The 218281-nt window shown below is 68.9% G+C and carries 216 protein-coding genes, 1 tRNA gene and 2 pseudogenes (2 of these 219 only partly in view); 125 read left to right on the forward strand and 94 right to left on the reverse strand.

Annotated features, from left to right (window positions below):
* A protein-coding gene (gene glpK, locus ACU5AP_RS02460) for a glycerol kinase GlpK (RefSeq protein ID WP_128719233.1) crosses the window boundary here: on the reverse strand, positions 1–7 show its beginning. 1493 nt of this gene lie to the left of the window's left edge; the window shows 7 of its 1500 coding nt (coding positions 1–7); it begins with the start codon at positions 5–7; the stop codon falls past the left edge of the window.
* 57 nt (positions 8–64) lie between these two features.
* Between glpK and ACU5AP_RS02465 the strand changes: the two genes are divergently transcribed.
* Positions 65–1039: a threonine ammonia-lyase gene (locus ACU5AP_RS02465; protein WP_128719232.1), complete on the forward strand. Its 975-nt coding sequence runs from the start codon at positions 65–67 to the stop codon at positions 1037–1039.
* 54 nt (positions 1040–1093) lie between these two features.
* Positions 1094–1549, forward strand: a complete 456-nt coding sequence (locus ACU5AP_RS02470) for a MaoC family dehydratase (RefSeq protein WP_128719231.1) — start codon at positions 1094–1096, stop codon at positions 1547–1549.
* 113 nt (positions 1550–1662) lie between these two features.
* On the opposite strand, the gene ACU5AP_RS02475 is transcribed toward ACU5AP_RS02470, so the two are convergent.
* Together ACU5AP_RS02475 and ACU5AP_RS02480 are read right to left on the reverse strand one after the other, a co-directional pair.
* Positions 1663–2595: a Gfo/Idh/MocA family protein gene (locus ACU5AP_RS02475; RefSeq protein ID WP_128114678.1), complete on the reverse strand. Its 933-nt coding sequence runs from the start codon at positions 2593–2595 to the stop codon at positions 1663–1665.
* A gap of 5 nt (positions 2596–2600) precedes the next feature.
* Complete coding sequence (locus tag ACU5AP_RS02480) at positions 2601–3761, reverse strand: DegT/DnrJ/EryC1/StrS family aminotransferase (protein WP_128719230.1); 1161 nt, start codon at positions 3759–3761, stop codon at positions 2601–2603.
* A 200-nt stretch (positions 3762–3961) separates the two neighbouring features.
* Here ACU5AP_RS02480 and ACU5AP_RS02485 point away from each other — a divergent pair, with 200 nt between their 5' ends.
* The 3 genes from ACU5AP_RS02485 to ACU5AP_RS02495 all read left to right on the forward strand — a co-directional run bounded on the left by ACU5AP_RS02485 (position 3962) and on the right by ACU5AP_RS02495 (position 6533).
* A complete protein-coding gene (locus ACU5AP_RS02485; protein ID WP_128719229.1) occupies positions 3962–5071 on the forward strand; it encodes an AGE family epimerase/isomerase in 1110 nt (369 codons plus the stop codon).
* On the forward strand, positions 5068–5577 hold the full coding sequence (locus ACU5AP_RS02490) for a D-glycero-alpha-D-manno-heptose-1,7-bisphosphate 7-phosphatase (RefSeq protein ID WP_128719228.1): 510 nt from the start codon (positions 5068–5070) through the stop codon (positions 5575–5577). Before ACU5AP_RS02485 ends, ACU5AP_RS02490 begins: the two co-directional genes overlap by 4 nt.
* Before the next feature lie 62 nt (positions 5578–5639).
* On the forward strand, positions 5640–6533 hold the full coding sequence (locus ACU5AP_RS02495; RefSeq protein WP_446680750.1) for an alpha/beta fold hydrolase: 894 nt from the start codon (positions 5640–5642) through the stop codon (positions 6531–6533).
* 127 nt (positions 6534–6660) lie between these two features.
* On the opposite strand, the gene ACU5AP_RS02500 is transcribed toward ACU5AP_RS02495, so the two are convergent.
* The 3 genes from ACU5AP_RS02500 to ACU5AP_RS02510 all read right to left on the reverse strand — a co-directional run bounded on the left by ACU5AP_RS02500 (position 6661) and on the right by ACU5AP_RS02510 (position 9771).
* Positions 6661–6885, reverse strand: coding sequence for an alkylphosphonate utilization protein (locus tag ACU5AP_RS02500; RefSeq protein ID WP_003166615.1), 225 nt, complete (start codon positions 6883–6885; stop codon positions 6661–6663).
* A 63-nt stretch (positions 6886–6948) separates the two neighbouring features.
* Entirely contained in the window at positions 6949–7551 is a 603-nt protein-coding gene (locus tag ACU5AP_RS02505; RefSeq protein WP_128719227.1) for a DUF4168 domain-containing protein, read from the reverse strand.
* Positions 7552–7722: 171 nt separating this feature from the next.
* A complete protein-coding gene (locus tag ACU5AP_RS02510) occupies positions 7723–9771 on the reverse strand; it encodes an NAD(+) synthase (protein WP_128719226.1) in 2049 nt (682 codons plus the stop codon).
* Between the two features lie 177 nt (positions 9772–9948).
* Between ACU5AP_RS02510 and ftsY the strand changes: the two genes are divergently transcribed.
* The 3 genes from ftsY to ACU5AP_RS02525 all read left to right on the forward strand — a co-directional run bounded on the left by ftsY (position 9949) and on the right by ACU5AP_RS02525 (position 12506).
* On the forward strand, positions 9949–10884 hold the full coding sequence (gene ftsY / locus ACU5AP_RS02515) for a signal recognition particle-docking protein FtsY (protein WP_076224632.1): 936 nt from the start codon (positions 9949–9951) through the stop codon (positions 10882–10884).
* 5 nt (positions 10885–10889) lie between these two features.
* Complete coding sequence (locus tag ACU5AP_RS02520) at positions 10890–11534, forward strand: inner membrane-spanning protein YciB (RefSeq protein ID WP_003166610.1); 645 nt, start codon at positions 10890–10892, stop codon at positions 11532–11534.
* A gap of 309 nt (positions 11535–11843) precedes the next feature.
* A complete protein-coding gene (locus tag ACU5AP_RS02525; protein WP_128719225.1) occupies positions 11844–12506 on the forward strand; it encodes a MarR family winged helix-turn-helix transcriptional regulator in 663 nt (220 codons plus the stop codon).
* Between the two features lie 51 nt (positions 12507–12557).
* Here ACU5AP_RS02525 and ACU5AP_RS02530 read toward each other — a convergent pair whose 3' ends face one another.
* From ACU5AP_RS02530 to ACU5AP_RS02550, 5 genes are all read right to left on the reverse strand, one after another.
* The gene (locus tag ACU5AP_RS02530) at positions 12558–12788 is read right to left on the reverse strand and encodes a hypothetical protein (RefSeq protein WP_046652743.1); all 231 of its coding nucleotides are present in this window, start codon (positions 12786–12788) and stop codon (positions 12558–12560) included.
* Between the two features lie 69 nt (positions 12789–12857).
* Positions 12858–13421, reverse strand: a complete 564-nt coding sequence (locus ACU5AP_RS02535; RefSeq protein ID WP_128719224.1) for a DsbE family thiol:disulfide interchange protein — start codon at positions 13419–13421, stop codon at positions 12858–12860.
* On the reverse strand, positions 13418–13570 hold the full coding sequence (gene ccmD, locus ACU5AP_RS02540; protein WP_128719223.1) for a heme exporter protein CcmD: 153 nt from the start codon (positions 13568–13570) through the stop codon (positions 13418–13420). The genes ACU5AP_RS02535 and ccmD overlap by 4 nt, the downstream gene beginning before the upstream one ends.
* 12 nt (positions 13571–13582) lie before the next feature.
* The gene (gene ccmC, locus ACU5AP_RS02545) at positions 13583–14302 is read right to left on the reverse strand and encodes a heme ABC transporter permease CcmC (protein WP_003166604.1); all 720 of its coding nucleotides are present in this window, start codon (positions 14300–14302) and stop codon (positions 13583–13585) included.
* Positions 14303–14371: 69 nt separating this feature from the next.
* Positions 14372–15406 carry an adenosine kinase gene (locus ACU5AP_RS02550; RefSeq protein WP_128720690.1) on the reverse strand — a complete coding sequence of 345 codons (1035 nt, stop codon included), beginning with the start codon at positions 15404–15406 and terminating at the stop codon, positions 14372–14374.
* Between the two features lie 148 nt (positions 15407–15554).
* Between ACU5AP_RS02550 and ACU5AP_RS02555 the strand changes: the two genes are divergently transcribed.
* Entirely contained in the window at positions 15555–16445 is an 891-nt protein-coding gene (locus ACU5AP_RS02555) for an ATP-grasp domain-containing protein (RefSeq protein WP_076224640.1), read from the forward strand.
* Between the two features lie 2 nt (positions 16446–16447).
* Here ACU5AP_RS02555 and nth read toward each other — a convergent pair whose 3' ends face one another.
* On the reverse strand, positions 16448–17212 hold the full coding sequence (gene nth, locus ACU5AP_RS02560) for an endonuclease III (RefSeq protein ID WP_223850641.1): 765 nt from the start codon (positions 17210–17212) through the stop codon (positions 16448–16450).
* Positions 17213–17350: 138 nt separating this feature from the next.
* Here nth and ACU5AP_RS02565 point away from each other — a divergent pair, with 138 nt between their 5' ends.
* The 6 genes from ACU5AP_RS02565 (at position 17351) to ACU5AP_RS02590 (ending at position 22247) form a co-directional block, all read left to right on the forward strand.
* Entirely contained in the window at positions 17351–18472 is a 1122-nt protein-coding gene (locus tag ACU5AP_RS02565) for an HlyD family secretion protein (RefSeq protein WP_128719222.1), read from the forward strand.
* Positions 18469–20058, forward strand: coding sequence for a DHA2 family efflux MFS transporter permease subunit (locus tag ACU5AP_RS02570; protein WP_446680751.1), 1590 nt, complete (start codon positions 18469–18471; stop codon positions 20056–20058). The genes ACU5AP_RS02565 and ACU5AP_RS02570 overlap by 4 nt, the downstream gene beginning before the upstream one ends.
* On the forward strand, positions 20058–20657 hold the full coding sequence (locus ACU5AP_RS02575) for a TetR/AcrR family transcriptional regulator (protein WP_046652733.1): 600 nt from the start codon (positions 20058–20060) through the stop codon (positions 20655–20657). Before ACU5AP_RS02570 ends, ACU5AP_RS02575 begins: the two co-directional genes overlap by 1 nt.
* A gap of 85 nt (positions 20658–20742) precedes the next feature.
* Entirely contained in the window at positions 20743–21522 is a 780-nt protein-coding gene (locus tag ACU5AP_RS02580) for a creatininase family protein (protein WP_125899601.1), read from the forward strand.
* 20 nt (positions 21523–21542) lie between these two features.
* A complete protein-coding gene (locus ACU5AP_RS02585) occupies positions 21543–22016 on the forward strand; it encodes a phasin family protein (protein ID WP_446680752.1) in 474 nt (157 codons plus the stop codon).
* Between the two features lie 72 nt (positions 22017–22088).
* Positions 22089–22247, forward strand: coding sequence for a hypothetical protein (locus ACU5AP_RS02590; RefSeq protein WP_223850640.1), 159 nt, complete (start codon positions 22089–22091; stop codon positions 22245–22247).
* 143 nt (positions 22248–22390) lie between these two features.
* On the opposite strand, the gene ACU5AP_RS02595 is transcribed toward ACU5AP_RS02590, so the two are convergent.
* The 3 genes from ACU5AP_RS02595 to tsaD are packed head-to-tail and all read right to left on the reverse strand — an operon-like array spanning position 22391 to position 25011.
* Positions 22391–22780, reverse strand: a complete 390-nt coding sequence (locus tag ACU5AP_RS02595) for a Rieske (2Fe-2S) protein (RefSeq protein WP_446680753.1) — start codon at positions 22778–22780, stop codon at positions 22391–22393.
* Positions 22780–23778 carry an NAD(P)H-dependent glycerol-3-phosphate dehydrogenase gene (locus ACU5AP_RS02600; protein ID WP_046652729.1) on the reverse strand — a complete coding sequence of 333 codons (999 nt, stop codon included), beginning with the start codon at positions 23776–23778 and terminating at the stop codon, positions 22780–22782. The genes ACU5AP_RS02595 and ACU5AP_RS02600 overlap by 1 nt, the downstream gene beginning before the upstream one ends.
* Positions 23779–23820: 42 nt before the next feature.
* Positions 23821–25011: a tRNA (adenosine(37)-N6)-threonylcarbamoyltransferase complex transferase subunit TsaD gene (gene tsaD, locus ACU5AP_RS02605; protein ID WP_446680796.1), complete on the reverse strand. Its 1191-nt coding sequence runs from the start codon at positions 25009–25011 to the stop codon at positions 23821–23823.
* Between the two features lie 53 nt (positions 25012–25064).
* On the opposite strand from tsaD, the gene hemC reads away from it, so the two are divergent.
* The 3 genes from hemC (at position 25065) to ACU5AP_RS02620 (ending at position 26832) form a co-directional block, all read left to right on the forward strand.
* Positions 25065–26009, forward strand: a complete 945-nt coding sequence (gene hemC, locus ACU5AP_RS02610; RefSeq protein ID WP_164917978.1) for a hydroxymethylbilane synthase — start codon at positions 25065–25067, stop codon at positions 26007–26009.
* Positions 26010–26013: 4 nt separating this feature from the next.
* A complete protein-coding gene (locus ACU5AP_RS02615; RefSeq protein ID WP_128719218.1) occupies positions 26014–26709 on the forward strand; it encodes a uroporphyrinogen-III synthase in 696 nt (231 codons plus the stop codon).
* Positions 26710–26756: 47 nt separating this feature from the next.
* A tRNA-Thr gene (locus ACU5AP_RS02620) sits at positions 26757–26832 on the forward strand.
* Positions 26833–26896: 64 nt separating this feature from the next.
* Here the strand turns inward: ACU5AP_RS02620 and ACU5AP_RS02625 are convergent.
* Together ACU5AP_RS02625 and ACU5AP_RS02630 are read right to left on the reverse strand one after the other, a co-directional pair.
* Positions 26897–27121 carry a hypothetical protein gene (locus ACU5AP_RS02625; RefSeq protein WP_003166592.1) on the reverse strand — a complete coding sequence of 75 codons (225 nt, stop codon included), beginning with the start codon at positions 27119–27121 and terminating at the stop codon, positions 26897–26899.
* A gap of 106 nt (positions 27122–27227) precedes the next feature.
* Positions 27228–28490: a Glu/Leu/Phe/Val family dehydrogenase gene (locus ACU5AP_RS02630; RefSeq protein ID WP_128719217.1), complete on the reverse strand. Its 1263-nt coding sequence runs from the start codon at positions 28488–28490 to the stop codon at positions 27228–27230.
* Positions 28491–28707: 217 nt separating this feature from the next.
* Between ACU5AP_RS02630 and metK the strand changes: the two genes are divergently transcribed.
* Positions 28708–29907 carry a methionine adenosyltransferase gene (gene metK / locus ACU5AP_RS02635; protein ID WP_128719216.1) on the forward strand — a complete coding sequence of 400 codons (1200 nt, stop codon included), beginning with the start codon at positions 28708–28710 and terminating at the stop codon, positions 29905–29907.
* A 192-nt stretch (positions 29908–30099) separates the two neighbouring features.
* Positions 30100–31329, forward strand: coding sequence for an argininosuccinate synthase (locus tag ACU5AP_RS02640; RefSeq protein WP_046652712.1), 1230 nt, complete (start codon positions 30100–30102; stop codon positions 31327–31329).
* 21 nt (positions 31330–31350) lie between these two features.
* On the opposite strand, the gene ACU5AP_RS02645 is transcribed toward ACU5AP_RS02640, so the two are convergent.
* Positions 31351–32679, reverse strand: coding sequence for a PQQ-dependent sugar dehydrogenase (locus tag ACU5AP_RS02645; RefSeq protein WP_128719215.1), 1329 nt, complete (start codon positions 32677–32679; stop codon positions 31351–31353).
* A 117-nt stretch (positions 32680–32796) separates the two neighbouring features.
* On the opposite strand from ACU5AP_RS02645, the gene ACU5AP_RS02650 reads away from it, so the two are divergent.
* The 4 genes from ACU5AP_RS02650 to ACU5AP_RS02665 all read left to right on the forward strand — a co-directional run bounded on the left by ACU5AP_RS02650 (position 32797) and on the right by ACU5AP_RS02665 (position 35248).
* Positions 32797–33267 carry a translation initiation factor IF-2 gene (locus ACU5AP_RS02650; protein WP_223850639.1) on the forward strand — a complete coding sequence of 157 codons (471 nt, stop codon included), beginning with the start codon at positions 32797–32799 and terminating at the stop codon, positions 33265–33267.
* A 96-nt stretch (positions 33268–33363) separates the two neighbouring features.
* Positions 33364–33900: a hypothetical protein gene (locus ACU5AP_RS02655; RefSeq protein WP_046652709.1), complete on the forward strand. Its 537-nt coding sequence runs from the start codon at positions 33364–33366 to the stop codon at positions 33898–33900.
* A gap of 75 nt (positions 33901–33975) precedes the next feature.
* A complete protein-coding gene (locus ACU5AP_RS02660) occupies positions 33976–34608 on the forward strand; it encodes a LysE family translocator (RefSeq protein WP_046652708.1) in 633 nt (210 codons plus the stop codon).
* 88 nt (positions 34609–34696) lie between these two features.
* Positions 34697–35248 (forward strand): CC0125/CC1285 family lipoprotein, encoded by a 552-nt coding sequence (locus ACU5AP_RS02665; protein ID WP_046652707.1) that lies wholly within the window; start codon positions 34697–34699, stop codon positions 35246–35248.
* 110 nt (positions 35249–35358) lie between these two features.
* Here ACU5AP_RS02665 and ACU5AP_RS02670 read toward each other — a convergent pair whose 3' ends face one another.
* On the reverse strand, positions 35359–36099 hold the full coding sequence (locus tag ACU5AP_RS02670; protein WP_087141461.1) for a DUF6065 family protein: 741 nt from the start codon (positions 36097–36099) through the stop codon (positions 35359–35361).
* A 91-nt stretch (positions 36100–36190) separates the two neighbouring features.
* Here ACU5AP_RS02670 and ACU5AP_RS02675 point away from each other — a divergent pair, with 91 nt between their 5' ends.
* The 9 genes from ACU5AP_RS02675 to ACU5AP_RS02715 all read left to right on the forward strand — a co-directional run bounded on the left by ACU5AP_RS02675 (position 36191) and on the right by ACU5AP_RS02715 (position 42586).
* Positions 36191–36736, forward strand: coding sequence for a prolyl-tRNA synthetase associated domain-containing protein (locus tag ACU5AP_RS02675; protein ID WP_446680754.1), 546 nt, complete (start codon positions 36191–36193; stop codon positions 36734–36736).
* Between the two features lie 126 nt (positions 36737–36862).
* Positions 36863–37741: a CPBP family glutamic-type intramembrane protease gene (locus tag ACU5AP_RS02680; protein ID WP_446680755.1), complete on the forward strand. Its 879-nt coding sequence runs from the start codon at positions 36863–36865 to the stop codon at positions 37739–37741.
* A 152-nt stretch (positions 37742–37893) separates the two neighbouring features.
* Positions 37894–39660 (forward strand): hypothetical protein, encoded by a 1767-nt coding sequence (locus ACU5AP_RS02685; protein ID WP_128719212.1) that lies wholly within the window; start codon positions 37894–37896, stop codon positions 39658–39660.
* A gap of 388 nt (positions 39661–40048) precedes the next feature.
* Complete coding sequence (trxA, locus tag ACU5AP_RS02690; protein ID WP_003166579.1) at positions 40049–40948, forward strand: thioredoxin; 900 nt, start codon at positions 40049–40051, stop codon at positions 40946–40948.
* A 10-nt stretch (positions 40949–40958) separates the two neighbouring features.
* Entirely contained in the window at positions 40959–41618 is a 660-nt protein-coding gene (locus tag ACU5AP_RS02695) for an LON peptidase substrate-binding domain-containing protein (protein WP_003166578.1), read from the forward strand.
* Positions 41619–41770: 152 nt separating this feature from the next.
* Positions 41771–41965, forward strand: a complete 195-nt coding sequence (locus ACU5AP_RS02700) for a Trm112 family protein (protein WP_046652703.1) — start codon at positions 41771–41773, stop codon at positions 41963–41965.
* A gap of 89 nt (positions 41966–42054) precedes the next feature.
* Entirely contained in the window at positions 42055–42198 is a 144-nt protein-coding gene (locus tag ACU5AP_RS02705) for a hypothetical protein (RefSeq protein WP_157677998.1), read from the forward strand.
* Positions 42195–42398 (forward strand): hypothetical protein, encoded by a 204-nt coding sequence (locus tag ACU5AP_RS02710; protein WP_003166573.1) that lies wholly within the window; start codon positions 42195–42197, stop codon positions 42396–42398. Before ACU5AP_RS02705 ends, ACU5AP_RS02710 begins: the two co-directional genes overlap by 4 nt.
* On the forward strand, positions 42395–42586 hold the full coding sequence (locus tag ACU5AP_RS02715) for a hypothetical protein (RefSeq protein ID WP_046652702.1): 192 nt from the start codon (positions 42395–42397) through the stop codon (positions 42584–42586). Before ACU5AP_RS02710 ends, ACU5AP_RS02715 begins: the two co-directional genes overlap by 4 nt.
* A gap of 15 nt (positions 42587–42601) precedes the next feature.
* Here ACU5AP_RS02715 and ACU5AP_RS02720 read toward each other — a convergent pair whose 3' ends face one another.
* Positions 42602–43855: a UbiH/UbiF/VisC/COQ6 family ubiquinone biosynthesis hydroxylase gene (locus ACU5AP_RS02720; RefSeq protein WP_446680756.1), complete on the reverse strand. Its 1254-nt coding sequence runs from the start codon at positions 43853–43855 to the stop codon at positions 42602–42604.
* Positions 43856–44027: 172 nt separating this feature from the next.
* On the opposite strand from ACU5AP_RS02720, the gene ACU5AP_RS02725 reads away from it, so the two are divergent.
* From ACU5AP_RS02725 to xth, 3 genes are all read left to right on the forward strand, one after another.
* Positions 44028–46523: an FtsK/SpoIIIE family DNA translocase gene (locus ACU5AP_RS02725; RefSeq protein WP_128719209.1), complete on the forward strand. Its 2496-nt coding sequence runs from the start codon at positions 44028–44030 to the stop codon at positions 46521–46523.
* Positions 46524–46821: 298 nt separating this feature from the next.
* Positions 46822–47463 (forward strand): LolA family protein, encoded by a 642-nt coding sequence (locus ACU5AP_RS02730; RefSeq protein WP_046652698.1) that lies wholly within the window; start codon positions 46822–46824, stop codon positions 47461–47463.
* A gap of 229 nt (positions 47464–47692) precedes the next feature.
* Entirely contained in the window at positions 47693–48490 is a 798-nt protein-coding gene (xth, locus tag ACU5AP_RS02735; RefSeq protein WP_128719208.1) for an exodeoxyribonuclease III, read from the forward strand.
* A gap of 7 nt (positions 48491–48497) precedes the next feature.
* Here the strand turns inward: xth and ACU5AP_RS02740 are convergent, their stop codons facing one another.
* Entirely contained in the window at positions 48498–49904 is a 1407-nt protein-coding gene (locus tag ACU5AP_RS02740) for an SLC13 family permease (protein ID WP_128719207.1), read from the reverse strand.
* Positions 49905–49991: 87 nt separating this feature from the next.
* On the opposite strand from ACU5AP_RS02740, the gene ACU5AP_RS02745 reads away from it, so the two are divergent.
* Positions 49992–50900, forward strand: coding sequence for a hypothetical protein (locus tag ACU5AP_RS02745; protein ID WP_128719206.1), 909 nt, complete (start codon positions 49992–49994; stop codon positions 50898–50900).
* Between the two features lie 7 nt (positions 50901–50907).
* Here the strand turns inward: ACU5AP_RS02745 and ACU5AP_RS02750 are convergent, their stop codons facing one another.
* The 4 genes from ACU5AP_RS02750 to ACU5AP_RS02765 all read right to left on the reverse strand — a co-directional run bounded on the left by ACU5AP_RS02750 (position 50908) and on the right by ACU5AP_RS02765 (position 53534).
* On the reverse strand, positions 50908–51030 hold the full coding sequence (locus ACU5AP_RS02750; protein ID WP_003166568.1) for a hypothetical protein: 123 nt from the start codon (positions 51028–51030) through the stop codon (positions 50908–50910).
* Between the two features lie 95 nt (positions 51031–51125).
* Positions 51126–52067 carry a transcriptional regulator GcvA gene (gcvA, locus tag ACU5AP_RS02755; RefSeq protein ID WP_128719205.1) on the reverse strand — a complete coding sequence of 314 codons (942 nt, stop codon included), beginning with the start codon at positions 52065–52067 and terminating at the stop codon, positions 51126–51128.
* Between the two features lie 7 nt (positions 52068–52074).
* Positions 52075–52761, reverse strand: coding sequence for a response regulator transcription factor (locus ACU5AP_RS02760; RefSeq protein ID WP_003166566.1), 687 nt, complete (start codon positions 52759–52761; stop codon positions 52075–52077).
* Between the two features lie 62 nt (positions 52762–52823).
* A complete protein-coding gene (locus tag ACU5AP_RS02765) occupies positions 52824–53534 on the reverse strand; it encodes a YggS family pyridoxal phosphate-dependent enzyme (RefSeq protein ID WP_095046069.1) in 711 nt (236 codons plus the stop codon).
* On the opposite strand from ACU5AP_RS02765, the gene ACU5AP_RS02770 reads away from it, so the two are divergent.
* A complete protein-coding gene (locus ACU5AP_RS02770) occupies positions 53533–54195 on the forward strand; it encodes a thiamine phosphate synthase (protein WP_223850638.1) in 663 nt (220 codons plus the stop codon). The two genes, ACU5AP_RS02765 and ACU5AP_RS02770, sit on opposite strands and share 2 nt — an antisense overlap.
* 14 nt (positions 54196–54209) lie before the next feature.
* Here ACU5AP_RS02770 and ACU5AP_RS02775 read toward each other — a convergent pair whose 3' ends face one another.
* Positions 54210–54611: an NtrZ family periplasmic regulatory protein gene (locus ACU5AP_RS02775; RefSeq protein ID WP_046652691.1), complete on the reverse strand. Its 402-nt coding sequence runs from the start codon at positions 54609–54611 to the stop codon at positions 54210–54212.
* A 346-nt stretch (positions 54612–54957) separates the two neighbouring features.
* On the opposite strand from ACU5AP_RS02775, the gene ACU5AP_RS02780 reads away from it, so the two are divergent.
* From ACU5AP_RS02780 to holA, 4 genes are all read left to right on the forward strand, one after another.
* On the forward strand, positions 54958–55407 hold the full coding sequence (locus ACU5AP_RS02780) for a DUF3576 domain-containing protein (RefSeq protein ID WP_003166564.1): 450 nt from the start codon (positions 54958–54960) through the stop codon (positions 55405–55407).
* 87 nt (positions 55408–55494) lie between these two features.
* On the forward strand, positions 55495–58074 hold the full coding sequence (leuS, locus tag ACU5AP_RS02785) for a leucine--tRNA ligase (RefSeq protein WP_446680757.1): 2580 nt from the start codon (positions 55495–55497) through the stop codon (positions 58072–58074).
* Positions 58074–58556 carry an LPS assembly lipoprotein LptE gene (lptE, locus tag ACU5AP_RS02790; RefSeq protein ID WP_128719203.1) on the forward strand — a complete coding sequence of 161 codons (483 nt, stop codon included), beginning with the start codon at positions 58074–58076 and terminating at the stop codon, positions 58554–58556. The genes leuS and lptE overlap by 1 nt, the downstream gene beginning before the upstream one ends.
* Before the next feature lie 10 nt (positions 58557–58566).
* On the forward strand, positions 58567–59619 hold the full coding sequence (holA, locus tag ACU5AP_RS02795) for a DNA polymerase III subunit delta (protein ID WP_128719202.1): 1053 nt from the start codon (positions 58567–58569) through the stop codon (positions 59617–59619).
* A gap of 38 nt (positions 59620–59657) precedes the next feature.
* Here holA and ACU5AP_RS02800 read toward each other — a convergent pair whose 3' ends face one another.
* The 11 genes from ACU5AP_RS02800 to hemE form a co-directional block, all read right to left on the reverse strand.
* Positions 59658–59846 carry a hypothetical protein gene (locus ACU5AP_RS02800; RefSeq protein ID WP_446680758.1) on the reverse strand — a complete coding sequence of 63 codons (189 nt, stop codon included), beginning with the start codon at positions 59844–59846 and terminating at the stop codon, positions 59658–59660.
* Positions 59847–60111: 265 nt separating this feature from the next.
* Positions 60112–60999 carry a ParB/RepB/Spo0J family partition protein gene (locus tag ACU5AP_RS02805; RefSeq protein ID WP_128719200.1) on the reverse strand — a complete coding sequence of 296 codons (888 nt, stop codon included), beginning with the start codon at positions 60997–60999 and terminating at the stop codon, positions 60112–60114.
* 30 nt (positions 61000–61029) lie between these two features.
* On the reverse strand, positions 61030–61836 hold the full coding sequence (locus ACU5AP_RS02810) for a ParA family protein (protein WP_128719199.1): 807 nt from the start codon (positions 61834–61836) through the stop codon (positions 61030–61032).
* A 19-nt stretch (positions 61837–61855) separates the two neighbouring features.
* Entirely contained in the window at positions 61856–62476 is a 621-nt protein-coding gene (rsmG, locus tag ACU5AP_RS02815) for a 16S rRNA (guanine(527)-N(7))-methyltransferase RsmG (protein WP_446680759.1), read from the reverse strand.
* Entirely contained in the window at positions 62476–64389 is a 1914-nt protein-coding gene (mnmG, locus tag ACU5AP_RS02820; protein WP_446680797.1) for a tRNA uridine-5-carboxymethylaminomethyl(34) synthesis enzyme MnmG, read from the reverse strand. Before mnmG ends, rsmG begins: the two co-directional genes overlap by 1 nt.
* 63 nt (positions 64390–64452) lie before the next feature.
* Positions 64453–65766: a tRNA uridine-5-carboxymethylaminomethyl(34) synthesis GTPase MnmE gene (mnmE, locus tag ACU5AP_RS02825; protein ID WP_446680760.1), complete on the reverse strand. Its 1314-nt coding sequence runs from the start codon at positions 65764–65766 to the stop codon at positions 64453–64455.
* A 10-nt stretch (positions 65767–65776) separates the two neighbouring features.
* Positions 65777–66016 (reverse strand): DUF6489 family protein, encoded by a 240-nt coding sequence (locus ACU5AP_RS02830; RefSeq protein ID WP_003166554.1) that lies wholly within the window; start codon positions 66014–66016, stop codon positions 65777–65779.
* A 73-nt stretch (positions 66017–66089) separates the two neighbouring features.
* Entirely contained in the window at positions 66090–67586 is a 1497-nt protein-coding gene (gene rho, locus ACU5AP_RS02835) for a transcription termination factor Rho (protein ID WP_223850637.1), read from the reverse strand.
* A gap of 251 nt (positions 67587–67837) precedes the next feature.
* Positions 67838–68305 carry a CopD family protein gene (locus ACU5AP_RS02840; protein WP_446680798.1) on the reverse strand — a complete coding sequence of 156 codons (468 nt, stop codon included), beginning with the start codon at positions 68303–68305 and terminating at the stop codon, positions 67838–67840.
* Positions 68306–68316: 11 nt separating this feature from the next.
* On the reverse strand, positions 68317–69396 hold the full coding sequence (gene hemH, locus ACU5AP_RS02845) for a ferrochelatase (protein WP_446680761.1): 1080 nt from the start codon (positions 69394–69396) through the stop codon (positions 68317–68319).
* Positions 69393–70427 carry a uroporphyrinogen decarboxylase gene (gene hemE, locus ACU5AP_RS02850; protein ID WP_313392480.1) on the reverse strand — a complete coding sequence of 345 codons (1035 nt, stop codon included), beginning with the start codon at positions 70425–70427 and terminating at the stop codon, positions 69393–69395. The genes hemH and hemE overlap by 4 nt, the downstream gene beginning before the upstream one ends.
* 484 nt (positions 70428–70911) lie before the next feature.
* Between hemE and ACU5AP_RS02855 the strand changes: the two genes are divergently transcribed.
* The 6 genes and pseudogenes from ACU5AP_RS02855 to dnaQ all read left to right on the forward strand — a co-directional run bounded on the left by ACU5AP_RS02855 (position 70912) and on the right by dnaQ (position 75377).
* A complete protein-coding gene (locus tag ACU5AP_RS02855) occupies positions 70912–71781 on the forward strand; it encodes a pyruvate, water dikinase regulatory protein (RefSeq protein WP_003166549.1) in 870 nt (289 codons plus the stop codon).
* Complete coding sequence (locus ACU5AP_RS02860) at positions 71778–72377, forward strand: Maf family protein (RefSeq protein WP_088410771.1); 600 nt, start codon at positions 71778–71780, stop codon at positions 72375–72377. The genes ACU5AP_RS02855 and ACU5AP_RS02860 overlap by 4 nt, the downstream gene beginning before the upstream one ends.
* On the forward strand, positions 72374–73213 hold the full coding sequence (locus tag ACU5AP_RS02865; protein ID WP_446680762.1) for a shikimate dehydrogenase family protein: 840 nt from the start codon (positions 72374–72376) through the stop codon (positions 73211–73213). Before ACU5AP_RS02860 ends, ACU5AP_RS02865 begins: the two co-directional genes overlap by 4 nt.
* Positions 73210–73797: pseudogene (gene coaE / locus ACU5AP_RS02870) on the forward strand (dephospho-CoA kinase); the annotation flags it as partial. The gene ACU5AP_RS02865 and the pseudogene coaE, both read left to right, overlap by 4 nt.
* Before the next feature lie 63 nt (positions 73798–73860).
* Positions 73861–74613: pseudogene (locus tag ACU5AP_RS02875) on the forward strand (aminoglycoside phosphotransferase family protein); the annotation flags it as partial.
* Positions 74614–74651: 38 nt separating this feature from the next.
* Positions 74652–75377, forward strand: coding sequence for a DNA polymerase III subunit epsilon (gene dnaQ, locus ACU5AP_RS02880; RefSeq protein WP_076224497.1), 726 nt, complete (start codon positions 74652–74654; stop codon positions 75375–75377).
* Here the strand turns inward: dnaQ and ACU5AP_RS02885 are convergent.
* Both ACU5AP_RS02885 and secB read right to left on the reverse strand, forming a co-directional pair.
* Positions 75335–75676 (reverse strand): putative quinol monooxygenase, encoded by a 342-nt coding sequence (locus ACU5AP_RS02885; RefSeq protein WP_446680763.1) that lies wholly within the window; start codon positions 75674–75676, stop codon positions 75335–75337. The two genes, dnaQ and ACU5AP_RS02885, sit on opposite strands and share 43 nt — an antisense overlap.
* A gap of 107 nt (positions 75677–75783) precedes the next feature.
* Positions 75784–76311, reverse strand: coding sequence for a protein-export chaperone SecB (gene secB / locus ACU5AP_RS02890; RefSeq protein ID WP_003166543.1), 528 nt, complete (start codon positions 76309–76311; stop codon positions 75784–75786).
* A 253-nt stretch (positions 76312–76564) separates the two neighbouring features.
* Between secB and timA the strand changes: the two genes are divergently transcribed.
* Both timA and ACU5AP_RS02900 read left to right on the forward strand, forming a co-directional pair.
* Positions 76565–77182 (forward strand): TIM44-related membrane protein TimA, encoded by a 618-nt coding sequence (gene timA, locus ACU5AP_RS02895; RefSeq protein ID WP_046652870.1) that lies wholly within the window; start codon positions 76565–76567, stop codon positions 77180–77182.
* On the forward strand, positions 77182–78324 hold the full coding sequence (locus ACU5AP_RS02900; RefSeq protein WP_128719190.1) for an MltA domain-containing protein: 1143 nt from the start codon (positions 77182–77184) through the stop codon (positions 78322–78324). The genes timA and ACU5AP_RS02900 overlap by 1 nt, the downstream gene beginning before the upstream one ends.
* A 17-nt stretch (positions 78325–78341) precedes the next feature.
* Here the strand turns inward: ACU5AP_RS02900 and ACU5AP_RS02905 are convergent, their stop codons facing one another.
* Positions 78342–78701 carry a DUF3060 domain-containing protein gene (locus ACU5AP_RS02905; RefSeq protein WP_312990881.1) on the reverse strand — a complete coding sequence of 120 codons (360 nt, stop codon included), beginning with the start codon at positions 78699–78701 and terminating at the stop codon, positions 78342–78344.
* A 161-nt stretch (positions 78702–78862) separates the two neighbouring features.
* Here ACU5AP_RS02905 and ACU5AP_RS02910 point away from each other — a divergent pair, with 161 nt between their 5' ends.
* The gene (locus ACU5AP_RS02910; RefSeq protein ID WP_312990880.1) at positions 78863–80593 is read left to right on the forward strand and encodes an amidohydrolase; all 1731 of its coding nucleotides are present in this window, start codon (positions 78863–78865) and stop codon (positions 80591–80593) included.
* Between the two features lie 4 nt (positions 80594–80597).
* Here ACU5AP_RS02910 and ACU5AP_RS02915 read toward each other — a convergent pair whose 3' ends face one another.
* Positions 80598–82112 carry a helicase HerA-like domain-containing protein gene (locus ACU5AP_RS02915; RefSeq protein WP_128719187.1) on the reverse strand — a complete coding sequence of 505 codons (1515 nt, stop codon included), beginning with the start codon at positions 82110–82112 and terminating at the stop codon, positions 80598–80600.
* 117 nt (positions 82113–82229) lie between these two features.
* On the opposite strand from ACU5AP_RS02915, the gene ACU5AP_RS02920 reads away from it, so the two are divergent.
* The 14 genes from ACU5AP_RS02920 (at position 82230) to ACU5AP_RS02985 (ending at position 97994) form a co-directional block, all read left to right on the forward strand.
* Positions 82230–83399, forward strand: a complete 1170-nt coding sequence (locus tag ACU5AP_RS02920) for an AI-2E family transporter (RefSeq protein ID WP_040346430.1) — start codon at positions 82230–82232, stop codon at positions 83397–83399.
* Between the two features lie 438 nt (positions 83400–83837).
* Positions 83838–88700 carry an NAD-glutamate dehydrogenase gene (locus ACU5AP_RS02925; protein WP_446680764.1) on the forward strand — a complete coding sequence of 1621 codons (4863 nt, stop codon included), beginning with the start codon at positions 83838–83840 and terminating at the stop codon, positions 88698–88700.
* Between the two features lie 215 nt (positions 88701–88915).
* Positions 88916–89383 (forward strand): universal stress protein, encoded by a 468-nt coding sequence (locus ACU5AP_RS02930; RefSeq protein WP_046652674.1) that lies wholly within the window; start codon positions 88916–88918, stop codon positions 89381–89383.
* A 158-nt stretch (positions 89384–89541) separates the two neighbouring features.
* Positions 89542–90099, forward strand: coding sequence for a NifU family protein (locus ACU5AP_RS02935; protein ID WP_446680765.1), 558 nt, complete (start codon positions 89542–89544; stop codon positions 90097–90099).
* Between the two features lie 61 nt (positions 90100–90160).
* Positions 90161–90745, forward strand: coding sequence for a helix-turn-helix domain-containing protein (locus tag ACU5AP_RS02940; protein ID WP_252970228.1), 585 nt, complete (start codon positions 90161–90163; stop codon positions 90743–90745).
* A 60-nt stretch (positions 90746–90805) separates the two neighbouring features.
* Positions 90806–91174 carry a helix-turn-helix domain-containing protein gene (locus ACU5AP_RS02945; protein ID WP_446680766.1) on the forward strand — a complete coding sequence of 123 codons (369 nt, stop codon included), beginning with the start codon at positions 90806–90808 and terminating at the stop codon, positions 91172–91174.
* A gap of 58 nt (positions 91175–91232) precedes the next feature.
* Entirely contained in the window at positions 91233–91931 is a 699-nt protein-coding gene (gene tsaB / locus ACU5AP_RS02950; RefSeq protein ID WP_446680767.1) for a tRNA (adenosine(37)-N6)-threonylcarbamoyltransferase complex dimerization subunit type 1 TsaB, read from the forward strand.
* Complete coding sequence (rimI, locus tag ACU5AP_RS02955) at positions 91928–92362, forward strand: ribosomal protein S18-alanine N-acetyltransferase (protein ID WP_076224508.1); 435 nt, start codon at positions 91928–91930, stop codon at positions 92360–92362. Before tsaB ends, rimI begins: the two co-directional genes overlap by 4 nt.
* A 37-nt stretch (positions 92363–92399) precedes the next feature.
* Positions 92400–92870 carry a Fur family transcriptional regulator gene (locus tag ACU5AP_RS02960; RefSeq protein WP_003166535.1) on the forward strand — a complete coding sequence of 157 codons (471 nt, stop codon included), beginning with the start codon at positions 92400–92402 and terminating at the stop codon, positions 92868–92870.
* A 58-nt stretch (positions 92871–92928) separates the two neighbouring features.
* Complete coding sequence (miaB, locus tag ACU5AP_RS02965; protein ID WP_128719182.1) at positions 92929–94320, forward strand: tRNA (N6-isopentenyl adenosine(37)-C2)-methylthiotransferase MiaB; 1392 nt, start codon at positions 92929–92931, stop codon at positions 94318–94320.
* Between the two features lie 104 nt (positions 94321–94424).
* Positions 94425–95432: a PhoH family protein gene (locus ACU5AP_RS02970; protein WP_128719181.1), complete on the forward strand. Its 1008-nt coding sequence runs from the start codon at positions 94425–94427 to the stop codon at positions 95430–95432.
* Positions 95432–95887 (forward strand): rRNA maturation RNase YbeY, encoded by a 456-nt coding sequence (gene ybeY, locus ACU5AP_RS02975; RefSeq protein WP_128719180.1) that lies wholly within the window; start codon positions 95432–95434, stop codon positions 95885–95887. Before ACU5AP_RS02970 ends, ybeY begins: the two co-directional genes overlap by 1 nt.
* Positions 95884–97473 carry an apolipoprotein N-acyltransferase gene (lnt, locus tag ACU5AP_RS02980; RefSeq protein WP_128719179.1) on the forward strand — a complete coding sequence of 530 codons (1590 nt, stop codon included), beginning with the start codon at positions 95884–95886 and terminating at the stop codon, positions 97471–97473. Before ybeY ends, lnt begins: the two co-directional genes overlap by 4 nt.
* Before the next feature lie 101 nt (positions 97474–97574).
* Positions 97575–97994: a helix-turn-helix domain-containing protein gene (locus ACU5AP_RS02985; protein WP_046652663.1), complete on the forward strand. Its 420-nt coding sequence runs from the start codon at positions 97575–97577 to the stop codon at positions 97992–97994.
* Positions 97995–98071: 77 nt separating this feature from the next.
* Here ACU5AP_RS02985 and ACU5AP_RS02990 read toward each other — a convergent pair whose 3' ends face one another.
* Both ACU5AP_RS02990 and ACU5AP_RS02995 read right to left on the reverse strand, forming a co-directional pair.
* A complete protein-coding gene (locus ACU5AP_RS02990) occupies positions 98072–98605 on the reverse strand; it encodes a carboxymuconolactone decarboxylase family protein (protein ID WP_003166531.1) in 534 nt (177 codons plus the stop codon).
* A gap of 264 nt (positions 98606–98869) precedes the next feature.
* On the reverse strand, positions 98870–99424 hold the full coding sequence (locus tag ACU5AP_RS02995; protein WP_128719178.1) for a peroxiredoxin: 555 nt from the start codon (positions 99422–99424) through the stop codon (positions 98870–98872).
* A gap of 228 nt (positions 99425–99652) precedes the next feature.
* Here ACU5AP_RS02995 and ACU5AP_RS03000 point away from each other — a divergent pair, with 228 nt between their 5' ends.
* A complete protein-coding gene (locus ACU5AP_RS03000) occupies positions 99653–100546 on the forward strand; it encodes a hydrogen peroxide-inducible genes activator (RefSeq protein ID WP_046652660.1) in 894 nt (297 codons plus the stop codon).
* Positions 100547–100552: 6 nt separating this feature from the next.
* Here the strand turns inward: ACU5AP_RS03000 and ACU5AP_RS03005 are convergent, their stop codons facing one another.
* The 3 genes from ACU5AP_RS03005 to acnA all read right to left on the reverse strand — a co-directional run bounded on the left by ACU5AP_RS03005 (position 100553) and on the right by acnA (position 104373).
* Complete coding sequence (locus tag ACU5AP_RS03005) at positions 100553–101029, reverse strand: RES family NAD+ phosphorylase (RefSeq protein ID WP_046652659.1); 477 nt, start codon at positions 101027–101029, stop codon at positions 100553–100555.
* 7 nt (positions 101030–101036) lie between these two features.
* Positions 101037–101522: an antitoxin Xre/MbcA/ParS toxin-binding domain-containing protein gene (locus tag ACU5AP_RS03010; RefSeq protein ID WP_003166528.1), complete on the reverse strand. Its 486-nt coding sequence runs from the start codon at positions 101520–101522 to the stop codon at positions 101037–101039.
* A gap of 145 nt (positions 101523–101667) precedes the next feature.
* Positions 101668–104373, reverse strand: a complete 2706-nt coding sequence (gene acnA / locus ACU5AP_RS03015) for an aconitate hydratase AcnA (protein WP_128719177.1) — start codon at positions 104371–104373, stop codon at positions 101668–101670.
* A 186-nt stretch (positions 104374–104559) separates the two neighbouring features.
* On the opposite strand from acnA, the gene ccmA reads away from it, so the two are divergent.
* Both ccmA and ccmB read left to right on the forward strand, forming a co-directional pair.
* Positions 104560–105180 carry a heme ABC exporter ATP-binding protein CcmA gene (gene ccmA, locus ACU5AP_RS03020; protein ID WP_128719176.1) on the forward strand — a complete coding sequence of 207 codons (621 nt, stop codon included), beginning with the start codon at positions 104560–104562 and terminating at the stop codon, positions 105178–105180.
* Complete coding sequence (ccmB, locus tag ACU5AP_RS03025; protein ID WP_128719175.1) at positions 105177–105842, forward strand: heme exporter protein CcmB; 666 nt, start codon at positions 105177–105179, stop codon at positions 105840–105842. The genes ccmA and ccmB overlap by 4 nt, the downstream gene beginning before the upstream one ends.
* Here ccmB and ACU5AP_RS03030 read toward each other — a convergent pair.
* Genes ACU5AP_RS03030 through ACU5AP_RS03040 form a run of 3 tightly spaced genes read right to left on the reverse strand, consistent with a single transcriptional unit; the run spans position 105839 to position 107334 of the window.
* Positions 105839–106459 (reverse strand): Smr/MutS family protein, encoded by a 621-nt coding sequence (locus ACU5AP_RS03030; RefSeq protein WP_128719174.1) that lies wholly within the window; start codon positions 106457–106459, stop codon positions 105839–105841. The two genes, ccmB and ACU5AP_RS03030, sit on opposite strands and share 4 nt — an antisense overlap.
* 2 nt (positions 106460–106461) lie before the next feature.
* Complete coding sequence (locus ACU5AP_RS03035) at positions 106462–106695, reverse strand: helix-turn-helix domain-containing protein (RefSeq protein ID WP_003166522.1); 234 nt, start codon at positions 106693–106695, stop codon at positions 106462–106464.
* Between the two features lie 24 nt (positions 106696–106719).
* Positions 106720–107334 (reverse strand): DUF2975 domain-containing protein, encoded by a 615-nt coding sequence (locus ACU5AP_RS03040; protein ID WP_128719173.1) that lies wholly within the window; start codon positions 107332–107334, stop codon positions 106720–106722.
* A 440-nt stretch (positions 107335–107774) separates the two neighbouring features.
* On the opposite strand from ACU5AP_RS03040, the gene rdgB reads away from it, so the two are divergent.
* Positions 107775–108377: an RdgB/HAM1 family non-canonical purine NTP pyrophosphatase gene (rdgB, locus tag ACU5AP_RS03045; RefSeq protein ID WP_128719172.1), complete on the forward strand. Its 603-nt coding sequence runs from the start codon at positions 107775–107777 to the stop codon at positions 108375–108377.
* A 115-nt stretch (positions 108378–108492) separates the two neighbouring features.
* Complete coding sequence (hemW, locus tag ACU5AP_RS03050) at positions 108493–109623, forward strand: radical SAM family heme chaperone HemW (RefSeq protein ID WP_128720684.1); 1131 nt, start codon at positions 108493–108495, stop codon at positions 109621–109623.
* Between the two features lie 4 nt (positions 109624–109627).
* On the opposite strand, the gene ACU5AP_RS03055 is transcribed toward hemW, so the two are convergent.
* Entirely contained in the window at positions 109628–110317 is a 690-nt protein-coding gene (locus ACU5AP_RS03055) for an alpha/beta hydrolase (protein WP_446680768.1), read from the reverse strand.
* 119 nt (positions 110318–110436) lie between these two features.
* On the opposite strand from ACU5AP_RS03055, the gene rsmI reads away from it, so the two are divergent.
* The 8 genes from rsmI (at position 110437) to ACU5AP_RS03095 (ending at position 119408) form a co-directional block, all read left to right on the forward strand.
* Complete coding sequence (rsmI, locus tag ACU5AP_RS03060; RefSeq protein WP_446680769.1) at positions 110437–111309, forward strand: 16S rRNA (cytidine(1402)-2'-O)-methyltransferase; 873 nt, start codon at positions 110437–110439, stop codon at positions 111307–111309.
* Positions 111306–111734, forward strand: coding sequence for a YraN family protein (locus ACU5AP_RS03065; protein WP_313521373.1), 429 nt, complete (start codon positions 111306–111308; stop codon positions 111732–111734). Before rsmI ends, ACU5AP_RS03065 begins: the two co-directional genes overlap by 4 nt.
* The gene (locus ACU5AP_RS03070; protein WP_128114741.1) at positions 111731–112543 is read left to right on the forward strand and encodes a SirB1 family protein; all 813 of its coding nucleotides are present in this window, start codon (positions 111731–111733) and stop codon (positions 112541–112543) included. Before ACU5AP_RS03065 ends, ACU5AP_RS03070 begins: the two co-directional genes overlap by 4 nt.
* A gap of 164 nt (positions 112544–112707) precedes the next feature.
* Positions 112708–113658 (forward strand): glutathione synthase, encoded by a 951-nt coding sequence (gshB, locus tag ACU5AP_RS03075; RefSeq protein ID WP_446680770.1) that lies wholly within the window; start codon positions 112708–112710, stop codon positions 113656–113658.
* A gap of 27 nt (positions 113659–113685) precedes the next feature.
* Entirely contained in the window at positions 113686–114390 is a 705-nt protein-coding gene (locus ACU5AP_RS03080; RefSeq protein ID WP_446680771.1) for a hypothetical protein, read from the forward strand.
* 66 nt (positions 114391–114456) lie between these two features.
* Entirely contained in the window at positions 114457–116067 is a 1611-nt protein-coding gene (locus tag ACU5AP_RS03085; protein WP_446680772.1) for a YifB family Mg chelatase-like AAA ATPase, read from the forward strand.
* Positions 116068–116090: 23 nt separating this feature from the next.
* Positions 116091–117674 carry a response regulator gene (locus ACU5AP_RS03090; RefSeq protein WP_446680773.1) on the forward strand — a complete coding sequence of 528 codons (1584 nt, stop codon included), beginning with the start codon at positions 116091–116093 and terminating at the stop codon, positions 117672–117674.
* Positions 117675–117728: 54 nt separating this feature from the next.
* Entirely contained in the window at positions 117729–119408 is a 1680-nt protein-coding gene (locus ACU5AP_RS03095; RefSeq protein ID WP_040346414.1) for a muropeptide MFS transporter, read from the forward strand.
* Between the two features lie 64 nt (positions 119409–119472).
* Here ACU5AP_RS03095 and ACU5AP_RS03100 read toward each other — a convergent pair whose 3' ends face one another.
* Entirely contained in the window at positions 119473–121752 is a 2280-nt protein-coding gene (locus ACU5AP_RS03100) for an NADP-dependent malic enzyme (RefSeq protein WP_003166513.1), read from the reverse strand.
* Positions 121753–121852: 100 nt separating this feature from the next.
* Positions 121853–122740: a diaminopimelate epimerase gene (gene dapF, locus ACU5AP_RS03105; protein ID WP_223850634.1), complete on the reverse strand. Its 888-nt coding sequence runs from the start codon at positions 122738–122740 to the stop codon at positions 121853–121855.
* A gap of 49 nt (positions 122741–122789) precedes the next feature.
* On the opposite strand from dapF, the gene ACU5AP_RS03110 reads away from it, so the two are divergent.
* The 7 genes from ACU5AP_RS03110 (at position 122790) to ACU5AP_RS03140 (ending at position 133147) form a co-directional block, all read left to right on the forward strand.
* A complete protein-coding gene (locus tag ACU5AP_RS03110) occupies positions 122790–123593 on the forward strand; it encodes a potassium channel family protein (RefSeq protein ID WP_040346413.1) in 804 nt (267 codons plus the stop codon).
* A gap of 112 nt (positions 123594–123705) precedes the next feature.
* Positions 123706–125877 (forward strand): prolyl oligopeptidase family serine peptidase, encoded by a 2172-nt coding sequence (locus ACU5AP_RS03115; protein WP_128719165.1) that lies wholly within the window; start codon positions 123706–123708, stop codon positions 125875–125877.
* Between the two features lie 18 nt (positions 125878–125895).
* Positions 125896–128100, forward strand: a complete 2205-nt coding sequence (locus ACU5AP_RS03120) for a prolyl oligopeptidase family serine peptidase (protein WP_128719164.1) — start codon at positions 125896–125898, stop codon at positions 128098–128100.
* Between the two features lie 80 nt (positions 128101–128180).
* Entirely contained in the window at positions 128181–128933 is a 753-nt protein-coding gene (locus tag ACU5AP_RS03125; RefSeq protein WP_052748000.1) for a DUF1223 domain-containing protein, read from the forward strand.
* Between the two features lie 77 nt (positions 128934–129010).
* The gene (locus ACU5AP_RS03130) at positions 129011–130978 is read left to right on the forward strand and encodes a potassium transporter Kup (RefSeq protein WP_003166508.1); all 1968 of its coding nucleotides are present in this window, start codon (positions 129011–129013) and stop codon (positions 130976–130978) included.
* Entirely contained in the window at positions 130975–132372 is a 1398-nt protein-coding gene (locus tag ACU5AP_RS03135; RefSeq protein ID WP_128719163.1) for an RsmB/NOP family class I SAM-dependent RNA methyltransferase, read from the forward strand. The genes ACU5AP_RS03130 and ACU5AP_RS03135 overlap by 4 nt, the downstream gene beginning before the upstream one ends.
* 4 nt (positions 132373–132376) lie before the next feature.
* Positions 132377–133147, forward strand: a complete 771-nt coding sequence (locus tag ACU5AP_RS03140) for a class I SAM-dependent methyltransferase (protein WP_446680774.1) — start codon at positions 132377–132379, stop codon at positions 133145–133147.
* A gap of 26 nt (positions 133148–133173) precedes the next feature.
* Here ACU5AP_RS03140 and ACU5AP_RS03145 read toward each other — a convergent pair whose 3' ends face one another.
* Positions 133174–133584, reverse strand: coding sequence for a metallopeptidase family protein (locus tag ACU5AP_RS03145; protein WP_003166506.1), 411 nt, complete (start codon positions 133582–133584; stop codon positions 133174–133176).
* 131 nt (positions 133585–133715) lie between these two features.
* Here ACU5AP_RS03145 and ACU5AP_RS03150 point away from each other — a divergent pair, with 131 nt between their 5' ends.
* Positions 133716–136064, forward strand: a complete 2349-nt coding sequence (locus ACU5AP_RS03150; RefSeq protein WP_373863215.1) for a sensor histidine kinase — start codon at positions 133716–133718, stop codon at positions 136062–136064.
* Between the two features lie 54 nt (positions 136065–136118).
* Complete coding sequence (locus ACU5AP_RS03155; protein ID WP_003166504.1) at positions 136119–136973, forward strand: HAD family hydrolase; 855 nt, start codon at positions 136119–136121, stop codon at positions 136971–136973.
* Here the strand turns inward: ACU5AP_RS03155 and ACU5AP_RS03160 are convergent.
* The 8 genes from ACU5AP_RS03160 to ACU5AP_RS03195 all read right to left on the reverse strand — a co-directional run bounded on the left by ACU5AP_RS03160 (position 136945) and on the right by ACU5AP_RS03195 (position 142946).
* Positions 136945–137751, reverse strand: a complete 807-nt coding sequence (locus ACU5AP_RS03160; RefSeq protein WP_128719161.1) for a kinase — start codon at positions 137749–137751, stop codon at positions 136945–136947. The genes ACU5AP_RS03155 and ACU5AP_RS03160 overlap by 29 nt on opposite strands.
* Before the next feature lies 1 nt (position 137752).
* Positions 137753–138073, reverse strand: a complete 321-nt coding sequence (locus ACU5AP_RS03165) for a 2Fe-2S iron-sulfur cluster-binding protein (RefSeq protein ID WP_003166502.1) — start codon at positions 138071–138073, stop codon at positions 137753–137755.
* A gap of 115 nt (positions 138074–138188) precedes the next feature.
* Positions 138189–138986 carry a succinate dehydrogenase iron-sulfur subunit gene (locus ACU5AP_RS03170; protein WP_003166501.1) on the reverse strand — a complete coding sequence of 266 codons (798 nt, stop codon included), beginning with the start codon at positions 138984–138986 and terminating at the stop codon, positions 138189–138191.
* A 12-nt stretch (positions 138987–138998) separates the two neighbouring features.
* A complete protein-coding gene (sdhA, locus tag ACU5AP_RS03175) occupies positions 138999–140783 on the reverse strand; it encodes a succinate dehydrogenase flavoprotein subunit (protein WP_128719160.1) in 1785 nt (594 codons plus the stop codon).
* Between the two features lie 7 nt (positions 140784–140790).
* Positions 140791–141186, reverse strand: coding sequence for a succinate dehydrogenase, hydrophobic membrane anchor protein (locus tag ACU5AP_RS03180; RefSeq protein WP_088410723.1), 396 nt, complete (start codon positions 141184–141186; stop codon positions 140791–140793).
* The gene (gene sdhC / locus ACU5AP_RS03185; RefSeq protein WP_223850633.1) at positions 141183–141644 is read right to left on the reverse strand and encodes a succinate dehydrogenase, cytochrome b556 subunit; all 462 of its coding nucleotides are present in this window, start codon (positions 141642–141644) and stop codon (positions 141183–141185) included. The genes ACU5AP_RS03180 and sdhC overlap by 4 nt, the downstream gene beginning before the upstream one ends.
* A 130-nt stretch (positions 141645–141774) precedes the next feature.
* Positions 141775–142188, reverse strand: a complete 414-nt coding sequence (locus tag ACU5AP_RS03190; protein ID WP_128719159.1) for an HIT domain-containing protein — start codon at positions 142186–142188, stop codon at positions 141775–141777.
* A complete protein-coding gene (locus tag ACU5AP_RS03195; protein ID WP_446680775.1) occupies positions 142185–142946 on the reverse strand; it encodes an EcsC family protein in 762 nt (253 codons plus the stop codon). Before ACU5AP_RS03195 ends, ACU5AP_RS03190 begins: the two co-directional genes overlap by 4 nt.
* 127 nt (positions 142947–143073) lie before the next feature.
* On the opposite strand from ACU5AP_RS03195, the gene mdh reads away from it, so the two are divergent.
* Entirely contained in the window at positions 143074–144036 is a 963-nt protein-coding gene (gene mdh / locus ACU5AP_RS03200; protein ID WP_087141327.1) for a malate dehydrogenase, read from the forward strand.
* Positions 144037–144282: 246 nt separating this feature from the next.
* Here the strand turns inward: mdh and zapE are convergent, their stop codons facing one another.
* Positions 144283–145395, reverse strand: a complete 1113-nt coding sequence (zapE, locus tag ACU5AP_RS03205; RefSeq protein ID WP_446680776.1) for a cell division protein ZapE — start codon at positions 145393–145395, stop codon at positions 144283–144285.
* Between the two features lie 149 nt (positions 145396–145544).
* Here zapE and ACU5AP_RS03210 point away from each other — a divergent pair, with 149 nt between their 5' ends.
* From ACU5AP_RS03210 to ACU5AP_RS03220, 3 genes are all read left to right on the forward strand, one after another.
* The gene (locus tag ACU5AP_RS03210; RefSeq protein ID WP_440228984.1) at positions 145545–146591 is read left to right on the forward strand and encodes an aspartate-semialdehyde dehydrogenase; all 1047 of its coding nucleotides are present in this window, start codon (positions 145545–145547) and stop codon (positions 146589–146591) included.
* Between the two features lie 104 nt (positions 146592–146695).
* Positions 146696–147700, forward strand: a complete 1005-nt coding sequence (gene rarD / locus ACU5AP_RS03215) for an EamA family transporter RarD (RefSeq protein ID WP_446680777.1) — start codon at positions 146696–146698, stop codon at positions 147698–147700.
* A gap of 34 nt (positions 147701–147734) precedes the next feature.
* Positions 147735–148313 carry a YybH family protein gene (locus ACU5AP_RS03220; RefSeq protein ID WP_076223097.1) on the forward strand — a complete coding sequence of 193 codons (579 nt, stop codon included), beginning with the start codon at positions 147735–147737 and terminating at the stop codon, positions 148311–148313.
* A gap of 9 nt (positions 148314–148322) precedes the next feature.
* Here the strand turns inward: ACU5AP_RS03220 and ACU5AP_RS03225 are convergent, their stop codons facing one another.
* The 3 genes from ACU5AP_RS03225 to ACU5AP_RS03235 all read right to left on the reverse strand — a co-directional run bounded on the left by ACU5AP_RS03225 (position 148323) and on the right by ACU5AP_RS03235 (position 152441).
* The gene (locus tag ACU5AP_RS03225; protein ID WP_446680778.1) at positions 148323–149468 is read right to left on the reverse strand and encodes a serine hydrolase domain-containing protein; all 1146 of its coding nucleotides are present in this window, start codon (positions 149466–149468) and stop codon (positions 148323–148325) included.
* Between the two features lie 45 nt (positions 149469–149513).
* A complete protein-coding gene (locus ACU5AP_RS03230; protein ID WP_088410716.1) occupies positions 149514–151154 on the reverse strand; it encodes a M28 family metallopeptidase in 1641 nt (546 codons plus the stop codon).
* 72 nt (positions 151155–151226) lie between these two features.
* Positions 151227–152441 carry an NAD(P)/FAD-dependent oxidoreductase gene (locus ACU5AP_RS03235; protein ID WP_076223094.1) on the reverse strand — a complete coding sequence of 405 codons (1215 nt, stop codon included), beginning with the start codon at positions 152439–152441 and terminating at the stop codon, positions 151227–151229.
* 47 nt (positions 152442–152488) lie between these two features.
* Between ACU5AP_RS03235 and greA the strand changes: the two genes are divergently transcribed.
* Positions 152489–152971 carry a transcription elongation factor GreA gene (greA, locus tag ACU5AP_RS03240; protein ID WP_076223138.1) on the forward strand — a complete coding sequence of 161 codons (483 nt, stop codon included), beginning with the start codon at positions 152489–152491 and terminating at the stop codon, positions 152969–152971.
* Between the two features lie 12 nt (positions 152972–152983).
* On the opposite strand, the gene ACU5AP_RS03245 is transcribed toward greA, so the two are convergent.
* Positions 152984–154624 carry a leucyl aminopeptidase gene (locus ACU5AP_RS03245; RefSeq protein ID WP_446680779.1) on the reverse strand — a complete coding sequence of 547 codons (1641 nt, stop codon included), beginning with the start codon at positions 154622–154624 and terminating at the stop codon, positions 152984–152986.
* Positions 154625–155013: 389 nt separating this feature from the next.
* On the opposite strand from ACU5AP_RS03245, the gene ACU5AP_RS03250 reads away from it, so the two are divergent.
* Positions 155014–155958 (forward strand): LysR substrate-binding domain-containing protein, encoded by a 945-nt coding sequence (locus tag ACU5AP_RS03250; protein ID WP_446680780.1) that lies wholly within the window; start codon positions 155014–155016, stop codon positions 155956–155958.
* Between the two features lie 92 nt (positions 155959–156050).
* On the opposite strand, the gene groL is transcribed toward ACU5AP_RS03250, so the two are convergent.
* Both groL and groES read right to left on the reverse strand, forming a co-directional pair.
* Positions 156051–157697: a chaperonin GroEL gene (groL, locus tag ACU5AP_RS03255; protein WP_003166489.1), complete on the reverse strand. Its 1647-nt coding sequence runs from the start codon at positions 157695–157697 to the stop codon at positions 156051–156053.
* 56 nt (positions 157698–157753) lie between these two features.
* Complete coding sequence (gene groES, locus ACU5AP_RS03260; RefSeq protein ID WP_003166488.1) at positions 157754–158041, reverse strand: co-chaperone GroES; 288 nt, start codon at positions 158039–158041, stop codon at positions 157754–157756.
* 238 nt (positions 158042–158279) lie between these two features.
* Here groES and ACU5AP_RS03265 point away from each other — a divergent pair, with 238 nt between their 5' ends.
* Positions 158280–158759 (forward strand): hypothetical protein, encoded by a 480-nt coding sequence (locus ACU5AP_RS03265; RefSeq protein WP_046652624.1) that lies wholly within the window; start codon positions 158280–158282, stop codon positions 158757–158759.
* A 58-nt stretch (positions 158760–158817) separates the two neighbouring features.
* Here ACU5AP_RS03265 and ACU5AP_RS03270 read toward each other — a convergent pair whose 3' ends face one another.
* The 3 genes from ACU5AP_RS03270 to pgi form a co-directional block, all read right to left on the reverse strand.
* Positions 158818–159285: an ion channel gene (locus ACU5AP_RS03270; protein WP_040346401.1), complete on the reverse strand. Its 468-nt coding sequence runs from the start codon at positions 159283–159285 to the stop codon at positions 158818–158820.
* A 114-nt stretch (positions 159286–159399) separates the two neighbouring features.
* A complete protein-coding gene (locus ACU5AP_RS03275) occupies positions 159400–159789 on the reverse strand; it encodes a DUF4260 domain-containing protein (protein ID WP_167470481.1) in 390 nt (129 codons plus the stop codon).
* Entirely contained in the window at positions 159786–161390 is a 1605-nt protein-coding gene (pgi, locus tag ACU5AP_RS03280) for a glucose-6-phosphate isomerase (RefSeq protein ID WP_128719150.1), read from the reverse strand. The genes ACU5AP_RS03275 and pgi overlap by 4 nt, the downstream gene beginning before the upstream one ends.
* A gap of 150 nt (positions 161391–161540) precedes the next feature.
* Between pgi and ACU5AP_RS03285 the strand changes: the two genes are divergently transcribed.
* Positions 161541–162017: a hypothetical protein gene (locus ACU5AP_RS03285; RefSeq protein ID WP_128719149.1), complete on the forward strand. Its 477-nt coding sequence runs from the start codon at positions 161541–161543 to the stop codon at positions 162015–162017.
* Between the two features lie 71 nt (positions 162018–162088).
* On the opposite strand, the gene ACU5AP_RS03290 is transcribed toward ACU5AP_RS03285, so the two are convergent.
* The 4 genes from ACU5AP_RS03290 to ACU5AP_RS03305 all read right to left on the reverse strand — a co-directional run bounded on the left by ACU5AP_RS03290 (position 162089) and on the right by ACU5AP_RS03305 (position 166034).
* On the reverse strand, positions 162089–162763 hold the full coding sequence (locus tag ACU5AP_RS03290; RefSeq protein WP_088410707.1) for a thioredoxin family protein: 675 nt from the start codon (positions 162761–162763) through the stop codon (positions 162089–162091).
* A gap of 23 nt (positions 162764–162786) precedes the next feature.
* Entirely contained in the window at positions 162787–164994 is a 2208-nt protein-coding gene (locus ACU5AP_RS03295; RefSeq protein WP_128719148.1) for a protein-disulfide reductase DsbD family protein, read from the reverse strand.
* A 104-nt stretch (positions 164995–165098) separates the two neighbouring features.
* The gene (locus ACU5AP_RS03300) at positions 165099–165554 is read right to left on the reverse strand and encodes an OmpA family protein (RefSeq protein ID WP_223850632.1); all 456 of its coding nucleotides are present in this window, start codon (positions 165552–165554) and stop codon (positions 165099–165101) included.
* 126 nt (positions 165555–165680) lie between these two features.
* Positions 165681–166034 carry a YMGG-like glycine zipper-containing protein gene (locus ACU5AP_RS03305; protein ID WP_046652618.1) on the reverse strand — a complete coding sequence of 118 codons (354 nt, stop codon included), beginning with the start codon at positions 166032–166034 and terminating at the stop codon, positions 165681–165683.
* A 155-nt stretch (positions 166035–166189) separates the two neighbouring features.
* Between ACU5AP_RS03305 and ACU5AP_RS03310 the strand changes: the two genes are divergently transcribed.
* Both ACU5AP_RS03310 and ACU5AP_RS03315 read left to right on the forward strand, forming a co-directional pair.
* Positions 166190–167155 carry a diacylglycerol/lipid kinase family protein gene (locus ACU5AP_RS03310; protein WP_128719147.1) on the forward strand — a complete coding sequence of 322 codons (966 nt, stop codon included), beginning with the start codon at positions 166190–166192 and terminating at the stop codon, positions 167153–167155.
* Positions 167155–167943 (forward strand): metallophosphoesterase family protein, encoded by a 789-nt coding sequence (locus ACU5AP_RS03315; RefSeq protein WP_128719146.1) that lies wholly within the window; start codon positions 167155–167157, stop codon positions 167941–167943. The genes ACU5AP_RS03310 and ACU5AP_RS03315 overlap by 1 nt, the downstream gene beginning before the upstream one ends.
* Before the next feature lie 75 nt (positions 167944–168018).
* Here the strand turns inward: ACU5AP_RS03315 and ACU5AP_RS03320 are convergent, their stop codons facing one another.
* The 3 genes from ACU5AP_RS03320 to ACU5AP_RS03330 form a co-directional block, all read right to left on the reverse strand.
* The gene (locus tag ACU5AP_RS03320; protein WP_003166483.1) at positions 168019–168198 is read right to left on the reverse strand and encodes a DUF1328 domain-containing protein; all 180 of its coding nucleotides are present in this window, start codon (positions 168196–168198) and stop codon (positions 168019–168021) included.
* 101 nt (positions 168199–168299) lie between these two features.
* On the reverse strand, positions 168300–168698 hold the full coding sequence (locus tag ACU5AP_RS03325) for a hypothetical protein (RefSeq protein WP_003166482.1): 399 nt from the start codon (positions 168696–168698) through the stop codon (positions 168300–168302).
* The gene (locus ACU5AP_RS03330) at positions 168698–169042 is read right to left on the reverse strand and encodes a glycine zipper domain-containing protein (protein WP_003166480.1); all 345 of its coding nucleotides are present in this window, start codon (positions 169040–169042) and stop codon (positions 168698–168700) included. Before ACU5AP_RS03330 ends, ACU5AP_RS03325 begins: the two co-directional genes overlap by 1 nt.
* A gap of 158 nt (positions 169043–169200) precedes the next feature.
* Here ACU5AP_RS03330 and ACU5AP_RS03335 point away from each other — a divergent pair, with 158 nt between their 5' ends.
* The 6 genes from ACU5AP_RS03335 to murJ all read left to right on the forward strand — a co-directional run bounded on the left by ACU5AP_RS03335 (position 169201) and on the right by murJ (position 178724).
* Positions 169201–169854 carry a fumarylacetoacetate hydrolase family protein gene (locus tag ACU5AP_RS03335; protein WP_003166479.1) on the forward strand — a complete coding sequence of 218 codons (654 nt, stop codon included), beginning with the start codon at positions 169201–169203 and terminating at the stop codon, positions 169852–169854.
* Entirely contained in the window at positions 169851–170483 is a 633-nt protein-coding gene (gene maiA / locus ACU5AP_RS03340) for a maleylacetoacetate isomerase (RefSeq protein ID WP_446680781.1), read from the forward strand. The genes ACU5AP_RS03335 and maiA overlap by 4 nt, the downstream gene beginning before the upstream one ends.
* Positions 170484–170552: 69 nt before the next feature.
* Positions 170553–171452, forward strand: a complete 900-nt coding sequence (locus tag ACU5AP_RS03345) for an aldo/keto reductase (protein ID WP_003166477.1) — start codon at positions 170553–170555, stop codon at positions 171450–171452.
* Between the two features lie 95 nt (positions 171453–171547).
* The gene (gene mutS / locus ACU5AP_RS03350; RefSeq protein WP_446680782.1) at positions 171548–174241 is read left to right on the forward strand and encodes a DNA mismatch repair protein MutS; all 2694 of its coding nucleotides are present in this window, start codon (positions 171548–171550) and stop codon (positions 174239–174241) included.
* 64 nt (positions 174242–174305) lie between these two features.
* The gene (glnD, locus tag ACU5AP_RS03355; protein ID WP_446680783.1) at positions 174306–176996 is read left to right on the forward strand and encodes a [protein-PII] uridylyltransferase; all 2691 of its coding nucleotides are present in this window, start codon (positions 174306–174308) and stop codon (positions 176994–176996) included.
* A 30-nt stretch (positions 176997–177026) separates the two neighbouring features.
* Complete coding sequence (murJ, locus tag ACU5AP_RS03360) at positions 177027–178724, forward strand: murein biosynthesis integral membrane protein MurJ (protein WP_446680784.1); 1698 nt, start codon at positions 177027–177029, stop codon at positions 178722–178724.
* Here murJ and ACU5AP_RS03365 read toward each other — a convergent pair.
* Positions 178719–179222 carry a hypothetical protein gene (locus ACU5AP_RS03365; RefSeq protein WP_128719141.1) on the reverse strand — a complete coding sequence of 168 codons (504 nt, stop codon included), beginning with the start codon at positions 179220–179222 and terminating at the stop codon, positions 178719–178721. The genes murJ and ACU5AP_RS03365 overlap by 6 nt on opposite strands.
* 250 nt (positions 179223–179472) lie before the next feature.
* Between ACU5AP_RS03365 and trpS the strand changes: the two genes are divergently transcribed.
* From trpS to ACU5AP_RS03380, 3 genes are read left to right on the forward strand one after another with little or no spacing between them, the layout of a single operon-like run.
* A complete protein-coding gene (gene trpS, locus ACU5AP_RS03370; protein WP_128719140.1) occupies positions 179473–180510 on the forward strand; it encodes a tryptophan--tRNA ligase in 1038 nt (345 codons plus the stop codon).
* 5 nt (positions 180511–180515) lie between these two features.
* Positions 180516–181241 (forward strand): GNAT family N-acetyltransferase, encoded by a 726-nt coding sequence (locus ACU5AP_RS03375; RefSeq protein ID WP_128719139.1) that lies wholly within the window; start codon positions 180516–180518, stop codon positions 181239–181241.
* Positions 181242–181274: 33 nt separating this feature from the next.
* On the forward strand, positions 181275–181739 hold the full coding sequence (locus tag ACU5AP_RS03380) for an OsmC family protein (RefSeq protein ID WP_128719138.1): 465 nt from the start codon (positions 181275–181277) through the stop codon (positions 181737–181739).
* A 5-nt stretch (positions 181740–181744) separates the two neighbouring features.
* Here ACU5AP_RS03380 and ACU5AP_RS03385 read toward each other — a convergent pair whose 3' ends face one another.
* The 3 genes from ACU5AP_RS03385 to ACU5AP_RS03395 are packed head-to-tail and all read right to left on the reverse strand — an operon-like array spanning position 181745 to position 183932.
* Positions 181745–182668 carry an NAD(P)/FAD-dependent oxidoreductase gene (locus ACU5AP_RS03385; protein WP_223850630.1) on the reverse strand — a complete coding sequence of 308 codons (924 nt, stop codon included), beginning with the start codon at positions 182666–182668 and terminating at the stop codon, positions 181745–181747.
* Positions 182637–183125 carry an Rrf2 family transcriptional regulator gene (locus ACU5AP_RS03390; RefSeq protein ID WP_088491485.1) on the reverse strand — a complete coding sequence of 163 codons (489 nt, stop codon included), beginning with the start codon at positions 183123–183125 and terminating at the stop codon, positions 182637–182639. Before ACU5AP_RS03390 ends, ACU5AP_RS03385 begins: the two co-directional genes overlap by 32 nt.
* A 57-nt stretch (positions 183126–183182) precedes the next feature.
* Entirely contained in the window at positions 183183–183932 is a 750-nt protein-coding gene (locus ACU5AP_RS03395; protein WP_003166467.1) for a dienelactone hydrolase family protein, read from the reverse strand.
* A gap of 102 nt (positions 183933–184034) precedes the next feature.
* On the opposite strand from ACU5AP_RS03395, the gene ACU5AP_RS03400 reads away from it, so the two are divergent.
* Positions 184035–184640, forward strand: a complete 606-nt coding sequence (locus tag ACU5AP_RS03400; protein WP_164917975.1) for a PadR family transcriptional regulator — start codon at positions 184035–184037, stop codon at positions 184638–184640.
* On the forward strand, positions 184637–185452 hold the full coding sequence (locus ACU5AP_RS03405) for a siderophore-interacting protein (protein WP_003166465.1): 816 nt from the start codon (positions 184637–184639) through the stop codon (positions 185450–185452). The genes ACU5AP_RS03400 and ACU5AP_RS03405 overlap by 4 nt, the downstream gene beginning before the upstream one ends.
* A 111-nt stretch (positions 185453–185563) precedes the next feature.
* On the opposite strand, the gene purH is transcribed toward ACU5AP_RS03405, so the two are convergent.
* Entirely contained in the window at positions 185564–187168 is a 1605-nt protein-coding gene (gene purH / locus ACU5AP_RS03410) for a bifunctional phosphoribosylaminoimidazolecarboxamide formyltransferase/IMP cyclohydrolase (protein ID WP_003166464.1), read from the reverse strand.
* A gap of 142 nt (positions 187169–187310) precedes the next feature.
* Here purH and ACU5AP_RS03415 point away from each other — a divergent pair, with 142 nt between their 5' ends.
* Complete coding sequence (locus tag ACU5AP_RS03415) at positions 187311–187700, forward strand: GIY-YIG nuclease family protein (RefSeq protein WP_128719135.1); 390 nt, start codon at positions 187311–187313, stop codon at positions 187698–187700.
* On the opposite strand, the gene ACU5AP_RS03420 is transcribed toward ACU5AP_RS03415, so the two are convergent.
* Together ACU5AP_RS03420 and rpe are read right to left on the reverse strand one after the other, a co-directional pair.
* The gene (locus ACU5AP_RS03420; protein ID WP_128719134.1) at positions 187697–189511 is read right to left on the reverse strand and encodes a heparinase II/III family protein; all 1815 of its coding nucleotides are present in this window, start codon (positions 189509–189511) and stop codon (positions 187697–187699) included. The two genes, ACU5AP_RS03415 and ACU5AP_RS03420, sit on opposite strands and share 4 nt — an antisense overlap.
* Positions 189508–190191, reverse strand: coding sequence for a ribulose-phosphate 3-epimerase (gene rpe, locus ACU5AP_RS03425; RefSeq protein ID WP_128719133.1), 684 nt, complete (start codon positions 190189–190191; stop codon positions 189508–189510). The genes ACU5AP_RS03420 and rpe overlap by 4 nt, the downstream gene beginning before the upstream one ends.
* A 218-nt stretch (positions 190192–190409) precedes the next feature.
* On the opposite strand from rpe, the gene ACU5AP_RS03430 reads away from it, so the two are divergent.
* From ACU5AP_RS03430 to ACU5AP_RS03440, 3 genes are all read left to right on the forward strand, one after another.
* The gene (locus ACU5AP_RS03430; RefSeq protein WP_191001877.1) at positions 190410–190844 is read left to right on the forward strand and encodes a DUF2141 domain-containing protein; all 435 of its coding nucleotides are present in this window, start codon (positions 190410–190412) and stop codon (positions 190842–190844) included.
* Between the two features lie 24 nt (positions 190845–190868).
* Positions 190869–192344, forward strand: coding sequence for a carotenoid oxygenase family protein (locus tag ACU5AP_RS03435; protein WP_128719131.1), 1476 nt, complete (start codon positions 190869–190871; stop codon positions 192342–192344).
* A 224-nt stretch (positions 192345–192568) separates the two neighbouring features.
* Entirely contained in the window at positions 192569–193549 is a 981-nt protein-coding gene (locus ACU5AP_RS03440) for a magnesium transporter CorA family protein (RefSeq protein ID WP_128719130.1), read from the forward strand.
* Positions 193550–193553: 4 nt separating this feature from the next.
* Here the strand turns inward: ACU5AP_RS03440 and ACU5AP_RS03445 are convergent, their stop codons facing one another.
* Both ACU5AP_RS03445 and ACU5AP_RS03450 read right to left on the reverse strand, forming a co-directional pair.
* Entirely contained in the window at positions 193554–194336 is a 783-nt protein-coding gene (locus ACU5AP_RS03445; protein ID WP_446680785.1) for a LytTR family DNA-binding domain-containing protein, read from the reverse strand.
* The gene (locus ACU5AP_RS03450) at positions 194333–195061 is read right to left on the reverse strand and encodes a TetR/AcrR family transcriptional regulator (RefSeq protein WP_088410686.1); all 729 of its coding nucleotides are present in this window, start codon (positions 195059–195061) and stop codon (positions 194333–194335) included. Before ACU5AP_RS03450 ends, ACU5AP_RS03445 begins: the two co-directional genes overlap by 4 nt.
* 177 nt (positions 195062–195238) lie before the next feature.
* On the opposite strand from ACU5AP_RS03450, the gene ACU5AP_RS03455 reads away from it, so the two are divergent.
* The 8 genes from ACU5AP_RS03455 (at position 195239) to ACU5AP_RS03490 (ending at position 207372) form a co-directional block, all read left to right on the forward strand.
* Entirely contained in the window at positions 195239–197464 is a 2226-nt protein-coding gene (locus ACU5AP_RS03455) for a TonB-dependent receptor (protein WP_088412018.1), read from the forward strand.
* Between the two features lie 135 nt (positions 197465–197599).
* Positions 197600–198973 carry a spinster family MFS transporter gene (locus ACU5AP_RS03460; RefSeq protein ID WP_003166456.1) on the forward strand — a complete coding sequence of 458 codons (1374 nt, stop codon included), beginning with the start codon at positions 197600–197602 and terminating at the stop codon, positions 198971–198973.
* Positions 198974–199137: 164 nt separating this feature from the next.
* The gene (gene sucC / locus ACU5AP_RS03465; RefSeq protein ID WP_088410684.1) at positions 199138–200328 is read left to right on the forward strand and encodes an ADP-forming succinate--CoA ligase subunit beta; all 1191 of its coding nucleotides are present in this window, start codon (positions 199138–199140) and stop codon (positions 200326–200328) included.
* A 46-nt stretch (positions 200329–200374) separates the two neighbouring features.
* Positions 200375–201277: a succinate--CoA ligase subunit alpha gene (sucD, locus tag ACU5AP_RS03470; protein WP_003166454.1), complete on the forward strand. Its 903-nt coding sequence runs from the start codon at positions 200375–200377 to the stop codon at positions 201275–201277.
* 399 nt (positions 201278–201676) lie between these two features.
* On the forward strand, positions 201677–204697 hold the full coding sequence (locus ACU5AP_RS03475; RefSeq protein ID WP_128719128.1) for a 2-oxoglutarate dehydrogenase E1 component: 3021 nt from the start codon (positions 201677–201679) through the stop codon (positions 204695–204697).
* Between the two features lie 55 nt (positions 204698–204752).
* Positions 204753–206243, forward strand: coding sequence for a 2-oxoglutarate dehydrogenase complex dihydrolipoyllysine-residue succinyltransferase (gene odhB / locus ACU5AP_RS03480; RefSeq protein ID WP_446680786.1), 1491 nt, complete (start codon positions 204753–204755; stop codon positions 206241–206243).
* Between the two features lie 91 nt (positions 206244–206334).
* Positions 206335–206778, forward strand: coding sequence for a hypothetical protein (locus ACU5AP_RS03485; protein WP_128719126.1), 444 nt, complete (start codon positions 206335–206337; stop codon positions 206776–206778).
* 75 nt (positions 206779–206853) lie between these two features.
* Positions 206854–207372 carry a hypothetical protein gene (locus ACU5AP_RS03490; RefSeq protein WP_128719125.1) on the forward strand — a complete coding sequence of 173 codons (519 nt, stop codon included), beginning with the start codon at positions 206854–206856 and terminating at the stop codon, positions 207370–207372.
* A 15-nt stretch (positions 207373–207387) separates the two neighbouring features.
* Here the strand turns inward: ACU5AP_RS03490 and ACU5AP_RS03495 are convergent, their stop codons facing one another.
* Complete coding sequence (locus ACU5AP_RS03495; protein WP_128719124.1) at positions 207388–207654, reverse strand: DUF6356 family protein; 267 nt, start codon at positions 207652–207654, stop codon at positions 207388–207390.
* 141 nt (positions 207655–207795) lie between these two features.
* On the opposite strand from ACU5AP_RS03495, the gene ACU5AP_RS03500 reads away from it, so the two are divergent.
* Together ACU5AP_RS03500 and ACU5AP_RS03505 are read left to right on the forward strand one after the other, a co-directional pair.
* The gene (locus ACU5AP_RS03500; RefSeq protein ID WP_003166450.1) at positions 207796–208986 is read left to right on the forward strand and encodes an acyl-CoA dehydrogenase; all 1191 of its coding nucleotides are present in this window, start codon (positions 207796–207798) and stop codon (positions 208984–208986) included.
* Between the two features lie 127 nt (positions 208987–209113).
* Positions 209114–210460 carry a S1C family serine protease gene (locus ACU5AP_RS03505; protein ID WP_128719123.1) on the forward strand — a complete coding sequence of 449 codons (1347 nt, stop codon included), beginning with the start codon at positions 209114–209116 and terminating at the stop codon, positions 210458–210460.
* 329 nt (positions 210461–210789) lie between these two features.
* Here ACU5AP_RS03505 and fabB read toward each other — a convergent pair whose 3' ends face one another.
* From fabB to ACU5AP_RS03520, 3 genes are all read right to left on the reverse strand, one after another.
* Positions 210790–212019 (reverse strand): beta-ketoacyl-ACP synthase I, encoded by a 1230-nt coding sequence (gene fabB / locus ACU5AP_RS03510; protein WP_138142299.1) that lies wholly within the window; start codon positions 212017–212019, stop codon positions 210790–210792.
* A gap of 63 nt (positions 212020–212082) precedes the next feature.
* Positions 212083–212622, reverse strand: a complete 540-nt coding sequence (gene fabA, locus ACU5AP_RS03515; RefSeq protein ID WP_003166446.1) for a 3-hydroxyacyl-[acyl-carrier-protein] dehydratase FabA — start codon at positions 212620–212622, stop codon at positions 212083–212085.
* An 80-nt stretch (positions 212623–212702) separates the two neighbouring features.
* Positions 212703–213209: an SH3 domain-containing protein gene (locus tag ACU5AP_RS03520; RefSeq protein ID WP_003166445.1), complete on the reverse strand. Its 507-nt coding sequence runs from the start codon at positions 213207–213209 to the stop codon at positions 212703–212705.
* Between the two features lie 119 nt (positions 213210–213328).
* Between ACU5AP_RS03520 and ACU5AP_RS03525 the strand changes: the two genes are divergently transcribed.
* Complete coding sequence (locus ACU5AP_RS03525; RefSeq protein ID WP_446680787.1) at positions 213329–214315, forward strand: 2-hydroxyacid dehydrogenase; 987 nt, start codon at positions 213329–213331, stop codon at positions 214313–214315.
* Here ACU5AP_RS03525 and ACU5AP_RS03530 read toward each other — a convergent pair.
* The gene (locus tag ACU5AP_RS03530) at positions 214312–215088 is read right to left on the reverse strand and encodes a HesA/MoeB/ThiF family protein (RefSeq protein ID WP_128719119.1); all 777 of its coding nucleotides are present in this window, start codon (positions 215086–215088) and stop codon (positions 214312–214314) included. The two genes, ACU5AP_RS03525 and ACU5AP_RS03530, sit on opposite strands and share 4 nt — an antisense overlap.
* 31 nt (positions 215089–215119) lie before the next feature.
* On the reverse strand, positions 215120–215530 hold the full coding sequence (locus tag ACU5AP_RS03535) for a BLUF domain-containing protein (RefSeq protein ID WP_128719118.1): 411 nt from the start codon (positions 215528–215530) through the stop codon (positions 215120–215122).
* 164 nt (positions 215531–215694) lie between these two features.
* Here ACU5AP_RS03535 and hslV point away from each other — a divergent pair, with 164 nt between their 5' ends.
* Complete coding sequence (gene hslV, locus ACU5AP_RS03540) at positions 215695–216264, forward strand: ATP-dependent protease subunit HslV (protein WP_162200519.1); 570 nt, start codon at positions 215695–215697, stop codon at positions 216262–216264.
* A 72-nt stretch (positions 216265–216336) separates the two neighbouring features.
* Positions 216337–217644, forward strand: coding sequence for an ATP-dependent protease ATPase subunit HslU (gene hslU, locus ACU5AP_RS03545; RefSeq protein WP_003166441.1), 1308 nt, complete (start codon positions 216337–216339; stop codon positions 217642–217644).
* A 31-nt stretch (positions 217645–217675) separates the two neighbouring features.
* On the opposite strand, the gene ACU5AP_RS03550 is transcribed toward hslU, so the two are convergent.
* On the reverse strand, positions 217676–218281 hold the 3' portion of the coding sequence (locus ACU5AP_RS03550) for an alpha/beta fold hydrolase (protein ID WP_446680788.1). The gene runs 135 nt beyond the window's last position; 606 of the gene's 741 nt are visible here — the last part of the coding sequence; the start codon falls outside the window, past its right edge; its stop codon occupies positions 217676–217678.

A 218281-nucleotide genomic window follows, 5' to 3' on the forward strand; every position in this document is an offset into this window, starting at 1 on the left:
GGATCATATTTGCTTGCATGATGTGAGTTATGCAGAGCCTGCGCCGCGACGTAAGAGGGAAGCCATGCATACGCCCAGTTTCCAAGGCGTCGTCGACGCCGCCCGCCAGATCGCCCCCGCCGCCGTCCGCACGCCGCTGATCGAGCATCCGGCCCTGAATGAGGCTGTCGGCGGGCGCGTCCTGATGAAGGCCGAGACCTTTCAGGTCGCGGGCGCCTTCAAGTTCCGCGGCGCCTACAACCGCGTCAGCCGCCTAACCGAGGAAGAGAAGGCGCGCGGCGTCGTGGCCTACTCCTCGGGCAACCACGCGCAGGGCGTGGCGGCGGCGGCCAAGGCTGTCGGCACGCCCGCCGTCATCGTCATGCCGTCCGACAGCCCGACGGTGAAGGTCGAGGGCGTGCGCGCCTTCGGCGGCGAGGTCCGCTTCTACGATCGCTGGACCGAAAGCCGCGAGGCCATCGGCGCCGAGATCGCGGCCGAGCGCGGCTCGGTGCTGGTCCCGCCGTTCGACGATCCCTTCATCATCGAGGGCCAAGGCACTGTTGGACTCGAGATGCTCGAACAGGCGGGCGTGCCGATGGACCAGCTGCTGTGCGGCGCCTCGGGCGGCGGGCTGATCGCCGGGGTCAATCTGGTCATGGCCGAACAGAGCCTCGACACCCGCGTCATCGTGGTCGAGCCCGACGCCTTCGACGACACCCGCCGCTCGCTGGAGGCGGGCCGGCGCACCGCCCATCCGCAAGGGTCGCCTTCCATCTGCGACGCCCTGATGGCGCCCATTCCGGGCGAGCTGACCTGGCCGATCAACCGGCGCCTGGCGGGCGCCGCGACCGTCACCGACGCCGAGGTGGCCGAGGCCATGCGTTTCGCCTTCCGCTGGCTGAAGCTGGTGATCGAGCCGGGCGGCGCCGTGTCCCTGGCTGCCCTGCTGGCGGGCAAGGTCGAGGCGAAGGGTCTGACCACGGGCGTCGTCCTGTCGGGCGGCAACGTCGACCCCGGCCTGTTCAGCGAAATCATCGAGGGACGGTTCGAAGGGTAGGCCTTGCCTCCGCCCCCTCCCCGCGCAAGGCTGGCGCAAACGGGAGGGCGTCACATGACCAAGGCCAGCGAACTTCAATCCCTGATCGGTCAGGAGGTCGGCGTCAGCCGCTGGTTCACGCTGGATCAGGCGCGCATCGACGCCTTCGCCGGACTGACCGAGGACGAGCAGTTCATCCACGTCGATCCCGAGCGCGCCAAGGCGACGCCCTTCGGCGGGACCATCGCGCACGGATTCCTGACCCTCAGCCTCGCCTCGGCCATGAGCATGGATGCGATCGCCCCGCTGGACGATCTGGTCATGGGGGTGAACTACGGCTTCGACCGCCTGCGCTTCCTCGCCCCGGCGCCGTCGGGATCGCGCGTGCGCGGCCGCTTCAAACTGCTGTCGGCTGAGGACAAGGGCGGCGGCCGGTGGCTGCTGAAGCACGAACTGACCGTCGAGATCGACGGCGGCGACAAGCCCGCCCTGATCGCCGAATGGCTGACGATGCAGGTGGTGAAGGCCTAGAGTCTCCCGCTCATCCCGGCGGACGCCGGGATCCAGTGCTTTGGCCCCAAACGCCGCGCTTGCAGTTCTCACTGGGCTCCGGCGTCCGCCGGGGTGAGCGGAGTATCAGGCGATCACTCCCCCAGGCACCTCAGCGCCACTTCCAGATTGCGCAGGCCGTCCTCGCCGCTGACCGCCGCCGTCTCGCCGGTGCGGATGGCGTGAATGAAGGCCTCGTGCTCCTTCTTGAGCGGCTCGGCGGGCCAAGCGTTCAGCATCCGCGTCGAATAGGAGCCGTCCGGCTGCTGGCCGAAGAATTCCGTCACCTGGCGGGTGATCAGATCGGCGACGATGAAGCGGTTCTTGGTCGCCACCTGCAGGACGCGGGTCTTATAGGGCGTGACCCAGTTGGTGGTGATGTGGGCGATCACCCCATTGTCCATGCGGAACTGCAGCAGGGCCGAGTCCTCGCGCGAGGCATGGGTGTGGCCCAGCAGGGACTGGACCTCGGTCATCTCCGACCCCGTCAGATGGCGGATGATGTCGATGTCGTGCACGGCCAGATCGATGACCACCCCGACCTCGCCCATGCGCGGCGGGAAGGGGCCGACGCGGGTGATCTGGATGGAGATGATCTCGTCGCCGTCGATGGCGCGCTTGACGGTCTCGACCGCCGGGTTGAAGCGCTCGACATGGCCGACCATCAGCACGCGGTCATTGGCCCTGGCCGCGTCGATCATAGCCTGGGCGTCGGCCACAGTGGCCGCGATCGGCTTCTCCACCAGCACATGGACGCCCGCGTTCAGCAGGGCCACGCCCAGTTCGGCGTGATAGCGGTTCGGCGTGGCGATGACGGCGGCGTCCAGACCGGCGGCGACGAAGGCCTCAGCGGTCGTCACGGCGGTCGCCCCATAGGCGGCGGCCACGCCCTCGGCCGTCACGGCGTCGGGATCAAAGACGGTCGTCAGTTCGACGTCGCGCAGTTCGGCCAGGACGCGGGCGTGGTTGCGGCCCATGACGCCGGCGCCCGCGACGCCGATCTTGAGGGGGGTCTGGTGGATGGTCATGCGGATCAGGCCTTGAAGCTGGCGACGGCGGCGATGATGCGGTCCTGCGTCGCCGCGTCCAGATCAGCGTGCATCGGCAGGCTGATCACCACATCCTTCAATCGTTCAGTGACGGGCAGACCGCCCGCGCCGCGCGGATAGTGCTCATAGGCGGGCTGAAGGTGCAGCGGGATCGGATAGTAGACCGCCGTCGGCACGCTTTGCTCCTTCAGGTGCGCGGCGAGGGCGTCGCGGTCCGGATGCTCGACCGTATATTGCGCCCAGTTGGAGACATTGCCCGCCGGAACGTCCGGAACCTTGGCGACGTGGGGACGGAGGCCTTCGTTGTAGCGGGCGGCGGCGGCGTTGCGCCATTCGATCTCTTCAGCGAAGACCTTCAGCTTCTCGATCAGGACGGCGGCCTGGATGGTGTCCAGACGGCTGTTCAGGCCGATGCGCATGTTCAGATATTTGGGGTCGTGGTCGAAGGTGCGGTCCTTCAGGTCCACCGCCACCGCCTTGCCGTGAACCCGGATGGAATCCATCAGCTGGGCCAGGTCGTCGTCGTTGGTCAGCACCGCCCCGCCGTCGCCGTAGCAGCCCAGCGGCTTGGCCGGAAAGAAGCTGGTGGTGGTCACATCGGCCCATTCCAGCGGATGCGCGCCGTCGATGGTGCAGCCGAAGCCCTGGGCCGAATCCGAGATCAGCTTCAGCCCGTGCTTGTCGCAGATCGCCTTGATCGCCGGATAGTCGGCGGGCTGGCCGAACAGGTCGACGGCGATGACCACGCGCGGGGTCAGGCGGCCTTCGGCCTTGATCCCTTCGATGGCGCGCTCCAGCGCCGCCGGGTCCATGTTGTAGGTGCTCTGGTCCACGTCGACGAAGACCGGCTCGGCGTCGAACCAGGGCACGACCTCGGCGGTGGCGGCGAAGGTGAAGCTGGGGACGAAGACCGCGTCGCCGCGCCCGATCCCCCAGGCCATCAGCGGCAGGGCCAGGGCGTCGGTGCCGTTGGCGCAGCCCAGGGCGTGCTTCGCCTTGCCGAAGGCGGCCAGGTCGGCCTCGAACTGGCGCACCTGCGGGCCCATGACCCAGGCGCCGCCGACGACGGCCTCCTGAACGGCGGCCTCGATCTTGCCGCCGAGGCGCAGACGCTGGGCCTGAAGGTCGATGAAGGGAATGGTCATTGCGATGTCGCTCTCTCGATGGGGCCGGCGCAGCGGGGAATCGTCTTCCGGGGCGCGGACGCGAAGGCGGGTCGTCTGTGTCAGCCTGCGTCCTAGCAAAGCGGCGGGGTGCTGAACAAACCCCCCGGAGTCACTTCGCGTTGCGCGATGCAACGAAAGGGCGGCTTGGCAAAGTCGGGAGCGCCGCCTAAGCCGGAGCCATGAGCTTCGACGCCGCCGCCAGGAACCGGGTCCATGACTGGCTGTTCGGCCAGGCCCTGCCGCTGTGGGCGACGGCGGGGATCGACGATCAGGACCGCTTCTTCGAGAAGCTGGACTTCAATGGGCGGCCCGTCACGGGCGTCCCCCGCCGCACCCGCGTCCAGGCGCGCCAGACCTATGTCTTCATCCAGGCCGTCGCGCTGGGCTGGACCGAGGGCGAGCCCGTCGCCCGCGCCGCGCTGGACGCCCTGATCCGCAACAACCGCCGGGACGACGGCCTGTGGGTGCGCGCCGCGGACGACGCAGGGGTCGTGATCGACGCCACGCCCGACCTCTATGACCTGGCCTTCGTCCTGTTCGCCCTGGCCGCCGCGCACCGCGTGCTGAAGGACGAACAGGCGCAGCCGCTGGCGCTGGAGACGCTGGCGGCCATCCAGGCGCAGATGGCCGATCCGGTCCACGGCGGCTGGCAGGAGGCCCTGCCCCCGGTCTTGCCGCGCCGCCAGAACCCGCACATGCACATGCTGGAGGCCCTGCTGGCCTGGCAGGCGACAGCGCCAGATCCGACCTTCGAGGCAGCGGCGCGCTCGGTGCTGGACCTGTTCAACCGGCGCTTCTTCGACCGCGAGCATCTGATGCTGGGCGAGTTCTACGAGGCCGACTGGAGCCCGCGCCCCGGCTCAGAAGGTCAATGCATCGAGCCGGGGCACCACATGGAATGGGTCTGGCTGCTGGGCGAAGCCGCGCGTCTCGGCCTGCCGGACCTGAGCTCTCCCGCGCGGGCTCTCTACACCAGCGCCCTGACCTGCGGGGTCCGCGCGGATGGGCTGGCCGTGCGCGAGATCAACCGGATCGGCCAGGTCCGCGACGGCGGCGTACGCCTGTGGGCCCAGACCGAGCTTCTGCGCGTCCTGCATGCGCGCGGCGAACACCTCAGGGCGGCCGGATTGATCGATCGCCTGTTCGAGACCCACCTGGCCACGACGACGCCCGGCCTGTGGATCGACGCCTTTGACGCCGAGGGACGACCGCTGGACGCCGCCGTTCCCGCCTCGAGCCTCTATCACCTGACGACCGCCTTCTCGGCCCTGCTGACGGAGCCCGCATGACCCAGCGCCCCGCCGCCTTCCTCGACCGCGACGGCGTGCTGATCGTCGACAGCGGCTATCCGCACCGGCCCGATCAACTGGTGCTGATCCCCGGCGCGGCGGAGGCGGTGAAGCGGCTGAACGCGGCGGGCTACGTCACCGTCATCGTCACCAACCAGTCGGGCGTGGCGCGCGGCATGTTCAGCGAAGAGACCATGCACGACTTCAACCGCCGGCTGGTCGCGCGGCTGGCCGAAGGCGGCGGACGCATCGACGCCGTCTACGCCTGCCCCTTCCATTCTGAAGCGGCTGACGAACGCTATCGCCATCCCGACCACCCCGACCGCAAGCCCAATCCCGGCATGTTGTTGAGGGCCGCCGCCGAGCACGACCTCGACCTCTCCCGCTCGTTGATGATCGGCGACCAGCCGTCCGACATGGAGGCGGCGCGACGCGCGGGCGTGGCGGGCCACCGCTTCACCGAGGGCGATCTCAATCAATTCATCCGCGATCTGGCGCTCGCCTGATCGCTATTCCGCAATCGATGAATTAACGTCGCTCGAACGGAACTGCTGTTCGGAGACGATCCATGCCGATGACCACCCCGCTGGCCGACCGCTACGTCGAGCGGCGCTGGACCTCGCCGGACGGATTGAACCTCTACGCGCGCGACTACGCCCCGGCCGAAGGTCCGGCGCGCCTGCCGGTCATCGCCATCCACGGCCTGACTCGCAACAGCGCCGATTTCGGCGTCATCGCCGGCCTGATCGCCCACAGCGGCCGCCGCGTCCTGGCCGTCGACGTGCGCGGGCGCGGACGCTCGGACCGGGCGTCCGATCCCATGACCTATACGCCGGACGTCTATGCGAAGGATGTCGTAGCCCTGATGGAGCAGGCCGGGATCGAGAAGGCGGTCTTCCTCGGCACCTCGATGGGCGGGCTGATCACCCTGGCGCTGACGGCGTTGAAGCCCAAGGCCATCGCCGCCGCCATCCTCAACGACGTCGGCCCCGAGGTCGCTGCCGAGGGCCTCGCCCGCATCGCCGCCTATACCGGCCAGCCGGTCGCAGTCGAAAGCTGGGACGACGCGACCGCCTACGCCCGCCGGATCAATGAGGCGGCCTTCCCCGACTATACGGACGCCGACTGGGCCGCCTTCGCCCGCCGCGTCTTCCGCGAGGGGACCGAGGGCGCTCCGGTGCTGGACTACGACCCCGACATCGCGGCGCCGATCAAGGCGGCGGGATCCAAGGCCCTGGTTCCCAACCTTTGGCCCTCGTTCCGGGCGCTGGCGCGCAAGAAGCCGACCCTGCTGGTGCGCGGCGGAACCTCGGACCTGCTCAGTTCCGCCATCGCCGACAAGATGAAGAAGGCCGCCCCCGCCATGGCCTATGCCGAGGTTCCCGGCGTCGGCCACGCCCCCATGCTGGACGAGCCAGAGGCGCGCGCGGCCATCTTCGAGTTTCTGGCGGAGGTGGGCTGAATCAGCCTGCCGGGCCTCCCGCAGCACGAGGCCCGGTCGACCAGTTACGTGGCCTCAAGTAGCGCGAAGCACGGTAGGCCCGCTTAAATGAGCCTCAAGTAGCGCGAAGCGCGGTAGGCCCCCTAAATTATGCCTTCTTCACGAACTCCGTGCGCAGGACCAGGCCGCGCACCTTCTCCACGTTAGCCTCGATTTCGTCGGGGTCGCCGGTCAGGCGGATGTTCTTGACCAGGGTGCCGCGCTTCAGCGTCACCCCGCCCGAGCCCTTGACCTTCAGATCCTTAATCAGGGTCACGCTGTCGCCGTCCGACAGGAGGTTGCCGTTGGAGTCCTTGGTGACGTCGTCGCTCATGATCAGTCCTGTCTGAATGGAAGAAGGGCCGCCGCATCAGCGACGGCCCTCGTTTCAACTGGCCTATTCCCCCTGACGCGCCTGGGCAAGGGCGATGCGCGCTTGCAGATGCTCGTCCTGGGCTGTGGCGGCGGAAATGGCGTTGAAGCGCTCGATCTCAAGGCCCGAGTTCTGGATGGCGGCGGCCATCTGGGCCTGCTGTTCCGCGTTCGGTTGGGCGCCGTTCAGGGCGCGGGCGATGCCCGAGATCTCGCCCATGGCGGCGGCGAACTGACCGGCTTCGACGTCGGTGACGCCGGCCCCGACCGAGCCGGGCGCGGACGGCGTCGCGCCCGCCACAGCCGCGCGGGCCTGCAGCATCGGGTCAGCCGAAACGGCGGCCGAAATGGCGTTGAACCGCTCGACGGCCAGGCCCGAGTTCTGCACGGCGGCGGCCATCTGGGCCTGCTGGTCCTCGGTGGGCGCTCCGTTTTGGACGGTCGCGGCCACGCTCTGGACCGTCTTCATGGCGGCGGCGAACTGGGTCAGTTCCGCGTCGGTCGGTTCGCCGGCTGCGGCTACTGCGGCGGCGGGCGCGGGAGCGGCGTCCTGCGCCAGGGCGGGCGCGGCGGTCAGGAACAGGGCGGCCAGAATGGCGGTCGGGGCGGCGGCCGTTGCAAAACGCATGGCGTATCCTTCTTCAGCCCCGAACGCTCAGCCCTAGGCTGACCCGGACAGATCCGGGCTCTCCCGCACGACCGGGTGTGTCAGGCTCACAGAGGGCGGGGAGAAGAAAACGCTAACCCGCGCCGTGCGGGCGGGTAAACCCCAGGCGGGTCGTTTCAACCCCCGCGCGCATCAGTCCGGCGTATTGGCGTCCAGCTCGTCCAGCCACACCCGCGCCGAGGAATCCGACGGCGCCCGCCAGTCGCCGCGCGGCGACAGCGATCCGCCCGTCACCACCTTCGGCCCGTTCGGCACGGCCGAGCGTTTGAACTGGCTGGTCTGGAAGAAGCGGATCAGGAACTTCCTCAGCCACCCCTTGATGGTCGGCAGGTCATGGGCGACGCGCTCGCCCTGCGGCAGGCCGACCGGCCAACTTCCCGTCGCCGCATCGCCCCAGACCTGATGCGCCAGATAGGCGACCTTGGACGGCTTCAGGCCGAAGCGGCTGATGTAGAACAGGAAGAAGTCGTTCAGCGCATATGGGCCGACAATGCTCTGCGTCGACTGGATCGCGCCGTCGGCGCCCGCCGGCACCAGTTCGGGCGAAATCTCCGTGGCCAGGATGGCGTGCAGCGTCGGGGTCGCCGCCTCGCCGACCAGGCCGCGCTCAGCCACCCAGCGGATCAGGTGCTGGATCAGGGTCTTCGCCACCCCGCCGTTGACGTTGTAGTGGCTCATGTGGTCGCCGACGCCATAGGTGCACCAGCCCAGCGCCAGTTCCGACAGGTCGCCGGTGCCCAGCACGAAGCCGTGGTTCTGATTGGCCAGACGGAACAGATAGTCGGTGCGCAGGCCCGCCTGGACGTTCTCGAAGGTGATGTCGTGCACCGGCTCGCCATTCGAGAATGGATGGCCGATGTCGCGCAGCATCTGTTCGGCGGCGGGGCGAATGTCAATCTCGGCCCCCGTCACCCCCAGCGCCTTCATCAGCGCCCAGGCGTTCGACTTGGTGCCGTCCGACGTCGCGAACCCCGGCATGGTGAAAGCGAGGATGCCGGTGCGCGGCAGCTCCAGCCGATCAAAGGCGCGGCAGGCCACCAGCAGGGCCTGGGTCGAATCCAGACCGCCCGAGACGCCGATCACCAGGGTCTTCGACCCCGTCGCCGTCATCCGCCGCATCAGCCCCTGGACCTGAATATTGAAGGCCTCGAAGCAGTCCTGATCCAAACGCGCGGCGTCGTCCGGCACGAAGGGGAAGCGGTCCAGCGGACGGATCAGAGCGTCGCCCGGCCCCTGCCCCGCCTCGAACGGCACCACCGTCGCAGCCTCGCCCTCCAGACGGGCGCAGTCGGCGAAGGTGCCGTTGCGCAGGCGGTCCAGACCGATGCGGTCCACATCCACGTCAGCGACGGTCAGATGGCTGTGCAGGGCGAAGCGCTCGCCCTCGGCCAGCCGCGCCCCCAATTCATGAATGGTCGCCTGACCATCCCACGCCAGATCCGTGGTGCTTTCGCCCCAGCCCGAGGCGGCGAAGACATAGGCCGACAGGGTGCGCGCCGACTGGCTGGCGCACAGCAGGGCGCGCTCGTCCGCCTTGCCGATGACGATGTTGGAAGCCGAGAGGTTGCACAGGATGCGCGCCCCCGCGAGCGCCGCCCGCGTCGAGGGCGGCTGAGGCGCCCAGAAATCCTCGCAGATCTCGACGGCGAAGACGAAGCCCGGACGGTTCGTCGCCTCGAAGATCAGGCCCGGCGCGAAATCGACGCTCGTACCGTTCAGCAGGACGGCATCCTCGCTGCGGCTGGCGGCGGGCGCGAACCAGCGCTTCTCATAATATTCGCGGTAGTTGGGCAGATAGGTCTTCGGGACCACGCCCAGCACCTCGCCCCCGCCCAGCACTACGGCGCAGTTGAACAGGGCGTCGCCGTTACGGATCGGCGCGCCGATCACGGCGATGACGCCCGCCTCGTCCGCGACCTCGGCCAGACGCGCGATCTGGCGTTCCACCTCTTCCAGCAGAGCCGCCTGCATGTGCAGGTCGTCGATGGCGTAGGCGCTCAAGGACAGTTCGGGGAAGACCAGCAGGTCTGCGCCCCGTTCGCCCGCCTGACGGATCAGCCGTTCGTGTTCCTCGGCGTTGGCGGCCGGGTCGGCGACATGGACCACCGGCGTCGCGGCGGCGACGCGCACGAAGCCGTGGCTGCGCGGGGCATGGAAGGAATGCGTCTCAGACTTCGCCATCTATTTTCCGCTCATCCCGGCCGACGCCGGGAGCCAGTAAAAGCCATAGGCACAGACCTTGCGGCCTTCCCGATCAATATAGGGTTGCGCCGCGAAGCCAAAGCACTGGCTCCCGGCGTCGGCCGGGATGAGCGGTTTGTAGTGACCTGCGAACCGCTGTCGGCTAAGGCTCACGTCATGAGCGATACGCCCAAAAAAGGCTGGTTCCAGCGGCTGAGCGAAGGCCTGTCCCGGTCTTCGAAACAGATGACCGATCAGGTCGTCTCGACCTTCGTCAAAGAGCCCCTCTCGGAGGAGGCGCTGGAGCGGCTGGAAGAGCATCTGATCGAGAGCGATCTCGGCCCCGCCGCCTCGGCCCGCATCGTCGAGCGCTTCCGCGAGCTGCGCTTCGGCAAGACCTCCGACGAGCGCGAGATCAAGGAGGCCCTGGCCGAGGCCGTGGCCGCCGAACTGACGCCGCGTCAGGCGACGTTCGACCCGCTGTCGGGGCCCAAGCCCTATGTCGTCCTGTTCGTCGGCGTGAACGGCTCGGGCAAGACCACGACCCTGGGCAAGATCGCCTCGGACCTGACGGCTAAGGGCGCCAAGGTGATGATCGTCGCCGGCGACACCTTCCGCGCCGCCGCCCGCGAACAGCTCAAGGTCTGGGCCGACCGCGCGGGCGCCCATTTCGAGAGCCGCCGCGACGGCGCCGACGCCGCCGGCCTGGCCTTCGACGCCTTCGCCAAGGCGAAGGAAGAAGGCTTCGACGTCGTGCTGATCGACACGGCCGGGCGGCTGCAGAACAAGTCGACCCTGATGGACGAACTGCTGAAGATCGTGCGCGTGCTGAAGAAGGTCGATCCCGACGCCCCGCACGAAACCCTGCTGGTGCTGGACGCCACCGTCGGCCGCAATGCGCTGGAGCAGGAAAAGATCTTCGGCCGCACCGCCTATGTCTCGGGCGTGGTGATGACCAAGCTGGACGGCACCGCGCGCGGCGGCGTCCTGGTGCCCGTGGCCCAGGCCTCGGACGCCCCGATCAAGCTGATCGGCGTCGGCGAAGGGGTCGAGGATCTGCAACCGTTCGACGCCCGCGCGTTTTCCCGATCCCTGGTCGGGCTTGAGGACTGAAGCGTATGAGTGAAGCGACCGAAACCAAGCGTCCGCAGTGGATTCGTCAGGCTGTCGACTTCGGCGCCCTTGTCGCCTTCATGGCCGCCTATTTCATCACCCGCGACATGATCAAGGCGACCTGGGTTCTGGTCATCGCCTCGATCATCGCCCTGGCCGTCGGCTTCGTGCTGGAGCGGCGCCTGGCGCCCATGCCCCTGATCACCGGCGGCTTCGCCCTGGTGTTCGGCATCCTGACCATCGTCACCGACGACGACCTGTTCGTGAAGCTGAAGCTGACGGTGCAGAACGGCCTGCTGGCCGCCGTCCTGCTGGGCTCGCTGCCGCTGAAGAAATACCCGTTCAAGGCCCTGCTGGGTTCGGCCATCAAGGTGACGGATGAGGCCTGGCGCAAGCTGACCTTCCGCTACGGCCTCTACTTCCTGGCCGTCGCCATCGCCAATGAGGTGTTCCGCAGCCCGACCGCCGTCACCGCCATCTGGTCGACGCTGAACCTGGGGACGCCCGATCCCAACGGCGTCTGGACGGCCTTCCGCGGCGTGCTGTGGATCGCGGCCTCCATCTTCGGCCTGTCGCAGGTGCCGCTGATCCTGAAGAACATGACCAAGGACGAGGAACGCGGCCCCGTCTCCCCCGACACGGGCCTTTAGTTTTAGAGCGTCTCGCTTCTCGCCGTCATCCTCGGGCTTGACCCGAGGATCGGATTGTCCGCCTGCGCGACGTCGGAACGCAAAAGCGCGCCGCTACGCTCGATCCTCGGGTCAAGCCCGAGGATGACGGAGTGAGTGGCCGTTTCACGCACCCATTCCGGGCCTCAAGTAGGGCGAAGCCCGGTAGGCCCACCAACTAAATGTCTTCAAACCGTCAGCCTTAACGTCGTCAAAGCGTTAAGCCGGGCTGTTAGCTGTTGCAGCATCATCCGGCCACGGCCGGTATCGGGCTGTTCGGGGACGAAGACGATGATCAAGTCGGGCAAGCAGGCGAAGATCAAGGGCGGGCTGGCGGAATCGCCCAGCCATCTGATGCACCGCGCGTTGCAGCTGGCGCTGGACATCTACGCCGAGGAAGCCGGGCCGGACGGCTTGACCCAGCGCCAGTTCGCCGTGCTGGAGGCCGTGGCCGCCCGTTCGGGCCTGACGCAGACCGACCTGGTCAAGGCCACCGGCATCGATCGCTCGACCCTGGCCGACCTGGTGGCGCGGATGACGACCAAGGGCCTGCTGGAGCGCGAACGCTCGACGCTGGACGCCCGCGCCAAGGCCGTGCGCCTGTCGCCCGAGGGCGAGGCCGCCCTGCTGGCCGCCCGCCCGCGCGTCGAGGCCGCCGACAAGCGGATCATGGGCCTGCTGCCCAAGTCCAAGCGCGACAGCTTCCTGGATCTGTTGTGCAGCCTGTCCGACGCCGCCGACGCCGCCCCCGAACAGGCTCGCGCCGACATCAAGGCGGCGAAGAAGGCCGCCAAGGACGCCAAGAAGGCGGAAAAAGCCGCCCGCAAGGGCGACGGCAAGACCGACGGCCGCGGCAAGAAGAAGAAAAAGGGCGAGCCGGTCGTGGAGCAAGCACAGACCGACGACGTCGCCGACGCCGTCGTGGTTCCGCTCAAGGACGCGGCTGAAGGCTAAGTCCTTCCCTTCCGGCGTCCGCCGGGATGAGCGGGGTATTGAGGCTGCGCCCTAAACCCGAATGTCGAGCAGGGAGCCGGGGCGTTGCAGGCGCGACGTCGGCGCCGCCTGTTCGACCGGCGCAGCAGCCGCTGCAGCGGGACGCGCAGTCTCCTCGGCCGCAATCGGCGCCGCCAACCCCATGGCCTGGCGGAAGAAGGCCGACTGGGCCGTTCTCAGGGCGTGGGCCGCACCGCCCGCCTGGGGCGGAAAGGCCGGCCGCTCGGACGAAATCGCGGACATGGGCTGAGGATGCCCGCGCTTCGTCTAGATATGGTTAATGCGCGATTCACCCTGTTTCGGGCGGTCGCCTCAACGCGCCGGGGCGTTCAGGGCGTCGGTCAGCGTCTTCAGGTCCGCGTCGGTCAGGATCGGCCCCGAGGACTTGGCGACGATGGTCCCATAGGCGTCGACGGCGAAGCTCTCGGGCACGCCCGACACGCCCAGGTCCAGCCCGGCGCGTCCCTCGCGATCGACCAGCACCAGGCGATAGGGATCGCCCAGCTCTTCCAGGAAGGCGTCAGTGGCGACGGGATCATCCTTATAGGCCACGCCGACCACGGCGATGCCCTGCTCCTTCAACTTCATCAGATGCGGATGCTCCAGACGGCACGGCGCGCACCAGCTGGCGAACAGGTTGACGATCATCGGCTTGCCGACCCCCGCCGTCTTCAAATCCAGCAGGTCGCTGCCGGCCTTGCCGTCGACCAGAATGGGCAGGACCGTCGTCTGCGGGATCGGCTGGCCGACCAGGGCGTCCGGCTTATAGGTCGGCCCGGCGGCGGGATCGCCCGCCATCCGGTCCATCTGCGTCATCAGGAATATCCCCAGCGCCGCCAGGACGGCGATGGGCAAAAGGGCCAGCCAGCGTTTCATTTGCGGGCGGCCTCCAGCCGGGCCAGCTCGCGCTTCCAGCGACGGGCGGCGATCAGGGCGCGCGCCGACAGGGCGGCCAGCACCACGGCGCTGATCCCCCAGGCGGGCCAGATGAAGGCGCCGTAGGGGCTCATGTCCAGATCAAGCACGAAGCGCCTCCATCAGGCTTCCAGCGCCGCGCGGGCGCGAAGGGTCAGAACGCGGCGGCGACGGACCTCGGTGCGGATCGACGTCAGCCAGATCGCCCCGAACAGCACGGCGTAGGCCGCCATCATGGTCAACAGGGCGGGCAGAAAGACCGGGTCCACGCTGGTCCCGCCCGACCGCAGCAGCGAGGCGGGCTGGTGCAGGGTGTTCCACCAGTCGACCGAAAACTTGACGATCGGCAGATTGATCAGGCCGACCAGGCCCAGCACCGCCGCCGCCCGCGCCGCCTTGGCCTCATCGTCGATCGAGGCGCGCAGGGCCATGTAGCCGAGGTAGAAGAGGAACAGCACCAGCACGCTGGTCAGGCGCGCGTCCCACACCCACCACGTCCCCCACATGGGCTGGCCCCACAGGGAGCCGGTGACCAGGGCCAGGGCCGTGAAGGCCGCGCCCGGCACGGCGGCCGCCCGCGCCGCCGCATCGGCCAGCGGATGGCGGAACACCAGGGCGAAGAAGCTGGACACCCCCAGCGCCCCATAGGCCATCAGACCCAGGCTGGCGGCCGGAACGTGGATGAACATGATGCGGACGGTGTCGCCCTGCTGATAGTCTCCCGGCGCGGCGAAGCTGAACCACGTCCCCAGCAGCAGCAGGCCGAGCGCGCAGATCCACAACACCGGAACCAGGGGGCCGGTGAAGCGCATGAAGCGGTCGGGATTGGCAAGGCCGAACATGGGCCGCCGATTACGCGGCCCAGCGCCCCACGGCAAGCGGGCGCGGCGTCCGACCCTTTGTCGCGGCTCTTAGAGGCTCAGGCCGTGCTGCGCCGCCAGGTCTTTCAGCCCCACCATCGGGCGCGGACCCCAGTGGGCGATGACCTCCGACGCGGCCAGCGAACCCAACGCCCCGGCCTCGGCCAGGGACAGGCCGCGCGACAGGCCCAGCAGAACGCCCGCCGCGTACTGATCGCCCGCGCCCGTGGTGTCGACGACCTTCTCGACCGGATAGGCGGCGACCTCGACCCGTTCGCCGCCGCGGAACAGCACCGAACCGGCGGCGCCGCGCGTCACGGCCGCCACCTCGACGATGCGGCCCAGGTGGGCGGCGGCGTGGTCGAAGTCCTCGGTCTCGAACAGGGCGTGCAGCTCGGCCTCATTGGCCAGGACGATGTCGGCCGAGGTCTCGATGAAGGCCAGCAGCTCGGCGCGCCAGCGGTGAACGACAAAGCTGTCCGACAGGGTGATGGCGACCTTGCGGCCCGCCGCATGGGCGGCGGCGGCGGCGGCCTCGAAAGCCGCGCGGGCCGGGGCCGGATCGAACAGATAGCCTTCCAGATAGACGATGGCGCTGTCGCCGATCACGCCCGCGTCGACGTCGGCCGTGGTCAGCTGGTTGGCGGCGCCCAGGAAGGTGCACATGGTGCGCTGGCCGTCCGGCGTGACGTTGATCAGGCAGCGGCCGGTGCCGAAGCCCTTGCCCGCGCCGTCTTCCAGCACGGGGGTGTCGAAGTGGACGCCGACGGCGCGGATGTCGTGGCTGAAGACCTCGCCCAGGGTGTCCTTGGCCACCTTGCCGATATAGGCGGCGCGCCCGCCGAACGAGCCGACGCCCGCCACGGTGTTGCCCGCCGAACCGCCGGAGGCCTCGACCCCCGCCGCCATGGCGTCATACAGCGCCGCGCTCTGATCCTCGTCGACCAGCTGCATCGAACCGGGGATCAGGCCCTTGGCCTCCAGGAAGGCCGCATCGCACGGCGCCAGGACGTCGACGATGGCGTTGCCCAGGGCGCAGACGTCGAAACGGGCGTTGTGGGCGAAGGGGGGCAGGACTTGGGTCATTCGCGCCCCATAGCGGGCGAGACCGCCGCGCGCCAGAGCGCCGGCCCCGCCGTCGTGCGAAAAGCGGCCCTTCACGCCGATCCGGCGGCGGCCTAAAGCCGATGGACCAGTTGCACACCGCCCTCCCGGGCCATGCGGAGCCGCGCCCATGACCGACGTCGCCGTCCTGACCCCTGATCCGTCCGATCCCACCTATTCGACCCTGTGGCCCGGCGTGCTGGACCGGCTGGGCGAGGCGCTGGCGACGGCGGGGATCACGGCGCGGCCGACGCCCTGGACCGATCACGTCGAGAACGCCCGCGCCCTGATGGACTTCCCCCTGGTCCTGCCGCTGCTGGTCTGGGGCTATCATCAGCATCACGACCGCTGGGTCCAGGCCTGCACGACCTGGGCCGAGGCGGGCGCGCCCCTGGCAAATCCGGCCGCGACCCTGCGCTGGAACGCCGACAAACGCTATCTGGCCCGCCTGGCGGAAAAGGGCGTCGCCGTGCCCGAGACGATCTTCGCCGACCACGTCGACGCTGCGGTTCTGGAAGCCGCCTTCGCCGCCACGGGGGCCGAGACCCTAATCGTCAAGCCGACCGTCTCGGGCGGCGCCTGGCGCACCCTGCGGGTGGCGGCGGGCGACCTGCTGGACGCGGCCCTGGCCGACGCCCCCGTCGGCGGAACGATGATCCAGCCCTATCTCAAGGCCATCGAGACCGAGGGCGAGACCTCCCTGCTCTATTTCGGCGGCGAACTGAGCCACGTCGTGAACAAGCGCCCCGGCGCGGCGGGCGAGTTCCGCATCCAGACCCAGTACGGCGGACAATACCAAGCGCTGAAGGCCGCGCCCCAGGGCGCGCTTGATCTGGCCGAACGCACCCTGGCCGCCATCGACGAAGACCTACTCTACGCCCGCATCGACATGACCAAGGACGACGATGGCGACTGGGTGCTGATGGAGGCCGAACTCATCGAGCCGGACTTCTACCTGGCCGCCGCGCCTGAAGCCGGCGCCCGCTTCGGTCAGGCGGTGCGGGCGCGGCTGGAGCGCTAGGCCTACACGCCCATGAAGCTGGCCCGCGACGGGCACAGGTCGGAGATCACGCAGGCGCTGCACTTCGGCCGCTGCGCCAGGCAGGTGTAGCGACCGTGCAGGATCAGCCAGTGGTGCGCCTTGGGCAGCCAGGCCTCGGGCACCACCTGGTGCAGCTGGACCTCCACCTTGTCCGGCGTCGCCGCATTGGCCAGGCCCAGTCGGTGCGAGACGCGGAAGACGTGGGTGTCCACCGCGATGGCCGGCTCGATCCCCAGTTCATTCAGCACCACGCTGGCGGTCTTGCGCCCGACGCCCGGCAGGGCCTGCAGGTCAGCGCGGTTCAGCGGCACCTCGCCGCCGTGCTTCTCGACCAGCATCCGGGCGGCGGCGATGACGTTCTTCGCCTTGGTGCGGTAAAGGCCGATGGAGGCGATCAGGGGGATCAGCCCCTCTTCGCCCAGGGCCAGCATCTTCTGCGGCGTGTCGGCGACGGCGAACAGGGCCTTGGTCGCCTTGTTGACCCCCACGTCGGTCGCCTGGGCCGACAGGGCGACGGCCACCACCAGGGTGTAGGGATTGACGAAGTCCAGCTCGGTCTTCGGATCGGGCATGACGCCTGACAGGCGGACGAAGATCTCCTCCACCCGGTCTTCATCCGGCGGCCAGCTGATGACGGCGCCGACAGGGGCCTTCTTCGGCTGGCGCGAACGCTTGCCCGGCGGCGGGGTCAGCCCGGCCTTCTGAACGGCCTTCTTCTGGCGGGAGGCGGATTTCAACGGAGCCATGCCCCCCGCTTCGCCTTCCCCGCGCCCGGCGTCAATGTCGCGCGCTCGCGACGCTGCGACAAAAAATCGCAGTCGCGCCTTGTATTCTGGACCGCTCCGTCCATTTTACGCGTGAAATCGAAGCGAGCTGTCTCCCCCATGGCCTTCCCCGCCCCGCTCAAGAAGCGCCTGCCCCTGATCGTCGCCGGCGTCGTCGGCCTGGGCCTGATTATCGGCGGCGTGGTCTGGTGGCAGGGCAAGCAGCGCTGGGAAGGCACCGACAACGCCTTCGTCCAGGCCGACACCGTGGCCGTCAGCCCGCGCATCGGCGGCGAGGTGGTCGAAGTCCTGGTCAAGGACAACCAGCGCGTCGAGGCCGGTCAGGTGCTGGTCCGGCTGGACGACGCGGACGCCCGCGCCGCCCTGGCCCAGGCCCAGGCCAATCTGGCGGCCCTGACCGCCGCCGTCGCCAATGTCGACGCCCGGACCGAGCAGGAGCAGGCCACGATCGCCGCCCGCGCCGCCGCCGTGACCCAGGCCCAGGCCCAGGCGAACCTCGCCCACGCCGAGATCGACCGTTACGGCAAGCTGGCCGATCAGGGCTGGGTGTCGCAGCAGCGCATCGAGACCCAGCGCGCCGCCGCCGAGACCGCCCGCGCCTCGGTCGCCCAGGCCCAGGCCGCCCTGACCGCCGAACAGCGCACCGCCGCCGTCCTCGGCTCCTCGCGCCAGCAGAGCGTGGCCGCCGTCGAACAGGCGCGCGCCCTGGTCGATCAGGCGCAGCTGACGCTGGACCGCACGGTGATCCGCGCTCCGGTCGCGGGCGTCGTCGGCGCGCGCGGCGTGCGCCTCGGCCAGGTGGTGCAGGCGGGCGGCCAGCTGATGTCCGTAGTGCCGCTGCAGGACACCTATGTCGTCGCCAACTTCAAGGAGACCCAGGTCGGGCGGATGCGTCTGGGCCAGGCGGTCGAGATCAAGGCCGACGCCTTCCCCGGCCGGTCGCTGCAGGGCCGTATCGACAGCTTCGCCCCGGCCACCGGCTCGGAATTCGCCCTGATCCCGGTCGAGAACGCCACCGGCAACTTCACCAAGATCACCCAGCGCGTGCCCGTCCGCATCGTCGTCCAGCGCGACGCCTCGGGCCAGCCGATCGTCCTGCGGCCCGGCCTGTCGGTCGAGGTCAAGGTCGACCTGAAGAGCCAGGGCGGGCCTGCCTTCGCCGAAGCCCACATGGGCGAGACGGCGCTGGCCCAGGCCGCTGACCCGAGCTCCGCCCGGTGACGGACGCCGCCGCGTCTTCGGCTCAGGCGGCCCCCGCCGACCAGCCCGAGATCAACTGGACCGTGCTGCTGCTCGGCTTCGCCGGCATGGTCATCGGCCAGTTCATGGCCATCCTCGATATCCAGATCGTCGCCGCCTCCCTGCCGCAGATCCAGGCCGGGGTCGGCGCCTCCGCCGATGAGATCAGCTGGATCCAGACCGCCTATCTGATCCCCGAGGTCGTGATGATCCCCCTGTCGGGATACCTGTCGCGTTTGTGGGGCACGCAGAAGGTGTTTCTGGCCTCCTGCCTCGGCTTCCTGGTGATGAGCGTGGCCGTGGGCCTGTCGTCGTCGATCGAGATGATGATCGTCTTTCGCGCGCTCCAGGGCTTCGTCGGCGGGGCCATGATCCCGACCGTCTTCGCCGTGGCCTTCACCGCCTTCCCGCCCGAGCGGCGCGTGACGGCCAGCGTCATCATGGGGCTGATCGTAACGCTGGCCCCCACCGTCGGCCCGACGCTAGGCGGGCACCTGACGGAATGGCTCAGCTGGCGCTGGCTGTTCTTCATCAACGTCTTTCCCGGCGCGATCGTCCTGTTCCTGGTCGGGCGCTACGCCCATTTCGACAAGGGCGACCCCAGCCTGTCCAAGGGCTTCGACTGGCTGGGCCTGGCCCTGATGGCCGCCTTCCTGATGAGCCTGCAATTCGTGTTGGAAGAGGGCGCCAAGGAGGACTGGTTCGCCAACGACATGATCCTGCTGCTCAGCGTCGTCGCCGCCGTCTGCGGTCCGGCCTTCGTCTGGCGCTCGCTCAGCTACCGCAATCCGATCGTCGAGCTGCGCGCCTTCGGCAACCGCAACTTCGTGGTCGGGGTGCTGATGACCTTCATCGTCGGGGCGGCCCTGTTCGGCGGCACCTTCCTGCTGCCGCTGTTCCTCGGCCGGGTGCGTGACTATTCGGCGGCCGAGGTCGGCACCACCATGGTCGTCTCCGGGCTGGCCATGTTCGCCACAGGCCCCATCGCCGGGCGGCTGGTGCGGGCGGTGGACGCCCGCATCCTGATGTTCGTGGGCTTCATGATGGCCGCCTGGGGCATGTGGGACGCCCGCATCGTGACGGATCAGTGGGGCTTCTGGGAGTTCGCGGGGGTCCAGGCCATGCGCGGCGCCGGCGTCATGCTGGCCATGATCGCCTCGCAACAGGTGACGATGGCCACCCTGCCGCCGCACATGGTCAAGAACGCCTCGGGCCTGGTGAACCTGTCGCGCAACGTCGGCGGCGCCTTCGGCCTGGCCATCCTCAACACCTCCCTGACCCAGAACACCGCCCTGCACATGGTCGAGCTGACCAGCGCCATCGACCAGACCCATCAGGGGGTGCGCGACATGATGGCGGGCATGGCCGTGCGCTTCGCCGGCTCCATCGACCCCCAGGCCTCGGCGATGAAGGCGATCTACGGCCTGTTGCAGAAACAGGCGACCACCCTGGCCTTCGGCGACGCCTTCGCCCTATTAGCCATCGGCTGCGCCTGCGCCGGTTTCCTGACCCTGCTGTCCAAACCGGCCAAGCCCAATCCCTCCGCAGCTCCTACGGACGCCCACTGATGCCCCGCGCCCTCGGCCAGATCGACGAACACAAGAGCCGCGCCATCCTGCGCGCCGCCGCCGAACTCTTCATGGAGAAGGGCGCCAAGGTCTCCATGGCCGAGGTCGCCCGGCGCGCGGGCGTGTCCAAACAGACCCTCTACAACCGCTATCCGACCAAGACGGACATCGCCCGCGACCTGGCGGCCCAACGCTCGGAAGAGACCCTGGCCCCCCTCGCCTCCGACATGGACGTCGAGACCGCCCTGGCAAGCGTAGCCGAGACCCTGATCCGGCGCGTCTGCATCGAGGGGCGCGGCGTCGCCCTGCGCGGCATGGCCCTGGCCTCGCCCGAGGCGCCAGAGCTGGCGCGCGTCGTCTATGACGCGGGGCCCGGCCAGAACCTGCGCCGTCTGGCCGTCTGGCTGGAGGAGCAGGACCGCCTGGGCCGCCTGTCCGCGCCCGATCCCGTCGCCGCCGCCGAGATGTTCACCGGCATGGTGCTGGGCCACGGCCACCTGCGCTCGGTGCTGGGCCTGCCCCACCCCGAGATCGACGACATTCCCGCCCGCGCCCGCGAGGCCGCCTGTCGCTTCGTGCGCGCCTTCGCGCCGCAATAGGCGTTCGCGCTCGATTGGCCCTGAAGGCGGATCAGCGTAAAGCCGCCCCCAGTCCCCTCACCTCCCGCCCGTCGGAGTCCTTCCCATGCTGATCCACCTGTCGTCCTGGCCCGAGATCGACGAGCGCCTGAAGTCCGGCGCCCTTCTGTCCAAGACGGTGATCGTGCCGATCGGCTCGAACGAACAGCACGGGCCGACGGGCCTGCTGGGCACCGACTGGCTGTGCCCCGAGATCATCGCCCACGCCGCCGAAAAGGGCGACGACAGCCTGGTGATCACGCCGACCTTCAACATCGGCATGGCCCAGCACCACCTGGCGTTTCCCGGCACCATCACCCTGCGCCCGTCGACCTTCATGGCGGCGATCGCCGACTGGGTGTCGTCGCTGACGCGCCACGGCTTCGAGCGCATCTATTTCCTCAACGGCCACGGCGGCAACGTCGCCACCATCGAGGCCGCTTTCGCCGAGATCTATGCCGACTGGTCCTTCACGCCCGAGCCCTGGGCCGAGCGCCCGCCCTTCGTGCTGAAGCTGCGCAACTGGTGGGATCTGCCGGGCGTGCAGAAGCTGTGCGAGGACATCTTCCCGACCGGCCACGGCAGCCACGCCACCCCGTCCGAGATCGCCGTGACCCAGGCCGGCTATCCCGACCGGATCAAGACCGCCGACTATGAGCCGAAGATCGCCCCCTTCGGCCCGATCCGCGACGCCAACGACTATCGCGCCCGCTTCCCCGACGGCCGCATCGGCTCGGACCCGGCCCAGGCGACCCCGGAAAAGGGCCAGCGCATCATCGACGCCGCCGTTCCGGCCCTGATCCGCGACCTGACCGACTTCGCGCAAGAAGTCTTGCCGGTCGCCTGAAACCAGCCCAGGGTCGTTGCATGAGCCCCATGCAGAAGACGGCCCGCAACGCCCTGCGCAACGCCCAGGCCGGTCAGGAACTGGCCCAGGCCTCGGCCGCCGTCATCACGCGACGGTTCGAGATCATGGGCGAGGCTCTGGCCGACCCCCTGCGCGCCGACCACGCCGAACTCAGCCGCATGGGCGCGGAGAAGGTCGAGGCCATGACGGCCTCGGCCGGGGCCGCCTATACCGGCGCGCTGGACCTGGCCGAACGCGCCGGGCGTCTGGCCGCGCGCGAGGGGGCCGAGGCCGCAGACTGCCTGGCCAAACTGGCCCGCGCCGACACCCCCTTCGCCTTCGCCGCCGCCCAGACCGACTGGGCCCTGGGCGCCTGGAGCCGAGCGCTGAACGACAGCTGGTCCTTCTACGGCGCTGCGCTGAAGGCGCAGGCTAAGACCATGGCCCCCGTCCACGCCAAGGCCACGGCCAATGCGCGGCGCCTGAAGCGCTGACCTCGCGCGGGCGTGATGGAACGCCCGGCGGCGTCGCCGGATTGCCTTTGCATCCATGCGGAGGAGATCACCATGGCCGAGAAAGACCCCAAAGACCCCCACCCCGGCATGATGGGCGACGGCACCGAGGAGCAAAACCTCAACCAGCCCGGCGACCCCTCCAAGCGGATCACCGAGGAAGAGGTCGACGAAGCCTTCACCAAGGATCCGAAGCTGGTGCCGAAGGAATAGGCGGGACGCGGCTTCCACGCCGCTTCCCCCGCCGTCATCCTCGGGCTTGACCCGAGGATCCAGAGGCCTCGCGCGATGGGCATCCGTCTGAACGCCTTCGCCGCCGCTCCAAACGCAGCAAGTTGGGGCGCCTATGAGGGCCCTTACGCCGTCCGAATAACCCCGTCCCGCGCCTCGACCGGCCAGGGCGTCAGCTTGCCGCCCGCGCAGGGCCCCGCGACGCAGGCGCCCGACAGAGGCTCGAACGCCGCCCCGTGCCAGCCGCACAGGATCAGCGAGCCGTCCGGCGTCAGATAGCGGTCCAGCTCCATCGCGATGGGAAAGCCCGCGTGCGGGCAGCGATCCACCCAGCCCGCGACCTGACCGTCCTTCTTCACCACGAAGCCGTGGAAGAAGGCCTCGCCGATCTGCAGCACGAAGCCGCGCGAGCCGGGATCATTGATGTCCGCCTCAAGACACAGGGCCACGTTCGGCGGCGTCTTCCAGACCCGCTTGCGCTCCTGCGTCTCGGCCGCCGGATCCTCTTGCGCCACTATTCGCGCTCGGGCTTCAGCGGGCGGCTCATCAGGCTCTCGATCGCCTGATCCACCGTCAGCTCGCCCGCCAGCACCGCCGCCGTCGCCTCGCAGATCGGCGTGTCGACGCCCAGCTTGCGCGTCAGTTCGCGCACGGCCGGCGCGCTCTCATAGCCCTCGGCCACTGAGCGCTTGCCTTCCAGCGCCTGCTCGACGCTGAGGCCCTGCCCCAGGGCCAGGCCCAGGCTCATGTTGCGCGATTGCGGGCTGGAGCAGGTCAGCACCAGATCGCCGACGCCGCACAGCCCCGCCACCGTCTCAGCCTTGCCGCCCAGCGCTGTCGCCACGCGCACGATCTCGGCATAGCCGCGGGTGATGACGGCCGCATGGGCGCTGCGCCCCAGTTCGCGGCCCTCGACAATGCCGCAGGCGATGGCCAGCACGTTCTTCAGCGCCCCGCCCGTCTCGGCCCCGATCAGGTCGTCGGCGTAATAGGGGCGGAAGACCGGCCCCGACAGGGCGCCCGCCAGCGCCTCGGCCATCGCCGCATCGGCGCAGGCCAGGGTCACGGCGCTGGGCAGGCCCCGCGCCACCTCGGCGGCGAAGCTCGGCCCCGACAGCACGGCGGCCGTGGCCGAGGGAATCGTCTCGGCCAGCACGTCGGTCATCAGTTTCAGCGAGCCGCGCTCAATGCCCTTGGAGCACAGGATGATGGGCAGGCCCGGCCGGGCGTAGGGCGCGAAGGCCTGCAACGTCGCCCGCATATGCTGGGCGGGCGGCACGGCCAGGATCAGGTCGCAGTCGGCCAGGTCGGCCAGGTCCGAGGTGACGTTGATGGCCGAATCCAACTCGACCCCCGGCAGGAAGGCGTCGTTCATCCGGCGCGTGCGGATGCTCTCGATCACCTCGGGCTCGCGCGCCTGCAGGATGACGGCCAGACCCGCCGCCGCCGCGCTCTGCGCCAGGGCCGTGCCCCAGGCGCCGCCGCCAATTACGCCTGCCGTATGAAATTCCATGTCTTCTCCGGTCCCCCGACCCCCGCCGAGAGCCAGGCCGCTTTAAGCCTTGGCGCCCTTGCGGCCCGTTTTCTTGTGCACAGGATCAACGCTCGCGCGCGTCTCGTCCAGAGGCCATCGCGGCCGGGCCGCGACATCAATGTCCGACGTCAGCCCTTTTTCCAGCCGCTCCGCCCCCGCCAGGGCGATCATCGCCGCATTGTCGGTGCAATAGGCCATCGGCGGCGCCAGAAAGGCGAAGCCGTGCTTGGTCGCCAGATCCTCCAGCGTCCGCCGGATCGTCTTGTTGGCGGCGACCCCGCCCGCCACCACAAAGAGTCTTTCTTTTTGCCCTATCGCCTCGCCCACGGGGCTCGGCTGCTTGAGGGCGCCGTCAGCGAGTTCCGGATGCGCCTCGGCGTAATCCTTCATCGCCCGCTCGGAGCGGTCGGCCAGCTGGCGCGCGATCGCCTTCTGCACCGCATCGGCCAGATCCGCCCGATCCTGTTCCGTCTCGCAGGTCTGGGCCAGCCGCGACGCCGCCGTCTTCAGCCCCGAGAAGGAGAAGTCGCAATCCTTGCGCCCCAGCAGCGCCCGCGGCAGCTCGAACCGCGACCCATCGCCGGACTCCGCCAGCTTCTCCAGCGCCGGCCCGCCCGGATAGCCCAGCCCCAGGGCCTTGGCGATCTTGTCGAAGGCCTCGCCCGCCGCGTCGTCGATGGTCGTGCCCAGCCGGCTCATGTCGCCGATGCCGCGCACTTCCAAGAGCTGACAATGCCCGCCCGACACCAGCAGCAGCAGGAAGGGATAGGTCGTCTCCGCCCCCAGGCGCGCCGACACCGCATGGCCTTCCAGATGGTTGACCGCGATCAGCGGCAGCCCCCGCGCCAGCGCCGCCGCCTTGCCGTAGCTCAGGCCCACCATGACCCCGCCGACCAGCCCCGGCCCCGCCGTCGCCGCCACGCCGTCCAGCGCGCTCCAGTCCAGCCCGGCCTCGGCCATGGCCCGGCGCGTCACGCCGTCGATCATCTCCACATGGCTGCGGGCGGCGATTTCCGGCACCACCCCGCCATAGGCCGCATGGTCGTCGATCTGGCTGTGGATGACGCTGGACAGCACCTGCGCGCCCGACGCCGACAGCCGCACCACCGAGGCGGCGGTCTCGTCGCAGCTGGTCTCCAGGCCCAGCACGGTCAAACCGTCCGACCCGCGTTCGGTTGCCCCGTCCGTCGCCCTGCTATAGTCCGCGTCCATCTTCATTCGGCGGAGTTAGCGACCCGCCCCCCCTTTCGCAACGGCGTCTCGACGTGACTCAACCTCTCCTGCGCATCGGCACCCGACGTTCGCGCCTGGCCCTGGCCCAGTCCGGCATGATGCAGCGCGCCATCGGCCGCGCCCTCGGCGTGCCCGAGGCCGAGATCGAAACCCTGGTTCCTCTGGTCGAGATCGTCACCACCGGCGACCGCATCCAGGACCGTCGCCTGCTCGAAATCGGCGGCAAGGCCCTGTTCACCAAGGAGATCGAGGAGGCCCTGCTGGACAGCCGCGTCGACGTCGCCGTCCACTCGATGAAGGACGTCCCCGCCGAACAGCCGCCGGGCCTCGCAATCGCCGCCGTGCCCGAGCGCGAGGACCCCCGCGACGCCTTCATCAGCGACCATTACGCCACCTTCGCCGACCTGCCGCAGGGCGCCCGTTTCGGCACCGCCTCCCTGCGTCGTCAGGCCCAGGCCCTGGCCCTGCGTCCCGACCTGAACATCGAGATGCTGCGCGGCAACGTCGACACCCGGCTGAAGCGGCTGCGCGACGGCGATTTCGATGCCATCCTGCTGGCCTGTTCGGGCCTCAACCGCCTCGGCCTGGGCGAGGTCATCCGCCAGCGCCTGCCGCTGGACGCCTTCCTGCCCGCGCCAGGCCAGGGCGCACTGGCCCTGCAGACGCGTGAAGGCGACGTCGACGCCGCCTGGACCCGCGCCCTGAACCACGCCCCCACCGCCCTCGCCGTCGCCGCCGAACGGGGGGCCATGGCCGCCCTGGAAGGCTCCTGCCGCACCGCCATCGGAGCCTACGCCCACATCGCAGACGGCCGTCTGCGCCTCAGCACCGAAATGCTCAGCCCCGATGGGTCGAGCCGCTGGACCCGTTCCGGCGACACCGGCGCCGACGCCGACACGGCAGCCGCCCGCGCCTTGGGCCTCGACCTCGGCGGTCAGATCCAGGCCGTCGCCGGCGACCAGAAGATCGCGCTCTAGGGCCATGACGCCGATCCGCCGCGTCTGGGTCACGCGCGCCGAGCCGGGCGCCGCCCGCACAGCGGACCGGCTGACGGCGCTGGGCTTCACCCCGATCACCGCGCCCTTGCTGACCTTGGCGCCCCTGCCCGGCGCCCTCGACGCCGCGCCTGCCCCGGCCGCCGTCGCCGCCCTCGCCCTGACCAGCCCCAACGGCGTCGAGGCCTTCGCCCCCCTGATCCCGCGCTTTCGCCGCCACCCCGTCTTCGCCGTCGGCGACGCCACGGCCGAGGCCGCCCGCGCCGCCGGCTTCGCCGACGTCCGCTCCGCCGCCGGCGACATCCACGCCCTGGCCCGCCTGATCGCGGCCGAAGCCCCGCCCGGCCCCCTGCTGGCCCCCGGCGCGCGCGAACCGGCGGGCGACCTGCCCGCCCTGCTGCCCGACCGCCCGGTCCATCGCCTGCCCGTCTACGCCGCCTTCGAGACCCACGCGCCCGCGCCCGAGCTTTTCGACGCGGTCATGCTCCATTCCCCCCGCGCCGCCCGCGCTCTAGCGTCCGACCTGCCTCGCGCCGCCTCATCCGGCCGCATCGCCATCTGCATCTCCGAAGCCGCCGCCGCGCCCCTGCGCCCCTTTGATTTAGCCGAAATCCGCATCGCCGTCGCACCAGACGAACCGGGGATGCTATCGGCTCTTGGCAAGCCCGCCGCTCCCGTATAAAGAGCCCTCCTCGCTCGCTCGCGCCTCCATGCGCGCACGATGCCGGGGCCGCTTTAGCTCAGCTGGTAGAGCACCTCATTCGTAATGAGGGGGTCAGGTGTTCGAGTCACCTAAGCGGCACCACCTTTTCTCTTCGCTCGTCAGAATCGCACCCACGCCTCGGGCGGCGCATCCGCACGCTTGAACGTCAGGCGGCCAGGGCGCGGAGGGGTCGGGCCAGGGCGAGATCGGACGGGGCGAAGCTGCGGACCTCGTGGTTGCCGCGATAGAGGTCGATGCGCTCCAGGCGCGGCCAGTCGCGCGCGACCGCCGTCAGGCCGCGCACGGCCTCGACCTCGGTGGCGCCCGGCAGGACGCATAGCTCGGGCGTGATCGCCTCGGGCGTGTGGATCAGACAATAGAAGACGTCCATGGGCGCGCTCCCGACCTCGGTCGCCGCCCCTTTGCCCAAGGTTGATGACAGGGAAACGGTTGGAATTGCGACGCTTTGGAGAAGTCGGAAGAAGAGCCGAGACGGCCTAGCTGGCGAAGAACTGCTGGGTGCCGTGGGCCTCGATGGCGGCGGCCAGACGGCCCAGCGCGTGGATATAGGCCGCCGTGCGCAAGGCGACGCCCTTGTCCTCGGCGATGGACCAGACGGCGTCGCCCTCGGTCTCGATGATGGTCTTGAGGCGCGACTGCACCTCGTCCAGCGTCCAGTAGTAGCCCTGACGGTTCTGGACCCACTCGAAATAGGACACCGTCACCCCGCCCGCATTGGCCAGGATGTCAGGCAGGACCACGACGCCCTTGCCGGCCAGGATGCGGTCGCCCTCGGGCGTGATCGGGCCGTTGGCCAGCTCCAGCACGACCTTCGCCCGGACCGAGGCGGCGTTGCCGTCGTGGATCATGTCCTCCATGGCCGAGGGGGCCAGGACGTCGCAGTCGACGCCGATCAGGTCGTCCGCCGCAATGACCTCGCCGCCGTGTTCGGCCTGAACCACCGACCGGCCCGCCGCCTTGGCCGCCAGCAGGGCGTCCAGATCGAGACCGGAAGCCGCATGGACCGCGCCGCCTGAGTCCGACACGGCGACGATCTTCGCCCCGATGCTGCGGAACAGACGCGCCACATGCTGGCCCGCATTGCCGAAACCCTGAACCGCCACGCGCAGCCCCTCGGTCGGCAGGCCCAGCCGTTCGGTCAGGTGGCAGGTCAGGTAGAAGCCGCCGCGCGCCGTGGCGTCCTCGCGCCCGACCGAACCGCCCAGGGCGATCGGCTTGCCGGTGATGACGGCGGGCGCCGCCTCGCCCTGGATGGAGGCGTATTCATCGGCCATCCAGCCCATGATCATGGCGTTGGTGTAGACATCCGGCGCCGGGATGTCGCGGTCCGGGCCGATGATGCCCGCGAAGGCCTGGACATAGGCGCGCGACAGCCGTTCCAGTTCGGCCTTGGACAGGGCCTTGGGGTCGACCTGCACCGCCCCCTTGCCGCCGCCGTAGGGCAGGTTGGTCACGGCGCACTTCACCGTCATCCAGAAGGCCAGGGTCTCGACCTCCTCAGCGGTGGAGTCGGGGTGGAAGCGGATGCCGCCCTTGGTCGGGCCGCGCGTGTCGTCATAGCGGCAGCGCCAGGCCAGGAAGGATTTGCGCGACCCGTCGTCCATGCGGATCAGCAGCCGAACCTTCATCGTCTCGCGCGGATACTTCAGCTTCTCCAGCACGTCGCTGTCGATCTGCACATGCCGTGCGGCTTCGTCGAGACGGGTCAGAGCCGCGTCAAGGATGTTCAGGCTGGGCATTAATTTTCCAAATGACTAGGCATAAATCGGCCACAAGGAGAGAAACCGATCCGCTTCTGGGGAGAAATCAGATTTTGCTGCCACACAGAATATTGCAGCGCAAGAAAAGAGGCTGCGCCTATCAACCGCCGCCTGCAGCTTCGCCGCAGAAGCCGCCTTGAACGTATAAGCATATCTTTATATGTCTGACGGAATTGTCGTCACGCAGGAGCCTGCCTTGGCCCGTTCGTCGTTCCTCTTCACCTCCGAGAGCGTCTCGGAAGGCCATCCCGACAAGGTCGCCGATCAGATTTCAGACGCCGTCGTCGACCTGTTCCTGTCCAAGGATCCCGAAGCACGGGTGGCCTGTGAAACCCTGACGACGACCAATCTGGTGGTTCTGGCCGGCGAGATCCGCGGCAAGGGCATCATGGACACGGAAGGCAACTGGGCTCCCGGCGTCGAACAGGAAATCGAGGATACGGTGCGCGGCGTGGTGCGCGACATCGGCTATGAGCAGGACGGCTTCCACTGGAAGACCTTCCGCTTCGAGAACAACCTGCACCCGCAGTCAGCCCACATCGCCCAGGGCGTCGACGCCGGCGAAGACAAGGACGAGGGCGCGGGCGACCAGGGCATCATGTTCGGCTACGCCTCGAACGAGACGCCGGAGCTGATGCCGGCCACCCTGCAGTACAGCCACAACATCCTGAAGGCCCTGGCCGACGCCCGTCACGCAGGGACCGAGCCGGGCCTGGAGCCCGACGCCAAGAGCCAGGTGACGCTGCACTATGAGAACGGCCGCCCGGTGCGCGCGACCTCCATCGTCGTCTCGACCCAGCACAAGGCCAACCTGAGCCAGAGCCAGGTCGCGGCCATCGTGAAGCCCTATGTCGAGAAGGTGCTGCCGCAGGGCTTCATCACCGCCGAGACCGAGTGGCACATCAACCCGACCGGCACCTTCGTCATCGGCGGCCCGGACGGCGACGCCGGCCTGACCGGGCGCAAGATCATCGTCGACACCTACGGCGGCGCGGCCCCGCACGGCGGCGGCGCCTTCTCGGGCAAGGATCCGACCAAGGTCGACCGCTCGGCCGCCTACGCCTGCCGCTACCTGGCCAAGAATGTCGTCGCCGCGGGCCTGGCCGACCGCTGCACCATCCAGATCAGCTACGCCATCGGCGTGTCCAAGCCCCTGTCGGTCCACGTCGACCTGCACGGCACGGGCAAGATCGACGAGGCGGTGCTGGAACGCGAACTGCCCAAGCTGATCGGCGGCGCCTCGCCGCGCGCCATCCGCGAGCACCTGGGCCTGAACAAGCCCATCTATCGCCGCACCGCCGCCTACGGCCATTTCGGCCGCACGCCGGACGCCGACGGCGGCTTCTCCTGGGAAAAGACCGACCTGGTCGACGCCCTCAAGGCCCTGGCCGCCTGAGACCTCTAAACGGCTGAAAATCCAGCCTGAAACGGGGGCGTCGCGGATCAGTTCGCGGCGCCCTCGACGCATTGGCGGGCCGGCGCCCCAATCCCGCGCTTGCATCGCGGCGCGTCTGGTCCTTTAAGCGCGCCGAACGCCTCCCCCAAGCGTCCCCTGACCCTTGCGTCTCCTGAAAGGACTCCCCGACCGATGAGCAAGCCCGCCCCCAAGAAAGTCGTCCTCGCCTATTCGGGCGGGCTGGACACGTCGATCATCCTGAAGTGGCTGCAGGAGGAGTACGGCGCCGAGGTCGTGACCTTCACCGCCGACCTGGGTCAGGGCGAGGAGCTCGCCCCCGCCAAGGAAAAGGCGCTGAAGCTGGGCATCAAGCCCGAGAACATCTTCATCGACGATCTGCGCGAGGAATTCGTGCGCGACTTCGTCTTCCCGATGTTCCGCGCCAACACCGTCTATGAGGGCCAGTATCTGCTGGGCACCTCGATCGCCCGCCCGCTGATCTCCAAGCGCCAGATCGAGATCGCGCGTCAGGTCGGCGCCGACGCCGTCTGTCACGGCGCCACCGGCAAGGGCAACGACCAGGTGCGCTTCGAGCTGGGCTACTACGCCCTGGAGCCCGACATCCGCGTCATCGCCCCCTGGCGCGAGTGGGACTTCAAGTCCCGCGAGGCCCTGCTGGACTTCGCCGAGAAGCACCAGATCCCGATCTCCAAGGACAAGCGCGGCGAGGCCCCCTTCTCGGTCGACGCCAACCTTCTGCACTCCTCGTCCGAGGGCAAGGTGCTGGAAGATCCGGCCGTCGAGGCGCCCGAGTTCGTGCACCAGCGCACCATCTCGCCGGAAGCCGCCCCGGACACGCCGACCGTCATCACCATCGCTTATGAAAAGGGCGATCCGGTCGCCATCGACGGCGAGGCCCTGTCGCCCGCCGCCCTGCTGACCAAGCTGAACCAGCTGGGCCACGACAACGGCGTCGGCCGTCTGGACCTGGTCGAGAACCGCTTCATCGGCATGAAGTCGCGCGGCGTCTATGAGACCCCCGGCGGGACCATCCTGCTGGCCGCCCACCGCGGCATGGAGTCGATCACGCTCGATCGCGGCGCCATGCACCTGAAGGACGAGCTGATGCCGAAATACGCCTCGCTCATCTACAACGGCTTCTGGTTCAGCCCCGAGCGCGAGATGCTGCAAGCCGCCATCGACCACAGCCAGCAGAAGGTGTCGGGAACCGTCCGCGTCAAGCTCTACAAGGGCAACGTCACCATCATCGGCCGCGAAAGCCCCAACAGCCTGTACGACCAGGATCTGGTGACCTTCGAGGAAGGCGTCCAGGCCTATGACCACAAGGACGCCGAGGGCTTCATCAAGCTGAACGCCCTGCGCCTGCGCGTCCTGGCCAAGCGGGACGGCCGCGAGGGCTAAGCCGCCCCTGACAACCCAAGCCTACCGGGGCCGGGCGATTCTCAGGATCGCCCGGCTTCTGTCATCCGTGACCCAGATGGAGCCGTCCGGCGCCGTCGCCATCGTCACCGGCGAGCCGCGCGGATGGCGCCCGGCGACCTTGTCCCAGCCCGGCGTCAGCACCTTGCCGTTCACGCTGGGCGCCCCGGCCGGATAGGGCAACGCCCCGCGCGGATAGACGGCGTAGCGCCCGCCGATGTCGGTCAGGGGCCGCCCCTGCCCGTCCGTCTCGACCGCCACGATGCGTCCGGCCGCGCGGCGGAAACCGTGCCAGGTCATCAGCAGCCGCCCCTGCAGCTCAGGGAACATCGCCCCCTCGTAATAGATCAGGTCCAACGGCGCCGCGTGCGGCGGCAAGAGGGCGATCGGCCGTTCGCGCTCATTGCAGCGCGCCTGACGCGCGGGCCAGCCCGGCAGGGGCGTGGCCAGATCGACGCAATAGGGCCAGCCGTAATGGCGCCCCTGGGTCAGGACGTTCACCTCGTCATAGGGGTGGTTCGGCGTGTCCAGATCGACCGAGTTCTCGGCCTGAAGCACCGTTCCCGACGCATGGCGCACCAGGGCGATGGAGTTCCTCAGCCCGCTGGCGAAGACGGTGCTGTCTTCCGCCCAGCGGCCGTTCCCCAGATAGGCGTGGCGCCGCACCTGCGCCGTCGCCGCATCCTCGACGCAGGCCCCGCGCGCATCCGTCTTCGGCTTGCCCGCCGCGTCGAGGCAGCGGTCGCTGGGCGCCCCGACATTGACCAGCAGGTCGCCGTTCCCGTCGAAGACGAAGCTGGACAGCGGGTGGCGGTTGTCGTGCAGACGGTTGTCCGGCAGGTCGCCGATGACGGTGCGGACGCTGGCCTGCGCATCGGCCGCATCGGGGTCCAGCGTCAGGATGCGGTTCATCTCGGACACATAGATGCGCCCGTCCGGTCCGCGCTTGACCGTGTGCGGCATGGAAAGGCCGCTCGCAAGCCGTCGCCAGCGCGCCGCGCCGCCGGCCGCAAACGACAGCCGCCACACCGCCCCCTTGCCCGCCTCCCAGGCGCCCAGGTCCGTGACCAGCCAGTCGCCGCCCTCCAGCGGCATCAGGCCGCGCGGCATCCGCGGCCCTTCCTGGCCCGCCCCCTGCCACACCAGCCCGAGGCAATAGCCGGGCGCCATCCGCACCCCGGTCGCCGGGCGTCCGTCGCAGTCGCCCTCGACCGCATAGGTCCGCGGCCCAGCCTGAGCGCGGGCGTCGCCCGGCATCAGGCCGATCGTCAGCGTCAGGGCTGAGGCGAAGGCGGCGGAGAAGACGGAGGCGGCGCGCAGGGTCGGTTTCATTCCTCCATGCTGACGCTTGCGCTCGCCCGGTGGCAAGGCCAACTTGCAACCATCTCCGGTCGATCGTCCGGCGTATCCTCATTGACGGCCTTGGCCGTCGCCAGCCGGAGCTTTCCGTTGAACCGTCTTCCCCTCGCCGCCGCCGCGGCGCTGACCCTGTTCGCCGCCCCCGCCTTCGCCGCCGTTCAGGATCCGCCGCCGCCCGCACCGGCGATCACCGCCCAGCCCGCCCCCTCGCCCGAGGAAGCCGCCTTCCAGATCAAGGGTGACGCCTTCCAGGTCGAGGCCGAGCGCATGGGCGCCGAGCTGGAAACCATCATGGACGACGCCAGCCTGGACGCCGCAACCAAGAAGGCCCGCACCGACGCGGTCCTGACCCAATACGAGCCCAAGTTCGCCGCCTTCGCCGATGAATACGGCGCCTTCCTGCGCCTGATGGCCGAAAAGCCCGAGAACGCCGAAAACAAGGCCGACATCCTGGCCGCCGCTGACGGCGCCTCGGCTCAACTGCGCGGCGTGCCCGCCCAGATCCGCACGGCGATCGAGGCCGCCCTGGCCGCCCCGCCGGCTCCGCCCGCCGTCGACTAAGACGCCTGATCGCGAGATCGCGCCTTACCGCGATTTCACTTGAGCCGATCCCTCCTTCGGCGGACCCTGCGCGGCGTCCGCCGAAGGAGCTTCGTCATGACCCGCGCCCTCCCCCTCGCCTCGCTCTCCCTGGCCGCCGCCCTGGCCCTGCTGCCGGTCTCGACCGCCGTGGCCGAAGAGCAGAAGACCCCCGCCGAGACCCGTCTGGAAGCCGCCGCCGCCGTCTTCGAGGCCAAGATGCAGGAGTTCGGCGCCCGCGCCGAGCGCATCCAGGCCGACCCCGACCTGACCGAAACCCAGAAGGGCCTGCGCGTCGCCGCCCTGTGGTCCGACTATCAGCCCCACGTCGTCGACTTCACCGCCGAGGCCACGCGCCAGGCCGGTCAGATCGCCGAAGCGGCTCTGGCCGAGATCGACGTCGAAGCCATCGTCCGCGAAGCCATGACCGAGGCCGAGCCCGCGATTCACGGCCTGACGACCAACGGGGCCTGGGCGCAGATCGACCCCGAACAGATGGTCACCTACGGCCTGATCGCCCAATACGGCTTCGACCTGGCCCTGGACGCCCTGGCCGAGACCGCCCTGGCGCCGCAGCCGCTGGACTCCGACGGCCCGGTCCCCTGCCCCGCCTGAGTTGAACGGCCTGGGTTGAACGGCCTGGGTTCAGACCCGGCTTGACCTGAGCTCGCTTGCGCCCGAAAGGGCCTTATGGCCGCGCTTCCTGTCGATCCGCATCTGTACCTGGCTTTTCTCGGCGTCATGGCCGTGATGGCGGTGACGCCCGGCCCGGCCAACATCTTCGCCGTCGCCACCGGCATGGAGAAGGGCAAGGCCGCCGCCCTGACCGCCGTCCTGGGCATGAACGCCGCCACCCTGGTGTGGTTCGGGGCCGCCGCCCTGGGCCTGGGCGCCCTGGTGATCGCCTTCCCCCAGGTCTTCCGCGTCATCGCCGTCCTGGGCGCCCTCTATGTCGCCTGGCTGGGGATCAAGGCCCTGCGCGGGGCCTTCGCCACCGCCGCCGAACCTTCGCACATCGAGGTCAAGCGCGGGCGCAGCGCCCTGGTCGACGGCTTCATGGTCCAGATCGCCAACCCCAAGGCCATCCTCTTCTTCACCGCCGTCCTGCCGCCCTTCCTGGACATCAACCGCCCGCTGGCGCCGCAGCTGGCCCTGTTCGCCGCGACCACCGTCGGCATGGACGGCCTGTCGATGTGCGCCTACGGCCTGGGCGGGGCGGCCCTGGCGCGACAGATGACCGCGCCGCGCTTCCGCAAGGGTTTCGGCATTGTGGTCGGATGCCTTCTGCTCCTCGCCGCCGTTCTCATCGTCTCGCGTCTGTGATGCGCCGGGAATGGGCGATCGGGAACTTGACCATTCACCCCTCGTTCAGACCGACGGGCGTTCAATGAACGCTCAAGGAGAATTTTCCATGATGAAGCTTCGCAAAACCCCGGTGCTGATCGCCCTGGCGGGCGCGCTCGCCCTGGGCGCCTGTGCGACGGCCACCCCCTATCAGCCGGTCGGCTCGAAGGGTCAGGGCGGCTATGCCGAGCAGCGCCTGGAGTCCAACCGCTACGCCGTCAGCTTCTCGGGCAACTCGGTCACCTCGCGCGATCAGGTCGAGATGTCGCTGCTGCTGCGCTCGGCCGAACTGACGGTCGAGAACGGCTACGACTGGTTCGCCACCGTCACCCGCGCCACGGATCGCGACACCCGGTTCTACACGACGCCGGATCCCTTCTACTACGACCGCTACGGCCCCTATTGGGGTCCGTCCTGGCGCTTCTATCAGCGCGGCTACTGGAGCACCTGGGATCCCTACTGGGGCCGGGACCGCGACATCCGCCAGGTCGACCGCTATGAGGCCACGGCCGAGATCGTCATGGGCCGCGGTCCCAAGCCCGCCGGCGACGTCAACGCCTTCGACGCCCGCGAGGTCATCAACAACCTCGGCCCGCGCGTGATGCGTCCCACGTCTTAAGCAGGCCGCTAACGCTCCCCGCGCGGCGGCTCGCTGCTTGAGCGGCGCTAGACATGACAACGCCCGCTTCCATCACCGGAGGCGGGCGTTGTTGCATCAGGCGCTTGGCTTCAGCCGATGCGCGGATTCTTCAGGCGGCGCTTGTTCGCGTGGGTCGCCGGGGCCGTGCCCAGGGCCTCGGGCACCTCGCCCTTGAAGTAGAAGCGCTGCCACGCCTCCTTGGCCGCGTCGGGGTCGCCCGAGGCCAGGCGGGTGTTGAAGTCGGTGCGCGAACGGTTCCAGGCCTCGAACTGCCCCTTCATGCCGGGGTTGGACTCCAGCGAACGGATGACCGGCTCGAACTGCTCCACCTTGCGGTGCTCGACCGGCAGGATGAAGCAGAAGGGCTCGCCCTTCTCGAACTTGATCCGGCCCGGCCGCGTGAAGATCCAGTTCATGGTGAAGGGGAAGGGCAGCCAGTCCGTCTCGATCAGGCCGCTCAGCGGCTGGATGCCGTCCTTGACGTGGTTGGGCGAGCCCTGCGCGATCAGCCCCCAGCCCGGCGGCGTGCGGAACAGATACTGCGGGTGCATGGTCAGCACCCCGCGCGAAAAGTGCGAAGTGACGAAGTGGTCCAGCTCGGGCTGCGGCCGGTCCGGCGTGATCTTGATGTCGGTCTGCGACGGCCCGCCGTTCCACTCGGCCGTGAAGCCGAAGGGGCACAGGATCTCCCACCCCGTGGTGTTGGCCATGGTCAGCGGCAGACAGCGATAGGGGTGACGGCTGGCGAAGGCGTCCATCCAGTTGCGCGACTGGCGGCCCGGCACCAGGTCGCACGGACGCGCATTCATCGGATAGCATTCCAGTTCCAAGACGCGGCTCCCAAGCTTGACGAATAAGGCGGCGACCCTGAGGGTCGGCTTCCTCCCCTATCGCCCTCGCCGCCCGCCCGACAAGACCGAGATGACCGCCATCGCCGCCGATCCCGCCTCCGACGTCCTGCACCAGCCTGCGTATGACCGCGCCCGCCTGCTGGCCTGGATGGCCGAGCACGGGATCGAACAGGCCACCCACGACCACCCCGCCGTCTTCCGCGTCGAGGAAGGGCTGGACCTCAAGGCCGACCTGCCGGGCCTGCACACCAAGAACCTGTTCCTCAAGGACAAGAAGGGCCGCCTGTGGCTGATCTCGGCGGCCCAGGACACGGTCATCGACCTGAAGCGCGCCCACCGCGCCATGGGCTCGGACCGCCTGTCCTTCGGCAATGAGACCCTGCTGTGGGAGACGCTGGGCGTGCGCCCCGGCTCGGTCACGGCGCTGGGCCTGATCAACGATGCGGACCGCCGCGTGACCTTCGTCCTGGACCGCCGCCTGTGGGAGGCCGCTGTCGTCAACTTCCACCCCCTGGCCAATACGGCGACCACCGCCCTGAGCCAGGAGAGCTTCCGTCGCGTACTGGCGTTGCTGGACCGGGAGCCGATCGTGGTGGACTTCGACGCGCTGGACTGATGCAAGGCAAATGGTTTGGCCGATCATAGGCTCATTAGGGGTTGCACTGGTCCGTAGAAAGAATTCTGTTACGTAAGATCGCGAGCAAGGACGTGGACATCCTTGGCTCCCCCTGCGGACACGCTCATGATCGCGCACAGACTGTCGCCGTTTTTCGCCCTCGCGCTGGCGGCGCTCACCTTCTGGCTTTTGGTTTCGGCGCCGGGGGTCGTGGAGCCTGAATTCGCCGGAACGATCTACGGCGTTTTCGCCCTGCTCGTGGCCGTCGTCTTTGGCCTGATTTTCATCGGCCTGCATTTCACGACTGCCGGCTCGATAACCTACTGGAGCGCAAGCTCCCCACCGGATCAGGTCGGCCGCGTCGGAGTCATGATCGGCGCGACGCTCGCAATTCACTTGGGTTTGAGTTGGTTTCTGGAACTCCTAGGCCGCGCCAATGAGACCAGCGCCATAGTCGGTCTTCTCTGCTGGACGCTCGTCCCGGCGACCTTTCTCGCCCTCGGCCTTGTCAGATGGCCCGTACGGCTGACGCGTGCGTCGAGGCTCAGACTATCCTTGGCGAGCGTGGCCGCGTTCGGCTTCGCCATAGGCGTCAGCTACCTGAAGTTCGCAAATGCCCCGCCAGACTCCGAGATTCTAACGGTGGGCGACCTAGTCCTCCATGGCCCCGTTCTGCTTGTCGCCGCGGCTGCCGAGGAAGTCGTCTTCCGCGTTTTGCTTCTTACTGCCTTACTGGACCTCACCCTGTCGCGGTTTCATGCCGTATTCGTGTCGAGCGTCGTGTTCGGACTGGGGCACGCGCCTCTCGCCCTGATCCAGCCCGTAGCGCTTGGAGATTGGACCTTGTTGCAGCATTCCGCCCAAGCCTACGCTCCCCACCTGCTTCTCCAGGTATTGGGCGGCTTGGCATTAGGAAGCGTTTGGCTGCGAACCGGCTCTCTCGGCCTCGTGGTCGTGACCCACGCCATCATGAATGTGGGGCCAGTACTGCCATTCGATTTTTGACATCGCCGCGAGCAGACGAACTGGAAAGTCCCGTTTCCCGGAATCGCCCTGTCTAAGGGGCGCGCCAAGGCGTAATATCGCCGTTCTCGACTTCATCACGCGCGCCTGTGCGGCGGACGTTCATCGCGTCAGGCCCTGAAAGGGGACGGTGCATGAGACTGTTCTGGAAAGCCTTCGCCGTGGGCGGAGCGGGTCTGGTTCTGGCCGGGCCGATGACCGCCCTCCCCGCGTCCGACGCCGCAACGGCGCTGCGCCTCGAGCGCCTGTTCGGCGGCGTCTGCGGGCCGGGCCGGGGCGGCGGCGCCCTGACCCGCAGCCTGCTGGTCGCCTCGGCCGTCGCCGCGCCCGCCAGCGAGGCCCAGCCCATTCCCCTCTATCCCGACCTGACGACCTCGCCGTTCAAGGCGACCACCGACGACGCCGGCGCCCAGGCCTATTTCAGCCAGGGGCTGACGCTGGCCTACGGCTTCAACCACGCCGGGGCCGTGCGCTCCTTCCGCGAAGCGCAGAGCCGCGATCCCGCATGCGCCGCCTGCTGGTGGGGCGAGGCCATGGCCCTGGGCCCCAACATCAACGCGCCGATGGACGAACGCGACCGGGCGGCGGCGCTCAAGGCCTTGAACCGCGCCCTGGTCCTGAGCGCCGGGGCCGCGCCGCACGAGCAGGCGCTGATCGACGCCCTGGGCCTGCGCTACTCCGACGACCCGGCGGCCGACCGCGCCGCCCTGGACGCCGCCTACGCCGACGCCATGCTGGTCGCCGCGCGTCGCTTTCCCGACAACGACGACATCGCCGTCCTCGCCGCCGAGGCGGCGATGGACACCACGCCCTGGAACTATTGGGAGGCCGACCAGCGCACGCCGATCGGCCGCATCGGCGAGGCGATCCGCCTGATCGAGACGGTTCTGGACCGCAGCCCCGACCATCCGCAGGCGGCCCACCTCTATATTCACCTGATGGAGGCCGCCGATCCCGCGCGGGCCGAGAAGGCGGCCGACCGTCTGGCCCTCGCGCGGCCCGCCAGCGCGGGCCATCTGGTGCACATGCCCGGCCACATCTATCTGCGGCGCGGCCGCTACGCCGAGGCCATGCGCCTGAACGTCGCGGCGGCGCGCGCGGACGAGGCCTTCATCCGCGACACTAACGATGAGAGCCTGGTCCGCTACGGCTACTATCCGCACAACATCCACTTCATCGTCGCCTCGGCCCAGATGGCCGGCGACATGGACACGGCCCTGCGCGAGGCGCGCCGCCTGCGCACCGTGCTGGACCCGGCGACCTCGGCCCGCATCGCCTGGGTCCAGGTCATCGACGCCGCCCCCTATCAGGCCCTGGCCCAGTTCGCCGAACCGCGCGCCGTCCTGGCCGCGCCCGCCCCCGACGCCCGCCTGCCCTACGCCGCCGCCATGCGCCACTACGCCCGCGCCGTCGCCCACGCCCGGTTGCACGACCAGAGAAGTTTCGACCGCGAAATGGCGGCGCTGAACGCGCTGAAGGCCTCGCCCGCCTTGGCCGAGATGGTCGCCCAGGGCGTGCCCGCGCCCGATCTTCTGGCCCTGGCCGAGGCCGTGGCCTACGGGCGCATGGCCATGGCGCGCGGCCGCCCCGCCGAGGCGACGGAGCATTATCGCCGCGCCGCCGATCTGGAGGCCGCCCTGCCCTATATGGAGCCCGCCTTCTGGTACTATCCGGTGCATCAATCGCTGGGCGCGGCCCTCTATCAAGCCGGGCGCCCGGACCTGGCCGCCGACGCCTTCCGCCTGGCCCTGGCCCAGACCCCGAACAACGGCTGGGCCCTCTACGGCCTGGCCCGCGCCGAATCCGCCCAGGGCCGCGCCGCCGAAGCCGCCGCCGCGGATCAAGCCCTCAAGACCGCCTGGCTGGGCGACGCCCGCTGGCTGCGGATGGACCGGCTGTAGGGCGCGCTACGCCCTATTCTGGCGTAACGATCCGCTACATCATGATGAAGCCGCCCCCCCTCTTCCTTCTCCCCTTGCGGGAGAAGGTGGCCCGTCAGGGCCGGATGAGGGGTCTTGCGCCAGTAGATTAGAGCGATGAGGCAAAACGTCAGAAACCCCTCATCCGTCTCGCTTCGCGAGCCACCTTCTCCCACAAGGGGAGAAGGATGCGGGAGCGCCATCCACTCCGGTCGAAGGAAGAGATTTCAGACGATTCAGACGAATTGGACTCTGTTTTTTCCGCTCTCCTCGCCTTCGCCTGCGGCAAGGCGCGCTTTCGGCTTGATGGCGAGGCATCCCGACGCCATCTGATCCGTTACCTTCCTTCGACTCCCATGCGGACCCGACCATGACCTTCGCCGACCCGTCCCTGACCACCCCGCCCGACCTGATCAAGGACGGCACGGACGCCTCCTTCATGACCGATGTGATCGAGGCCTCGAAGCATCAGCCGGTCATCGTCGACTTCTGGGCGACCTGGTGCGGCCCGTGCCGGACGCTCGGCCCCGCGCTGGAGAAGGCCGTGCGCGCCGCCAAAGGGGCGGTGAAGATGGTCAAGATCGACGTCGACGCCAACCCGGCCTATGCGGGCCAGCTGCGGGTGCAGTCGATCCCGACCGTCTACGCCTTCGTCAACGGCCAGCCGGTCGACGGCTTCCAGGGCGCCATTCCCGACAGCCAGATCAAGGCCTTCATCGACAAGCTGACCGGCGGAGAAGGCGTCAACACCGACGTCGAGCAACTGCTGTCGCTGGGCGAGGAGTCGCTGGGCCTCAACGATCTGGGCGGCGCCGCCCAGGCCTTCGCCCACGTCCTGACGATGGAGCCCGACAACCAGAAGGCCATCGCCGGCATGGCCCGCGTCTATCTGGTCGAGGGCGACGCCGAACAGGCGGCCCAGACCATCGCCATGGCCCCGGCCGATTCCACCGAGCCGACGGTTCAGGCCGTGCGCGCCCAGCTGTCTCTGGCCTCGGCCGCCCCGACCGGCGCGACCGCCGAGCTGGAGGCCCGGCTGGCGGCGAACAAGAACGACCACGAGGCCCGCTTCGACCTGGCCCAGGCCCTGGCCTCGGCGGGCGATCTGAAGGGGGCGGTCGACCACCTGCTGACCATCGTCCAGGCCGAGCGCGAGTGGAACGACCAGGCCGCGCGCAAGCAGCTGCTGACGGTGTTCGAGGCCGCCGGCCCCAACAGCGAAGTCGCCCGCGACGGACGACGGCGCCTGTCCTCCATCCTGTTCTCCTAACGGCGCGATCATGGCTCAGGGCTACGTCAAGGCCAGCGAACTTCCCCAGGTGATCCCGGTGTTTCCCCTGCCGGGCTCCATCCTCCTGGCGCGGGGCCAGCTGCCGCTGAACATCTTTGAGCCGCGCTATCTGAACATGGTGGACGACGCCATGGCGGGCGACCGGATGATCGGCCTGATCCAGCCGGTCGGCCCCGCGGGCCTGCGCCCGCCCCTGACCCGCGTCGGCTGCGCCGGGCGGATCACCAGCTTCGCCGAGACGTCGGACGGGCGCTATCTGATCACCCTGACCGGGGTGTGCCGCTTCGCCGTGGCGACCGAGATGCAGGTCCGCACCCCCTATCGCCAGGCGCGGGTCGACTTCCTGCCCTATGAGGCGGACCTGCGCGCCCCGGACCCGGCCGAGGATTTCGACCGCGAGCCCTTCCTCTCGGCCCTGGCGCCCTATCTGGCGGGACGCGGCATGGACATCGACTGGGACACCGCCCGCGCCGCGCCTCAGGAGGCCCTGGTCAACAGCCTGGCCATGGCCCTGCCCTTTGATCCGCCCGAGAAACAGGCCCTGCTGGAGGCCCTGACCCTGACCGAGCGCGAAGCGGCCCTAACCGCCCTCCTGCGCATCGAAGCCGTCGCCCCCGACGACGACGAACCGGGTCCGGCGATGCAGTAGTCTCAGCAAACTCGACGCGATAAACACACGACCAACAGAACAGGGCGCCCGACGCCCTCAAGCAGCGAGCGCCCGCGGCGCGAGCGATAGGGCGCAAACTTTCTCAAACAGTGAGCGCCCGCGGCGCGAACGATAGGAAACTGAAAAAGATCATGAGCGACGCCTTCAACACCCCCGTCTCGGTCGATCCCCGCCTGCTGGAGGTGCTGGTCTGCCCGGTCACGCGCGGCCGCCTGACCTATGACCGCGAGCGCAACGAGCTGATTTCGGCGGGCGCCAAGCTGGCCTTCCCCATCCGCGACGGCGTGCCGATCATGCTGGCCGAAGACGCCCGTCCGCTGGACTGAACCTTACGTCGCGCTTAGGCGGGGCCCCGCTTTCCTCATCGCGCCCTTATGGCCGTCGGGTGTTTCTTCGTCTCATGAAAGAGCCCCTCATGAGCCGCCGCGCCTTGCTGAACCAGTCGCTGAGCCGCCCAGCCCCGCCCGAGCCCGCCGCACCCAGCGTCTGGCGCATGGCCCAGACCGTGCTGGCCCTCTATCTCGGCTGCACGCCCCGCAACGGGAGCCGCCCGCGATGATGAGCGGCTATCCCGACGGGCGCCCCGCCGCCCCTCACCGCCCGCGCGCCTATGGCGTCGTCGCCCGCGACGGCGGCTGGTGCGTCACCCTGGACGGCTGCGCCACCCGCCCCTTCAAGGACCGCGAAGCCGCCGCGCGCATCGCCCGCCAGCTGCAGCGTCAGGCTGACGGCCTGCTCCAGACCGAGCCGCGCTCATGACCGCCGCCCGCGCCGAGGCCCGGCCCGTCCTGTTCGAGATTCGCCGCCTGGGCCGCGTCTGGCGGCTGACCTCCTCGGACGGGCTCTTCTTCGGCCTGTTCCAGAACCGGGCCTCGGCCCTGCGCTGCGCGGTGGAAGAGGCCGACCGCCGCGACGACGCCGACGTGCTGCTGCACGCCCACGACTAGGCCGAGCAGGCCCTCCTACAAACGCTCGCCGCGCAGCAGGCGGGGCAGATCCCCCGTCGCCCCGCCCGCCTCGTGCATGAAGGCGCGGCGCAGGGGGGCGATGCGGTTGACCGCCGCCATGCCCAGATCGCGGGCCAGCCGCACCGGGGCGATGTCGTTGGAGAACAGGCGCACGAAGCCGTCGAAGCCCGCCGCCAGCGCCGCATTGTCAAACCGGCGCCAGCGGGCGTAGCGCTCCAGCACCAGTTCCGAGCCGATGTCCTCGCCGATGCGCGCAGCCTCGGCCAGCACCTCGGACAGGGCGGCGACGTCCTTCAGGCCCATGTTGAGCCCCTGCCCCGCCACCGGGTGCACGCCGTGGGCGGCGTCGCCGATGATGGCCATGCGCGGCGCCGTCAGCCCCTCGGCCAGCTGCAGCGACAGCGGGTAGACGAAGCGCGGCCCCTCGATCGTCAGCCCGCCCAGAAAGTCGCCGAACCGCCGCGTCATATGGGCGTGGAAAGCCTCGTCCGAGGCCGAGCGCAACGCCTCGCCCCGGCGGGTGCTCTCGGTCCAGACCAGATTAGCCCGGTTCTCCGTCAGCGGCAGGATGGCGAAGGGGCCGTCCGGCAGGAAATACTCATGGGCGACGTTGCCGTGCGGCTTCTCCATGCGGACGGTGCAGACCACGCCGCTCTGCTGATAGGTCCAGCCGAAGACGTCGATGCCCGCCGCGCGGCGCACGGTCGAGTTGCGGCCCTCGGCCCCGATCACCAACGGCGCCGAAAGGGTCGAACCGTCCTTCAGCGTCACCGTCGCCCGGCCCGGCCCGACCGCCACATCGGCCACGGCGGCGGGGGCGCGAACCTCCAGGCCCCGCGCCTCGACGGCCTCAGCCAGGGCGACGCGCAGGCGGCGGTTCTCGACCATATAGCCCAGCGGCTCGCCGCCGTTGCGGTCGCCGATCTCATCCGCGTCGAAGCGGATATAGGCGGCCGAGGGCTTGCGGCTGGCGGCGCCGGGGCGGCGGCCGTCCGTCACCAGAATGCGATCCATGCGGCAGGCGTGAGACTCCAGCGCCTCGCCCAGCCCCAGCGCCTTCAACATGCGGAAGTTGGCGTAGGAGATCGCCGTCGCCCGCCCGTCGAAGGTCGGCGCCAACTGGGCGTCGAAGGGCTGAGGGTCCACCATGACGGGGCGCAGGCCCCCTTGCGCCGCCGCGAGCGCAAAGGTCGCTCCGACCAGACCTGCGCCGGCGATGATGATGTCGTAGTCGTCCGATCCGCTCATGCTGTCGTTCTAGGCCCCTATCGCACTTCACGCCACCACAAGCCCGCCTGCCTGATGGGACATAAGGGCTCATCCCCGCCAGCAAAGACCGGGCTGGTAAATGCCGCTTTAACCTTATGCGAGGCACTAAGGACCGGAGTCCGCTTTCAGTCCCATTCAGGGGTCCGCCTTCATGTCCGCCGCCCTCGCGCTCGGCCAACGCGTCTGGAGCACCGTCCGCATCGTCTGGGCGGCGCCCTTCGCCGTGCGGTTCAGGGGGGTGCTGCAGGCGATGCTGGCCGCCCTTCTGCTGGTGGCCCTGATCTCGTGGAACCCGGCCGATCCCAGCTGGAACGCCGCATCAAGCCAGGCGCCGACCAACTGGCTGGGCGGCGCGGGCGCGACCTTCGCCGACCTGATCATGCAGTCGCTGGGGCTGGCGGCTTGGCCCGCCGTCCTGCTGCTGATCGCCTTCGGTCTGGCCGTGGCCATCGGCGACGCCCTGCAGCACCGCTTGCAGCCGACGCCGTTCAAGATCTTCTGCGCCGTCGCGGGCGTGCTGCTGCTGTCGGCCGCCCTGTCGGCCCCGGCGGCGCCCGCGAAATGGCCGCTGGCGGCGGGCATGGGCGGGCTGTGGGGCGACGCCGTCACCGGCCTGGCCGCCAACGGTCTGGGCGCCCTGAAAATCCCCGGCGCGCGCATCATTCTGGGCGTGCTGTTCGTGATCCTGGCGCTGTGGAGCCTAGCTTATACCGTAGGCCTGCGCCTGCGCGACTTCACCGACACCGCCGGCTGGGCCGCGCAAAAGGGCGCCGAGGCCCGCGCCGCCCGACCGGCCAAGACCGCCAAACCGGGCAAGGCCCCGCGCGCCGCCGCCGAGGCCGCCGCCCCAGTCCGCAAACCGCGCCATCGCCTGCCCGAAGCCGAGGAGATGGAGGCGGACGGCCCCCTCGCGGCGCCCATGCAGCCCCAGGCCGCCTTTGCCCCCGCCGCAGACGCATCCGACGATGCGGACGCCTATGCCGACGAGGCCGACGCCTACACCCCGCCGTGGGAGGATGCGGCCCCCGCCCCCATCGCCCCGCCCTCGGCCCGCGCCAACCGCCCGGCCGAGCCCAAGGTGGCGGCCGTCAAGGCGCCCAAGCCCGTGCGCAGCGACGCCGACCAACAGGCCTTCGACTTCGCGGGCGAAGGCGGCTTCGAACTGCCGCCGCTGGGCATTCTGGCCAAGCCCGGCCAGCGCGGCGGCGCCGTCGACGAGGAATCGCTGAAGGCCAACGCCAAGATGCTGGAGGGCGTGCTTCAGGAGTTCGGCGTGCGCGGCCAGATCGACCAGATCCGCCCCGGCCCCGTCGTCACCCTGTATGAACTGGTGCCCGCGCCCGGCGTGAAGCACGGCCGCGTCGTCGCCCTGGCGGACGACATCGCCCGCTCCATGTCGGCCCGCGCCTGCCGCATCAGCGTGGTTCAGGGCCGCAACGCCATTGGCATCGAACTGCCCAACGCCAAGCGCGAGACGGTCTTCCTGCGCGACCTGCTGGCGTCCGGCGAATACGACAAGAAGAGCCATCTGCTGCCGCTGGCGCTGGGCGAAACCATCGGCGGCGAGCCCTATGTCGCCGATCTGGCGCGGATGCCCCACCTGCTGATCGCGGGCACCACCGGCTCGGGCAAGTCGGTCGGGGTCAACGCCATGATCCTGTCGATCCTGTATCGCCACTCGCCCGCCGAGTGCCGCTTCATCATGATCGACCCCAAGATGCTGGAGCTGTCGGTCTATGACGGCATTCCGCACCTGCTGGCGCCGGTCGTGACCGATCCCAAGAAGGCGGTCGTGGCCCTGAAGTGGACCGTGCGCGAGATGGAGGACCGCTATCGCCGGATGTCCAAGCTCGGCGTCCGCAACGTCGCCAGCTACAACGAACGCGCCCGCGAGGCCCAGGAAAAGGGCGAGCATTTCGAACGCACCGTCCAGACCGGCTTCGACGAGCAGGGCCGCCCGGTTTACGAGAGCGAGAAGATCCGGCCCGAGCCCATGCCCTATCTGGTCGTGGTCATGGACGAGATGGCCGACCTGATGCTGGTCGCGGGCAAGGATGTGGAAGGCGCCGTCCAGCGTCTGGCCCAGATGGCGCGCGCGGCAGGCATCCACCTGATCATGGCGACACAGCGCCCGTCGGTGGACGTCATCACCGGCACCATCAAGGCCAACTTCCCGACCCGGATCAGCTTCCAGGTCACGTCGAAGATCGACAGCCGCACCATCCTGGGCGAACAGGGCGGCGAACAGCTGCTGGGTCAGGGCGACATGCTCTATATGGCGGGCGGCGGACGCATCACCCGCCTGCACGGCCCCTTCGTCGGGGACCAGGAGGTCGAAGAGGTCTGCAAACACCTGCGCGCCCAGGCCGAGCCGGAATACCTCGACCTGATCACCGATGAGCCGGACGGAGATGGCGACGGCGCCTATGGCGATGAAGGCGGCGGCACAGGCGACGACCTCTATGACCGCGCCGTGGCCGTGGTCACGCGCGACCGCAAGGCCTCGACCTCCTACGTCCAGCGCCGCCTGCAGATCGGCTACAACCGCGCCGCCACCCTGATCGAACGCATGGAGCAGGAAGGCGTCGTCAGCCCCGCCAACCACGCCGGCAAGCGCGAGGTGCTGGCCGGACCGCCGCCTATGTAGTTTCGGCTGCGCCGAGACGGCGGCTTTGCCGCCGGGCGCTATCGCTCGCGACGCGGTCGCTCGCTGCTTGAGCGCCAATCACGAGCGCACGCCTGGGGAACCCCGCGGCTCAGTCGACGCTTAGACGCCTCACGTCCTCAAGCAGCGAGCGACCGCGTCGCGAGCGCTAGGACACTAAAACAATGAACGCCGCTTCATCGGAGCGCCGGAATATGGTCAGGCTGGCGTCATCAGCCTGCCGGATGAAGCCCCCACCCTCACCGGGTCGAAAACCGTTCAGAACGGGAGAAGAAAAGACATGAGCATTTCCCGCCGCGCCTTCGGCCTCGGCTCCGCCGCCCTGGTCGCGCTCGCCGCCGCCCCCGCCGCCGTCCTGGCGCAGGCCGGGCTGTCGGCCGACGACCAGGCCGTCCTGCGCCAGGCCCAGACCTATCTGACCGCCATGACCACGGCCCAGGGGACGTTCGTCGAGACCGGGCCGAACAATCAGCGCCGCACCGGCCGCTATTATCTGCAGCGGCCCGGCAAGATGCGGTTCGAATACACCGAGCCTGCGGGCCTGCTGGTCGTCGCCGACGGCAATAACGTCAGCCGTTGGGATCCGCGCCTGAACGTCTTCCGTCAGGCGCCGCTGGGCCAGACCCCGCTGTCCACCTTCCTGGCGCGCGAGGTCCGGCTGGATCAGGGCGTGAAGATCGACCGGATCACGCGCATGGACTCCGGCGCCTTCGCCATCACCGCCCGCGACGCGCGCCGTCCCAACGAAGGCTCGGTCATCCTGGCCTTCGCCGGTTCGCCCGTGCGGCTGCAGGAATGGACCATCACCGACGCGCAAGGCTCGCGTACGCGGGTCCAGCTGACCACGCTGCAACCGGCGCCGGGCCTGGCCGCCAGTCTGTTCCAGCTGCGCGACCCGACGCGTCGCAATCGCCGCAACTGATCCGCGCCCAGAAAAAGAAGCAGGGCGAATTTGTGACAGTTTGACCTTTTTCGTCGGGCGTGACACTTTGGGCACAGGACGGCGGCGGCCGTCCCGCCCGCCACGGATTCATCCCCGCCTGGCGGCGAGAGAGACGAACTTCATGCGCCCGGACTTCGCTCCGGGCGCTTTTTTAATGCGCGCCCAACCGGCTTAGACCCCGCCCCGCCAAGCTGCTAAGCCCGCTGGCATGAGCCTTCGCATCGTCACCTGGAACATCAACTCGGTCCGCCTGCGCATTGATCAGGTCGCCCGTTTCGTCGCCGAGAACGCCCCGGACGTCCTGTGCCTGCAGGAGATCAAATGCACCGAGGACCAGTTCCCGCGTCAGGCCTTCATCGACATGGGCCTGCCCTACCTGCGGATCGGCGGTCAGAAGGGCTGGCACGGGGTGGCGATCGCCAGTCGCCTGCCCATCGTCGACAGCCCCAAGCTGGACGTCTGCCGCGAGGGCCACGCCCGCTGCGTCTCGGCCGTGGTCGAAGGGGTGGAGGTGCAGAACTTCTACATCCCGGCGGGCGGCGACCTGCCCGACCGGGCGTTGAACCCCAAGTTCGATCACAAGATGGACTTCTATGAGCGGCTGACCGCCGAGATGAAGACCCGCGACCGCCAGCGGCCTCTGGTCCTGGCCGGAGATTTCAATATCGCGCCGGGCGAGAACGACGTCTGGAACCACCGCTTCATGTCCAAGGTGGTCAGCCACACCCCCGGCGAGGTCGAGACCCTGTACCGGCTTCAGGACGCAGGCGGTTTCGCCGACGTTTTGCGCGACCAGATCCCCGACCCGACAAAGCTGGCCAGCTGGTGGAGCTATCGCGCCAAGGATTTCCGCAAGTCGAACCGGGGGCTGCGGCTGGACCACCTGTGGACCTCGCCCGGCCTGACGCCCGCCGTGGTCAAGGGCAGCGCCCGCATCCTCGATACGGTGCGCGAATGGGAACGGCCCAGCGACCACGCCCCGGTCGTGATGGACCTGGACGTCTGAGGCCGCCTCAGAAGGGGAAGAAGATCGGGATGGCGACCATGGCCGCCGCCCAGGTGATCAGGTTCAGCGGCGTGCCGACGCGGACGAAGTCCATGTAGCTGTAGCCGCCCATCTGATAGACGAGGACGTTGGTCTGATAGCCGAAGGGCGTGGCGAAGGCGGCCGAGGCGGCCATCATCACCGCCACCAGGAAGGGGCGCGGATCGACCCCCAGGCTCTCGGCCAGGGCGACCGCGATCGGCGTCACCAGCACGGCCACCGTGGCGTTGGACAAAAGCTCGGTCGCGAACAGGGTCACGCCGTAGAGCACGATCAAGGCGCCCAGCGGCCCGAACGGACGGATCACCTCGATCAGCAGGCCCGCCCCCTGCGCCGCCAGCCCCGTCACCTCGATCGCCGTGCCGACCACCACCATGCCGGCGATCAGCAGCAGGATGTCCGGCTTCAACCCCGAATAGGCCTCTTCCGGCGTCAGCACGCCCAGCAGGATCAGGGCCACCGCCCCGGCGAAGGCCGCCGCCGCGATGGGCGCGATTCCCAGACCCGCCGCCGCCACCACCAGGACGAAGACCGCCAGGGCGATCAGCGCCCGCTTCCACTGCAATGGGCGGTCCGCTGAAGAATAGAGATCAACGTCGCCCAGGTGGGCGTCGCCGGTGCCGTCGCGCTGGTTGCGGCTTTCGCCGAGCCGGGCCAACGACGGCAGGGAGAAGGGCAGACGCCACCGACGCGCTCCCTTAACCGCCTGCGCTTCCGCAGCGAGGCGCTCCCGTTCAGCTTCAGCTTCTTCCTCAGCCGTGGCCGAGCGGCCCAATTGGCGCGCGCCGAAAAAATAGAGCCACAGCCCGCCGACCAGGGCGATGATCAGACCCACGGGCGTGATCTCGAACAGGCTGAACACCGGCTGACCGGCGTTTCGCGCCATGTCGTTGACCAGCAGGTTGGTCGAGGTGCCGATCAGGGTCAGCAGGCCGCCCAGCACCGTCACATGGCTGAGCGGCATCAGGAACCGCTTGGGCGACAGCTTCAGCGACTTGGCCATGTCGCGCACGACCGGCGCGGCCAGCACCACTACCGGCGTATTGTTCAGAAAGCCGCCGACCGAGCCGCACAGGCCGATCACCACCCAGATGCCCGTCGCGCCGAAACGCCGACACAGCCCCGTCGCCTTGCGGATCATCAGGCCCAGAAGGCCCGATAGCTCGATGGCGTAGGCGATGACGAACAGCCCGGCCAGGGCGATGACCGCCGGGCTGGCGAAGGCGCTCTGCACCTCGACCGGGCGGACCACGCCGAACAGCAGCAGGGCCGCCGCCCCGCTGAGCGCCACCACGTCCGAACGCATCCGCCCGTGGATCATCACCCCGACCACGGCGATCAGAACGATGAGAGCGATGATCTGGTCCAGCGTCACCCGCGCAAGACCCCCTTTTTCAGCCCAGCCGCGACCACGATCACGGGTCGGGGCGCCAATCAGCGTTTCCCGTGTTAGGCTGGTTCCATGTCGATCACAACGACCCGTCTCGCCGCGCCGCTCGCCCTGGCGGCGGCCCTGCCGCTTCTGACCTGGTGCCAGCGGCCGCCGGAACCGGCCGCCCCTGCGGATCCGGCCCCGCCGCCGACGGTCGTGCTGGATTCTACGTTGAACCGCGCCGCCCTTCTGGCCGCCCTGACCGAGGCCGGAACCGCCTTGGCCGACGGCCAGACGCGCGACGCGGCCCTGACCGGCCGAACGGTGTCGGTGCGCCTGCCCTTCGGTTGCGGCGGCGAGGCGGCCGTCGCCGGCGAAGCCGGCGGCCTGCCCCGCCTCGTTCGCAATGCCGACGGAAGCCTGGCCCTGACGGTCACGCCGGAAGACCTGGGCGCGTCGGCCCTGGTCCCGGCGACCCGCGAGGGGGCGGTCGACAAGTGGGAGGCGGTCGAAGGCTTCTGGATCGCCCGGCCATGGAGCGGGCTGGACGCCTGTCCGGCGTCAACAGCTGTGGCCGCCCCCGCCCCGGAACTCGCGCCTTCGCCGGCTCAAACGGCGATCAAGACGCCCGCCGAGGGCAAGACGACTGAGGCCAAGGTCGTTGACGACGTCGCGGCGCCGCCAATCGTCCAGCCCGAACGCAGCGCCGGGCTGGCCGCCGTGTTCGAAACGGGCGGCTCGCGCCTGGGCCGTCGTCAGGGCCAGGCCTATGTCCATGTCATTCGGGGAGAAAAGGGCGTCGCGCCGACGCCGGCGCCGGGCGGCTATGCGCTGCGGCTGGAAGGACGGCTGACCGCCTTCGCGGACGGCAAGGCCGTCCATTGCGTCCAGCAGGACGCCGAAAGCCGGCCGGTCTGCATCGCCGCTTTGCGGCTGGACCGGCTGGCCTTCGAGGATGGGGCCACGGGCGCGCTTCTCAGCGAATGGCGCCCGCGTTGATTTAAGCTCAGGCTGCGCCCAGCAGCTTGGCCCCGGCCAGCACGCCCATCAGGATCAGGGTGACGCTGCCGGTGAAGACGACGATGCCTTCGAACGAGAAGCTCGAAGCGCGGGGATGCACGAGTTTCATGACTTGGTTCCTTTCGGCGGGGGAGTTCCGAACGGTCTCAAGATAGGCGGCTCGACTGTACGGGACAAACCACGGTTAGGCCGCGTAGGGTGATCTCAGATCACCCGATCCGCATTCGCGTCCTCATCCAGCCGCGATTCCGCCACGATCCAGTTGAGGAAGCGCCGCAGCTTGGGTTCGTCCGCCCGTTCGGGCAGGACCACCGCCCAATAGGCCAGGTCGTTGGTCAGGGCGTGATCGACCGGCTGGATCAGCCGCCCCTCGCGCAGGTCGTCCGCCGCCAGGGGCGCCGAGGTCAGGGCCACGCCGCGTCCTGATAAAGCCGCCTCCAGCGCCAGATGGCTGTGGCTGAAATGGGGGCCGCGCAAGTGGTTCACCCGGGGATCATCGACCCCGGCGCTCTCGAACCAGGCCTTCCAGCCCATGCGGTCGGCGTAGGGCATGTCGTGCCAGGTCTCATGGATCAGCACCACGTCCAGCAGGTCGGACGGCTGGTTCAACCGCCGCGCGGCGGCGAAAGACGGGGCGCAGACCGGGATCAGCCGCTCATTGACCAGTCGTCGCGCCACCTGACCCGGATAGGGGCCTTCTCCGTAACGCAGGGCCACGTCGGCCTCGCCGTTCGATAGGTCGGCGATGCGGTCCTCGGCGAAGACGATCAGGTCGAGATCCGGATTTTCCTCGCTGAAGCGATGCAGGCGCGGCGACAGCCATTTGCTGGCCAGCGACGGCAAGGCGGTGATGCGCAGCTGGCGCGAGCGGCCCGGCCGCACGGCCTCCAGCGCGCTTTCCAGCCGCTCGAAGGCGTCGGCCACGCCCTGGGCCAGGCGCTTGCCGTCGGCGGTCAGGCGCACCGAACGGTTGAAACGATCGAACAGGCGCAGGCCCAGCCGCATCTCCAGCGCCTTCACATGGCGGCTGACGGCGCCGGGGGTGACGCCCAACTCCTCGGCCGCCTCGCGGAAGCTGCCGAGGCGAGCGGCTGCGTCGAACGCCCGAAGCGCCACCAGCGGCGGGGTCGGGCGACGCTCGCTCATCTGAGGGTCAGGGCTGGAGGCGGTAGCCGCCGGCGTCGGTCAGCAGCAGACGGGCCTGGCCCGGCTCGACCTCGATCTTCTGACGCAGGCGATAGATGTGCGTTTCCAGGGTGTGGGTGGTGACCCCGGCGTTGTAGCCCCAGACCTCGGTCAGCAGCTCTTCGCGCGACACCGGCTTGGCCCCGGCGCGATAGAGGTACTTGAGAATGTTGGTTTCCTTCTCGGTCAGCCGGACCTTCTTGCCCTTGTCGTCGACCATCAGCTTGGAAGCCGGGCGGAACTCATAGGGGCCGACCTGGAAGACGGCGTCCTCGGACTGTTCGTGGCTGCGCAGGTGGGCGCGGATGCGCGCCAGCAGGACCGCGAAGCGGAAGGGCTTGGTGACATAGTCGTTGGCGCCGGAATCGAGACCGAGGATAGCGTCCGAATCCGACGACTGCGCCGTCAGCATGATGACCGGGGTGGACACGCCCGCCTTGCGGATCAGGCGACAGGCCTCGCGGCCGTCCATGTCGGGCAGGTCGACGTCGAGCAGGATCAGATCGGCCCGCGCCTCCTTGGCCTGGCGCACGCCGTCGGTCGCCGTCGCGGCCTGGGCCGGGCGGAATTCCTCATGAAGCGCCAACTGCTCGGCCAAGGCCTCGCGCAGGTCGTTGTCGTCATCGATGATCAGAATGGTCTTGGGCGTGCGCATGGTCTCTTTAGAATGGCGAGGCTTGAGCCTGACGCCAAGGGCGCCAAACGCGATATTGCGTCCTAAGAGGTCGCAGGGACCATATTTCGTTCCCCGAACAGGGCCGAACCCACTCGAACATGGGTCGCCCCCGCCTCGATCGCCGTCAAATAGTCGCCGCTCATGCCCATCGACAGGACCGAGAGGCTGTTACGCGCAGCGATAGCGGCCAGCACAGCGAAGTGCGGCGCGGGGTCTTCATCGGCCGGGGGAATGCACATCAGCCCTTCGACCGTCAGGCCGTGAACGTCGCGCGCGGCGGCGATCAGGGCGTCGGCGTCGTCCGGCAGGACGCCCGCCTTCTGCGGCTCGGCGCCCGTATTGACCTGAACCAGCATGCGAGGGCGACGGCCCGTCTTGCGCGCGGCGGCGGCCAGGGCGGCGGCGAGGCGTTCGCGATCCAGAGTCTCGATGACGTCGAACAGTTCGACCGCGTCTTGCGCCTTATTGGTCTGCAGGGGGCCGATCAGGCGCAGCTCCAGATCCGGCAGGGCGGCGCGACGCTCATCCCAGTGGGCCTTGGCCTCCTGCACCCGGTTCTCGCCGAACACCCGCTGGCCGGCCGCCAGGGCGGCGTCGAGGGCGGCGTCGCCCTGCGTCTTGGACACAGCCGTCAGCACCACGGAAGCAGGGTCGCGGCCCGCCGCCAGGGCCGCGTCATGGATGCGGCGACGCACCTCGGCGAAGCGGTCGGCGATGGACGAAACGGCGAAAGCGGGCGTAGTGGCGGTCATGACCCTGTCCGAACTCATGGCCGAGGACGCGCGCACCCTTTGGGCGGCGGCCCAGACCCTGTCGCAGTCTGTAGCCCTCGCGGCGGCGCCTGTCAGCCCGCGCCCCCTGCCGCCCCTGCTGTTCTTCACCGATCCAGAGCGGACGCCCCGGCCGTGGGAGACGGCGGCGCGGCTGCCTGCGGGCGCTGGGGTCGTGTACCGCGCCTTCGGCGCCGCCGACGCCGTCGAGACCGGGCTTCGTCTGCGCGAGGCGACGCGGGCGGCAGGCGCATTGCTGCTGGTCGGGCTGGACGCCGCCCTGGCCGAGCGGGTGGAGGCTGACGGCGTACACCTGCCCGAACGCGCCCTCTCGTCGGCCTACGCCCTGTCGGGACGGCGGCCAGACTGGCTGCTGACCGGCGCGGCGCATTCGGAAGCGGCGGTGCGCGGCGCGCGCGACCTGCACGCCCTGGTGCTGTCGCCGGTCTTCCCGGCCGGCGGCGCTTCAGCGGCCAAGCCCGCGCTGGGCGTGGAGCGGTTCTCCGCCTTGGTCACCATGGCCCCCTGCCCGGTCTACGCCCTGGGCGGCGTCACGGCGCGCAACGCGCAAGCCCTCAGCGAATCAGGCGCGTGCGGTCTAGCGGGCGTGGAGGCGATCCAAGCGGCGTTCACCTCTCGCTGAGAGAGCGCCCAGGATCAGAACTTGAAGATGGTCTCGAGGCGCACGCGCGGGGCGGCGCGGCGATCAGCGGCGCTTTCGGGCGCACGGGCCGGATCGACTTCCGGCGAGGCCAAGTTGGCGGCGGCGCCGACGCGCAGGCGCGGGCTGAGGCGGTAATAGGCCCCGGCCTCGACGTCGCCCCAGTCGGCTTCGCGGCCGACGGGCTGGTTCAGGTTGAAGTTCAGGCCCCAGCGGCCGTTCTCGTTCCAGCGCAGGCCGCGGCGCTGGGCGGCGGTCGGGGTGCTGGGCGACTGGGCGGCGATGTCGGTCAGGCTGACGGCAGGGGCGCGGCCGCGCGTCTGCGCAGCGGCGTCGGTCGCCGCCCCGGCCAAGGCCAGGGCGCCCACGCTTGCAGCGATGACGGCGACGAAACGCATTTCACCCACCCTATGGACCGCTCGTTTTCTGCGGCGATCCTCGTTGACGACCTCAGAACGCCTGAACGAGCCGCGTCTGATCTGGGGATAAGATATGGACTGCATTCCTACGGTCAACGGAACGTGGCCCTATGGTACAGGTTCCAGGCGACTCCGGCGCGGGCTGTGGCGCCCTTGTCACGCAGAAGGGCGAGACCGAGGCCTCTATCGGTCGAGTCTGATGCCAGATCGCCTTGTCATCGCCCCTTTTCGCCGTGTTATAGAGCGTTGCTGACGCGAACGTGCGTGGGCGTCGCCAGGCGACGTTCCCTCACGCGCCGTCAAACCCTTTCACGGAGATCACGGAATGGCTCTTGTTCGCGGCGCTGCGGTCGCCCTGATCGCCTCGGGCCTGCTGCTCGGGGGCTGCTCCAGCCTGCCGTTCGGCGGCTCTAAGGCCAAGGCGCCCACCATGGAGGCCCAGCTGGGCATCGGCGTGAACGCCTATCTGTGGCGCGCCACCCTGGACACCCTGTCCTTCATGCCCCTGACCAGCGCCGATCCGTGGGGCGGCGTGGTCAACTATGACTGGTACGTCAATCCGCAGGCGCCGAACGAGCGCTTCAAGGCGACCGTCTTCATCCTGGATCGCCGCCTGCGCGCCGACGCCCTGAACGTCGCCGTAACCAAGGAAGTCAAGGACGCCGCCGGCGCCTGGGTCTCCGCTCCGGTCGCGGCCCAGACCGAAACCGATCTGGAGAACGCCATCCTGACCAAGGCGCGCCAGCTCAACCTCGCCAACGCGGCCCGTCGCTAAAGACCGGCCGCCCCTCACCTTTCGTCTTCAACGCGTCCTCAGGCCCGCCTCAAGCTTCGCGCCTGAGGCGCCGCCTCAGGATACGCCGTGGCCCGCTACGAGCCCAAGACCGCCGAACCCCGCCAGCAGGCCCGATGGGCTGCGGCCGACGCCTTCTCGGTGTCCAACGCCGACACCGGCCGTCCGAAATACTACGTCCTGGAGATGTTCCCCTATCCGTCGGGCAACATCCACATGGGCCACGCCCGCAACTATGTGATGGGCGACGTGGTGGCGCGTCACAAGCGGGCGCAGGGTTTCGACGTCCTGCATCCGATGGGCTGGGACGCCTTCGGCATGCCGGCCGAGAACGCGGCCATGGAGCGCGGCGTCCACCCTGGCGACTGGACCTGGTCCAACATCGCCGCCATGCGCGACCAGCTGAAGCTGCTGGGCCTGTCGCTGGACTGGTCGCGTGAGTTCGCCACCTGCGACCCCGACTACTACGGCAAGCAGCAAGCCTGGTTCCTGGAGCTGTTCAAGCGTGGCCTGGTCTATCGCAAGGACGGCGTGGTCAACTGGGATCCGGTCGATAACACCGTCCTGGCTAATGAGCAGGTCATTGACGGGCGCGGCTGGCGTTCGGGCGCCGTGGTCGAGAAGCGCAAGCTGAACCAGTGGTTCCTGCGTATTACTCAGTATGCGGATGATCTGATCGACGGCCTGGCCGAGCTGGAAGGCCGCTGGCCCGAGAAGGTCCGCCTGATGCAGGAAAACTGGATCGGCCGGTCCAAGGGTCTGCAGATGAAATGGGCCTGGGCGGGCGCCGCTCCGGCTGGTTTCGATGACGGACTGGAGATCTACACCACCCGTCCCGACACCCTGTTCGGCGCCAGCTTCATGGGTCTGGCTCCCGATCATGCGATCTCGAAACAATTGGCCGAGGCCGACCCCAAGGTCGCCGCCTTCGTCGCCGAATGCCGCAAGGGCGGCGCCAGCCAGGCCGACATCGAACAGGCCGAGAAGATCGGCTGGGACACGGGGCTGAAGGTCGTCCACCCCTTCACTGGGGCCGAGGTCTCGGTGTGGATCGCCAACTTCATCCTGTCCGACTACGGCACCGGCGCCATCTTCGCCTGCCCGGCGCATGACCAGCGCGATCTGGACTTCGCCCGCAAATACGATCTGCCGGTGATCCCGGTCGTCCGCCCCGAGGGCGCGGGCGACGACTTCGCCGTGACGGACGAGGCCTATACCGGCCCCGGCTCCATCTTCCATTCCGACTTCCTGAACGGTCTGGACATCGAGGCCGCCAAGGCCGAGGCCATCCGCCGGATCGAGGCTGCCGAAACCGGCCAGGGCGCGACCATCTATCGCCTGCGCGACTGGGGCGTCAGCCGCCAGCGCTACTGGGGCTGCCCCATCCCGGTCATCCACTGCGAGGCCTGCGGCGTCGTGCCGGTTCCGGCCGATCAGCTGCCGGTCGAACTGCCCAAGGACGTCACCTTCGACGTCCCCGGCAACCCGCTGGACCGCCACCCGACCTGGAAGCACGTCAACTGTCCGTCATGCGGCGCCTCCGCCCGACGCGAGACGGACACGCTGGACACCTTCGTCGACAGCTCCTGGTATTTCGCCCGCTTCGCCGACCCCAAGGCGGCCGAGCCGATCAACAAGGCCGCCGCCGCCAAATGGCTGCCGGTCGATCAATATATCGGCGGCGTCGAGCACGCGGTCCTGCACCTGCTCTACGCCCGCTTCATCACCCGCGCCCTGTCGGACGCCGGTCTGATGGACGTGAAGGAGCCGTTCGCGGGCCTGTTCACCCAAGGCATGGTGGTCCACGAGACCTATTTCGACGGTCATGAGGACAGCGGCAAACCGCGCTGGGTCGAGCCGTCAGACGTCCGCATCGAGACGGCGGACGGCCAGCGCGTCGCCACCCGCCTGTCCACCGGCGCCGCCGTCACGATCGGCGACATCGAAAAGATGTCGAAGTCCAAGAAGAACGTGGTCGCGCCCCAGGACATCATCACCGCCTATGGCGTAGACGCCGGCCGCCTGTTCATCCTGTCCGACAGCCCGCCTGAGCGCGACATCCAGTGGTCGACCGGGGGGGTCGAAGGCGCCGCCCGCTTCGTCCAGCGCGTCTGGGGCGAGTTCGACGGCTTTGACGCCGCCGCGCCAGCGAACCCCGATGCGGACGCCGCCCTGATCCGCGAGACGCACAAGGCCATCAAGGCCGTCAGCGAAGGCGTCGAGCATTTCCGCTTCAACTCGGCCGTGGCCAAGCTCTACGCCTTCCTGGCGACCATCCGCCAACACGACAAGGCGGGCGCCGAGGCGAAGAAGACCGCCCTGGCCGCCCTGGCGCGGCTGATGGCGCCCTTCACCCCGCACCTGGCCGAGGAATGCTGGACCCGGCTGGGCGAGGCCGGAATGGTGCTGGACGCGCCCTGGCCCGTCTATGACGCCGCCCTGGCCGCCGACGACCAGGTCACCTTGCCCGTGCAGATCGGCGGCAAACGTCGCGGCGAAGTCGTCCTGCCGCGCGGATCGGACAATGCGACGGTCGAGGCCGCCGCTCTCGCCAATCCGACGGTTCAAGCCTACCTTGCCGCCAACAACCTCAGCGTTCGCAAGGTGATCGTGGTGCCCGACCGTATCGTCAATCTGGTGGCCGGCTGATGCGCCGCCTGGCCCTGCTCGGCGTCCTGGCGGGCGCAAGCCTGCTGTCGGCCTGCGGCTTCACGCCCATGTACGGCGAGACCGGCGTCAGCGGCGGTCTGTCGCGCATCGCCGTGACCACGCCGGACGACCGTCTGGGCTATCGCCTGCGCGAGCAGCTGGAGGACGCCTTCGGCCGCGACGGCGCACAGGCCCCCCTCTATCGCCTGACGACCGAGGTCGAGCAGAGCCGTCGCCCTCTGGGCCGCCGCATCGACGACACCGCCAGCCGCTATGAGCTGACCGTCAAGGCCGCCTGGGCCCTGACCCCCGCCGCTGGCGGCAAGACGATCAAGGGCGTGCAGACCACGACAGTCACCTACGCCGCCGCGGATCAGCCCTACGCCGCCATCGCCGCCCAGCAGGACGGCGAGGACCGGGCCGCCGCCGACCTGGCTCGTCTGATCCGCCTGGACATGATGCGCGTCCTGGCGGGGCTCTGAAGGCCTTCGCATGATCCTGTCCAAGCGGCCCGACGTCGACCGCTTCCTGAAGGCGCCGGACGCTGGCGTCCGCGCCGCCGTCATCCACGGCAAAGACCGTTCGGGCGTGACCGAGCGCGCCCTGACGTTGTGCCGCACGATCACCTCGGATCTGAACGACCCCTTCAACGTCACCCTGCTGACCGAGGCCGACATCGACGGCGACGCCGTGCGGCTGGAAGAGGCGCTGACGGCGCTCAGCATGATCGGCGGGCGGCGCCTGGTGCGCATCCGGATGTCGGACGGCAAGGCAGGCGTGGACAAGGCCGTGGCCGCCGCCCTGACCGCCCACGCCGAGGGCGCCTATAATCCCGACGCCATGTTGGTGGTCGAGGCCGGGGCGCTGGGCCGCGAATCCGCCCTGCGCAAGGCCGCCGAAAAGGCCCAGGGCGCAGTCGCCATCGCCTGCTATGAAGACGAGGTCGGCGATGTCGCCCGCATGACGCGCGAGGCCCTGGGCGCGGACAAGGTCGGCCTGTCATCCGACGCCCTGGACCGCTTCGTCGCCCGCCTGCCCCGCGAACGCGGCCTGATGCGTCAGGAGATCGAGCGGCTGATCCTCTATATCGGTCCCGGATCGGGCCGCACCATCGACGTCGAGGAGCTGGACGCCCACCTGGGGGTCGAGCCCGACGCCTCCCTGTCCGACGCCGCCTTGCAGGCCTTCGGCGGCCGCCCCGGCCCCGCCCAGGCGGGTTTGCGTCGCGCCCTGGCCGAGGGCGAAAGCGCCGTCATGGCCGTACGCATGGCCTCGCTTCATCTTGGAAAACTACGCCGAATCAATATCTTGCAGGCCAACGGCGCTGGCGCCAAGGAGGCCGCCAAGGCCGCCGGCGTGTTCTGGAAACAGGAAGCGGAAATGCTGCGCCAATCGCGCGTCTGGCGGCTTGAACTGCTCGACGAGCTGCAGGACAGCGTCAACACCGCCGACGTCATGACCAAGACCACAGGCATGCCCGAGGCCCTGATCGCCGAACGCCTGCTGCTGGAGATCGCCGCCCGCGCCAAGCGCATGGGGCTCTAACGCGCACAGGGGACGACGGCGGCCGGCGGAAGGCTCCCTCAGCCTCGCTTGGAGGCGCGACGGAAAGCAGGCTTGTTCAAGGCCGCCGCCTGACGCTGCATCGACCGCTCCGCCTTGCGAGCTCCATCAACGCCGGCAAAGCCGCCATCCTGCTGAGCCGCCTTCTCCGCAGCCAGCGCACGCTTGAGCGCCTCAGCAGCACTCCATTTCTTAGAAATTTCGTTCATAGGCCGATCCTAGCAGCCCTGCGCGAAAAACAAGCCCTTCCACGCCCTGCGCCGCTCTTTCCGCTTAGACGGCCCCGAGCCCTGACCAATACGCCAAATGAGCTGTATTGACACAAACGTATATAGGGGATTTCTATGGCGATGATCGGTCCTCGATCATCGATCGAGTCATGCGCGTCATCACCTGCTGGCGCGTCAGCACTCGCTCTCATCCCCGACTTGCCCGTCCCGGCTTGTTCCTGGACGGGCTTTTTCGTTATGGGTGTCAGCCCCGCATCAGGCGTCGGCACAGGTCGTCGAGCTGTTCCAAAGTGCCGTATTTGACAGTGATCTCGCCCTTGCCGCCCTTGTCGGCCAGCGAAACCTTCAGACCAAGCGCGTCGGACAGATCCTGCTCAAGGGCCGCGATGTCGGCCGCACCCTCGCCGCTCATGGTCGGCTTGGCCTTGGGCGTTTTCGGGCCCTCCGCCGCACGACGCGCCAGGGCCTCGGTCTGACGGACGTTCAGCCCCTTGGCGATGACCTCGGTCGCCAGTTCCTCGGCATTCGGCGCCGTGATCAAGGCCCGGGCGTGGCCGGCCGACAGATCGCCCCGCACCACATGCTCGCGCACCGCCTCGGGCAGTTGCAGCAGACGCAGGGTGTTGGCCACATGGCTGCGGCTCTTGCCCACCACCCCCGCCAGAGCGTCCTGGGTGCGGCCGAAGCGCTCCATCAGGACGGCATAGGCGTTGGCCTCTTCCATCGGGTTCAGGTCGGCGCGCTGGACGTTTTCGATGACGCCGACTTCCAGCACCTCGATGTCGTCCATCTCGCGCACGACGATCGGCACCTGGGTCAGGCGGGCGGCCTGGGCGGCGCGCCAGCGGCGCTCGCCGGCGATGATCTGCCACACGCCCTGCTCGCCCGGTTGCGACCGCACCAGGATGGGCTGCAGCACTCCCTTGTCGCGGATCGAGGCCGTCAGTTCATCCAGATCCGTCTTGGCGAAGATCTTGCGCGGCTGGTCCGGATTCGGCTTCAGCGCCTCGATCGGCGCGCGTTGCACGCCGGCCGGCGCCGGGCCGGTCGCGTCGACGGCGACAGGCTCCTGCGCGTTTTCTCCCAGAAGCGCCGAGAGACCCCGGCCCAGACCACGCTGACGTTCGGACAAGATGCTGTTTCCGTTGCTTTACAAGTTAGGTCAGGCGGCCAGGGCCTGACGGCGCTGACGCTCGCGCGCCACCAGTTCACGGGCCAGCTTCAGATAAGCCTGGCTGCCCGCACATTTCAGATCATAGATGAGCGCCGGTTTGCCGAAGGACGGCGCCTCGGACACCCGAACGTTGCGAGGGATGACGCTGTCATAGACCTTGTGGCCGAAATGGGCGCGCACATCGGCCGCCACCTGACCCGACAGGGCGTTGCGGCGGTCATACATGGTCAGGACCAGCCCCTGAATATCCAGCGCCGGATTCAGGCTCTGGCGCACCATGTCGATGGTCCGCATCAACTGGGTCAAGCCTTCCAGGGCGAAGAACTCGCACTGCAGCGGCACCAGGACGGCGTCGGCCGCCGCCATGGCGTTCAGCGTCAGAAGGTTCAGCGACGGCGGGCAGTCGATCAGCACATAGTCAAACCGGGCATGACCATTGCCCCCCTGCTTCGCCAGGGCGTCGCGCAGGCGATAGGACCGGCGATCCGCCTGGCTCAACTCGATCTCGACGCCCGACATGTCGGCGTCGGCGGCGACGATGAACAGGCCCGGCACGGCGGTCTCAATGGCGGCCTCGTCCACCGGGCGGCCGTCGACGATGACGTCATAGATCGTCACCCGTCGTGTTTCACGTGGAACACCCAGACCCGTGGAGGCATTACCCTGCGGGTCCATGTCGACGATCAGCACCTTCTCCCCGATCGCCGCCAGGGCCGTGCCCAGGTTGATGGCGGTCGTGGTCTTGCCCACCCCGCCTTTCTGGTTGGAGACCGCCAGGACACGGGTTTCATGCATGCGGGGCTGCTTTACGGACTCAACGGACACGGCGAAGGCTCCCCAGTGAAACGATGCGGCCGCGCGGATCGCTGCGCGAGACCGTAAGCTCAGCCTCAAACTGCCAGACCCGGCGGGCCTCTTTCAACTCAGCCTCGGCCTTCTCTCCCTTAAGAAACAGGCCTTTTGCACCACGTCGGAAGTAGGGCTGTGCATAACCCAGCAGCTTGTCCATCGCCGCCACTGCGCGCGCGGTGACGACGTCGACGGAAATCGTCTGCTCCTCAGCCCTCCCGTTGACGACGGTCGCGGGCAGATCAAGCGCATCCACAATGGTCTGGAGGAAGCGGCAGCGCTTGCCCAGGCTGTCGATCAGCCAGACATGGGCGCCCGGGCGGCCCTTCAGCAGGATGGCCAGGACCACGCCGGGAAAGCCCGCCCCCGCCCCCAGATCAGCCCAGGTCTTGGCCTCCGGCGCCAAGTCCAGCAGTTGCGCGCTGTCCCAGGCATGGCGGTTCCAGAAGTCGGGAATGGTGTCCGGCCCGGCCAGATTCATCACCTCATTGGCCTCGGTCAGCATGACCAGAAAGGCTTGCAGATCGGCGATGCTGGCGTCGCTGGCGCCCGTCTGGGCGCGGAAGGTCTGAATGGCGTCCGACATCAGGCGACGACCGCCGCAAGATCGGCTTCCACGCCCTTCGACTTTTTCACATGCGCCAGCAGCGCCGTCAGGGCGCCCGGCGTCATGCCTTCGATCCGCCCGGCCTGGCCCAGAGTCAGCGGGCGGATCATGGCCAGCTTCTCACGTACCTCATTCGACAGGGCGCCGATGGCCGCGTAGTTGAGATCAGCAGGCAAGGACAGCCCCTCCTCCCGCCGCAGAGCCTCGGCGTCCTGAGCCTGACGGTCCAGATAGCCGGCGTAGACGGCGTCGATCTCCACCTGCTCGCGCACGGCGACAGGCCAGTCGGCGATCTCGGGCCGGACCGAAACAAACTGATCCAGCGACACGTTGGGGAAGGCCAGCAAATCGCGGATCGAGCGGCGCTGCCCATCCGCATTGACGGTGATGCCCAGAGTCCCCGCCTCCTTGGGCGTGAACTGCGTTTCACGTGAAACACGGTTCGCCCGGTCTAACCGGCCAGCCTTATCCAGCCATACCCTAGCGCGGTCGGCGCTGACGATTCCGGCCTCAATGCCGACCGGCGTCAGGCGTTGATCCGCATTGTCTGCACGCAGGGTGAGCCGATACTCGGCCCGGCTGGTGAACATACGATAGGGCTCGGTGACGCCGCGCGTCACCAGGTCGTCGATCATCACCCCGATATAGGCCTGATCCCGGCCGAGGATCAGCGGGTCGGAACCGGCGGCGGCGCGAGCCGCGTTAAGACCCGCGATCAGCCCTTGGGCTCCCGCCTCTTCATAGCCGGTCGTGCCGTTGATCTGGCCCGCCAGATAGAGGCCCGGGCGCTTCTTGACCTCCAGCGCCGGGGTCAGCTCGCGCGGGTCGACATAGTCGTACTCGATGGCGTAGCCGAAGCGGAAAACCTCAACCCTCTCCAGCCCCGGCATGGTGTGAAGGAAGGCCAGCTGGGTCGCATCCGATACCGAAGTCGATATGCCGTTCGGATAGACGCTGGGGTCATCCAGACCTTCCGGCTCCAGGAAGACCTGGTGGCTGGTCTTGTCCGCGAAACGCACCACCTTGTCCTCGATCGAGGGGCAATAGCGCGGACCGCGTCCCGACAGGCGGCCACCATAGACGGCGCTCTCGCCCAGATTCTCGGCGATGATGCGATGCGTCTCTTCCGTCGTGTGGGTGACGCCGCAGGCGATCTGCGGCACCTCGATGCGGTCCGTCAGGAAGCTGAAGGGCGCGGGCTGATCGTCGGCCGCCTGCATCTCCAGCCGATCCCAGGCGATGGTTCGGCCGTCTAGGCGCGCGGGCGTGCCGGTCTTCAGCCGCCCCATCATCAGGTCGGCGTCATGCAGATCACCGGCCAGCCCCGTCGAGGGGTCTTCGCCATATCGGCCCGCCGGAATGCGCAGATCACCGCGATGGATCACGCCATTGAGGAAGGTGCCGGTCGTCAGCACCACGGCGCCGGCGCGGATCGTCTCCCCTGCCCCCGTCGTCACGCCGACCACCCGGTCGCCGTTCAGGATCAGGCCCTCGGCCGTGCCCGCCATCAGGGTCAGCTTCCGATAGTCGGCCAGCTCGGCCTGCATGGCCTCGCGATACAGGCGACGGTCGATCTGGCTGCGCGGGCCGCGCACGGCGGCGCCCTTGGAGCGATTCAACATGCGGAACTGTATGCCGGACACGTCCGCCAGACGCCCCATGACGCCGTCCAGGGCGTCGATCTCGCGCACCAGATGGCCCTTACCCAGGCCGCCAATGGCCGGGTTGCAGCTCATCTCGCCGATGGTCTCCAGCTTCTGGGTCAGAAGCAGGGTGCGGGCGCCCGCACGCGCTGCGGCCGTCGCGGCTTCGCATCCGGCGTGGCCGCCGCCGATGACGACGACGTCGAAGGTATGATCGGGAGTCGAACTCATGGCGTCCACATAGTCCATTCGAGCCGAAATCGCCACCGGCTCAAGAACCATTGTTTCACGTGAAACAGGCGAAAGCCGGGCCTATTTGCCGATGCAGAAGGAGGAGAAGACCTCGCCCAGAATGTCCTCCACCCCGATGGCCCCGGTGACGCGAGCCAGCGCGTCGGCGGCGCGACGAAGGTCGTCCCCCGCCATCTCGGGCGCCAGATCGAGCGCACGACGCCCTGCCTCAACCGCGGTCAGAGCTTCCGCCAAGCGACGACGATGGCGCTCACGCGTCACCGCCGGGAAGTCGGCGCCGGACAGGTCGCGGGCCAAGCGAGCCGCGACCCAGTCATGCAGTTCAGACAGCCCCTGCCCCGTCGTCGTGCTGACGCTCAAGGCTTCGAGATCGGGCGCCGTCGCCACTGCGCCCAGGTCGGACTTGTTCAACACCTGAAGGTCCGAGGAACAGATGAAACCGAAAGCCGGATCCGTATCGCCTTCGGTGAAGGGCGAACGAACCCATAGACGCAGGTCGGCGCCCTCGGCGCGCAAGCGGGCGCGACGGATGCCCTCCGCCTCGACCGGATCGTCGCTGTCACGCAGACCCGCCGTGTCCGACAGGGTGACGGCGTAGCCGCCGATCATGATGTCGGCGTCCAGCACGTCGCGCGTCGTCCCGGCGATCGGGGTGACGATGGCCGCCTCGCGCGCCACCAGGGCGTTGAACAGGGAAGACTTGCCCGCATTCGTCTCGCCGATCAGGACGATGCGATAGCCCTCGCGCACCCGTCGGCCGCGATCGGAATCGGCCAGGGCCGCGCGCAGGTCGGCGGCCAGGGCGTCCAGAATCGGCCCGGCGGTGCGCGCCAGATTGTCAGGCACTTCCTCGTCGGGGAAGTCGATCTCGGCCTCAACCAGGGACAGGGCCTTCAGCAGATCACGGCGGAAACCGGCGTAGGCCGCCGACAGGGCGCCGTCGAGCTGGCCCAGAGCCTGGGTCTTTTGGGCGTCCGTTTCCGCGTCGATCAGGTCGGCGACGGCCTCGGCCTGGGCCAGATCCATGCGGCCGTTCTGGAAAGCCCGTCGGGTGAACTCGCCGGGCTCGGCCGGGCGCAGGCCCAGCGCGATGAGGGCGGCGCTGGCCGCTTCGACCACGGCGCGACCGCCATGCAGATGCAGTTCGGCCAAGTCCTCGCCCGTATAGGAGCGCGGAGCCACGAAGCGCAGCACCAGAGCCTCGTCGATCAGACGGCCCTCTTGGCGCAAACTGCGCACCGAGGCCAGGCGGGGCGTCAGCCCCCCTGCCCCCAGCGCCGTCAGCGTCGTTTCGGTGGCTGGACCCGACAGGCGCAGCACGGCGATGGCCCCCCGCCCCGGCGGGGTGGCGAGGGCGAAGATGGTGTCGCTCACGCCGTCAGGCTCAAGGTTTTGCCGCGCCCGTGACGGCGGCTTCCATCAGGCGGCGGAACTGGTCCTGGGCCTGAACGCCGAAGCTGGTCCAGGTCTTCATCAGTTCGTCGGGCTGCATGGCGGCCATGTTGGCGTCCATGCGTTTCTGCATCTCGGCGACCAGATGATCGTTGAGCGGCGTCACATCCGGCAGGCCCAGAAAGGCCCGGGCCTCGGCCGGGGTGCAGTCGATCTCGATGTTCAGCTTCATGACGCCCTCGCGTGTTTCACGTGAAACAGCCCTCAAGCAGCCGCTCGCCGCGCGGGCGGCGCTAGGGCCAGTATCAGGTGTTCATCGACTGGAAGAAATCCGCGTTGTTCTTCGACTGGCGCAGCTTGTCGAGCAGGAACTCGATCGCGTCCTGCGGACCCATCGGGTTGAGGATGCGGCGCAGGACATAGGTCTTGGCCAGCTGGTCCTTCGGCGTGATGAGGTCTTCCTTGCGGGTGCCGGACTTGAGCACGTCGATCGCCGGGAAGATGCGCTTGTCGGCGACCTTGCGGTCCAGCACGATTTCCGAGTTGCCGGTGCCCTTGAACTCTTCGAAGATCACCTCGTCCATGCGGCTGCCGGTGTCGATCAGGGCCGTGGCGATGATGGTCAGCGAACCGCCCTGCTCCACATTGCGCGCGGCGCCGAAGAAGCGCTTGGGACGTTGCAGGGCGTTGGCGTCGACGCCGCCGGTCAGCACCTTGCCCGACGACGGGACGGTGGCGTTGTAGGCGCGGCCCAGACGCGTGATGGAGTCCAGCAGGATCACCACGTCCTTCTTGTGTTCGACCAGGCGCTTGGCCTTTTCGATCACCATTTCGGCCACGGCGACGTGGCGCGAAGCGGGCTCGTCGAAGGTCGAGGCGACGACCTCGCCTTTCACCGTGCGCTGCATGTCGGTGACTTCTTCCGGGCGCTCGTCGATCAGCAGGACGATCAGGAAGACTTCCGGATGGTTGCGCTCGATCGACTTGGCGATGTTCTGCAGCATGACCGTCTTACCGACGCGCGGCGGAGCCACGATCAGGCAGCGCTGGCCCTTGCCGAGCGGGGCGACGATGTCGATGACCCGGCCCGAGCGATCCTTCAGCGTCGGGTCCTGGATCTCCATGTGCAGACGCTCTTCGGGGTAGAGCGGCGTCAGGTTGTCGAACAGGACCTTGGTCTTGACCATCTCCGGATCTTCGAAGTTGATCGTATCGACCTTGAGCAGGGCGAAGTAGCGCTCGCCCTCACGCGGGCCGCGCACGGCGCCGTGCACCGTGTCGCCCGAGCGCAGGCCGAAGCGACGGATCTGCGACGGCGAGACATAGACGTCGTCCGGCCCCGGCAGATAGTTGGCGTCCGGGCTGCGCAGGAAGCCGAAGCCGTCCGGCAGGATCTCCAGCACGCCCGAGGCGATGATCTCGACCTCTTCATCAGCCAGGGTCTTCAGGATGGCGAACAGCAGATCCTGCTTGCGCAGGTTGCCGGCGTTCTCGATGTCCAGGCCTTCGGCGAAGGCGACCAGGTCTTCCGGCGTCTTCTCGTTCAGTTCCTGCAGGGTGATGCGGCCGTTAGGGACGATGGGCTCGCCGTCATCGTCCTCATCATCCTCCTCGGCCGTGGTGTCGACGCCGTGGTCGTCGTCTTCAGCGACAGGCGCGACGGGTTCTTCGGGCGCGGCTTCTTCGACCGGCGCCGCCCCACGGCTGCCGCCCAGGCTCAGGGTGCGGCGCGGCCGCTCAACAGGCGTTTCCACCGTGTTTTCAGTGACTTCGGTTTCCGGCGTCTCAGGCGTATCGGTCATGATGGCGTGCTCGTTCGCGCACCCGAACACCGCAGGGCGCCCAGGAGCAGAAGGTCGTCGATGGCTTCAGCCGCAAGGGCTGGGAGGGAGGGCGACGATCTCCCGCAGGCTGGAACCGGCAGGCGTCGCGAAAAGAGAGGGACCGCGCTGCACGGATCGGCCGCACGGTTCATCGCAGCGGAACCACGAAAGACCCGTGCCGGTCAAGGGCCCTCAAACAGCGGGCGGCCGCGTCGCTCGCGCTAGGGCCTCTAGAAACTCCATTCCATCGTCACCGACAGCACCATGATGATGGCCAGGACGAAGGGAATCTCATTGGTCATGCGCCAGAAGCGACTCGAATATTTCGACGTGCCCGCCGCGATCTTCTTGCGCTGTCCCGCCAGGAAGCCGTGCCAGGCCGCCAGCAGGAAGACGCCGATCAGCTTGGTCATCATCCAAGGTTGGTGCGCGAAGGACCAATCGGCGCCGTCGCCGCTGCGCAGCCACAGCAGCCAGCCGCCGAAGACGAAGGCCAGAATCATGGCCGGGTTGATGATGATGCGCAGCAGCCGTGTCTGCCAGACGCGCAGCAAGGCCTGCATCTCGCCGCGCAGGGGCTCGGGCTTGGCGTTCTGTTCGGCGTCATAGGCGAACAGGCGCGGCAGGAAGAGCATTCCGGCCATCCAAGCGATCACCGCCAGGATGTGAAGCCCGCGGGCCAGGTTGTAATAGTCCATGTCGCTTCCCCTCAGGCCGCCCTTGAGCTCTTTGAACAGCCAGACGGGCAGGCTTTCAAGTGGGCGCATGGTCCCCCCTGCGAGGCGCCCTGAGGCGCGGTCCCCGGCGTCTCCAGCGCCCGTCCGACCGCATCGGCCAGGGCGGTGATGAAGATCGGATCCGCGCTGACTGTCGGCGCCCGCAGATAGGGCGCGCAACCGACCTTATGCGCCAGCTCGCCGTATTCCATGTCCAGCTCGACCAGGGTCTCGATATGCTCGGAGACGAAGGCGATGGGCACGACGACGGCGCCCACGCCGTCCTTGGCCGCCTGTTCGATGGCGTCCGGCGTGGCCGGCCCCAGCCATTTCAGCGGTCCGACCCGGCTCTGATAGCAGATGGCCCAGTCGGTCAGACCCATGTGGTCGACCACAGCGGCCACCGTGGCCTCGACCTGGGCCTGATAGGGATCGCCGGCCGCGACCAGCTTTTCCGGAATGCCGTGCGCCGAAAACAGCACGCGCACCGGTCTGCCTTCAGCCTTGTCCAGCGTTTGCCGGATCAGACGGGCCTGGGCCTCGATCAGGCCCTCGGCGTCCGGATAGCAGCAAACGACGTGGGTCTCGCCCGGTCCGTCGTAGCACTCGCTCCACTTCTTCAGCGACGAGGCCGTCGTAGTCGTCGAGAACTGCGGATAAAGGGGCAGAAGGACGATCTTGTCGGGCTGGAAAGCCTTGACCGCCGCCGCCGTCTCTTCCGTCAGCGGATGCCAGTAGCGCATGGCGATGAAGACGCGGCTGTCGTCGCCCGGCGCGGCGTCGGCCAGGGCGCGCGACAGGGCCTCGGCCTGCTTCTGCGTCTCGGGCAGCAGGGGCGAGCCGCCGCCCATCAGGGCGTAGTTGGCCTGGGCTGAGGTCTCGCGACGGCTGGAGATCAACTTGGCCAGCGGCGTGCGGAACACCCCCGGCAGGCCGATGATGGCCGGATCGTTGAACAGGTTGAACAGGAAGGGTTTGACCGCTTCGGGGCGATCGGGACCGCCCAGATTGGTCAGAACGACCGCCACGCGCCGGTTGGGTCGTCCCTCGAGGGTTGCAGCGGTCCGGGTCATTGGGCGCCGATCCGCTTCAGCACCTGCTCGACATGGGCGATCGGCACGTCCGGCAGGATGCCGTGGCCCAGGTTGAAGATCCACGGCCCCTGGCCCCAGGCCTCCATCAGCTGATCGACGCGGCGATCCAGGGCGTCGCCGCCCGCGCGCAGCAGCAAGGGATCCAGCGCGCCCTGAATGGGCTTGATCGCCTGGACGCGCCGGCCGACGTCCAGCGGACAGGCGGTGTCCAGCGCCACGCCCTGCACGTCGCATTCGCGGGCGTAGCGTTCGGCCAGCGCCGCCGAGCCCCTCGGAAAGCCGATCAGCGGCACGGTGACGCCCAGTTCGCGGGCGCGGGCCACCAGCTTCTGGTGCGGCTTCAACACCAGCGTCTCGAACAGATCGTCGGGCAGGCCCTCGGCCCAGCTCTCGAAGATCTTCAGCACCTGGGCGCCGGCGTCCTGCTGCATCTTCAGATAGTGGGCGGTGGACTCCACCAGTACGTCCAGCAAACCGGCGACAAGCTCGGGATTGGTATAAGCGTAGGTACGGGCGGCGGCGCGCTCGCCCTTGCCGATGGTGCGCGCTTCGCCGTCCAGCATATAGGTCGCGACCGTCCACGGCGCCCCTGCAAAGCCGATCAGGGCGCGTTCAGGCTCCAGTTCCGCGCGCACGAGGCTGAGGGTCTGGCCCACGGCCTTGAGGGCCTCTCCAGCCTGCTGAGCCTTGTCGGCCATGGACTGCACCGACGGCAGAGCGCCCAGGCGCGGCCCTTCCCCCGCCTCGAACCACACTTTCTGGCCCAGGGCGCCGGGGATCAGCAGGATGTCGGCGAAGACGATAGCGGCGTCAAAGCCGAACCGGCGCATTGGCTGCAGGGTCGCTTCCGCCGCCATTTCCGGATTCAGGCAGAAGGCGATGAAGTCCGGCGCCTTGGCTCGCAGCGCGCGGTATTCCGGCAGGTAGCGCCCGGCTTGACGCATGAACCACACGGGCGGGCGGGAAAGGGTTCGGCCCTGGAGAGCCTGGATCAGAAGGGGCGTGCTCATGCTTCGGGCTTTAGGATGCACACCCCCAAGCCTCAATCCCTATTCAGATTTAAGAATTGAAAGAATTGGTAGGTAGAAGCAGGGCCGGGGAGCGCGGGGATAACTGCGGGCAGTCCCGGTTCGACGCCCTCTTGTCCCCCGATCGCGGCGTGGAAACCCAGGCGTTTACAAGGCGGGGTGTGAGTCATGGGGATAAGCCGTGAAACGCCCGTCAGACTCTGGCTTGCCTCTGGGCGCCGTTGTGGGTGAATCCACGGGCGCCGTTGTTGGACAAAATGTCCTGCCCCCAGCACGGGATGAATCCTCGGCGCCCAGGCGGACGACTCCGGCGCCGATCACCACAACGGCGCCCGCGATCCCCGCTCGCGACCGGCGGCCAGGCTTGCTAGAGGATTCGGCGCCCGGTCTTTCACGAACGGCGCCCCGGCTTTTCAACAGGGCGCGGGGATGATCCGACCGCCGCCTGGAAGGAGACGCCGATCTCATGAGCCCCGCCCGACCGATCGGCGCTTCGCGCCTGGCCACCTATTTCCACGTCCATCTGGTGTCGGACTCGACCGGCGAGACGCTGAACGCCATGGCCAAGGCCGTTGTCGCCCGTTTCGACGGCGTCATTCCCATCGAGCACATCTACGCTCTGGTGCGCTCGACCAAGCAGATGGATCGGGTGCTGGAAGAGGTGGCGGCCGCGCCCGGCGTGGTGTTGCACACCCTGGTCGACCGCGAATTGCGGGAACAGCTCGAGGAAGGCTGTCGCCAGCTTCAGATGCCGCAGATCGGGGCGCTGGATCCGCTGGTCGGCGCCCTGTCGCGCTATCTGGGCGCGGACGTCTCGGCGCGGGTCGGGGCGCAGCACGCCCTGGATACGGGCTATTTCAACCGCATGGGCGCCCTCGACTACGCCATCGCCCACGACGACGGTCAGGGCACGCTGGAGCAGCTGGAGCAGGCCGACGTGGTGTTGTGCGGGGTCAGCCGGACCTCCAAGACCCCGACCTGCATCTATCTGGCGCACCGGGGCATTCGCGCCGCGAACGTGCCTCTGGTTCCCGGCCAGGAGGATGGCGAGCGCTTGACGGGACTGAAGAAGCCGCTGGTCGTCGGCCTAACCGTGTCGCCTGATCGCCTGGTGCAGATCCGACGCAACCGGCTGGACGGGCTGAACGCGGGCCATGCCTCGGCCTATGTCGATCATGACGCCGTGCGCGAGGAAACCATCAAGGCGCGTCGCGCCTTCGAACGGCGCGGCTGGCCGACCATCGACGTGACCCGTCGCTCGGTCGAAGAGACGGCGGCCGCCATCATCAACCTGTTGAGCGAGCGGCGCGGCCGCAAGCTGGGAGCTTCGATGTGACGACGACCAACGGCGAACGCCTGATCCTGGCCTCCAAGAGCGCCGCGCGCCGCGCCATGCTGACCGACGCCGGCGTGCCTTTCGCCGTCCAGGTCGCCGACGTGGATGAGGACGCCCTGAAGACGCCGGGCGTCGATCCGGTCGAGCTGGCGGTCGAACTGGCGCGGGCCAAGGCGCTGGCGGTGTCGCGCCATGACGCCGACGCCTGGGTGCTGGGCGCGGATCAGACCCTGTCGTTCGAGGGGGGGCTGGTGTCCAAGGCGCCGACGCTTCAGGCCGCGCGCGAACGCTTAAGCGCCATGCGCGGCCGCTCGCACCAACTGCATTCCGGCGCCGCCCTGGCCCGCAACGGCCAGGTGGTCTGGTCCGGCGTGGACACGGTCGAGATGAAGGTGCGCGATTTTTCCGACGCCTTCCTCGACGCCTATCTGGCGGCGGAAGGCGAGGCCTTGCTGGCCTGCGTCGGCTCTTATCGGCTGGAGGGGCTGGGCTCGCAATTGTTCGAGGCGGTCGAGGGTGACTACTTCACCGTTCTGGGCCTGCCGCTGTGGCCTGTCCTGGCCGAACTGCGGCGCGCGGGCGTGATCGCGTCATGAGCGGAACGCCGGTCGGCCGCATCACGGGCGCCGCCCTGTTGGGCGGGATCGTCGGCAATCCGGTCAGCCATTCGCTCAGCCCGGTGATCCATAACGCCTGGCTGGAGGCCGGCGGCGTCGACGGCGCCTACGTCGCCTTTGCGCCCAAGGATGCGGCGGGGTTCGAGGCCCTGGTCGCGGCGGGGCGCGCGGGGTTGATCGCCGGGGTCAACGTCACGGCGCCGTTCAAGGAGCAGGCCTTCGCCCTGGCGGATGAGGCTGCGGCGGCGGCGCAGATGACGGGATCGGCCAACATCCTGGTCTTTGAGGACGGGCGGGTGCGGGCGGACAGCGCCGACGGCGCGGGCGTACTCTACGCCCTGGCCGAACAGGCGCCGAAGCTGAAGCTGGACGGCGCCTCCGTCGTCATGCTGGGCGCGGGCGGCGCGGCGCGGGCGGGCGCCGGCGCCCTGATCGAGGCAGGCGCAGCCCTGTCCATTCTCAACCGCACGCGGGAACGGGCCGAGGCCCTGGCCGCCGATCTCGGTCCGGCGGTGTCGGTCGCTTCGGATGCGAACGTGTTGGAGGGCGCCGATCTGGTCATCAACGCCCTGAGCGTCGCGCCGGACATTTCGCTGGCGGCGCTGAAGCCTTTGGCCGTGGTCATGGACATGACCTACAAGCCCGTGGTCACGCCTCTGCTGGCGGCGGCTCGCGCGCGAGGGCTGACGACGGTGGACGGGCTGGCCATGCTGATCGGCCAGGCGGCGCCGTCGTTCGAGGCCATCTTCCGCCGCCCGCCGCCGCCGCTGGACCTGCGCGCCATCCTGCTGAACCATCTGGGAGAGACGACATGATCGTCCTGGGCCTGACCGGCTCGATCGGCATGGGCAAGTCGACGACCGCCCAGATGTTCGCCGACGAGGGCGCCGTGGTGTGGGACGCCGACGCCGCCGTTCACCGCCTCTACGGCCCCGGCGGCGCGGCGGTCGCGCCGCTGGCGCAGGCCTTCCCCGGCGTGGTCGTGGACGGCGCGGTCGACCGGCCGCGCCTGGCCGAGGCCCTGGGCCGCGACGAGGACGCCTTCCAGCGGCTGGAGGCCATCGTCCACCCTTTGGTCGCGGCTGACCGCGCCGAGGCGCTGAAGGCGGCGGCGGAAGGCGGGGCGCGTCTGGCGGTCGTCGACATCCCCCTGCTGTTCGAGACGGGGGGCGACGCCTTCGTCGACGCCGTGGCGGTGGTCACGGCCGACGCCGAGATTCAGGCTCAGCGTGTTCTGGCGCGTCCCGGCATGACGCGCGAGCGGTTCGACGCCATCCTGGCGCGCCAGACGCCGGACGCGGAAAAGCGCGCCCGCGCCGACTTCCTGATCGATACCGGACATGGCCTGGAGGCCGCGCGCGACCAGGTGCGCGCCGTCGTGGCGAAGGTTCTCGAACCGGATTGGAAGCCTGCGCCGCCGTCCGCCTGGGGCCTGGGCCGCCTGAGCCTGTTAGCCGAAGGCGTGGGCGGAACGGCCTGGCGGGCCGTCGCGCCCGACGGCCGCACCAGCGTGCTCAAGCGTCTAAGCCCGCAGGCGGCGCCGGATGCGCCCCATGCCCTGGCCTGGCTGCGTTGGCGCGACGGGTCGGGCGCGATCCGTCTGCTGGGCGCTCAGGGCCCCTGGCAATGGCTTGAGGACGCTGGCGACCGCCCTCTGTCCGCCGTGCTGGAGACGGAGGGTGACGAGGCCGCGACCCGCATCGCCGCCGACGTGCTGAGGGCGCTTCATGCGCCTTCGGATCGCCCGGCCGAGGGCCTTCAGACCATGCCGGACCGCTTCGCCGCCCTGGGGGTTGAGGCGACGAGACAGGGCGGTTTGTTCGGCGAGGCGGCCGCCATGGCGGAGGGCCTGATGGCCGAGGGGACGCCGATCCGGCCGCTGCACGGCGACCTTCATCACGACAACGTCCTGCATGGCCCGCGCGGCTGGCTGGCGATCGACCCGCACGGCGTCCTGGGCGACCCGGCCTATGATGCGGCCAATCTGCTCTACAATCCGCTGGAGCGGCAGGATCTCCGGACCGATCCCGCACGGGCGCGGCGCCTGGCCGAGACCCTGGGTCCGGCGGTCGGGCGGCCCGCCCAGGCGGTCATGGCCTGGGGCTTCTGCCACGCCTGCCTCTCCGCCGCCTGGCATCTGGAGGACGAGAACCACGAGGAGGCGGAGCGCAGCCTGGCGGTCGCGCGGGCGATCCGTCGCGCCCTGGAGGGCTGAACCCTTTCGCTGAGGGCCGAACCCCGGCATTAAGGGGCATGGCCCGCGAAATCGTCCTCGACACTGAAACCACCGGCTTCGATCCCAAGACAGGCGACCGGCTGATCGAAGTGGGCTGCATCGAGATTGAGGATCTGCTGCCGACGGGGCGGACTTTTCACCGCTTCATCAACCCTGAGCGGCTGATCCCGCCGGACGCCATCAAGGTGCACGGCATTACCGACGACAAGGTGAAGGACGCGCCCAAGTTTCATGAGGTCGTCGATGACCTGATGGAGTTTCTGGGCGATGCGCCCCTGATCGCGCACAACGCCAACTTCGACCGCAACTTCATCGATTTCGAGATCGGCCGCATCGGCCGCAAGCCGCCGCCGCAGGATCGTTGGATCGACACCCTGGCCCTGGCCCAGAAGCGGTTTCCGGGCATGGCCAATTCGCTGGACGCCCTGTGCAAACGCTACAAGATCAGCCTGGTCGAGCGCACCTTACACGGCGCCCTGATCGACGCCCGTCTGCTGGCCGAGGTCTATCTGGAGCTGCGCGGCGGCAAGGAGCGCGCGCTGGACCTGACCTCGACGCGCGGCGGCGCGGCCGAGACGGCGGAGCGCGTCGCCTACGGCGCCCGGCCGCGTCCCCTGCCCTCTTTCGTAACGGCCGAGGAAGAGGCCGCCCACCTGGCCTTCCTCAAGGCGACGATCAAGGACTTCAGCCTGTGGGCGGGCTATGGGGTGACAGTCGAGACCGAGGCTGAAGAAGCCGCCTGAGCCGGCTCGTCCGTCGGGACGGGGTTCATGAGGATGTAGGTTCCGGGCCGGATCTGGTGGGCGTCGATCTGGGGGACCGGGCGCCGGAAATGTTCGCTGGCGCAGTGGACGTCGAGCGCGGCCTGGTCAGGCCATTCCTCGATGAAGATGAAATGGCCGGGCTGTTTGCGATCCTCGAACAGATCATAGGCGCGGCACAAGGGCTCCTGCCGAGTCAGGCGCACCAGTTCAGCATAGAGGGGCCTCACCGTCTCGACATGCTCGGGTTTGATGAAGTCCTCGGCGATGACCTTGAGCATCGGCCCTCCTGCGCAAGAAAAAGGGGCGTCCGATCAGACGCCCCTCTCTCGCATAGATAGTCGCTCAAGCAGCGAGGCGCCGGGCGCCTCGCGGGAGCGACTAAAAATTACGCCTGGCCGGTTTCGGCCGGGGCGCCGGCGATTTGCTGCTGGCGGGCGACGTAGATGGCGGCGAAGTCGATCGGGTCGACCATGAAGGGCGGGTAGAAGCCGCCGTCCGAGGTCGCCTGGGCGATGACCTGGCGCGCGAAGGGGAAGAGGTAGCGCGGGCACTCGATCAGCAGCAGGGGCTCGATGTCCTGCGGCTGGACGCCCTGCAGGGCGAACAGGCCGCCGTAGAGCAGTTCCACGTGAAACACCGGGGTCTTGTCGTCGGCCGTGGCCTTGATCGACAGCTTCAGGTCGACTTCGAACAGGCCGTCGGGGCGGCCTTGGGCGTTCATCTCGACGCCCATGTCGATGGCGGGCTTGCCGTCGATGCGCAGGCTGTCCGGCGCCTTGGGGTTCTCGAACGACAGGTCGCGGACATATTGGGCCAGGATGCGGAAGCCGGGGCCTTGCGGCTGGCCGCCCTGAGGCTGGGCTTGGTCGTGCGTCTGGCCGTTGGCGTCGGCGGGCGGCGTGGCGTCGGTCATGAGTCTGGAAACCGTCTTATTGGAATGAGGCGTCCCGCTCCCCCTGGAGGCGGGTCTGAGGGGGCGGCGGTAGCATGGCGAGACCCTGTGTCGCAACGCCGAGACCCGCGTTCGCCTCTCGCTTCGCCTTGCGCCCGCCCGGATCGACCCCTAATCACGTTGTATGAGCTGCCCTTTCGCCTTTGGGGAGAAACCCGAGGCGTTTCCCTGTCGGGAAGATGAGGCCTGACTAGTCGAGGAACCCACCGTGCCGGTGACCTTTCAGATCGTGATCTTCGCCGTCATCGCGGCGGTTCTGCTGTTCCAACTCTATAATGTGCTGGGCAAGAAGGTCGGCCGTCAGCCCGAGGACAATCCCAAGCCCGTTCCGCTCCCCGCAGCTCCTGCCGGCGCGCCTGAAGCCGCGCGCGGCCCCGTTGTCGACCCCGCGCTGACGGCCGCCATCGCAGGCTTGAAGACGCGCGATCCGAACTTCGACCCCCACCGCTTCCTGGAAGGCGCGCGCCAGGCCTATGAGACTATCGTCCGCGCCTACGCCAAGGGCGACCGCGACGCCCTGCGTCCGCTGCTGACCGACAAGGTCATGGGTTCGTTCGAGGCCGGGATCGCGGCGCGAGAGGCGCGCGGCGACGCCGAGAGCGTCGAACTGGTCCACGCCCCGCGCGCCGATCTGGAGCTGGCCACGACCGAGGGCGACCGCGCCCTGGCCAAGGTGCGCTTCCTGGCCGAGGTGCGCGGCTCGCTGACGCCGTCGGGCGGCGAGACCGTCACCGAAGAGCGCCGCACCGCCGAGATCTGGACCTTCGAGCGCCGCCTGGGCGCTTCGGATCCCAACTGGGCCCTGGCCCGCGTCGAGCCGGCGACCGCCTGATGATCGCACGGTCCGCGCCCCTCGATCAGACGGGCGCGGCCCGTCTCCTTACGGCTCCGCTTGAGCGACTGGGCGGCCTGTCCGGCGCTCTGGCCCTGACCTTGCTGGCGGCGGCCTGCGCCTCGACGCCGCGTCCGGTTCCGCCGACGCCTGGTCCTATCCCCCTGCCGCCGCCGGTGTCGCCGCCGGTTCCGCCTGTCGCCGGAGACCTCAATCTGGCCTCACTGCCCGGCTGGGCCGAGGAGGACCATTTGGCGGCCCTGCGCGCCTACGCCGCCGGTTGCGGCCCGTCGCGCATCGCTGTCGAGACCTGCCGCGACGCCCGCGCCCTGGCCGGCCGCGCCAATCCCAGCGACGCCCGCGCCTTCCTTGAAAGCCGCTTCACGGCGACCGAAGTCCGCACCGACGACGGCGGGCGCGGCCTGCTGACCGCCTATTTCGCGCCCGAGTATCCGGCCCGTCGCACGCCTGACGCCGAGTTCGACGCTCCGGTTCTCAGCCGCCCGGCCAATCTGTCCAGCGTGGGCGATCGCGCCGCCATCGAGGCGGGATCGGCCCAGTCCACGGCCCTGGCCTGGATGAAGGCCGAAGACTTGTTCTTCCTGCAGATTCAGGGCTCGGGAACTCTGACCTTCCCTGACGGCGCCCGCCTGCGCGCCGCCTACGCCGCCGACAACGGGGCCAAGTTCGTGGGCATCGCCCGACCGATGGCCGAGGAAGGTCTGCTGCCGCGCGACGGAACCTCGGGCGAGGCCATCCGCGCCTGGCTGGCCGCCCATCGCGGGCCTGAGGCGCGGCGCGTGATGGCGCTGAACCCGCGCTACATCTTCTTCACCACCAGCGCCGACGACGGCAATGAGGCGACCGGCGCGGCGGGCGTGCCCCTGCCCGCGCGACGCTCGGTGGCAGTCGATCCCTCACGCTGGACCTACGGCGAGGCGGCCTGGATCGAGGCGGACGGCGGCAATCTGCGAGGCGCCCGCGCCAGCTATCGCGGCCTGGTCATGACCTTGGACACCGGCTCGGCCATTCGCGGGCCGGTGCGCGCGGATCTTTATATCGGGCGCGGCGACGCGGCGGGGCATGAGGCGGGCGCCGTGCGCCACCCCTTGCGCATGTGGCGGCTGATCCCGCGCGGTTAGATCAGCCGCCGTTCGCGTCAGTCTCGGACGCGCGTAACCGTATTGTCGATGCCGTCGACGATCTGACGCGGCTGGCCCGAGGAGCGCCAGCGCACGACCTGCCCCGCGCCCGAAACCTCCAGAACCGCGTCAGGCGTCAGGGTGATGGAGACCTTGTTGTCAACGCCCGCCAGTTCCAGGCCCGCGCATACGCCCGTCAGGGTGATGTCGTGATTGGTCCCCTGGATTCCGACGCGGCGGCCCTCGCACGGAATGGTCCGCTTGTGACCCTCGCCGGCGATTTCGATCAGGTCAGGCCCCAGATCGACGCTGCCGACCTGGGCAGGCGGGGGAGCGAGAGCCAGGAGGGCGAGAGAGGCGAGCGGCGTGAACAACATGGGAGGTCCGGTATGGCCTAGCTTGAGACCGTGATGAGTGTCCGCCTCAGGCATTGGTTCCTGGCCTCAGGCCGCTTTACAGATCGCCGGATTTCCAATGGCGGAACCGTCTGACGCGAAGGCGGGTTCTGGCTTTGCCTTTCGAACAGGGAGAAACGGTTATGCCGAAGGGGGCCTGGAGCTATCTGGACCGGCGGCTGTTTATGGCCGGCGCCGCCGCCAGCGGTCTGATGTCGGCGGGCGCCGTCCAGGCCCGCGCGACGGCGACGACGGTCTTCCACGGCGGTCCGATCCGCACCATGGACGATGCGCAGCCGTCGGCCGAGGCCGTGGCGGTGCGCGGGCAGACCATCCTGGCGGTCGGCGCCCTGGACGCGGTGCGCGCGGCGGCGGGGCGAGGCGCGCGCCTGGTGGATCTTGACGGGCGGACCCTGTTGCCGGGCTTCTTCGATCCGCACGGGCACGTCTCCATGGTCGGGCTGCAGGCGCGCTACGCCAACCTCCTGCCTGCGCCGGACGGCGAAGGGAATGACATCGCCGCCCTGCAGCGGATCACGCGCGACTGGATGAACCGGCACGAGACGCTGGTGCGCGACACCGGCCTGGTCATCGGCTTCGGCTATGACGATTCCCAGCTGAAGGAACGTCGGCACCCCACGCGGGACGAACTGGACGCCATATCCGACGCCGTGCCGGTGCTGTTCCTGCACCAGTCGGGGCATCTGGGCGCGGCCAACGGCGCAGCCCTGGCCGCGGCGGGCGTCGGGACGGATACGGCGGATCCGCCCGGCGGCGTGTTCCGACGCAAGGACGGTTCGCGCGAGCCCAACGGCGTGCTGGAGGAGACGGCCCTGTTCGCCGTCATGGGCGCCCTGTTCATCCGACTGGACGCCGAAGCCAACCGCCAGATGATCGTCGAGGGCGCGCGCTACTACGCCCGGTTCGGATACACCACCGCCCAGGACGGGCGGTCCTCCACCGACACCTGCCGCATGATGGCGGGACTGGCCGAGGCGGGCGCCCTGCCCATCGACATCCTGTCCTTCCCCGACATCCTGACCTCGACCGACGTCATGGCCACGCCCCTGTATCGGCGGAGCTATGAGGGTCGGTTCCGCATCGGCGGGGTCAAGCTGACGCTGGACGGCTCGCCCCAGGCCAAGACGGCCTGGCTGTCCCAGCCCTATTTCGTCCCGCCCGAGGGCCAGCCCGCCTCCTGGCGCGGCTATCCGGCGGTGACGGAGCAGCAGGCCCTGGACGCCGTGGACCTGGCCTTCGCCAACGACTGGCAGATCGAAGTCCACGCCAACGGCGACGCCGCCATCGACCTGATGATCGCCGCCGTGCGCGAGGCCGCGCGCAAGCACGGCGCCCGCGACCGCCGCCCGGTACTGATCCACGGCCAGACGACGCGGATGGACCAACTGGACGAGCTGAAGGCCTTGGGAATCGTGCCTTCCTTCTTCCCCATGCACACCTTCTACTGGGGCGACTGGCACCGGGATTCCGTGTTGGGGCCGCGTCGGGCGGAGTTCATCTCGCCCTGCGGCTCGGCCTGGCGGCGAGGGATGCGCTTCACCAGCCACCACGACGCCCCGGTGGCCAATCCCGACGCCCTGCGGGTGCTGTCGGCCACGGTCACGCGCCGCACCCGCTCGGGCGATATCCTGGGGCCGGACGAACGCGTTCCGGTCGAGGTCGCCCTGAAGGCCATGACCCTGTGGGCCGCCTGGCAGCACTATGAGGACGACCGCAAGGGCTCGCTGACGTCCGGCAAGCTGGCGGACATGGTCCTGCTGGATGCGGACCCCATGACCGTCGATCCCGACCGTCTGGCCGGGATCAAGGTCACGGACGTCTATAAGGACGGCCGCCCGGTCGAACTGGGTTGAAGCCCTAGCGCTTCTTCAGGCTGCCCAGCACGCCGCGCAGCAGTTCGCGGGTGATGGTCGAGCCGGCGGTGCGCAGCACCGACTTGGTCAGGGCCTCCATCGGCGTCTGCCGGTTGGACGAGGCGCGCGGGCGGGGCGAGGCCGGCGCGCGCGGCGCCGGAGCCGAACGCGCCGCCTTTTCCGCCGCCTTGGCTTCGGCAGCCGCCGCGGCCGTTTCGGCTTCGATGCGGTCGGCCTGGGCGCGGCGGGCGTTCAGCACCTCTTCGGCCGACTCGCGGTTGACCGCCGTGTCATAGACGCCGCGTACGGGGCTTGCGGCCATGGTGGCGGCGCGCTCGGCCTCGGTCGCCGGACCGAGGCGCGAATCCGGCGGACGGATCTTGGTCTGGGCCACCACGGCCGGCGCGCCCTTTTCATCGAGGGTCGACACCAGGGCCTCGCCGACCCCCAGGGCCTGAATGGCCTCGGCCGTGTCGAAGGCGGGGTTGGTGCGGAAGCTCTGGGCGGCCGCGCGCAGGCCCTTCTGCTCGGCGGGGGTATAGGCGCGCAGCGCGTGCTGAACGCGGTTGCCCAGCTGGGCCAGGACGCTGTCGGGAATGTCGGCCGGGTTCTGGGTGACGAAATAGACGCCGACGCCTTTGGAGCGGATCAGGCGGACGACCTGTTCGACCTTTTCCAGCAGGCCTTTGGGCGCGTCGTTGAACAGCAGGTGGGCCTCGTCGAAGAAGAAGACCAGGCGCGGCTTCTCGGGGTCGCCGATCTCGGGCAGTTGCTCGAACAGCTCGGACAGCAGCCACAGCAGGAAGGCGGCGTAGAGACGCGGACTGTTCATCAGCCGCGTGGCGTCCAGCACATTGACCTGGCCCCGCCCGTCCAGGGCGGTGCGCATCATGTCCTCGAGCCGCAGGGCCGGTTCGCCGAAGAAGGCCTTGCCCCCCTGTTGCTCCAGCTGAAGCAGGGCCCGCTGGATGGCGGCGATGGAGGTGGGCGAGACGTTGCCGACCTCGCGGCCGATAGTCTGGGCGTTCTCGCCGACATAGGCCAGCAGGGCGCGCAGATCCTCCAGGTCCAGCAGCAGCAGGCCTTCCTTGTCGGCGACGTGGAAGGCGACGGTCAGCACCCCTTCCTGTACGTCGTTCAACTCCAGCATCCGGGCCAGCAGGACCGGACCGACATCGGAGACCGTGGCCCGGATCGGGTGCCCCTTCTGGCCATACAGGTCCCAGAAGACGACAGGCGCCGGCTTGCCGTTCAGCGTCAGGCCCATCTTGCCCGCACGCTCGGCGAACTTCTCGATGTTCCCCGGCTGGCTGACGCCGGACAGATCGCCCTTCACATCGGCGCAGAAGACCGGGACGCCCGCCTCGGAAAAGCCCTGGGCCATGATCTGCAGCGTCACGGTCTTGCCCGTGCCGGTGGCGCCGGCGACGACGCCGTGACGATTGGCCCGGTTCAGCAGAAGCCGCTCGGGCGCGCCCTCGAAGGACTGTCCGAGAAACAGGGCGGGGGCGTCGGTCATGAAGAGGGTCTCCTGCGTGCTTGTTCCATGCTTAATCGACCGCGCCGCCGCCGCAAGGCGGAACCGCCGCGGTTTACAGCGATTGACGCCGTTCCCGGCCACGACGACACTTCCGCCATGAAGCTTCCCATTACCGTCAGTCATTCCTCCCCGGCCACGAATGCGGTGGTGCTGATCGCCGTCGTGGCGGCGGGCGCGGCCCTCTACTGGCTCAGGGACATCCTGACGCCTCTGGCCATGGCCGTCTTCCTGATGATCATGATCGACGGGGTGAAGCGCGCCATCGAGCGACGCACGCCGATCCCTCCGCGTTTCGCGGGGGCGGCGGCCCTGATCGTGGTGGTGCTGGGCTTCCTGGCCTCGATCTGGATCATCGTCGACGGGGCGGCGGGTTTCTTCACCGACGCCTCGGGCGTAGCGGGCAGCATCGGCCCGCGCATCGACCAGATCAGCCGCGACGTCTCGGCCCTGGTCGGGATCAGCGATCCGCCGACCCTGCACGACATGATCGCCGGCATCGACATGCGCGGCTGGCTGACCACGACGGCCTTCCAGGTGCAAGGCGCGGCCACCGGCGCCTTCTTCGTCATGATCTACCTGGGCTTCCTGCTGGCCTCGCAGGCGGGGTTCCGCAAGAAGATGGTCGGCATGTTCCCCGAGCGCGGCCCGCGCCAGGAGGCGCTGGAGGTGTTCGAACGCGTGCGCGGCGGGGTCGAGGGCTATCTGTGGGTCCAGGCCGTGACCGGGGCCATGATCTGCGCCGTGGCCTGGGGGCTGATGCGGGCGGTGGGGCTTCAGAACGCCGAGTTCTGGACCTTCGTCATCTTCATCGTCGGCTTCATTCCGGTGCTGGGCGGCGCCGTGGCGGGCTGCGCCCCCCCGCTGTTCGCCCTGGTCCAGTTCGAGAGCTATTGGCCCGCCCTGATCCTTTTCGTCGGTCTTCAGACCCTGCTCTTCCTGGTCGGCAATCTGGTCCAGCCGCGGATGCAGGGCGACAATCAGAATATCGACCCTATCGTGGTGCTGCTGGCCCTGGCCTTCTGGGGCAAGCTGTGGGGCGTGGCGGGCATGTTCCTGTCGACCCCGCTGGCGGTGATGGCCATGGCCATCCTGGCCGAGTTCAAGGGCTCGCGCTGGATCGCCGTGCTGTTGTCGGGCGACGGCGAGCCCTATGCCGCCAAGCAAACGAAGAAACCGGATAAGAAAACTGAATCTTCACCCAAGAATCGGGGCGGTTCTACCCTGTTGAATCGTATACTGGGGCGCGACGTCCCGCCGCAGGCTTAAAGCTAGAAATATTCGTCTTCTTGTCCTTGAACTGCCGCAATCGACGCCTATCTCATCCTCACACGACGACGCGGTCCTCCCCTCCCCCTCCCGGACCGCGACGTCCCAGGCCGGCGCTTCCCCTCCCCCTCCTGAGCGCCGGACCGAGCAGGCCGTCGGACTCCGTTCGACGGCCTTGTTCGTTTCTGGGGCCGATTTTTCCTTCGTGCCGACGCGCGCTTCTGTCCGATCACGGCTGAATTGGGGCTTTTATTTCTCTGTTCTGCGGCGGGCTTAGCTAAAACAGTCCACAACTGGGCCTCCTGCGCCACATGGTGCGGTGCACACTGAAATTCCCTGTCTTTCGGGGCGTCGGCGGCCTAGCCGTTCTCGCCGGGGACGCTAAGGTGCGGCTGTTTTCCCCAGCGGTTTTCCACCGCGCCGTTCGAGACCTGAGTCATGTCCGCTGCTTCGCGCATCGTTCCCGCCGTTCCCGCCGACCTGGGAGCGCTGGAGGCGGCCTACGCGCGGATTGCGGCGCCGCCGGGCGCGGCGGAGAAGACCCTGCTGGCTCAGGCCTTCGACGACTATTCGGCGGATGAGACGCCCGAGCTGGGCGGAGACGACCTGGCGGTCCTGCTGGCCGGCGCCTGGCGCGGCGCGGAGGCCCGCAAGGCGGGCGAGCCCGCCCGCATCACTGTCGGACCGCTGGCCGACGCCGCCGGCGTCAACACCGGCTATGACCAGATCCTGATCCTGCAGGACGACAACCCCTTCCTGGTCGACAGCGTCCTGGGCGAACTGGCTGAGGCGGGCGTTACCGTCCGCGCCCTGTTCCACCCCATCGTCGAGGTCGAGGCGGGGCGTCGCGACTCCCTGATCATCGTCGTCATCGACCCCTTGCCGCAGGAACGCCGCGACGCTCTGGGCGAGGGCCTGGCGCAGGCCATGGCCGATGTGCGCGTCGCCGTGCGCGACCACGGCGCCATGGTCCAGACCATGCGCGACGCCGTCCAGCGTCTTGAAGCCGCCCCGCCGAAGGGCGTCGATCCCGAGGTGCTGAAGGAGAACCTCGAGTTCCTGCGCTGGGCCAAGAGCGACCATTTCGTCTTCCTGGGCGCGCGCGACTACGACTACCCGCGTGACGCGTCCGGCTCCTATGAGGCCGAGGCGCCGTTGAACCAGTCCAGCGACGGCCTGGGCGTGCTCAGCGATCCCGAGCGCCGCGTCCTGCGCCGCGCCTCCGAGCCCGCCGTCCTGACCGCCGCCATGCAGCGCCAGATGGACGAGAGCGATCCCGTCACCGTGGCCAAGGCCAATATGCGCTCGCGCGTGCACCGCCGGGCCTACATGGATTACGTCGGGGTCAAGCGCTACGACGCCGACGGCAAGCCGACCGGCGAGACCCGCTTCGTCGGCCTGTTCACCGCCGAGGCCTACGACAAGATGGCCAAGGAAGTGCCGCTGATCCGTCGCAAGGTCGCCAATGCGCTGGAGCGCGCGGGCAAGACGCCGGGCAGCCACAACTACAAGCGCCTGAAGAACATCCTCGAGAACTACCCCCGCGACGAACTGTTCCAGATCGGCGAGGACGAGCTGCTGGATACGGCGCTGGGCATCCTGCACCTGTACGACCGCCCGCGCATCCGCCTGTTCACGCGCCGCGATCCGTTCGACCGCTTCGTCTCGGTGCTGTGCTTCATCCCGCGCGAGCGTTTCGACGCCGGCCTGCGCCAGCGCATCGGCGGCATCCTGGCCCAGGCCTGGGGCGGCCGCGTCTCGGCCTGGTATCCGCAGCTGACCGATCAGCCGCTGACCCGCGTCCACTACATCATCGGCGTGACGCCGGGCGATCATCCGATCCCGGATCTGAAGGCGCTTGAGGCCGAGGTGGCCGAGGCCGGTCGCAGCTGGATCGACCGCTTCGAGCGCGCCCTGCGCCTGGCCGGGGTGGACGAGGCCGCCGTCGGCCCGACCAGCGCCCGCTGGGCCGAGGGCTTCGGCGTCGCCTTCCGCGCCCGCTATGATGCGGCCGAGGCCGTGGCCGACCTGGAGCAGTTCGACCGACTGAACGACGGCTCGGCCGCCGACGGCGTCCACGCCGAGCCGGTGGCGGTGCGCGCCTTCCGTACGGCCGACGAGACCAATCTGCAGTTCCGCTTCAAGCTGTATCGCCGTGGGGCGGCCGTGCCGCTGTCGGACGTCTTGCCGATCCTGGCCGACATGGGCCTGAAGACGCTGGAGGAATCCGACCACGTCGTGCGCACGATCGGCCAGGAGCCGATCTACATCCACGACTTCCTGCTGGAAGATCCGCGTGGCGCCGACTTGGTGTTCGCCGATCTCAAGACCCCGTTCGAAGAGGCCTTCAAGGCCGTGTGGAACGGCCGCACCGAGAGCGACGGCTTCAACCGCCTGGTGCTCGAGCTGGGCGTCGACTGGCGCGAGGCGGCCCTGATCCGCACCCTGGCCCGCTATCGCCAGCAGACGGGCCTGGACCCGTCGCAGTCGGTGCAGGAAGCCGCCCTGCGCGAGTATCCCGACGTGGCGCGCGCCATCCTGGCGCTGTTCAAGGCTAAGTTCGATCCGGCGCACGGCGGCTCGGTCGCTGAACGCGAGGCGTCTGTCGCCGAACTGGACGCCAAGATCGAGACCCTGCTGCAGGACGTGAAGAGCCTGGATCACGACCGGGCCCTGCGCCGCATCGCGGCCCTGATCGACGGCATCAAGCGCACCAACTTCTATCAGGTCGACGCCGAGGGCGCGCCCAAGGCCCACATCTCGATCAAGATCGCCGGTCAGGAACTGGCCGACCTGCCCCTGCCCAAGCCTTTCCGAGAAATCTTCGTCTGGGCGCCGCACATCGAGGGCTCGCACCTGCGCTTCGGCCCGGTGGCGCGCGGGGGCCTGCGCTGGTCGGACCGTCGCGACGACTTCCGCACCGAGGTTCTGGGTCTGGTGAAGGCCCAGCAGGTCAAGAACTCGGTCATCGTGCCGGTCGGCTCCAAGGGCGGCTTCTATCCCAAGCAGCTGCCGGTCGGCGGCACGCGCGAGGAGACGCAGGCCGAGGCCATCCGCGCCTACAAGACCTTCCTGTCCGGCATGCTGGACATCACCGACAACATCGTCGGTGAAGGCGCCCCGGTGCGTCCGGCCAATGTCGTGGCCTGGGAGGGCGACGACCCCTATCTGGTCGTGGCCGCCGACAAGGGCACGGCGACCTTCTCGGACATCGCCAACGGCGTGAGCCAGTCCTACGGCTTCTGGCTGGACGACGCCTTCGCCTCGGGCGGCTCGGCCGGTTACGACCACAAGGAGATGGGCATCACGGCGCGCGGCGCCTGGGAAGCGGTCAAGCGTCACTTCCGCGAACTCGGCAAGGATATCCAGACCGAGCCCTTCACCGTGGTCGGCGTCGGCGACATGTCGGGCGACGTCTTCGGCAACGGCATGTTGCTGTCGCAGGCGACCAAGGTCGTGGCCGCCTTCGATCACCGCGACATCTTCATCGACCCGAACCCGGACGTGGCGAAGTCGTGGGCCGAGCGCAAGCGCCTGTTCGAGACGCCGCGCACCAGCTGGCAGGACTATGACAAGGCTCTGATCTCGGAAGGCGGCGGCGTCTTCTCGCGCTCGGCCAAGTCGATCGCCCTGACGCCGCAGATCAAGGCGCTGCTGGATATCGAGGCCGACAGCGTCGATCCGGTCACCCTGATGCAGGCCATCCTCAAGGCCCGCGCCGAGCTGCTCTACTTCGGCGGCATCGGCACCTACATCAAGGGGGCCGGCGAGACGAACCTGCAGGTCGGCGACAAGGCCAATGACGCCATCCGCATCAACGGCGGCGAGATCCGGGCGCAGGTCGTCGGCGAAGGCGCCAACCTGGGCGCGACCCAGCTCGGCCGGATCGAAGCCGCCCGCGCGGGCGTGCGTCTGAACACCGACGCCATCGACAACTCGGCCGGCGTGGACTCCTCGGACCACGAGGTGAACATCAAGATTCTGACCGGCGGCGCCATCGCCTCGGGCCATCTGAAGGCCGAGGACCGCAACGCCCTGCTCAAGTCGATGACCGATGAGGTCGCGGACAAGGTGCTGGCCCACAACTACGACCAGACCCTGGCCCTGACCCTGCAACAGGCCGAAGGCGCGGCCGCGCTGGACTCTCAGCAGGCCTTCATGCAGCACCTATCGTCGATCGGTAAGCTGAACCGGGCGGTCGAATACCTGCCCGACGACGCCCGCATCGCCGAGATGAAGCTGCAGGGCCAGGCCTTGACTCGGCCGGAGCTGGCGGTTCTGACCGCCTATTCCAAGCTGGAGCTGTTCGACGAGATCGTCGGCTCGACGGCGCCGGACGACGCCTTCTTCGAACGCCTGCTGCTGGAATACTTCCCGGCGCCGCTGGCTCAGTTCGAAGAGGATATGAAGGGCCACCGCCTGCGTCGCGACATCATCGCCACCGTGCTGTCGAACGAGATCGTCAACATGGCCGGGCCGACCTTCCCCGATCGCCTGCGTACGGCGGCGGAATGCGACACCGCCGCCATGGTCACGGCCTTCGAGACCGCCCGCCACGTCTTCCGCCTCGACGAGGCCTGGAAGGCGGTGTCGGCCCTGGACCTGAAGATTCCGGCCGAGGCCCAGACGGCCCTCTATCAGGAGATCGCCCTGGTCCTGCGTCGCCAGACCTTCTGGCTGGCGCGCCGCGCGGCTCGCACCGAGACGACGGTCGGCGGCATGATCGCCGCCTATCAGCCCGCCGCCGACGCCTTGCGCGCCGCCGGTCCGGAAGTGTTGTCGCGTTATGAGCACGCCCGCTACGAAGGCCGGGTCCAGACCTTCATCGGTCTGGGCGCGCCGGAAGAGCTGGCCCGCGACATCGCCATGCTGCGTCCGATGGTGGCCACGGCCGACATCGGCGACCTGTCGGGCGAACTGGGCTGGGACGCCCCGGCCATGGCCCGCGTCTATCACCAGGTCGGCGCCGCCTTCGATTTCGACCGTCTGCGCGTGGCGGCCGGGTCGGTGCCGTCAGGCGATCGCTTCGATCGCCTGGCCGTGCGTCGTCTGATCCAGGATCTGATGACCGAGCAGCAGCAGCTGACCCGCGCCGTGGCCAAGGCCTCGGCTCAGGCGGCGGGCGCCGGCGAGGACAGCGCCGAACAGGCGGTCGACGCCTGGATCGGCGCCCGCATGGATCAGGTGGAAGCCCTGCGCGCCTCGGTCGATGAGATCGAGACCTCGGGCTCCGGCTGGACCTTCGCCAAGCTGACCATCGCCAATGGCGAGATCCGCGAGGTGCTGGCTTCGGCTTCCTAAGCGAGGTGACGCCGGGCGTGAGCCCGGCGTCACGCGCTACGTTCGCGACGCGGTCGCTCACTGCTTGAGCGCATCAGGCGTTTGAAAAGTGAGCGATGGTCGTGAAGTCGCTTTTAAGGCCCGTCCGTTTCGTCGTTTGGCGAGGCGGGCGGGCCTTGGCGTTTGGGGCGGGGTCGGTTTAGGTGGCCCTTGCTGTTCAGCGAACCGGAGGGCCCATGCCCAGGAAGTTCCTCGTCGTCGTCGACGACACTCCCGAATTGGACGCGGCCCTGGCCTACGCCGCGCGCCGCGCGCGTTCGACCGGGGGCCATGTGGTGCTGTTACGCGCCCTGGTCGGCGGATCGGACGAGCACTGGTCGGGCGTCCGCGATGAAATCCGACGCCAACAACGCGAGGAGGCCGAGGCTCTGTTGGCCCGGCTGGGCGAAAAGGTCGCCGAGACGTCCGGCGCTCCTCCCGTCTATCTGATCGAGGAAGGCGATCCCCAGGCCGCCATTCGCAAGGCGGTCGGCGATGATCCCGACATCAAGATCCTGATCCTGGCTGCGGGCGCCAACGGGCGCGGCCCTGGCCCCCTGGTCTCGGCGGTATTGAAACAGGGCGCCGCCCTCACCGGCCGAAAGCTGCCCGTCACCATCGTTCCCGGCGAACTGACCGAGGCCGAGATTCTGGATCTGGCGTAATCCGGATTCGCTATGCTCGGCCGCGGGGCCTCGCGGCTTGGGCGACCTGGGCGGGACCATGAGGCCGAGCGGCGTTGATGGAGAGTTGCGTCGTCGGCTCTGTCCTTGGGGCTTAACGCCCACTTGAACCATGGCGCCGCAGGGCGCATCTGGGGTTCATGTTCATCCAGACCGAAGCCACGCCCAATCCCAACGCCCTGAAGTTCCTGCCGGGCCGCGACGTCGCGGTTCAGGACGTGTTGGAATATCGCACGATCGATGAAGCGGCGGCCTCGCCCTTGGCCGAGGCTCTGTTCGAGCTGGAAGGGGTCGAGGGCGTCTTTTTTGGCGCCGACTACGTCTCGGTCACCCGCGCGGCCCACGGCCCGGACTGGACCGAGATGAAGGTGCCGATCCTGTCGGTCATCATGGATCATTTCGTCTCGGGCGCGCCGCTGGTGCGCGAGGGCGAAACGGCGACCGAGGACGCCGGCGAGGACACGGAGATCGTGGCCGAGATCAAGAGCCTGCTCGACAGCCGCATCCGTCCGGCCGTGGCTCAGGACGGCGGCGACATCCTGTTCGACCATTTCGACGAGGAGACCGGCGTGCTGCGCCTGCGGATGCGTGGCGCCTGCGCCGGCTGCCCCTCCTCCTCCGCCACGTTGAAGGCCGGGGTCGAGCAGATGATGCGCCACTACGTCCCCGAAGTGACCAGCGTCGAACAGGTGCTGTAAGCGCCGCCCTGTTTCACATGAAACACTCGTCGGACGGCGCGTCGTCGGGCATGATGGCGCCATGAGCGGTTCGGACGAGACATCCCAGGCGCGCGCCCTGGGCGAGGCCCTGGCGACGCTGCGGCGCGAGCGCGGCCTGAGCCAGGCTGAGGCGGGCCAGCGGATCGGCATGACCAGCCAGGGCTGGGGCCTGTATGAGGCGGGCAAGCGCTCCAGCCTGTTCCGTCCAGACGTTCAGCGCCGCCTGACCGGTGCCCTGGACGCCACGCCTGAAGCCTTGGTCCTGCAGCTGGAAGGCGAGCCGGCTTCACCTGAAGTCCTTGCCGCCAATGGAGTTTCGGCGCGCGGCCGGGCGTTCGAGGGCGCTCCCATCGCGTCGCGTCGGCTGCGGTTGGAGACGGATGAGCTGGCGCCCTGGGCCTCCGCCGGGACGGTGCTGGAATATGCGCCGGGGCGTTGGCCGCGCCGGGGACAGGGCTGCATTATCCAGATGGACGACGGTGTTCAGAAGGTTCGTCTTTATGATCGCGCCGATGACGCTGAAGTGGTGGTCTTCGGCGCGGGCGGCTTGGATCGGTCGGAGCGGATCGCGCGCTCGCATATCCAGTCGATGTCGGCGATCATCAGCCGCCTCGACGATGAATGAAACAAAATAGTTGTATTTTGGCGTAGATCATGAAACTCTCTGGTTGAAATCGGAGGGGTCATGTCGCGTCGCAGTCATCATATCGACCAGGCCGTCGGCCTGCGCATCGCCGCCCGGCGGTCCGCCCTGGGCTGGTCTCAGTCCGTTCTCGGACGGGAACTGGGCGTCAGCTTCCAGCAGGTTCAGAAATATGAGACCGGGGCCAACCGCGTCTCTGCGTCGCGCCTGCATCAGGCGGCGACGGCCATGGGGTGTTCGGTGGCCGACTTCTTTCCCGCGCGCCCCAGCGCCGAGGGGGAGGTCGAGCTGGTCCATCCGGTTCTGGCCAGCGCCGAGGGGCGGGGTCTGGCCGAGGCTTTCGCCCGCATTCCCGACGCAGGCGCGCGCCGGGCCCTGACGCGGGTCGCCCAGGCCATGGCGGGCGTCTGATCGACGCTCGGCGTCGTGGCGGTCGCATCCGAAGCGGTTTCGCATTAGGGACAGAACCATGAAGGTCATGGTCATCGACACGGCGCTGGGCGCCTGCGTTGCGGGGGTGTTCACGGGCGAGGCGGATGCGGCCCCGCCCTACGCCTTGGGCGTGCGCGCGGAGGTCATGGCCAAGGGGCATCAGGAGCGTCTGGGCGGTCTGGCGCGCGATGCGGCGGCCGAGGCGGGGGGCTTCGACGGGATCGACCGCATCGGCGTGACGGTGGGGCCGGGCTCTTTCACCGGCCTGCGGGTCGGTCTGGCCTTTGCGCTGGGTCTGGGCGCGGCGCTGGATCGTCCGGTGGTCGGCGTCTCTACGCTGGACGCCCTGGCCGCCTCGGTTCCCGCCAAGGGGATGGTCGCCGCCGTGATCGATGCGCGTCGGGGCCAGGTCTATGCGCGCCTGTTCCGCGACGGCGCGCCGTTGGGCGAGGCTGAGGCCCTGCCGCTGGAGACGGCGCGCGACCGCATCCTGGCTGCGGCCGGAGACGCACGGTCGACCCTGATCGGCAGCGGGGCGGCGCTTCTGGGCGAGATCTTCCCTGAGTTGGCGGGCGCGGCATTGCACCCCCTACCCGCTCCGACGCCAGAGGCGGTGGCGGCGCTGACCCTGGCCGCCGATCCGGCGACGTCGCCGCCGCAGCCGCTCTATCTGCGCGCGCCCGACGCTACGCCGCCCAGCCGCCTGCCGGGTCAGCCGCGCCAGCCCGCCGCGTGAGCGCGCCGCTTTTCCCGACGGCCGATCCTGGGCGTCTCGCCGCGATCCACGCCGAGGCTTTTGCGACGCCGTGGGATGAAGCGGCCCTGACCGAACTGCTGACTTCGCCGGGCGTGTTCGCCGTGGCCGAGGAGGACGGCTTCATCCTGATCCGCGTCGTGGTCGACGAGGCGGAGATCCTGACCCTGGCGGTGCGGCCTTCGGCGCGTCGCGCGGGCCTGGGCGTTCGCCTGGTCGAGGCGGCGGTGGTGCGGGCCGCCGCCCTGGGCGCCGAGCGGATGTTCCTGGAGGTGGCTGAGGGCAACGTCGCCGCCCGCGCCCTCTACGCCCGAAACGGCTTCGTCGAGATGGGCCGCCGTCGCGGCTATTATTCGCATACGGACGGACGCCGGGAGGACGCGCTGACGCTTGTCCTGAACTTCCCTGAATAGCTTCCATAAGGCGACGGTACAGCCTATCTTCGCCGCCATGGACCGGATCGAAAAACTTTGCGCCGAACGCGGCATGCGCATGACTGAGCAACGTCGGGTGATCGCCCGCGTCCTGTCGAACGCCGAAGACCACCCCGATGTGGAAGAGCTGTATCGCCGCGCCTCGGCGATCGACCCGCATATCTCCATCGCCACCGTCTATCGCACCGTGCGCCTGTTCGAAGAGGCCGGCGTGGTCGAGAAGCACGACTTCGGCGACGGCCGCAGCCGCTATGAAGAGGCGGGCGACGATCACCATGACCACCTGATCGACACCAAGACGGGCGAGGTCATTGAATTCTTCGACGCCGAGATCGAGCGGCTGAAGGCCGAGATCGCGCGCAAGCTGGGCTATGAGCTGGTCGGCCATAAGCTGGAGCTCTACGGCCACGTCATCCCCGGCGCCGAGCCGGTGGAGCGCGAAGGCCTGATCTATAAGCGCCGTCCGCGCGACGAGACCGAAGACTGACCGCCGTCGGCGTTCGCGTCGTCTTGCCGTCGTCGATTTCGGCGATCATAAGCCGTGCATGACTGATACGCTCGACCTTCCCGCCCCGGCGGACGCTGGCGCATCTGACGCGAGCGTCGCGCCCAAGCGCCTGTTCATCAAGACCTACGGTTGTCAGATGAACGTCTATGACTCCGAGCGCATGGCCGATGTGCTGCGGCCGTTGGGCTATGCCCCGACCGAGACGCCGGAAGACGCCGACTTCGTCATCCTGAACACCTGCCACATCCGCGAGAAGGCGGCCGAGAAGGTCTATTCCGAACTCGGCAAGCTGCGGCAGATGAAGGAGGCGCGCGACGGCGGCATGACCATCGCCGTGGCCGGCTGCGTCGCCCAGGCCGAGGGCGAGGAGATCATGAAGCGCCAGCCGGCGGTCGATCTGGTGGTGGGGCCCCAGGCCTATCACCAGCTGCCGGAACTGCTGACCCGCACCGCGCGGGCGCGCGGCGAGCGCATCGGCGCAGACTTCGCCCCCAACGAAAAATTCGACGCCCTGCCCGCTGCGCGCGGCACGGACGGGGTGACGGCCTTCCTGACGGTGCAGGAGGGCTGCGATAAGTTCTGCACCTTCTGCGTGGTGCCCTATACGCGCGGCGCCGAATGGTCGCGGCCGGTGGCGGCCGTGCTGGACGAGGCCCGCGCCCTGGCCGACCGGGGCGTGCGCGAAGTCACCTTGCTGGGCCAGAACGTCAACGCCTATGACGGCGAGGGGCCGGACGGGAAGCCGTTCACCCTGGCGAAGCTGGCCTACGCCCTGGCGGACATCCCCGGCATCGACCGCATCCGCTATACGACCAGCCACCCGAACGACATGTCGGACGACCTGATCGCGGCGCACGGCGAACTGGGCGCCCTGATGCCCTATCTGCACCTGCCGGTGCAGGCGGGCTCGGACCGCATCCTGCGCCTGATGAACCGCAAGCACGGGCGTCAGAAGTATTTCGACCTGATCGACCGCATCCGCGCGGCGCGGCCGGACATGGCGTTGTCGGGCGACTTCATCGTCGGCTTCCCCGGCGAGACGGATCGCGATTTCGAGGACACCATGGATCTGGTGCGGCGGGTGAACTACGCCAGCGCCTTCTCCTTCATGTATTCGCCGCGTCCCGGCACGCCCGCCGCGACCATGGCGGCCCAGGTGCCGGACGCCGTGGCCAAGGAACGTCTGCACGCCCTGCAGGGCCTGCTGACCGAGCAGCAGGTCGCCTTCAATCAGTCGCTAGCTGGGCGCGTCCTGCCGGTGCTGTTCGAGAAGAAGGGCCGCCACGGCGCCCAGGCCATCGGCCGCTCGCCCTATCTGCAATCGGTCCACGTCGAGGACGCGGATCAACTGATCGGCCGGATCGTTCCGGTCGAGATCATCAGCGGCCAGCAGAACAGCCTGTCCGGTCGCCTGATCCAGACGAACTGACGCCTGTTTCGCCACGCGCCGTGTGCGGGACAGGAGCACGCAACAACGTCCCTCAAGCAGCCTCGCACCGCATGCGAGGCGACAGGGACTCTTAAGGAGATCTCATGGCGCGAGAGTCCGAGTTCTTGTCCCTCAGCGATGAGGCGTTGCGCGCCGTCATCGGGCCGCAGAGCCGCCACCTGGCCCTAATCGAGGACGCCTTCAAGGTGCTGGTCGAGACGCCGGGCGGCGGGGTGTCGATCAACGGCTCGACGCGGGATCGCGCCCAGGCGCGCCGGGTGATCGAGGCCCTGGCGAACCGGGCCGAGGCGGGGGCCGAGATCACCGAGGCCGACGTGCGCACCGCCCTGGGCGCCGCCGTGACCCAGCCGCGCGCCGAACCGGCGGGCCGCAGCCCAGGCCGCAGCGTGCCGGAGGGCGCCGCCTTGCCCGTCGGCCGTCGCGGCGCCATCGCCCCCAAGACGGCGTCGCAGGCGCGCTATCTGGAGATGCTGGGCCGTTGCGAACTGACCTTCGGCGTCGGTCCCGCGGGCACGGGCAAGACCTTTTTGGCGGCGGCCTACGGCGCCTCCCTGCTGAAGCGGGGGCAGGTGGACCGGCTGGTCATCACCCGCCCGGCGGTCGAGGCGGGCGAGAAGCTGGGCTTCCTGCCGGGCGACCTGAACGAGAAGGTCGACCCCTATCTGGCGCCGATCTGGGAGTCGCTGAACGACATCCTGGGCGTCGACGACGTGCGACGTCGCCGCGAGAAGGGCGAGATCGAAGCCGCCCCCATCGCCTTCATGCGCGGCCGCACGCTGAGCCACGCCTTCATCATCGTCGATGAGGCGCAGAACACCTCGCGCATGCAGATGAAGATGGTGCTGACCCGTCTGGGCGAGGGCGCGCGCATGGTGGTGACGGGCGACCCGTCGCAGGTCGACCTGCTGAACCCGCGCGATTCCGGCCTGGCCCACGCCCTGCGGATCCTGAAGGACGTGGAGGGCGTCGGCGTCCAACAGTTCAAGTCCGAGGACGTGGTGCGCCACGCCATGGTCGAGCGCATCGTGCGCGCCTATGACTCCGATGCAGCGCGCAGCCGCCCCTTCCCCGACCTTGAGGACGACGCCTGATGATCGAGGTCGAGATCGACAGCGACGAGTGGACTGTGGCCCTGCCCGAGGCGGCGGCGGTCGCTGAGCGCGCCGCTCGCGCGGCCCTGGGCACGGTCGAGGGCGATGTGGTGGTGCTGCTGGCCGCCGATGAGGCGGTGCAGGATTTGAACCAGCGTTTCCGCGACAAGGATCGGCCGACGAACGTCCTGTCCTTCCCTGCTGCGGAAAGCGCCTTTCCGCATCTGGGCGATGTGGTGCTGGGCTACGCCTATTGCGCGGCTGAGGCTGAGGCGCAGGGCAAGACCCTGTCGGATCATCTGAGCCATCTGGTCGTCCACGGGGTGCTGCACCTGCTGGGCCGCGATCACGAGGACGACGCCGAGGCCGAGGAGATGGAGGCCGAGGAGCGCGAGATCCTGGCCGAACTGGGCGTTTCCGATCCTTATGCTGTCGAGCATGAGGGCGCCGCGTGAGCGGGGCGCTCGCCGCCCGGTTCGCGGGCCTTCTGAACAACCGCTGGGGCCGAATCGCTCTGGCGCTGCTGGCCGGGGCGGGCGCCGCCCTGGTCCATCCGCCGTTCGGTTTCCTACCGGGGCTGCTGGGCTATCCGCTGCTGTTGCTGCTGGCGGATCGTTCAGGCGGGATGAAGGGCGGTTTCTGGGTCGGCTGGCTGGCGGGCTTCGCCTATTTCTTCATCGGCTGCTGGTGGGTGGCCGAGGCCTTTCTGGTCAATCCGGCTCAGGCTTGGATGGCGCCGTTTGCAGCCAGCCTGCTGCCGGCGGGCATGGGGCTGTTCTGGGGGCTGGCGACCATGGCCTATCGCCGCTTCAGTCCGGCAGGCGTGCGGCGCATCCTGCTGTTCGCGGCCCTGTTCGCCCTGCTGGAGTGGACGCGCGGCCATGTGTTGACGGGCTTTCCGTGGAACCCGGCGGGCGCCGGCTGGGCGGCCGGATCGGCCATGTCGCAGTTCGCCTCGATCGGCGGCGTCTATGGGCTGGGCCTGATCACGGTAGCGGCGGTCAGCGCCTTGGCGCCTCTGGCGGATGCGGGGCCGCGACGGCCGCGCCTGATCGCGGCGGGGCTGGGCGCGTTGACCCTGATCGGCTTGTTCGTTTTCGGCGCCGTGCGCCTGTCATCGGCGCAGGTGGTGCAGACGCCGACCTTGGTGCGCCTGGTCCAGGCCGACATCGCCCAGGACTACAAGTGGAGCCCCGAAGCCTATCACGCCATCCTGGATCGTTATCTGGAGTTGACCGCCCAGCCCGCCGCCGCCCTGCCCGACGTGGTGGTCTGGCCCGAGGGCGCCCTGCCGACCACGGCCAATGATCTGTTCGCCACCAACGACGCCTATGCCGTGGCCGCTGCCTTGCAGACAGGCCAGACGCTGCTGGCGGGCCTGAGCCGGGGCGAGCCGGATCCCAGCGCCGAGACCGGCGCCCGCTATTACAACAGCCTGTTCGCCCTGCACGACGAAGGGGCGATGGGCCTGCGCATCGGCCCGATCTACGACAAGCATAGGCTGGTGCCCTTCGGCGAATACCTGCCGATGGGCGCGTTGATGAGCAAGATCGGGGTGCGCAGCCTGGTCCATGTCCCCGCCGATTTCACAGCCGGACCGACGCCCGCGCCGATCAGCCTGGTCAACGCCCCGCCGGTGCAGCCGCTGATCTGCTACGAGGCCCTCTATCCCGGCTTTACGCCAGCGACGGCGGCGACGCGCCCGGCGTGGATCGTCAACGTCTCCAACGACGCCTGGTTCGGCAAGACGTCGGGTCCGCGTCAGCATCTGAATCTGGCTTCCTATCGCGCGCTGGAGACCGGTCTGCCGGTGGCGCGGGCGACGCCGACGGGCGTTTCGGCCATGATCGACCCCTGGGGACGGATCGTCGAGGGCAAGCGGCTGGACCCCGGCCAGGCGGGGATCATCGACGTGCGTCTGCCGCAGGCGGCGCCGCCGACGCTTTACGGCCGGTGGGGCGATATGGGGTTCGCCGTCTTGCTAGTTATAATGCTGATCGCGGGGCGGGGCCGCGCCGGAATTGGGAGGCTGGCGCGTTAACCATATCGTGAGGAGCGACTGCGCCCCTGAGACGCGAAAACGCATGACAGAGGCCGTGGGCGGCGGCATGTCGACAAGAAAAATAGGGAAGAGGGCAGGACATGGTCAGGGGTTCCGGGGCGGATGGTCCCCATCTGGTGGATCGGCATGTGGGACGGCGCGTCTGCGAGAAGCGCATCGCCCTGGGCTATAATCAGACCGATCTGGGCCAGGCGCTGGGAGTCACCTTCCAGCAGGTGCAGAAATACGAGAAGGGCGCCAATCGGATCTCGGCGTCCAAGCTGTGGGACATCGCCCGCTTCTTTCGCGTCGACATCGGCTATTTCTTCGAGGGGCTGACCGGCGCGGTCCAGCCGGGTATGGCCGAGGGCGAGGCGGAGCCCTTCGTGCACGACTTTCCCGCCACTCGTCAGACCATAGAGATCGGCCGTCTGGCGCCGCGCCTGTCGTCGCGCCAGCAGAAGCTGGTGGTCGATCTGATGCGCGAGCTGGTCGAAGACGACGCCGACAACGACGGCTGAAGGCGTCGCGAGCCAGCGGACAAAGAAAAAGGCGCGGAGCGATCCGCGCCTTTTCCTGTCTTGGAGCTCGCTTGAGATCAGGCGGTCAGCGCCGTCTCCGAGGCGACGATGCGGCTGGCGGCGTGGACCACGGCGCCGATGCGCAGAGCGGCCTGGATCTGGACGTTCGGCACGGCGTGTTTGCGCAGCTCGCCCTCGTGGGCGTCAAGGCAGGCGCCGCAGCCGTTGATGGCCGAGACGGCGGTCGACCATAGCTCGAAGTCCAGCTTGTCGACGCCCGGATTGGCGATGACGTTCATCCGCAGCTTGGCCGGCAGCGTCGTGTACTCCTGGTTCTTCATCAGGTGCAGCGAGCGGTAGTAGATGTTGTTCATGCCCATGATGGCGGCGGCGGCCTTGGCGGCGTTCATCGCTTCGGGCGACAGGACCGTCGCGGCCTGGGCCTCGATCAGCTTGACCACGGGGCCGACGCCGATGGCGTGCGCCGAGGCCAGGAAGCTGCCCCACTTCTGCTGGTCGTTCAGCACGGTCTCATTGGCGAGCGAGGACAGGTTCAGCGAGATGTCCTTGCCATAGGCCGGGATCAGGTCGCGCAGGGCGTCGATGGACATTTTCGTGTTCCTTTCAGGAAGCGACGCTTCAAAGAGCGGCTATCGTTCGCGACGCGGTCGCTTACTTCTTGAGCCGTCTTTTGGGGCCGTATTTCGTGATGGGCGCTTAAGTCGCGAGGCTCTGTGAGCCGAGCATAGCGCCCAAATAAAATCATCAGGCATGAAAAAGGCGGCGACAGTCGCCCGCCGCCGCCTCTTTCGAGGGGCGGCCCGGACCCTACTCACGCGGTCCGGGCCTGGTCGTTGCGACCCTTGGGCCAGTACTTACGCGGCCAGGGTGTCGCCGCCGACCGGACGGTTGCAGGCGCACAGCTCGTCGGTCTGAAGAGCATCGACCACGCGAAGCGTGTCTTCCGGCGAACGGCCCACGTTCAGGTTGGTGACGTAGACGTGCTGGATGACGTTGTGCGGGTCGACGACGAAGGTCGCGCGCAGGGCCACGCCTTCTTCTTCGTCCAGCACGCCCAGGGCGCGGGCCAGCTTGCCGCCGTTGTCGGCGAACTGCCAGATCGGCAGCTTGTTCAGGTCGGCGTGGTCACGGCGCCAGGCCAGCTTGGTGAACTCATTGTCGGTCGAACCGCCCAGGACCACGGTGTCGCGGTCCTCGAAGTCCTTGCCCAGCTTGGCGAAGGCGGCGATTTCGGTCGGGCAGACGAAGGTGAAGTCCTTCGGGTAGAAGAAGATGACCTTCCACTTGCCTTCGAAGCTGTCCTGCGTGACGGCTTCAAACGCCGAGACGCCGTTTTCCTCGTGGCTGTTGAAGCCCGGCTTGACGCCGATAATTTTGAAATCAGGCAGTTTTTGACCGACGCCGAGCATCGCGCTTCTCCTAGATGCAGAAAAATGGACCGCCGGATCGCGGGGAGTGCGAACCGTCGAAGCCATGAGATGGCCCCTGGCGCAGCTTAAGTCAAATCGATCATTTTGCTCGATGGAATAGATTTATATTATGATCGAGGCGAAAGGTGATATAAGGCCGCTCGATTGGTTCAGGCCTGACGATAGATGCGCCCTATGTCAGCTCTGACCGCATAGCCGTGTGAACCCATGTCCGTCCTGCCTACCCTGCGTCAGCTGCAATATCTGAAGCTCCTGGCCGAGCACGGCTCGTTCAGCCGCGCCGCCGAGGCCGCCCATGTCAGCCAGCCCGCCCTGTCGTCAGGGGTGCAGGAGCTGGAGCGGGTGCTGGGCGCGGCGGTGGTCGAACGCACGCGCGGCGCGGTGATCCTGACGGCCGTGGGCGCCGAAGCGGTGCGCCGGGCCGAAGACGTGCTGGCTCGCGCCGAGGATCTGGTCGAGGCGGCCCAGAATGCGGGCAAGCCGCTGTCGGGCCGGTTTCGTCTGGGCGTCATTCCGACGGTCGCGCCCTTCCTGCTGCCGCGCGCCCTGCCGGGGCTGAAGACCCTTTATCCGGGCCTTCGCCTGTTCCTGCGCGAAGATCTGACGCCGCGTCTGATCGCCGGACTCAAGGCGGGCCATCTGGACGCGGCCGTCATCGCCCTGCCCTATGAGGCCTCCGGCATCGACCACGCCCGCATCGGCGACGACGAGATCATGGCCGCGGCCCCGGTGGATCATCCGCTGGCGGGGGCCGGGCCGATCCCCGACGGCATGTTGAAGGCCGAAGACCTGATCCTGCTCGAGGACGGCCACTGCCTGCGCGACCAGGCGCTGGCGGCGGTCAATATAGAGGCGCCGCGCGGCGAGGACGTCTTCGCGGCAACCTCCCTGCACACCCTGGTGCAGATGGTGTCCTCGGGGTTGGGGGTCAGCTTCCTGCCGCAGATGGCGGTTCAGGCGGGGCTGGCCGACAATCCGGGCGTGGTGATCCGCCCGATTTCGGCGGAGGCTCCGCGTCGCGAGATCGTCGTCGCCTGGCGCGCCGGGTCCAGCCGCGCCGCTGAGGCGCGTCTGCTGGCCGAGGCGCTGAAGCTGGACTGAGCCGCGTCAGCCGAACAGGCGGCTGTCCCACCAGACCGGCGTCTCCAGCCCCGGCTTGATGCGGGCGAAGTCGGGATGGGCGGTGTTGAAGACGAAGTTGCGCTCCATCCGCGCCACGACCGAGGGCGTGATCAGCAGGGCCGAACGGGCTTCCGCATGCCAGGCGCGGCCGAAGGCGCGCGCGGCCGCCCCGCCCGGCTCGGCCCAGCCGGGGACCAGGTCCGGATTGACCACTTCATAGGAGACGCCCGCCGGGATGTGGATCTCCACATGATGCTGGCCCAGCGGCAGTTCGCCGCCGAAATGGACCAGCTTCTCCAGCATGGCGGTGGAATAGTGTTCGGCGGCGTAGATCACCCTCTGGCCCGCCTCGTGCCAGCGGCCGGACGCCCGACGCGAGCCGCCGTCGCTCCAGATGGGATATTCGCCGCGCGGGTCGCCGATGCGGAATCCCTTGAGCGCGTCGTCCAGCCGACGGTGCATACCGGACCTAGACCGCGAAGCCGGCGTCGGCGCGGCGCACCAGATTGATCACCGCCTCGGCTCCCGCCGAGCTGGACTGGGCCATGGCCAGGGGGGTGCGGCCGTTCAGCAGCTGATGCGGGCGGTTCAGGAAGCGGACGACGGCGGCGCTGTCGCCGCGATAGGCGCGGCCCACGGCGTCGACCACGCGGCCGACCTCGTACAGGCGCTCGCTCATCTCGCGCGACAGGGGCTTGCGGCTGGTGCGGGCGCGCCGCAGCGTGGCCTCCGGAATGATCTGGCCGACCACGCGCGGCATGCCGATCACCTGGCCCAGGGCGGCGGCGGCGGCGGGCTTCAAGCCTTGCGACACCCGCTCGGCCAGGGCCACGTCGTCCATCGTCTCATTGTCGTTCAGGCCCAGCAGCTTGCCGATCCGCGCCGCGTCGCTAGCGGGCAGGGTCTCGGGCGAGGCGTAGAGGTCGAGGGCGGTCATGGCGGCGGCTTTCGTCATATGACGATAATATGGGCGTCAAACGACGATGCGACAAGGGATGAGTGGAATATGTCGGTCGGAGTCCAAGAAAAAAGGCCGGCGGATCGCTCCGCCGGCCTTCATTCGGGTTGCTCTAACGCGCTTTCGCGCTGCTTGAGACCGCTTACTTCTCGTCGCCGCGCGCCAGGTTGCGCAGGACGTATGGCATGACGCCGCCGGCCTTGAAGTAGTCCAGCTCCGTCTGGTTATCGATGCGGCAGCGGACCGGGAAGCGGGCCATCTTGCCGTCCGACGGACGGAACAGCTCGACCCACAGGTCCTGGCGGGGCTTCAGCTTGCCGACGTTGGCGTCGGTCAGGCCGCGGATGGTGACGATCTCCTCGCCCGTCAGGCCCAGCTTCTGCCAGCCGTCTTCCTTGAACTGCAGCGGGACGACGCCCATGCCGACCAGGTTCGAGCGGTGGATGCGCTCATAGCTTTCGGCGATGACGGCGCGGACGCCCAGCAGGCGGGTGCCCTTGGCCGCCCAGTCGCGCGATGAGCCTGTGCCGTACTCCTTGCCGGCGAAGACGACCAGAGGACGGCCTTCCGACTGATAGCGCATGGCTGCATCGTAGATCGACATCGTCTCTTCCGAGGGGAAGTGCTTGGTGACGCCGCCCTCGATGTCCGGGGTGATCTTGTTGCGGATGCGGATGTTGGCGAAGGTGCCGCGCATCATGACTTCGTGGTTGCCGCGGCGGGCGCCGTAGCTGTTGAAGTCCAGGGCGTCGACGCCGTGGTTGGTCAGGTACTGGCCGGCGGGCGAGGCCTTCTTGATCGAACCGGCCGGCGAGATGTGGTCGGTGGTGATCGAGTCGCCGAAGATGCCCAGCACGCGCGCCTCGACGATGTCCGTGACCGGAGCGGGCTCCATGGTCAGGCCCTCGAAGTAGGGCGGGTTCTGGACGTAGGTCGAGGTGTCTTCCCACTCATAGGTCTGACCGCCGGTGACGGCGATCGCCTGCCAGTGCTCGTCGCCCTTGAAGACGTCGGCGTAGCGCTTGGCGAACATCTTGGGCGTGACCGACTTCCTCTGGATAGCGGCGATCTCTTCCGAGGTCGGCCACACGTCCTTCAGGAAGACGTCATTGCCCTTCTTGTCCTTGCCGATCGGCTCCTTGGTGATGTCGATGCGCATCGAACCGGCCAGGGCGTAGGCCACCACCAGCGGCGGCGAGGCCAGGTAGTTGGCCTGGACGTCCGGGTTCACCCGGCCTTCGAAGTTGCGGTTGCCCGACAGCACCGAGGTGGCGACCAGGGCGTTGTCGTTGATGGCCTTGGACACGGCCGGATCCAGCGGACCCGAGTTGCCGATGCAGGTGGTGCAGCCGTAGCCGACCAGGTTGAAGCCCAGGGCGTCCAGATCCTTCTGCAGACCGGCGTCGGTCAGATAGTCGGTGACGACCTGCGAGCCGGGGGCCAGCGAGGTCTTGACCCAGGGCTTGGGCTTCAGGCCCAGGGCGTTGGCCTTGCGCGCCACCAGACCGGCGGCGATCAGGACCGACGGGTTGGAGGTGTTGGTGCAGGAGGTGATGGCGGCGATCACCACATCGCCGTCGCCGATGTCGAAGCTCTCGCCTTCCACGGCGGCGCGCGGGGCGTCGGCCGGGCGGGCGAAGACGCCGGTCAGGGCTTCTTCGAACGACGGGGCGGCGACAGTCAGTTCAACGCGGTCCTGCGGACGCTTCGGACCGGCCAGCGACGGCACGACCGTCGAGATGTCCAGCTCCAGAACGTCGGTGAAGATCGGGTCTTCCGAGGTCTCGTCGATCCACAGGCCTTGCGCCTTGGCGTAGGCTTCGACCAGGGCGACGCGCGCCTTCTCGCGGCCGGTGGCCGTCAGATAGTCGATGGTGGCCTGCGAGACGGGGAAGAAGCCGCAGGTGGCGCCGTATTCCGGGGCCATGTTGGCGATGGTGGCTTGGTCCTCGATGGTCATGCCGGCGATGGCGGGACCGAAGAATTCCACGAACTTGCCGACCACGCCCTTCTTGCGCAGCATCTGGGTGACGGTCAGCACCAGGTCGGTGGCCGTCGCGCCTTCCGGCAGCTTGCCGGTCAGCTTGAAGCCGATGACTTCGGGGATCAGCATCGGGATCGGCTGGCCCAGCATGGCGGCCTCGGCCTCGATGCCGCCGACGCCCCAGCCCAGGACGGCCAGGCCGTTGATCATGGTGGTGTGGCTGTCGGTGCCGACCACGGTGTCGGGATAGGCGACGGTCTTCTTGCCTTCGTCGGCGGTCCAGACGGTCTGGGCCAGGTTCTCCAGGTTCACCTGGTGGCAGATGCCGGTGCCGGGGGGCACGACGCGGAAGTTGTTGAAGGCCGACGAACCCCAGCGCAGGAAGTTGTAGCGCTCGATGTTGCGCTCATACTCACGCTCGACGTTCTGGCCGAAGGCCTGGGCGTTGCCGAAGTGGTCGACCATGACCGAGTGGTCGATGACCAGGTCGACCGGGACCAGCGGGTTGATCTTCTTGGCGTCGGCGCCGAGCTTGTCCATCGCGTCGCGCATGGCGGCCAGGTCGACGACGGCCGGAACGCCGGTGAAGTCCTGCATCAGCACGCGGGCCGGACGGAAGGCGATCTCGTGCTCGACGGCGCCCTTGTTCTCGATCCAGGCGGCGACGGCCTTCAGGTCGTCCTCGGTGACGGAGACGCCGTCTTCGTTGCGCAGCAGGTTCTCCAGCAGCACCTTCATCGAGCGCGGCAGGCGGGAAATCCCGGCCAGACCGGCTTCCTCGGCGGCGGGAAGGCTGTAATAGGCGTATTTCTTGCGCCCGACCGCGAGGTCTTGGCGGGTCTTGAGGCTGTCAATCGACGGCATGGAGAGTAGTCCTCTGACAAACGCCGCCCGACAATTCGGTTGCGCCTTCGCGCGCTGGACGTCGGGGCGCACAGGTCCCCGGCGCGCGCGGCGAAAGCCTGCTGCGGCGCTAGCGCATATAGTCCCGCGCGCGAGGGCCGTCCATGTATCCACACCTTCGACGTGGACATTGATAGAGACTCGCAAGTGCTGATCCGTCTCGACATTCAGGGCTTGAGCCTGTCGCGCGGCGAACGCCGGCTGTTCAGCGACCTGTCCTTCGCCCTGTCGGCGGGCGAGGCGGCGGCCCTGACCGGAGCGAATGGCGCGGGCAAGACCAGCCTGCTGCGCGCCGTGGCGGGCTTTATCCGGCCCGATGCAGGCACGGTCGTTTTTCATGACGCCGAGGGCGAGATGGAGGCCGAGACGGCCCGGCGCACGGCGCTTCACCTGCTGGGCCACCAAGAGGGCCTGAAGCCCCAGCGCACGGCGCGTCAGGAACTGGGCTTTCAGGTCGAATGGCTGGGCGGATCGGCCGCCGCCATGGACGCGGCCGTCGAACGGCTGAAGCTGGCGCCCCTGATGGATCTGGAGACGCGCAAGCTGTCGGCGGGGCAGAGGCGGCGGCTGTCGCTGGCCCGTCTGGTCGCCGCCCCGCGCGCCCTGTGGCTGCTGGACGAGCCGCTGGCCCCGCTGGACGAGGCGTGGCGCGGCGTCGCCGCCGAACTGATGGCTGAACATCTGGCGGGCGGGGGCATGATCCTGGCCGCCGTGCACGACCCCCTGCCCGTTCCGGCCCGCCCTCTTGATCTCGGAGGGGCGCGGTGAAGGCCGTGCGCGCCCTTTTCGTGCGTGAGCTGTCGCTGGCCTGGGGCGGCGGCGGCGGGCCGCTGCTGGCCTGCGGCTTCCTGCTGTGCCTGACGGCCATCCTGCCGCTGGCGGCGGGCGGCGATCCGCGCGTTCTGGCCCCGGCGGCGTCAGGCGCGTCGTGGATGGCGCTGGCGCTGGCCTCCCTGCTGTCGCTGGAGCGGATGTTCGAGCGCGATCTGGAGGACGGGGCGCTGGATCTGCTGGCGACCGGGCCGCTGCCGCTGGAGGCCCTGGTGGCGATCAAGGCTCTGGCGCAATGGCTGGCGACCGGCTTGCCGCTGGCGCTGACCGCGCCGGTCGCGGCCCTGGCCCTGGGCCAGCCGCCGGAGCTGATCGGCCTGACAGGGCTGTCGGCGGCGCTTGGCGGTCTGGGGTTCGCCTTCACCGGGGCGCTGGGCGCGGCGTTGGCGCTGGGCGCGCGGCGCGGCGGCCTGCTGATCGCCGTGGTGGTGCTGCCGCTGTTCATTCCGCCGGTGGTGTTCGGCGCGGGCGCCCTGACCCGCGCCGCCAGCGGGCAGAGCCCGGCCTCGGCGCTGGCCCTGCTGGGCGCCTATGTCCTGTTCGCCTTGGTGATCGCGCCGGTTGCGGGCGCGGCGGCGGTCAAGAACGCGCAGGGCTAGCGCGGTTTCAGGGTCACATAGAGCGCCCCGTCGCCGCCGTGGCGCTGGTGGGCCGAGGCGAAGCCGGACACGACGCCGCGCAGATGCGGCCCGGTCAGCCATTCGTGGACCGAGGCGCGGATGACGCCGCCGCCGCGCCTGCCCTGCCCGGTGATGACCAGCACCGAGCGCAGGCCGCGCATCTGGCAGCCGATCAGGAAGCCGCGCAGCTGATCCTCGGCCTCGAAGCGGCCGAAGCCGTGCAGGTCGATGCGCGCCTCGATCGGATCGCGTTCGCGCGACAGGCGGCGCTGACGACGCGGCTCAAGCTCTTCGGGCGCGTGGCGCGGGCGTGGCGCCGCGGCCTTCGGGGGCGGAGGCGTCGCTGAGCGTCCGGCTGAGGCGGGCGTCAGGGCCGTCGCGCGTTTCTTGCCCGCAACGCCGCGCGGGAGCGGCGCGACGAGAGGCGCGGCTTCGTCTCCAAACGCAGGAATGACGGCGCCGGGCGTCACGCGCGCGGCTTTGCGGCGGACGGGCGGCGTCACTGTGGACGTCACCCGGTTCCAGATGCGCTTGTCGTCGTCGCCGGTCGCGGAGGCGGCTTTCGGCGGTCCCTTGCCCGAAGGGGGGCGGGCCACGCTCAGCCCTCGTCGTCGAAGGCGTCCGGCGGACCGGGCTCATGGGCCAGCAGGTCGCCGGGTTGGCAGTCCAGCTCGCGACACAGGGCGTCCAGGGTGGAGAAACGCACGGCGCGCGCCTTGCCCGTCTTGAGGATGGACAGGTTGGCGACGGTCACGCCGACGCGGTCGGCGAGCTCCGTCAGCGACATGCGGCGCTGGGCGAGGATGCGGTCGAGTTGGACGCGGATGGCCATGGGGGGAGCTTTAGCGTTTCTCGATCAGATCGTCAGTTCGGATTCGCGACGAAGACGGGCGCCTTCGCGGAACACCTCGGCCAGGACGAAGACGACCAGGACGGAAAAGACGGGCGTGAGCAGGTCGCTGACGCCTTGAGGCTCCATGACGCCGGGGGCGAGGCGCGACGCCACCAGCCCCTGCACGATCCACACCCCGCCGGTGACGACGGCCAGGATCAGGCCGACATGGCGCAGGCGGCGCACATTGTCCGGCTGGAACGGGTCGCCCAGGGTCAGGGTGCGGAAGATCTTGCGCAGATGGCGCAGGATGATGAGGAAGCCGCCGAAATAGGCGCTCAGGGCGCCCAGGGCGAACAGCAGCAGCGGACGCGTCAGCGGCATCTCGCGGCCCTCCGCGCCGTCCGAGACGGTCACGTTCAGATTGTCGATGGGTATGAAGATGGAGGCGACCCACAGAAGCAGCAGCAGGCCGGTGACGAGGATCATCACCACATAGGCCACGTCCAGCGCGATCTTCAGCAGGCTGGCGACGGAGCCGGGACCAATGGTCCTCAGGTTCGGCGTCCGCAGTTGGGCGGCGCGAAGCGGGGTCTGGGCGGCGGTGGCGAGCCGGTTCGGTTTCCGCAAGCGCGTCATCGGGCGTCTCAGGCCGGGGACAGGGGCGCCGTCGCCGCGGCGGGTCCGGCCGACCCGCGCACGGCTCTATTCTTCACGGCGTTCATGGCGATCGTCAAAGTCCCCCTCGAACTCTGCAGGATCAGAAGCTCTGAACGATCAGGGCGATCGCCGCGACGGGCAGGGCGGCCAGCAGGAAGGCGTTGCCCAGGCTGTGAGCCAGACGGTCCATCAGATTGGTCTTGTGCATGGCTTGCATATCGGTCTCTCCATCAATGCACGTTTTTTGTGCGTATCTGTTGTGCCGCTGGATCATTGTTGCGAGATGTTTCTCTCGTTTGAACGGTGCGGCCGTCCGTCCTTGAAAATGAAGATAGGTCGTGCGCCGACGAAAGCCAACTTACATATCGTTTAACGATGTTACCATTTCGCAATGGACCGGACGGGACTAAGGTCGCGCCATGAATCTCAAGCTGATCAAGGGGATGCGGCTCGTCGCCGCCACCCACAATCCGGGCAAGGCGCGCGAGATCGAAGCGCTGCTGGATGGACATTACACGATCGTCACCGCCGGAGAGCTGAATCTGCCCGAGCCGGACGAGACGGAGAGCACCTTCGTCGGCAACGCCATGCTGAAGGCGCGTCACGCGGCCCAGGCCTCGGGCGAGGTCGCCCTGGCTGACGATTCCGGCCTGTCGGTTGCGGCCCTGGACGGGGCGCCGGGCATCTATTCCGCGCGCTGGGCCGGGCCGACCAAGGATTTCGCACTGGCCATGAAGAAGGTCGAGCAGCGGCTGGAGGAGATCGGCTCGACGGACCGCCGCGCCTGGTTCACCTCGGCCCTGGCCGTGGCCTGGCCCGACGGCCCCTGCGTGGTGGTCGAGGGGCGGATCGACGGCGAACTGGTCTTTCCGCCGCGCGGCGACCGGGGCTTCGGCTATGATCCGATCTTCCGGCCGGAAGGCTCGGAACTGACGTTCGGCGAGATGGACCCGGTCGAGAAGGACGCCCTCAGCCACCGCGCGCGCGCCTTCGCCCGCCTCAAGGCGGCGCTGATTGACTGAGACGCCCGCCGCACGAGCCGGGGCCCTGCGCCAAGGCGGCGATAGCGGCGAGCATCCATCTGTCCCTCAAGCAGCCGCCCTCCGCGAGGGCGGCGATAGGGACGAAAAAGACTCCATCGCCCTCTACGTCCACTGGCCCTACTGCGCGCGGATCTGTCCCTATTGCGACTTCAACGTGGTGCGCGACCGGGGGCGGACGCAGGAGCAGGCGGAGCTGGCGCAGGCCATCCTGAACGACCTGGAGGCGCAGGCCGCCCTGGTCGGGCCGCGCGCCCTGGCCTCGATCTTTTTCGGCGGGGGCACGCCGTCCTTGATGCCGCCCGACGCCGTGGCGGCGGTGGTCGAGCGGGCCAGGGCGTTGTTCCCCCCTTCTGGCGATATTGAGATCAGCCTGGAGGCCAATCCCACCGACGCCGAGGCCGGGCGCTACGCCGCCCTGGCCCAGGCCGGGATCAACCGTCTGTCGATGGGGGTGCAGTCGTTCGACGACGCAGCCCTGAAGTTCCTGGGCCGCGACCATTCGGCCGCCGAGGCGCGCCGCGCCATCGCCCTGGCGGGCCGCGCCTTTCCGCGCCTGTCGATCGATCTGATCTACGCCCGGCCGGGCCAGGGCGTCGCGAACTGGACCGCCGAGCTGACCACGGCGCTCGATCTGGGGTTCGAGCACGTCTCGCCCTATCAGCTGACCATCGAGGGGACGACGGCCTTCGGCCGGGCCGTGGCGCGCGGCGCCTGGGCGCCGCCGGACGAGGATCTGGCCGCCGCCCTCTATGAAGCCACGCAGGCGACGCTCGAGGCGGCGGGGTTCGAGGCCTATGAGGTGTCCAACCACGCTCGCGACGTGGCCGCCCGCTCCAGCCACAACCTGCATGTCTGGCGCGGCGGGGACTATCTGGGCCTGGGGCCGGGAGCGCATGGGCGGATGACGCTGGCTGAAGGGCGGGTCGCCACCGTGGCCGCGCGCCGCATCGGCGACTATGTCGCGGGCGTCGCCGCCGGATCGCCCTGGGCCGAGCGCGAAGTTCTGGAGCCGCAGGACGCTGACGAGGAACGCGTGCTGCTGGGCCTGCGCACGGTCGAGGGCGTGTCCTTGGCCCTGTTGCAGCGGCTGGCGCTGTCGGCGGACGAGGGTCGGCTGGCCGATCTGCTGGCCGACGGATTCCTGAGTCTGAAAGACGGCCGCATCGCCGCCACGGCGACCGGCCGCCCCTTGCTGGACGCCGTGCTGAAGAGCCTGCTGGTCTAGACGATCAGACGGTCGCCGCCGCTTCTTCGATCAGGTCGCAGATTTCGGACGGATGCGACGCCAGGGAGGCGTGGCTGGCGTCCAGGGTGATGACCTTGCGGGCGTTCAACCGCGCCGACATCCGCTGCTGATTGGTCGGGGCGATCATGTGGTCCTGGCTCGAGACCTGATACCAGCTCGGCTTGCTGCGCCAGGCGGGCGCCGTGACCGCGTCGCCGAAGGCGGCGGCCAGGGGCGCCTTCTGCGTCACCGCCATGACCAGGGCTTCGTCCGCCGTCAGATCCTGGCAGAAGCTCTCATGGAACTTGTCGGCCTTCACCCACAGATAGCCGTCGCTGTCGGGGGCCAGGTTGGGGGCGGCGACCGGGGGATCCTGCTGGGTGATGGCGCCGGGGCTTTCGCCTGCGTCGGGCGCGAAGGCGGCGACGAAGACCAGGGCCGCCACGTTCGGCAGGTCGCCGACCTCGGACAGCACCGCCCCGCCGTAGGAATGGCCGACCAGGATGACCGGCCCTTCCTGCTGGCGCACCATCTTGCGCACCCGCTCCGCGTCGTCGGCGAGAGAGGTCAGCGGCATCTCGACCGCGTGCAGAGAGGTGTAGCCGCGCTTGGCCAGTTCGGTGATGACCTTGCCCCAGTGGGCGGCGCCGCCCCAGAAGCCGTGAACGAGGACGATGGAGGCGGACTTCGACATGGGCGGATTCCGTTCTGGACGACAGAAGGGTCGATGCGGATCGCAGTGCGCGAACCGGCGGCGGCGTTCCCTGACTCTGGCGGCTTTCACGACACCGTGACGCCCACTAGGATGGAGCCATGTCCGACGCCTCCCTGTTTCCGCCGACTGCCCCGCCCGCGCGCCCCGTTTCGCCGGGTCTCTATCTGGTGGCGACGCCGATCGGGAATCTACGCGACATGACGCTGAGGGCGCTGGACGTGCTGGCGGCGGCCGATCTGGTGCTGGCGGAAGACACGCGGGTCACGGCCAAGCTGCTGACCGTCTATGGTTTGAAGGCGAAGCTGGAGCGGTGCGACGACCACGCCTCGAACCGCGCCGCGGAGATCGCCGTCGAGCGGCTGAAGGCGGGCGAGGTGGTGGCCCTGGTGTCGGACGCGGGCACGCCCCTGGTGTCCGATCCCGGCTATGTGGTGGCGCGGGCGGCCGTGGCCGAGGGGCTGCCGGTTCATCCCGTGCCGGGTCCGTCCAGCCTGCTGGCCGCTCTGTGCATCGCCGGCCTGCCCGCCGACCGGGTGCTGTTCGCAGGCTTCCTGCCGCCCAAGTCGGCGGCGCGCCGCACGGCGCTGGAAGAGCTGCGCCCCGGCCGTCAGACCCTGGTCTTCTTCGAGAGCGGGCCGCGTCTGCGCGACAGCCTCGCCGACATGGCCGAGGTGCTGGGCGCCCGTCCGGCCGCCGTCGCCCGCGAACTGACCAAGCTCTATGAGGAATGCGTGCGCGGCGATCTGGCTGAACTCGCCGTCGACCCGCGCCTGGACGCGCCCAAGGGGGAGATCGTGGTGGTGGTCGGCCCCGGCGAGGCCGAGGTCGCCAGCGCCGCCGACGCCGACGCCGCCCTGGCCGAGGCCCTGACCCGCCTGCCGCCCGGCGAGGCGGCTGCCGAAGTGTCCAAGGCGTTGAACCTGCCGCGCAAGCCGCTCTACAAGCGCGCGCTGGAGTTGAAGGGGCGGTGAGCCTCGCGCCGCGCCCGCATCCGCCGCCGAAGACGCCCAAGGCGGGCTGGCGCCAGGCGTTAGGCGGACGGTCGCACCGTCAGGGGCACGACGCCGAGTGGATCGCCGCCCTGTGGCTGATGCTCAAGGGCTATCAGGTTCTGGCCTTCCGCCTGAAGGGCCGGGGCGGAGAGATCGACATCCTGGCCCGGCGCGGGCGCGTCCTGGCCGCCGTCGAGGTCAAGCGCCGCGCGACGCTGGAGGCCGCGACCCTGGCCCTGGGCCCGGAGCAGCACCAGCGCCTGATCCGCGCGGCCGAGGCGGCGGCGCGCGGGCGACCGGCCCTGTCGGGGCTGGAGCTGAGAATCGACATGGTGGCGCTGGCCCCCGGACGCTTTCCGCGTCATCTTCGCGGCGTGATCTCCACGGGAGCGGACCGGCGTTGACGCGCGAGGAAGCAGAGGCGGTGCTGGCCCAGGCGGGACAGGGGGCTGACGAGGCCTTCCCCCTGCTGGATTGCGCCATCGCCTGCGCCATCCACGACTATCCGTTCCGCGACGCCGACGGCGTGCGGATTCTGGCCGACCACGCGGCCCAGCGGCTCAAGGAGCGGGCCGCCAACGAAAGCCCCGACGACGCCCTGACCGAGGCCCTGGCGGGCGACCTGCGGCTGAACGGCGACCTGCTGAACTACGATCATCCGGCCAACACCGACGTGATCGACGTGGCCGAGCGTCGGCGCGGGCTGTCGGCGGTGCTGGTCATCTTCTATCTGGACGCCGCGCGGCGGGCCGGGCTGACGGCGGCGCCGGTCGATTTTCCCGGCCACGTCCTGCTGCGGGTCGAGACGCCCGAAGGGCCGGTGGCGCTGGACCCGTTTAGCCAGGGGCGGCTGGTCCTGCCGTCGGAGCTGACGCGCCGCGCCCTGCTGGCGGGGCTGACTCCGCATGTGGCCGACCGTCTGGACCTGCTCATGGCGCCGGTCAGCGAGCGCCAGGCTCTGATCCGTCTGCAGAATATCCTGTTCACCCGCGCCCTTCAGGCTCGCGACTATGAAGGCGCCGAACGCTCGGCCCTGCGTCGCGCCCTGCTGGATCCCGAGGATCACCGCCCCTGGCTGGACGTGGCCGCCGCCCGCGAGAAGCAGGGCGCGCTGACCGGGGCCATGCAGGCCTTGTCGCGCGCCCGCAGCCTGGGCGAGCCGATCGCCGCTTGCGACGCGCGGTTGGACCGGGTGCGGATGCGGTTGAACTGAAGCGCGGCCTTGCGGCGCGCAGCCTCGCGCCTCAAGTAGGCACTGACGGCGCTTCGGCGCTCAAGCAGCGCGCGCGCCCAGAGCGAGCGTTAGCGCCACTAAAAACCAGCTCAAGCAGCGAGCGCCCGCGGCGCGAGCGATAGCGCCACAAAGAAGGACACCCCATGCTCAAGGTCGCCATCCAGATGGACCCGCTCGAGGCGGTCAACGTCGAGTCGGACACCACCTTCCTGATGGCCCTGACCGGGCAGGCGCGCGGCCACAAGCTGTGGGTCTATGACTTTCGCACCCTGGCGCTGGAGGACGGCCGCCTGTTTTGCCGCGCCCGTCCGGTGACGGTGCGGCGCGAGCAGGGAAACCACGCCGACTTCGGCCCCGAGCAGCGGCTGGACCTGGCCGAGGACGTCGACGTCATCCTGATGCGTCAGGATCCGCCGTTCGACATGGCCTATGTCACCGCCACCTATCTGCTGGAGCGGGTGCATCCCAAGACCCTGGTGGTCAATGATCCGGCCGAGGTGCGCTCAGCGCCCGAGAAGCTGATCGCCACCCTCTTCCCCGGCCTCCAGCCGCCGACCCTGGTGTCGTCCGACCCCGAGGCCCTGGTCGACTTCCACCGCCGTCATGGCGATGTGGTGCTCAAGCCCCTGCACGGCGCGGCCGGGTCGGGCGTGGTGCGGCTGAAGGCGGATGATCCGAACCTGGAGGCCTTGATCGAGATCCACGCCGCCGGGTCGCGCGATCCGCTGGTGATCCAGAAATTCATCCCGGCCGTCTCGGCGGGCGACAAGCGCATCATCCTGATCGACGGCGAGCCGGTCGGCGCCATCAACCGCATTCCGGCCAAGGACCAGGTGCGCTCCAACCTGCGCGTCGGCGGCACGGCGGCGCCCGTCGAGCTGACGCCGCGCGACCGGGAGATCTGCGCCGCCATCGGCTCCTATCTGAAGGAGCGCGGCCTGATCTTCGTCGGCATCGACGTGATCGGCGACTATCTGACCGAGATCAACGTCACCTCCCCCACCGGCGCCCAGCAGTTGCTGAACTTCGCCGGCGTCGATGCGACCGAGCGCATGTGGGAGGTCATCGAGCAAAGGAAACGCGCGGCCGCCTGACGCCGCGCTTCACGGGAGGGAACCTTAATGACTGCACTGAACAAGGCCGGGGCGCTGGTCGTCCTGGCGCTGGCGATCGCCTGCCCGGCGGGCGCCCAGGAGGCATCGCCGAATGCGGAGCCGAAACGCCCGTCGCTAGAGGTGCTGGAGCGGATCATCGAGACCCGCACGCCGCAGACCCGGATCGAGACGCCGGACCATGACCGTATCAGCGCCCGGCGCATCGATATCGTCGACGCCGACGGGACCATCCGCATGACCCTGTCGGGCGCGACCCCGCCGCCGATCATCGACGGCGTTCAATATAAGCGCGCCTTCAACGTTGCCGGTCTGATCCTCTACGACGACAAGGGCAGCGAGCGCGGCGGCTTCGGCACGGCCGACGTCGAGGGCGGCATGGCCGTGCTGGCGCTGGATCATCCGGCGATGGACGCCGTCGGCTGGCGGGTGTCGCCAGACGGATCGGTCAGCTTCGTCTTCAACCAGGCGCCGCCGCTGGTGCGCGAGCCGGGGTTGGGCGGGGCGCTGGTTCCCGGCGTGCAGACGCCGACGCGGATGCGCCTGTCGCTGGCCGCCGACGGGACGCCCGCCGTCGCCCTGTCGGACAGGAACGACAAGCCGCGCCTGCGCCTGACCGTGACCGAGGAAGGCTTCGGCGCCATCCAGTTCCTGAACGCCGAGGGGCAGGTGGTCCACACCATCGCGCCGGAGGCCGATCTGCCGACGAACTGAACGAACAATGCTCTTGCAGTGTTGATTGGTTCGTGATTTGTTCTCTTGGCTGCGGGAGGGAACGGCATGGTCGCGCGGGTGGTGACGGTGGCTTTCGACGGCGTCGACGCGCGCCGGGTCGATGTCGAAGTGCAGCAGGTCGGTTCGCCCGCCGGGGCCTTCGCCATCGTCGGCCTGCCGGACAAGGCGGTGGCCGAAAGCCGCGAACGGGTGCGCGGCGCCTTTGCGGGCATCGGCCTGGCGCTGCCGGCCAAGAAGGTGATCGCCAACCTGGCCCCCGCCGATCTGCCCAAGGAAGGCAGTCATTTCGATCTGCCCATCGCCCTGGCCCTGCTGGCCTCCATGGGGGTGATCGGGCCGGACGTTCTGGACGGCTGGGCGGCGGTAGGCGAACTGGGTCTGGACGGTCAGATCGCTGCGGTGGGCGGAACCCTGCCTGCGGCGATGGCGGTGAACGCCATGGGGCTGGGTCTCATCTGTCCCGAGGCCAACGGGCCGGAGGCGGCCTGGGCGGGCGAGGCGCGGCTGCTGGCGCCGCGCTCCTTGATCGGCCTGATCAACCACTTTCGCGGAACCCAGGTGCTGCGCCCGCCTCAACCGGGGCCGGTGCTGGAGGGGCGCGCCGTGCCCGACCTGCGCGAGGTCAAGGGGCAGGAGGGCGCCAAGCGGGCGCTGGAGATCGCCGCCGCCGGGGGCCACAATCTGTTGTTCGTCGGCCCGCCGGGGTCGGGCAAGTCGATGATGGCGGCGCGTCTGCCGGGCTTGCTGCCGCCGTTGACGCCGATGGAGCGGCTGGAGACGTCGATGGTTTGGTCGGTGGCGGGCCTGATCGAACGCGGAGGCCTGACGCGCGAACGGCCGTTCAGAGCGCCGCATCATTCGGCGTCGATGGCGGCCCTGACGGGCGGCGGGCTGAAGGCCAAGCCGGGCGAGGCCTCGCTGGCGCACAACGGCGTGCTGTTCCTTGATGAACTGCCCGAGTACTCGCCCCAGGCGCTGGACAGCCTGCGCCAGCCGCTGGAGACGGGCGAGATCGTGGTGGCGCGGGCCAACGCCCATGTCCGCTATCCGGCGCGGTTCCAACTGGTGGCGGCGATGAACCCCTGTCGCTGCGGCGTGGGCGGGCCGGGGCGCGGCGCCTGCGGCAAGGCTCCGCGCTGCCAGAAGGATTATCAGAACCGCATCTCCGGCCCGATGTTCGACCGCATCGACCTGACGGTGGAGACCCCGGCGGTGACGGCGGCCGACATGATCCTGCCCGCTCCGGTCGAAGGCACGGCCGAGGCCGCCGCCCGCGTCGCCGCCGCCATGCAGATGCAGGAGGCCCGCATGGTCGAGGCGGGGCTGACGGGAATGCAAGCGCTCAACGCCAGGGCCTCGGGCGAGGCGCTGGAACGGTTCGCCGCCCCGGATCAGGCGGGGCGCGCGCTGTTGATGAAGGCGGGCGAGGCCGGCGGGCTGACCGCGCGCGGCTGGACCCGCACCCTGCGTCTGGCGCGCACCATCGCCGATCTGGACGGCGCGGACGGCGTGCTGCGCCGCCATGTGGCCGAGGCGCTGATGTATCGACGCAGCACGGTCGGCGCCCATGAGGACTTCGACCGCCAGGCCAGTCGCCGCGCGTTGTTTCCCGTGCAGGAAGGCGGGGCGGGACAAACGCCGTTCGTCTGGAATTAACCCCTCGGCCCTAGCGTGGCCTTATGGGACAGACCCGTCGCAAGCCGTCGCCGCAGAGCGACCTTTTCCCTGCCGCGCCCGAAGTGGGGCAGGCTGCGACGTCGACGCCTGAAGACGGCGCCTCGCCCGAGCACCAGTTCCTGCGGCTGATGAGCCATGAGATGCGCACGCCCCTGAACGGGGTGATCGGCATGCTGGGCCTGTTGTCGCGCACCCGTCTGGACGGCGCCCAGCGCGCCTATGCGGAGGCCGCGCAGAAGTCGGCCGAGCATCTGTTGGGCCTGGTCAACGACCTGCTGGACTACGCCCGGCTGGAGGCTGAGGCGCTGGAGTTCGATCCGGCGCCGGTCGAGCTGGAGGGCTTGGTGCGCGGCGTGGCCGAATTGCTGAGCCCCCGCGCGCACGACAAGGGGCTGGAGATCGTTTGGTCGGTGGCCGCCGACGCCCCGGACGTCGTCGCCGACGAGGGCCGCTTGCGGCAGATTCTGTTCAACCTGGCGGGCAATGCGGTGAAGTTCACCGACCGAGGCGGGGTGCGCCTGGCGGTTGAGGCGGTCGGCGAACGCATGGAAGGGGCGCCTGTGCGCCTGGCCTTCATCGTCGACGACACCGGCCCCGGCGTGCCCGAAGCGGCGCGCGGCCGCATCTTTGAAGAATTCGGTCACGCCGATGTCTCGGACGCCGCCCGGTTCGACGGGGCGGGTCTGGGTCTGGCGGTGGTGCGGCGGCTGGCCCGCGCCATGGACGGCGACGCCGTGGTCGAGGACCGGCCGGACGGTCCCGGCGCCCGGTTTCGCTTTGAAGCCGAGTTTCCCGTCGCGGCCGACGCCGAGGCGCGCACGCGCCTGCTGGACGGGCTGGTCGTGGCGGTCCGTTCGCCGAACCCCTTCGTGCGCCGGGCGGCGACCGATCAGATCGAGGCCTCGGGCGGCCGGGTGGCGCGCCAGGCCGGGGTGACCCTGATCGATCATGCAGGCGCCGAAGGCGGAGCCCTGGCTGTTCGACCGGGCCAGGGTCAGGCCATCATCCTGCTGCGCCCATCCGAACGCGACCTGATCAGCCGCTATCGGGCGGCGGGCTTCTGCGGCTATCTGATCAAGCCCTTGCGCCGCGAGTCTCTGGCCGAGCGCGTCAGGGCGGCCGCCGCGCCGCGCCGGGGTCTGCCCACGCCGCCGGTCCGATCCGGCGACGACGATCGCGTGGCCCATGTGGCCTTCAAGGGCGTGCGGGTGCTGCTGGTCGAGGACAATCCGGTCGGCGCTCTTTTGGCCAAGACCCTGCTGCGGCGCGAGGGCTGCGTGGTCCAGACCGCCGCTGACGGCCAGGAGGCGCTGGACGCCCTGAAGGCGGCGCGCTTCGATCTGGTGTTTATGGACATGCGGATGCCGCGCCTGGACGGACCGAGCGCGGCGCGGGCGCTGCGGGCGCGCGGGGATCAGACGCCGATCATCGCCCTGACCGCCAACGCCTTCGCCGAGGATCGCGTCGCCTGTCTCGAGGCGGGAATGGACGATCATCTGGCCAAGCCGTTGGAGGCGGACGCCCTGCGCGTCGTCCTGGCCCGCTGGACGAACGCCGCCAACCGCGCCAAGGTCGCCGTTTCCTGATCTGCCAGTAGTCCGTCGTCCGTATCGCCCGGCGGCGCCCCGCCGGAGCCACGCATGACCGATTCCAAGACGCCCGCTTCCGAGGTCGCGGCGCTGCAGCCGTCGCCCAAAGGGCTGGGCGTGCTCAAGGCGGCGTTCCGCGAGCGGCGCACCCTGGCCATGTTGCTGCTCGGCTTCTCGGCCGGTCTGCCCTTCGCCATGCTGTTCGGCACTCTGAACGCCTGGCTGTCCGACGCGGGCGTATCGGTGGCGACGATCGGCGTCCTGTCGTGGGTCGGGCTGTTCGGGGCCTTCAAATTCCTGTGGTCGCCCGCGGTCGGACTGACGCCGCCGGTGATCGGCCGGATGGGCCGACGTCGGTCGTGGCTGATCCTGTGCCAGATCGTGCTGGCGGGCGCGCTTTTGACCATCTCCCTGTCGCATCCGGGAACGGGGGCCATCGTGGTGCTGGCGGGCGCCGCGGCCCTGGGCGCCTTCGCCTCGGCGACCCAGGACATCGTCATCGACACCTGGCGGATCGAGGTGGCGGACGAGCGGACCCCGGTGGACCTGCTGTCGACGGTCTATCAGCTGGGCTTCCGCACGGCGGCCCTGGTCGGCGGGGCGGGCGCCCTGGTTCTGGCCGATCAACTGGGCTGGTCGACGACCTTCGTCATCGGCGCGGGACTGATGGGTCTGGGCGTTCTGGGCACGCTGATCGCACCCGAGCCCAAGGCGGCGCCGCGCGCCGCCATCGCCCGCGAACGCATCGGCTCGCCGCGTCTGCGGATGACCGCCCTGGTCGTCACCCTGGCCGCCTGGGCCTGGGCGGCCTTCATGCTGGTGCGCTTCATGGTCACGGCTCTGACCGTCAAGCCTGCGCCCAGCGCCGGAGAGTTCACCGCCGTCTGGGGACCGTGGATCGTCGGCATGGCGGTGATCCTGCCCGCCGTGCTGGCCGGGATCATCGTCTGGCGCGGGGGCAAGGCGGGGGCGGCGTCCGAGGCCGATCAGGGGCCGGCGCTCGCCAACACCCTGTATGACGCCATCCTGGCGCCGCTGGTCGAGCTGATGGGACGCCTGGGCTGGGGCGCGGTGATCGTGCTGGGGCTGATCCTGACCTACCGCATCACGGACGGCGTCTGGGGCCCGTTCGCCTTCCCCTTCTACATGGGGGACACGGGCGGGGCGCTGGGCCACACCAAGACCGAGATCGCCCTGGCGTCCAAGACCTTCGGCGTGGTCATGACCATCGTCGGCATCGCCCTGGGCGGATGGGCGCTGCTGGTCATCGGCCGGATGGCCAGCCTTCTGCTGGGCGCGGCCCTGTCGGCCGCGACCAATCTGCTGATGATGGACCTAGCTCTGGGGGCGCCGGTGATCGGCGCCTTCATGAGCGCGACCGGCCTCTACAAGCTGTTCGGCGCCTTCGGCGTGGGCGAGCCCCTGGCGCGGCTGATGTTGGCCATCGCGGGCGAGAACATCGCCGGCGGCTTCGCGGGCGCGGCCTTCGTCGCCTATCTGTCGGCCCTGTCGAACAAGATGTTCGGGGCGGTGCAGTTCGCCGTCTTCACCTCCTTGGCCCTGCTGATCGGCACCCTGGGGCGCGGGGCCCTGGGCGAACTGATCGAACGCCAGGGTTATGCCGCCATGTTCGTCATCGCCGCCTGGCTGGGCGTGGTGGCGGTGGTCTTCTGTGCGATGGAATGGGGCCGCCAGACGATGGAGCGCCGCCGTCTCAACCTCGACGCCTAGGGGCGGAAACGCAAAGAGGCGGCCTTCAGGCCGCCTCTCGAGGTCGTCGTGATCAAGCGGAGGATCAGTCCTCGACTTCCACGCCCTCGGCGTAGGCGGCGAAGGTGGCGGCGGTGATGATCTCGCCGACCGAGGCGCCCAGGGGCACGATCTGCACCGACTTCTCCAGGCCGACCAGCAGGGGGCCGATCACCGTGGCGCCGCCCAGAGACTGGACCAGGCGGGTCGAGATGGCCGCCGAATGGATGGCCGGCATGACCAGGACGTTGGCGTCGCCGGTCAGGCGCATGAAGGGATAGTTGGCGCGGGCTTCGGAATTCAGCGCCAGAGCCGGCGGCATCTCGCCCTCGTACTCGAAGTCGACGTCCATCGAGTCCAGGATGCGGATGGCCTCGCGCACCTTCTCGCCGCGATCGCCGGGCGGGTCGCCGAAGGTCGAGTAGCTGAGGAAGGCCACGCGCGCTTTGCGGCCGAGCTTCTTGACCGTGGCGGCGGCCTTGACCGCGATCTCAGCCAATTCGGCGGCGTTGGGCAGTTCGTGGATCGAGGTGTCGGCCACGAACAGGGTGCGGCCCTTGGCCAGCAGGATCGACAGGCCGATCATCCGGTCCGTGACGTCCAGGACGCGGCGGACCTCCTTCAGGGCCATGTTGAAGTTGCGGGTCACGCCGGTGACCATGCAGTCCGCCTCGCCGCGCGCGACCATGGCGGCGGCGAAGTAGTTGCGGTCCTGGTTGATCATGCGCTGGACGTCGCGGCGCAGATAGCCGCGACGCTGCAGGCGGGCGTACAGCCAGTCGACGTATTCGGCGTTTCGATCCGACACGCGGGCGTTCATGATCTGAATGCCCAATTCGTCGAAGTTCAGACCGGCTTCGGCGGCGTTGTGGCGGATCAACTCCTCGCGGCCGACCAGGATCGGCGTGCCCAGATCCGCCTGCTTGAAGGCCCATGCGGCGCGGATGACGACCTGTTCCTCGCCCTCGGCGAAGACGACGCGCTGCTTCGGACCCGAGCGCACGCTGGCCTGGATCTTCTGCATCAGGGCGGCGGACGGATCGACCCGCTGGCGCAGGGCGATGCGATAGGCCTCCATGTCCTTGATCGGCTTGCGCGCCACGCCGGTGTCCATCGCCGTCTGGGCGATGAAGGGCGGGATGTACCAGATCAGGCGCGGGTCGAACGGGGTGGGGATGATGTATTCAGGGCCGAACTTCAGCTTGCGGCCGCGATAGGCGGCGGCGACTTCGTCCGGCACGTCTTCGCGGGCCAGCGCCGCCAGGGCGTGGGCGCAGGCGATCTTCATCTCGTGGTTGATCTGACGCGCGCGCACGTCCAGCGCGCCGCGGAACAGATAGGGGAAGGCCAGGACGTTGTTGACCTGGTTCACATAGTCCGAGCGGCCGGTGGCGATGATGGCGTCCGAGCGCACCGACTTGACGTCTTCCGGCGTGATCTCGGGGTCCGGGTTGGCCATGGCGAAGATGATCGGATTGGGCGCCATGGAGGCGACCATCTCCTTGGAGATCGCGCCCTTGGCCGACAGGCCCAGCACCACGTCGGCGCCGACCATGGCCTCGGCCAGGGTGCGCAGCGGCGTGTCGGTGGCGTGCGCCGCCTGCCATTGGGAGACGTTGTCGCGGCCCTTGTAGATCACGCCCTGACGGTCGCAGATGACGGTGTTCTCGGCCTTGACGCCGGCGGCCTTCATCAGGGCGATGGACGACAGGCCCGCTGCGCCGGCGCCCGACAGGACGACCTTGAGGTCTTCCAGCTTCTTGCCGACGATATGGGCGGCGTTGATCAGGCCGGCGGTCGAGATGATGGCGGTGCCGTGCTGGTCGTCGTGGAAGACGGGGATGTCCAGCAGATCCTGCAACTGGGCTTCGATCTCGAAGCATTCGGGGGACTTGATGTCCTCCAGGTTGATGCCGCCCCAGGTGTCGCCGATGTTCTTAACCACGGTGACGAATTCATCCGGATCGGTGGTCTTCACCTCGACGTCGAAGCTGTCGACGTCGGCGAAGCGCTTGAACAGCACCGACTTGCCTTCCATCACCGGCTTGGACGCCATGTGGCCCAGGTTGCCCAGGCCCAGGATGGCGGTGCCGTTCGAGATGACGGCGACCATGTTGCCCTTGGCGGTGTAGTCGTAGGCCTTGTCCGCATCGGCGGCGATGGCCAGGACCGGCACGGCCACGCCCGGCGAATAGGCCAGCGACAGGTCGCGCTGGGTCGCCATCGGCTTGGTCGGGGCCATGGAGATCTTGCCCGGCGTCGGATCGCTGTGGAACTCCAGAGCGTCGTCGTCGGAGAAGGTCTGTTTATCGGTCAATTCGGGCATTTCGATCTCGGGAAGGGGCAGGCGCATTTCGTTCCTAGATCGTGGGATGGGCGGGGACAACCGCTGACGCTGGGTCAAGGCCGATTGCGTGGTTTCTCCGTCACGCGGCAGGCAGGAAGCCGGTCCCTTCGACCTCGACCGGGCCGGTCATGAAAACGTGGCCGGACGCCTCGTCCCAGTCGATGGTCAGTTCGCCGCCGTCGACCGTCACGGCGGCCTTTCGGTCGGTCAGGCCGCGCCGCGCCGAGGCGACCAGGGCCGCGCAGGCGCCGGTGCCGCAGGCCAGGGTCAGGCCCGCTCCGCGTTCCCACACCCGCAACCGAATGTGATCGCGGGCCAGCACGTCAGCGAAGCCGACGTTGACCCCCTCGGGGAACAGGGGGTGGTGCTCGACCAGGGAGCCGGAGCCGCGCACGAAGGCGTCGTCCAGCCGGTCGGTGAAGAAGACGACGTGGGGATTGCCCATCGACACCGCGCCCGGCGTGTGCAGCACGGGGGCGTCGATCGGTCCGACCTGAAGCTCGATGCCGCGCGTGTCCATGTCTTCCGACAGCGGCACCTGGGACCAGTCGAGGCGCGGCGCGCCCATGTCCACGGTGACTTGATGGGTCGCGGCCGTCGATCCTTCGGGGTCTCCAGAGCCGACGCGGCCCGCCGCCCGGCGCGCCGTGGTCGGTCCGCCCAGGGTGTCGATGACCACCTCTTCCTTGTCGGTCGCCTGCAGCAGCAGCCAGCCGACGCAGCGCAGGGCGTTGCCGCAGGTCTCGACCATGGAGCCGTCGGCGTTCCAGACCCGCATGAAGGCGTCGGCCGTCTCGGACGGCTCGACGCCGATCAACTGGTCGAAACCGCCCAGACCCGTCGCCGGATCGGCCAGGGCGCGCACCTGATCCTCGGTCGGGTGGAAGGGTTCTTCGAAGGCCTGGACGACGATGAAGGCGTTTCCGGCGCCGTTCATGCGGATGTAGGGTCGGGCGGGCTGGCTCATGATCGCCTTCATATAGGATTTTTCGCCGGTTCATGTATCGGTGGCGGCGATGACGTCTGACCAGAGCCAAACCGCCAAATCCGACGGGCTGCGGCTGAGGGCGCGCCTGCGCTACCTCTATCACGGCTCCCAGCCGGCGGCGGTGAAGTTCCGCCTAATGGTCATCGTCATCGACCTGGCCATCATCGGCTTCTTCCTGGCCACGCCGATCCTGAAGGAGGCGGGCTGGGCCTTCTATGTCTTGGACTATCTGATCGCCGCCGTTCTGGGGCTGGATCTGGCGGCGCGGGCCTATGCCTATTCCGACATCCGGTCGTGGTTGAAGCGGCCGATCGTCTGGGTCGATCTGTTCGTTCTGGCGACGCTGTTGTTCCCGGCCTGGTTGGCCAATCTGGGCTTCCTGCGGCTGCTGCGGTTCTGGAGCCTGCTGAACAGCGACCTGTTCTGGCGCACCATCGGCCGCCGCTTCGACGACACGCGGGTCGAGGAGGTCACACGGGCCCTGACCGCCCTGGTCACCTTCGTCTTCGTCGTGACCGGCTTCGTCTACGCCTATTTCAGGGGCAAGGCCGAGCACATCAACGGCTATCTGGACGCCCTCTATTTCACCGTCGCCACCCTGACGACGACGGGCTTTGGGGACATCACCCTGCCGGGCAATTGGGGGCGGGTCATCTCCATCGTCGTCATGCTGGTGGGCATCACCCTGTTCATCCGCCTGGCCCAGACCCTGATCCGGCCGCACAAGGTCAAGTTCCCCTGCCCCACCTGCGGGCTTCAGAAGCACGATCCCGACGCCGTTCACTGCAAGGCCTGCGGCCAGATTTTGTGCATCCCCGACGACGGCGACTGAGGCGCGCCCTGCGGCGAAAGATTACAAGTCTGTAAGATTACAGACGCTTGCCCCCCGCCCTCGCCCTCGCCAAGGTGCCGCGCGAAAACATTCGTCCGTTGGGGGACACATAATGACCATCCGCTCGCTGGCGTCCGTCGCCGCCCTTCTTCTCGTCGCCGGAGCCGCACCCGTCGCCATGGCCCAAGCCACAGTTTCCGCAAGCGCCGCCTCGACGGCTCCGGGCTTCGCCGCCAGCGACGCGACCGACCCCTACATCTGGCTGGAGGAGGTCGAGGGCGAACGCGCCATGGCGTGGGTCAAGGCGCACAACGAGACCTCTTTGGGCGTGCTGCAGGGCGATCCGCGCTATGAGGGCCTGCACCAGCAGGCGCTGGACCTGGTGCAGTCGCGCGACCGCATCCCCTCGCCGGGCTTCACCCATGACGGCCATGTCGACAACTTCTGGCAGGACGCTGAGCATGTGCGCGGCATCTGGCGCCGCACGACGCTGGACTCCTACCGCACCGACGCGCCGCAGTGGGAGACCATCCTGGACATCGACGCCTTGTCGGCGGCCGAGGGCGCTAACTGGGTCTATAAAGGCGCGTCCTGCCTGCCGCCGGACGAGCGTTACTGCCTGATCTCCCTGTCGAACGGCGGCAAGGACGCGGTGACGGTCCGCGAGTTCGACAGCGTCACGAAAACCTTTGTGGAGGGCGGCATCAGCCTGCCGGAATCCAAGGGCGGCGCCAGCTGGATCGACAGGGACACCCTGCTGATCTCGCGCGACTTCGGCGAGGGCTCGCTAACGGACTCGGGCTATCCGCGCACGGTGCGTCTGATGAAGCGCGGCCAGAGCGTCGATCAGGCGGTCGAAGTTTTCGCCGGTCAGCAGACCGACGTCTCGGTTTCGGGCTACACCCTGCGCGACGCCGACGGCGTGGTGCAGGCGGTGCTGCTGAACCGGGGGATCAACTTCTATGAGAGCGAGACCTGGCGTCTGAACGCCGACGGCTCGACGACCAGGCTGGAACTGCCGCTCAAGTCCAACATCAACGCCCTGGTCGCCGGCCAGCTGGTGGTGACGACGGACCAGGACTGGACCGCGCCCTCGGGCCAGGACTTCAAGACCGGCGATGTCATCGCCTGGAACCTGCAGGCCTGGCTGGCCGATCCCAAGACCCCGGCGCAACTGGTGATCCGTCCCGGCGAGCGCGAGGCGATCGAGGGCGTCAACGCCACCCGCAACAAGCTGGTCGTCGCCCTGTACGAGAACGTGCGCGGCTCGGTCTACGTCTATGACCCGGCCGACTGGAGCCGCACGCGCCTGGACCTGCCGCAGAACGTTTCGGTCGGCGTCGGCTCGGCGTCGGAGCGCGACGACAAGATCTTCGTCAGCGTCACCGGCTATCTGAACCCGTCCAGCCTGTATCTGGCCGATGCGGCGACCGGCGCGGTCGCCCTGACCAAGGCCCTGCCGGACAAGTTCGACGCCAGCGGCATGCGCGTCGATCAGTTCGAGGCGCGCAGCGCAGACGGGACGATGATCCCCTATTTCGTCGTCCACAAGGACGCCATGGCGTTGGACGGCTCGAACCCGACGCTGCTGTACGGCTACGGCGGCTTCCAGTCGTCGTTGCTGCCCGGCTATTCGCCGACGGTCGGCAAGCTGTGGCTGGAGCGCGGCGGCGTCTATGTGATCGCCAACACCCGCGGCGGCGGCGAGTTCGGCCCGAAGTGGCACCAGGCGGCCCAGCAGGAGAACCGCCAGCGCGCGCACGAGGACTTCCAGGCCGTGGCTCAGGATCTGATCACGCGCGGCGTCACCTCTCAGCCGCACCTCGGGATCATGGGCGGCTCGCAGGGCGGCCTCTTCATGGGCGCCATGCTGACCCAGCGCCCGGACCTGATCAACGCGGCGGTCATCCAGGTGCCCCTGTTCGACATGCTGCGCTTCCACAAGCTGCTGGCCGGCGCCTCGTGGATCGGCGAATACGGCAACCCGGACATCCCGGAGCAGCGCGCCTGGATCGAGCAGTATTCGCCCTATCAGAAGCTGTCGGCGGGCCAGCCCTATCCGGAAGTCTTCATCCACACCTCGACCAAGGACGACCGCGTCCACCCCGGCCACGCCCGCAAGGCGGCGGCGCGGATGGAGGCGTTGGGCTATCCGGTGCTCTTCTATGAAAACGTCGACGGCGGCCACGCGGCCGGCGCCAACCTGCGCGAGACGGCCCGCCGCATTGCGCTGGAATACACCTATTTGACCCGTCGGCTGATGGATCAGCCGGCCCAGCGGTAACCGACGGAGCCCGAGATCATGATGAAGTCCCTGTTGCTGTCCGTCGCCCTGCCCGCCCTGATGCTGGCCGCCGCACCCGCTCTAGCTGAGAGCGTCGCGCCCGATCCCGCCGCCGCGTCCGCGACCAATCCGCCGCCGCACTTCCCGCGCGACCTGTCGCCCGAGGGGGTCAAGGCCGCCGACGACCATCTGGCGCTGGAAGAGGTGGACGGCGCCGAGGCCCGCGCCTTCGTCGCCGCCTCGAACGAAAAGGCCCTGGCGGCCCTGACCGGCGACCGCCGCTATGAGCCGTTCCGTCAGCAGGCCGAGGCCATCCTGACCGCGACCGACCGCATCCCCGGCGTCAGCTTCCTGGGCGAAGGCCTGGGGAATTTCTGGCAGGATGCGGCCAATCCCAAGGGCGTCTGGCGCCGCACGACGCTGGCGAGCTATCGCACGGCCCAGCCGCAGTGGGAGACGCTGCTGGACATCGACGCCCTGGCCAAGGCCGAGGGCAAGGACTGGGTGTTCAAGGGCGCCAACTGCCTGGCGCCGGACGAGACTCGCTGCCTGATCAACCTGTCGGACGGCGGCAAGGACGCCGTGACGGTGCGCGAGTTCGACCTGACGACCAAGCGGTTCGTGGACGGCGGCTTCGTCATCCTCGAGGGCAAGCACCGCATCAGCTGGCTGGACCGCGACACCCTGTTGATCGCCACCGACTTCGGTCCCGGCAGCCTGACGGAGTCGGGCTATCCCTTCATCGTCAAATCTCTGACGCGCGGCCATCCGCTGGCCCACGCGACCGAGGTCTATCGCGGCCAGCAGGGCGACGGCGGCTACGGCGTCTCTCCCATGGTGTTCCGCGACAAGGCGGGCGCGGTCGAGGCCGTGCTGTTCAGCCGCCCGCTGGACACCTTCCGGTCGGAAATCTGGGCTTTGGGCTCCGACGGCAAGCCCTACAGGCTCAACCTGCCAGAGCGCGTGGCGGTTCAGGGCGTGCTGGGCGACAAGCTGATCTTCTCGCCCGAACAGGCGTGGAGCTTCGACGGTCAGGATTATGCCGCCGGGTCTCTGGTCGCCATGCCGATGGGCGTGCTGGGCGACGTGCGCCAGAGCATCCGCATCGACGCGAAGACGGCGACCATCTTCGCCCCGGGCGCGCGTCAGTCCCTGCAGAACGTCAGCGTATTCGAGGACAGCATCGTCGCCGTCATCGCCGACAATGTCGTAGGCACGCTGAAGCGTTTCGTTCCGACGGCTGACGGCTGGACCGCGACTGACATCGCAGTGCCCGCCAACAGCGCCGTGGGCCTGGGCGACAGTTCCAAGGCCAAGGGCCAGGTCTTCGTCTCGACGCAAGGCTTCCTGACGCCGCCGACCCTCAGCCTGGCCGATGTCGCCACCGGCGTCCTGAGCGAGCTGAAATCGGCCCCGGCCAAGTTCGACGCCTCGACCCATGTGGTCGAGCAGTTCGAGGCGACCTCGACCGACGGGACGAAGATTCCCTATTTCGTCACCCGGCCCAAGAATCTGGCGATGGACGGGACCGGCCCGACCATCCTGTTCGGCTATGGCGGCTTCCAGGCCAGCTTCCCGCCCGCCTACAAGCCCGAGATGGGCAAGCTGTGGCTCGAGAACGGCGGCGTCTTCGTCCAGGCCAACATCCGCGGCGGCGGCGAGTTCGGGCCCGGCTGGCACCAGGCGGCCCTGCGCGAGAACCGCCAGCGCGCCTTCGACGACTTCGCCGCCGTCGCCCGCGATCTGGAGCAGCGGCGCATCACCAGCCCGCGCCATCTGGGCATCTACGGCCGCTCGAACGGCGGGGTGCTGACCTCGGTGTCCATCACCCAGCATCCGGAGCTGTTCAATGCGGCGGTCATCGAAAGCCCGCTGATCGACATGCTGCGCTATCAGGAGCTGCCGGCGGGCGCCTCGTGGATGGGCGAATACGGCGATCCGCGCATTCCGGGCGACGCCGAATTCATCGCCCGCTACTCGGCTTATCAGCAGCTGCGGCCCGAGGTGAAGTATCCGCGCGTCTACATCACCACCAACACGCGCGATGACCGGGTGCACCCCGGCCACGCCCGCAAGTTCGCGGCGCGTCTGGGCGACCAGGGCCACGACCACCTCTATTTCGAGGACACGGCGGGCGGTCACTCCAACGACGCCGATCCGGTCGCCAACGCCCGACGCTGGGCGCGGCATTACGTTTATCTCAGCCAGCAACTGATGGACTGATTGTACCGCTCGTCGCGCCCGACGCGCCGCTCACGCATTTATGAGCGGCGTTATCGGGCCGAAGGGATAGGATCGCCGCCATGATGGCACGGGGCCTGTTCAGGTACGGGATGACGGCGGCGGTCGCGGGCGTGGGTCTGCTGGCCGTCGCCGCCGCGCCGTCGCGCGAGCGCGACGCCCCGGTCCAGCCGGTGGTGGTCGAACTGTTCACCGCCCAGGGCTGCTCGGGCTGTCCCGACGCCAACCGCACGGTCGAGACGGTGGCCCAGGATCCAGGCGTGATCGTCCTGACCTACGGCGTCGACTACTGGGACTATCTTGGCTGGTCCGACACCTTCGCCCGGCCCGAGTTCGCCGAGCGCCAGCGCGCCTATCGTCAAGCCTTGAAGTTGCGGAACGTCTCGACGCCGCAGGTGGTGATCGACGGACGTCGACATGTCTCGGGCGCGCGCTCACCGGAGCTGAAGGCGGCGGTCGAGGCCGAGGCGCAGGGCCGGGGCTGGCCGCCCGAGATCGAGTTCCGCGAAACCGGCGACCGGGTCGGCATCGGTTCGGGCCGCCCGCCGCGCGGCGGGGCTGAGGTCGTCGCCGTCGTCTATCGGCCGGGCCAACAGACGGTCGAGGTCAAGGGCGGCGACAACCGCGGCCGGGCCGTGACCCACGTCAATGTGGTGCGCGAGGTGCGCCGTCTGGGCGACTGGAACGGCCGGCCCGTGCTGTTCCCCCTGCCCCAGGACGCAGGGATCGATGAAGGGGTGGTGGTGCTGTTGCAGGCCAAGGACGATCGTCGCATCCTGTCGTCCGCTGCGCGTCCGGAAACGGGGCGCGATTGAACCGCTGACGGAAAAGGTCTAAAGGCCCGCCGCTCTTGATGGGCGCGCGCCTCCTCGCGCGACCCGGAGAACATTGCATGGTCGGGGATACGCCCCGCGGCGACGCCGCGCCAACCGCCAACGCCTCATCTTCTGCGAACGCCCAGACTCCGCCTTCCGGCGGGGCGCACGGCCATGGCGGAGGCAAGGCCAGTCACCGCGCCCTGATCCTGGGCGCCATCGGCGTGGTCTTCGGCGACATCGGCACCAGCCCGATCTACGCCCTGCGCGAGGCGACGGCCCACGCCCAGAAGGGCGTCGGCGGCGACCTGGCGATCATCGGCGTGGTGTCGCTGGCCTTCTGGGCGCTGATGGTCGTCGTGACGTTCAAATACGTCATGTTCCTGATGCGGGCCGACAACAAGGGCGAGGGCGGCACCCTGTCGCTAATGGCCCTGGCCCAGCACGCCATCGGTCGACGCAGCGCCTGGCTGTTCGTCCTGGGCGTCTGCGGCGCGGCCCTGTTCTACTCCGACGGCGTCATCACGCCCGCCATCTCGGTCCTGTCGGCGGTCGAGGGCCTGCAGGAGGCGCCCGGCCTGAACGGGCGGTTGGACCCCTTCATCCTGCCGCTGGCGGCGGGCATCCTGATCGCCCTCTTCCTGGTGCAGTCGCGCGGCACGGCGGGGCTGGCCAAATTCTTCGGCCCCATCACCCTGATCTGGTTCCTGTCGCTGGGCCTGCTGGGCGTGGTCCATATCTTCGACGACCTGTCGATCCTGAAGGCCCTGTCGCCCTACTATGGGATCAAGCTGCTGATCGCCGACGGCTTCCTCGGTTTCGTCATCCTGGGCAGCGTCTTCCTGGCCGTCACCGGGGCCGAGGCGCTGTATGCGGACATGGGCCATTTCGGCAAGGCGCCGATCCGCCAGAGCTGGCTGTTCATCGTCTTGCCGTGCCTGACGCTCTGCTACCTGGGCCAGGGCGCCTTCCTGCTGTCGCACCCCGGCGCGGCGGACAATCCCTTCTGGAACATGGTGCCGCAGCTGGCCTATTGGCCCATGCTGATCCTGGCCACGGCGGCCACGGTGATCGCCAGCCAGGCGATGATCACGGGCGCCTTCTCGGTCACGCAGCAGGCGGTCCAGCTGGGCCTGTTGCCGCGTATCGACATCCGCAACACCTCCGAGACTCAGGCCGGTCAGATCTATGTCCCGGCGATCAACAGCCTGCTGCTCGTCGGGGTGCTGTTCGTTCTGGTCAGCTTCCAGTCGTCGCACAACCTAACGGCCGCCTATGGCGTGGCGGTGACGGGGACCATGATGGTCAACACCCTGATGGCCTTCACCGTCGTGCGTCACAAGTGGAAGTGGTCGTGGTGGGCCATCCTGCTGACGCTGGTGCCGTTCGGCTTCATCGACGCGGTCTTCCTGACCTCCAACCTGCTGAAGATTCCGGCGGGCGCGTGGATGCCTCTGGTGCTGGGCGGGGGCTTGGTCATGCTGATGTGGACCTGGGTGCGCGGCTCCCAGATCCTGGCCGACAAGACGCGCAAGGACAGCCTGCCGCTGAACGACCTGATCGAGATGCTGCGCGCCCGTCCGCCGCATCGGGCGCCGGGCACGGCCATCTTCCTGACCTCCGATCCGGACGTCGCGCCCGTGGCCCTGATGCACAACCTCAAGCACAACAAGGTGCTGCACGAGAAGAACATCATCCTGACGGTTCACACCTCGGACCGGCCGCGCGTGCCGGACCTGCAAAGGGTGGCGGTCGAGCCGATCAGCGATGATTTCAAGCGCCTGACCCTGACCTTCGGCTATATGGAGACGCCGAACGTGCCGCGCGCCCTGGGTCTGTGTCGCAAGCAGGGGCTGAAGTTCGACATCATGTCGACCAGCTTCTTCCTGGGCCGTCGCTCGGTCGTTCCTTCCGCCCGCCAGGGCATGCCTCTGTGGCAGGACAAGCTGTTTATCTTCCTGATGCGTAACGCCGCCAATCCGACCGACTTCTTCCGCATTCCGCCCGGCCGCGTGGTCGAGCTCGGCACCCAGGTGTCGGTGTGAGCGGGGGCGCGCCCAAGGGCAGAAGCTCCGCCGCGCGCGGCCGCCGCATCGCCGAAAAGGCGCGCGGGCCGCGTCGTGAATCGACCCGGCAGCCCGTCGCGGACGATCCGCACGCCGACATCGGCGTCGAGGCGCGGTTGGTGGCGGGCGTCCTTCTGAACGCGGCGCTGGAGAAGCGCACGGGTCTGGACGAGGCCCTGTCGCAATCGCCCGCGCGCGACCTGCCGCCTCAGGATCGGGCCTTCGCCCGCGCCGTCGCCATGGCGGCCCTGCGCCGTCTGGGCGAGATCGACCAGATCCTGGAGCGTCGCCTGCAGAAGGCGCCGCCGCTGGCGGTCATGACCATCCTGCGCGTCGCCCTGGCCCAGACCCTGGTGCTGGAGACGCCCGCCTTCGCCGCAGTGTCTACGGCGGTGAAGCTGGCCGAGCGCGACGCCAAGACGCGGCCGTACAAGAATCTGGTCAACGCCGTGCTGCGCGGCGTCGGCCGCGACGGCCCCGGCTTGACGACCGCCGAATCCAACCTGCCCGACTGGCTGGCCCAGCGCTGGAAGGCGACCTATGGCGAGGCGGCCCTGATCGGTCTGGCCCTGGCCACGCGCGATGAGCCTGCGACGGACCTGACCGCCAAGCCCGGCGTCGACCCGGCTGAATTGGCGGCGTCGGTCGAGGGCGAAGCCCTGCCCGGCGGCACGGTCCGCACCGGCAAGCGCGGCGATGTCGCTTCCTGGCCTGGTTTCGAGGCCGGCGACTGGTGGGTCCAGGACGCGGCCGCGGCTGTCCCCGCCCGCCTGCTGGCCGTCAAGGCGGGCGAGACGGCGCTGGACCTGTGCGCCGCGCCGGGCGGAAAGACGCTGCAACTGGCCGCCGCCGGGGCCGAGGTCGTCGCTCTGGACCGCTCCGAAACGCGTCTGAAACGTCTGCGCCAGAATTTCGAGCGCATGAAGCTCAAGGCCGAGGTCGTCGCCGTCCCGGCTGAGGACTGGGAAGATGACCGCACGTTCGATGCGGTTCTGTTGGACGCGCCCTGCACGGCCACCGGCACCTATCGCCGCAACCCCGAAGTTCTGCGCGCCACCCGCCCCGCCGACGTGGCCAAGCTGGCCGATGTGCAGCATCGCCTGCTGGACGCGGCCGCCGAGAAGGTGAAGCCGGGCGGCCGTCTGGTCTATTGCGTCTGCTCGCTGGAACGCGAAGAGGGCGAGACGCAGGTCATCGCCTTCCTGCGCCGCAACCCGGCCTTCCGCACCGTCGCCGCTGTTCCCGCCGAAGTCGGCGCTCCGGACGAGGCGCTGACGCCCGAGGGCTGGCTGCGCATCCTGCCCTCGCAGTGGGCCGAGAGGGGCGGGCTGGACGGCTTCTTCGCCGCCAAGCTGGAGCGGATCGCGGACTAGGCCGATGAACGCGAATCTTTGCAATCGCTACGCCGGTCTGGCGGCGCGGGTCTATGATCTGGACAAGCCGATCGGCCGATCCTTCGGCGACGTGGAATTCTATACGCGCCGGTTGGAAATCTGCGACGGACCCGTGCTGGAGCCGGCGGTCGGTTCCGGTCGCGTGCTGGTCCCTCTGCTCGAGGCCGGGTTCGACGTCACGGGTTTCGACGCCTCTGCGGCCATGTTGGACCTGTGTCGGGCGGCGTGCGAGGCGCGAGGTCTGAGGGCGGAGTTGTCTGTGGCCCGCTTCGACGACTTCTTCTATGCGACGCCTTTTGGCGCGGTCGTTCTTCCCGCCGGCTCATTCCAGCTGATCGCCACGGCCCAGGAAGGTCTGGCCGCGCTCAAGCGCTTCCATGACCATCTGCAGCCGGGCGGCCGTCTGATCCTCGACCCTGATCCCGTCTCCGCTGTCTTAGCGCCGCCGGGACCGACGCGGCGCTGGACCGATGCGAACGGCGACCTGCTGACCCTCGCCGAGGAGCGTATCGATTCCGATCTGCTGAACCAGACTGTCGTTTCGCATCTTCGCTATGATCTTTGGACGGACGGTCGTCTGAGCGCATCGGAGCTGGAGCTGTTCGCCCTACGCTGGTGGAGCGTCGAGGAGATGCGGCTGGCGTTGGGTGCGGCGGGTTTCGTCGACGTCATCGTCTCCGGGGGCTACGAGCACGGGCGGCTCCCGCGACGCGAGGATGGCGTCATCACCTTCGAGGCGCGGCGTCCTTCGTAACATCGCAAGTCGGACCGACGTCGTCCTCAGTCCTCGTCGTCCTCGATGGCGTGGATCTGGTCGTCGTCCAGGCCCAGGTGGTGGCCGATTTCGTGGATCAGGACGTGGGCTATGATCTCGGCCAGGCCGACGTCGCCGCGCTCGCACCATTCGTCGAGGATGGGGCGGCGGTAGAGGAAGACGCGCGACGGCTCCGGCGCCGGACCCATGGCGTCGCGTTCGCCGATGTGGACGCCGGAATAGAGGCCGGTCAACTCGAACGGGTCTTCGATCTCCAGATCACGCAGGATCTCTTCGTCGGCGAAGTCGTCGACGCGGATGACGACGTCTCCGGCCGCCTGGCGAAACAGGTCGGGCAGGCCGGCGAAGGCCTGTTCGGCCAGGCGGGCGAAATCGTCGAGCGAGGGGGCGAGCTGGTCGGTCCAGGGCGTGGTCATGTCGGGGATATCGCCCGCGCCGCGTCGGGCCGCAATCGCAGAGGCGGCCGCGCGTGCATGGGCCGCATCGCAATTCGCCCAATCAGAGTATGGTAAACGGCGAATCGGCCTGTCCTGAAGGGCGGCCGGACATGGATCGATTTTCTGGGGAAGGCATGGCCGAGGCGGATCTCGCGGCCGACATCGCCTTTGCGGCCACGGCGGGGGCGGCGGGGCTGGCGCTGGCGGTCAGCGTCTGGGCCTGGCGCCTGCGCGCCCGGCTGGTCGCGCGCGCGGTCGAGGTCGAGGACGGCCTTGCGGGCGCCCGGATGCAGGCGGAGGCGGGAGCGACCGCCCTTATGGCGTTCGACGACGTGCGCCTGGGCCTGGGGCCTGACGGCGAGATCGAGACCGTCTTCGGCGCGTCGGACGTGCTGGCGGCCTTGGCTCCGGGCCAGGACGCGGCGGGGGCCGCCGAAGCCGTCCTGTCTGCGCTCAAACAATCGCACACCGGCCGTATGGAGGCCCTGATCGGCGCCGGAGAGGCGTTCGAGACCCTGCTGGAGACTTCTGACGGAACCTGGGCCGTCGAAGGGCGGCCGCACGGCGGCGGGGCCTGGCTGCGGCTGTCGCGCCTGGGCGGTCCCGACACGGGCGGCGAGGCCGGGCCGGGCGCGCTGGCCGAGCAATCCCCCGCGCCGACCTGGGTAGTCGACGGGGCGGGCCATCTGATCTGGGCCAACAGCGCCTGGCTGCTGGAGACGGGCGCCGAGACGCTGGACGAGGCGCGCAGTCGGACCTTGAGCTTCGACCGGGGCGCTGACGCCGTGGTGGCCGAGGCCCTGCGCCTGAACGCGCGTCAGGAAGGCTTCCGCTGGACCACGGCGGGCGGGCGGCGCCGGGCGTGGAAGATCCTGGCCGAGCCGCTGGCCGGCGGGCGGGGCGCCGTCATCGCCTTCGCCATCGAGATGACCGAGGCCGAAGAGACGCGCGACACCCTGCGTCGCCACGTCGAGGCCCATGACGAGACGCTGAACCACCTGGCCGACGCCGTGGCCATCTTCGGCCCGTCCAAGCGGCTGGCCTTCCACAACACCGCCTTCCAGTCGCTGTTCGGGGTCGATCCGGCGTGGCTGGACGAGCGTCCCACCCACGCCGAACTGCTGGATCGCCTGCGTCAGAAGCGCCTGCTGCCCGAAGTCGTCGACTATGCGGCGTGGAAGGCCGAGGAGCTGGACTTCTACGGCGCCGCCCAAGCCTCGCCGGACGACAGCTGGTCCCTGCCCGACGGGCGGACGCTGCGGGTGGTGCGACAGCCGCACCCGCTGGGCGGCATTCTGTTGATCTTCTCGGACATTACTGGCGAGCTGCAGCTGCGCAGCCGCTACAACGCCCAGATTCAGGTCCAGCGCGCGACGCTGGACAAGCTGAACGATGCCGTGGCCGTGTTCGGCTCGGACGGACGACTGCGGCTGCACAACGAAGCCTTCGAGACCTTCTGGGGCGTGGCGGGCGAGCGACTGATGGAGGCGGGCGACTTCGACGCCGTGGCCGCCCTGTGCCGCCCGGTCCTGCCCGACGCCGCCCTGTGGCTGGGGCTGAAGGCGCGGGTGGCCGATCCTGATCCCGAAAGCCGCGTGGCCATCTCCGGCGAGGGCCGCACCGAGGACGGCCGCATCGCCGCCTGGCAGACGCGCCCCCTGCCCGACGGCGCCACCCTGGTCGCCTTCTTCGACGTGACGGCCCGGCGTGAGCTGGAGCAGGCCCTGGCCGCCAAGGAGGCCGCCCTGGCCGAGAGCCAGGCTCTGAAACGCGAGTTCGTCGGCAGCGTCTCCTATGAACTGCGCACCCCGCTGACGACCATCGTCGGCTATTCCGAACTGCTGGAGGCGATGGGCGACCTGCCCGAGCGCAGCCGCCAGCACGCGGGCGCCATCCGCGTGGCGGCCAGCCATCTGGCGCGCTCCATCGACGACGTGCTGGACATGGCGCAGATCGACGCCGGCGAGATGGAGCTGACGCTGGGCGACGTGCGGGTCTGCGACTTGCTGGACGAGGCGGCGGAAAAGATCAGGGCCAAGGTCGAGGGCCGCGGCGCCGCGCTTCATCTGGCCTGTCCGACGGGGCTGAAGCCGATCCGCGCCGACGCCCGCCGCATCGCCCAGGCGGTCGATCACCTGCTGGAGAACGCCTGCCGCGCGGTGTCCGAAGGCGGCGCGGTCAGCCTGACCGCCGAGGCGGGGCCGGGCGAGGTCCGCATCCGCGTCGAGGACACCGGCCGGGGCATCCCCTATCACCTGCAGGCCCACGTCTTCGATCGCTTCGTGCGGCGCGAGCGCGGCGGGCCGGGCGTGGCCCTGGCGCTGGTCAAGGCCCTGGTCGAGCTGCACGGCGGCTGGGCCGAGGTTCAGTCGGAACCGGGCAAGGGCGCGGCCTTCATCCTGCACCTGCCGGTCGAGGCGACGGCGCCGACCGCCGCGCCGGAATTGCTGCTGGGCTGATCTGAACCGCCCAGTCGTGCTAGAGGGCGTGTCCAAGCCCTCCAGGACGTCCTCATGGCCGACACGACCCGCCCCCTGCTCAAGACCGCCGTCATCTATGATTTCGACGGCACCCTGGCCCGGGGAAACATGCAGGAGGTCAGCTTCATCCCCTCGATCGGGATGACGCCGGCCCAGTTCTGGAATGAGACCGTCCGTCCACGGACCATCGCTTCGGACGGCGACGGCATCCTGATGTACATGCAGATGATGCTGCTGGCCGCGCGCGAACAGGGCGCCCCGGTGACGCGCCAGACGCTGCGCGACCACGGCCGCGACGTGGCCCTGTTCGAGGGCCTGCGCGACCGCTCCTGGTTCGACCGGATGAACGCCTTCGGCGCCCAGTTCGGGCTGGAGATCGAGCACTACATCATCTCGGCGGGCCTGACCGAGATGATCGAGGGTTGCCCCATCGCCGAGGCCTTCACCCACGTCTTCGCCTCGAAATACGCCTATGACGAGGACGATGTGGCGGTCTGGCCCGCCGTGGGGGTCAACTACACGACCAAGACCCAGTATCTGTTCCGCATCAACAAGGGGGTGCACAACCACTGGGAGGATGAACGCATCAACCGCTTCATCCCGGACGAGGAGCGCCCCATCCCCTTCGACCGGATGATCTTCCTGGGCGACGGCGACACCGATGTGCCGACCATGAAGATGATGCACACCAAGGGCGGCTTCTCCATCGCCGTCTACGACCCTGACAGCACCCCGCGCGACCACGACAAGATTCATCGCCTGATCTCGGAGGACCGGGTCAACTTCGTCGCGGCGGGCGACTATCGCGAAGGCTCGCCGGTCGATCTGATCGTCAAGGGCCTGATCGGCCGCATCGCCGTCAACTACGGCCGGATGCCGGCGGACTGAGGCGCCGGTCGGCGTCCAGCTGAAACACGAGGTCGGCGCGAACCCCGCCCGCCAGCATATGGCGGGTGATCCGCTCGAAATGCTGGATGAAGACGGCCAGTTCGGCGCGCCGCGCGGACGGCAAGTCGGCGGGCGGCAGGCCCATCAGCCCCGCCTCCTGTTCACAGCGCCAGTCCAGTACGGCGTCGAAGGACGGCGCCTTGAGGAACAGCACCGCGTCGAAGCGGGCGAAGACTTCGGCGTAGGGACCGGTCAGGGCGGCGTTGGCGGCGCGTCGCCAGATCCCTTGCCCGTCCCGTTCGGCCTCCAGGGCGTTGATGGGCGCGACGAGGTCAGCCTCGGCCTGCGGCGTCGCGCCCAGGCACCAGCCGTCGACCAGCACCGCCGACGGGCGGCCCGCAAACACAGGCCAGTCCGTTCTGGGCGCGCGATTATCGGCCAGCTTGTCGAAGGCGGGAAGCGGCGTGCGGCTGTCGGCCTCGGCGGCGCGCAGGGCGGCTAGGGCGCCTTCCAGCAACGCAAGATCATGCGTCCCCGGCGGGCCGCGCACGGCGAACAGGGGATGGACCTCGCGGGCCAGGGCCTGGCGCTCGGCCCTGGTCAGATAGACGTCGTCCAGCGACAGATGCGCGGCCCCCAGCCGTTCGGCCGCCGCGCGGGCTAGGGTGGTCTTGCCCGAGCCTTGCGCTCCGGCGATCCCGATCAGCGGAATGTGGTCCGGCCGGTCATGGAGGGCGGCCAGAGACCCGACCGCGTCCAGCAGTCGGGCCTCGATCATCTCAGTGCTGGCTTTCCGGCAGGCGCACGATCAGGCCGTCCAGATCATCGGTGACGCGGATCTGGCAGGACAGGCGGCTGTTCGGTTCGACGTTCTCGGCGAAGTCCAGCATGGACTCTTCCATGGCCGAGGGGCGGCCCGTCTCGGCGGCGAAATTCTCGTCGACATAGACATGGCAGGTGGCGCAGGCGCAGGCGCCGCCGCAATCGGCGTCGATGCCCGGCACATTGTTGCGGATCGCGCCTTCCATCACGGACAGGCCTTTCTTGACCTCGACCGTGTGCTCGGTTCCGTCGTGCTCGATGTAGGTGATCTTGGGCATGGAAGCGGTCTTAACTCTGGATGCGGGGTTGGCAAGCCTTGCTACGCGCCGGCCAAGGAAAACCCCCGGAACCAGGCGGCGCCGGGGGCTTTTCTTTTCGTTCGGACCGGCTGGATCAGGCGGCCGTCTTCTTGCGGGACGGCGAAACCATCAGCTTCTTGGTCTCGGCGATCGCCTTGGCCGGGTTCAGCCCCTTGGGGCAGACCTGGGCGCAGTTCATGATCGTGTGGCAGCGATACAGCTTGAACGGGTCTTCCAGGTCGTCGAGACGCTTCTGGGTGGCGTCGTCGCGGCTGTCCGAGATCCAGCGGTAGGACTGCAGCAGGGCCGCCGGGCCGAGGTATTCTTCCTGGTTCCACCAGTAGCTCGGGCACGAGGTCGAGCAGCAGGCGCACAGGATGCACTCGTACAGGCCGTCCAGCTTCTCGCGGTCGGCGGGCGACTGCAGGCGCTCCTTTTCCGGGTCCGGCAGGTCGGACTGGAGGTAGGGCTGGATCGAGTCGTACTGGGCGTAGAACAGCGACAGGTCCGTCACCAGATCCTTGACCACCGGCTGGTGGGGCAGGGGGGCGATGGTGATGTTGTGCGACGAGCACTCGTCCCAGCCCTTGGTGCAGGCCAGGGTGTTGCGGCCGTCGATGTTCATCGAGCACGAGCCGCAGATGCCTTCACGGCACGAGCGACGGAACGACAGGGTCGGGTCGATCTCGTTCTTGATGTGGATCAGGGCGTCCAGAAGCATGGGGCCGTGATCGTCGGTCGAGACCTCGTACGAATCCCAGCGCGGATCGGCGTCCGTCTCCGGGTCGTAGCGATAGACCTTGTAGGTCTTGACGTTCTTGGCGCCGGCCGGAGCCTTGTGGACCTTGCCGGTCGTGGGCTTGGAGCCGCGCGGGAGGTTGAGCTGAACCATCTGCGATCCCCCTTAGTAAACCCGAGCCTTGGGCTCGATGTACGAGACCTCGTCGGTCATCGTGTATTTGTGCACCGGACGGTAGTCGATCTGGACGCCTTCGCCCGGACGCTTCCACGCCAGGGTGTGCTTCATCCAGTTGACGTCGTCGCGGTCCGGGTAGTCCTCGCGGGCGTGGGCGCCGCGCGATTCCGTGCGGTTGGCCGCGCCTTCGATGGTGACTAGGGCCTGGGCGATCAGGTTGTCGTACTCCAGCGTCTCCACCAGGTCCGTGTTCCAGATCAGGCCGCGGTCCGTGGTCTTGATGTCCGAGCCGGCGGCGTCGATCGAGCGCAGCTTCTGGACGCCTTCGTCCAGGGTCTTGCCGGTGCGGAAGACGGCGGCGTCGGCCTGCATGGCGCGCTGCATGTCCAGACGCAGGTGCGCCGTGGGGGTCGAGCCCGAGGCGTTGCGGAAGCGGTCCAGGCGCGCCAGGTGCTCGTCCGTCTGGGCCTTGGAGGCCGAGGGCACGGCCGAGTTCTTGTCCACGACCTCGCCGCAGCGCAGGCCGACGGCGCGGCCGAACACCACCAGGTCGGTCAGGGAGTTGGAGCCCAGACGGTTGGCGCCGTGCACCGAGACGCAGGCGGCTTCGCCTACGGCCATCAGGCCCGGAACCACGCTGTCGGGGTTGCCGTCGCGCAGCGTCAGCACCTCGCCGTGATAGTTCGTCGGGATGCCGCCCATGTTGTAGTGGACGGTCGGCAGGACCGGGATCGGCTCCTTGGTCACATCGACGCCGGCGAAGATCTTGGCCGATTCCGAGATGCCCGGCAGGCGCGCGTGCAGGATCTTCGGGTCCAGGTGATCCAGATGCAGGAAGATGTGGTCCTTGTTCGGGCCCACGCCGCGGCCTTCGCGGATTTCGATGGTCATGGAGCGGCTGACCATGTCGCGCGGGGCCAGATCCTTCACGGTCGGCGCATAGCGCTCCATGAAGCGCTCGCCCTCGGAGTTGGTCAGATAGCCGCCTTCACCGCGGGCACCCTCGGTGATGAGGCAGCCGGCGCCGTAGATGCCGGTCGGGTGGAACTGCACGAACTCCATGTCCTGCAGCGGCAGGCCGGCGCGCAGCACCATGGCGTTGCCGTCGCCTGTGCAGGTGTGGGCCGAGGTGGCCGAGAAATAGGCGCGGCCGTAACCGCCGGTCGCCAGCACCACCATCTTGGCGCGGAACTGGTGCAACTGGCCGGTGTCGAGCTGAAGCGCGGTGACGCCGGTGCAGGCGCCGTCCTGCATGATCAGGTCCAGCGCGAAATACTCGATGAAGAACTTCACCTCGCGACGGACCGACTGGCCGTACAGGGTGTGCAGGATGGCGTGGCCGGTGCGGTCGGCGGCGGCGCAGGTGCGCTGCACCGGGCCTTCGCCGAAGTTGCGGGTCATGCCGCCGAAGGCGCGCTGATAGATCTTGCCTTCGTCGGTGCGGCTGAAGGGCACGCCCCAGTGTTCCAGCTCGTAAACGGCCTGCGGCGCGTTGCGGACCAGGTATTCGATGGCGTCCTGGTCGCCCAGCCAGTCCGACCCCTTGACGGTGTCGTACATGTGCCACTGCCAGCTGTCCTCGCCCATGTTGCCGAGCGAGGCGGAGATGCCGCCCTGGGCCGCCACGGTGTGGCTCCGTGTGGGGAAGACCTTGGTGACGCAGGCGACCTTCAGGCCCTGCTGGGCGGCGCCGAGGGCGGCGCGCAGGCCGGAGCCCCCGGCGCCGACGACGACGACGTCGTATTCGTGATCGATAAGCTCGTATGCAGCCATGGCGGGATCAGACTCCGGCCGGCAGCGGGGCCGAGCCCAGCGCCAGACGCACGATGAAGAAGACGCTGGCGGCCGCCAGCACGAGGAAGACCAGGTTCGAGACCAGGATCAGGGCCGAGCGGGAGGGGCCGGGGACGTAGTCCTCGAGGATCACCTTCCAGGCCAGGCTGGCGAACAGGCAGAAGACCACCGCCGTCACGGCCAGAAGGCCGGCGTTCAGGGTGCTGCCGAACCAGGCGACGACCGCGCCGTAGTCGGCGCCGGCCAGGGTGAAGCCGGTCGACAGAACCCACAGGCCCAGCGGCATCAGGGCCAGCAGGGCCAACTTTTCGAGCTTCCATTCCCCGGCGCCGTGGCGCTCGGAGATTTTCACATTGTTCTTGAACTTGGGCGCGGCGCTCACAGCGAAACCTTTCCGGTAGCGAACAGCACGACCCAGAACAGGACGGCCAGGACGATCGGACCCCAGACGGCGATCTGGGCCATCAGGTTGGCGGACTTCAGGTCCAGCCCCTTGCCCGCGTCGTTGATCAGGTGGCGCGCGCCGTTCAGCAGGAAGGAGAACAGCACCCACGTCAGGCCGAACCAGATGAACAGGCCGAACGGCGAGCCCGAGAAGGCGGCGAGCGAGGCGAAGGCGTCCGGGCCGCAGGCGACGATCGCGACCCAGCCCAGCAGCAGGACGGCGCCCACGCTGGCCGCGCCGATGGTGACGCGGAACAGGATCGACGCGACCATGGTCATGTGCCAGCGCCAGATATCGGTGAAGGGCGACATCGGTGCGACGTGCCCGTTGGGGTGACGGACGTAGCGGCCCGTCCGGTCGCCAGTTTCGCCCGCAGCCGGGGGAGTGTTCGACATGCGAATGATTCTCAAAAAACCCGAGGAAATTCAGGGCCGGATTGCAGTGCAACAGGCTTTAGTGACGCAGACGGGCCGGTGTCAACGAAGGGGGGCGATTCCGAACGAAAGTCGGCCCCCAAGGCTCGGATCAGAAGGAAGCGACGTGCGTCAGGGCCGCATCGCGCGTTTCGGTTGTGCAAGGAACCGCCCCGGGGCGCCCCCAGACCGGATCGGGCCACAGGGGGTCGTCGCGGCGACGGCCGACGACATGGACGTGAAGCTGGGCTGTGACATTGCCCAGGGCGGCGACGTTCAGCTTGTCGACGGGCGCATCGCGCAGGGCGCCCAGTTCACGCACCAGGGCGCCGGCGCGGACGATCTCCTCGCTCAGAAGGGCGCGTTGGTCGGGCGTCAGGTCTTCCAGCTCGACCGCGCCGGGGACGCGCGGCAACAGGATCAGCCAGGGAAAGCGGCCGTCGTCCTGAAGCCGCACCTGACACAGGGGCCAGTCGGCGGCGAAGACGGAGGCGGCCTCGAAGGCGGGATCGGCGGTGAAGCTCATTCGGCGTCCTGATCGGCGAGAAGGCGCAGGCGATAGGCGTTCATCGCCGTCTCGGCCAGACGCTGGGTCAGGCGCCAGTTGACCACGGCCCCGATCGGCGCGCCGACCAGAGGCAGCAGCTGGGCCAGCTTGGCCACATCGATGTAGTCGCGATACTCCAGCTGGAACTTGCGCCAGTCGAAGGTCTTCAGGGCGTCGGGATCATGCGGGGCGCGCATGGCGGCCTCCAGCGCGGCCAGGGCCTCGGGGCGATGCCGGGCGCTGGAGAAGGCCAGCTGAAAGATGCGCAGGACGATCACCCGCTCCTTCAGGTCGCGGCCGGAATAGCCGTACTGGGCGGCGATCTCGAACAGCATCTTGACCTTGATCGCCATCAGGGCGGGAAAGTCCGCCGCCGCCATCAGGAAGCCCCCGGCTCCCGCCACCCCGCCCTCGACGCTGGCGGTGGTGCGATACAGCTCGACGCGCGTGCGAACCCTGGCTTCGCGCTCCTGCAGGGCGCCTTCGGTCAGGGGGCGGGCGGTGGTCCACTCCGACCCGGCCAGCAGACCGCGCGTCATCTGCTGGACGGCGCCGGTCACGATCTCGTGCACGCGCTCGGGGATGACGCGGTTGATGTGGTCCTGGGTCGCGCGGGTGGTCTTGTCCCACAGGCCGGGCCGTTTCAGCTGGCGGTCGCGCCAGGCCAGGGCCTCGGCCAGGGCGCGCGCCTCATAGGCGGCGTCCGTCATCGGGGGAGCATCCGTGGGTTTGGCCATGGCCGCAGCCTCGCAGGCCCCGACGAAAGGCGCAACGCGGAACGCTTGCCGCGACCCGCCGACAGGTCTAGACCGCCGTCCCATCGAGTACCGTTTCGCACACGCAACATCGACTGGAGAGACCTGAATGGCTCGCGCGAAGATCGCCCTTATCGGCGCCGGAATGATCGGCGGAACCCTGGCCCACGTGGCCGCGCGCGAAGCGCTGGGCGACGTCATCCTGTTCGACATCGCCGAAGGCACCCCCCAGGGCAAGGCTCTGGACATCGCCGAAGCCTCGGCCGTCTTCGGTCAGGACGTGGCCCTGAAGGGCGCCAACGACTACGCCGACATCGCGGGCGCCGACGTCTGCATCGTCACCGCCGGCGTGCCGCGCAAGCCGGGCATGAGCCGCGACGACCTGATCGGCATCAACCTCAAAGTCATGAAGGCCGTCGGCGAGGGCATCAAGCAGCACGCCCCCAACGCTTTCGTCATCTGCATCACCAACCCGCTCGACGCCATGGTCTGGGCCCTGCAGAAGTTTTCGGGTCTGCCCAAGGAGAAGGTCATCGGCATGGCTGGCGTGCTGGACTCGGCCCGCTTCGCCTACTTCCTGGCTGAAAAGACCGGCGTCTCGGTGCAGGACATCCACGCCTGGACCCTGGGCGGTCACGGCGACGACATGGTGCCGATGGTGCGCCACTCGACGGTCGGCGGCCTGCCGCTGCCGGACGCGGTCGCCGCAGGCTTCCTGTCGCAAGCCGACCTGGACGCCATCGTCGAGCGCACCCGCAAGGGCGGCGGCGAGATCGTCGCTCTGCTGAAGACCGGCTCGGCCTTCTACGCCCCGGCTGAATCCGCCATCGCCATGGCCAAGTCCTACCTGCTGGACCAGAAGCGCGTCCTGCCGTGCGCCGTGTGGCTGTCGGGCGAATACGGCCTGTCGGACCTCTACGTCGGCGTCCCGGCCCTGATCGGCGCTGCGGGCGTTGAAAAGGTCATCGAGTTCACCACCAACGACGACGAAAAGGCGATGTTCGCCAAGTCGGTCGCCTCGGTCCAGGGCCTGATCCAGGCCTGTAAGGATATTGAGCCTTCCTTGGCTTGAGGGCGCTATCGCGCGGCTCGCGGAGCCGCGCTGCGTGAGCGCTTAGGCGTTTGATTTGGAAGGGGGCCGCATCATCGGATGCGGCCCTTTTTCATGCGCCATTCCTAGCAACCGCTCATCCCGGCGGACGCCGGGAACCAGTGCTTTGGCCGCCAATGCGGCGCTGGCAAGGAGGCGCTCTAAAATGCGGTGCGCGAGGTTCGTACTGGATCTCGGCGTCCGCCGGGATGAGCGGAAGGAGGAGGCTCAGGCCGCCTCGGCTTCCTCGCGCTGCTCCAGCCAGGCCTCGCTCTGCATCTCGTTGAAGCGCGAGACCGTCCGTTCGAACTCGAAGGCGCCGACGCCTTCGGTGTAGAGCGCCTCCGGCGCGGCCTCGGCCAGGACGACCAGACGGGTCTTGGCCTCGTAGAGGGCGTCGACCAGCGTCACCAGGCGGCGCGCCTCATGATGGTTGGCCGGGCTGAGTAGCGGCACGTCCGACAGAAACAGGGTGTGGAAGCGCCGGGCGACGGCGAGATAGTCCTGCGGCCCCAAGGGGCGGCCGCACAGCTCGTTGAAGGTCGCGCGCGCCATGCCGCCGACCGTGCGCTCCAACTTCACCTCGCGGCCCAGCACCGGCAGGGCGATGGGCTCCTCCGGCTCGCCGCCCTTGAGGTCGGACCACAGGGTCTCAAAGCCTTGCCGCGCCTCGGCGTCCAGCGGCGAGAACCAGACCTTGGCCCCTGCCATGCGGTCCAGGCGGAAGTCGCGGGCGCCCGCCGTTTCGACCACGTCGCAGCGCTGGCGGATGATGTCGATGAAGGGCAGGAAGAGCTGGCGGTTGATGCCGTTCTTGTAGAGGTCTTCGGGCGCGCGGTTCGAGGTGACGGCCAGCACCACCTTCTTCTCGAACAGGGCCTCGAACAGCCGGCCCAGGATCATGGCGTCGGCGATGTCCGTCACCTGAAGCTCATCGAAGCAAAGCAGGCGCGCCTCCGAGGCGATCAGGGCCGCGATCGGCGGAATGGGGTCGTCGCCCTTGCTGGTTCCGAACACGTCCTTGCGGCTGCGCGGCGAGCCGTCGCGCCACTGCTTCACCAGGTCGTGGATGCGCGCCATGAAGGCGTGGAAATGGGCGCGGACCTTCTTCTGCTCGGGCGTCGAGGAATAGAAGAGGTCCATCAGCATGGACTTGCCGCGTCCCGGCGGGCCCCAGATGTAGATGCCCTTGACCTCGGGCAGGGCGCCGAACAGCCCCTTCTTCGACAAGCCGGTCTCCAGCCGCTCCAGCGCGCCGATCAGGGCGGCCTGGGCCGGTTCGGGCGTGATCACGCCCTCTTCCACGCGGATGTCGTAAGCGTTGCGGATACGGGAGGTCATGGCCAGCAGATAGCCCTCGTATGGGGCCGGGGGAAGGCGGTCGCGGATTCGGGCGACGAATTGGAGGATTCTGGTTGCTTCGCGACTGCGAAAGACCCAAATGCAGAAGCGTTTCTCCCAAACGCCCCCGAACAAAGGATGATTTCATCATGGGCTATCGCGTCGCCGTCGTAGGCGCCACAGGCAATGTCGGCCGGGAAATCCTGGCCATCCTCGAGGAAGTGAGCTTCCCCGTCGAGAAAATGCACGCGATCGCCTCCCGAAAATCCAAAGGCGTCGAGGTCTCCTTCGGCGACAGCACGATCAAGTGCGAGGACATCGAGCAGTTCGACTTCTCGAGCGTCGACCTGGTGCTGATGAGCGCCGGCGGCGGGGTGTCGCGCGAATGGTCCGAGAAGATCGGCAAGGCCGGCCCCATCGTTATCGATAACTCCTCGGCCTTCCGTCAGGATCCGGACGTGCCGCTGATCGTGCCCGAGGTGAATCCGGACGACGCCAAGCTGGCGACCAAGAAGAACATCGTCGCCAACCCCAACTGTTCGACCGCCCAGCTGGTGGTGGCGCTGAAGCCGCTGCATGACGCGGCCAAGATCAAGCGCGTCGTCGTCTCGACCTATCAGTCCGTCTCGGGCGCCGGGAAGGAAGGCATGGACGAGCTGTGGAACCAGACCAAGGCCATCTACGGCCTGGGCGACGCCACGCCGAAGAAGTTCCCCAAGCAGATCGCCTTCAACGTCATTCCCTACATCGGTTCGTTCCGCGACGACGGCTACACCGACGAGGAAGCCAAGATGTGGGACGAGACGCACAAGATGCTCGACCCGTCGATCAAGCTGACCGTCACCTGCGTCCGCGTGCCGGTCTTCGTCGGCCATTCGGAGGCCGTGACGGTCGAGTTCGACCGCCCGATCGAACCGGACGAGGCGCGCGAAATCCTGCGCGAGGCGCCGGGGATCCTGGTCGTCGATAAGCAGGAGCATGACGGCTACATCACCCCGGTCGACGCCGCGGGCGAGCACGCCGTCTATGTGTCGCGCATCCGCAAGGATCCGACCGTCGAGCACGGCCTGTCGTTCTGGGTGGTGTCGGACAACCTGCGCAAGGGCGCGGCCCTGAACGCCGTGCAGATCGCCCAACTGCTGGACGAGACCGGCGTCATCTCGCCCAAGAGCGGCTACCGCACTTTGACTGTCTAAGAGACCCTAACGCCCCGCACGCGGTGCGGGGCTGCTTGAGGGCCGTTTGAGCACTCCATGATCCCGCCGCGTCGGCGATGCGGCGGGGATCGAAAGGTTCCAGTGTGAGCGCCTCCCCTGCTGCTCCTGCGTCCGAAGCCCGCGCCGCCCTGGCGGCGGGGGTGCTCTGCTACCTGCTGTGGGGCTTCATTCCCCTGGTGTTCCAGCAGATGGCGCATCAGGGCGCGGACGCCTGGGAGATCATGGGCCACCGCGCCGTCTGGGGCCTGGTCTGGGCCCTGATCCTGGTCATGCTGTCGCGCCAGTGGGCCCAGGTGGTCGCCGTCTTCCGCCAGCCCAGGGTGCTGGGCTGGCTGGCCCTGTCGGCGGTGCTGATCGCCGCCAACTGGACCACCTACGTCATGGCGGTGAACAACGGCCGGACGCTGGACGCTTCGCTCGGCTATTATCTCAATCCGCTGCTGAACATGGCCGCCGGGGCCTGGTTGTTCCGTGAGCGGATCGACCGTTTCGGCGTCATCGCCATCGTCCTGGCGGCGATCGGCGTGGTTCTTCAGGCGGTCGCCCTGGGCCATATGCCCTGGGTGTCGCTGCTGCTGGCCTTCAGCTTCGCCGGCTACGGCATCATCCGCAAACGGGTCTCGGTCGACGCCCAGACCGGCCTGTTCATGGAATGCCTGCTGCTGGCCTTGCCCGGCCTGGCGTGGGTCGTCTTCATCGAGGCGACGGGTCAGGGCCATTTCACCGCCTCCCCCGCCGCCTCCGCCTGGCTGCTGTTCGCGGGACCGGCGACGGTCATCCCGCTGGCCCTGTTCGCCTGGGCGGCGCGGCGGATGCCCTTGTCCAGCATGGGCTTTCTGCAGTTCCTGGCCCCGACCATCGTCTTCGTCATCGGCGCCTTGCAGGGCGAGGCCCTGGGCAGCCTGCGCATCGCCTCCTTCGCCTTCATCTGGGTCGGAGCCGCCGTCTTCGCCCTGGGCGCGGTGCTCAAGGTGCGTCGTGCGTCGGACACCGCCGAGACCATCGTGGCGCCCGAACCCGGTCTTCTGGACGACCCGGCCGAGGACCGCATGGACGCCCTCGGCGAGAATCCGCCGCCTGTGCGTTGAGGTCGGGCGCCGTCCCGTCCTAAAGAAGAAGGCGATGATGATCTGTTCCCGCTTCCTCGCCGCCGCCGCCGCAACCGTTCTGCTCGTCGGGGGGACCACGGCCTGCGCCCATGGCGCGGTTCAGACCGGCGGCGATGAAGTGATCCGCACCGCTCGCGTCGGGGTGAGCCGCGAGGCCGCGCCGACCGCCGCGCCGGGCGCGCCTGTCGCCGTCGCCGCCCCGCCGACCACGGCCGAGACCTTCGACGCCGTCAGCGACGCCCTGGACGCCGCCGCCGCCGCCTGGACCTCGGGTCAGGTGGATGCGGTCATGGCCACCTATGTCCATGACGAGCCGCTACTGGTCTTCCTGGGCGACACTCCGCTGAAGGGGCCCGACAGCGTGCGCTCCGCCCTGGACGCCCGCGCGGCGGCGCCGGGCGGCCTGGGGACGCTGTCTTATGAGTGGTTCGAGACCATGCAGTTCGACGTCAATACGGCGGTGGTCTCAGGCCGGGCGGTGATGACGCGCGACGGCAAGACCCATCGCGGCCTGTTCACCCGGATTCTGCGCCGCACGGTCGACGGCTGGCTGATCGTCCACGACCAGCTGGCTTGGGGGCCGGAAGCCTAAGGCGTCGCCCTACAAGGCCGTGTAGAGCGCTTCGACCAACCGCAGGGCGCGCGGATCGCCGAGCAGGTGGGGCGACTGGCGCGTCATGACATAGGCGGCCGAGACGCCCGCCGCCTGATCGGCGAACGCCATCGACCCGCCCCAGCCTGTGTGGCCGACCGTTGTCGGGTTGGGGCCGAAAATGTTCAGCCCTTCATTGCGCATGAACCCGGCCGCCCAATTCATGTGGAACGGCACGACCTTATCCAGTCCGTGGATGCGTTCGCGCGTCGCCTGGGTCAGGGTTTCCTCCGACAGCACCGGCAGATGATCCAGCGCGCCGCCCGTGGCGACGAGGGACATCATCCGCGCCAGATCCTTGGCTGTGGCGTGTAGATTGGCCGAGGGGATCTCCGCCATGCGCCACTCCGTCGAGCCGCGTCCGCCGGGCGCCGAGCCGCGATCCAGGAAGGCCGCCTTCTTGATCGCGTCGATGGGGCCGAGGTCCGGCGCGGCGGCGGGTTTGCGCAACTGGGCCACGCGGCCGTGTTCGCTTTCCGGCAGGCCGATCCACAGGTCCAGATCGAACGGCTGGGCGAAGTCTTCGCGCAGGGCCGCGCCCATGGTCCGCCCGTCGACGATGCGGAACAGCTCGCCCGCCAGATAGCCGATGGTGATGGGGTGATAGCCGGACGCCGTCCCCGGCGCCCACAGCGGCGTCTGGGCCGCCAGCTTGTCCAGCACCGCCTGACGATCGAACCAGATGGCCGGCTCCACGCCGTCGGAAAAGCCCGGCAGGCCGGACTGGTGGCTCATCAGCTGGCCGACGGTCAGCTGGTCCTTGCCCGCCGCGCCGAAGGCGGGCCAGTGATCGGCGACCCGGTCCTCATAGGACAGCAGCCCCTTGTCCACGCAGCGCGCGATCATCAGGGCCATCACCGCCTTGCCGGTCGAGAAGACCGGGACCAGGGTGTCCTCGGCGAAAGGCTTGGTCCCCGCCAGATCGGCCGAGCCGGCCCACAGGTCCACCGTCGTCTCGCCGTCGAGGGTCACGCTGAAGCGCGCGGCCAGTTCGTTCAGCCCTTCGGGGGCGTCGGTGAAGTTGGCGGCGAAGGCGTCCTTCACCGCATTGAAACGCGGCGGGCAGACGCCGTGGAGGTCGGGGAGGCTGGTCATGGATGCGGTCTAGCGCCTTGGCGGCTTCACGTCACTTGCGGCCGATTACTGGCGCGCCGACGCCGAGGCGTTGCGCGCGCCCTCGAACTCGTCGCCCGGCTTCCACGCGGGCCAGTCGCGCGAGTTGGCCAGGTCGCGGCCGACCTCATACAGCAGCTGCACATCGGCGGCGGCGGCGTCCATCTTCCACTGCGGCGTCCATTCGTCCGTCGGCTGATGATAGCGGTTGGCGACATAGTCCCGGCTGGCTTCGTTGTGACCGGTGAAGCCTGCGGCGGCGAACAGGGCGGGCACGCCCTTGCGCGCCAGCGGGAAGTGGTCCGAGCGATAGAAGGCCCCTGCGTGCGGCGCCGGGTCGGGGATCAGACGACGACCCTCGCGCGCGGCCAGCACCGCCAGCCGGTCGTCCAGATCGTTCTTGCCCGCGCCGATGACGACGATGTTCGGGTCGATCTCGGTCCCCGGCAGCAGGCTGTCCATATTGATGTTGGCGACAGTCGTCTCCAGCGGCCAGACCGGATTGGCGGCATAGTATTCGGCGCCCAGCAGGCCGGTCTCCTCGGCCGCCCAACTGATGAAGACAGTCGAGCGTTCGGGCCGCGGCCCTTCGGCGAACAGGCGGGCGATCTCCATGACGCCGGCGACGCCCGTCGCATTGTCCACGGCGCCGTTATAGATGTCGTCGCCGTTCTTCGGCGTGGCGCGGCCATAGGCGTCCCAGTGGGCGCCGAACATGACGGTCTCGTTCGGGTATTTGGTTCCGGGCAGGCGGCCGATGACGTTGCGCGTCTCGACCCGGTCGGCTTTTTGGCCGAAGTCGATGGACATGGTCACGCCGTCCAGCGCTACGGGGCGGAAATCGGGCGTGCGCGCCTGGTCCTTCAGGGCGGCGAAGTCGAGGCCGGCGTCCCTGAACAGCTGTTCGGCGATCGCGCCCTGAATCCAGCCCTGCGCCGCCACGCGCTCCTTGTTCGGATCGGCGCGGACGATGTCGAACTTGGGCGCGGTCGAGGAATTCTCCAGCGTCGACCAAGGATAGCCCGCGCCCGGCGTGTCGTGGATGACCAGAACGCCCGCCGCGCCATGCGCCGCCGCCACCTGGAACTTATAGGTCCAGCGGCCATAGAAGGTCATGGCCTGACCGTCGAACTTGCCGTTGACCGGGTGGCCTTCGGGCGCGCCGAAGTCGGGGTCGTTGACCAGCACCAGCATGATCTTGCCGGTCAGATCGACGCCCTTGTAGTCGTCCCACCCACGCTCGGGCGCGTCGACGCCATAGCCGACGAAGACCAGAGGCGCGTCGGTCAGACTGATGCGCTCCACCGGACGGTCGGATGAGACGATGACGTCCTTGGCGCGCTGCAGTTCGGTCGTGCGGCCGTTGGCGGAAACGCTGATGGCGGCGGGACCGTCCTGGCTGGTGCGGCTGACCTGGGCCACCTGCACCCACGATCCGTTGGGGCCGCCGGGCTCTAAGCCCAGCGCCTGAAACTGCTGCGACAGCCATTCGACGGTGCGGTCTTCGCCGGGCGTGACCGGGGCGCGGCCTTCGAATTCATCAGACGCCAGGACGCGCGTGGCCTCGTTCAGTCGGGCCGGGTCGACGCGGCCGGTCTGGGCGAGCGCGGAGGTCGAACACATCAGGACGGCGATCAGGCCGACGGCGGCGGAACGGGCGAGGGTCATGGGCGGGCTCAGCTCTTGAACGATTTGCGCCACGCTGCCCCCTGAGGGCGCCGCTGTCGACCCTGAAAGGCCTCAGCGCCCGTTCAGCCAGGCGCGCACGCCGTCCGCCGCGACGACGCCTGAGGCGAAGGAGGCTTGGAGCAGATAGCCGCCGGTCGGCGCCTCCCAGTCCAGCATCTCGCCCGCGGCAAAGACGCCGGGCCGCGTCTTCAGCATCAGCCGGTCGTCCACAGAGTTCAGCGCCACGCCTCCGGCCGAGGAGATGGCGCGGCTTAGACCCTGCACCCCGGTCAAGGTCAGGGCGACGCCCTTGATCCGTGCGGCCAGTTCGGCCGGGTCTGCGGGCAGCGGACCGCCTTCACGCAGCAGGGCGACAGAGGCGGCGTCCAGCCGCGCGGCCTTGCGCAGCCAGTTCGACAGGCTGTCCTTGCCGCGCGGTTTCGACAGACGCTGAGCGAGGGCTTCGACGCTCAGATCGGGCCGCAGGTCGAGCGTCAGCACGGTCGATCCGTCGCGCTCCACCGCTTCGCGCAGACCGGCGGACAAGGCGTAGACGCCGCCGCCCTCGATCCCATAGGCGGCGATCATGGCCTCGCCGCGCACGGTGCGGTCGCCGTGCATCAGGGCGACGCCTTTCAGCGGCGTTCCGGCGAAGCGGTCGCGGAAGTTCGGCGACCAGGCGACGTCGAAGCCGACGTTGGCGGGACGGAAGACGGCCACCTCGGCGCCCGCCTTCTCCAGCGTCGGAACCCATGCGGCGTCGGACCCCAGCTTCGCCCAACTGGCGCCGCCGAGGGCCAGAACGACGGCGTCCGCGCGTTCGATCCGCTCGCCATCGGGCGTGTCAAAGGTCGGAGCCTCGCCCTGCCAGCCGGTCCAGCGCGAGCGGGTGCGGACCTCGACGCCCAGACCCTCCAGCCGCGCCAACCAGGCGCGCAGCAGGGGCGAGGCTTTCATCGCTTTCGGGAACACCCGTCCGGATGAACCGACGAAGGTCGGCTGGCCCAGCCCCTCGACCCATTCGATCAGATCGGCGGGCGAAAAGGCGTCCAGCCAGCCCTTGATGCGCGCCTGTGCGGCGGCGTCATAGCGGTTCAGGAACGGCTCCAGCGGCTCCGAATGGGTCAGGTTCAGCCCGCCGCGCCCGGCCATCAGCAGCTTGCGCGCGATCGAGGGCATCCGCTCATGGACGACGACGCGCAGGCCCGCCTGAGCCAGACGTTCGGCGGCCATCAGTCCGGCGGGACCGGCGCCGATCACGGCGACTGTTGCGGGGGCGGAGGTCATCGACGCCTTCCTAGCGGGAATGTCCGCCGCGGCCTATGCTGGCCAACATGAGCGTCGCCTTTACACGGGAAGAAGATCTGGAAGCCACGGCGGCGGACCTGCTGGACCGGCCGATCTCGCCCCATCCCAACCTCGTCACGCCGCAGGGGCTGGCCCAGATCGAGGCCGAGCTGGCGGCCGCGCGCGCGGCCTATACGGCGGCTCAGGCGGCAGGCTCCATCGAGGCCGATCGCACCGCCATGGCGCGGGCGACGCGCGACCTGCGCTACTGGTCGGCGCGCCGGGGCACGGCCCAGCTGGTCGAGGCGCCGCCGGACGGCAAGGTCCGTTTCGGCGACACGGTGACGATCGAGCGCGAGGACGGCCGCACCCAGTCCTGGCGCATCGTCGGCGAGGACGAGGCCGACCCGTCCAAGGGCAGCGTCAGCCACGTCTCGCCCCTGGCCCGCGCCCTGCTGGGCAAGCGCGAGGGGGATGAGGCGACGGTCGCGGGCCAGTCGGTCGAGATCGTCGCCATCAAGGAAGGTTGAGAAGGGGCGGCCTCAGTAGCCGCCCGTTCCCTTCTCCTTCGTCACCGGCTGGAAATCGCGCACGAAGCGTTCCAGCAGGCGGACGCTGTAGCCCGCCGATCCCGCCGGTTTCACGTCGTTGGCTGCGCCGAAGGCCATGTTGGCGATGTCCAGATGCGCCCAAGGCGTCTCAGGGCGGGCGAAATAGCCGATGAAGTGGGCGCCCGTGCCCGCGCCCGCCCCGCCGTCGCCCGAGTTCTTGATGTCGGCGATGGTCGAGGAGGTGGCCCGCACATAGGAGGGGTGCAGCGGCAGGCGCCACAGCGTCTCTCCGGTGGCGTCGCCCGCCGTCTTCAGCTGGTCGGCCAGGGCGTCGTGGCGGCTGAACAGGCCCGCATAGTCATTGCCCAGGGCGCCGCCGACCGAGCCGGTCAGGGTGGCCACGTCGACGATGGCGGCGGGGTTCAGGGTCGTGTCGGCCCAGACCACGGCGTCGGCCAGGACCAGGCGGCCTTCGGCGTCGGTCGAGATGATCTCGATGGTCTTGCCGTTCATGGCGGTCAGCACGTCGGCGGGGCGGATGGCGCCGCCGTCGGGCATGTTCTCGGCCAGGGCGGCGACGGCGACCACGTCCACCGGCGCGCCGGACTTGGCCAGGGCCAGGACCGCGCCGACCACGCTGGCGGCGCCGGACATGTCCATCTTCATATTGCCCATATTGGCGCCGGGCTTGATGGAGATGCCGCCGGAGTCGAAGGTGATGCCCTTGCCCAGCAGGGCGATCGGGCCGTCGTTGGACGCGCCCTGGCCGCGATAGCGCACGGCCAGCAGGCGCGGCGGGCGGTTGGAGCCCTGGCCGACGCCCAGCAGGGCGCCCATGCCCAGGCGCTGCATGGCGGGCACGTCCAACTCGGTGATCTCGACCCCCGGCACGCCGGCGAAGGCGACGCGGGCGCGTTCGACGAAGCTTTCCGGATAGATGATGTTGGCCGGTTCGTTGGACACGTCGCGGGTCCAGGCCATGGCTTCGATCAGGGCGGCGCCGCGACGGTGGTGCGCCTGGGCGCCCGATGCGTCATCGGCGACGACGGTCAGGGCGCCGGGCGCCGGACGGTCGCGGCCGGTGGTGACATAGAGGTCCGAGCGATAGTGGCCGATGCCCAGGCCGGTCGCCAGCTCCGACGCCAGATCAGCCGACAGGCCGGAGGTCACGGCCGTCAGGGCGCCGGGCTGGCTGTTCAGGGCGCGACCCGCGACGATCCCGGCGGTTTGAATGTCTGCGGCCTTGGGCGCTTCGCCCAGGCCGATGACCAGGATGCGGTCCCAGCCGCCGACGCCATGCAGGCTCAGCGTCTGGCGCGCCTTGTAGTCGAAGCGGGCGGCGGTCAGGGCCGAGGCGATCGTCTGACGCGTCGCGACGTCCAGGGCGGCGCCGCGCGCGGCCAGCTCGGCCTCCGACGACAGCGGCAGAACCAGGGCGCCCGACGGGGCGGCCGATGCGGCGAAGGTCACGGCGCGCGTCTGGGCCGGAGCGGCGCGGGCGGGCCAGTCCGAACGCTCGGCGGCGGGCGCGGCGCGGCGCGACTGGGCCTCGGCCGGAACGGCGACGCTTAGACCGGCGGCGGCGATCAGCGCGGCTGCGGCGAAGGACGGAATACGGGTGGTGCGGCGCATCGATCAGGGCCCCCTCTGTGACGATGAAGGCGCCTTTATGGGCGGGGGCGCCGCGCGGGGGCAACCGCTCCGCTGACGGAAGGACGCCGGGCGCGACGCCTTGTCGCGCTTGTCGCGCGCTTGGGGTCGCGCCCGGCGCAGCGGCGGCCGTCAGCAGGCCGCCCGACGCGGGGGCGTCGGGCAGGGTCGGGCCCTGAGACGGACATCGCCGGTTTCGCGGCGTGAAAGGCGGTGGGCGTCAAGCAAGGCTCCGATCCAGCCCCACGCGGGTTCCTTATGAGTGCGGTGAATGTCTTCCATTGTTCGTCCTCCTTTCTGAGATCAACAGAATGGCGCATGGTGGCGGCTGTCACAAACGAGACGACGGCGTTCATCCATAAGGCTAGCTTATGTCTGATCCTCTTTCCCGCATCCCGGTCGACGCGCTTCGCGTGTTCGAGGCGGCGGCGCGTCTGCTCAGCTTCACCCGCGCGGCCGAGATTCTGGGCATGAGCCAGGCGGCGGTCAGCTGGCGTATCCGCGATCTGGAGCAACGGCTGGAGCGGCCCCTGTTCACGCGCGGCACGCGGCAGGTGGCCCTTACGCCCGAAGGCGAGCGCCTGGCCACGGCGGCGACCGAGGCGATGACCCTGCTGCGTCGCGCCGTGGCCGAGGTGGTCGAGACCGACCAGGGCGTGCTGGCCGTCACGACGCTTCAGACTCTGGCGACCCAGTGGCTGGCGACGCGGCTGGGGTCTTTTCAACTGGCCAACCCCGACCTGGCGGTGCGGGTGGACACCAGCCCGGTCCTGTCCAGCCTCAGCGCGGACGGGTTGGACGTGGCGCTGCGCTTCGGTTCGGGCCGCTGGCCCGGACTGGAGAGCCGTTTCCTGATGCCGGCCGTCTTCACGCCCGTCTGCACCCCCGCCATGCGCGATCGGCTGGATCTGAAGACGCCTGCTGATCTGAAACGCGCCCATCTGGTCGGAGAGCCGGAGGAGTGGGCGGCCTGGTTCGCCGCCGCCGGGGTGGCGCCCGCCGACGCCGCCCCGTCGCCGCGTCTGACGGCCGACAATCAGGCGATGGAGGTGGCGGCGGCGCTGGGCGATCAGGGCGTGGCCCTGGGTTCGCCCATCCTCTACGGCCGCGAGATCGAACGGGGACTTCTGGTCCGGCCGTTCAAGGAGACCGTCGCCCTGGCCGAGGGCTATTGGCTCTGCTACCCGCCCGGCCGCCGCCTGACCCCCAAGATCGCCCGCTTCCGCGACTGGGTGCTGGACACGGCGCGGAACGACCCGGCGGTGGTCGAGGGCGCGCGGCTGGCGGGGCGTGAAGTCGGGGAGGCGGGTGAATAGTCCTTCATCGTCTCGATGAAGAAGGAAAAGAAAAGGGCGGGATCCTTCGATCCCGCCCTTCCGTCGTTTGAGCTTTGAGAAGCCGGACTTCCTTAGAAGTCCATGCCGCCCATACCGCCCATGCCGCCCATGTCGGGGGCGCCGCCGGCCGAGGCCTTCTTCGGCGCGTCAGCGATGGCGGCTTCCGTGGTGATCATGATGCCGGCGACCGAGGCGGCCGACTTCAGAGCCGAACGGACGACCTTGGCCGGATCGATCACACCCATCTGGACGAGGTCGCCGTACTCTTCGGTCTGGGCGTTGAAGCCGAACGAGGCGTCGGTCGAGTCCATGACCTTGCCGACCACGATCGAACCTTCGACGCCAGAGTTCTCGGAGATCTGACGGATCGGAGCCTGCAGGGCGCGGCGCACGATGTTGATGCCGGCGTTCTGATCGGCGTTAACGCCCTTCAGATCGATCAGCTTCTTGGAGGCTTGCAGCAGGGCCACGCCGCCGCCCGGGACGATGCCTTCATCGGCAGCGGCGCGGGTCGCGTTCAGGGCGTCGTCGACGCGGTCCTTCTTTTCCTTCACTTCGACTTCGGTCGAGCCGCCGACGCGCAGGACGGCGACGCCGCCGGCCAGCTTGGCCAGACGCTCTTGCAGCTTCTCACGGTCGTAGTCCGAGGTGGTGTCCTCGATCTGACGCTTGATCTGGCCGACGCGAGCCTCGATGCCGTCCTTCTCGCCCGAACCTTCGACGATGGTGGTGTCGTCCTTGGTGATGGAGACCTTCTTGGCCTTGCCCAGCATGTCCAGGGTGACGGTTTCCAGCTTGATGCCCAGGTCTTCAGAGATGACCTGGCCGCCCGTCAGGATGGCGATGTCTTCCAGCATGGCCTTGCGGCGGTCGCCGAAGCCCGGAGCCTTGACGGCGGCGACGCGCAGGCCGCCGCGCAGCTTGTTGACCACCAGGGTGGCCAGGGCTTCGCCTTCGATGTCCTCGGCGATGATCAGCAGGGGGCGGCCCGACTGAACCACGGCTTCCAGCACCGGCAGCATGGGCTGCAGCGAGGTCAGCTTCTTCTCGTGGAGCAGGATGAGGGGCTCTTCGAGGGCGACCTCCATCTTGTCCGGGTTGGTGATGAAGTAGGGCGACAGGTAGCCGCGGTCGAACTGCATGCCTTCGACGATGTCGACGGTGGTTTCAGCCGTCTTGGCTTCTTCGACCGTGATGACGCCTTCGTTGCCGACCTTGGCCATGGCCAGGGCGATCAGCTCGCCGATTTCAGCGTCGCCGTTGGCCGAGATGGTGCCGACCTGGGCGATTTCCGAGTTGTTGGAGACCGGCTTGGAGATGGTCTTCACTTCGTCCAGGGCCACGGCGACGGCCTGGTCGATGCCGCGCTTCAGGTCCATCGGGTTCATGCCGGCGGCGACGGCCTTGAGGCCCTCTTGCACGATGGCCTGAGCCAGGACGGTGGCGGTGGTGGTGCCGTCGCCCGCGTTGTCGTTCGCCTTGGAGGCGACTTCGCGGATCATCTGGGCGCCCATGTTCTCGAAGGCGTCTTCCAGCTCGATCTCTTTGGCGACCGAAACGCCGTCCTTGGTCGAGCGCGGGGCGCCGAACGACTTCTGGATCACGACGTTGCGGCCCTTCGGACCCAGGGTCACCTTGACGGCGTCAGCCAGGACGTTGACGCCCTTCAGCATCTTGTCGCGGGCGTCGGTGTTGAACTTTACGATTTTAGCGGCCATGCGGGCTGCTCCTATCTATAAGATTTTAAATCAGAAACCGGAAACCGAGGCGCGTCTTACGACAGCACGCCCAGGACGTCGGATTCCTTCATGATGATCAGGTCTTCGCCGTCGATCTTCACTTCGCTGCCCGACCACTTGCCGAACAGGACGCGGTCGCCGGCTTTCAGCTCCAGGGCGACGAACTTGCCGTCTTCGTCACGGACGCCGGGGCCCACGGCGACGACTTCGCCTTCCTGGGGCTTTTCCTTGGCCGTATCGGGGATGATGATCCCGCCCTTGGTCTTGGATTCTTCTTCAACGCGCTTGACCAGCACGCGGTCGCCGAGCGGACGAAACGCCATCTGAGTAACTCCCGTTAGGATGTTGGTTCCAGCCCTCGGAGCCCACGACTTTGGCAGTCGCCCTCCCCGAGTGCTAACGACCGGGGAGTTAGGCAGGGGGAGGGGGGGCGTCAAGGGCGATGCGGCCTGAAATCGGCGCCCAGATGAAGCGAAAATGAACGACCGCCGCCGAGGTCGTTCAGACAGGCGCCGCTAGAAGGGGGACAACGGATCAACCGGCTTTCGAAAGGAGCCCGCCATGAAGACCCTGTTCAAGATCGGCGCCGGCGCTATCGCCCCTGCTCTGGTTGTGACGATGCTGGCTTCGACCCCGGCTGCGGCCCAGCATTATCGCGACCGCGATCGCGACAACACCGGCCGTGACGCCGTCCTGGGCGCCGTGGTCGGCGGCGTCGCCGGCGCCCTGATCGGCCAAGGCGACGGACGCTATGTCGCGGGCGGCGCCTTGGCGGGCGCGGCGCTGGGCGCGGCCTCGTCCTCGAAAAACGACGACTGTGGCTACTACCGCGGCGGCCGCTGCTATCGAAACCAGGGCCACTGGGAGCGCGAGCACGGCATCAACAGCCGCGACGGCTATTACAACGGCCGTTATGAGCGCAACGACGGACGCTATTACCGCGACGGCCGCTATTGGCGGAACCACGGCGAATGGCGCAGCTATCAGAACCGCCGCGACCGCGATCGTGATCGCGACTACCGCTACGACCGCCGCTGGTAAGCGGGGATGAGATGAGGAAAGGCTCGGCCGCACGGCCGGGCCTTTTTTCACGGGCGGCCTATTCGAAGCCGCTGCCGCGTTCGGCGCTCGGCAGAAGTCGTCCCATGACCGTGACGAAGAAGGCCACGGTCCAGCCCAGAAGAATGGCGCCGTTGATGCCTTCGATCGCGCCTAGCAGCTTCCATTCCGGATCAATGGAGGCGTCGCCGTAGCCGATGGAGCCGTAGCTGATGGACGAGAAATAGACGGCTTCGCGTAGATCGGGCACGGCTTCCAGCAGGTAGAAGAGGGCGGCGTAGCTCCAGATCTCCAGCCCGTGGATGACGAAAAGGCCCAGCACCAAAGTCACCGTATAGAGGGCGCCGCGCGTGGACAGGGGGTTGAGGCGGACCGCTGCCGGAGCCGGACTTTCGCGCGCTTCCAGGGCGGCCAGCACGCGACCCAGGCAGAGCAGTCCGATCGCGTGCGTTCCCACGGTCAGCAGCACCATGGCGGTGGCGACCGTCAACTCCAGCATCATGTCCATGGTCGTTTCGCCGTGTGTTGCGCGATCACACCTTAGCATCGGCGGCTTGTATCACGGAACCGGGCTTCCGACGGCGGCCTATCTGGAGAGAGCGGCCGCGCGCATTAGCGGTCTCTACTGATCGACCTGCGCCGCGCGCCTGGCGGGACCGATCAGACCAAGGTGGGTGAGGCCGAAGGCTTCAAGCGACTTGAGCCCATAGCCGAGCGCGCGGTCGAACCCGATGTGCGCCAGCCAGATCAGGCTGAGGGCGGTCGCCAAGGGCGCGGCGGCCAGCAGGCCCGCGCTCGCCAGCGCCAAGGGTCCGATCAGGCTGTGCGCCAGATTATAGGCCCATGCGCCTGCGCGCGGACCCGCCAGATAGCCGGCGAAGGAGAGGTCAGGAGCCAGGAAGAGAACGGCGAACAGCGCCCAGCTCTGGCCGAAGCGGCTATAGGCCAGGGCGGCGAGGACGAGCAGGGCCAACCCCTCCAGCCGCTGCCAGGTCGGGGCGACGACGGTCACGCCGTCAGCCGCCGCAGCAGGTCCGCCGTGGAGGGGTCGAGGTCCGCCGAGGGCGCGCCTGCGGCGGCGTCCTTCAGCAGGGCCTTGGCCAGAACCTTGCCCAGCTCCACGCCCCATTGGTCGAAGCTGTTGATGTCCCACAGGACGCCTTCGACGAAGGTCTTGTGCTCATAGAGGGCGATCAGGGCGCCGAGGGTCTGGGGCGTCAGCCGCTCCATCAGAATGGCGGTCGACGGTCGATTGCCGGGAAAGGTCTTGTGCGGCGCCAGGCGGTCGGCTTCGTCCTCGGAGGCGCCGGATGCGATCAGCTCGGCGCGGGCCTGGGTTTCGGTCTTGCCCTGCATCAGGGCCTGGGCCTGGGCCAGGGCGTTGGACCATAGATAGGTCGAGGGCGTTTCCTCGCAGGTGCGGGCCACGATGATGAACTCGACCGGCACGACCTGCGGCCCTTGATGCAATTGCTGGAAGAAGGCGTGCTGAGCGTTGGCACCCGGCTCGCCGAAGATGACGGGGCAGGTCTGGCGGCCGACGGGCGCGCCGTCGCGTCGCACCTGCTTGCCGTTCGATTCCATCTCAAGTTGCTGCAGGAAGGCGGGCAGGCGGCGCAGGTCGTGGGCGTAGGGGGCGATGGTGCGCGCCGGGCGGTGCAGGGCGTCGACGTTGTAGATCTCGGCCAGAGCCAGAAGCACTGGCGCATTCCTCTCCAGCGGGGCCTCGAGGAAGTGGCGGTCCAGGGCGGCGGCGCCGTCGAGGAAGCCCTGGAACGCGTCCCAGCCCAGGCCGATGACGCAGGACAGGCTGACCGCCGACCACAGGGAATAGCGCCCGCCGACCCAGTCTCGGAACGCAAAGGTGCGGCCGCAGCCGAACGCCGTCGCCTTTTCCGGCGCCGCGGTGACGCCGATGAAGTGTTTCGCCATCCCCTCGGCGGGCAGGGCGGCGGCCAGCCAGGCCTTGGCGGCCTGGGCGTTCAGCAGGGTCTCCTGAGTGGTGAAGCTCTTGGAGACGACGATCACCAGGGTGGTTTCAGGATCCAGCCCGATCAGGGCCTCGGCCATGTCGCGCGGGTCGATGTTGGCGACGAAGCGCAGGTCGATGGCCGGGTCCAGAGGCCGCAGGGCGTCCCAGATCAGGCGCGGTCCCAGATCGGAACCGCCGATGCCGATATGGAGCACCGTCTTGAAGGGGCGTCCGCTCGCGCCTGTTTCATTCCCGGACCGCAACGCTTCGGCGTAGGCTTTCATCTCGGCGCGCACGGCCTCGACTTCGGCTGAGACAGGTTCTTCTAGGGCGCGGAAGTCGGCGCCGTCCGGCGCGCGCAGGGCCGGGTGCAGCACGGCGCGGCCTTCGGTCAGATTGACCGCCTCGCCGTTGAACAGGGCCGCGCGGCGGCCTTCGACGTCGCAGGCGCGGGCCAGGTCCAGCGCGGCTTTCAGGCCCGCGTGGGTCCAGCTCTGTTTGGACAGATCGATGTGCAAGCCGGCCATGTCCAGCGTCAGCCGCGCCAGCCGGTCGGGGTCGGCGGTGAATTGATCCTGGATTCGCGCATCCGCGTCCCGTCGGGCGGCGGCCTCGAGTTCGGCCCAGGCGGCGTGCGGCATTGTCGTCTCCCCATGGCGGTCCCGGCTTTTGGCCCGGCGCTTGCAAGCTCTGGTTTACGGCTCAGGCCGTGAAGAGTTCAATCCAAGACTGGGTCAACAAGGATTTCCTGGCGGAAGTCCGCCGTCTCGGTCCCTTGTGAAAGGCACGCCATGTCCTGCGGAATAGCTCTCGCCGTCGCCCTGATGCTGGCCGACCCCGCGGTCGCTGAAGCCGCCGCCCTGCCGCCGGCGGCCCCGGCCGCACCGGTTTCGGTGGCCCAGGAGCCTCTGTTCGCCGATCTGGCGGCCCGTTCGGGCGCCCTGAAGACCATCGTCGACGGCTGGCTGGCCTCGGGCGAGGCGGACAAGGCCGGCTTCTTCACCGGCGCGGCCTATGGAGCGTTCAAGACCCAGGCGACGGACCTGGCCCAGCGCGACATGCAGGGTCATCTGGTCCTCAAGGAGCGCGGCACGGACAATGATCTGAAGTGCATCCTGCGCGGCATCTCGGAAGACATTCCGGTCAAGGTCGCGGCTCTGGAAGGCGCGTCTGACGCAGCTGCGCGCAAGCTGGCCCTCGACGAGCTGTCCTATCTGCTGAACGACAACGTCGAGGTCATCACCTCGCCGCCTCAACCTGAGGCCTAGCCTCGGCTTGAGGTTTGGTTGCTTGGCCCATCGCGCTTCGCGCGACTTGAGGCTCTGCTTGGAAGGGACGCTCAGCCCTCGATCGTCTCAGGGTATTTGATGGCGCAGCCGTAAGGCGCAGCGTAGGCGGTCTGGAGCGCGCGACCGGCCTTGGCGTCGGCCAGAGCGGCGCGGACGAAGTTGTTGGCTCCGTCCAGATCCTCGACCTTATTGGTCGGCCGGTCGTCGATGCCGCCGACGTAGATCAGCCGTCCCTCGGGATCGATGATGCGCATGTCGGGCGTGGTCTTGGCGTCGTAGCGTTTGCCGACCTCGCCGGTCGGGTCGAGCAGCAGGTGGGTGAAAGCGGCCTGGTGCTTGGCCTTCCAGGCCTGCGCCTCCTCGCCCTCGACGAAGCCCTGGGTTCCCGGCGCCGAGGAGATGATGGTCAGCCAGACCACGCCGTCGGCGGTCGCCTCGCGCTGCAGGGCCTGCATGGCGCCGGTGTAGTGCTTCTTCACGAAGGGACAGCCTTCGTTGGTCCACTCCAGCACCACCGTCTTGCCGCGGAAATCGGCCAGGGAGCGCTGCTGTCCCTCGGCGTCGACCAGGGTGAAGGCCGGGGCCGTTTCGCCGGGCGCGGGCGCCTCGGTCGCTTCGGGCGCGACGACGGCGGTTTCGGACCGTTCAGGCGATGCGGCGGGCGGCTGCTGGCAGGCGGCGAGCAGCAACAGAGAGGCGGAGGCGGCGGTCAGCAGGCGGAACATGGCGGTCTCCTCGGGGTGATAGGTCAGCGGGCGGCGGCGTCCTTCAGGGCGTCGATGACGACGCCTTCGGTCAAGAGTTGAGGCAGGATGCGCGGCTCGGGCCGGCCCGGCGCATAGACAAGGTAGAGGGGCACGCCCGAGCGGCCGTGGCGTTGCAGTTCGGCGGTGATGGCGTCGTCGCGCCGCGTCCAGTCGCCGACCAGATAGACGGCGTTCGCCTGTTCCAGCGTCTCAGCCGTACGGGCCGAGGACAGGGCCGTGCTTTCGTTCACCTTGCAGGTCACGCACCAGTCGGCGGTGAAGTTGACCAGGACCGGGCGCCCTTCGGCCAAGGCGGCCTTCACCGCCTGTTCGGACCAGGGCTGGGACGGCAAATGGGTCGAAGCGCCTGCGCTGTCCGGGGCGGCGGGCGCGGCGCGCCCCGCCAGGACGCCGAAGCCCAGGGCCGCGATCAGGGCCATCAGGGCGGCGGCGCCCGCGGCCCGGCCCTTGCCGGATGCGGCGGCCTGGCTTCGGCCATAGAGCCACAGCGCCAAAGCCAGCAGCAGCCCGGCCCCGAACAACAAGGCCAGGGCGTCAGAGGTCTGGCGGCCATAGACCCAGGCCAGCCACAGGGCGGCGCCGTACATGGGGAAGGCCAGCAGATTGCGTAAGCTCTCCATCCACGGGCCGGGTTTCGGCAGACGGGCCAGCAGGCGCGGATTGAGGCTGATCAGCACATAGGGCAGGGCCAGGCCCAGCCCCAGCATCAGGAAGACCGCCAGGGCCATCGGCCAGGGCATGAATAGGGCGGCGCCGAGCGCAAAAGCCATGAAGGGGGCGGTGCAGGGCGCAGCGACGATCACCGCCAGCACCCCGGTGAAGAAGGCGCCCGCCGCGCCGGGCAGGCGCGACAGCGGGCCGTGCCCGGCGCCTTGAAGGCCTGCGCCTACATGGAAGACGCCCGACAGGTTCAGCGCCACCGCCAGCATCAGTAGGGCCAGAGCCGCCACCACGCCCGGCGATTGCAACTGGAAGCCCCAGCCCAGAACCTGACCGCCCGCGCGCAGGGCCAGCAGCGCGCCCGCCAGAAGCAGGAAGGTCGCCAGCACTCCGGCCAGGAAGGCCAGACCGTCGCGGCGCGCCTCGGCCGGTTCATGGGCGGCGCGGCTGAGCGAGGCCGCCTTCATCGCCAGGATGGGGAAGACGCAGGGCATCAGATTCAGGATCAGACCGCCCAGCAGGGCGAACAACGTCGCCTTGACGAAGTCGGACAGGTCGGTGGCCGAAGCGTCCGCCTGCGCGCCCTCGCCGTCGCCGATCGCGCCGTCGCCCGTGACGCCGGTCAGGGCCGCGCCCGGCTCGGCCGTGATCTCCCAGGCGCCCAGATCGGTGGACAGGACGCCGCCGATCGGTCCGTTCAGACCGTTGGTCGCCAGGCCGCGCCCGGCGGCGACGGTCAGGGTCAGGCCCTGCGGCCCGCGTTCGCCCGACTGGGCGGCGGCGTGGTCGATCACCCCGCCCTCGAACGGATAGAAATAGGCCCACTTCGGCGCCGCGCCCGCCAGCGGGCCGCCGCCGGCCGTCAGGGTCAGCTTTCCGTCGACCAGGGCGGCGCGGGCGTCGATGCCGGCGGGGCGGGGGGCGCCGGCGACCACGTCCTGAACCGCCTGGCCGAAGCGCGCGTCCAGCGGCGCTGCGCCCTCGCGCACCGCCAGATCCAGCGTGAGGTCGAGGTCTTCGGGTACGCACATCTCGTCGCTGCAGACGTAGAAATGGGCGGTGACGCGCAGCGGCAGGCTGCGTCCTGGCGGCGTGTTCGCTGGAATCTCGATCGGCACGGGCAGGAAGACCGTGTCCGAATAGCCGTAGTTCATCAGGCTCTGCAGGCGCTGGCGCTCGGGCAGGGGCCACAGGATGTCGCCGGGCGTCAGCGCGTTCGGCAAGGCCCAGGTCAGGGTCGTCGGCCCGCCGGAATCGCCCTGGTTGCGCCAATAGGTGTGCCAGCCGGGCTTGATCTTCTGGCGGATGGCGAGGACGGCGGTCGAGCCGGGCGTGGCCCAGGCGCCCATGGCGACCAGTTCGGCCTCGATGCGTTCGGTGCGTTGGGGGCCGGGCGCGACGGCGGCCTTGGGGGCGGCTCCGGCGGCCAGGGCGTCGCGCAGGGCCGCCTCGGACGCGGGCGCGGATGGGGACGCCGCCGCCGGAAGGGCGAAGGCGAACCAGGTCAGCAGAAGAAACAGGATGCGCAAGGACGACGCCGGGAACAGGACCAGGGAAAGGCGCGACCTTAGACCCTCAAGCCTCGCCTATCCACGGCCCGCGACGGCGGGCCGCAGTCGGCCGTCTGGGTGCGTCAGCGCGGGGCGACGACCTCGATCAGCACCTCGGTGCGGCGCCGCAGGGGATCGTTGACGCCGCCGACCACGGCGCCCTGGGCGCCGGAAGCCTCGATGTCAAAGGCCGGGGCGGGCAGGCCGGCGCCGGCCAGGGCCTCGGCCACGGCGCGGGCGCGCTGTTCGGAAATGGACTGATTGGCGGCGGCCGTGCCGCTGCGGGCGTCGGCCAGGCCCGTCACCTTGACGTGCTTGATCTGGCAGCCCTGAAGCTGGGTCGCGGTCATGCCGATGGCCTGGCGGGCGGCGTCGGTCAGGGTGGCGCGGTCGGGGACGAAATAGACCTCGAACCGCTTGTCGGCGCAGGCGGACGGGTTGCTGACCAGATCGCTGCGCTCCTTATATCCGCTGGTGGCGGCGCACCCGGCTGCGGCCAGGCCGGCGGTCAGCAGAACGACTGCGGAAACAAGCTTCATGTCAGGCCCCTCGCGCGCGCCGTGCGGCGTGCGCGCCCTCCAGCAAAAAGGGCGACCCGCGCCATGCGGATCGCCCTTTCAGATTGTCCCGAAAACGCTTCGGGCGCCAGAGGCTAGAAGCCTGGATCAATAACGGCGTTGGCCGTTCTCCCAGTAGCACTCGGTCTGGCGGTTGTCGTAGCAGTAGTAGTAGCGGCCCTGGTTGTCGCGGTAACGCTGCTGGTTGTTGCGGTCCTGGTTCGAGCCGCGGATGGCCCCGGCCGCGCCGCCAGCCAGCGCGCCGATGGCCGCGCCCGTGGCTGCGTTGCCGCCGCCGACGTTGTTGCCGATGATGGCGCCGGCCACGGCGCCCAGACCAGCGCCGACAGCGCCCTGACGCACGGTTTCGTTCGAGCCGTAGCCGCCGCCGTAGTACGGGTCGCTGGCGCAGGCGGTCACCAGAAGACCGGCGCCGGCGATGGCGAGAATCGCCTTGTTCATGGTTCTGTCCTTCATCCCTTAGGGGGCACCCCTGAAGCTTCGATAACGCAGTCCGAAGAGGGCGGTTCCGAGGCAAAGCGACGCAAGCTTCACTTTAATTTTTCACCCGCTGTCGCAGGTGCGGAACTGGCCGCGCGCGCAGGCGTTCGCCGCCCATGATCGACGCCCCGAATTTTCTGAGCGCCCTGGCCGCCGCCCCTTCGGGGCACGACACGGTCGAGGAGCCGCGTCCCCTGACAGGCGAGGTCCGGCTGGAGCGGATCATCATCCTGGTCAATCCCCTGTCGGGCGGCGTCGGACCGCAAGCGGCCGATGAGGCCGCCGCCCTGTTGGCGGTCTATCCCCTGCAGGCTGAGGTGGTGGTGCTGGAAGGCGCGCGCATCCCAGACCAGATCGGCGAGGCGCTGGCGGCGCGGCCGGACGCCCTGTTCATCCTGGCGGGCGACGGAACGGCGCGGTCGGTCGCCGCCCGCGCCGGGTCGGACGGTCCCCTGATCGCCCCCTTGCCCGGCGGCACCATGAATATGCTGCCCAAGGCCCTGTACGGCACGGGCGATTGGAAGGCGGCCCTCCGGCTGGCGCTGGAAGAGGGCGCGCCGCAGTACGTCTCAGGCGGGGAGGTCGAAGGCGAGGCCTTCTATTGCGCCGCCATCCTGGGCTCGCCCGCCCTGTGGGCCCCGGCGCGCGAAGCCATCCGCGAGGGCAAGCTGAAGATGGCCTGGACCTATGGCCGCCGGGCGCTGAAGAAGGCCTTCTCGGGTCGGGTGCGCTACGCGCTGGACGGCGGCGTGCGCGAGAAGGCCGAGGCCCTGGTGCTGATAAGCCCGCTGATCTCCAAGGCGATGGACAAGTGCGACGGGCTGGAGGCGGCGGCCATGAACACCGCTGACGCGGCCCAGGCCTTCCGTCTGGCCGCCCACGCCTTGTTCGACGACTGGCGTCAGGATCCGACCGTCACGACCCGCGGCGCGCGCAAGATCGAAGTGGAGGCCCGCTCCCGCATTCCGGCGGTGATCGACGGCGAACCCATGTTGCTGGGCCGCGCGACGGCGGTGAAATTCGTTCCGCGCGCCTTTACGGCTCTTGCTCCCAAGCCTCCGACGGGCGGGGACAGCATCTAGTGGGTCTGGTCCTCCAGTTTTCAGACGTTCATTTCGGGTGCGAGCACGAACACGCGGTGGCGGCGGCGTCCGACTACGCCCGCGCGGCCGGCGCCGATTTGATCCTGATCACCGGCGACATCACCCAGAGAGGCTATCCGCGCGAGTTCGGGGCGGCGGGTGAATGGATCCGCGCCCTGCCCGAGCCGGTCTTCGTCACCGTGGGCAATCACGACGTGCCCTATTGGGACGTGATGGCGCGGCTGTTCTGGCCGTGGCGGGCGTTCGAACGCGCGACCGGCCATCCGGCGCATGACCATGAGTTCCGCTCGGATCGGTTGATGGTGCGCGGCGTGACGACGGCGCGCGGCTGGCAGGCCCGGCCCAACTGGTCCAAGGGGGTCATCGATCTGGACCAGACGCGTCGGGCGGCCGAGGCGCTGCGTCAGGCGCCGGTCGGAGCCTTGCGCGTTCTGGCCTGCCACCACCCGCTGGTCGAGATGATCGGCGCGCCCATGACCGGCGAGGTCAAGCGCGGCGAGCGGGCCGCCCGCATCTTCGCCGAGGCGGGCGTCGACCTGATCGTCACCGGCCACGTTCATGTGCCCTTCGCCCTGCCGATCGGGGTGGGGGACCACTGCTCCTACGCGGTCGGTTGCGGGACACTGTCGCATCGCGAGCGGGGGGCGCCGCCCAGCTTCAACCGGATCGAATGGGACGCCGAGACGGTGACGGTCTCGGCCGTGGCCTGGGACGGGCGTCGCTTCGCCGATCACCAGACCTGGCGGCTTCCGCGCCGTCGCGCCTGACGGCTTTAGCTTCAACCATGAAAAAGGGCCGCGACGGCATGGTCGCGGCCCTGATTTCAATGTCTGGCCGTTCGGCTAGATGCGCGGCCCGCCGCGTCCCCTCAGGCCGCCCACCAGCAGGGAGACGACGAACAGGATGACGGCGATGATGGCGATGAATTTGGCGATCTCGAACGACATTCCCGAGATGCCGCCGAAGCCGAGCACAGCTGCGACCAAGGCGATGATGAAGAAAATAATAGCCCAACGAAGCATAGGCGAACCCTCCGAAAGATGTTGACGGGAGCGGGCTTTCGACCTCTCCCGTCGATAGCGTCGCTTGCTTGAAACAACGCCTCGGAGACTTGGCCGTTCCTTTAACGTCGGTTTCGGACTCTGCTTTTCTCGGTAAAGGCGGCCGCCACCATGGTGGCCAACGCGGGGTTGCGCAGGAAGATGAAGCCGCCGGCCAGAGCCGCCGCGGCGCCCAGGATCGGGCGCTGCTGGAACAGCCGCAGGGCCCGCATGCCCAGGCCTTCGGGCTCGTCGTATTCCTCGTCCTCGTCATCACCATGCGCCCGCCGCACGAACACCAGGGCGACGACGGCCGCGATCAGGGCGAACAGCAGGGCGGTCAGGGCGGCGCCGATGAGCGGCGGCACGACCAGCAGCAGCAGGTAATAGACCGTGGCCCCCAGGGCGACCATGGCCACGAAGGCCGCGCCGGCGGCGACGAAGGTCGCCACCGCGCGGTTGATGAGCCCCCGCCCGATCATCAGCGCCGACGCCCGGCCAGCAGCAGGCCCAGGACGACGCCGACGCCGAGCGCGATGGCGGTCGACTGGATCGGACGCTCCTGCACGCGTTCGACGACGTAGCGCTGGGCCTCGTCGAACTTCTCGGCGGCCTCGTCGTAATATTCGCGGCCGCGCACCTTGGCGTCGTCGTAGTAGCCGCGCGCCTTCTCGCGCAGCTCCTCGCCCTGCTCGCGCAGGCGCGCCTCGGCCTCGGAGGCCTTTTCCTTCAGACGCTGGGTTTCCTCGCGGGCGCCGGCCTTGAGGTCCTCCTTCAGGGTCTTGAGGTCGTTCTTGATGTCTTCACGAGCCTTGGACGTGGCCATGATGCGCGCTCCGCTCCTTGTGTAAGCTTGACGATTAAATAGAGAAGCCCTGCCCGGAACGCCACACCGACGATCAAGGTTCCTGCAATGCAGCATGGGCGAAGGTCGCAGAGGCGCCCATCTGGCGCGACGCGCGCGGCGCTTCTAGAACAGGCGTCATGACCCAATGGCTGTTCCCGCCCGCCCCGACGCCGTCCCTGCCGATCGAAGGCGAGGCGCGCCGCCTGCCCGTGCGGCGCATCCTGTGCGTGGGCCAGAACTACGCCGCCCACGCTCGCGAAATGGGGGCCGACCCGGACAAGCCCGCGCCCTTCTTCTTCGCCAAGCCGGGCGACGCTTTGGTCGTGGACGGGGCCGATCCGACCTATCCGTCGGCGACGCAGAACCTGCATTATGAGGTCGAACTGGTCGTGGCCCTGGGCGAAGACGCGCGGCCGGTCGGCTGGGCCGTCGGCGTCGATCTGACGCGGCGCGATCTTCAGGCCGAGGCCAAGGCCAAGGGGCGGCCGTGGGAGGCGGGCAAGGCCTTCGACCAGTCGGCGCCCTGCAGCGCGTTGAGCCGGACGCCGCCCGCGCCCGACGCGCTCATTGAGCTGAAGGTCAACGGCGCCGTCCGTCAGTCCAGCCGGCTGTCCGACATGATCTGGGACGTGGACGGCGTCCTGTCCAAGGCGGCCGAGCTGTGGGCGCTGCAGCCCGGCGACCTGATCTTCACCGGCACGCCCGAAGGCGTTGGTCCCCTGAGCCCCGGCGATCGGGTCGAGGCCGTCATCGCGGGTCTGCCCACGCTCAACTTCACGGTGCAATCATGATCCTGCACGGCTACTGGCGCTCGGGCACCAGCTATCGCACCCGCATCGCCCTCAATCTCAAAGGGGTCGAGTATCGGCAGGCGGCGCTGGACCTGCGCACGGGCGCGCAGAAGTCCGACGCCTACCTCAGGCTCAATCCGCAGGGCCTGGTCCCGGCGCTGGAGACGGACGACGGCCTGGTGCTGACCCAGAGCCCGGCCATTCTGGAATGGCTGGAGGAGACCCATCCCGAGCCGCCCCTGCTGCCGCGCGACGCGGCGGGCCGCGCCCAGGTGCGGGCCGTGGCGGCGGTGATCGGCTGCGACATCCATCCGCTCAACAATCTGCGGGTGCTGAAGGCGGTGCGCGGTCTGGGCGCCGATCAGGCCGGGGTCGACGCCTGGGCCGGTCAATGGATCATCGACGGCTTTACGGCGCTGGAGGCCTTGATCGTTCGCTATGGCGAGGGGTGGTGTTTCGGCGGGACGCCGACGCTGGCCGACTGCTACCTGATGCCCCAGCTCTATTCGGCGCGGCGGTTCAACGTCGATCTGGCGGCCTTCCCGCGCCTGCTGGAGATCGAGGCGAGGGCCGAGGCGCACCCGGCCTTCATCGCCGCCCTGCCGGAAAACCAGCCGGACGCGGATTAAGCCTCTTCATTCACCAACGACCTTGATTTCGGTCAATCTCCCTTAAGCTTTGACGGCGAAAGTGGCGGTGTGAGATTCGCCGTTCCGCCCTCTCCGGCCGACAAGCTCGCCATCGCCCTGGTGGTTGAGCCTGATCGGTCCCGCCCGCTGCCGCCCGGCCAGCGGGAGGAGGCGACGCGTCACCTGCTTCAGACCGCGGGCGACGCCGGAATCGGCCTGGTCGCCACCCGGCCTGAAGGCGACGTCGAACGGATGCTGGGTCAGGCCTGGCCCTTCCCTTCGCCTTTCCGCGTCACCGTGCGCACCGTGCCGCTGGCCGACGGCCTGGACCGGGTCGAGGCTCGCGCCCGCCGCTCGCTGGAGCGCATGGGCCTGCCGCGCGGCGACGCCGTTCTGGTGCAGAGCGCCGCCGATCTGGCGGGCGCCGAGGGGCGCGCCCTGTGGGACCGGCTGCAGGCGCTGAAGGCGCGCGGCGTCTTCCGCAAGGTCGGCTTCATCGCCACGGTCGAGGACGGCCCCGGCTTGCTAGCCCGCCGCTTCCAGCCGGACGTGGTGCAACTGACCTGCAACATCCTGGACCAGCGCGCGGCGCGCACCGGGGTCATCGCCGACATGGCGAGCCAGGGGATCGAGGTGCATCTGGCTTCGGTCTTCGCCCAGGGCCTGCTGTTCGCCAACCGCGACAGCCTGCCGCCCGAACTGGCCGCCCACGGCATGGCCCTGTCGCGCACGCGCCGCCGTCTGGCCGAGGCGCGGGTCGATCCGATGCAGGCGGCCCTGGCCTACGCCCTCACCCTGCCGGGGGTGGCCTCGGTCATCGCCAGCGTGGCCTCCTCGGCCGAGCTGCGCGCCATCATCGCCGCCTCCCACGCCCCGCGCCCGGACATCGACTGGGACGCCCTGGCTCTGGACGAGACGCCCGCCGCCCTGGCTTCGCGCCCGCGTCTGCGCCTCGTCAGCGCGGCCTGATCCACAGAGCTGTCCACAGGTCGCCTTTCGCCTGTGCATGAGGGGCGCCGCCCGCGCTTGAGGCCGCCGCCCCGATCCGCCACCCTGCGGGTCAGATGAACGCGCCCCTTTCCCACCCGCCCAAAACCGACCTCAAGCCCGACGCCGGCACTACGCCGGTCATGGCCCAGTATCTGTCGGTCAAGGCCGGTCAGCCCGAAGCCATGCTGTTCTTCCGCATGGGCGACTTCTACGAGCTGTTCTTCGAGGACGCGCAGAAGGCGGCCGCCGCGCTCGGCATCGCCCTGACCAAACGCGGCAAGCATCAGGGCGAGGACATCCCCATGGCCGGGGTGCCGGTCCACGCCATGGACGGCTATCTGGCGCGACTGATCCGTCAGGGCTTCAAGGTCGCCGTCTGCGAACAACTGGAAGACCCGGCTGAGGCCAAGAAGCGCGGCTCCAAGGCCGTGGTTCACCGCGACATCGTGCGGGTGGTGACGCCCGGCACCCTGACCGAGGACACGCTGCTGGACGCGCGCGGCGCCAACCGGCTGGCGGCCGTGGCGATCCGTAAAGGAAGGGCGGCCGTGGCGGTGGTCGAACTGTCGGCGGGAGTGGTGGATTCGGTCGCCTGCGACCTGTCGGATCTGGGTGCCGCGCTGGCCGCGTTCCGACCGTCCGAGGTGCTGGTCCCCGACCGCCTGTTCTCGGACGAGACGATGAAAGGCGCGCTGGACGGCTCAGGCGGGGTGGTTCAGGCCATGCCGCAGGCCCTGGCCGAGCCGGTCGGAGCGAAGGATCGGGTGCAGCGGCTTTATGGCGTCTCCGCGCTGGACGGCTTCGGCGCCTTTGAGGAGGCCGAGATTTCGGCTCTGGGCCTGATCGCCGCCTATCTGGAGACGACGCAGGCGGGCAAGATCCCCGCCCTGACCCCGCCGCGCCGCTCGGGCGAGAGCGGCTTCCTGGCCATCGATCCGGCGACGCGTCTCAGCCTCGAAATCGACCGCACCCAGCGGGGCGAGCGCGACGGCTCCCTGCTGCACGCCATCGACCGCACCGTGACCTCGGGTGGCGCGCGGGCGCTGGCCGAGCGCGTCTCGCGACCCTTGCGCGATCCGGGGGCGATCAACGCTGGGCTGGATGCGGTGGAGTGGCTGCTGGAGCGGCGTGATCTGCGACGCGACCTGCGCGAGTCTTTACGCGCCTCGGCCGATGTGGCGCGGGCGACCTCGCGACTGGCGCTGGGGCGCGGCGGACCGCGCGATCTGGCGGCGATCCGCTCGGGGCTGAAGACGGCTGAGGGGCTCAGCGCCCTGTTCGCCGCCACGGCCAATGATCCGCTGGCCGGACCGCCTGCGCGGGTGACGGCCTGCCTCGACCGGCTGGCGCTTGAGGGCGACCTGTCGCACCTGCTGGCCGAACTGACCGACGGCCTGATGGACGAGCCGCCGCACCTGGCGCGCGACGGCGGCTATGTGAACCCCGGCCATCGGCCCGAACTGGACGCCGCCCGCACCCTGCGCGACGACAGCCGCAAGATCATCGCCGAGCTGGAAGCCAAGGCCGTCGCCGACAGCGGCGTGGCCTTCAAGGTGCGCCATAACGCCGTCCTCGGCTATTTCCTCGAAACCAGCGCCAAGGCCGCCGAGTCTCTGCTGCGCGCGGGACCGGACAGCCCCTTCATTCACCGCCAGACTTTGGCCAATCAGGTGCGGTTCACCACCGTCGAACTGTCGGAGCTGGACGCCAAGATCAGCCAGGCCGGGCACCGCGCTCTCGCCATCGAGGCGGAGACCTTCGAAGGCTGGCGCCGCGAAGTCGCGCGTCTGGCCGGACCGCTGCAGGGCGTGGCCGAGGCTCTGGCCGAACTGGACGCCCACGCCGCCCTGTCTGAATGGGCCGAAGAGGTCGGGGCCGTGCGCCCCGCCGTGGACGACAGCCTGTGCTTCGCCGTGGAGGCGGGCCGCCATCCGGTGGTCGAGGCGGCGGTGAAGGCGCAAGGCCTGCCCTATACGCCCAACAACTGCCAGCTGGCGGGCGACGGCGCAGGGGCCTCGCGCCTGTCCATCGTCACCGGCCCGAACATGGCGGGCAAGTCGACCTTCCTGCGCCAGAACGCGCTGCTGGTCGTGCTGGCCCAAGCCGGGGCCTTCGTGCCGGCGCGGTCGATGAAGCTGGGCGTGGTCGATCGTCTGTTCAGCCGCGTTGGCGCCGGCGACGATCTGGCGCGCGGCCGCTCCACCTTCATGATGGAGATGGTCGAGACGGCCGCCATCTTGACCCAGGCGACGGGGCGCAGCTTCGTCGTGCTGGACGAGATCGGGCGCGGCACCGCCACCTATGACGGTCTGGCCATCGCTTGGGCTACGGCCGAGGCCCTGCACGAAACCAACCGCGCCCGCACCCTGTTCGCCACCCACTATCATGAGCTGGCCCAGCTGGAGGAACGGCTGGACCACGTCTGTAACCTGTCGATGAAGGCAAGGGAGTGGAACGGCGAACTGGTCTTCCTGCACGAGGCGGCGCCCGGCGCGGCGGACCGTTCCTACGGCGTGCAGGTGGCGCGTCTGGCGGGGGTGCCGACCGCCGTCGTCGGCCGTGCTCGCGAGGTGCTGGAGCGGCTGGAAAATGAGAAGGCGGCGACCGCCCGTCTGGACGACCTGCCCCTGTTCGCCGCCGCCGAGCCGCCTCCGCCGCCGATGAAGTCCGTGCTGGACGAAGCCGTCGCCGCCATCGACCCGGACGAGCTGACCCCGCGCGAGGCGCTGGAGGCGCTTTATCGGTTGAAGGGCTTGGCGAAGACATAAATCCCCGCTCATCCCGGCGGACGCCGGGATGAGCGGGAATAGAAGGGCGTGCTATGCTCCTTCCGTGACCGCACCGCCCCCGCTCCCGTCCGCCGTTCTCGACGCCGCCTCGGCGTCTGACCCGCGCGCCGCCGTCACCGCGCTCTTGCGTGAAAGCTTCGACGCCGACCGCGCCCGCGCCGCCCGCCGGGCCGAGAGCGCCACCGACGGGGCTGAGGCCGCCCGTCTCTACGCCGAGGCCGCCGACGCCCTGCTGGCGACCCTGTGGCGGTTCGCGACCGAACAGGTCCATCCGGCTCCGGACGAGCGGCTGACCTTGCTGGCGGTCGGCGGCTACGGGCGCGGGGTGCTGGCGCCCTTCTCGGACCTCGATCTGCTGTTCCTTCGGCCGGGGCAGGCGATCAGCCCGCGCGCCCGGGCGGTGGTGGAGTTCGTCCACTACGTCCTGTGGGATCTGGGGTTGAAGGTCGGTTCGGCCTTCCGCTCCATCGGCGAAACGCTGACGCTGGCGCGCGACGACATGACGGTGCGAACCACGCTTCTGGAAGCGCGGGTGCTGGCCGGGGATGCGGCCCTGGGCGAAAGCTTGCTGAAGCGGTTCCGCACCTCCATGGCCCGCGCCGATCCGCGCCCCTTCATCGCCGCCAAGATGGCCGAGCGCGACGTGCGCCTGCAAAAGACCGGCGCCGTCCGCTATCGCGTCGAGCCGAACGTCAAGGACGGCAAGGGCGGGCTTCGCGACCTGAACACCCTGTTCTGGATCGCCCGCTCCCTGGCGCCGGACAGCGAGCGAGGGCAGGCGGCGCTGGAGGGTCTGTTGACCGCGCGCGAGCTGCGCAGCTTCCGCGAGGCGATCGGCTTCCTGTGGCGGGTGCGCATCCTGCTGCATCTGGTCGCCGGGCGAGCCGAGGAGAAGCTGACCTTCGATTTCCAGCCCGAGATCGCCCGGCGCATGGGCTGGCGCGGGCGTGGCGACGAACTGGCGGTCGAGCGCTTCATGCGCCGCTATTTCCAGGTCGCACGCGAGGTCGGCGCCCTGACCCGCGCCGTCTCGGCCCAGCTGGAGGCGCGCCAGCAGAAGAAGGCGGAAGGGCTGGCGCGCGGCCTGTCGCGGCTGATCCGGCGCCGCCGGGTCAAGCTGGCCTTCGACGGTCTGGCGGTGGAGGAGGGGCGGCTGACCGTCACCGGGCCGAACATCTTCGCCCGCGACCCGGCGCGTCTGCTGCTGCTGTTCGTCGAGGCGGACCGGCTGGATCTGGACCTGCACCCCGACGCCTTCGCCGCCGTGATCCGTTCGCTGACGCTGGTGACGCCCGCCCTGCGGCGCGATCCGCGCGCGGCCGAGGCTTTCCTGACGGTGCTGGCGCACGGCCAGCGGCCCTATCGCGTCCTGTCGATCATGAATGAGACGGGTTTCCTGGGGCGCTTCCTGCCCGAGTGGGGGCGGATCGTCGGCCAGACCCAGTTCAACATGTACCACGCCTATACGGTGGACGAGCACACCCTGCAGGCGGTCGGGATCATCAACGACATCGCGCGCGGCAAGCTGGAGGGAGACCACCCGGCCTCGACCGCTATCGTGCCGCGCATCGCCGATATCGAGGCGCTGATGCTGGCCATGCTGCTGCATGACGTGGGCAAGGGGGGCGACCGGGGCCAGTTGGAGGACGGCGCCATCGCCGCGCGCCGGGCGTGCGAGCGGCTGGGCGTCGATCCGCGCCGGATCGAGCTGGTCGTCTGGCTGGTGCGCCATCACCTCTTGATGAGCGACTACGCCCAGAAGCGCGATGTGTCCGACCCCTCGACCGTGCGCGCCTTCGCCGAGGCGGTGGGCGACCCCGAGCGGCTGCGGATGCTGATGGTGCTGACCGTGGCCGACATCCGCGCCGTGGGGCCGGGCGTGTGGAACGGCTGGAAGGGGCAGCTGATGCGCGCCCTGTTCGAGGCGACCGAGGCCCTGTTCCGGGGCGACGCCGTGACGCGCGAAGACCCTCTGGCCGACCACCCGGCGCTGGTCGAACGGGCGCGGCGCGAGGGGGCGGCGGTCGAGGCCCTGCCCGCCGAAGGGCCGCTGGAATCCACCGCCCGCGTGGCCGTGGCGGCGCGCGACCGGCCCGGCCTGTTCGCCGATCTGGCGGCGACGCTGTCGATGGCGGGGGCCGACGTGGTGGGCGCGCGGCTGGCCACGGCCGACGACGGCATGGCGTTGGACGTGTTCGAGATTCAGGACGGGGCGGGCGAACCCTATGGCGGGCGCGAGCCGCGACGTCTGGCCATTCTGGTCAAGGCGATGGAGCGGGCGGTGCTGAAAGGCGCGCGGACCTCGACTATGGAGCCGCCGCGCGTCAGCGCCCGCCGCGCCGTCTTCGATGTGCGGCCGGTGGTGCGGATCGACGCCGATACAGGGACCAGCGCCGTGGTGATCGAGGTCTCGGGCGCCGACCGTCCCGGCCTGCTGGCGGACCTGGCGCGGACGATCTCGGCGCATGGCTATTCGACCCGCTCGGCCCATGTCGCCAGCTTCGGCGAGCGGGCGGTGGACGGCTTCTACATCACCGACGCGGACGGCCGGAAGCCGAAGAGCAAGGCGAGGCTGGAGGCGCTGAAGGTCGACCTGCTGGAGGTGCTGGACCGCACGCTCCAAGGCCCGGCGGGGCGGCGCATCGTCCCCGTGCGCGCCAGCGTGCGCGACGTCTCCGATCTGGAAGGCGCGCTGGGCCGTTCGCCCGTATCCAGCGGCCCGCAGGCGCGCTAAGGCGTTTCGGGACCGAGCGCAGGAACAGCCGTGAACGACAAGACCGATCCCATCGAACCGGCCGCGCGGATTTCTGCGGCAAACGCCACGGTCGAACCAGTCGTCCAGCGGCCTGCGTCTGCTGCAACAGCCAAGACGGGCGGGGTGGCGCGGTCCTCGGCCATCTTCAGCGCCATGACCCTGCTCAGCCGTCTGGCGGGGTTCGCGCGCGATCTGGTCATCACGGCGGCGCTGGGGGCCTCGGCGGGCCCGGCGGCCGACGCCTATTACACGGCGCTGAACTTCCCCAATCTGTTCCGGCGCATCTTCGCCGAGGGCGCTTTCGCCGCCGCCTTCGTGCCCGCCTACGCCAAGACGCTGAAGAGCGAGGGCGAGGCGGCGGCGGACAAGGTGGCGACCGACGCCCTGGCCGCCGTGGCCGCCGTCACCGTGGCCCTGACCGTGGTCGCCCAGCTGGCCATGCCGTGGCTGATGACCGTCATCAACATCGGCTTTCTGGACGATCCGGCGCGGTTCAAGCTGGCGGTGATCCTGACCCAGATCACCATGCCCTACCTGCCCTGTATGGCGATCGCCTCCCTGCTCAGCGGGGTGCTGAACGCGCGGGGGCGCTTCATTGTCTCGGGCGCCTATCCGATCCTGCTGAACCTGATCATGCTTGCCGCCGTCATTCCGGCGAAGGGCGACCAGATCGAGGCCGCCTACGCCGCCTCATGGGCCGTGCTGGTCGCGGGCGTGGCCCAGGCGGGTCTGTGCTGGTGGGCGGCGCGCCGGGCGGGCGCGAACATCCGCCTCAGCCTGCCGAAGATGACCCCGGCGGTGAAGGCCATCATCATCACCGCCGTTCCCGCCGCCATCGGCAACAGCGCGACCCAGATCAACGTCTTCATCTCCGGCAACCTGTCCAGCTTCGTCGACGGCGGCCGCACCTGGCTGGCGACGGCGGACCGACTGTATCAGCTGCCGTTGGGGCTGGTCGGAGTGGCCATCGGCATCGCCCTGCTGCCCAAGCTGTCGGCGGCGGTGGCGTCGCAGGATCACGGCCAGCAGCAGGCCTCGATGGACGAGGCGCTGATCCTGTCCATGGCCCTGACCCTGCCGGCGGCGGCGGCCTTGATGGCCATGCCCTATTTCCTGATCGACGCCCTGTTCACGCGCGGCGCCTTCCTTCAGATCGACGCCGTCAACACGGCTCACGCCCTGCTGCATTTCGGCTGGGGCGTGCCCGCCTTCGTCCTGATCCGCATCCTGGCGCCGGCCTTCTTCGCGCGCGGCGATACGCGCAGGCCCATGGTGTTCGCCCTGGTGTCGGTGGCGGTGAACGCGGCGCTGGCGATCGGCCTGTTCTATCTCGGCATGGGGGTGTCGGGCATTGCGGCGGCGGTCAGCGCCTCGGCCTGGACCAACGTCATCCTGCTGGCGGCGACCCTGTGGCGGCGCGGCCATTACCGCCCCAGCCCGCGCGCGGTCTGGCGTCTGGGGCGCATCGCCCTGGCCAGCGCAGGCCTAGCGGCGGTGGTCGGCGTCGCCTCCTGGGCGCGGCCGATGCTGCAGGCGCCGGTCGCGGACCTGCTGGCCATGCTGGGCTCGACCCACGGCGCCAAGGAGATCACCCTGCTGCTGGTCGTGGCGGCGGGCGGTCTGGCCTATGTCGTCCTGGCCTTCCTGACGCGCGCCGTGACGGTGGCCGAGGTCAAGGGCCTGGTCCGGCGCTCGGCCCGGTCATAGGTCCAGCAGAACCTCCAGCGCCTTTTTGAACTCCACCAGACCCTGTTTGGCGCCGAGCGCCGCCGTCAGGGATTCCAGCGGCCCGTCGATGGCCGCCAGCGTCCCGCGCAGGGCGCGGCGGTACAGGGACCAGCCTCGGCTCATGCCCGGATTCCGGCTGGGTTGGGCGGCGACGACCAGGCGATAGGCCGCCAGGATCGCCAGCATCTTGAAGCGCAGCGCCTCGCCCTGAAGGCGGTGCTCGACCATGGCCGGGGCGGTGAAGTCGGCCGCATCGACCAAGGCGATCAGGGCGTCGACGTCTTCCAGCGCCATACTGCGGGCGGCCAGGAAGGCGTCGTCCAGCACCGGATCGGCGGGGTCGCCGCCGCTGGTTAGGATCAGCGTCTCCCTGAACTCGGCGATCATGTCGATCAGGTGGCGCAGCAGCGCCAGCATCCGCGTCAGCGCCTGACGAGAGTCGAAACTCTCGGACGGGGCGACTTCGAACTCGTCCATGTCCTTCCCTCCATGCCGATGGAAGAGGAGGCTAACATCGTTCCGTGATCGCGGCGACGCGCGAACCGCCGCAGGAGTGTTGCCCTTCGCGCCTTGAATCGATAAGCGCGAGGACATGGCGCTTTCGGGACGAATTTTCGCTCATGGACGATGGCGCGGCTGATCCGCCGCACCGTGCTTCCGCATGTCCCTCTTTCGCACGCGAAAACGTGCGCCGACGTTCGCCTTTCGATTTTCGAGATCCGCTATCATGACTGACCAGACTCCGGCTCAATACACCGGTCCGCGCCGCATCCTGTCCGGCATCCAGGCCTCCGGCGCCCTGCACCTGGGCAACTACCTGGGGGCGCTGAAGCGCTTCACCGAACTGCAGGAGACGGGCGCGCCCCTGTTCGTCTTCGTCGCCGACATGCACGCCATCACCGTCTGGCAGGAGCCCGAGAAGCTGGCCGCCCAGACGCGCGAGATCGCGGCGGCCTATCTGGCCTCGGGCCTCGACCCGGCCAAGGCGGTCATCTTCCCGCAGTCGGCCGTGCCCGCCCACGCCGAACTGGCCTGGATCTTCAACTGCGTCGGCCGCCTGGGCTGGCTGGACCGGATGACCCAGTTCAAGGAGAAGTCGGGCAAGCACAAGGAGCGCTCCAGCGTCGGCCTCTACACCTATCCGGTGCTGCAGGCGGCGGACATCCTGCTCTACAAGGCGACCGAGGTGCCGGTCGGCGAGGACCAGAAGCAGCATCTGGAGCTGACCCGCGACATCGCCCAGAAGTTCAACAACGACTTCGGCGCGCCGGGCTACTTCCCCCTGCCCGAGCCGCTGATCCAGGGTCCGGCGACGCGGGTCATGTCCCTGCGCGACGGTGCGGCCAAGATGTCCAAGTCCGATCCGTCGGACCTGTCGCGCATCAATCTGACCGACGACGCCGACGCCATCGCCAACAAGATCCGCAAGGCCAAGACCGACATGGAGCCGTTGCCGGAAACCGTTGAGGGTCTGGAAGGCCGGGCTGAGGCCAAGAACCTGGTCGCCATCTACGCCGCCCTGGCCGACACGACGCGCGAGGCCGTGCTGGCCGAGTTCGCGGGCCAGGGCTTCGGCGCCTTCAAGCCCAAGCTGGCCGAACTGGCCGTGTCCTCGATGGCGAACGTCACCGCCGAGATGCGCCGCCTGATGAACGACCCGGCCGAGATCGACCGCGCCCTGGCCGCGGGCGCCGAAAAGGCGCGCGAAATCGCCGAGCCGACCATCGCCGAGGTCAAGAAGATCGTCGGCTTCTGGCAGGGCTGAGCCGAATGGCGCACCCGCTCGACCGCCCGGTCTGGAACGCCCTGACGTCCGCGCGTCAGGCGTCCCTGGCCGTGGGCGCGGACGGGGCGCTGCGGCTGGCGCCGGGTTACGGCGTCTTCGTCGCCAGCGTCGATCAGTCGCCGGAAAGCCTGACGGCCATTTCGGCGCTGGACCAGCCCGAGGGCCTGCTGGCCACGGTCGAGGCTGAGCGCCCCCCCGTTCCGCCCGGCCTGACGGTGCTGAAGGAAGCGGTGCTGACGCAGATGGTGCTGGCCGACCTGACCCCGGCCAAGGCGCGCGACATCGCCATCGAGCCCCTGGCCGAAGCCGACGCGCCCGCCATGCTGACCTTGGCGACGCTGACCGAGCCGGGGCCCTTCTTCGACAAGACGCACCGACTGGGCGACTTCTTCGGGGTCAAGCAGGACGGGCGGCTGCTGGCCATGGCGGGCGAGCGGCTGAAGCCCGACGGCTTCACCGAGGTCTCGGGCGTCTGCGCCCATCCCGACGCGCGCGGGCGGGGCTACGCCGGGGCGCTGATGCGGGCGGTGATCGCGCGCATCCTGGCGCGGGGCGAGACGGCCTTCCTGCACTCCTACGCCGACAACGCCGGGGCCATCGCTCTGTATCGTTCGCTGGGCTTCACCATCCGCGCGCAGATGCAGATGAGGATGTTGGTTCAGGGTGATCTGGCCAAGGGCGATCTGGCGAAAGCCGAACCGGGCGCCTAGCTAAAGCTTCGACCCTTTGTTTCGGAGCCTGTCATGAGCCAGCACGTCGCCGTCGTCGAATGGAACCGGGGCGATCAGCCCTTCAGCGACAACAAATACGGACGCGGCCATGAATGGCGCTTCGACGGCGGCGCGGTGGTGCGCGGGTCGTCGGCGCCCTCGCCCATGATCCCGCCGCCCCTGTCGGAAGAGGCGGCGGTGGACCCGGAAGAAGCCCTGGTCGCTGCCCTGTCCAGCTGCCACATGCTGTTCTTCCTGGCCTACGCCCGCAAGGACGGCTTCGTGGTCGATTCCTATCACGACGAGGCCGAAGGAACCCTGGGCAAGGACGAGCGCGGCAAGATGTCGATCACCGAGGTGGTGCTGCGCCCGGCCGTGACCTGGTCGGGCGACAAGCTGCCGGATGCGGCGGCCATCGCCGACCTGCATCATCGCGCCCATGACGTCTGCTACATCGCCAACTCGGTTCGCGCCGAGGTGAAGATCGAGCCGCGCTGAAGTCCTCAGGCCGTCTCCTCTTCGATCAGGGAGCGGAAGGCGGCGTAGGCGGCGGTCATGCCGTCCGTCGTCGCCAGGGTGATGTTGCCCGCCGGCCGCGCCAGGTCGCCGGCGGCGAAGACGCCCGGCTGGCTGGTCTGCTGCTGGGCGTCGACCTTGACGATGCGGCCCATGGGGGTGTCTGTCATCTCGCAGCCCAGGCGCTCGGCGAAGCCGCCGGACTGCCGCACATGGGCGCCGACGAAGACGGCCTTCAGCGGAATGAAGCGGCCGTCGACCAGCCGCGCCCCGGTCAGGGTCGGCGCCTCGCCTTCCAGCCGTTCGACGGGCGTCGGTTCGATGGTCACGCCGCGTCGGGCCAGCACGCGCGCGGCGTCTTCGCTCAGGCGCGCCGGGTCGATGAACAGCACAGCCTGGCCCCATTCGGCGACGACGCTGGCATACTGGACCGCATGGTCGCCGCGCCCCAGAACGCCGATCGGCCCGCCGCCGACCTCATAGCCGTGGCACCAGGGACAGTGCAGGGCGGTTCGACCCCAACGCTCTTTCACGCCGGGCAGGTCCGGCAGGACGTCCTCGACCCCGTGGGCCAGGATCAGGCGGCGGCCCATGGTGCGGCTGCCGTCGGCGAAGGCGACCGAGAAGCCGCCGTCGATGCGCGTCGCGTCCACCGCCTCGGCCATGCGGAAGGCGGCGGTGGGATAGGCCGCGACCTGGGCGCGGGCGGCGGCGGCGATCTCAGACCCCGGACGGCCGTCGTTGCTCAGCACGCCGTGCGCGCGAGCGGCGAAGCGGTTCCGGGGGCGGCCGTCGTCGATGACCAGGACGCGGCGGCGCGCCCGCACCAGCTGCAGGGCGGCGGACAGGCCCGCGTAGGAGCCGCCGATGACGAGGGCGTCATGGGGCATCGGATTTTCGCGCGTGTGCATGGAGCAGGTCTCTCTTGGGGTAGGCGGCCAGCCGGCGCGAGAAGTCCGCCGCCAGATCGGCCAGGGTGATGGAGTCCAGCCGCGCGGCCAGCAGGGCGCGGGCGGCGGCGTAGGTGTCGGACAGGGCGTCGTTGACGGCCGCCTCGATCAGGCAGCCTTCGGCCTCGATCGGCGGCGCCTCCGGCAGCAGGCCGGGCTCGCCCAGGGCGGCGTGAACCTGGCCCAGGGTGACGGCCTCCAGCGGGCGCGCCAGCCGCCAGCCGCCGCCGTGGCCTTTCTCGGACACGACCAGCCCCTGTTCGCGCAGGCCCGCCATGGTGCGGCGAACCACGACCGGATTGGTCGACAGGCAGGTCGCCAGCATGTCCGAGGTCATCGGCCGGCCGCAGCGCTGTTCGTGCTCGGCCATGTGCAGCAGGGCGTGAAGAATGTTGGAGAGGCGGGAGTCTCTTTTCATGTAACTTCAATTGTTACGTGACGGGGCGTGCGTCAAGGCGCGGCCGCGTGATTATTTTCAGGCGTGAGGCGCGCTGTCCTTGAGGAAGGCGGTGAAGCGGCGCAGCGCCTCTTCGGTCAGTTCGGGGTGGTGGCGCATGGGGCCGTTGTTGGTCGGTTCGTCAAAGGCGTGGGTGCCGTCGGCGACCCAGCTTTCGACCTCCGAGCCGCAATCGCGGATCATGGCGTTGACCCGTTCGGCGTTGCGCACGGTGGTCAGGTGGTCGCGTTTGGCCGTCAAAGCCAGGACGCGCGGGCAGTGCCGCCAGGGCTTCATCCGGTTGAAGGCCCAGGGGCCGATATAGGAATAGGCCAGCCAGACGGCCTTGACGCCGGACAGGTCGACGCTGGCCGGGTCGGCGACCCCCATGCGGCCGGGCTCGGGCGTCTCGCTCATCATCTCCATGACGGCCCAGCCGCCGTGGCTCCAGCCGCCCAGCGCCAGTTGTGCGGAGTCCACGTCGGGCCGCTGCGAAATCCCGTGGATGGCCGCCAGCACGTCGCCCGCCCGCTCATAGCCCCGGAACAGCAGACCGGTGCAGACGGTGGTCAGGGTGAAGGGCCGCCCCCAGCCGCGCGGTCCGTAGGAATCGACGATGACGGCGCGCCAGCCCGCCGCCTTCGCCGCCTCGGCGTAGCGCGGCAAGTGGGCCCGCAGCCCGCCGCAGCCGTGGAACAGCAGAACCGCCGGGCGGCGCTTGTCGTCATCCGGTCCGACGACGTGAACATGGGGCTCTAGTTGGGCCCAGCGGGCGACGACGGTGTCCATCGGCGCAGCTTAGTCCGTCCCGTCGCCGAAGAAAGGGGTCTTGCGCTTTCGATATATCGATATATCTGTTTGCAAGTTAGATATATCGAAGTGAGAGATGAAATGAGAGGATCCAAGGGGATCGGAAAGCGCGGCTGCGGCATGAAGCATGGCGTCATGCGCGGCCACGGCGGCCCGTTTCGGTCGATGCGGCCGGAAGGGCGTCGCCTGGGCGAGGGCCGGATGCGCGGCGAGGGCCACGGCCGACGCGGCGGCGGCCGCATGTTCGAACACGGCGCCCTGCGCTGGGTGCTGCTGTCGCTGATCGCGGACAAGCCCAGCCACGGCTATGAGCTGATCAAGGCCATCGAGGCGCGCATGGGCGGCGCCTATACGCCCAGTCCCGGCGTCATCTACCCCAGCCTGACCCTGCTGGAGGACATGGGCGCCGTCAGCGTCGTCGCCGAGGGCGGAAAGAAACGCTATGCGATCACCGACGAGGGGCGCCGTCTGCTGGTCGAGAACGTCGAGGCCCTGGCCCATGCCGAGCGCAAGATGAAGGCCCTGCGCGGCCGGGCCGACCGTCCGGCGCGCATCGCCCAGGCCATAGAGACCTTCCGCGCGGCGGCCCATGAGCGTCTGACGCAGGAGCCGCCGCTGAGCGAGGTCCAGGTCGAGGCCATCGCCGATCTGATCGAAGCCGCAGCTGAAAAGGTGAGACAGGCATGACCGACGCCCTGCTGAGACAACCGCGCCGCGTGCGGCATGAGCTCAAGTTCCGCCGCGCCCGCGTCGAGGCGGTGGAGCAGCTGACGCCGGTGCTGAAGCGGATCGTCCTGACCGGCGATGAGCTGGAGGGCTTCTTCAGCCCCGGCTTCGACGACCATGTGAAGATATTCCCCACGCCGCGCGACGAGCCTCTGGTCCTGCCGACGCTCGGGCCGGACGGGCCTGTGTTTCCCGAGCCCCGGCCGGTGGCGCGGGACTATACGCCGCGCGCATTCGACTCCGTGAACCGGCGGCTGACCATCGACTTCGCCGTCGGTCACGGCGGTCCGGCGACGGCTTGGGCCGAGGATGCGCGGCTGGGGGACGAACTGGGTTTGGGCGGGCCGCGCGGCTCCTTCCTGATCCCGACCAGCTTCGCCGAGCACCTGCTCGTCGGCGACGAGGCGGCCATCCCCGCCATCGCTCGGCGCCTGGAGGAGCTGCCTGCGACCGCGCGCGCCATCGCCTGCATCGAGGTGAACGACGCCGGCGGAGAGCTGGACCTGCCCAGTCCTGCGAACGTCGAGATCGTCTGGGTGCATCGCAACGGCGGCCCGCGCGGCCGCCCTGAGGCGCTGACGGCGGCGGCGGTCGCGGCGGCGAAACGGATCGACCCGGCCGACGCCTATGTCTGGGTCGCCTGCGAGTCCTCGGCCGCCCGCTCGATGCGGGCGGCGTTGCTGGCGGCTCGGCCGTTCAACCAGAAATGGATGAAGGTCGCCGGCTACTGGCGCCTGGGCCGCACCGGCTCGCACGAGGTGATCGAGGACTGAGGCCCGACCGGGTCTTGGCCAAAGAAAAGGGCGCTGCCGACGACGGCAGCGCCCTTCTTCTTGCGCTCATGTAGCGAGCCGCCGCGCGGCTCACGTTAGCGCCCTTCCAGCTTAGTGCCGGAAGACGCGCACGCCGGTGAAGGCCATGGCGATGCCGCGTTCGTCGGCGGCGGCGATGACCTCCTCGTCGCGGATCGAACCGCCCGGCTGGATCACCGCCGTGGCCCCGGCGGCGACGGCTTCCAGCAGGCCGTCGGCGAAGGGGAAGAAGGCTTCCGACGCACAGGCCGAACCCTCGGCCAGGGAGTGGGCCAGACCCTTGGCCTCGCCGGCTTCCTTGGCGCGGATGGCGGCGATGCGGGCGCTGTCGCGACGGTTCATCTGGCCGGCGCCGATGCCCGCCGTCTGGCCGTCCTTGGCGTAGACGATGGCGTTGGACTTGACGTGCTTGGCCACGGTGAAGGCGAACAGCATGTCCTGGATCTCGGTCGGCGTCGGCTGGCGGCGCGTGACGATCTTCAGGTCGGACGGCTTGATCAGCGAGCGATCGCGCGACTGGACCAGGAAGCCGCCGGCCACCGAGCGGAACACCTCGCCCGCGCCGTGCGGGTCGGGCAGGCCGTCGGTGATGAGCAGGCGCAGGTTCTTCTTGGCGGCGAAGATGGCCTTGGCCTCGTCGTCGGCGCCCGGCGCGATGACCACCTCGGTGAAGATGTCGGTGATGGCGCGCGCGTCGTCGCCGTTCAGCGGGCGGTTGACGGCGATGACGCCGCCGAAGGCCGACACCGCGTCGCATTCCAGGGCGCGGGCGTAGGCTTCCGACAGGGTGGCGCCGACGGCCACGCCGCAGGGGTTGGCGTGCTTGACGATGACGCAGGCCGGGGCCTCGAACTCGGCCACCAGCTCATAGGCGGCGTCGGCGTCGGCGATGTTGTTGTAGCCCAGCTCCTTGCCCTGGACCTGGGTGGCGTAGGCCACGCCCGGACGTTTCTCGCCGGTGCGGTAGAAGGCGCCGGTCTGATGCGGGTTCTCGCCATAGCGCAGCGTCTGGGCCAGCGAACCGGCGATCGACTTGCGCGCCGGGGCGGCGTCGTTCAACTGGCCGGCGAACCAGGTCGAGACGGCGGCGTCATAGGCGGCGGTGCGGGCGAAGGCGCGGGCGGCCAACTGCTTGCGCAGGGCTAGGGTGGTCGAACCGTCGGCCCTCAGCGCTTCGACGATCAGGCCGATGCTCTCGGCGTCCACGGCGACGGCGACGTGGCCGTGGTTCTTCGAGCCCGAGCGGATCATGGCCGGGCCGCCGATGTCGATGTTCTCGATGGCCGCTTCAAAGCCGCCGCCCTGCTCGACCGTCTTCTCGAACGGATAGAGGTCGATCCAGACGATGTCGATCGGGCCGATGCCGTGCTCGGTCATGGCGGCGGCGTGGGCCGGGGCGTTGCGCACGCCCAGCAGGCCGCCGTGCACCACCGGGTGCAGGGTCTTGACCCGGCCGTCCATCATTTCCGGGAAGCCGGTCAGATCGGCCACGTCCTTGACCGGCAGGCCGAAGCCCGCGATCGCCGCCTTGGTGCCGCCGGTCGAGACCAGTTCGACGCCCAGGCCGGCCAGGGTGCGCGCGGCGTCTTCCAGCCCCGCCTTGTCCGACAGGGAGATCAGGGCGCGGACGGGTTTGATCGCGTCCGGGGCGGGCGGAAAGTCGGGAGCGGCGGGCATGGGCGGCGTCCGTTTACGGCTGGGGCGGGGAGATGGCGGGGCCTCTAGCACCAACGGGGCGCGGCGTCAGCCCTTGGCTTCCCTCCACACCGTCATCCTCGGGCTTGACCCGAGGATCGAGTTGTCCGCCACTCGACGGCATATGAACGAGCGCCGTCCCTTCATCGCCACCTATATTCTGGCCAGCCGCCCACTCGGCGTTCTGTATGTCGGCATGACCTCGAACCTGTACGAGCGTACTCGTCAGCATCGTGAGGACCGCATCGAAGGCTTCGCTCAACGATACGGCTGCAAAACCCTGGTCTGGTACGAGAGGCACGGCTTCGTCACAGAGGCGATCAAGCGCGAGAAGGCCCTCAAGCGCTGGAACCGGACATGGAAGTTGGAGCTGGTCGAGCAGACCAATCCGCAGTGGCAAGACCTCTATCCCAGCCTGTGTGGACTGGCGCCTGATCCTCGGGTCAAGCCCGAGGATGACGGAGAGGGGGAAGGAAGCGTCAGGGCCCTCCTCCGCCGCCTCGACGACGTTTAGCTCGGGTCGCCGCTCGCGCCCGCGGGGCTCAGCTTCCAGCGCACCTTGGTCTCGGCGTCGGTGCGGGCCGAGCCGCGCACGACGATCTGCAAGGAACGGCGGGTCAGGCCCTCGTCGATGTGGATGGCGGGCTCGATGGCCACGTCGGGGCCGTCGCTGCGGAACCACCAGCCGCGCCCGGACGGGCCGCGCAGCAGGATGGAGCGGCGGTCGCGGGCCAGCGAGGCCTGGACGCCCGGTTCCAGCTGGAAGCGCAGGGCGTAGGGGGCGGCGATGGCGCGGGTCGCTTCTGGGCGGCCTTCGGGCGGATGCAGCCGCTCTTCGGCGCGCAGTTCATCCAGCCGCTGATCGATGTAGAGGCGGCGCTGATGCATCAGACCATAGAGCGGCATCCAGCCGTCGTGCTCGACCTCCAGCCAGACGGCGCCGTCGCCTTCCTGATGCTGGCGCGTGACGTGCAGGGCGGGGCCGACCAGGCGCGGACCCAGAAGCTCGCTCTTCCAGCCGGACAGCGGTTCGCCCAGCGGTTGTTCGCCCAGGGTCAGGGTCGAGGCGCCGGGCGTCAGGCGCAGGGCCTGGCGGTCCAGGGCGCGCGGCGTCCACCCGGCCGAGGTGAACAGGCGGTCGCGGCCGCAAACGACCTCCAGCGCGGCGGGCTGGCCGCAGGCGGCGGCCGACCAGGCGTTGCGGGCCGGGGCCTCGACATCGATCATGACGGTCAGCAGCGGGCTGGAGACGCGCAGCAGCCCGCCGACGGCGCCGCTGGGCGGGGCGGCGGGCGCATCGTCATGGGCGCGGGCGGCGGCGATGCGTTCCGGCGTCGAGGGGCCGCCGCCCTGGAACACGGCCAGGCGGCGGTCGGGCAGGGTCTGAACGCGCAGGGCCAGGGTCAGGCGTGAGATGGCCTCGGCCACCGGCTCGGGCGTCACCTCCGACAGCTGGGCCAGGGCGTCGTCCAGCGTCAGCAGGTCGAGCAGCAGCTCCAGCCCCATCTCCGGCGCGCGCGTGGCGTGGGCGCCGTCAGGGGCGACGGTGGCGGCCAGGGCGCCGGGCAGACGTTTCAGCGCCTTGTTGCGGATGGCGGCGCCGGCCTTGCCGCTCAGGGCGCAGCCCGCGACGGCGGCGGCGGTCAGGCGCTCGGCCCGGCCCATGATCCCGCCAGGCGGCCGCAGCAGCTGGCGCGCCTGATGGGCCAGGATGTCGGTCAGCTGCAGCCGCTCGACCTCGGTGGCTGCGCCCGCCAGCCGCCGTCCGGCGCAGGCCAGGTGATAGACGCGGCGGGCCAGGATGTCGGGATCCCAGGAAAAGGGCGACCAGCGGCTGAACACCTCGCGCCAGGCCAAGGTCATGGCCAGGGCCTCGCGCGCGCCGCGATCGCCCTGGGCCATCATGGCGGGCATCCAGTTGAAGCTGTGCAGCTCGACCGCGAAGGCGCGGCTGGGGGTGGGGCTGTTCCACAGCGCCACCGGGCTGTCGGCGTCCAGGCTCAGGCCCGCCAGCGTCAACTTGCCCGACAGCAGGGGGCGCGGGGCTTCCTCGGGCAGGGGGCGGAAATCGCGCGGGCTGACGGCGAAGCCCTCGGCAGTCGGTCCGCCCAGAGTCAGGCCGTAGCCGGGCAGGCCGTACAGCTCGACCCACAGCTGGCGCGCGGCCAGCCCCTTGGCGACCGAGGCCCACAGGCGCGGATCGGGCCGGGCGCCGGAAGCGGCGCGGACGGGGGTGCGCATGGGCGCGCCCTTCAGGCCGGGGATGTGCCCCTCGGCCAGGGGGACGTCGCTGTCGCGCGGGGCGAAGGGGCCGAGGGGGCTCACGCGGCGGCGGCCTTCAGGGCCTGGATGTTGGCGGCATAGGCGTCCGGTCCGCCCTTGAAGACGAAGGAGCCGGCGACCAGGGCGTCGGCCCCGGCGGCGACGCAGGCCCCGGCGTTGGCGGCCACGACGCCGCCGTCGACCTGCAGGTGGGCCTTGGACCCGGCGCGGTCGAGGATGGCGCGTGCGCGCTCGATCTTCCTCAGCGAGGTCTCGATGAATTTCTGACCGCCGAAGCCGGGGTTCACCGACATGATCAGCACCAGGTCGACCAGATCGACGGCCTCCTCCAGCACGCTCAGCGGCGTGGCCGGGTTGAACACCAGGCCCGCCTTGGCGCCCAGCTGGCGGATCTGGCCGAGGGTGCGGTGGACGTGCGGGCCGCTTTCGGGGTGGACGCTCATGACGTCGGCGCCGGCGGCGCGGAAGGCCTCCAGCCAGTTGTCGACCGGGGCGACCATCAGGTGCACGTCGAACGGCAGGCTGGTGTGCGGGCGCAGGGCCTTCACCACGTCCGGGCCGATGGTCAGATTGGGCACGAAGTGGCCGTCCATGACGTCGACGTGGATCCAGTCGGCTCCGGCGGCTTCCAGGGCGCGGATCTCCTCGCCCAGCTTGGAGAAGTCGCTGGCCAGGATGGAGGGGCAGATCAGCGGGGCGGCGGTCGCGGGCGTCTGGGTCATGGTTCTGCGACTTAGGGCCCCTCGGCGCGGGGAGCAAGCCGGGCCGCTGACGCAGGCCGCATCCTGGCGACGACAAGCTGTTCATTGGCGCTTCGTGAACGGCGGGCGGTGGTCGTTGGCGAAGACGCGGCGGTCGTGGACGCAAGGCCGCTGGCGGGGTTCGGCACGGCGAGGAAGGAAGGCGATGACTTCTCGCCCCGCCCATAAGGACGCTCTCCATGATCCGCCTTGTCGTTATCGCCGCCGCCCTCGCCGCCGCCCCTCTGTCCGTCGCCGTTCCGGCCGTCGCCCAATCCGCCGACAGCCGCCTGACCTTCACCTTCGAGACGGGGGCCGAGACCGGCGCCGTCATGGTCGCCCTCTACGCCGATGAGGCGGCCTATGAGAGCGGCGCGCCCAGCCGCGCGGCGCGGGTCGATGTGGCGGCGGGCGAGCGCGCCGCCGTGTTCGAGAACCTGCCCGCGGGCGCCTACGGCATGAAGGCGTTCCACGACGTCAACGGCAACGGAAAGATGGACGTGAATCCGTTCGGCATGCCGACCGAACCCTTCGCCTTCTCCAACAACGCCGTCGGCAACATGGGGCCGGCCAGGTGGGACCGCGCCCGCTTCGACGTCTCGGGCGCCACAGCCCAGACCATCCGCATCCGCTAAGCCTTGTTGTCTGAAGAGACCGCCATGACCCCGACCCGCCGCACCCTGTTCATGGGCGCCGCCGCCCTTTCCGGCGCTTTGGCCGCCGCCCGCGTCCTGGCCCCTGATCGGGCCTATGCTCTGCAAGCCTTGGCGGCGACCGCCGACTGGTCCTTGGCCACCGCCGACGTCGAGGGCGACATCGCCCCGCGCGCCCTGCGTCTGGTGCGCGGCCGGGCGCCGCAGGGGCTGTCGGGCAGCCTCTATCGCAACGGTCCGGCCAAGTTCCGGCGGCCCGGCGGTTCATCCCAGCACTGGTTCGACGGCGACGGCCTGATCCGCCGCTGGCGGGTGCAGGACGGTCAGGCCAGCCTGGCCGCCCGCTTCGCCGACACCCGCAAGCGGCGCCAGGAGACCGAGGTCGGCGCCATGCTGATGCCCGGCTTCGGCACGGTCGGCGATCCGCGGGCCCGCATCGGCTCGGCTGACGACGCCAGTCCGGCCAACACCTCGGTGCACAAGGTCGGCGGCAAGCTGTGGGCCCTGTGGGAGGCGGGCTCGCCCCTGGCCATGGACCCCGAGACGCTGGAGACCGAGGACTTCGTCACGTTGCGGCCCGATCTGAAGAACATGCCCTTCCTGGCCCATCCGCGCATCGAGCCGGACGGCCGCATCTGGAACCTGGGCGTAAACGGCAAGCAGGCCATGGTCTGGCGTCTAGCGGCGGACGGCGCGCTGGAAGACGCCGAGATGATCGCCCTGCCGCGCGCCAGCTACATCCACGACTTCAGCGCCACGGCCCGGCATCTGGTCGTCGTGCTGCAGCCGTGGGTGCATGTCCGCAACGTCGCGCCGATGTCGGCGGGCTTCGACTGGACGCCCGAGGCGGGGACGCAGGTGCTGGTGGTCGACAAGGCCGACCTGACCCAGCGACGGATCTACGACCTGCCGCCCTTCGGCTTTTTCCACGTCGGCGACGCCTGGGACGAGGCGGACGGCACGATCCGCTTCGACCTGTGCGCGCACAAGGACATGGACTTCGCCGCGCGCGGCGCCCAGGAGGTGCTGAACGGCGTGCCGCTGGGCGGCGAACCGGCCGAGCTGGCCATGGTCGTGCTATCGCCGAACGGGCGCGGGCGGCTGGAGCGGACCGGCGTCGTCGGCGAGTTCCCCCGCAGCGACCCGCGCCGCGCCGGCCTGGCGCGTCGCTTCAGCTTGCACACCACGGGAGAGCGCGCCGACAGGCCCCTGGCTTCGGCGGTCGCCGTCACCGACTGGTCGTCCGGCCGCACGCGGTCCTTTGACTTCGGTCCCGGCCATGTGACGGACGAGATGGTCTACGTCCCCAAGCCCGGCGGGACGCACGAGGCCGACGCCTGGCTGGTCGGTCCGACCATCAATCTGAAGGCGGGGGTCAGCGAACTGCACGTCCTGGATCTGATGCACGTCGAGGACGGCCCGGTCGCCACCTGGCGCGCTGACGTGGCCCTGCCGGCGGCGTTTCATGGGAACTGGGCGTGAAAGCCACACCGCGCCATCGCCTCGTTGCGGTCCGTCGGCGCGCGGTTGACCCCCGCCGCCGAACGGGCCAAGACCCCTTCGCCGCCCAGATGCCTATCCTGGGGCGGCGTCTTTTTGGAAACCCTCAGATGAACCCCGAAGACCGAAGTCCGTCCTCAACTTCTTCGACGCTCTGAGGACGCTCCGCTTCCGCGCGAGGGCGTCCTCGCGAAAGGAAGCGACTTATGCTGAACGCCTATGACTGGCGCGCCGATCGGCTTGTGCGCCTGGACACGGCCGTGGATCACGGTCCCGCCTGCTGGATCGACCTCGTCTCCCCGACCGCCGATGAGGTGGCGGCGCTGGAGACCTTGACCGGCATCGACATCCCCAGCCGGGACGAGATGGACGATGTCGAGCCGTCGGCCCGCCTGTACGCCGAAGACGGCGGCGTCTTCATGATCGCCGCCGTGGCCACGGACCTGGAGACCCACGACCCGGTCAAGACGCCCGTGACCTTCATTCTCAAGGGCGGGCGGCTGGTGACGGTGCGCTACGGCCAGCCGCGCTCCTTCCAGTTGTTCATCGCTCGCGCCACCCATAAGCCGGGCGAGAAGCTGGCCGGCGGCGAGGCCATCATGATGGGGCTGATCGAGGCCGCCATCGACCGCTACGCCGACGCCCTGGAGGCCAAGGGGCTGGAGCTGGACGCCATCTCGCGCCAGATCTTCCGAAAGCGCGATCCCAAGGCGGTGGAGAGCCACAACCTGCAACTGGTGATCCAGGACATCGGCCGGGCGGGCGACTTCCTGGCCCTGATCCGCGAGAGCCTGTCCAGCCTGCAGCGCTTGCTGGCCTATCACGCGGCGCTGTCGGGCGCGCGCGCCGGGGGCAAGGCGGACCGCGAGGCGCGCCAGACCGTGCGCCTGCTGCAACGCGATGCGGCGGCGCTGAGCGAACTCAGCGTCTCCATGTCGTCCAAGGTGAGCTTCCTGATGGACGCCACCCTGGGCCTGATCAATCTGGAGCAGAACCAGATCATCAAGATCTTCTCGGTCGCGGCCGTGGCCCTGCTGCCGCCGACGCTGATCGCCTCCATCTACGGTATGAATTTCGAGGTCATGCCCGAGCTGCAATGGCGCTACGGCTATCCCGCGGCGGTGGGGGCGATGATCCTGTCGGCCGCCCTGCCCTACTTCTTCTTCCGCAAGAAGCGCTGGCTGTAGGGGCTCACCACCAACCCGCGTCGCGCAGGGCCTTGGCGTAGCGGCGGCTGACGGGGACGACCAGTTCGCCGCCGGGGCCGCCGTCCAGCGTCAGGGCGGCGCGGCCGTCGCCGCGCGCGACCGAGGCCACGGCGCCCTTGGCCGCCCACCAGCTGCGGTGGGTCTGGGCGCCTTCCAGCCCCTCCAGTTCGCCCAGGGCGTCGGACAGCCGCATCAGGATCAGGTCCGAGCCTCTGTCGGTATGAAGGCGCAGATAGTGGTCCTCGGCCTGGACCGCGATCAGCCGCGCGCCGCGCAAGCGAGGCGGCAGGCGGTCGAGGAAGCGGGCAGGCGCGGCGCCGGGCGCGGCGGCGTGGGTCTCGATCGGCTGCTTGCGGCCCAGGAAGATGTTCAGGATGCTGAGCACGGCGGTGATCAGGGCGACCGGCGGGAAGAAGTGACGCAGGTCGTCGGCGTGGCGCAGACGTCCTTCGAACATCAGGCCGGTCATGGCCCAGACCATGAGCGTCAACGGCCCGGTGATGACCAGGGTCAGGGCGGCGGCGCCCAGCCAGGGACGCGCATCCACGTCGATGAACCGCTCGACCAGCAGGCTGCACAGGTGCCCCCACAGGCCGCCGACGACAAGTACGGGCACCCAATAGACCAGACGCTGCGCCAGCGGCGCGCCGTTGGAGCCGAAGGCTCCGCCGAGCGCCAGGAAGACGCCGGCACCCACGGCCATCGCCAGGCCGCGCAGGAAGTCGCGCGCCTGGGAGCCCGGCGAGAAATCAAGTCGAGGCGTCATGCGCGCGTCGGACCGCAGACGGCGCGGAACCCGGCGGCGGCGAAACGCACCATGTAGTCGCAGGCGCTGTCCAGATCGCCCGACTGGCACAGCCCGCCCGACAGGCGGTCGAGGCGACCCGTCTCGCCCAGGGTCAGGGTCAGGGCCCCCGACAGATTGTGATAGGCCCAGTAGAGGTCGGCCTCGTCCGCCTCGGGCATGATGCGCTTGACCAGTTCCAGCAGGCGTCGGATCGCCGGGTCGAAATAGCGGGCCATGGTCTCGCCGCCGAAGGCGGGGTTGGCGTTGGTCTGGGCCACCAGGGCGGCGTAGTGCTTCCACCCCGGCCCGCCCTTCAGCGACCACTGGAACGGCGGGCGCAGGAAGGCCTCGAACAACCCCTCCAGCGTCATGGCGTCGCCCGCCGCCTCGGCGTAGCGGTCGATGGCGGCGACGCGCTCGGCGTTCCACACCTCGGCGCGGCGATTGAAGACGGCGTCGAACAGCTCCTTCTTGGCCCCGAAATAATAGTGGACCAGGGCCGTATCCACGCCCGCCTCGCGCGCCACCTCGCGGATGGTGACGCCGTAGAAGCCGTGCTTGGAGAACAGATCCTCGGCCGCGTTCAGGATGGCGTCGCGCGTCTCGCCCGCCGCGGCCGCCTTGGTCTTCTTGGGACGCCCGCGCCGCGCGGGGGCGGCGGGCAGCGGCGGAATCTGGGGCGGCGGCAGATCACTTTTCGTCATGGCCGGAAGCTAGTCGCGCTTTGGGGGTTAGTGCAACGGCGCCACAGGGCGGGCCTTTCCGTGACGGAAATCAGGCTTGGCCGTTTGACAGGCGGGCGAAAGATCGTCACCAATGCAAAAAATCATTGAACGCTGAATAAAAGCGTCGATCGGGCCGGAAACAAGATTGGGATGCACATGAACAGACTCGTGAAGACCGCCTTGCTGGCGGGCGCCGCTTTCGGCGTGATGACCACTGCGGCGCAAGCTCAGGAGGCGGCGCCTGTCGGCGAGCAGGTTTCGTCCGTCGACGACATCATCGTCAGCGCGCGCCGTCGCGACGAAGCGCTGAAGGACGTGCCGGTGGCGGTCTCCGCCTTCTCGGCTGAGCAACTGGAGCAGAAGGGTTCGGCCGACATCACCGAACTGACCCGTTCGGCGCCGAGCCTGACGTTGCAGGCGGCCCGCGGCTCCAACTCCACCCTGATCTCCTTCATCCGCGGCGTGGGTCAGCAAGACCCGCTGTGGGGCTTCGAGCCGGGCGTCGGCCTCTATATGGACGACGTCTACATCGCCCGCCCGCAGGCGGCCGTTCTGGACATCTTCGACATTCAGCGCATCGAGATCCTGCGCGGTCCCCAAGGCACGCTCTACGGCCGCAACACCATCGGCGGCGCGATCAAATACGTCACCAAGCGCATCGACGCCGATGAGCCTCAGGGCCAGGTCCGCGCCTCCTACGGCAGCTATAACCAGCGCGATCTGGTCGCTTCGGCCGAGCTGCCCTTCAACGACAAGTTCGCGGTCTCGGCGGCGGTCGCCCGCTATCTGCGCGACGGCTACGGCACGAACCTGAACACGGGCAATGAGCACTACAACAAGGATGTGACGGCGGCCCGATTCAGCGCCGAATGGACGCCGACGGACAACCTGTTCTTCCGCCTGGCCGGCGACATCGTGAAGGACGATTCCAACGCCCGTCACGGCCACCGTGAACTGGCCCCGAGCCCGGCCGACGTCTACGACACCAACGCAGGCGCAGGCGATGCGAACCGGGTCGAGTCCAAGGGGCTGTCGCTGACCGGCGAGTGGAACGTCAATGAGTGGCTGACGCTGAAGTCGGTCACGGCTCAACGCGACGGCCTGACGCGCGGCAACATCGACTTCGACAACCTGCCGGCGCCGATCCTCGACATTCCGGCTCGTTACGACGACGATCAGTTCAGCCAGGAATTCCAGGCCGTCTTCAGCGGCGACCGCTGGTCGGGCGTGGCCGGCGTCTATTACCTGGACGCCACGGCGTCGGGCGCCTTCGACACCGTTCTGGGTCTGGCGAACCTGACCACCCTGACCTCCGGTTCGGTGGACACCAAGAGCTACGCCGTCTTCGGCGACTTCTCCTATGACGTGACGGACGCCCTGTCGGTGTCGGTCGGCGCCCGCTGGACCCACGACGAGAAGACCGGAACCGTCTTCCGTCGACAGTATCTGGGCATTCGCAGCCCCGGTTTCGGCAACGGCGCCGCCGTGCCGATCGCCGCGCCGCGCACCGACTACACTGCCACGAAGGAGTTCGAGAAGTTCACGCCGCGCGTCAGCGTCTCCTACAAGCTGACCCCGGATCTGACGACCTATGTGTCGTGGGGCGAAGGCTTCAAGTCGGGCGGGTTCGACATGCGCGGCGACGCCGTCCTGTATCCCGACACGGTCAAGGGCTATCGGCCCGAGACGGTCGAGACCTGGGAGATCGGCCTGAAGGGTTCGCTGTTCGACAACCGCCTGAACTTCGCCACGGCCATCTATGATTCCTCGTATGAGGATCAGCAGATCACCACCCAGTACCCGGCCGGCGCGACGGTCGCCTCGGTGGTCGACAACGTCGGTTCGTCCAGCATCCGCGGTTGGGAGTTCGAGGGGCGTCTGCGCGTCACCGACAACCTGACGCTGAACGGCATGCTGAGCTATACGGACGCCAAGTTCGAGCAGTTCATGGCCTACATCCCGACCGGTCCGCTGAACTCCAGCTGCCCGACCCAGCCGGGCTGCGTCGTCGACGTCTCCGATCAGCGCGACTTCCAGAACACGCCGGAATGGACCGGCTCGATCGGGGCCACCTACACCCACTGGATGGAGAACGGCTCGAGCCTGGCCTTCATTCCGTCGGCTTCCTATCGCGGCGACTATCAGCTGTTCGAGACGGCCAGCCCGATCCTCGACCAGGAAGCCTTCTGGATGTTCGACGCCAGCCTGGTGTGGACCTCCTCGAACGATCGCCTGACGGTCGGCGTCCACGGCAAGAACCTGTCGGACGAGCAGTATCGCGTGGGCGGCTATGTCTTCCCGGGCGCCCTCTTCGGCGACTCCCTGATCGGCTACTACGGCGCCCCGCGCACCGTCACGGCCACGGTCGGGCTGAAGTTCTGATCCGGGTCATTTCTCCTGAACGCCTGATCATCTGATCGCGGGCGGCGGTTCGTGGGAGCCGCCGCCTTTCTTTTTTCGTGGCGCGCGGCGGCAGGGCCGCTACCGTCGCCTCAAGAAACCAGTCGGGGAACGCCCATGAGCCAGATCGAGGCCGCCAAGGCCGATGCAGGGACGGTCGACGCGCGCGCCGCGTCGCCGGGCTATCGCTACTATGTGCTGGGGATCCTGATCCTCATCTACATGCTGAACTTCCTGGATCGACAGATCATCGGCATCCTGGCCGCGCCGCTGAAAGCCGAGTTCAACCTCAGCGACAGCCAGTTCGGCCTGCTGGGGGGGCTGGCCTTCGCCCTGCTCTATTCGACCCTGGCCATCCCCATCGCCTGGCTGGCCGATCGGTTCAGCCGGGTGTGGATCATGACCGGCGCCCTGACCGTCTGGTCGGGCTTCACCGCCCTGTGCGGCCTGGCGGGCGGCTTCGGCTCGCTGTTCCTGTGCCGCATGGGCGTGGGCATCGGCGAGGCGGGCGGGGTGGCCCCGGCCTATTCCCTGATCGCCGACTATTTTCCCAAGTCCCAGCGCGCGCGGGCCCTGGCGGCCTATGCCTTCGGCATCCCGCTGGGCATGGCGGCGGGCACCCTGGTCGGCGGCCTGCTGGCGGCGACCTACGGCTGGCGCACGGCCTTCATCGTGGTGGGCGTCCTGGGGGTGCTGGTCGCGCCGGTGCTGCGCCTGACGGTCAAGGATCCCAAGCGCGGCGGACTGGATGTGGAGCCCGCCGCACCCGCGGCGGCGCCGGTTGAAGCGCCGAAAGCCCCGCCGTTCATGGAGGTGGTGCGCACCCTGGCGCCCAAGCCCAGCTTCTGGCTGCTGTCGTTCGGCGCGGCTGCGTCTTCGGTGTGCGGCTATGGCGTAGCCGCCTGGCTGCCCAGCTTCTTCATGCGCAGCTTCGGCCTGACCCTGTCGCAGACAGCCTGGTATTATTCAGCCATCGTCCTAGTCGGCGGGGTGGCGGGCATCTGGCTGGGCGGCTCGATGGCCGACCGCTTGGGCAAGAAGTCCAAGGCCGCCTATCCGCTGACGCCGGCGATCGCCTTCCTGATCTCGGTGCCCTGCTTCATCCTGGCGATGAACTCGGGCGCGGTGGTGGGCGCCGTCATGCCCGGCTCCGATCCCAACGGGGCCGCGGCCCTGACCATGGCCTTCCTGATCTTCCTGATCCCGACGGGGCTGAACCTGACCTGGCTGGGGCCGATCACGGCGGCGGTGCAGCATCTGGCGACGCCCGCCATGCGGACCACGGCTTCGGCCCTGTTCCTGCTGATCAACAACCTGCTGGGGATCGCCGTCGGCATCTACTACTTCGGCTGGATGAGCGACCTGCTGCGCCCGACCTTCGGGGAAGAGAGCCTGCGTTGGGCCATCTATACCGGCATGGGCTTCTACCTGCTGTCCTCGGCCCTGCTGTTCGGCGCCTCGCGCACGCTCAAGAAGGACTGGGTCGACTAGTCGTCCCGAAGACGGACCGGGCGGCGGCCTGAGGCCAGCCCGCCGCCCGGCATAAGAAAATCCTCATGAGGCCATAAGACGACAGGCGGTTGCGCAGGCGAAGGCGCGACGCCTATAAGCGCGGCCAAAGTTTCCACAAACCTCCCTAACGGCGCGGATCAGACATGAACATTCACGAGTATCAGGCCAAGCAGGTCCTCAAGGGCTACGGCGCCCCGGTCGCGGCCGGCGTGGCCATCACCTCGGCCGACCAGGCCGAAGCCGCCGCCAAGCAGCTGCCTGGCCCGCTCTATGTCGTGAAGTCGCAGATCCACGCCGGCGGCCGCGGCAAGGGCAAGTTCAAGGAGCTGCCCGCCGACGCCAAGGGCGGCGTGCGTCTGGCCTTCTCGATCGAGGAAGCCGTCGCCCACGCCAAGGAAATGCTGGGCAACACCCTGGTCACCGCCCAGACGGGCGAGGCCGGCAAGCAGGTCAACCGCCTGTACATCGAAGACGGCGCCGACATCGCCCGTGAGCTGTACTGCTCGCTGCTGGTCGACCGCTCGGTCGGTCAGACGGCCTTCGTCGTCTCGACCGAAGGCGGCATGGACATCGAGGAAGTGGCCCACGCCACCCCGGAAAAGATCCACACCATCGCCATCAATCCGGAAGCCGGCGTCACCGCCGAGAACATCGCCGCCATCAACGCGGCGCTGGAGCTGACGGGCGACGCGGCCGAAGACGGCAAGTCGCTGTTCCCGATCCTGTACAAGGCCTTCGTCGAGAAGGACATGGACATGCTCGAGATCAACCCGCTGATCGTCATGGAGAACGGCCATCTGCGCGTTCTGGACGCCAAGGTCAGCTTCGACGGCAACGCCCTGTACCGCCACGAAGACATCCGCGCCCTGCGCGATGAGACCGAGGAAGACGCCAAGGAGATCGAGGCCTCGAAGTGGGACCTCGCCTATGTAGCCCTCGACGGCAACATCGGCTGCATGGTGAACGGCGCCGGTCTGGCCATGGCGACGATGGACATCATCAAGCTGTACGGCAAGGAGCCCGCCAACTTCTGCGACGTCGGCGGCGGCGCCGGCAAGGACAAGGTCGCCGCGGCCTTCAAGATCATCACCGCCGACCCGAAGGTCGAGGGCATCCTGGTCAACATCTTCGGCGGCATCATGAAGTGCGACGTCATCGCCGAGGGCGTTGTCGCTGCGGTGAAGGAAGTGGGCCTGAAGGTGCCGCTGGTCGTGCGTCTGGAAGGCACGAACGCCGAGCTGGGCAAGAAGATCCTGAACGAGTCGGGCCTGACCATCCAGGCCGCCGACGACCTGGACGACGCCGCCCAGAAGATCGTCGCGGCGGTCGCGTAAGCGCCGCTACCGCCCAGCAGACACACAGAATTCAGAGCACAGACACATGTCCATCCTCGTCAACAAAGACACCAAGATCCTGGTCCAGGGCCTGACCGGCAAGACCGGCGGCTTCCACACCGAACAGGCGCTGGCCTATTACAACACCAAGATGGTCGGCGGCGTGCACCCGACCAAGGGCGGCCAGACCTGGACCGGCTCGCACGGCGAAACCCTGCCCATCTTCGCCTCGGTCGCCGAAGGCAAGGAGCGCACCGGCGCCGACGCCACGGTCATCTACGTCCCGCCGGCAGGCGCGGCCGACGCCATCATCGAGGCCATCGACGCCGAGATCCCCTTCATCACCTGCATCACCGAAGGCATCCCGGTGCAGGACATGGTCCGCGTCAAGGCCCGTCTGGACCGTTCGAACTCGCGCCTGCTGGGCCCGAACTGCCCCGGCGTCCTGACCCCCGAAGAGTGCAAGATCGGCATCATGCCGGGCAACATCTTCAAGAAGGGCAACGTCGGCATCGTCTCGCGTTCGGGCACCCTGACCTATGAAGCCGTGTTCCAGACCACGAACGAGGGCCTGGGCCAGACCACGGCCGTCGGCATCGGCGGCGACCCGGTCAAGGGCACTGAGTTCATCGACGTGCTGGAGATGTTCCTGGCCGACGACGCCACCGAGTCCATCATCATGATCGGCGAAATCGGCGGCGCGGCTGAAGAAGACGCCGCCCAGTTCCTGATCGACGAAGCCAAGAAGGGCCGCAAGAAGCCGATGGCCGGCTTCATCGCGGGCCGTACGGCTCCGAAGGGCCGCACCATGGGCCACGCCGGCGCCGTCGTCTCGGGCGGCAAGGGCGATGCGGAATCCAAGATCGCCGCCATGGAGGCTGCGGGCATCCGCGTCTCGCCGTCACCGGCGCGTCTAGGCGCGACCTTGGTTGAAGTGCTGAAGGGCTGAGGCCCTTCAGCAGCGCACGCTGCGCGTGCGGGCGCTATCGCTCGCCGCGCGGCGGCTTGCTGCTTCAGCGCCTCTTTGGAGGCGCGGCGCTAACGCTCGCGACGCGGTCGCTCGCTGCTTGAGCGTCGGATTCACTTAAGGGTGGGTTCGGCGTCAGGCGGGCCGGCGGATTGGACCAAAGTCTAATCTATCCGCGTTCCGGGGGTGTTTTTCGCGCCGTGTGACCTTTTGTAACGCCTCTGGAATCGTCCGGGGGCGTTTTTTCTTGCCGATTCGACCAAATTCCACCCGGTCCGCCTCCCTTCGGTCATGACCAGTAAGGAAACAGGGCCTATATGAACGGCGCTGCTCTCCGCGCGGCTGTGCGCGGGCGGTTGTAAAGGGACGATTGAGAGAAAAATGGCGGACGATGCGGGTCGGCTGAACCAGGTCTTTGCCGAGACCTCCTTCCTCTATGGCGCGAACGCCGCCTTCATTGAGGACCTGCACGAAAAATGGGCTTCGGACCCCGGCTCGGTGTCGGGGGAGTGGCGCGCCTTCTTCGATCAGCTGAAGGACAACGCCGACCTGGTGAAGCAGTCGGCCGCCGCCGGTTCCTGGGGCCGCTCGGGCGCGTCTGAGCCGACCGAGGAAACCGCCGTGTTCGACGGCCGCTGGCCCGCCCCCAAGATCGACCCCAAGGCCGCCGGCAAGCCCGGCCCGCGTTCGGCGGCTCCGGCTGCTGACGCTTCGGGCGCCGTTTCGGCCGCCGACGTGCGCGCCGCCGCCCACGATTCCATCCGCGCCCTGATGCTGATCCGCGCCTACCGCGTGCGCGGCCACCTTCAGGCCAACCTCGACCCGTTGGGCATTGAGAAGCCGATCGAGAACCCGGAGCTGACGCCCGAGTTCTACGGCTTCACCGCCGCCGACATGGACCGCCCGATCTTCCTGGACGGCGTGCTGGGCCTGGAGACCGGCTCGGTCCGCCAGGTGCTGGAAATCCTCAAGCGCACCTATTGCGGCAACATCGGCGTGCAGTTCATGCACATCGCCGAGCCGGACGAGAAGGCCTGGCTGCAACAGCGCTTTGAAGGTCCGGACAAGTTCGAACAGAACGCCTTCACCAAGGAAGGCAAGCTGGCCATCTTCAAGAAGCTGGCCGAGGCCGAGGGCTTCGAGCGCTTCCTGCACAAGCGCTTCCCCGGCACCAAGCGTTTCGGCCTGGACGGCGGCGAAGCCATGGTCCCGGCCCTGGAGCAGGTGATCAAGCGCGGCGGCGCCCTGGGCGTCGACGAGATCGTCTTCGGCATGGCCCACCGCGGTCGTCTGAACACGCTCGCCGCCGTCATGGGCAAGCCGTACAAGGCCATCTTCCACGAGTTCCAGGGCGGCTCTTCGGTCCCCTCGGACATCGAGGGTTCGGGCGACGTCAAATACCACATGGGCGCCTCGTCCGACCGTGAGTTCGACGGCCACAAGGTCCACCTGTCGCTGACGGCCAACCCCTCGCACCTGGAGATCGTCAACCCGGTGGTCCTGGGCAAGTCGCGCGCCAAGCAGGCCTTCGACATCCGCGAGGCCGAGGTCAATCTGGGCAAGCCGGACGCCGAATGGGTGCTGGACCGCTCGAAGGTCGTGCCGCTGTTGATCCACGGCGACGCCGCCTTCGCCGGTCAGGGCGTGGTGGCCGAATGCTTCGCCCTGATGGGGCTGAAGGGCTACCGCACCGGCGGCACCCTGCACTTCGTCATCAACAACCAGATCGGCTTCACCACCAGCCCGCGCAACTCGCGCTCGTCGCCTTATCCGTCGGATGTGGCGCTGATGGTCCAGGCCCCGATCTTCCACGTCAACGGCGACGACCCCGAAGCGGTCGTCTTTGCCGCAAAGGTGGCCACCGAATACCGCCAGAAGTTCCACAAGGACGTGGTGGTGGACATGTTCTGCTACCGCCGCTTCGGCCACAACGAAGGCGACGACCCGACCTTCACCCAGCCGCTGATGTACGCCAAGATCAAGAACCAGCCCTCGACGCTGGAGATCTACGCCAAGCGCCTGATCGCCGAGGGCGTCATCACCCAGGCCGAGGTGGACGCCGAGATCGCCCGCTTCGAGGCCTACCTCGACGCCGAGTTCGAGGCCGGCAAGACCTTTGAAGCCAAGAAGGCGGACTGGCTGGACGGCGAGTGGAAGGGCCTGGGCGCCGAGGTCGCCGATGACGCCGCGCAGCGCGGCGACACCGCCGTCGCGGCCGACAAGCTCAAGGACTACGGCCACCGCCTGACGACCATCCCGAACAGCGTCGACGTGCACAAGACGCTGAAGCGCGTCATCGACGGTCGTCGCGATGCGGTGTCGAGCGGCGAGAACATCGACTGGGCCACGGCCGAGAGCCTGGCCTTCGCCAGCCTGCTGGACGAAGGCTACAACATCCGCCTGTCGGGTCAGGACTCGGTCCGCGGCACCTTCTCGCAGCGTCACTCGGGCATCACCGACCAGACGACCGAGCAGCGCTACTTCCCGCTGAACAACCTGCGCGACGGCCAGGCCCATTTCGAAGTCATCGACTCGGCCCTGTCCGAAGAGGCCGTGCTGGGCTTCGAGTACGGCTATTCGCTGGCCGATCCGAACACCCTGACCATGTGGGAAGGCCAGTTCGGCGACTTCGTGAACGGCGCCCAGGTGGTGATCGACCAGTTCATTTCGTCGGGCGAGCGCAAGTGGCTGCGGATGAGCGGTCTCGTGATGCTTCTGCCGCACGGCTATGAAGGCCAGGGCCCCGAGCACTCCTCGGCCCGTCTTGAGCGCTTCCTGCAGCAATGCGCTGAGAACAACATGCAGGTCGCCAACTGCACGACGCCGGCCAACTACTTCCACATCCTGCGTCGTCAGCTGCACCGCTCGTTCCGCAAGCCGCTGATCCTGATGACGCCCAAGTCGCTGCTGCGTCACAAGAAGGCGGTCTCGACCCTGGCCGACATGGCCGAGGGCTCGTCCTTCCACCGCGTGCTGCGCGACGACGCCGAGCTGCGTCCGTCGGTGGCGGGCGTCACGCTCAAGGCCGACAAGGACATCCGCAAGGTCATCGTCTGTTCCGGCAAGGTCTACTACGACCTGCTGGACGCGCGTGAGAAGGCGGGCGTCAACGACATCTACATCCTGCGTCTGGAACAGTTCTATCCGTGGCCGATCAAGTCGATCTCGGCGGAGCTGGCCCGCTTCCCCAACGCCGATCTGGTGTGGTGCCAGGAAGAGCCCAAGAACATGGGCGGCTGGACCTTCGTCGACCCGTGGATCGAGCTGACGCTCGAGAAGCTGGACGTGAAAGCCAAGCGCGCGCGCTACGTCGGTCGCCCGGCTTCGGCCTCGACCGCCGCGGGCCTGATGAGCCGCCACCTGAAGGAACTCGAGACCTTCCTCGCCGAGGCCATGGCCTGACCGCCGCGCCTGACCTAAGAAACAAGCAAAGTTCAGACACGAAAAGACACTGAAGATGGCCGATATCCTCACCCCCGCCCTCGGTGAATCCGTCGCCGAAGCCTCGATCGCCAAGTGGACCAAGAAGGTCGGCGACGCCGTGAAGAAGGACGAAGTCCTGGTCGAGCTGGAAACCGACAAGGTCTCGCTGGAAGTCGTCGCCCCCGCCGACGGCGTGCTGTCGGCGATCAACGCCGGTGAAGGCGACACGGTCGTTCCCGGCGCGGTGCTGGGCGCCGTGACCGAAGGCGGCGCGGCCGCCGCTTCGGCTCCGGCCGCTGCTGCTGCGCCCGCCGCCGCTCCGGCCGCTTCGGGCGGCGCTGCGGTCGACATCGCCGTGCCGACCATGGGCGAGAGCGTCGCTGAAGGCTCGATTGGAACCTGGCTGAAGAAGTCGGGCGACACCGTCGCCAAGGACGAACTGCTGGTCGAGATCGAGACCGACAAGGTGGCCGTGGAAGTCTCGGCCCCGGCCGCCGGCGTCCTGACCATCGTGGCTGACAACGGCGCCACCGTGACCCCCGGTCAGGTGATCGGTTCGGTCGCCGCCTCGGACGCCGCCGCTGCTCCGGCTGCTCCGGCTCCGGCTGCGGCTCCGGCCAACACGGGTTCTGCCCAGGCGCCGGCCTCGGCGCACCTGTCGCCTGCCGTTCAGCGTGTCGTTTCGGAAAACAATCTGAACCCGGCCACGCTGTCGGCTTCGGGGCCGAAGGGCAACATCACCAAGGCCGACGCCATCGCCGCCATCGGCGCCGCCGCTCCGGCGGCTCCGGTCGCCGCTGCGCCTGCCGCGCCGCGCGCCGACCAGCCGCGCGAAGAGCGGGTGAAGATGACGCGCCTGCGTCAGACCATCGCCCGCCGCCTGAAGGAATCCCAGAACACGGCCGCCCAGCTGACCACCTTCAACGAGGTGGACATGACCAACGTCATGGCCCTGCGCGCCCAGTACAAGGAAGTCTTCGAGAAGCGCCACGGCGTGAAGCTGGGCTTCATGTCCTTCTTCACCAAGGCCGTGGTTCAGGCCCTGCACGAAATCCCGGCCGTCAACGCCGAGATCGACGGCACGGACATCATCTACAAGAACCACTACGACATCGGCATCGCCGTCGGCACCGACAAGGGCCTGGTGGTTCCGGTGCTGCGCGACGCCGACGCCCTGTCGCTGGCCGGCATCGAGAAGGGCATCGGCGCCCTGGGCAAGGCCGCCCGTGACGGCGCCCTGACCATGGACCAGATGCAGGGCGGCACCTTCACCATCACCAACGGCGGCACCTACGGCTCGCTGATGTCGACGCCGATCCTGAACGCGCCGCAGTCGGGCATCCTGGGCATGCACAACATCGTGCAGCGCCCGATGGCCATCAACGGCGAGGTCAAGATCCGCCCGATGATGTACCTGGCCCTCAGCTACGATCACCGTATCGTCGACGGCAAGGAAGCCGTGACCTTCCTGGTCCGCATCAAGGAACTGCTGGAAGACCCGGCGCGCGCCCTGCTGGACCTGTAAGGTCCGCACCACGCGAACGACTGACGACGGCGGGATCTTCGGATCTCGCCGTTTTCAATTGCGCGCCCCGCAGGCGTGTTAGGCTGGCGCCATGAGCCTGGTCGAGATCGCCCGCTATCAAGACGTCTACGAGGCTGATCTGGCCGCGGCCTTCCTCTCGTCGCACGACATCGAGGTGTCGGTGACCGAGCGATTCCAGACCACGATCGACCCCCTGATGCAGCGCGCCCTGGGCATTCGCCTGATGGGCCGGGCGGACCAGGCGTCGCGGGCGCGCGATCTGCTGGCGCGCGCGGGGACGGGCGAGTTCGCGACCGATGAAGGCGATGATCTCGACGCGCCGGATACGACGGTTCGCACGGCTTCGCGCGGATTGGCCCTGTTCGCCTTTGCGACCGGCGCCGGCTTTGTCGGCACGGCCATGCCGCGTCGCTTCAACGCGCTGCAGTGGGCGGGCCTGGCGCTGATTGCGGCGATCCTGCTGCTGTCCGCGGGCGCCTATCTGTGGGCGTGGGTGAACGGCGCCCTGGGTTGAGGCGTTGCAGGCGGTTGACGAGCGCGTCGAAAATAACGGAGCTTCGCGCCCGCTTCCTTGTGATGGAGAGTTTGCTTGCGTCTCAATCTGATCCCTGCGTCCGGCGCCCTGACCCTGGCGGCTGCGCTCATGGCTTGCGGGCCGGCCCCGGCCGAAGCACCCGCCGCCGCGCCCAAGGCGGAAGACGCTGCGGCGGCTGCTCCCGCAACGGCCCCGGCTGTCGCCGAGAGAAGCGCCGACTTCCGCCGCACCGATCCGGCCCAGGCTGATCTCAAGCTGATCGAAGAAGGCGCCGAATGGCGCGTGCTGATCCGCGCCGGGGGCGTTCCGAACGGCGGGGCCACGGCGGCGGATTGCGAGCTTCAGGCGCGCGGCGCCCAGGACCGCGACGACGTCATCCACGCCAAGCTGATCCCGTTCGAAGGCGAGGTGAACGAACTGACGGCGGCCGACATCGGCGCCGACGCGCCGGTGGTGAAGGTGCGCGTGGGGCCGGAAGGGGCCTTCGTCGAGGATAGCACGGCCGCCAACCGCTTCTGCGGCATGGGCTCCGACATCTCGGGCTTCTACAGCCGCACCCAGACGTCGGACTGACGGCGTATCAGGGGCCTAGAGGCCGACGTCCCAGACGCCCGCGTCGCGCATGCGGCATTCGCGGGCTTCTGCGGCGCGGCCGCCCATGTCCTGGGCCATGCCGCGAATGGCGTCGGACACCGTGGTCTTGTGCAGGCCGGGCGTCACCGCATGGATGAAGGCGCACCCCGCCAGGCGCAGCAGCTTCAAGCCGAAACGCGACGACGCGGCCATATGTTCGAGATAGGTCTCGTCGACCTCTCGCGGGTGATCGCGGAACAGGCGGTTGAAAGCGTTCGACATGAAGACAGCCTAGCGTGGTCGCGCCGGTCCCTCTACCCGGCGGCCGCATTCTGGCCTAAACCCGCCGTAGCAACAGGGGGCGCTTCGTCACGCCGCTTCAACCCCGCGTGAGGCCCCTGCCGAGATCTAAAAGGACGACCGATGGCCGACGGCAAGACCACTTCCGCCCAAACTTTCCGCTGGGAAGACCCCTTCGACCTGACGGGCCGTCTGACCGACGAGGAGCGGATGGTGCAGGACGCGGCGCGGTCCTATGCGCGCGAAGCCCTGCTGCCGCGCGTGGTCGCCGCCTTCCGCGACGAGGTGTTCGATCGCGCCATCATGACCGAGATGGGCGAAATGGGCTTCCTGGGCGCCATGCTGCCGGAACAGTACGGCGGCTCCGAAGCGTCGCACGTCGCCTACGGCCTGATCGCGCGCGAGGTTGAAGCGATCGACAGCGGCTATCGCTCGGCCATGTCGGTGCAGTCGTCTCTCGCCATGTATCCGATCTACGCCTTCGGCTCGGACGAGCAGAAGGCGAAATTCCTGCCCAAGATGGCGGCGGGCGAGCTGGTCGGCTGCTTCGGCCTGACCGAGGCGGACGGCGGGTCGGACCCGGCCTCGATGAAGACCACGGCGGTCGCGGTCGACGGCGGCTATCGCCTGAACGGCGGCAAATACTGGATCACCAACTCGCCGATCGCCGACCTGGCCATCGTCTGGGCCAAGCTGGACGGCGTGATCCGCGGCTTTATCGTCGAGCGCGATTTCGACGGCTTCACCACAGGCAAGATCGGCGACAAGCTGTCGCTTCGCGCCTCGGTGACGGGCGACATCGGCCTGAACGACGTCTTCGTGCCGGAGGCCAACATTCTGCCGGGCGTCCAGGGCCTGCGCGGGCCGTTCTCCTGCCTGAACAAGGCGCGCTTCGGTATCGCCTGGGGCGCCATGGGCGCGGCGGAGTTCTGCTTCCACGCCAGCCGCGACTATGTGGCCGAGCGCACCCTGTTCGGCCGCCCGCTGTCGTCGCGCCAACTGGTGCAGAAGAAGCTGGCCGACATGCAGACCGAGATCTTCCTCGGCTTCGAGGGCGCCTATGCTCTGGGCCGTCTGCTGGATACCGGCGCCTGGGTTCCCGAGGCCATCAGCCTGATGAAGCGCAACAACTGCGGCAAGGCCCTGGCCGTGGCGCGCGAGGCCCGCGACATGCACGGCGGCGCCGGCATCACCGGCGAGCTGCACGTCATGCGTCACGCCATGAACCTGGAGACGGTCAACACCTATGAGGGCGCGCACGACGTCCACGCCCTGATCCTGGGCCGCGCCATCACGGGCGAAGCCGCCTTCTGAGACAAGCGTTGCAGAAAACGCGCGACGCGACGATCCTTTGCCGTTGTCGTGCGTTTGTCTCGCCTGCGGGGCGGCGATGATCGCCCGTCTGTCGGCCGAAGGCGGTCGGCGCGTGAAGGAAACCTGAATGACCAAACACAGCCTGCTGGCCGGCGCCGCCCTGGCGATCTTCAGCTTCAGCGGCATGGCCCAGGCTGCGCCCGTGGTCGCGGCGGCGACGGCTGTCCAGTCGCCTGTAACGGCCATGCCCTATGACGCCCGGCGCGGCGTCTTCACCTTCGCCGCCGGGCTGGAGGAAAGCCTGCCCGCCGTGGTCCAGGTGACGACCCTGGGCCAGTCGCGCGGTCCCAGCTCGGAAAACAATCCCAAGCCGTCGCAGGGCGGCTCGGGCGTCATCATCGACGCGCGCGAAGGCATCATCGTCACCAACCATCACGTCATTGAGAACGGCCAGAAGTTCACGGTCGACCTGATCGACGGCCGCCTGTTCGACGCCATCCTGATCGGCGCGGACAAGGCGACGGACATCGCCGTGCTGAAAATCGACGCCACGGGCTTGTCGCAGGTGGCGACGGTGGATTCCGACACCCTGCGCAGCGGCGATCTGGCCTTCGCCGTCGGCTATCCCCTGGGTCTGGACCAGACCCTGACCATGGGCGTCATCTCGGGCCTGAACCGCTCGGGCATGGGCGACGCCATCGAGGACTACATCCAGACCGACGCGGCGGTGAACTCAGGCAACTCGGGCGGGCCGCTGTTGGACAGCCGGGGTCGTCTGATCGGCATCAACACCGCCATCCTGTCGGGCGGTTTCGGCGGCGGCAACGACGGCATCGCCTTCGCCGTGCCGACGCGCATCATGATGTTCGTGGTCGACCAACTGCGCGCCACCGGCGAGGTCAAGCGCGGCCGTGTCGGCCTGGGCCTCGGCTCCCTGACGGCCGAGCGCGCGCGCGAGATCGGGCTGAACATCGTGCGCGGCGCGGTGGTCTATGACGTCGAGCCGGGCTCGGCGGGCGAGAAGGCGGGGCTGAAGCCCGGCGACGTGCTGACGCGCATCCAGGACCGCCCGGTGGCCAACGCCGGTTCGGTCCAGGCCACGGTCGGCATCGCCCGCGCCGGAACCCAGATGCCGGTCGTCTATCTGCGCGACGGCCGCGAGGCCTCGACCCGGCTGACGGTCGAGCCGTCCGATCCGGCCGCCGTGCGTCTGGGCGCCCAGGCCGCCATGTCGCGCGGCCTGACGGTGCGCAATCCGGCTTCGGGCCGCGGGGCCCAGATCGCCGTGGTCGAGGCGGGGTCGTCCGCCGCCGCGGCGGGGTTTCAGGCTGGCGATGTGGTGGTCCAGGCGAACGGCGCCGAGATCGCCGACATGAAGGATCTGGCCCAGCGTCTGCAGGCGGCGGGCGAGGCGGTCGTGCCGATCATCGTCCTGCGCGACAACGAACGCGTCGAGATCGACCTTCCGGCCTGATCCGCGCCGTCTGAAGCTCTACGGCATCGCCCGCGTGACCCCGCGTCGCGCGGGCGAAGTCTTGTGCGTCTGTTGGGAAGCGGACAGCAAAACGCCCGCGCTGCCGGGGAGGGGGAGGAGGGGCGGGCGCGGGCGTCGCTTGGAGGAAGCATCGACCCGCCGAAGCCCTTTACGCGGAAAAATCCGGGGGGCTGGGGGGGCTGTTCAGGATCCGGGACTTTTCCGAACTCCGACGGGCCGATGATGCATGTGTGCGCGCCGTTCCGGGCGGGCGAAGGACCGAATGGGGGCGTTTTCGTGTCGCTTCGTATTTTCCCGATCGGTGAAGCTTAGACCTTCGACAGGATCAGGGTGGCGTTGGTGCCGCCGAATCCGAAGCTGTTGGACATGACGTGCTTCAGTTCGCCGTCGTGGCGCTGACGCAGGATGGGCATGCCCTCGAACTCGGGGTCCAGGGTCTCGATGTGGGCGCTTTCGGCGGCGAAGCCGTGCTTCATCATCAGCAGGCAGTAGATGGCTTCCTGCGCGCCCGCCGCGCCGAGCGAATGGCCCGTCAGCGACTTGGTCGAGGAGATCATCGGCATGGCGTCGCCGAAGACGTTGCGCACCGCGCCCATCTCCTTGCTGTCGCCGACCGGCGTCGAGGTGCCGTGCGGGTTCAGATAGTCGATCTTGGGATTGCCGGCCATCTCCAGCGCGATCTTCATGCAGCGCTCGGCGCCCTCGCCTGAGGGGGCCACCATGTCGTAGCCGTCGGAGTTGGCGCCGTAGCCGGTGACTTCGGCGTAGATGGTCGCGCCGCGCGCCACGGCGCGTTCGTATTCTTCCAGCACGACGATGCCGGCGCCGCCGGCGATGACGAAGCCGTCGCGGGCCGTGTCATAGGCGCGGCTGGCCTTGTCCGGCGTGTCGTTGAAGTTGGAGGACATGGCGCCCATGGCGTCGAACATGTTCGACATGGACCAGTCGATGTCCTCGCAGCCGCCGGCGAAGACCACGTCCTGCTTGCCCCAGGCGATCTGTTCGGCGGCCGCGCCGATGCAGTGGGCGCTGGTCGCGCAGGCCGAGCTGATCGAATAGTTGACGCCCTTCAGTTCGAACCACGTGGCCAGCACGGCCGAGGGGCCGGACGCCATCGCCTTGGGCACGGCGAAGGGGCCGACGCGCTTGGGCGAGCCCTTTTCGACGGTCGTCTGGGCCGCCTGCAGGATGACCTGGGTCGAGGGGCCGCCCTCGCCGACGATCAGGCCGATGCGCGGATCCTTGATCTCTTCGGCGGTCAGGCCGCTGTCCTTCAGCGCCTCTTCAAAGGCGATGTGCGCCCAGGCCGTGCCGTTGGCCAGGAAGCGGGCGGCGCGACGGTCGACCAGCGGCGCCCAGTCCTCGGCCGTATGACCCAGGGCGGGCGGCGCCCAGACCTGGGATCGGAAGCCGTATTTGGCGTGGTCGGCGGCGTGCTGGACGCCCGACTTTGCGTCGCGAAGGGAGGCCGCGACCTGATCCTGGCCGGTGCCGATGGAAGAGACGATGCCCAGTCCGGTGACGACGACACGCCGCATGGTGTTTCCAATCCTACAAAGTCTGCGGACGCCGCGTTGCCCGCGGCTATCCATCAAGTGGGGTCAGGCGGGGTCGGGTTCCACCGGGGCCGCGCCGCCGAACAGGCCGACGCGCATGTCCTGACAGGTGTAGATGACCTCGCCGTCGGCCTCGAGCACGCCGTCGGCGATGCCCATGACCAGCTTGCGGTTGATGACGCGCTTCAGGTGGACCTTATAGACCACCTTTTTGACGTCCGGCGTCACCTGGCCGGTGAATTTGACCTCGCCGACGCCCAGGGCGCGGCCCTTGCCCGGTCCGCCGATCCAACCGAGGTAGAAGCCGACCAGCTGCCACATGGCGTCCAGGCCCAGGCAGCCCGGCATGACCGGATCGCCGATGAAGTGGCACTGGAAGAACCAGAGGTCCGGGTTGATGTCGAGTTCAGCCTCGACATAGCCCTTGCCGTAGTCGCCGCCGTCGGCGCTGATGGTCTTGATCCGGTCGAACATCAGCATGGGCGGCGCCGGCAGCTGGGCGTTGCCCGGACCGAACAGCTCGCCCCGGCCCGAGGCCAGCAGGCCTTCGTGATCGAACGACGACGGATATTGCGACTGGCTCAAGGGAAATCGGCTCCGAAAGGTGTTGCTGGCGGGTTACACGACCCAGAGGCCGCGCTCAACCATGCCGTCAGTATATGAGATCAGGAAGCGCGGCCGGTTCCAGCGGGGCGGGCGGCGTTGCACAGGGACCGCTCCTGGGTTCCGAAGACCGCCCGCTCGGCGACCCAGCCGCGCAGCTTGCGCGCCCGCACCCGGCACCAGCCGTCCTCGCATTCGTCCAGAGGAACCAGGGCGCGGGGCGACAGAAGAGCGCGGACCGAGGCGGTCTCGGATCGACCCGAGCGGATCGGCACGGCCTCGTCCGAACGGTTGAACACGCTGCGGCGGCCCGAGGCGACGGTGCGGTGAATCCAGGCGACGGAGCCGTCCGGGTCGCAGATCTTTCGCCACTCGCGCGTCTCGGCGATCACCTGAACCGGTAGGCCGGCGGCGCGATATTCCCACAGGATGCGGTAGTCGAGGCCCGGCCCCTGACGCGCCCGCACCTGCGAGGATTTCAGCGTCACCCAGCGCGGCACCTCCAGCCCCGTCGGGGTCGGGCGGCCGTCGGGCATGGTCGATCCCGCCGACAGCAGAACGCCGGTCATGAGGACAGCGGCGAGGGCCGCGACGCGAGGCGCCCTTTTGATCCTGACCGCAGCTTTGCTAGACACCGAATATCGACCCGTTCCGAACGGGCGCCGCCCGTGGAAAACCCAGGTCTCCTATGTCCGCTCGCAAGCTTAAGGTCGTATTAACCAGACGCCTGCCTGACGCGGTCGAAACGCGGATGCGCGAACTTTTCGACGCCGAGCTGAACCTGACCGACCGGCCGAGGTCGCGCGATGAACTGGCCGCGGCCCTGCAGCGGGCAGAGGTGCTGGCGCCGACCATCACCGACCAGCTGGACGCCGAACTGATCGCGGGCGCGGGCGATCAGCTGAAGATGATCGCCAACTTCGGCGCGGGCGTGGATCACATCGACATCGACGCCGCCGTCGGGCGAGGAATCATCGTCACCAATACGCCGGGCGTCCTGACCGAGGACACGGCCGATCTGGGCATGAGCCTGATCCTGGCCGTCAGCCGCCGCATCGTCGAGGGCGCAGGCGTGGTCGAGGCCGGGCGCTTCGAGGGGTGGAGCCCGACCTGGATGTGCGGCCGCAAGCTGTGGGGCAAGCGCCTGGGCGTCGTCGGCATGGGCCGCATCGGCCAGGCTCTGGCTCGTCGCGCCAGGGCTTTCGGGATGCAGGTCCACTATCACAACCGCAAGCCCGTCCCGGACATGATCGCCGAAGAACTGGGCGCGACCTGGTGGGACGATCTGGATCAGATGCTGGCGCGGATGGACGTCGTCTCGCTGAACTGTCCGGCGACGAAGGAGACGCACCACCTGTTGTCGGCCGAGCGTCTGGCCCGGCTTCAGCCGCACGCTATCCTGGTCAATACCGCGCGTGGCGAACTGATCGACGAAGCCGCTCTGGTCGAGGCGCTGGACCGCCGCGCCCTGTTCGGCGTCGGTCTGGACGTGTTTGAAAACGAGCCCAAGGTGCATCCGGGTCTGCTCGGCCGTGCGAACGTGGTGCTGCTGCCTCACCTCGGCTCGGCCACCCTTGAGGCGCGTCAGGACATGGGCGACCGGGTGATCGCCAACATCATGACCTATCAGAACGGCCACCGCCCGCCGGACCGGGTCATCCCGGCGATGCTCTAGGCGTGAGCTGACCCGCAGACAGCGCAGGCCGGATCGGCGGCGATCTTCACGACGCGGCTGGTTCCCGCCAGGCCGTCGTATAGCATCAGGCGGCCGGTCAGCGGCTCACCCGCGCCGGTGATCCGCTTGATCGCCTCCAGCGCCGCCATGGCGCCGATGACGCCGGCCAGGGCGCCGACCACGCCGACGCGGGCGCAGGTCTCGGCGTCGGGCGGAATCTCGGGCACCAGGCACTGGTAGCAGGGCCGCCCCTCGAACACCGACACCTGCCCCGACCAACGGCCCAGGGCGCCGGAGACCAGCGGCTTGCCCGTCGCCACGCAGGCGGCGTTGACGGCCAGCCGCGTCTCGAAATCGTCGGTGCCGTCCAGCGCCAGGTCGAAGTCCCGCATCAGAGCCGCCGCGCTGTCCGGCGTGACGCGCTGGTTGAAGGTCTGGACCGTGACGTGCGGGTTGAGAGCGTTCAGCCGCGCGGCGCCCGCCTCGACCTTGGCGCGGCCGGGGTCTTCGGTGGTGAAGGCGATCTGGCGTTGCAGGTTGGACAGGGCGACCGTGTCGTCGTCGATCAGGCCCAGCGTCCCCACCCCGGCGGCGGCCAGATAGAGGGCGGCCGGATTGCCCACCCCGCCCATGCCGACGATCAGCACGCGGGCGCGTTTCAGCGCCTGCTGGCCGGGACCGCCGATCTCGGACAGCACCAGCTGGCGGGCGTAGCGGTCGACTTCCTCGTCGGAGAAGCGAACCGGGGCGAGAGGAGCGGAAGACTGGGTCACGCCGACTGTCTAGCGCAGTCGGACGGATGCGTCAGGCCGGAACGGGCGCGATCCCGACGGCCAGGGCCAGCAGGGCCTCGGCGCGAGCGGGGCTGAGCTGGTCCAGGGCCTCGCCGTTCAACAGGCGGGCCGCCTCGGGCGTCAGCTCGGCCAGGATCATGGGCCAGTCGCCGAACCGGCGACCGCTGACAGCGACATCAGACAACAGGCGCAGGTTTTCATGGCGCGGATCGACCCGCAGCCGGTCCATCAGGCGGTCGACGTCGGTTCGGCGGCCCTCGATGATCTGCAGGAACTGGCCGCCATGGCGCATCAGGGCGCTGGTCAGACCTTCGCGGCGATTGTTGCGCTCGGACTCGCCGAGGATCTCCGCCAGGATCAGGAGGCTGGTCGCTGCGCCGCCGACGGCGTCGCTGACATAGATGGCGCGGTGCAGGGGCAAGGGAACTCGAAACGCAAACGCAGCCTCCCCCGCCTCGCGGACGGCGAGATGATGGGGCGGCCGGGGGCGTTCCCCTGTCATGGGGCGATTAAGAATCTCTTATGGTTAAGCTTTTCGGGCGGTTGCGACAAAGCCTGATCTTGCGGCGGGCCACGGGCTTCGCCATGTCAACGGCCATGAACATGAGCGCCTCGAACTTCCCCGACTGGCACGGCACCACCATTCTGGCGGTGCGCAAGAACGGCCGCACCGTCATCGCCGGCGACGGCCAGGTCTCCATGGGGCCGACCATCGTCAAGGGCGCGGCGCGCAAGGTGCGCACCCTGGCGAACGGCAAGGTTCTGGCGGGCTTCGCTGGGGCGACGGCCGACGCCCTGACCCTGATCGAGCGGCTGGAAGCCAAGCTGGAGCAGTACCCGGACCAACTGGCTCGCGCCTGCGTCGAGCTGGCCAAGGACTGGCGCACCGACCGCTATCTGCGGAGGCTGGAGGCTATGCTGCTGGTCGCCGACAAGGACACCATTCTGACCGTCACCGGCGTCGGCGACGTGCTGGAGCCGGAATACGGCGTGGCCGCCGTCGGCTCGGGCGGTAACTACGCCCTGGCCGCCGCCCGCGCCCTGATCGACGAGCACACCGAGCTGGACGCCGAACAGATCGCCCGCAAGGCCATGAAGATCGCCGCCGACATCTGCGTCTACACCAACGGCAATCTCACCATTGAAAGTCTGTAGGGCGCTATCGCTCGCCGCGCGGCGGCTTGCTGCTTGAGCGCCTGATATGCGTATTTCTGGACCGTCTGAACCATGACTGATCTGTCTCCCCGTGAAATCGTCTCCGAGCTGGACCGCTTCATCGTCGGCCAGGACGACGCCAAGCGCGCCGTGGCCGTGGCCCTGCGCAACCGCTGGCGCCGCAAGCGCGTGCCGGATGATCTGCGCGATGAGGTCACGCCCAAGAACATCCTGATGATCGGCCCGACGGGCGTGGGCAAGACCGAGATCGCCCGGCGTCTGGCGCGTCTGGCCGGCTCGCCCTTCCTCAAGGTCGAGGCGACCAAATTCACCGAGGTCGGCTATGTCGGCCGCGATGTGGATCAGATCATGCGCGATCTGGTCGAGAGCGCCCTTGTCATGGTCCGCGACAAGCGCCGCTCGGGCGTCAAGGCCCGCGCCGAAGGTCAGGCCGAGGAACGCATCCTGGACGCCCTGGTCGGACCGGGTTCCCAGCCCGCCACCCGCGAGGCCTTCCGCAAAAAGCTGCGCGCGGGCGAGCTGGACGACAAGGAGATCGAGATCGCTTTGGCCGATACGACCTCGCCCTTGCAGGGGCTGGACATGCCGGGCGGCGGCGGCAACGTCGGCCTGCTGAACCTGTCGGAGATGCTGGGCAAGATGGGCGGCGGCCGCACCAAGACGGTCAAGCTAACCGTGCGCGACGCCCTGGCGCCGCTCGTCACCGAGGAGAGCGACAAGCTGCTGGATCAGGAAAGCCTGACCAAGGAAGCCCTACTGCTGGCCGAAAACGAGGGCATCGTCTTCCTGGACGAGATCGACAAGGTGGCCGCGCGTCAGGATCGCGGCGGCGGCGCCGACGTGTCGCGCGAAGGGGTGCAGCGCGACCTGCTGCCCCTGATCGAGGGTACGACCGTCTCGACCAAATATGGCCCGGTGAAGACCGACCATGTGCTGTTCATCGCCTCGGGCGCCTTCCATGTCGCCAAGCCGTCGGACCTGCTGCCCGAACTTCAGGGCCGCCTGCCGATCCGGGTCGAGCTGAAGGCCCTGACCCGCGACGACTTCAAGCGCATCCTGACCGAGCCCGAGGCCAATCTGATCCGTCAGAACCAGGCCCTGCTGGCGACCGAAGGCGTCGAACTGGTCTTCACCGACGACGCGGTCGAGGCCATGGCCGACGCCGCCGTGGCCGCCAATTCCACCGTCGAGAACATCGGCGCGCGCCGTCTTCAGACGGTGATGGAGCGCGTGCTGGAGGAAACCAGCTTTAAGGCGTCGGACCTGTCGGGCCAGACCCTGATCTTCGACGGCGACAAGGTGCGCGAGAAGGTCGGCGACCTGGCCAAGAACGTCGACCTGAGCCGGTTCATCCTGTGATGGGCTGATCCGCTGTCGCGGCGGTGCGGGGTCAGCCCCGCATCGCCTCCACCGCTTCCACCAATCGCTCTAGTTCCGCAGGGCTCGACAGCCGATGGTCGCCGCCTTCGATCAGGTCGAGGCGCAGGTCGCCGCCGCTCAGGCGTTCGGCCAGCTCGACCTGATGACGCCACGGCACCACATCGTCGGCGCGGCCCTGCAGCACATGGACCGGCGCGGTGATATCGATCCGGCCGTCCAGCAGCAGCCAGTCGCGGGCCTCCTCGAACATGCGCCGGGTCAGGACGTAGGAGCCGAGCCCTTCCTCGGTGATGACCGTCTCGCCTTCGCGCAGGATGGCCTGCCGCTCATGGTCGGCCAGACCCGGCCACATCAGCTTTTCGGTGAAGTCCTGCGCCGGATTGACCAGCACCACGCCCTTGACCCGCTCCGGCCGCGCCAGCGTCGCCAGCAGCGCCACCCAACCGCCCATCGATGATCCGACCGGAACCACCGGGCCCTCAAGACTGTCGATCAGGGCGACGGCGTCCTCGCGCCAGCGGCCGATGGTGGCCTGCTTCCAGTCGCCTGAAGACACGCCGTGGGCGAAGTGGTCGTAGCGTACATAGTCCCAGCCGCGTTCGCGGGCGGCGGCGTC

Source organism: Brevundimonas sp. RM1, assembly GCF_052907225.1.

Excerpts from the sequence above, each read along its gene's own strand:
- ACU5AP_RS02465 (WP_128719232.1), top strand. The coding sequence starts at position 65 with ATGCATACGCCCAGTTTCCAAGGCGTCGTCGACGCCGCCCGCCAGATC.
- ACU5AP_RS02470 (WP_128719231.1), top strand. The coding sequence starts at position 1,094 with ATGACCAAGGCCAGCGAACTTCAATCCCTGATCGGTCAGGAGGTCGGC.
- ACU5AP_RS02475 (WP_128114678.1), bottom strand. The coding sequence starts at position 2,595 with ATGACCATCCACCAGACCCCCCTCAAGATCGGCGTCGCGGGCGCCGGC.
- ACU5AP_RS02480 (WP_128719230.1), bottom strand. The coding sequence starts at position 3,761 with ATGACCATTCCCTTCATCGACCTTCAGGCCCAGCGTCTGCGCCTCGGC.
- ACU5AP_RS02485 (WP_128719229.1), top strand. The coding sequence starts at position 3,962 with ATGAGCTTCGACGCCGCCGCCAGGAACCGGGTCCATGACTGGCTGTTC.
- ACU5AP_RS02490 (WP_128719228.1), top strand. The coding sequence starts at position 5,068 with ATGACCCAGCGCCCCGCCGCCTTCCTCGACCGCGACGGCGTGCTGATC.
- ACU5AP_RS02495 (WP_446680750.1), top strand. The coding sequence starts at position 5,640 with ATGCCGATGACCACCCCGCTGGCCGACCGCTACGTCGAGCGGCGCTGG.
- ACU5AP_RS02500 (WP_003166615.1), bottom strand. The coding sequence starts at position 6,885 with ATGAGCGACGACGTCACCAAGGACTCCAACGGCAACCTCCTGTCGGAC.
- ACU5AP_RS02505 (WP_128719227.1), bottom strand. The coding sequence starts at position 7,551 with ATGCGTTTTGCAACGGCCGCCGCCCCGACCGCCATTCTGGCCGCCCTG.
- ACU5AP_RS02510 (WP_128719226.1), bottom strand. The coding sequence starts at position 9,771 with ATGGCGAAGTCTGAGACGCATTCCTTCCATGCCCCGCGCAGCCACGGC.
- ftsY (WP_076224632.1), top strand. The coding sequence starts at position 9,949 with ATGAGCGATACGCCCAAAAAAGGCTGGTTCCAGCGGCTGAGCGAAGGC.
- ACU5AP_RS02520 (WP_003166610.1), top strand. The coding sequence starts at position 10,890 with ATGAGTGAAGCGACCGAAACCAAGCGTCCGCAGTGGATTCGTCAGGCT.
- ACU5AP_RS02525 (WP_128719225.1), top strand. The coding sequence starts at position 11,844 with ATGATCAAGTCGGGCAAGCAGGCGAAGATCAAGGGCGGGCTGGCGGAA.
- ACU5AP_RS02530 (WP_046652743.1), bottom strand. The coding sequence starts at position 12,788 with ATGTCCGCGATTTCGTCCGAGCGGCCGGCCTTTCCGCCCCAGGCGGGC.
- ACU5AP_RS02535 (WP_128719224.1), bottom strand. The coding sequence starts at position 13,421 with ATGAAACGCTGGCTGGCCCTTTTGCCCATCGCCGTCCTGGCGGCGCTG.
- ccmC (WP_003166604.1), bottom strand. The coding sequence starts at position 14,302 with ATGTTCGGCCTTGCCAATCCCGACCGCTTCATGCGCTTCACCGGCCCC.
- ACU5AP_RS02550 (WP_128720690.1), bottom strand. The coding sequence starts at position 15,406 with ATGACCCAAGTCCTGCCCCCCTTCGCCCACAACGCCCGTTTCGACGTC.
- ACU5AP_RS02555 (WP_076224640.1), top strand. The coding sequence starts at position 15,555 with ATGACCGACGTCGCCGTCCTGACCCCTGATCCGTCCGATCCCACCTAT.
- nth (WP_223850641.1), bottom strand. The coding sequence starts at position 17,212 with ATGGCTCCGTTGAAATCCGCCTCCCGCCAGAAGAAGGCCGTTCAGAAG.
- ACU5AP_RS02565 (WP_128719222.1), top strand. The coding sequence starts at position 17,351 with ATGGCCTTCCCCGCCCCGCTCAAGAAGCGCCTGCCCCTGATCGTCGCC.
- ACU5AP_RS02575 (WP_046652733.1), top strand. The coding sequence starts at position 20,058 with ATGCCCCGCGCCCTCGGCCAGATCGACGAACACAAGAGCCGCGCCATC.
- ACU5AP_RS02580 (WP_125899601.1), top strand. The coding sequence starts at position 20,743 with ATGCTGATCCACCTGTCGTCCTGGCCCGAGATCGACGAGCGCCTGAAG.
- ACU5AP_RS02585 (WP_446680752.1), top strand. The coding sequence starts at position 21,543 with ATGAGCCCCATGCAGAAGACGGCCCGCAACGCCCTGCGCAACGCCCAG.
- ACU5AP_RS02590 (WP_223850640.1), top strand. The coding sequence starts at position 22,089 with ATGGCCGAGAAAGACCCCAAAGACCCCCACCCCGGCATGATGGGCGAC.
- ACU5AP_RS02600 (WP_046652729.1), bottom strand. The coding sequence starts at position 23,778 with ATGGAATTTCATACGGCAGGCGTAATTGGCGGCGGCGCCTGGGGCACG.
- tsaD (WP_446680796.1), bottom strand. The coding sequence starts at position 25,011 with ATGGACGCGGACTATAGCAGGGCGACGGACGGGGCAACCGAACGCGGG.
- ACU5AP_RS02615 (WP_128719218.1), top strand. The coding sequence starts at position 26,014 with ATGACGCCGATCCGCCGCGTCTGGGTCACGCGCGCCGAGCCGGGCGCC.
- ACU5AP_RS02625 (WP_003166592.1), bottom strand. The coding sequence starts at position 27,121 with ATGGACGTCTTCTATTGTCTGATCCACACGCCCGAGGCGATCACGCCC.
- ACU5AP_RS02630 (WP_128719217.1), bottom strand. The coding sequence starts at position 28,490 with ATGCCCAGCCTGAACATCCTTGACGCGGCTCTGACCCGTCTCGACGAA.
- ACU5AP_RS02640 (WP_046652712.1), top strand. The coding sequence starts at position 30,100 with ATGAGCAAGCCCGCCCCCAAGAAAGTCGTCCTCGCCTATTCGGGCGGG.
- ACU5AP_RS02645 (WP_128719215.1), bottom strand. The coding sequence starts at position 32,679 with ATGAAACCGACCCTGCGCGCCGCCTCCGTCTTCTCCGCCGCCTTCGCC.
- ACU5AP_RS02655 (WP_046652709.1), top strand. The coding sequence starts at position 33,364 with ATGACCCGCGCCCTCCCCCTCGCCTCGCTCTCCCTGGCCGCCGCCCTG.
- ACU5AP_RS02660 (WP_046652708.1), top strand. The coding sequence starts at position 33,976 with ATGGCCGCGCTTCCTGTCGATCCGCATCTGTACCTGGCTTTTCTCGGC.
- ACU5AP_RS02665 (WP_046652707.1), top strand. The coding sequence starts at position 34,697 with ATGATGAAGCTTCGCAAAACCCCGGTGCTGATCGCCCTGGCGGGCGCG.
- ACU5AP_RS02675 (WP_446680754.1), top strand. The coding sequence starts at position 36,191 with ATGACCGCCATCGCCGCCGATCCCGCCTCCGACGTCCTGCACCAGCCT.
- ACU5AP_RS02680 (WP_446680755.1), top strand. The coding sequence starts at position 36,863 with ATGATCGCGCACAGACTGTCGCCGTTTTTCGCCCTCGCGCTGGCGGCG.
- ACU5AP_RS02685 (WP_128719212.1), top strand. The coding sequence starts at position 37,894 with ATGAGACTGTTCTGGAAAGCCTTCGCCGTGGGCGGAGCGGGTCTGGTT.
- trxA (WP_003166579.1), top strand. The coding sequence starts at position 40,049 with ATGACCTTCGCCGACCCGTCCCTGACCACCCCGCCCGACCTGATCAAG.
- ACU5AP_RS02695 (WP_003166578.1), top strand. The coding sequence starts at position 40,959 with ATGGCTCAGGGCTACGTCAAGGCCAGCGAACTTCCCCAGGTGATCCCG.
- ACU5AP_RS02700 (WP_046652703.1), top strand. The coding sequence starts at position 41,771 with ATGAGCGACGCCTTCAACACCCCCGTCTCGGTCGATCCCCGCCTGCTG.
- ACU5AP_RS02705 (WP_157677998.1), top strand. The coding sequence starts at position 42,055 with ATGAGCCGCCGCGCCTTGCTGAACCAGTCGCTGAGCCGCCCAGCCCCG.
- ACU5AP_RS02710 (WP_003166573.1), top strand. The coding sequence starts at position 42,195 with ATGATGAGCGGCTATCCCGACGGGCGCCCCGCCGCCCCTCACCGCCCG.
- ACU5AP_RS02715 (WP_046652702.1), top strand. The coding sequence starts at position 42,395 with ATGACCGCCGCCCGCGCCGAGGCCCGGCCCGTCCTGTTCGAGATTCGC.
- ACU5AP_RS02720 (WP_446680756.1), bottom strand. The coding sequence starts at position 43,855 with ATGAGCGGATCGGACGACTACGACATCATCATCGCCGGCGCAGGTCTG.
- ACU5AP_RS02725 (WP_128719209.1), top strand. The coding sequence starts at position 44,028 with ATGTCCGCCGCCCTCGCGCTCGGCCAACGCGTCTGGAGCACCGTCCGC.
- ACU5AP_RS02730 (WP_046652698.1), top strand. The coding sequence starts at position 46,822 with ATGAGCATTTCCCGCCGCGCCTTCGGCCTCGGCTCCGCCGCCCTGGTC.
- xth (WP_128719208.1), top strand. The coding sequence starts at position 47,693 with ATGAGCCTTCGCATCGTCACCTGGAACATCAACTCGGTCCGCCTGCGC.
- ACU5AP_RS02745 (WP_128719206.1), top strand. The coding sequence starts at position 49,992 with ATGTCGATCACAACGACCCGTCTCGCCGCGCCGCTCGCCCTGGCGGCG.
- ACU5AP_RS02750 (WP_003166568.1), bottom strand. The coding sequence starts at position 51,030 with ATGAAACTCGTGCATCCCCGCGCTTCGAGCTTCTCGTTCGAAGGCATC.
- gcvA (WP_128719205.1), bottom strand. The coding sequence starts at position 52,067 with ATGAGCGAGCGTCGCCCGACCCCGCCGCTGGTGGCGCTTCGGGCGTTC.
- ACU5AP_RS02760 (WP_003166566.1), bottom strand. The coding sequence starts at position 52,761 with ATGCGCACGCCCAAGACCATTCTGATCATCGATGACGACAACGACCTG.
- ACU5AP_RS02770 (WP_223850638.1), top strand. The coding sequence starts at position 53,533 with ATGACCCTGTCCGAACTCATGGCCGAGGACGCGCGCACCCTTTGGGCG.
- ACU5AP_RS02765 (WP_095046069.1), bottom strand. The coding sequence starts at position 53,534 with ATGACCGCCACTACGCCCGCTTTCGCCGTTTCGTCCATCGCCGACCGC.
- ACU5AP_RS02775 (WP_046652691.1), bottom strand. The coding sequence starts at position 54,611 with ATGCGTTTCGTCGCCGTCATCGCTGCAAGCGTGGGCGCCCTGGCCTTG.
- ACU5AP_RS02780 (WP_003166564.1), top strand. The coding sequence starts at position 54,958 with ATGGCTCTTGTTCGCGGCGCTGCGGTCGCCCTGATCGCCTCGGGCCTG.
- lptE (WP_128719203.1), top strand. The coding sequence starts at position 58,074 with ATGCGCCGCCTGGCCCTGCTCGGCGTCCTGGCGGGCGCAAGCCTGCTG.
- holA (WP_128719202.1), top strand. The coding sequence starts at position 58,567 with ATGATCCTGTCCAAGCGGCCCGACGTCGACCGCTTCCTGAAGGCGCCG.
- ACU5AP_RS02800 (WP_446680758.1), bottom strand. The coding sequence starts at position 59,846 with ATGAACGAAATTTCTAAGAAATGGAGTGCTGCTGAGGCGCTCAAGCGT.
- ACU5AP_RS02810 (WP_128719199.1), bottom strand. The coding sequence starts at position 61,836 with ATGCATGAAACCCGTGTCCTGGCGGTCTCCAACCAGAAAGGCGGGGTG.
- rsmG (WP_446680759.1), bottom strand. The coding sequence starts at position 62,476 with ATGTCGGACGCCATTCAGACCTTCCGCGCCCAGACGGGCGCCAGCGAC.
- mnmG (WP_446680797.1), bottom strand. The coding sequence starts at position 64,389 with ATGGACTATGTGGACGCCATGAGTTCGACTCCCGATCATACCTTCGAC.
- ACU5AP_RS02830 (WP_003166554.1), bottom strand. The coding sequence starts at position 66,016 with ATGAAGCTGAACATCGAGATCGACTGCACCCCGGCCGAGGCCCGGGCC.
- rho (WP_223850637.1), bottom strand. The coding sequence starts at position 67,586 with ATGACCGATACGCCTGAGACGCCGGAAACCGAAGTCACTGAAAACACG.
- ACU5AP_RS02840 (WP_446680798.1), bottom strand. The coding sequence starts at position 68,305 with ATGGACTATTACAACCTGGCCCGCGGGCTTCACATCCTGGCGGTGATC.
- hemH (WP_446680761.1), bottom strand. The coding sequence starts at position 69,396 with ATGACCCGGACCGCTGCAACCCTCGAGGGACGACCCAACCGGCGCGTG.
- hemE (WP_313392480.1), bottom strand. The coding sequence starts at position 70,427 with ATGAGCACGCCCCTTCTGATCCAGGCTCTCCAGGGCCGAACCCTTTCC.
- ACU5AP_RS02855 (WP_003166549.1), top strand. The coding sequence starts at position 70,912 with ATGAGCCCCGCCCGACCGATCGGCGCTTCGCGCCTGGCCACCTATTTC.
- ACU5AP_RS02865 (WP_446680762.1), top strand. The coding sequence starts at position 72,374 with ATGAGCGGAACGCCGGTCGGCCGCATCACGGGCGCCGCCCTGTTGGGC.
- dnaQ (WP_076224497.1), top strand. The coding sequence starts at position 74,652 with ATGGCCCGCGAAATCGTCCTCGACACTGAAACCACCGGCTTCGATCCC.
- ACU5AP_RS02885 (WP_446680763.1), bottom strand. The coding sequence starts at position 75,676 with ATGCTCAAGGTCATCGCCGAGGACTTCATCAAACCCGAGCATGTCGAG.
- secB (WP_003166543.1), bottom strand. The coding sequence starts at position 76,311 with ATGACCGACGCCACGCCGCCCGCCGACGCCAACGGCCAGACGCACGAC.
- ACU5AP_RS02900 (WP_128719190.1), top strand. The coding sequence starts at position 77,182 with ATGATCGCACGGTCCGCGCCCCTCGATCAGACGGGCGCGGCCCGTCTC.
- ACU5AP_RS02905 (WP_312990881.1), bottom strand. The coding sequence starts at position 78,701 with ATGTTGTTCACGCCGCTCGCCTCTCTCGCCCTCCTGGCTCTCGCTCCC.
- ACU5AP_RS02910 (WP_312990880.1), top strand. The coding sequence starts at position 78,863 with ATGCCGAAGGGGGCCTGGAGCTATCTGGACCGGCGGCTGTTTATGGCC.
- ACU5AP_RS02915 (WP_128719187.1), bottom strand. The coding sequence starts at position 82,112 with ATGACCGACGCCCCCGCCCTGTTTCTCGGACAGTCCTTCGAGGGCGCG.
- ACU5AP_RS02920 (WP_040346430.1), top strand. The coding sequence starts at position 82,230 with ATGAAGCTTCCCATTACCGTCAGTCATTCCTCCCCGGCCACGAATGCG.
- ACU5AP_RS02925 (WP_446680764.1), top strand. The coding sequence starts at position 83,838 with ATGTCCGCTGCTTCGCGCATCGTTCCCGCCGTTCCCGCCGACCTGGGA.
- ACU5AP_RS02930 (WP_046652674.1), top strand. The coding sequence starts at position 88,916 with ATGCCCAGGAAGTTCCTCGTCGTCGTCGACGACACTCCCGAATTGGAC.
- ACU5AP_RS02935 (WP_446680765.1), top strand. The coding sequence starts at position 89,542 with ATGTTCATCCAGACCGAAGCCACGCCCAATCCCAACGCCCTGAAGTTC.
- ACU5AP_RS02940 (WP_252970228.1), top strand. The coding sequence starts at position 90,161 with ATGAGCGGTTCGGACGAGACATCCCAGGCGCGCGCCCTGGGCGAGGCC.
- ACU5AP_RS02945 (WP_446680766.1), top strand. The coding sequence starts at position 90,806 with ATGTCGCGTCGCAGTCATCATATCGACCAGGCCGTCGGCCTGCGCATC.
- tsaB (WP_446680767.1), top strand. The coding sequence starts at position 91,233 with ATGAAGGTCATGGTCATCGACACGGCGCTGGGCGCCTGCGTTGCGGGG.
- ACU5AP_RS02960 (WP_003166535.1), top strand. The coding sequence starts at position 92,400 with ATGGACCGGATCGAAAAACTTTGCGCCGAACGCGGCATGCGCATGACT.
- miaB (WP_128719182.1), top strand. The coding sequence starts at position 92,929 with ATGACTGATACGCTCGACCTTCCCGCCCCGGCGGACGCTGGCGCATCT.
- ACU5AP_RS02970 (WP_128719181.1), top strand. The coding sequence starts at position 94,425 with ATGGCGCGAGAGTCCGAGTTCTTGTCCCTCAGCGATGAGGCGTTGCGC.
- ybeY (WP_128719180.1), top strand. The coding sequence starts at position 95,432 with ATGATCGAGGTCGAGATCGACAGCGACGAGTGGACTGTGGCCCTGCCC.
- ACU5AP_RS02985 (WP_046652663.1), top strand. The coding sequence starts at position 97,575 with ATGGTCAGGGGTTCCGGGGCGGATGGTCCCCATCTGGTGGATCGGCAT.
- ACU5AP_RS02990 (WP_003166531.1), bottom strand. The coding sequence starts at position 98,605 with ATGTCCATCGACGCCCTGCGCGACCTGATCCCGGCCTATGGCAAGGAC.
- ACU5AP_RS02995 (WP_128719178.1), bottom strand. The coding sequence starts at position 99,424 with ATGCTCGGCGTCGGTCAAAAACTGCCTGATTTCAAAATTATCGGCGTC.
- ACU5AP_RS03000 (WP_046652660.1), top strand. The coding sequence starts at position 99,653 with ATGTCCGTCCTGCCTACCCTGCGTCAGCTGCAATATCTGAAGCTCCTG.
- ACU5AP_RS03005 (WP_046652659.1), bottom strand. The coding sequence starts at position 101,029 with ATGCACCGTCGGCTGGACGACGCGCTCAAGGGATTCCGCATCGGCGAC.
- ACU5AP_RS03010 (WP_003166528.1), bottom strand. The coding sequence starts at position 101,522 with ATGACGAAAGCCGCCGCCATGACCGCCCTCGACCTCTACGCCTCGCCC.
- acnA (WP_128719177.1), bottom strand. The coding sequence starts at position 104,373 with ATGCCGTCGATTGACAGCCTCAAGACCCGCCAAGACCTCGCGGTCGGG.
- ACU5AP_RS03035 (WP_003166522.1), bottom strand. The coding sequence starts at position 106,695 with ATGGCCATCCGCGTCCAACTCGACCGCATCCTCGCCCAGCGCCGCATG.
- ACU5AP_RS03040 (WP_128719173.1), bottom strand. The coding sequence starts at position 107,334 with ATGACGCGCTTGCGGAAACCGAACCGGCTCGCCACCGCCGCCCAGACC.
- rdgB (WP_128719172.1), top strand. The coding sequence starts at position 107,775 with ATGAATCTCAAGCTGATCAAGGGGATGCGGCTCGTCGCCGCCACCCAC.
- ACU5AP_RS03055 (WP_446680768.1), bottom strand. The coding sequence starts at position 110,317 with ATGTCGAAGTCCGCCTCCATCGTCCTCGTTCACGGCTTCTGGGGCGGC.
- rsmI (WP_446680769.1), top strand. The coding sequence starts at position 110,437 with ATGTCCGACGCCTCCCTGTTTCCGCCGACTGCCCCGCCCGCGCGCCCC.
- gshB (WP_446680770.1), top strand. The coding sequence starts at position 112,708 with ATGCTCAAGGTCGCCATCCAGATGGACCCGCTCGAGGCGGTCAACGTC.
- ACU5AP_RS03080 (WP_446680771.1), top strand. The coding sequence starts at position 113,686 with ATGACTGCACTGAACAAGGCCGGGGCGCTGGTCGTCCTGGCGCTGGCG.
- ACU5AP_RS03085 (WP_446680772.1), top strand. The coding sequence starts at position 114,457 with ATGGTCGCGCGGGTGGTGACGGTGGCTTTCGACGGCGTCGACGCGCGC.
- ACU5AP_RS03090 (WP_446680773.1), top strand. The coding sequence starts at position 116,091 with ATGGGACAGACCCGTCGCAAGCCGTCGCCGCAGAGCGACCTTTTCCCT.
- ACU5AP_RS03095 (WP_040346414.1), top strand. The coding sequence starts at position 117,729 with ATGACCGATTCCAAGACGCCCGCTTCCGAGGTCGCGGCGCTGCAGCCG.
- ACU5AP_RS03100 (WP_003166513.1), bottom strand. The coding sequence starts at position 121,752 with ATGCCCGAATTGACCGATAAACAGACCTTCTCCGACGACGACGCTCTG.
- dapF (WP_223850634.1), bottom strand. The coding sequence starts at position 122,740 with ATGAGCCAGCCCGCCCGACCCTACATCCGCATGAACGGCGCCGGAAAC.
- ACU5AP_RS03110 (WP_040346413.1), top strand. The coding sequence starts at position 122,790 with ATGACGTCTGACCAGAGCCAAACCGCCAAATCCGACGGGCTGCGGCTG.
- ACU5AP_RS03115 (WP_128719165.1), top strand. The coding sequence starts at position 123,706 with ATGACCATCCGCTCGCTGGCGTCCGTCGCCGCCCTTCTTCTCGTCGCC.
- ACU5AP_RS03120 (WP_128719164.1), top strand. The coding sequence starts at position 125,896 with ATGATGAAGTCCCTGTTGCTGTCCGTCGCCCTGCCCGCCCTGATGCTG.
- ACU5AP_RS03125 (WP_052748000.1), top strand. The coding sequence starts at position 128,181 with ATGATGGCACGGGGCCTGTTCAGGTACGGGATGACGGCGGCGGTCGCG.
- ACU5AP_RS03130 (WP_003166508.1), top strand. The coding sequence starts at position 129,011 with ATGGTCGGGGATACGCCCCGCGGCGACGCCGCGCCAACCGCCAACGCC.
- ACU5AP_RS03140 (WP_446680774.1), top strand. The coding sequence starts at position 132,377 with ATGAACGCGAATCTTTGCAATCGCTACGCCGGTCTGGCGGCGCGGGTC.
- ACU5AP_RS03145 (WP_003166506.1), bottom strand. The coding sequence starts at position 133,584 with ATGACCACGCCCTGGACCGACCAGCTCGCCCCCTCGCTCGACGATTTC.
- ACU5AP_RS03150 (WP_373863215.1), top strand. The coding sequence starts at position 133,716 with ATGGATCGATTTTCTGGGGAAGGCATGGCCGAGGCGGATCTCGCGGCC.
- ACU5AP_RS03155 (WP_003166504.1), top strand. The coding sequence starts at position 136,119 with ATGGCCGACACGACCCGCCCCCTGCTCAAGACCGCCGTCATCTATGAT.
- ACU5AP_RS03160 (WP_128719161.1), bottom strand. The coding sequence starts at position 137,751 with ATGATCGAGGCCCGACTGCTGGACGCGGTCGGGTCTCTGGCCGCCCTC.
- ACU5AP_RS03165 (WP_003166502.1), bottom strand. The coding sequence starts at position 138,073 with ATGCCCAAGATCACCTACATCGAGCACGACGGAACCGAGCACACGGTC.
- ACU5AP_RS03170 (WP_003166501.1), bottom strand. The coding sequence starts at position 138,986 with ATGGTTCAGCTCAACCTCCCGCGCGGCTCCAAGCCCACGACCGGCAAG.
- sdhA (WP_128719160.1), bottom strand. The coding sequence starts at position 140,783 with ATGGCTGCATACGAGCTTATCGATCACGAATACGACGTCGTCGTCGTC.
- sdhC (WP_223850633.1), bottom strand. The coding sequence starts at position 141,644 with ATGTCGAACACTCCCCCGGCTGCGGGCGAAACTGGCGACCGGACGGGC.
- ACU5AP_RS03190 (WP_128719159.1), bottom strand. The coding sequence starts at position 142,188 with ATGAGCTTCACCGCCGATCCCGCCTTCGAGGCCGCCTCCGTCTTCGCC.
- ACU5AP_RS03195 (WP_446680775.1), bottom strand. The coding sequence starts at position 142,946 with ATGGCCAAACCCACGGATGCTCCCCCGATGACGGACGCCGCCTATGAG.
- mdh (WP_087141327.1), top strand. The coding sequence starts at position 143,074 with ATGGCTCGCGCGAAGATCGCCCTTATCGGCGCCGGAATGATCGGCGGA.
- zapE (WP_446680776.1), bottom strand. The coding sequence starts at position 145,395 with ATGACCTCCCGTATCCGCAACGCTTACGACATCCGCGTGGAAGAGGGC.
- ACU5AP_RS03210 (WP_440228984.1), top strand. The coding sequence starts at position 145,545 with ATGGGCTATCGCGTCGCCGTCGTAGGCGCCACAGGCAATGTCGGCCGG.
- ACU5AP_RS03220 (WP_076223097.1), top strand. The coding sequence starts at position 147,735 with ATGATGATCTGTTCCCGCTTCCTCGCCGCCGCCGCCGCAACCGTTCTG.
- ACU5AP_RS03225 (WP_446680778.1), bottom strand. The coding sequence starts at position 149,468 with ATGACCAGCCTCCCCGACCTCCACGGCGTCTGCCCGCCGCGTTTCAAT.
- ACU5AP_RS03230 (WP_088410716.1), bottom strand. The coding sequence starts at position 151,154 with ATGACCCTCGCCCGTTCCGCCGCCGTCGGCCTGATCGCCGTCCTGATG.
- ACU5AP_RS03235 (WP_076223094.1), bottom strand. The coding sequence starts at position 152,441 with ATGACCTCCGCCCCCGCAACAGTCGCCGTGATCGGCGCCGGTCCCGCC.
- greA (WP_076223138.1), top strand. The coding sequence starts at position 152,489 with ATGAGCGTCGCCTTTACACGGGAAGAAGATCTGGAAGCCACGGCGGCG.
- ACU5AP_RS03245 (WP_446680779.1), bottom strand. The coding sequence starts at position 154,624 with ATGCGCCGCACCACCCGTATTCCGTCCTTCGCCGCAGCCGCGCTGATC.
- ACU5AP_RS03250 (WP_446680780.1), top strand. The coding sequence starts at position 155,014 with ATGTCTGATCCTCTTTCCCGCATCCCGGTCGACGCGCTTCGCGTGTTC.
- groL (WP_003166489.1), bottom strand. The coding sequence starts at position 157,697 with ATGGCCGCTAAAATCGTAAAGTTCAACACCGACGCCCGCGACAAGATG.
- groES (WP_003166488.1), bottom strand. The coding sequence starts at position 158,041 with ATGGCGTTTCGTCCGCTCGGCGACCGCGTGCTGGTCAAGCGCGTTGAA.
- ACU5AP_RS03265 (WP_046652624.1), top strand. The coding sequence starts at position 158,280 with ATGAAGACCCTGTTCAAGATCGGCGCCGGCGCTATCGCCCCTGCTCTG.
- ACU5AP_RS03270 (WP_040346401.1), bottom strand. The coding sequence starts at position 159,285 with ATGGACATGATGCTGGAGTTGACGGTCGCCACCGCCATGGTGCTGCTG.
- pgi (WP_128719150.1), bottom strand. The coding sequence starts at position 161,390 with ATGCCGCACGCCGCCTGGGCCGAACTCGAGGCCGCCGCCCGACGGGAC.
- ACU5AP_RS03285 (WP_128719149.1), top strand. The coding sequence starts at position 161,541 with ATGTCCTGCGGAATAGCTCTCGCCGTCGCCCTGATGCTGGCCGACCCC.
- ACU5AP_RS03290 (WP_088410707.1), bottom strand. The coding sequence starts at position 162,763 with ATGTTCCGCCTGCTGACCGCCGCCTCCGCCTCTCTGTTGCTGCTCGCC.
- ACU5AP_RS03300 (WP_223850632.1), bottom strand. The coding sequence starts at position 165,554 with ATGAAGCTTGTTTCCGCAGTCGTTCTGCTGACCGCCGGCCTGGCCGCA.
- ACU5AP_RS03305 (WP_046652618.1), bottom strand. The coding sequence starts at position 166,034 with ATGAACAAGGCGATTCTCGCCATCGCCGGCGCCGGTCTTCTGGTGACC.
- ACU5AP_RS03310 (WP_128719147.1), top strand. The coding sequence starts at position 166,190 with ATGATCGACGCCCCGAATTTTCTGAGCGCCCTGGCCGCCGCCCCTTCG.
- ACU5AP_RS03320 (WP_003166483.1), bottom strand. The coding sequence starts at position 168,198 with ATGCTTCGTTGGGCTATTATTTTCTTCATCATCGCCTTGGTCGCAGCT.
- ACU5AP_RS03325 (WP_003166482.1), bottom strand. The coding sequence starts at position 168,698 with ATGATCGGGCGGGGGCTCATCAACCGCGCGGTGGCGACCTTCGTCGCC.
- ACU5AP_RS03330 (WP_003166480.1), bottom strand. The coding sequence starts at position 169,042 with ATGGCCACGTCCAAGGCTCGTGAAGACATCAAGAACGACCTCAAGACC.
- ACU5AP_RS03335 (WP_003166479.1), top strand. The coding sequence starts at position 169,201 with ATGACCCAATGGCTGTTCCCGCCCGCCCCGACGCCGTCCCTGCCGATC.
- maiA (WP_446680781.1), top strand. The coding sequence starts at position 169,851 with ATGATCCTGCACGGCTACTGGCGCTCGGGCACCAGCTATCGCACCCGC.
- mutS (WP_446680782.1), top strand. The coding sequence starts at position 171,548 with ATGAACGCGCCCCTTTCCCACCCGCCCAAAACCGACCTCAAGCCCGAC.
- ACU5AP_RS03365 (WP_128719141.1), bottom strand. The coding sequence starts at position 179,222 with ATGGACGAGTTCGAAGTCGCCCCGTCCGAGAGTTTCGACTCTCGTCAG.
- trpS (WP_128719140.1), top strand. The coding sequence starts at position 179,473 with ATGACTGACCAGACTCCGGCTCAATACACCGGTCCGCGCCGCATCCTG.
- ACU5AP_RS03375 (WP_128719139.1), top strand. The coding sequence starts at position 180,516 with ATGGCGCACCCGCTCGACCGCCCGGTCTGGAACGCCCTGACGTCCGCG.
- ACU5AP_RS03380 (WP_128719138.1), top strand. The coding sequence starts at position 181,275 with ATGAGCCAGCACGTCGCCGTCGTCGAATGGAACCGGGGCGATCAGCCC.
- ACU5AP_RS03385 (WP_223850630.1), bottom strand. The coding sequence starts at position 182,668 with ATGCACACGCGCGAAAATCCGATGCCCCATGACGCCCTCGTCATCGGC.
- ACU5AP_RS03390 (WP_088491485.1), bottom strand. The coding sequence starts at position 183,125 with ATGAAAAGAGACTCCCGCCTCTCCAACATTCTTCACGCCCTGCTGCAC.
- ACU5AP_RS03395 (WP_003166467.1), bottom strand. The coding sequence starts at position 183,932 with ATGGACACCGTCGTCGCCCGCTGGGCCCAACTAGAGCCCCATGTTCAC.
- ACU5AP_RS03400 (WP_164917975.1), top strand. The coding sequence starts at position 184,035 with ATGAGAGGATCCAAGGGGATCGGAAAGCGCGGCTGCGGCATGAAGCAT.
- ACU5AP_RS03405 (WP_003166465.1), top strand. The coding sequence starts at position 184,637 with ATGACCGACGCCCTGCTGAGACAACCGCGCCGCGTGCGGCATGAGCTC.
- purH (WP_003166464.1), bottom strand. The coding sequence starts at position 187,168 with ATGCCCGCCGCTCCCGACTTTCCGCCCGCCCCGGACGCGATCAAACCC.
- ACU5AP_RS03415 (WP_128719135.1), top strand. The coding sequence starts at position 187,311 with ATGAACGAGCGCCGTCCCTTCATCGCCACCTATATTCTGGCCAGCCGC.
- rpe (WP_128719133.1), bottom strand. The coding sequence starts at position 190,191 with ATGACCCAGACGCCCGCGACCGCCGCCCCGCTGATCTGCCCCTCCATC.
- ACU5AP_RS03430 (WP_191001877.1), top strand. The coding sequence starts at position 190,410 with ATGATCCGCCTTGTCGTTATCGCCGCCGCCCTCGCCGCCGCCCCTCTG.
- ACU5AP_RS03435 (WP_128719131.1), top strand. The coding sequence starts at position 190,869 with ATGACCCCGACCCGCCGCACCCTGTTCATGGGCGCCGCCGCCCTTTCC.
- ACU5AP_RS03440 (WP_128719130.1), top strand. The coding sequence starts at position 192,569 with ATGCTGAACGCCTATGACTGGCGCGCCGATCGGCTTGTGCGCCTGGAC.
- ACU5AP_RS03445 (WP_446680785.1), bottom strand. The coding sequence starts at position 194,336 with ATGACGCCTCGACTTGATTTCTCGCCGGGCTCCCAGGCGCGCGACTTC.
- ACU5AP_RS03450 (WP_088410686.1), bottom strand. The coding sequence starts at position 195,061 with ATGACGAAAAGTGATCTGCCGCCGCCCCAGATTCCGCCGCTGCCCGCC.
- ACU5AP_RS03455 (WP_088412018.1), top strand. The coding sequence starts at position 195,239 with ATGAACAGACTCGTGAAGACCGCCTTGCTGGCGGGCGCCGCTTTCGGC.
- ACU5AP_RS03460 (WP_003166456.1), top strand. The coding sequence starts at position 197,600 with ATGAGCCAGATCGAGGCCGCCAAGGCCGATGCAGGGACGGTCGACGCG.
- sucC (WP_088410684.1), top strand. The coding sequence starts at position 199,138 with ATGAACATTCACGAGTATCAGGCCAAGCAGGTCCTCAAGGGCTACGGC.
- sucD (WP_003166454.1), top strand. The coding sequence starts at position 200,375 with ATGTCCATCCTCGTCAACAAAGACACCAAGATCCTGGTCCAGGGCCTG.
- ACU5AP_RS03475 (WP_128719128.1), top strand. The coding sequence starts at position 201,677 with ATGGCGGACGATGCGGGTCGGCTGAACCAGGTCTTTGCCGAGACCTCC.
- odhB (WP_446680786.1), top strand. The coding sequence starts at position 204,753 with ATGGCCGATATCCTCACCCCCGCCCTCGGTGAATCCGTCGCCGAAGCC.
- ACU5AP_RS03485 (WP_128719126.1), top strand. The coding sequence starts at position 206,335 with ATGAGCCTGGTCGAGATCGCCCGCTATCAAGACGTCTACGAGGCTGAT.
- ACU5AP_RS03495 (WP_128719124.1), bottom strand. The coding sequence starts at position 207,654 with ATGTCGAACGCTTTCAACCGCCTGTTCCGCGATCACCCGCGAGAGGTC.
- ACU5AP_RS03500 (WP_003166450.1), top strand. The coding sequence starts at position 207,796 with ATGGCCGACGGCAAGACCACTTCCGCCCAAACTTTCCGCTGGGAAGAC.
- ACU5AP_RS03505 (WP_128719123.1), top strand. The coding sequence starts at position 209,114 with ATGACCAAACACAGCCTGCTGGCCGGCGCCGCCCTGGCGATCTTCAGC.
- fabB (WP_138142299.1), bottom strand. The coding sequence starts at position 212,019 with ATGCGGCGTGTCGTCGTCACCGGACTGGGCATCGTCTCTTCCATCGGC.
- ACU5AP_RS03520 (WP_003166445.1), bottom strand. The coding sequence starts at position 213,209 with ATGACCGGCGTTCTGCTGTCGGCGGGATCGACCATGCCCGACGGCCGC.
- ACU5AP_RS03525 (WP_446680787.1), top strand. The coding sequence starts at position 213,329 with ATGTCCGCTCGCAAGCTTAAGGTCGTATTAACCAGACGCCTGCCTGAC.
- hslV (WP_162200519.1), top strand. The coding sequence starts at position 215,695 with ATGTCAACGGCCATGAACATGAGCGCCTCGAACTTCCCCGACTGGCAC.
- hslU (WP_003166441.1), top strand. The coding sequence starts at position 216,337 with ATGACTGATCTGTCTCCCCGTGAAATCGTCTCCGAGCTGGACCGCTTC.